This window comes from Mycolicibacterium obuense, from assembly GCF_055397605.1.
In genome coordinates this window covers 2,325,927-2,554,572 of sequence record NZ_AP043663.1, presented here as the reverse complement: position 1 = coordinate 2,554,572, position 228,646 = coordinate 2,325,927, and the positions used below count along the sequence as shown (strand labels likewise).

At 68.9% G+C, this 228,646-nt stretch carries 214 protein-coding genes and 1 pseudogene (1 of these 215 running past the window's edge); 68 read left to right on the top strand and 147 right to left on the bottom strand.

Annotation, left to right across the window (positions count from 1 at the left end):
- Window positions 1-6 precede the first annotated feature (6 nt).
- On the top strand, window positions 7-648 hold the full coding sequence (locus ACZ50N_RS12235) for a DUF998 domain-containing protein (protein WP_464475467.1): 642 nt from the start codon (window positions 7-9) through the stop codon (window positions 646-648).
- Here the strand turns inward: ACZ50N_RS12235 and ACZ50N_RS12230 are convergent.
- A complete protein-coding gene (locus ACZ50N_RS12230; RefSeq protein WP_464475466.1) occupies window positions 599-1,396 on the bottom strand; it encodes a nitrilase-related carbon-nitrogen hydrolase in 798 nt (265 codons plus the stop codon). The two genes, ACZ50N_RS12235 and ACZ50N_RS12230, sit on opposite strands and share 50 nt — an antisense overlap.
- 50 nt (window positions 1,397-1,446) lie before the next feature.
- On the opposite strand from ACZ50N_RS12230, the gene ACZ50N_RS12225 reads away from it, so the two are divergent.
- Window positions 1,447-2,724 (top strand): adenylate/guanylate cyclase domain-containing protein, encoded by a 1,278-nt coding sequence (locus tag ACZ50N_RS12225; protein ID WP_464475465.1) that lies wholly within the window; start codon window positions 1,447-1,449, stop codon window positions 2,722-2,724.
- Here the strand turns inward: ACZ50N_RS12225 and ACZ50N_RS12220 are convergent.
- Genes ACZ50N_RS12220 through ACZ50N_RS12190 form a run of 7 tightly spaced genes read right to left on the bottom strand, consistent with a single transcriptional unit; the run spans window position 2,699 to window position 9,446 of the window.
- Entirely contained in the window at window positions 2,699-3,202 is a 504-nt protein-coding gene (locus ACZ50N_RS12220) for a Dps family protein (RefSeq protein ID WP_048424259.1), read from the bottom strand. The two genes, ACZ50N_RS12225 and ACZ50N_RS12220, sit on opposite strands and share 26 nt — an antisense overlap.
- A gap of 32 nt (window positions 3,203-3,234) precedes the next feature.
- Window positions 3,235-5,022: a DUF2339 domain-containing protein gene (locus ACZ50N_RS12215; protein WP_464475464.1), complete on the bottom strand. Its 1,788-nt coding sequence runs from the start codon at window positions 5,020-5,022 to the stop codon at window positions 3,235-3,237.
- 44 nt (window positions 5,023-5,066) lie between these two features.
- Window positions 5,067-5,723, bottom strand: coding sequence for a response regulator (locus ACZ50N_RS12210; RefSeq protein ID WP_464475463.1), 657 nt, complete (start codon window positions 5,721-5,723; stop codon window positions 5,067-5,069).
- Window positions 5,693-6,772 (bottom strand): MacS family sensor histidine kinase, encoded by a 1,080-nt coding sequence (macS, locus tag ACZ50N_RS12205; RefSeq protein WP_464475462.1) that lies wholly within the window; start codon window positions 6,770-6,772, stop codon window positions 5,693-5,695. Before macS ends, ACZ50N_RS12210 begins: the two co-directional genes overlap by 31 nt.
- Window positions 6,773-6,810: 38 nt before the next feature.
- Window positions 6,811-7,563, bottom strand: coding sequence for an amino acid ABC transporter ATP-binding protein (locus ACZ50N_RS12200; RefSeq protein WP_046366272.1), 753 nt, complete (start codon window positions 7,561-7,563; stop codon window positions 6,811-6,813).
- Window positions 7,564-7,586: 23 nt separating this feature from the next.
- Entirely contained in the window at window positions 7,587-8,504 is a 918-nt protein-coding gene (locus ACZ50N_RS12195) for an amino acid ABC transporter permease (RefSeq protein ID WP_046366271.1), read from the bottom strand.
- A gap of 15 nt (window positions 8,505-8,519) precedes the next feature.
- Window positions 8,520-9,446: an ABC transporter substrate-binding protein gene (locus tag ACZ50N_RS12190; protein WP_048424262.1), complete on the bottom strand. Its 927-nt coding sequence runs from the start codon at window positions 9,444-9,446 to the stop codon at window positions 8,520-8,522.
- A 161-nt stretch (window positions 9,447-9,607) separates the two neighbouring features.
- Here ACZ50N_RS12190 and ACZ50N_RS12185 point away from each other — a divergent pair, with 161 nt between their 5' ends.
- From ACZ50N_RS12185 to ACZ50N_RS12160, 6 genes are all read left to right on the top strand, one after another.
- The gene (locus ACZ50N_RS12185; protein ID WP_205538914.1) at window positions 9,608-10,186 is read left to right on the top strand and encodes an HdeD family acid-resistance protein; all 579 of its coding nucleotides are present in this window, start codon (window positions 9,608-9,610) and stop codon (window positions 10,184-10,186) included.
- A 63-nt stretch (window positions 10,187-10,249) separates the two neighbouring features.
- Complete coding sequence (locus ACZ50N_RS12180) at window positions 10,250-11,707, top strand: cytochrome ubiquinol oxidase subunit I (protein WP_464475461.1); 1,458 nt, start codon at window positions 10,250-10,252, stop codon at window positions 11,705-11,707.
- 15 nt (window positions 11,708-11,722) lie between these two features.
- Entirely contained in the window at window positions 11,723-12,772 is a 1,050-nt protein-coding gene (cydB, locus tag ACZ50N_RS12175; RefSeq protein ID WP_464475460.1) for a cytochrome d ubiquinol oxidase subunit II, read from the top strand.
- A 53-nt stretch (window positions 12,773-12,825) separates the two neighbouring features.
- Complete coding sequence (gene cydD / locus ACZ50N_RS12170; protein ID WP_464475625.1) at window positions 12,826-14,391, top strand: thiol reductant ABC exporter subunit CydD; 1,566 nt, start codon at window positions 12,826-12,828, stop codon at window positions 14,389-14,391.
- Entirely contained in the window at window positions 14,378-15,835 is a 1,458-nt protein-coding gene (locus ACZ50N_RS12165) for an ATP-binding cassette domain-containing protein (RefSeq protein WP_464475459.1), read from the top strand. The genes cydD and ACZ50N_RS12165 overlap by 14 nt, the downstream gene beginning before the upstream one ends.
- Complete coding sequence (locus tag ACZ50N_RS12160; RefSeq protein WP_464475458.1) at window positions 15,832-16,353, top strand: DUF4190 domain-containing protein; 522 nt, start codon at window positions 15,832-15,834, stop codon at window positions 16,351-16,353. Before ACZ50N_RS12165 ends, ACZ50N_RS12160 begins: the two co-directional genes overlap by 4 nt.
- On the opposite strand, the gene ACZ50N_RS12155 is transcribed toward ACZ50N_RS12160, so the two are convergent.
- From ACZ50N_RS12155 to ACZ50N_RS12095, 13 genes are all read right to left on the bottom strand, one after another.
- Window positions 16,331-17,212 (bottom strand): acyl-CoA thioesterase II, encoded by an 882-nt coding sequence (locus ACZ50N_RS12155; protein ID WP_464475457.1) that lies wholly within the window; start codon window positions 17,210-17,212, stop codon window positions 16,331-16,333. The two genes, ACZ50N_RS12160 and ACZ50N_RS12155, sit on opposite strands and share 23 nt — an antisense overlap.
- 14 nt (window positions 17,213-17,226) lie before the next feature.
- A complete protein-coding gene (gene pyk / locus ACZ50N_RS12150) occupies window positions 17,227-18,645 on the bottom strand; it encodes a pyruvate kinase (RefSeq protein ID WP_046366250.1) in 1,419 nt (472 codons plus the stop codon).
- Between the two features lie 27 nt (window positions 18,646-18,672).
- Entirely contained in the window at window positions 18,673-20,181 is a 1,509-nt protein-coding gene (locus ACZ50N_RS12145; protein ID WP_464475456.1) for a glutamate synthase subunit beta, read from the bottom strand.
- The gene (gene gltB / locus ACZ50N_RS12140) at window positions 20,174-24,715 is read right to left on the bottom strand and encodes a glutamate synthase large subunit (RefSeq protein WP_464475455.1); all 4,542 of its coding nucleotides are present in this window, start codon (window positions 24,713-24,715) and stop codon (window positions 20,174-20,176) included. Before gltB ends, ACZ50N_RS12145 begins: the two co-directional genes overlap by 8 nt.
- Window positions 24,716-24,799: 84 nt before the next feature.
- Complete coding sequence (locus tag ACZ50N_RS12135; protein ID WP_277243624.1) at window positions 24,800-25,213, bottom strand: DUF2752 domain-containing protein; 414 nt, start codon at window positions 25,211-25,213, stop codon at window positions 24,800-24,802.
- Complete coding sequence (locus tag ACZ50N_RS12130) at window positions 25,203-25,631, bottom strand: NINE protein (protein WP_046366254.1); 429 nt, start codon at window positions 25,629-25,631, stop codon at window positions 25,203-25,205. Before ACZ50N_RS12130 ends, ACZ50N_RS12135 begins: the two co-directional genes overlap by 11 nt.
- A 25-nt stretch (window positions 25,632-25,656) precedes the next feature.
- Window positions 25,657-27,081, bottom strand: coding sequence for an HNH endonuclease signature motif containing protein (locus tag ACZ50N_RS12125; RefSeq protein ID WP_464475454.1), 1,425 nt, complete (start codon window positions 27,079-27,081; stop codon window positions 25,657-25,659).
- A gap of 77 nt (window positions 27,082-27,158) precedes the next feature.
- Window positions 27,159-29,744: a prolipoprotein diacylglyceryl transferase gene (gene lgt, locus ACZ50N_RS12120; protein WP_464475453.1), complete on the bottom strand. Its 2,586-nt coding sequence runs from the start codon at window positions 29,742-29,744 to the stop codon at window positions 27,159-27,161.
- A complete protein-coding gene (trpA, locus tag ACZ50N_RS12115) occupies window positions 29,741-30,529 on the bottom strand; it encodes a tryptophan synthase subunit alpha (RefSeq protein WP_046365396.1) in 789 nt (262 codons plus the stop codon). The genes lgt and trpA overlap by 4 nt, the downstream gene beginning before the upstream one ends.
- The gene (gene trpB, locus ACZ50N_RS12110) at window positions 30,526-31,788 is read right to left on the bottom strand and encodes a tryptophan synthase subunit beta (RefSeq protein ID WP_046365397.1); all 1,263 of its coding nucleotides are present in this window, start codon (window positions 31,786-31,788) and stop codon (window positions 30,526-30,528) included. The genes trpA and trpB overlap by 4 nt, the downstream gene beginning before the upstream one ends.
- Window positions 31,789-32,607: an indole-3-glycerol phosphate synthase TrpC gene (trpC, locus tag ACZ50N_RS12105; protein ID WP_048422086.1), complete on the bottom strand. Its 819-nt coding sequence runs from the start codon at window positions 32,605-32,607 to the stop codon at window positions 31,789-31,791.
- A gap of 72 nt (window positions 32,608-32,679) precedes the next feature.
- Window positions 32,680-33,258, bottom strand: a complete 579-nt coding sequence (locus tag ACZ50N_RS12100; RefSeq protein WP_046365399.1) for a TIGR02234 family membrane protein — start codon at window positions 33,256-33,258, stop codon at window positions 32,680-32,682.
- Complete coding sequence (locus ACZ50N_RS12095) at window positions 33,255-34,781, bottom strand: anthranilate synthase component I (protein ID WP_048422087.1); 1,527 nt, start codon at window positions 34,779-34,781, stop codon at window positions 33,255-33,257. Before ACZ50N_RS12095 ends, ACZ50N_RS12100 begins: the two co-directional genes overlap by 4 nt.
- 32 nt (window positions 34,782-34,813) lie before the next feature.
- Here ACZ50N_RS12095 and ACZ50N_RS12090 point away from each other — a divergent pair, with 32 nt between their 5' ends.
- On the top strand, window positions 34,814-35,278 hold the full coding sequence (locus ACZ50N_RS12090) for a peroxiredoxin (protein WP_046365401.1): 465 nt from the start codon (window positions 34,814-34,816) through the stop codon (window positions 35,276-35,278).
- Here ACZ50N_RS12090 and hisI read toward each other — a convergent pair.
- Genes hisI through hisD form a run of 8 tightly spaced genes read right to left on the bottom strand, consistent with a single transcriptional unit; the run spans window position 35,266 to window position 41,647 of the window.
- Entirely contained in the window at window positions 35,266-35,613 is a 348-nt protein-coding gene (hisI, locus tag ACZ50N_RS12085) for a phosphoribosyl-AMP cyclohydrolase (RefSeq protein WP_073685092.1), read from the bottom strand. The two genes, ACZ50N_RS12090 and hisI, sit on opposite strands and share 13 nt — an antisense overlap.
- On the bottom strand, window positions 35,610-36,395 hold the full coding sequence (hisF, locus tag ACZ50N_RS12080) for an imidazole glycerol phosphate synthase subunit HisF (protein ID WP_048422088.1): 786 nt from the start codon (window positions 36,393-36,395) through the stop codon (window positions 35,610-35,612). Before hisF ends, hisI begins: the two co-directional genes overlap by 4 nt.
- Complete coding sequence (locus ACZ50N_RS12075; RefSeq protein ID WP_073685094.1) at window positions 36,392-37,210, bottom strand: inositol monophosphatase family protein; 819 nt, start codon at window positions 37,208-37,210, stop codon at window positions 36,392-36,394. Before ACZ50N_RS12075 ends, hisF begins: the two co-directional genes overlap by 4 nt.
- A complete protein-coding gene (gene priA, locus ACZ50N_RS12070) occupies window positions 37,207-37,959 on the bottom strand; it encodes a bifunctional 1-(5-phosphoribosyl)-5-((5-phosphoribosylamino)methylideneamino)imidazole-4-carboxamide isomerase/phosphoribosylanthranilate isomerase PriA (protein ID WP_464475452.1) in 753 nt (250 codons plus the stop codon). The genes ACZ50N_RS12075 and priA overlap by 4 nt, the downstream gene beginning before the upstream one ends.
- A complete protein-coding gene (gene hisH / locus ACZ50N_RS12065; protein WP_464475451.1) occupies window positions 37,956-38,576 on the bottom strand; it encodes an imidazole glycerol phosphate synthase subunit HisH in 621 nt (206 codons plus the stop codon). Before hisH ends, priA begins: the two co-directional genes overlap by 4 nt.
- 10 nt (window positions 38,577-38,586) lie before the next feature.
- Entirely contained in the window at window positions 38,587-39,204 is a 618-nt protein-coding gene (hisB, locus tag ACZ50N_RS12060) for an imidazoleglycerol-phosphate dehydratase HisB (protein ID WP_048422092.1), read from the bottom strand.
- Window positions 39,201-40,307: a histidinol-phosphate transaminase gene (locus tag ACZ50N_RS12055; RefSeq protein WP_464468164.1), complete on the bottom strand. Its 1,107-nt coding sequence runs from the start codon at window positions 40,305-40,307 to the stop codon at window positions 39,201-39,203. Before ACZ50N_RS12055 ends, hisB begins: the two co-directional genes overlap by 4 nt.
- Window positions 40,304-41,647 (bottom strand): histidinol dehydrogenase, encoded by a 1,344-nt coding sequence (gene hisD / locus ACZ50N_RS12050; protein ID WP_277244230.1) that lies wholly within the window; start codon window positions 41,645-41,647, stop codon window positions 40,304-40,306. Before hisD ends, ACZ50N_RS12055 begins: the two co-directional genes overlap by 4 nt.
- Before the next feature lie 36 nt (window positions 41,648-41,683).
- On the opposite strand from hisD, the gene ACZ50N_RS12045 reads away from it, so the two are divergent.
- Together ACZ50N_RS12045 and ACZ50N_RS12040 are read left to right on the top strand one after the other, a co-directional pair.
- Complete coding sequence (locus ACZ50N_RS12045; protein ID WP_464475450.1) at window positions 41,684-42,109, top strand: nitroreductase family deazaflavin-dependent oxidoreductase; 426 nt, start codon at window positions 41,684-41,686, stop codon at window positions 42,107-42,109.
- A gap of 10 nt (window positions 42,110-42,119) precedes the next feature.
- Complete coding sequence (locus ACZ50N_RS12040) at window positions 42,120-42,758, top strand: LysE family transporter (protein WP_046365410.1); 639 nt, start codon at window positions 42,120-42,122, stop codon at window positions 42,756-42,758.
- Window positions 42,759-42,761: 3 nt separating this feature from the next.
- On the opposite strand, the gene ACZ50N_RS12035 is transcribed toward ACZ50N_RS12040, so the two are convergent.
- The 4 genes from ACZ50N_RS12035 to nadA are packed head-to-tail and all read right to left on the bottom strand — an operon-like array spanning window position 42,762 to window position 46,674.
- On the bottom strand, window positions 42,762-43,211 hold the full coding sequence (locus ACZ50N_RS12035) for a hypothetical protein (protein WP_464468167.1): 450 nt from the start codon (window positions 43,209-43,211) through the stop codon (window positions 42,762-42,764).
- A 3-nt stretch (window positions 43,212-43,214) separates the two neighbouring features.
- The gene (gene nadC / locus ACZ50N_RS12030) at window positions 43,215-44,078 is read right to left on the bottom strand and encodes a carboxylating nicotinate-nucleotide diphosphorylase (protein ID WP_046365415.1); all 864 of its coding nucleotides are present in this window, start codon (window positions 44,076-44,078) and stop codon (window positions 43,215-43,217) included.
- Complete coding sequence (locus ACZ50N_RS12025) at window positions 44,078-45,646, bottom strand: L-aspartate oxidase (protein WP_464475449.1); 1,569 nt, start codon at window positions 45,644-45,646, stop codon at window positions 44,078-44,080. The genes nadC and ACZ50N_RS12025 overlap by 1 nt, the downstream gene beginning before the upstream one ends.
- Complete coding sequence (gene nadA / locus ACZ50N_RS12020; protein ID WP_048422098.1) at window positions 45,643-46,674, bottom strand: quinolinate synthase NadA; 1,032 nt, start codon at window positions 46,672-46,674, stop codon at window positions 45,643-45,645. Before nadA ends, ACZ50N_RS12025 begins: the two co-directional genes overlap by 4 nt.
- 47 nt (window positions 46,675-46,721) lie before the next feature.
- Here nadA and ACZ50N_RS12015 point away from each other — a divergent pair, with 47 nt between their 5' ends.
- Complete coding sequence (locus ACZ50N_RS12015; protein ID WP_048422099.1) at window positions 46,722-47,399, top strand: NUDIX hydrolase; 678 nt, start codon at window positions 46,722-46,724, stop codon at window positions 47,397-47,399.
- A 42-nt stretch (window positions 47,400-47,441) separates the two neighbouring features.
- Entirely contained in the window at window positions 47,442-48,794 is a 1,353-nt protein-coding gene (locus tag ACZ50N_RS12010; protein WP_133414328.1) for a lipase family protein, read from the top strand.
- Here ACZ50N_RS12010 and ACZ50N_RS12005 read toward each other — a convergent pair.
- From ACZ50N_RS12005 to bioB, 3 genes are read right to left on the bottom strand one after another with little or no spacing between them, the layout of a single operon-like run.
- The gene (locus ACZ50N_RS12005; RefSeq protein WP_048422101.1) at window positions 48,730-49,395 is read right to left on the bottom strand and encodes a DUF2567 domain-containing protein; all 666 of its coding nucleotides are present in this window, start codon (window positions 49,393-49,395) and stop codon (window positions 48,730-48,732) included. The genes ACZ50N_RS12010 and ACZ50N_RS12005 overlap by 65 nt on opposite strands.
- Window positions 49,392-49,619 (bottom strand): biotin synthase auxiliary protein BsaP, encoded by a 228-nt coding sequence (gene bsaP, locus ACZ50N_RS12000; RefSeq protein WP_048422102.1) that lies wholly within the window; start codon window positions 49,617-49,619, stop codon window positions 49,392-49,394. The genes ACZ50N_RS12005 and bsaP overlap by 4 nt, the downstream gene beginning before the upstream one ends.
- Window positions 49,619-50,614: a biotin synthase BioB gene (gene bioB, locus ACZ50N_RS11995; RefSeq protein ID WP_046364695.1), complete on the bottom strand. Its 996-nt coding sequence runs from the start codon at window positions 50,612-50,614 to the stop codon at window positions 49,619-49,621. The genes bsaP and bioB overlap by 1 nt, the downstream gene beginning before the upstream one ends.
- Window positions 50,615-50,695: 81 nt before the next feature.
- On the opposite strand from bioB, the gene ACZ50N_RS11990 reads away from it, so the two are divergent.
- Window positions 50,696-51,271, top strand: coding sequence for a TetR/AcrR family transcriptional regulator C-terminal domain-containing protein (locus ACZ50N_RS11990; RefSeq protein ID WP_464475448.1), 576 nt, complete (start codon window positions 50,696-50,698; stop codon window positions 51,269-51,271).
- Between the two features lie 37 nt (window positions 51,272-51,308).
- On the opposite strand, the gene ACZ50N_RS11985 is transcribed toward ACZ50N_RS11990, so the two are convergent.
- The 4 genes from ACZ50N_RS11985 to ACZ50N_RS11970 are packed head-to-tail and all read right to left on the bottom strand — an operon-like array spanning window position 51,309 to window position 54,986.
- Window positions 51,309-51,833 carry a 2'-5' RNA ligase family protein gene (locus tag ACZ50N_RS11985; RefSeq protein WP_464475447.1) on the bottom strand — a complete coding sequence of 175 codons (525 nt, stop codon included), beginning with the start codon at window positions 51,831-51,833 and terminating at the stop codon, window positions 51,309-51,311.
- A complete protein-coding gene (bioD, locus tag ACZ50N_RS11980) occupies window positions 51,833-52,510 on the bottom strand; it encodes a dethiobiotin synthase (RefSeq protein ID WP_464475446.1) in 678 nt (225 codons plus the stop codon). The genes ACZ50N_RS11985 and bioD overlap by 1 nt, the downstream gene beginning before the upstream one ends.
- A complete protein-coding gene (locus tag ACZ50N_RS11975) occupies window positions 52,507-53,649 on the bottom strand; it encodes an 8-amino-7-oxononanoate synthase (protein WP_464475445.1) in 1,143 nt (380 codons plus the stop codon). The genes bioD and ACZ50N_RS11975 overlap by 4 nt, the downstream gene beginning before the upstream one ends.
- Window positions 53,650-53,684: 35 nt before the next feature.
- Window positions 53,685-54,986, bottom strand: a complete 1,302-nt coding sequence (locus tag ACZ50N_RS11970; protein ID WP_464475444.1) for an adenosylmethionine--8-amino-7-oxononanoate transaminase — start codon at window positions 54,984-54,986, stop codon at window positions 53,685-53,687.
- A 23-nt stretch (window positions 54,987-55,009) separates the two neighbouring features.
- On the opposite strand from ACZ50N_RS11970, the gene ACZ50N_RS11965 reads away from it, so the two are divergent.
- The 5 genes from ACZ50N_RS11965 (at window position 55,010) to ACZ50N_RS11945 (ending at window position 63,828) form a co-directional block, all read left to right on the top strand.
- The gene (locus ACZ50N_RS11965) at window positions 55,010-57,187 is read left to right on the top strand and encodes an acetyltransferase SucT (RefSeq protein WP_464475443.1); all 2,178 of its coding nucleotides are present in this window, start codon (window positions 55,010-55,012) and stop codon (window positions 57,185-57,187) included.
- Entirely contained in the window at window positions 57,169-59,310 is a 2,142-nt protein-coding gene (gene glgX, locus ACZ50N_RS11960; protein WP_464475442.1) for a glycogen debranching protein GlgX, read from the top strand. Before ACZ50N_RS11965 ends, glgX begins: the two co-directional genes overlap by 19 nt.
- The gene (treY, locus tag ACZ50N_RS11955; protein WP_464475441.1) at window positions 59,310-61,604 is read left to right on the top strand and encodes a malto-oligosyltrehalose synthase; all 2,295 of its coding nucleotides are present in this window, start codon (window positions 59,310-59,312) and stop codon (window positions 61,602-61,604) included. Before glgX ends, treY begins: the two co-directional genes overlap by 1 nt.
- Complete coding sequence (gene treZ, locus ACZ50N_RS11950) at window positions 61,597-63,330, top strand: malto-oligosyltrehalose trehalohydrolase (RefSeq protein ID WP_464475440.1); 1,734 nt, start codon at window positions 61,597-61,599, stop codon at window positions 63,328-63,330. Before treY ends, treZ begins: the two co-directional genes overlap by 8 nt.
- Before the next feature lie 69 nt (window positions 63,331-63,399).
- Entirely contained in the window at window positions 63,400-63,828 is a 429-nt protein-coding gene (locus ACZ50N_RS11945; protein WP_464475439.1) for a hypothetical protein, read from the top strand.
- A 6-nt stretch (window positions 63,829-63,834) separates the two neighbouring features.
- Here ACZ50N_RS11945 and ilvA read toward each other — a convergent pair whose 3' ends face one another.
- On the bottom strand, window positions 63,835-65,127 hold the full coding sequence (gene ilvA, locus ACZ50N_RS11940; RefSeq protein WP_464475438.1) for a threonine ammonia-lyase IlvA: 1,293 nt from the start codon (window positions 65,125-65,127) through the stop codon (window positions 63,835-63,837).
- A 124-nt stretch (window positions 65,128-65,251) separates the two neighbouring features.
- Here ilvA and ACZ50N_RS11935 point away from each other — a divergent pair, with 124 nt between their 5' ends.
- A complete protein-coding gene (locus ACZ50N_RS11935) occupies window positions 65,252-65,482 on the top strand; it encodes a hypothetical protein (RefSeq protein WP_046364700.1) in 231 nt (76 codons plus the stop codon).
- Here the strand turns inward: ACZ50N_RS11935 and ACZ50N_RS11930 are convergent.
- The 6 genes from ACZ50N_RS11930 to lspA all read right to left on the bottom strand — a co-directional run bounded on the left by ACZ50N_RS11930 (window position 65,448) and on the right by lspA (window position 72,395).
- The gene (locus ACZ50N_RS11930) at window positions 65,448-65,690 is read right to left on the bottom strand and encodes a hypothetical protein (RefSeq protein WP_046364683.1); all 243 of its coding nucleotides are present in this window, start codon (window positions 65,688-65,690) and stop codon (window positions 65,448-65,450) included. The two genes, ACZ50N_RS11935 and ACZ50N_RS11930, sit on opposite strands and share 35 nt — an antisense overlap.
- Window positions 65,687-69,223, bottom strand: coding sequence for a DNA polymerase III subunit alpha (gene dnaE, locus ACZ50N_RS11925; protein WP_048422111.1), 3,537 nt, complete (start codon window positions 69,221-69,223; stop codon window positions 65,687-65,689). The genes ACZ50N_RS11930 and dnaE overlap by 4 nt, the downstream gene beginning before the upstream one ends.
- 92 nt (window positions 69,224-69,315) lie before the next feature.
- Entirely contained in the window at window positions 69,316-69,945 is a 630-nt protein-coding gene (locus tag ACZ50N_RS11920) for a TetR/AcrR family transcriptional regulator (protein WP_464475437.1), read from the bottom strand.
- Between the two features lie 52 nt (window positions 69,946-69,997).
- Complete coding sequence (gene rarD / locus ACZ50N_RS11915) at window positions 69,998-70,888, bottom strand: EamA family transporter RarD (RefSeq protein ID WP_046364680.1); 891 nt, start codon at window positions 70,886-70,888, stop codon at window positions 69,998-70,000.
- Window positions 70,885-71,814, bottom strand: a complete 930-nt coding sequence (locus tag ACZ50N_RS11910; protein ID WP_046676645.1) for an RluA family pseudouridine synthase — start codon at window positions 71,812-71,814, stop codon at window positions 70,885-70,887. The genes rarD and ACZ50N_RS11910 overlap by 4 nt, the downstream gene beginning before the upstream one ends.
- Window positions 71,811-72,395, bottom strand: a complete 585-nt coding sequence (gene lspA / locus ACZ50N_RS11905; protein ID WP_046364699.1) for a signal peptidase II — start codon at window positions 72,393-72,395, stop codon at window positions 71,811-71,813. Before lspA ends, ACZ50N_RS11910 begins: the two co-directional genes overlap by 4 nt.
- Before the next feature lie 42 nt (window positions 72,396-72,437).
- Here lspA and ACZ50N_RS11900 point away from each other — a divergent pair, with 42 nt between their 5' ends.
- Window positions 72,438-73,346, top strand: coding sequence for an asparaginase (locus tag ACZ50N_RS11900; protein WP_464475436.1), 909 nt, complete (start codon window positions 72,438-72,440; stop codon window positions 73,344-73,346).
- Here the strand turns inward: ACZ50N_RS11900 and ACZ50N_RS11895 are convergent.
- Window positions 73,311-74,708 carry a DNA polymerase IV gene (locus ACZ50N_RS11895; RefSeq protein ID WP_464475435.1) on the bottom strand — a complete coding sequence of 466 codons (1,398 nt, stop codon included), beginning with the start codon at window positions 74,706-74,708 and terminating at the stop codon, window positions 73,311-73,313. The two genes, ACZ50N_RS11900 and ACZ50N_RS11895, sit on opposite strands and share 36 nt — an antisense overlap.
- A gap of 23 nt (window positions 74,709-74,731) precedes the next feature.
- Here ACZ50N_RS11895 and ACZ50N_RS11890 point away from each other — a divergent pair, with 23 nt between their 5' ends.
- On the top strand, window positions 74,732-74,947 hold the full coding sequence (locus tag ACZ50N_RS11890) for an RNA-binding S4 domain-containing protein (protein ID WP_046366256.1): 216 nt from the start codon (window positions 74,732-74,734) through the stop codon (window positions 74,945-74,947).
- A 3-nt stretch (window positions 74,948-74,950) separates the two neighbouring features.
- Here the strand turns inward: ACZ50N_RS11890 and ileS are convergent, their stop codons facing one another.
- The gene (gene ileS, locus ACZ50N_RS11885) at window positions 74,951-78,067 is read right to left on the bottom strand and encodes an isoleucine--tRNA ligase (protein WP_464475434.1); all 3,117 of its coding nucleotides are present in this window, start codon (window positions 78,065-78,067) and stop codon (window positions 74,951-74,953) included.
- A gap of 220 nt (window positions 78,068-78,287) precedes the next feature.
- Window positions 78,288-78,887, bottom strand: a complete 600-nt coding sequence (locus ACZ50N_RS11880) for a hypothetical protein (RefSeq protein WP_464475433.1) — start codon at window positions 78,885-78,887, stop codon at window positions 78,288-78,290.
- A gap of 136 nt (window positions 78,888-79,023) precedes the next feature.
- Here ACZ50N_RS11880 and ACZ50N_RS11875 point away from each other — a divergent pair, with 136 nt between their 5' ends.
- Both ACZ50N_RS11875 and ACZ50N_RS11870 read left to right on the top strand, forming a co-directional pair.
- On the top strand, window positions 79,024-79,395 hold the full coding sequence (locus ACZ50N_RS11875; protein WP_133414345.1) for an XRE family transcriptional regulator: 372 nt from the start codon (window positions 79,024-79,026) through the stop codon (window positions 79,393-79,395).
- A 14-nt stretch (window positions 79,396-79,409) separates the two neighbouring features.
- Window positions 79,410-80,144 carry a hypothetical protein gene (locus ACZ50N_RS11870; protein ID WP_048422117.1) on the top strand — a complete coding sequence of 245 codons (735 nt, stop codon included), beginning with the start codon at window positions 79,410-79,412 and terminating at the stop codon, window positions 80,142-80,144.
- Window positions 80,145-80,350: 206 nt separating this feature from the next.
- Here ACZ50N_RS11870 and lipL read toward each other — a convergent pair.
- The 4 genes and pseudogenes from lipL to mutA all read right to left on the bottom strand — a co-directional run bounded on the left by lipL (window position 80,351) and on the right by mutA (window position 86,772).
- Window positions 80,351-81,619, bottom strand: a pseudogene (gene lipL / locus ACZ50N_RS11865) (esterase/beta-lactamase LipL).
- A 54-nt stretch (window positions 81,620-81,673) separates the two neighbouring features.
- Complete coding sequence (gene meaB / locus ACZ50N_RS11860) at window positions 81,674-82,666, bottom strand: methylmalonyl Co-A mutase-associated GTPase MeaB (RefSeq protein ID WP_464475432.1); 993 nt, start codon at window positions 82,664-82,666, stop codon at window positions 81,674-81,676.
- Window positions 82,667-84,928 (bottom strand): methylmalonyl-CoA mutase, encoded by a 2,262-nt coding sequence (scpA, locus tag ACZ50N_RS11855; protein WP_464475431.1) that lies wholly within the window; start codon window positions 84,926-84,928, stop codon window positions 82,667-82,669.
- A 2-nt stretch (window positions 84,929-84,930) separates the two neighbouring features.
- Window positions 84,931-86,772 (bottom strand): methylmalonyl-CoA mutase small subunit, encoded by a 1,842-nt coding sequence (mutA, locus tag ACZ50N_RS11850; RefSeq protein ID WP_464475430.1) that lies wholly within the window; start codon window positions 86,770-86,772, stop codon window positions 84,931-84,933.
- A gap of 75 nt (window positions 86,773-86,847) precedes the next feature.
- Between mutA and ACZ50N_RS11845 the strand changes: the two genes are divergently transcribed.
- The gene (locus ACZ50N_RS11845; protein ID WP_133414349.1) at window positions 86,848-87,624 is read left to right on the top strand and encodes a TVP38/TMEM64 family protein; all 777 of its coding nucleotides are present in this window, start codon (window positions 86,848-86,850) and stop codon (window positions 87,622-87,624) included.
- On the opposite strand, the gene ACZ50N_RS11840 is transcribed toward ACZ50N_RS11845, so the two are convergent.
- The 3 genes from ACZ50N_RS11840 to ACZ50N_RS11830 are packed head-to-tail and all read right to left on the bottom strand — an operon-like array spanning window position 87,506 to window position 89,556.
- On the bottom strand, window positions 87,506-87,841 hold the full coding sequence (locus tag ACZ50N_RS11840) for a DoxX family protein (protein WP_131705492.1): 336 nt from the start codon (window positions 87,839-87,841) through the stop codon (window positions 87,506-87,508). The genes ACZ50N_RS11845 and ACZ50N_RS11840 overlap by 119 nt on opposite strands.
- Before the next feature lie 50 nt (window positions 87,842-87,891).
- Complete coding sequence (locus ACZ50N_RS11835; RefSeq protein ID WP_464475429.1) at window positions 87,892-89,109, bottom strand: SPFH domain-containing protein; 1,218 nt, start codon at window positions 89,107-89,109, stop codon at window positions 87,892-87,894.
- A 12-nt stretch (window positions 89,110-89,121) separates the two neighbouring features.
- The gene (locus tag ACZ50N_RS11830; RefSeq protein ID WP_046361968.1) at window positions 89,122-89,556 is read right to left on the bottom strand and encodes an NfeD family protein; all 435 of its coding nucleotides are present in this window, start codon (window positions 89,554-89,556) and stop codon (window positions 89,122-89,124) included.
- A 72-nt stretch (window positions 89,557-89,628) separates the two neighbouring features.
- Between ACZ50N_RS11830 and ACZ50N_RS11825 the strand changes: the two genes are divergently transcribed.
- On the top strand, window positions 89,629-90,486 hold the full coding sequence (locus ACZ50N_RS11825) for an Rv1486c family protein (protein WP_046361967.1): 858 nt from the start codon (window positions 89,629-89,631) through the stop codon (window positions 90,484-90,486).
- 7 nt (window positions 90,487-90,493) lie between these two features.
- Here ACZ50N_RS11825 and ACZ50N_RS11820 read toward each other — a convergent pair whose 3' ends face one another.
- The 10 genes from ACZ50N_RS11820 to ACZ50N_RS11775 form a co-directional block, all read right to left on the bottom strand.
- Entirely contained in the window at window positions 90,494-91,513 is a 1,020-nt protein-coding gene (locus ACZ50N_RS11820) for a ferrochelatase (protein WP_464475428.1), read from the bottom strand.
- 12 nt (window positions 91,514-91,525) lie between these two features.
- A complete protein-coding gene (gene inhA / locus ACZ50N_RS11815; RefSeq protein ID WP_046361965.1) occupies window positions 91,526-92,335 on the bottom strand; it encodes an NADH-dependent enoyl-ACP reductase InhA in 810 nt (269 codons plus the stop codon).
- A 19-nt stretch (window positions 92,336-92,354) separates the two neighbouring features.
- Window positions 92,355-93,110 (bottom strand): 3-oxoacyl-ACP reductase FabG1, encoded by a 756-nt coding sequence (gene fabG1 / locus ACZ50N_RS11810; RefSeq protein WP_046361964.1) that lies wholly within the window; start codon window positions 93,108-93,110, stop codon window positions 92,355-92,357.
- A gap of 76 nt (window positions 93,111-93,186) precedes the next feature.
- A complete protein-coding gene (locus ACZ50N_RS11805) occupies window positions 93,187-94,197 on the bottom strand; it encodes a VWA domain-containing protein (RefSeq protein WP_073685244.1) in 1,011 nt (336 codons plus the stop codon).
- Window positions 94,194-95,201 carry a VWA domain-containing protein gene (locus ACZ50N_RS11800; protein ID WP_464475427.1) on the bottom strand — a complete coding sequence of 336 codons (1,008 nt, stop codon included), beginning with the start codon at window positions 95,199-95,201 and terminating at the stop codon, window positions 94,194-94,196. The genes ACZ50N_RS11805 and ACZ50N_RS11800 overlap by 4 nt, the downstream gene beginning before the upstream one ends.
- 34 nt (window positions 95,202-95,235) lie before the next feature.
- Window positions 95,236-96,210, bottom strand: a complete 975-nt coding sequence (locus tag ACZ50N_RS11795; RefSeq protein ID WP_082133235.1) for a DUF58 domain-containing protein — start codon at window positions 96,208-96,210, stop codon at window positions 95,236-95,238.
- A 4-nt stretch (window positions 96,211-96,214) separates the two neighbouring features.
- Entirely contained in the window at window positions 96,215-97,372 is a 1,158-nt protein-coding gene (moxR1, locus tag ACZ50N_RS11790) for a chaperone MoxR1 (RefSeq protein WP_046361960.1), read from the bottom strand.
- A 131-nt stretch (window positions 97,373-97,503) separates the two neighbouring features.
- Entirely contained in the window at window positions 97,504-98,190 is a 687-nt protein-coding gene (ripB, locus tag ACZ50N_RS11785) for an NlpC/P60 family peptidoglycan endopeptidase RipB (protein WP_162231987.1), read from the bottom strand.
- The gene (gene ripA, locus ACZ50N_RS11780) at window positions 98,190-99,599 is read right to left on the bottom strand and encodes an NlpC/P60 family peptidoglycan endopeptidase RipA (RefSeq protein WP_423797676.1); all 1,410 of its coding nucleotides are present in this window, start codon (window positions 99,597-99,599) and stop codon (window positions 98,190-98,192) included. Before ripA ends, ripB begins: the two co-directional genes overlap by 1 nt.
- Window positions 99,600-99,774: 175 nt before the next feature.
- Window positions 99,775-100,314, bottom strand: a complete 540-nt coding sequence (locus ACZ50N_RS11775; RefSeq protein ID WP_046361957.1) for an Rv1476 family membrane protein — start codon at window positions 100,312-100,314, stop codon at window positions 99,775-99,777.
- 188 nt (window positions 100,315-100,502) lie between these two features.
- Here ACZ50N_RS11775 and acnA point away from each other — a divergent pair, with 188 nt between their 5' ends.
- Window positions 100,503-103,319: an aconitate hydratase AcnA gene (gene acnA, locus ACZ50N_RS11770; protein WP_046361956.1), complete on the top strand. Its 2,817-nt coding sequence runs from the start codon at window positions 100,503-100,505 to the stop codon at window positions 103,317-103,319.
- A 3-nt stretch (window positions 103,320-103,322) separates the two neighbouring features.
- The gene (locus ACZ50N_RS11765; protein ID WP_046361955.1) at window positions 103,323-103,898 is read left to right on the top strand and encodes a TetR/AcrR family transcriptional regulator; all 576 of its coding nucleotides are present in this window, start codon (window positions 103,323-103,325) and stop codon (window positions 103,896-103,898) included.
- Here ACZ50N_RS11765 and ACZ50N_RS11760 read toward each other — a convergent pair.
- From ACZ50N_RS11760 to ACZ50N_RS11740, 5 genes are all read right to left on the bottom strand, one after another.
- Window positions 103,895-104,095, bottom strand: a complete 201-nt coding sequence (locus tag ACZ50N_RS11760; protein ID WP_172835575.1) for a helix-turn-helix domain-containing protein — start codon at window positions 104,093-104,095, stop codon at window positions 103,895-103,897. The two genes, ACZ50N_RS11765 and ACZ50N_RS11760, sit on opposite strands and share 4 nt — an antisense overlap.
- Window positions 104,096-104,158: 63 nt before the next feature.
- Window positions 104,159-105,787 carry an ABC-F family ATP-binding cassette domain-containing protein gene (locus ACZ50N_RS11755; protein WP_046361954.1) on the bottom strand — a complete coding sequence of 543 codons (1,629 nt, stop codon included), beginning with the start codon at window positions 105,785-105,787 and terminating at the stop codon, window positions 104,159-104,161.
- A gap of 105 nt (window positions 105,788-105,892) precedes the next feature.
- Window positions 105,893-106,705: an enoyl-CoA hydratase gene (locus ACZ50N_RS11750; protein WP_048422128.1), complete on the bottom strand. Its 813-nt coding sequence runs from the start codon at window positions 106,703-106,705 to the stop codon at window positions 105,893-105,895.
- 32 nt (window positions 106,706-106,737) lie between these two features.
- The gene (trxA, locus tag ACZ50N_RS11745) at window positions 106,738-107,100 is read right to left on the bottom strand and encodes a thioredoxin (protein WP_046361952.1); all 363 of its coding nucleotides are present in this window, start codon (window positions 107,098-107,100) and stop codon (window positions 106,738-106,740) included.
- Window positions 107,101-107,140: 40 nt separating this feature from the next.
- Complete coding sequence (locus tag ACZ50N_RS11740) at window positions 107,141-108,652, bottom strand: glycoside hydrolase family 16 protein (protein WP_464475426.1); 1,512 nt, start codon at window positions 108,650-108,652, stop codon at window positions 107,141-107,143.
- Between the two features lie 387 nt (window positions 108,653-109,039).
- Here ACZ50N_RS11740 and ACZ50N_RS11735 point away from each other — a divergent pair, with 387 nt between their 5' ends.
- The gene (locus ACZ50N_RS11735) at window positions 109,040-109,708 is read left to right on the top strand and encodes a haloacid dehalogenase type II (RefSeq protein ID WP_464475425.1); all 669 of its coding nucleotides are present in this window, start codon (window positions 109,040-109,042) and stop codon (window positions 109,706-109,708) included.
- Here the strand turns inward: ACZ50N_RS11735 and ACZ50N_RS11730 are convergent, their stop codons facing one another.
- Genes ACZ50N_RS11730 through ACZ50N_RS11700 form a run of 7 tightly spaced genes read right to left on the bottom strand, consistent with a single transcriptional unit; the run spans window position 109,709 to window position 116,008 of the window.
- The gene (locus ACZ50N_RS11730) at window positions 109,709-110,050 is read right to left on the bottom strand and encodes a metal-sulfur cluster assembly factor (protein ID WP_046361951.1); all 342 of its coding nucleotides are present in this window, start codon (window positions 110,048-110,050) and stop codon (window positions 109,709-109,711) included.
- Window positions 110,047-110,517: a Fe-S cluster assembly sulfur transfer protein SufU gene (gene sufU / locus ACZ50N_RS11725; protein ID WP_048422130.1), complete on the bottom strand. Its 471-nt coding sequence runs from the start codon at window positions 110,515-110,517 to the stop codon at window positions 110,047-110,049. Before sufU ends, ACZ50N_RS11730 begins: the two co-directional genes overlap by 4 nt.
- Entirely contained in the window at window positions 110,514-111,803 is a 1,290-nt protein-coding gene (locus ACZ50N_RS11720; protein WP_464475424.1) for a cysteine desulfurase, read from the bottom strand. The genes sufU and ACZ50N_RS11720 overlap by 4 nt, the downstream gene beginning before the upstream one ends.
- Before the next feature lie 2 nt (window positions 111,804-111,805).
- A complete protein-coding gene (sufC, locus tag ACZ50N_RS11715; RefSeq protein ID WP_464475423.1) occupies window positions 111,806-112,573 on the bottom strand; it encodes a Fe-S cluster assembly ATPase SufC in 768 nt (255 codons plus the stop codon).
- A 2-nt stretch (window positions 112,574-112,575) separates the two neighbouring features.
- Complete coding sequence (sufD, locus tag ACZ50N_RS11710) at window positions 112,576-113,745, bottom strand: Fe-S cluster assembly protein SufD (RefSeq protein ID WP_277242687.1); 1,170 nt, start codon at window positions 113,743-113,745, stop codon at window positions 112,576-112,578.
- Entirely contained in the window at window positions 113,745-115,184 is a 1,440-nt protein-coding gene (gene sufB, locus ACZ50N_RS11705; protein ID WP_046361947.1) for a Fe-S cluster assembly protein SufB, read from the bottom strand. The genes sufD and sufB overlap by 1 nt, the downstream gene beginning before the upstream one ends.
- Window positions 115,181-116,008, bottom strand: coding sequence for a helix-turn-helix transcriptional regulator (locus tag ACZ50N_RS11700; RefSeq protein WP_169787351.1), 828 nt, complete (start codon window positions 116,006-116,008; stop codon window positions 115,181-115,183). Before ACZ50N_RS11700 ends, sufB begins: the two co-directional genes overlap by 4 nt.
- A gap of 48 nt (window positions 116,009-116,056) precedes the next feature.
- Here ACZ50N_RS11700 and mptB point away from each other — a divergent pair, with 48 nt between their 5' ends.
- From mptB to ACZ50N_RS11685, 3 genes are read left to right on the top strand one after another with little or no spacing between them, the layout of a single operon-like run.
- Complete coding sequence (mptB, locus tag ACZ50N_RS11695) at window positions 116,057-117,736, top strand: polyprenol phosphomannose-dependent alpha 1,6 mannosyltransferase MptB (RefSeq protein ID WP_464475422.1); 1,680 nt, start codon at window positions 116,057-116,059, stop codon at window positions 117,734-117,736.
- Complete coding sequence (locus ACZ50N_RS11690) at window positions 117,733-118,668, top strand: ABC transporter ATP-binding protein (protein WP_464468195.1); 936 nt, start codon at window positions 117,733-117,735, stop codon at window positions 118,666-118,668. The genes mptB and ACZ50N_RS11690 overlap by 4 nt, the downstream gene beginning before the upstream one ends.
- Window positions 118,665-119,468 (top strand): ABC transporter permease, encoded by an 804-nt coding sequence (locus ACZ50N_RS11685; protein WP_046361943.1) that lies wholly within the window; start codon window positions 118,665-118,667, stop codon window positions 119,466-119,468. Before ACZ50N_RS11690 ends, ACZ50N_RS11685 begins: the two co-directional genes overlap by 4 nt.
- On the opposite strand, the gene ACZ50N_RS11680 is transcribed toward ACZ50N_RS11685, so the two are convergent.
- Window positions 119,436-120,077 (bottom strand): hypothetical protein, encoded by a 642-nt coding sequence (locus ACZ50N_RS11680; RefSeq protein ID WP_464475421.1) that lies wholly within the window; start codon window positions 120,075-120,077, stop codon window positions 119,436-119,438. The two genes, ACZ50N_RS11685 and ACZ50N_RS11680, sit on opposite strands and share 33 nt — an antisense overlap.
- Before the next feature lie 96 nt (window positions 120,078-120,173).
- Between ACZ50N_RS11680 and ACZ50N_RS11675 the strand changes: the two genes are divergently transcribed.
- Together ACZ50N_RS11675 and ACZ50N_RS11670 are read left to right on the top strand one after the other, a co-directional pair.
- Window positions 120,174-120,761, top strand: a complete 588-nt coding sequence (locus ACZ50N_RS11675; protein ID WP_048422198.1) for a TetR/AcrR family transcriptional regulator — start codon at window positions 120,174-120,176, stop codon at window positions 120,759-120,761.
- Window positions 120,762-120,782: 21 nt separating this feature from the next.
- The gene (locus ACZ50N_RS11670; RefSeq protein ID WP_236728414.1) at window positions 120,783-121,766 is read left to right on the top strand and encodes a COX15/CtaA family protein; all 984 of its coding nucleotides are present in this window, start codon (window positions 120,783-120,785) and stop codon (window positions 121,764-121,766) included.
- On the opposite strand, the gene ACZ50N_RS11665 is transcribed toward ACZ50N_RS11670, so the two are convergent.
- On the bottom strand, window positions 121,701-122,666 hold the full coding sequence (locus tag ACZ50N_RS11665; protein ID WP_464475624.1) for an ATP-grasp domain-containing protein: 966 nt from the start codon (window positions 122,664-122,666) through the stop codon (window positions 121,701-121,703). The two genes, ACZ50N_RS11670 and ACZ50N_RS11665, sit on opposite strands and share 66 nt — an antisense overlap.
- A 19-nt stretch (window positions 122,667-122,685) precedes the next feature.
- On the opposite strand from ACZ50N_RS11665, the gene ACZ50N_RS11660 reads away from it, so the two are divergent.
- A complete protein-coding gene (locus ACZ50N_RS11660) occupies window positions 122,686-123,675 on the top strand; it encodes a quinone oxidoreductase family protein (RefSeq protein WP_172835573.1) in 990 nt (329 codons plus the stop codon).
- A 1-nt stretch (window position 123,676) separates the two neighbouring features.
- Here ACZ50N_RS11660 and ACZ50N_RS11655 read toward each other — a convergent pair whose 3' ends face one another.
- Window positions 123,677-124,621 carry a heme o synthase gene (locus ACZ50N_RS11655; RefSeq protein ID WP_046361939.1) on the bottom strand — a complete coding sequence of 315 codons (945 nt, stop codon included), beginning with the start codon at window positions 124,619-124,621 and terminating at the stop codon, window positions 123,677-123,679.
- A gap of 189 nt (window positions 124,622-124,810) precedes the next feature.
- On the opposite strand from ACZ50N_RS11655, the gene tkt reads away from it, so the two are divergent.
- Genes tkt through pgl form a run of 5 tightly spaced genes read left to right on the top strand, consistent with a single transcriptional unit; the run spans window position 124,811 to window position 131,208 of the window.
- Window positions 124,811-126,904 carry a transketolase gene (gene tkt / locus ACZ50N_RS11650; protein WP_464475420.1) on the top strand — a complete coding sequence of 698 codons (2,094 nt, stop codon included), beginning with the start codon at window positions 124,811-124,813 and terminating at the stop codon, window positions 126,902-126,904.
- Window positions 126,905-126,921: 17 nt separating this feature from the next.
- Complete coding sequence (tal, locus tag ACZ50N_RS11645; RefSeq protein WP_464475419.1) at window positions 126,922-128,037, top strand: transaldolase; 1,116 nt, start codon at window positions 126,922-126,924, stop codon at window positions 128,035-128,037.
- Window positions 128,038-128,090: 53 nt separating this feature from the next.
- Window positions 128,091-129,572, top strand: a complete 1,482-nt coding sequence (zwf, locus tag ACZ50N_RS11640; protein ID WP_236728417.1) for a glucose-6-phosphate dehydrogenase — start codon at window positions 128,091-128,093, stop codon at window positions 129,570-129,572.
- Window positions 129,569-130,480 (top strand): glucose-6-phosphate dehydrogenase assembly protein OpcA, encoded by a 912-nt coding sequence (gene opcA, locus ACZ50N_RS11635; protein ID WP_048422201.1) that lies wholly within the window; start codon window positions 129,569-129,571, stop codon window positions 130,478-130,480. Before zwf ends, opcA begins: the two co-directional genes overlap by 4 nt.
- Window positions 130,477-131,208: a 6-phosphogluconolactonase gene (pgl, locus tag ACZ50N_RS11630; protein WP_464475418.1), complete on the top strand. Its 732-nt coding sequence runs from the start codon at window positions 130,477-130,479 to the stop codon at window positions 131,206-131,208. Before opcA ends, pgl begins: the two co-directional genes overlap by 4 nt.
- Here the strand turns inward: pgl and ACZ50N_RS11625 are convergent.
- Genes ACZ50N_RS11625 through ACZ50N_RS11610 form a run of 4 tightly spaced genes read right to left on the bottom strand, consistent with a single transcriptional unit; the run spans window position 131,205 to window position 135,724 of the window.
- Complete coding sequence (locus ACZ50N_RS11625) at window positions 131,205-131,825, bottom strand: LutC/YkgG family protein (RefSeq protein WP_464475417.1); 621 nt, start codon at window positions 131,823-131,825, stop codon at window positions 131,205-131,207. The genes pgl and ACZ50N_RS11625 overlap by 4 nt on opposite strands.
- A complete protein-coding gene (locus tag ACZ50N_RS11620; protein ID WP_464468202.1) occupies window positions 131,818-133,305 on the bottom strand; it encodes a lactate utilization protein B in 1,488 nt (495 codons plus the stop codon). Before ACZ50N_RS11620 ends, ACZ50N_RS11625 begins: the two co-directional genes overlap by 8 nt.
- Complete coding sequence (locus tag ACZ50N_RS11615; protein ID WP_269083370.1) at window positions 133,305-134,066, bottom strand: (Fe-S)-binding protein; 762 nt, start codon at window positions 134,064-134,066, stop codon at window positions 133,305-133,307. The genes ACZ50N_RS11620 and ACZ50N_RS11615 overlap by 1 nt, the downstream gene beginning before the upstream one ends.
- Entirely contained in the window at window positions 134,051-135,724 is a 1,674-nt protein-coding gene (locus ACZ50N_RS11610; RefSeq protein WP_046361933.1) for an L-lactate permease, read from the bottom strand. The genes ACZ50N_RS11615 and ACZ50N_RS11610 overlap by 16 nt, the downstream gene beginning before the upstream one ends.
- A 144-nt stretch (window positions 135,725-135,868) precedes the next feature.
- Here ACZ50N_RS11610 and ACZ50N_RS11605 point away from each other — a divergent pair, with 144 nt between their 5' ends.
- Complete coding sequence (locus ACZ50N_RS11605) at window positions 135,869-136,627, top strand: FadR/GntR family transcriptional regulator (protein WP_048422138.1); 759 nt, start codon at window positions 135,869-135,871, stop codon at window positions 136,625-136,627.
- A gap of 36 nt (window positions 136,628-136,663) precedes the next feature.
- Window positions 136,664-137,038: a hypothetical protein gene (locus tag ACZ50N_RS11600; protein ID WP_046361931.1), complete on the top strand. Its 375-nt coding sequence runs from the start codon at window positions 136,664-136,666 to the stop codon at window positions 137,036-137,038.
- 6 nt (window positions 137,039-137,044) lie between these two features.
- Here ACZ50N_RS11600 and ppc read toward each other — a convergent pair whose 3' ends face one another.
- On the bottom strand, window positions 137,045-139,849 hold the full coding sequence (gene ppc / locus ACZ50N_RS11595) for a phosphoenolpyruvate carboxylase (protein ID WP_464475416.1): 2,805 nt from the start codon (window positions 139,847-139,849) through the stop codon (window positions 137,045-137,047).
- Window positions 139,850-139,908: 59 nt separating this feature from the next.
- On the opposite strand from ppc, the gene ACZ50N_RS11590 reads away from it, so the two are divergent.
- Window positions 139,909-141,165, top strand: coding sequence for a flavin monoamine oxidase family protein (locus ACZ50N_RS11590; RefSeq protein ID WP_464475415.1), 1,257 nt, complete (start codon window positions 139,909-139,911; stop codon window positions 141,163-141,165).
- Here the strand turns inward: ACZ50N_RS11590 and secG are convergent.
- The 5 genes from secG to ACZ50N_RS11565 all read right to left on the bottom strand — a co-directional run bounded on the left by secG (window position 141,162) and on the right by ACZ50N_RS11565 (window position 145,189).
- Window positions 141,162-141,395 carry a preprotein translocase subunit SecG gene (secG, locus tag ACZ50N_RS11585; protein ID WP_046361928.1) on the bottom strand — a complete coding sequence of 78 codons (234 nt, stop codon included), beginning with the start codon at window positions 141,393-141,395 and terminating at the stop codon, window positions 141,162-141,164. The genes ACZ50N_RS11590 and secG overlap by 4 nt on opposite strands.
- A 31-nt stretch (window positions 141,396-141,426) precedes the next feature.
- On the bottom strand, window positions 141,427-142,212 hold the full coding sequence (gene tpiA, locus ACZ50N_RS11580) for a triose-phosphate isomerase (protein WP_046361927.1): 786 nt from the start codon (window positions 142,210-142,212) through the stop codon (window positions 141,427-141,429).
- A gap of 23 nt (window positions 142,213-142,235) precedes the next feature.
- Window positions 142,236-143,444 (bottom strand): phosphoglycerate kinase, encoded by a 1,209-nt coding sequence (locus tag ACZ50N_RS11575; RefSeq protein WP_464475414.1) that lies wholly within the window; start codon window positions 143,442-143,444, stop codon window positions 142,236-142,238.
- A 4-nt stretch (window positions 143,445-143,448) separates the two neighbouring features.
- Window positions 143,449-144,471, bottom strand: a complete 1,023-nt coding sequence (gap, locus tag ACZ50N_RS11570) for a type I glyceraldehyde-3-phosphate dehydrogenase (RefSeq protein ID WP_046361925.1) — start codon at window positions 144,469-144,471, stop codon at window positions 143,449-143,451.
- A 94-nt stretch (window positions 144,472-144,565) separates the two neighbouring features.
- Complete coding sequence (locus tag ACZ50N_RS11565; RefSeq protein WP_464475413.1) at window positions 144,566-145,189, bottom strand: ABC transporter substrate-binding protein; 624 nt, start codon at window positions 145,187-145,189, stop codon at window positions 144,566-144,568.
- 32 nt (window positions 145,190-145,221) lie between these two features.
- On the opposite strand from ACZ50N_RS11565, the gene ACZ50N_RS11560 reads away from it, so the two are divergent.
- Window positions 145,222-146,466 carry a threonine/serine exporter family protein gene (locus tag ACZ50N_RS11560; protein WP_464475412.1) on the top strand — a complete coding sequence of 415 codons (1,245 nt, stop codon included), beginning with the start codon at window positions 145,222-145,224 and terminating at the stop codon, window positions 146,464-146,466.
- Complete coding sequence (locus tag ACZ50N_RS11555; RefSeq protein ID WP_046361923.1) at window positions 146,463-147,107, top strand: hypothetical protein; 645 nt, start codon at window positions 146,463-146,465, stop codon at window positions 147,105-147,107. Before ACZ50N_RS11560 ends, ACZ50N_RS11555 begins: the two co-directional genes overlap by 4 nt.
- 11 nt (window positions 147,108-147,118) lie before the next feature.
- Here the strand turns inward: ACZ50N_RS11555 and whiA are convergent, their stop codons facing one another.
- Genes whiA through uvrC form a run of 4 tightly spaced genes read right to left on the bottom strand, consistent with a single transcriptional unit; the run spans window position 147,119 to window position 152,131 of the window.
- The gene (gene whiA, locus ACZ50N_RS11550) at window positions 147,119-148,096 is read right to left on the bottom strand and encodes a DNA-binding protein WhiA (protein ID WP_110797908.1); all 978 of its coding nucleotides are present in this window, start codon (window positions 148,094-148,096) and stop codon (window positions 147,119-147,121) included.
- Entirely contained in the window at window positions 148,093-149,160 is a 1,068-nt protein-coding gene (gene yvcK / locus ACZ50N_RS11545; protein WP_048422142.1) for a uridine diphosphate-N-acetylglucosamine-binding protein YvcK, read from the bottom strand. Before yvcK ends, whiA begins: the two co-directional genes overlap by 4 nt.
- On the bottom strand, window positions 149,157-150,047 hold the full coding sequence (gene rapZ / locus ACZ50N_RS11540; RefSeq protein ID WP_236693855.1) for an RNase adapter RapZ: 891 nt from the start codon (window positions 150,045-150,047) through the stop codon (window positions 149,157-149,159). The genes yvcK and rapZ overlap by 4 nt, the downstream gene beginning before the upstream one ends.
- A complete protein-coding gene (uvrC, locus tag ACZ50N_RS11535) occupies window positions 150,044-152,131 on the bottom strand; it encodes an excinuclease ABC subunit UvrC (protein WP_464475411.1) in 2,088 nt (695 codons plus the stop codon). Before uvrC ends, rapZ begins: the two co-directional genes overlap by 4 nt.
- An 88-nt stretch (window positions 152,132-152,219) precedes the next feature.
- Here uvrC and ACZ50N_RS11530 point away from each other — a divergent pair, with 88 nt between their 5' ends.
- Window positions 152,220-154,097 carry a gamma-glutamyltransferase family protein gene (locus ACZ50N_RS11530; protein ID WP_464475623.1) on the top strand — a complete coding sequence of 626 codons (1,878 nt, stop codon included), beginning with the start codon at window positions 152,220-152,222 and terminating at the stop codon, window positions 154,095-154,097.
- Here ACZ50N_RS11530 and ACZ50N_RS11525 read toward each other — a convergent pair.
- From ACZ50N_RS11525 to ACZ50N_RS11510, 4 genes are all read right to left on the bottom strand, one after another.
- Entirely contained in the window at window positions 154,078-154,572 is a 495-nt protein-coding gene (locus ACZ50N_RS11525) for a PH domain-containing protein (protein ID WP_464475410.1), read from the bottom strand. The two genes, ACZ50N_RS11530 and ACZ50N_RS11525, sit on opposite strands and share 20 nt — an antisense overlap.
- Window positions 154,569-155,051 (bottom strand): 6,7-dimethyl-8-ribityllumazine synthase, encoded by a 483-nt coding sequence (gene ribH / locus ACZ50N_RS11520; RefSeq protein WP_464475409.1) that lies wholly within the window; start codon window positions 155,049-155,051, stop codon window positions 154,569-154,571. Before ribH ends, ACZ50N_RS11525 begins: the two co-directional genes overlap by 4 nt.
- Window positions 155,048-156,319 (bottom strand): bifunctional 3,4-dihydroxy-2-butanone-4-phosphate synthase/GTP cyclohydrolase II, encoded by a 1,272-nt coding sequence (locus ACZ50N_RS11515; RefSeq protein WP_046361972.1) that lies wholly within the window; start codon window positions 156,317-156,319, stop codon window positions 155,048-155,050. The genes ribH and ACZ50N_RS11515 overlap by 4 nt, the downstream gene beginning before the upstream one ends.
- Window positions 156,320-156,493: 174 nt before the next feature.
- Window positions 156,494-157,105, bottom strand: coding sequence for a riboflavin synthase (locus ACZ50N_RS11510; protein ID WP_464475408.1), 612 nt, complete (start codon window positions 157,103-157,105; stop codon window positions 156,494-156,496).
- Between the two features lie 61 nt (window positions 157,106-157,166).
- On the opposite strand from ACZ50N_RS11510, the gene ACZ50N_RS11505 reads away from it, so the two are divergent.
- Window positions 157,167-157,871 (top strand): LppX_LprAFG lipoprotein, encoded by a 705-nt coding sequence (locus ACZ50N_RS11505; RefSeq protein ID WP_048422145.1) that lies wholly within the window; start codon window positions 157,167-157,169, stop codon window positions 157,869-157,871.
- The gene (locus tag ACZ50N_RS11500) at window positions 157,871-159,436 is read left to right on the top strand and encodes an MFS transporter (RefSeq protein WP_133414380.1); all 1,566 of its coding nucleotides are present in this window, start codon (window positions 157,871-157,873) and stop codon (window positions 159,434-159,436) included. Before ACZ50N_RS11505 ends, ACZ50N_RS11500 begins: the two co-directional genes overlap by 1 nt.
- Here the strand turns inward: ACZ50N_RS11500 and ACZ50N_RS11495 are convergent.
- The 9 genes from ACZ50N_RS11495 to ACZ50N_RS11455 all read right to left on the bottom strand — a co-directional run bounded on the left by ACZ50N_RS11495 (window position 159,403) and on the right by ACZ50N_RS11455 (window position 168,891).
- Entirely contained in the window at window positions 159,403-159,579 is a 177-nt protein-coding gene (locus tag ACZ50N_RS11495; protein WP_162938494.1) for a hypothetical protein, read from the bottom strand. The genes ACZ50N_RS11500 and ACZ50N_RS11495 overlap by 34 nt on opposite strands.
- A 188-nt stretch (window positions 159,580-159,767) precedes the next feature.
- Window positions 159,768-160,769: a bifunctional diaminohydroxyphosphoribosylaminopyrimidine deaminase/5-amino-6-(5-phosphoribosylamino)uracil reductase RibD gene (gene ribD / locus ACZ50N_RS11490; RefSeq protein ID WP_464475407.1), complete on the bottom strand. Its 1,002-nt coding sequence runs from the start codon at window positions 160,767-160,769 to the stop codon at window positions 159,768-159,770.
- Window positions 160,766-161,461 (bottom strand): ribulose-phosphate 3-epimerase, encoded by a 696-nt coding sequence (rpe, locus tag ACZ50N_RS11485; protein WP_464475406.1) that lies wholly within the window; start codon window positions 161,459-161,461, stop codon window positions 160,766-160,768. The genes ribD and rpe overlap by 4 nt, the downstream gene beginning before the upstream one ends.
- 4 nt (window positions 161,462-161,465) lie before the next feature.
- The gene (locus tag ACZ50N_RS11480; protein ID WP_464475405.1) at window positions 161,466-162,878 is read right to left on the bottom strand and encodes an RsmB/NOP family class I SAM-dependent RNA methyltransferase; all 1,413 of its coding nucleotides are present in this window, start codon (window positions 162,876-162,878) and stop codon (window positions 161,466-161,468) included.
- The gene (fmt, locus tag ACZ50N_RS11475) at window positions 162,875-163,801 is read right to left on the bottom strand and encodes a methionyl-tRNA formyltransferase (RefSeq protein WP_464475404.1); all 927 of its coding nucleotides are present in this window, start codon (window positions 163,799-163,801) and stop codon (window positions 162,875-162,877) included. The genes ACZ50N_RS11480 and fmt overlap by 4 nt, the downstream gene beginning before the upstream one ends.
- 20 nt (window positions 163,802-163,821) lie before the next feature.
- Window positions 163,822-164,358, bottom strand: a complete 537-nt coding sequence (locus tag ACZ50N_RS11470) for a LemA family protein (RefSeq protein ID WP_046361909.1) — start codon at window positions 164,356-164,358, stop codon at window positions 163,822-163,824.
- Window positions 164,352-166,181: a DUF2207 domain-containing protein gene (locus tag ACZ50N_RS11465; protein WP_464475403.1), complete on the bottom strand. Its 1,830-nt coding sequence runs from the start codon at window positions 166,179-166,181 to the stop codon at window positions 164,352-164,354. Before ACZ50N_RS11465 ends, ACZ50N_RS11470 begins: the two co-directional genes overlap by 7 nt.
- A 5-nt stretch (window positions 166,182-166,186) precedes the next feature.
- Window positions 166,187-168,133 (bottom strand): primosomal protein N', encoded by a 1,947-nt coding sequence (locus ACZ50N_RS11460; protein WP_464475622.1) that lies wholly within the window; start codon window positions 168,131-168,133, stop codon window positions 166,187-166,189.
- 50 nt (window positions 168,134-168,183) lie between these two features.
- A complete protein-coding gene (locus ACZ50N_RS11455; RefSeq protein WP_464475402.1) occupies window positions 168,184-168,891 on the bottom strand; it encodes a lysoplasmalogenase in 708 nt (235 codons plus the stop codon).
- A gap of 42 nt (window positions 168,892-168,933) precedes the next feature.
- Here ACZ50N_RS11455 and ACZ50N_RS11450 point away from each other — a divergent pair, with 42 nt between their 5' ends.
- Complete coding sequence (locus ACZ50N_RS11450) at window positions 168,934-169,851, top strand: alpha/beta hydrolase (protein ID WP_464475401.1); 918 nt, start codon at window positions 168,934-168,936, stop codon at window positions 169,849-169,851.
- 63 nt (window positions 169,852-169,914) lie between these two features.
- Here ACZ50N_RS11450 and metK read toward each other — a convergent pair whose 3' ends face one another.
- The 12 genes from metK to pyrR all read right to left on the bottom strand — a co-directional run bounded on the left by metK (window position 169,915) and on the right by pyrR (window position 182,807).
- Window positions 169,915-171,123, bottom strand: a complete 1,209-nt coding sequence (metK, locus tag ACZ50N_RS11445) for a methionine adenosyltransferase (protein ID WP_073685123.1) — start codon at window positions 171,121-171,123, stop codon at window positions 169,915-169,917.
- A gap of 131 nt (window positions 171,124-171,254) precedes the next feature.
- Window positions 171,255-172,499: a bifunctional phosphopantothenoylcysteine decarboxylase/phosphopantothenate--cysteine ligase CoaBC gene (gene coaBC, locus ACZ50N_RS11440; protein ID WP_073685124.1), complete on the bottom strand. Its 1,245-nt coding sequence runs from the start codon at window positions 172,497-172,499 to the stop codon at window positions 171,255-171,257.
- Between the two features lie 18 nt (window positions 172,500-172,517).
- Window positions 172,518-172,832: a DNA-directed RNA polymerase subunit omega gene (gene rpoZ / locus ACZ50N_RS11435; protein ID WP_043408498.1), complete on the bottom strand. Its 315-nt coding sequence runs from the start codon at window positions 172,830-172,832 to the stop codon at window positions 172,518-172,520.
- A gap of 44 nt (window positions 172,833-172,876) precedes the next feature.
- Complete coding sequence (gene gmk / locus ACZ50N_RS11430) at window positions 172,877-173,488, bottom strand: guanylate kinase (RefSeq protein ID WP_046365760.1); 612 nt, start codon at window positions 173,486-173,488, stop codon at window positions 172,877-172,879.
- A gap of 10 nt (window positions 173,489-173,498) precedes the next feature.
- Window positions 173,499-173,816 (bottom strand): integration host factor, actinobacterial type, encoded by a 318-nt coding sequence (gene mihF / locus ACZ50N_RS11425; RefSeq protein ID WP_003932123.1) that lies wholly within the window; start codon window positions 173,814-173,816, stop codon window positions 173,499-173,501.
- A 367-nt stretch (window positions 173,817-174,183) separates the two neighbouring features.
- Window positions 174,184-174,999, bottom strand: a complete 816-nt coding sequence (pyrF, locus tag ACZ50N_RS11420; protein WP_464468221.1) for an orotidine-5'-phosphate decarboxylase — start codon at window positions 174,997-174,999, stop codon at window positions 174,184-174,186.
- Between the two features lie 3 nt (window positions 175,000-175,002).
- Window positions 175,003-178,341, bottom strand: a complete 3,339-nt coding sequence (carB, locus tag ACZ50N_RS11415; RefSeq protein WP_464475400.1) for a carbamoyl-phosphate synthase large subunit — start codon at window positions 178,339-178,341, stop codon at window positions 175,003-175,005.
- Window positions 178,342-179,466, bottom strand: a complete 1,125-nt coding sequence (gene carA / locus ACZ50N_RS11410) for a glutamine-hydrolyzing carbamoyl-phosphate synthase small subunit (protein ID WP_464475399.1) — start codon at window positions 179,464-179,466, stop codon at window positions 178,342-178,344. It lies immediately after the preceding gene.
- Window positions 179,463-179,966, bottom strand: a complete 504-nt coding sequence (locus tag ACZ50N_RS11405) for a PH-like domain-containing protein (RefSeq protein ID WP_046365764.1) — start codon at window positions 179,964-179,966, stop codon at window positions 179,463-179,465. Before ACZ50N_RS11405 ends, carA begins: the two co-directional genes overlap by 4 nt.
- Window positions 179,963-181,255 carry a dihydroorotase gene (locus tag ACZ50N_RS11400; protein WP_464475398.1) on the bottom strand — a complete coding sequence of 431 codons (1,293 nt, stop codon included), beginning with the start codon at window positions 181,253-181,255 and terminating at the stop codon, window positions 179,963-179,965. The genes ACZ50N_RS11405 and ACZ50N_RS11400 overlap by 4 nt, the downstream gene beginning before the upstream one ends.
- Window positions 181,252-182,241 carry an aspartate carbamoyltransferase catalytic subunit gene (locus ACZ50N_RS11395; protein ID WP_046365766.1) on the bottom strand — a complete coding sequence of 330 codons (990 nt, stop codon included), beginning with the start codon at window positions 182,239-182,241 and terminating at the stop codon, window positions 181,252-181,254. Before ACZ50N_RS11395 ends, ACZ50N_RS11400 begins: the two co-directional genes overlap by 4 nt.
- Window positions 182,238-182,807, bottom strand: a complete 570-nt coding sequence (gene pyrR / locus ACZ50N_RS11390) for a bifunctional pyr operon transcriptional regulator/uracil phosphoribosyltransferase PyrR (protein ID WP_073682594.1) — start codon at window positions 182,805-182,807, stop codon at window positions 182,238-182,240. The genes ACZ50N_RS11395 and pyrR overlap by 4 nt, the downstream gene beginning before the upstream one ends.
- Before the next feature lie 113 nt (window positions 182,808-182,920).
- Here pyrR and ACZ50N_RS11385 point away from each other — a divergent pair, with 113 nt between their 5' ends.
- From ACZ50N_RS11385 to ACZ50N_RS11375, 3 genes are read left to right on the top strand one after another with little or no spacing between them, the layout of a single operon-like run.
- Window positions 182,921-184,126, top strand: a complete 1,206-nt coding sequence (locus ACZ50N_RS11385; RefSeq protein WP_464475397.1) for a serine hydrolase domain-containing protein — start codon at window positions 182,921-182,923, stop codon at window positions 184,124-184,126.
- A 37-nt stretch (window positions 184,127-184,163) separates the two neighbouring features.
- A complete protein-coding gene (locus ACZ50N_RS11380) occupies window positions 184,164-185,462 on the top strand; it encodes an HNH endonuclease (RefSeq protein ID WP_464475396.1) in 1,299 nt (432 codons plus the stop codon).
- Between the two features lie 36 nt (window positions 185,463-185,498).
- Window positions 185,499-186,704 (top strand): FAD-dependent monooxygenase, encoded by a 1,206-nt coding sequence (locus ACZ50N_RS11375; RefSeq protein ID WP_464475395.1) that lies wholly within the window; start codon window positions 185,499-185,501, stop codon window positions 186,702-186,704.
- On the opposite strand, the gene ACZ50N_RS11370 is transcribed toward ACZ50N_RS11375, so the two are convergent.
- From ACZ50N_RS11370 to ACZ50N_RS11355, 4 genes are all read right to left on the bottom strand, one after another.
- On the bottom strand, window positions 186,664-187,530 hold the full coding sequence (locus ACZ50N_RS11370; RefSeq protein WP_464475394.1) for an HpcH/HpaI aldolase/citrate lyase family protein: 867 nt from the start codon (window positions 187,528-187,530) through the stop codon (window positions 186,664-186,666). The two genes, ACZ50N_RS11375 and ACZ50N_RS11370, sit on opposite strands and share 41 nt — an antisense overlap.
- A 75-nt stretch (window positions 187,531-187,605) precedes the next feature.
- The gene (gene nusB, locus ACZ50N_RS11365) at window positions 187,606-188,130 is read right to left on the bottom strand and encodes a transcription antitermination factor NusB (RefSeq protein ID WP_464475393.1); all 525 of its coding nucleotides are present in this window, start codon (window positions 188,128-188,130) and stop codon (window positions 187,606-187,608) included.
- The gene (gene efp, locus ACZ50N_RS11360; protein WP_046366150.1) at window positions 188,127-188,690 is read right to left on the bottom strand and encodes an elongation factor P; all 564 of its coding nucleotides are present in this window, start codon (window positions 188,688-188,690) and stop codon (window positions 188,127-188,129) included. Before efp ends, nusB begins: the two co-directional genes overlap by 4 nt.
- Before the next feature lie 21 nt (window positions 188,691-188,711).
- The gene (locus tag ACZ50N_RS11355; protein WP_464475392.1) at window positions 188,712-189,797 is read right to left on the bottom strand and encodes a M24 family metallopeptidase; all 1,086 of its coding nucleotides are present in this window, start codon (window positions 189,795-189,797) and stop codon (window positions 188,712-188,714) included.
- Between the two features lie 33 nt (window positions 189,798-189,830).
- On the opposite strand from ACZ50N_RS11355, the gene ACZ50N_RS11350 reads away from it, so the two are divergent.
- Window positions 189,831-190,442, top strand: a complete 612-nt coding sequence (locus ACZ50N_RS11350) for a B-4DMT family transporter (protein ID WP_464475391.1) — start codon at window positions 189,831-189,833, stop codon at window positions 190,440-190,442.
- Here ACZ50N_RS11350 and aroB read toward each other — a convergent pair.
- The 9 genes from aroB to ACZ50N_RS11305 form a co-directional block, all read right to left on the bottom strand.
- The gene (aroB, locus tag ACZ50N_RS11345) at window positions 190,439-191,524 is read right to left on the bottom strand and encodes a 3-dehydroquinate synthase (protein WP_464475390.1); all 1,086 of its coding nucleotides are present in this window, start codon (window positions 191,522-191,524) and stop codon (window positions 190,439-190,441) included. The genes ACZ50N_RS11350 and aroB overlap by 4 nt on opposite strands.
- A complete protein-coding gene (locus ACZ50N_RS11340) occupies window positions 191,521-192,180 on the bottom strand; it encodes a shikimate kinase (RefSeq protein WP_464475389.1) in 660 nt (219 codons plus the stop codon). The genes aroB and ACZ50N_RS11340 overlap by 4 nt, the downstream gene beginning before the upstream one ends.
- Window positions 192,180-193,394 carry a chorismate synthase gene (aroC, locus tag ACZ50N_RS11335; RefSeq protein ID WP_048422167.1) on the bottom strand — a complete coding sequence of 405 codons (1,215 nt, stop codon included), beginning with the start codon at window positions 193,392-193,394 and terminating at the stop codon, window positions 192,180-192,182. The genes ACZ50N_RS11340 and aroC overlap by 1 nt, the downstream gene beginning before the upstream one ends.
- Window positions 193,395-193,439: 45 nt before the next feature.
- Window positions 193,440-193,883, bottom strand: a complete 444-nt coding sequence (locus tag ACZ50N_RS11330; RefSeq protein ID WP_464475388.1) for a prepilin peptidase — start codon at window positions 193,881-193,883, stop codon at window positions 193,440-193,442.
- Window positions 193,884-193,892: 9 nt separating this feature from the next.
- Entirely contained in the window at window positions 193,893-194,702 is an 810-nt protein-coding gene (locus ACZ50N_RS11325) for a shikimate dehydrogenase (RefSeq protein ID WP_464475387.1), read from the bottom strand.
- Between the two features lie 4 nt (window positions 194,703-194,706).
- The gene (locus ACZ50N_RS11320) at window positions 194,707-195,954 is read right to left on the bottom strand and encodes an endolytic transglycosylase MltG (protein WP_046366158.1); all 1,248 of its coding nucleotides are present in this window, start codon (window positions 195,952-195,954) and stop codon (window positions 194,707-194,709) included.
- Window positions 195,947-196,498 carry a Holliday junction resolvase RuvX gene (gene ruvX, locus ACZ50N_RS11315; protein ID WP_464475386.1) on the bottom strand — a complete coding sequence of 184 codons (552 nt, stop codon included), beginning with the start codon at window positions 196,496-196,498 and terminating at the stop codon, window positions 195,947-195,949. Before ruvX ends, ACZ50N_RS11320 begins: the two co-directional genes overlap by 8 nt.
- A 5-nt stretch (window positions 196,499-196,503) precedes the next feature.
- On the bottom strand, window positions 196,504-199,200 hold the full coding sequence (alaS, locus tag ACZ50N_RS11310) for an alanine--tRNA ligase (protein ID WP_464475385.1): 2,697 nt from the start codon (window positions 199,198-199,200) through the stop codon (window positions 196,504-196,506).
- Between the two features lie 97 nt (window positions 199,201-199,297).
- Window positions 199,298-199,699, bottom strand: a complete 402-nt coding sequence (locus ACZ50N_RS11305; RefSeq protein ID WP_048422171.1) for a secondary thiamine-phosphate synthase enzyme YjbQ — start codon at window positions 199,697-199,699, stop codon at window positions 199,298-199,300.
- A gap of 98 nt (window positions 199,700-199,797) precedes the next feature.
- On the opposite strand from ACZ50N_RS11305, the gene ACZ50N_RS11300 reads away from it, so the two are divergent.
- Complete coding sequence (locus ACZ50N_RS11300; RefSeq protein WP_046365928.1) at window positions 199,798-200,115, top strand: GlsB/YeaQ/YmgE family stress response membrane protein; 318 nt, start codon at window positions 199,798-199,800, stop codon at window positions 200,113-200,115.
- A 246-nt stretch (window positions 200,116-200,361) separates the two neighbouring features.
- On the top strand, window positions 200,362-200,868 hold the full coding sequence (locus tag ACZ50N_RS11295) for an FBP domain-containing protein (RefSeq protein WP_464475384.1): 507 nt from the start codon (window positions 200,362-200,364) through the stop codon (window positions 200,866-200,868).
- On the opposite strand, the gene ACZ50N_RS11290 is transcribed toward ACZ50N_RS11295, so the two are convergent.
- Window positions 200,865-201,335 (bottom strand): SRPBCC family protein, encoded by a 471-nt coding sequence (locus ACZ50N_RS11290; RefSeq protein ID WP_464468235.1) that lies wholly within the window; start codon window positions 201,333-201,335, stop codon window positions 200,865-200,867. The genes ACZ50N_RS11295 and ACZ50N_RS11290 overlap by 4 nt on opposite strands.
- Window positions 201,336-201,583: 248 nt before the next feature.
- On the opposite strand from ACZ50N_RS11290, the gene ACZ50N_RS11285 reads away from it, so the two are divergent.
- On the top strand, window positions 201,584-202,792 hold the full coding sequence (locus ACZ50N_RS11285) for an IS110 family RNA-guided transposase (protein ID WP_464473412.1): 1,209 nt from the start codon (window positions 201,584-201,586) through the stop codon (window positions 202,790-202,792).
- On the opposite strand, the gene ACZ50N_RS11280 is transcribed toward ACZ50N_RS11285, so the two are convergent.
- From ACZ50N_RS11280 to ACZ50N_RS11240, 9 genes are all read right to left on the bottom strand, one after another.
- Entirely contained in the window at window positions 202,763-203,110 is a 348-nt protein-coding gene (locus ACZ50N_RS11280) for an ArsR/SmtB family transcription factor (protein ID WP_464475383.1), read from the bottom strand. The genes ACZ50N_RS11285 and ACZ50N_RS11280 overlap by 30 nt on opposite strands.
- Before the next feature lie 99 nt (window positions 203,111-203,209).
- Window positions 203,210-204,538: a replication-associated recombination protein A gene (locus ACZ50N_RS11275; protein WP_046365932.1), complete on the bottom strand. Its 1,329-nt coding sequence runs from the start codon at window positions 204,536-204,538 to the stop codon at window positions 203,210-203,212.
- A 9-nt stretch (window positions 204,539-204,547) separates the two neighbouring features.
- Complete coding sequence (locus ACZ50N_RS11270; RefSeq protein WP_046365933.1) at window positions 204,548-205,381, bottom strand: DUF3097 domain-containing protein; 834 nt, start codon at window positions 205,379-205,381, stop codon at window positions 204,548-204,550.
- 58 nt (window positions 205,382-205,439) lie between these two features.
- Window positions 205,440-206,774 carry an alpha/beta hydrolase family protein gene (locus tag ACZ50N_RS11265; protein ID WP_464475382.1) on the bottom strand — a complete coding sequence of 445 codons (1,335 nt, stop codon included), beginning with the start codon at window positions 206,772-206,774 and terminating at the stop codon, window positions 205,440-205,442.
- A 13-nt stretch (window positions 206,775-206,787) separates the two neighbouring features.
- Window positions 206,788-207,873 carry a zinc-binding metallopeptidase family protein gene (locus ACZ50N_RS11260; protein WP_048422176.1) on the bottom strand — a complete coding sequence of 362 codons (1,086 nt, stop codon included), beginning with the start codon at window positions 207,871-207,873 and terminating at the stop codon, window positions 206,788-206,790.
- Window positions 207,866-208,777: a transglutaminase family protein gene (locus ACZ50N_RS11255; protein ID WP_464475381.1), complete on the bottom strand. Its 912-nt coding sequence runs from the start codon at window positions 208,775-208,777 to the stop codon at window positions 207,866-207,868. The genes ACZ50N_RS11260 and ACZ50N_RS11255 overlap by 8 nt, the downstream gene beginning before the upstream one ends.
- The gene (locus tag ACZ50N_RS11250) at window positions 208,774-211,407 is read right to left on the bottom strand and encodes a circularly permuted type 2 ATP-grasp protein (RefSeq protein ID WP_464475380.1); all 2,634 of its coding nucleotides are present in this window, start codon (window positions 211,405-211,407) and stop codon (window positions 208,774-208,776) included. Before ACZ50N_RS11250 ends, ACZ50N_RS11255 begins: the two co-directional genes overlap by 4 nt.
- The gene (locus tag ACZ50N_RS11245) at window positions 211,407-214,739 is read right to left on the bottom strand and encodes a transglutaminase family protein (RefSeq protein ID WP_464475379.1); all 3,333 of its coding nucleotides are present in this window, start codon (window positions 214,737-214,739) and stop codon (window positions 211,407-211,409) included. The genes ACZ50N_RS11250 and ACZ50N_RS11245 overlap by 1 nt, the downstream gene beginning before the upstream one ends.
- Window positions 214,740-214,782: 43 nt before the next feature.
- Window positions 214,783-215,715, bottom strand: coding sequence for a DUF389 domain-containing protein (locus tag ACZ50N_RS11240; RefSeq protein ID WP_073683799.1), 933 nt, complete (start codon window positions 215,713-215,715; stop codon window positions 214,783-214,785).
- Between the two features lie 197 nt (window positions 215,716-215,912).
- Here ACZ50N_RS11240 and ACZ50N_RS11235 point away from each other — a divergent pair, with 197 nt between their 5' ends.
- From ACZ50N_RS11235 to ACZ50N_RS11195, 9 genes are read left to right on the top strand one after another with little or no spacing between them, the layout of a single operon-like run.
- Window positions 215,913-216,707, top strand: coding sequence for a DeoR/GlpR family DNA-binding transcription regulator (locus ACZ50N_RS11235; protein WP_046363956.1), 795 nt, complete (start codon window positions 215,913-215,915; stop codon window positions 216,705-216,707).
- Window positions 216,704-218,185 (top strand): FGGY-family carbohydrate kinase, encoded by a 1,482-nt coding sequence (locus ACZ50N_RS11230; protein WP_464475378.1) that lies wholly within the window; start codon window positions 216,704-216,706, stop codon window positions 218,183-218,185. Before ACZ50N_RS11235 ends, ACZ50N_RS11230 begins: the two co-directional genes overlap by 4 nt.
- A 14-nt stretch (window positions 218,186-218,199) precedes the next feature.
- Complete coding sequence (locus tag ACZ50N_RS11225; protein WP_464475377.1) at window positions 218,200-219,525, top strand: ABC transporter substrate-binding protein; 1,326 nt, start codon at window positions 218,200-218,202, stop codon at window positions 219,523-219,525.
- Window positions 219,526-219,579: 54 nt separating this feature from the next.
- On the top strand, window positions 219,580-220,443 hold the full coding sequence (locus tag ACZ50N_RS11220) for a carbohydrate ABC transporter permease (RefSeq protein ID WP_464475376.1): 864 nt from the start codon (window positions 219,580-219,582) through the stop codon (window positions 220,441-220,443).
- Window positions 220,440-221,255 carry a carbohydrate ABC transporter permease gene (locus ACZ50N_RS11215; protein ID WP_464475375.1) on the top strand — a complete coding sequence of 272 codons (816 nt, stop codon included), beginning with the start codon at window positions 220,440-220,442 and terminating at the stop codon, window positions 221,253-221,255. Before ACZ50N_RS11220 ends, ACZ50N_RS11215 begins: the two co-directional genes overlap by 4 nt.
- 10 nt (window positions 221,256-221,265) lie before the next feature.
- Window positions 221,266-222,330 carry an ABC transporter ATP-binding protein gene (locus tag ACZ50N_RS11210; RefSeq protein ID WP_464475374.1) on the top strand — a complete coding sequence of 355 codons (1,065 nt, stop codon included), beginning with the start codon at window positions 221,266-221,268 and terminating at the stop codon, window positions 222,328-222,330.
- Between the two features lie 25 nt (window positions 222,331-222,355).
- Complete coding sequence (locus ACZ50N_RS11205; protein ID WP_464475373.1) at window positions 222,356-223,126, top strand: SDR family NAD(P)-dependent oxidoreductase; 771 nt, start codon at window positions 222,356-222,358, stop codon at window positions 223,124-223,126.
- A 44-nt stretch (window positions 223,127-223,170) separates the two neighbouring features.
- A complete protein-coding gene (locus ACZ50N_RS11200; RefSeq protein ID WP_464475372.1) occupies window positions 223,171-223,992 on the top strand; it encodes a BtpA/SgcQ family protein in 822 nt (273 codons plus the stop codon).
- Window positions 223,989-224,333, top strand: a complete 345-nt coding sequence (locus ACZ50N_RS11195) for a cupin domain-containing protein (RefSeq protein ID WP_464475371.1) — start codon at window positions 223,989-223,991, stop codon at window positions 224,331-224,333. Before ACZ50N_RS11200 ends, ACZ50N_RS11195 begins: the two co-directional genes overlap by 4 nt.
- Here the strand turns inward: ACZ50N_RS11195 and ACZ50N_RS11190 are convergent.
- A complete protein-coding gene (locus ACZ50N_RS11190) occupies window positions 224,326-224,787 on the bottom strand; it encodes a winged helix-turn-helix transcriptional regulator (RefSeq protein WP_464475370.1) in 462 nt (153 codons plus the stop codon). The two genes, ACZ50N_RS11195 and ACZ50N_RS11190, sit on opposite strands and share 8 nt — an antisense overlap.
- Before the next feature lie 95 nt (window positions 224,788-224,882).
- Between ACZ50N_RS11190 and ACZ50N_RS11185 the strand changes: the two genes are divergently transcribed.
- Together ACZ50N_RS11185 and ACZ50N_RS11180 are read left to right on the top strand one after the other, a co-directional pair.
- Window positions 224,883-226,067 (top strand): thiolase family protein, encoded by a 1,185-nt coding sequence (locus ACZ50N_RS11185; protein WP_464475369.1) that lies wholly within the window; start codon window positions 224,883-224,885, stop codon window positions 226,065-226,067.
- Between the two features lie 5 nt (window positions 226,068-226,072).
- Entirely contained in the window at window positions 226,073-226,567 is a 495-nt protein-coding gene (locus tag ACZ50N_RS11180; RefSeq protein ID WP_464475368.1) for a DUF302 domain-containing protein, read from the top strand.
- Here the strand turns inward: ACZ50N_RS11180 and ACZ50N_RS11175 are convergent.
- Together ACZ50N_RS11175 and ACZ50N_RS11170 are read right to left on the bottom strand one after the other, a co-directional pair.
- Complete coding sequence (locus ACZ50N_RS11175; RefSeq protein ID WP_464475621.1) at window positions 226,557-226,949, bottom strand: nitroreductase family deazaflavin-dependent oxidoreductase; 393 nt, start codon at window positions 226,947-226,949, stop codon at window positions 226,557-226,559. The genes ACZ50N_RS11180 and ACZ50N_RS11175 overlap by 11 nt on opposite strands.
- Before the next feature lie 92 nt (window positions 226,950-227,041).
- A complete protein-coding gene (locus tag ACZ50N_RS11170; protein ID WP_464475367.1) occupies window positions 227,042-228,469 on the bottom strand; it encodes an APC family permease in 1,428 nt (475 codons plus the stop codon).
- Window positions 228,470-228,584: 115 nt separating this feature from the next.
- On the opposite strand from ACZ50N_RS11170, the gene ACZ50N_RS11165 reads away from it, so the two are divergent.
- Window positions 228,585-228,646 carry the 5' end (the start) of a serine hydrolase domain-containing protein gene (locus ACZ50N_RS11165; RefSeq protein ID WP_464475366.1) on the top strand. Its footprint extends 1,621 nt past the window's final position, so only the first 62 of its 1,683 coding nucleotides appear in the window; the start codon lies at window positions 228,585-228,587; its stop codon lies beyond the right edge, outside the window.

Here is a 228,646-nt window from a genome sequence, read left to right as displayed (position 1 = left end):
GGTGATGTGCGCCCGCCCCGCTCGACCACCGTGCGACGGGCAGCCGGCGCACTCGCCCTGGTTGCCGGCATCAGCTATCTGATCGTCGAAGCGATCGCCGCATCGCGGATACCGGCCTACAGCTACGTGGGCAACGTCGTCAGTGACCTGGGCCGGCCGACGTCCCCGCTGGCGTGGTGGATGAACGCAGCGTTCCGCGTTCAGGGCATGGCGTTCGTCGTCACTGGCGCGGTCCTGATTGCGACGTCGCGGCCGACACGCGGAGCACTGACCTTCACGGTGTTCGCCTGCTTCTACGGGGCCGGCTCGGTGCTGGTCGGCTTGGTTCCCAGCGGGGCCGGCGGGACGACCCAGCTACTGCACGTCGCCGGTGCCACCGCGGCGATCGTCGGGGGCAACCTCGCGCTGCTCACGGCCGGCATCATCGGACTCCCGCGTCGATCCGCGTCGGCTCGAGCCGCCGGCTACGCACTCGGTGGCATGGGCCTGGCGGCCGCGGCCGCCCTCATCAGCACCGGCATGCCGCAGGGGGCGTGCGAACGGGCGGCGGTCTACACGATCATCGCGTGGCAACTCGTGGCGGGTGTCGGCCTGTTGCTCAGTACAGGTCCAGCCGACGGTCGTCGAGCACGTGGACGTACTCGGTGATGTTCTTGTCGCGGCTCAACGACAGATCCAGATCAGCCGCCGCAACGGCCTCCCCGGGCCCCGCCTCGGCCACCACCCAGCCATCGGCAGCGACAATTGCCGTGCCTTCTGTCCAGCGCTGACCACGTTCGACACCCGCGCGGTCGCACACCGCGACGGCGACACGGTTCGTGCGAGCCGTCGACATGGCGGTGATCACCTCGCCGGGGTGCTCCCCTTCCGGGCGCGGAAACAGCGGCCAGTTCACGGGCGCGACGATGAGATCGGCGCCTCCCACCACGGCCAGCCGCGTCAGTTCCGCGAATTCCAAGTCGTAGCACAGCATCACGGCCACCGCGCCGTGCCGAGTCTGCAGCACGGGCGGCAGATCGCGACCGGGGGTGAAGATCAGCTTCTCCCGGTCCCACAGATGGGTCTTGCGGTAGACCGCCGATACCCCGCCCTCATCGAGCACAGCGGCGCTGTTGTAGAGCACGCCGTCCTCGCCCAATTCGCAGAACCCGAGCACGACCAATGAATCACCCGCTGCCTCAGCCCATCTCGTGAACCGCGGATCGTCGCGCGTGAGTGCCACCGAGCGGGCCTCGGCCTCGTCACTGAGCATGTAGCCGGACGTCACCAGTTCGGGGAGGACGATGATGTCTGCGCCGGCAGACCGTGCGTCGTTGATCGCGGCGCTGATGCGCTCGGCGTTGCCGTCGAGATCACCGATCTGCGGATCGATCTGGCAGCACGCGATACCCGTCATTCGAGCAGGTTATCGCTGCGATCGGCGATAAGCTCGCCACTGTGCGCAACGTGCGATCCGTCTGCGTGCCCGAGGTGGCACTCGAGGGGCGCGCGACCTCGCTCAGCCGCCACCGAGCCGAGGCGGTGTCGCGCCGGATCCGGGTACTGACCATCGCGGGCTGGATCGCCGCTGCGGTCTCGCTGATCTTCGGCTCGTTCCAGGTCGTCGTCGGCGGAGGATTCGCGTGGCTGGGCGTCGTCAACATCCTGTGCGGGCTGGCCTTCCTGAGCATCCCGCGGTTGTGCCCGCTCGGCGAGGTCGTCGCACCCGTGACGTTCGTGGTTGTCGCCTATGTCTCGGTTTCGTTCTTCTGCTACACGATGGGCACTGATTCGGGGTTGCAGTTCTACTTCCTGGTTGCCGCCTCCCTGACGGTTCTCACGCTGGGCATCGAACGCATCGCGTTGGCTTCGCTGATCGCCGGCACGGGGGTGGCCCTCATCATCGTGCTGGAACTGACCGTGCCCGGCGACCGCGGCCTCGGCCCCTCCTGGTTCCTGAAGGTCGGGTTCATCTGCTCGGTGGTGTCGACGGTCGTGATGATCGTGGCGACGCTGTGGTACACGCTGCGTGAGACCGAGCGTGCCGAGCGGGCGATGGAGGCCGAATACGAACGGTCCGAACGCCTCCTGGCCAACATCCTGCCCGAGACCATCGCCGACCGGCTCAAGGATCCGGCCCGCTCGGTGATCGCCGACAAGTACGACGACGCATCGATCCTGTTCGCCGACATCGCTGGCTACACGAAACGCGCGAGCGACACCGCACCCGCCGAACTCGTCCGGTTCCTCGACCGGCTCTACACCGATCTCGACGCACTGGTCGACAGGCACGGCCTGGAAAAGGTCAAGACAAGTGGGGATTCCTACATGGTGGTCAGCGGTGTACCCACGCCGCGCGCCGACCACCTCGAGGCCCTGGCGGCATTGGCTCTCGACATGGCGGACGCCGTGTCCGGACTGACCGACGCACAGGGGCGGGCGGTGCCCCTGCGGATCGGGATGGCGTGCGGGCCCGTGGTGGCCGGCGTCGTGGGCGCCAGAAAGTTCTTCTACGACGTGTGGGGCGACGCGGTCAACACCGCCTCGCGGATGGAGACCACCGATGTCGAGGGCCGGATCCAGGTGCCCGACGCGGTCTACGAACGGTTGCGCGATCGCTTCGTGCTCGAAGAGCGGGGCCTGGTCGACGTGAAGGGCAAGGGCCCGATGCACACCTGGTATCTGGTGGGGCGCCGGACCCCTGCCGCCACGTCGGTCGTCACACCTTCCGGTTCTCCGACTTGAGCAGCCAGGCCAGCTTCTCCAATCCGTCGATCAGCTGATGCAGGATGTCGGCGGTGCTGGGGTCTTCGCTGTCGACCGTGTCGTGCACGTCCCGCAACGTCGCCACGACGGCGTAGATGCGCGTGGTGACGAGGTCGACGACCTCGGCGGTGCTGTGTTCGAACGCGGGGAACTCGGGCAGCGTCGTGGTGGCGGCGACGGTGTCGGATCGACCGTCGGGCACTGCGTCGAGCGCACGCATGCGTTCGGCGACGGTGTCGCTGGCCTCCCGGGCGAAGTCGACGACCTCGTCGAGCTGCAGATGCAGATCGCGGAAGTTGGAGCCGACCACATTCCAGTGCGCCTGCTTGCCCTGGAGGTGGAGTTCGATGACGTCGACGAGTACGCGTTGCAGCGCCTCGGTCAAGGCCGGTGATGCCTGGAAGCCGACGATCTCGGCGTCGGTCCTGCGTGACGGGGACAGAGTGTTCATACCCATGACAACATCTCCTTTTCTGGACTGAATCCAGTTTAGTGCGTGTCGGCGGTCACCTGGTCCTGACGCTCGAGCAGTCGCGCGTAGCCGGCCCCCATGCCGAGCAGGATCAACCCGACGACGATGAACACCGTCACGCGGAACATTCCGTCCAGCGTGCCCAGGTCGAACAGGAACAGCTTGGCCACCGCGGCACCCACCAGACCGAGGCCGCCGGCGATCGGCACCGACCGGTCGGCACGTGGCAGACGCACGGCATGGCCGAGCAGCGCCGCCGCCATCGCGATCCAGCAGATCGTCGCCACCATGTGCCCTGCGTAGAAGCCGCGGCCCTCGCCACCGATCAGCACGCCGGCGGTGACCGCGAACGACGTGATCGCGTACGCGACGACGCCGACGGCGACCGCGGCGCCGACCGCACGCGCGGGACCCGGCCACGCCCAGGCGATCGCGACCGCCGCGACGCCGAGCAGAATGCTCGACACGAGGATCGACACGCCCGCGGTGTGCGCAGTGGCCGACGCTGACAGCACGCTGCTCGGCGAAGCGTAGGCGAAGTGGATCAGCGCCCCGATCGCCGCGAAAACGGTTGCGGCACAGCGCGCGATGACATCGCGCCGACCGGCGACCGCCACCACGACGGCCATCGCGAGCAGAACGGGGCCCGCCACCGGCCCGTCGAACGCGACCGTCACCGCGATCAGCGCGGTCACCGCCGACAGGGCCGCGAACACCCGACGGGCGACGCCGCCGATGCCCGGCAGCTGATCGCCCACCAGCACGATCGCCAGCAGAGTCCCGGACAGGGCCGCGATCATCAGCGCTGCGACCCCACGGTCGACGACCAGACCGACGCACAGCAGCGGCGTCACGCCGGCGGCGGTCAGAAGTGCGATGACGGCCCCACGACGTGAGCCGGGCAGCAGCACCACTGCCGCGACGACCGCCAGCAGCGCAGCGATCGCGCAGGCGCCGGCGAGCCAGAGGTCGTCGCGCCCGTCGATGTGGCGCACGACGAGCCCGAACAGAAGAGGAAGGGTCGCCGCGGCGATGCGCGCGGCGTGCAGCCACACCCAGTCCCTGCCCAGTTGCACCGGCAACGAGGCGGCGGCGAGCGTCAGCATGAAGCCGATCAGCAGCAACGTGTTTCCGTCGGTGACGACCGGCGCGAGCACGGTCAGCGGAATGAGCACCAACAGGCCGAGCTGCTGGGAATCCCACCGGCGAGCGAGCGTCAGACCCGCACCGCCGACCACCGAGGCCAGCAGCAGCCCCACCACCGCGGGCGCCCATTCGTAGATGGTCGTGATCGCGATGACGTCCATGTAGGCGGCGGCGATCCCGGTGGCCGCCAGTGCGATCGCACCGACGCGACCTCCGGGACGGCTGTGCAGCCGCCATGCGGCACCCACCAGCCCGCCGGCCAGCACTGCTCCGCCGAACACCCGGAACTCGGGCCGGAGAATGCCGGCCTGCGCGGCGAGCACCAGCAGGAGCACGACGCCCATCAACGTCACCGCGACGCCGGCGACGGCCAGCAGCTTGCCGATCCAGCCCTCCGAACGCGCGGGCCGCGGAGGCGCCGGCGGCAGCGGAGGCGACGCCGGGCGGGGCACATACGCGGGTACCGGTGGCGGTACGTACGGCGGCGGTGCGGGAGGTGGCGCCATGGCGGGCGCGGGCGCGGGCCGCGGCGGTGCGGGCCGCGTCGAAAGAATCCGGTCGAGTTCGGCGAGGTCGGCCGAGACCCGGGCCAGCTGCTGCGACAGCGCGGTGAACTCGGCGGACAACCGGGCGACGACGGGTGCGTGCGGTTCGGTCATGACGCCATGGTGGCAACTCGAATGCCCACCGCGGATGAGTACAACTACTCGTCGAGCCCGTGCTCGATCGCGTAGCGCGCCAATTCGACGCGGTTGGCCACCTGCAGCTTGCGGAACGTGGCCTGCACGTGGTTCTCGACGGTGCGGTGACTCAACGACAGCCGGGCGGCGATCTGCTTGGCGGTCAACCCTTTCGCGACATGGCGCAGGATCTCGGTCTCCCGCTCGGTCAGGCTCGGCTGCGCAGGGCCGGGCTCGTCGCGGGCGATGCGCCGGTACTCCCCCAGCACCAGACCCGCCAGACCCGGCGTGAACACCGCGCGGCCCTGCGCGGTGGCCCGCACCGCGTCAGCGAGATCCTGTTTGGAGGCGCTCTTGACCAGGTAGCCGGTGGCCCCGGCTTTGACGGCCTCCAGCACGTCGTCGCGTTCGTCGGATGCCGAGAGCACCAGTACTTGCGATGACGGGGACACGGCCAGCACCTGTGCGGTGGCTTGCGCGCCGTCGCCGTCGGCGAGGCGCATGTCCATCACGACCACCGCGGGGCGGACCACGGCAGCGCGGCGCGCCGCGGCACCCACCCCGTCGGCCGTCGCCACCACGTCGAACCCGTCGTCGGCCAGGTCGCGCGCCACCGCGTCGCGCCAGATCGGGTGGTCGTCGACGACCATCACCGTGACCGCGGTACCGTCAGCTCCCATTCGACCCCCATCCCGGGGCCGGTGTGCAGTTCCGCCCGGCCGCCCAGCCAATCCATCCGTCCCACAATTGATTTCGCAATCCCGATGCGTCCCTCGGCCACGGCTTCGGCGAGCCGCCCGTCGGGAATCCCGACACCGTCGTCGCGCACGCTGACCGTCACGGCGTCGTCGAGATCTTCCACCAGAACATACGCGCGGGCAGTGTGACCGGCGTGCGCCTCGACGTTGTCGAGCGCGTTGCCGACGGCGGCGCACAGTTCGTCGGCGATCGCGGAGTCCAGCAGCACGGGATGCGCGGGCACACTCACCGACACCCGGTCGGTGGCCCGACGCCGCAGCATCGCACCGAGGTCAGCGTGGGTCCCGCCGGCGCCCGCCTCGTCGCCCGCGACCACCAGACGGCGCAACGCGCGCTCCTGCTCACCGGCCAGCTCAGCCAATTGGATTGTCTCGCTGCCGATCTCATGGCCACGACGCGCCACCAGGGCCAGCACCTGCAGGACCCCGTCGTGCACGTGGCGGGACAACCGCTCGCGTTCTTCGACTGACGCGGACAGTCGAGCGGCCCGTTCCAGTTCTGCGTGCGCACGCCGTGCAGTCTGTGCGGCCATCCCGACCGCCAAGCCCACCGCCAGTTCGATGACGATCGTCGCGTTGCGGCTGACGTCGACGTTGACGTAACCCTTGAGCGCCGCCCCGAGCGACATCACCACCAGGCCGACCAGCATCCCGCCCACCGGGCCGAACAGAATGGCCGCCGAGATCGTGGCATTGGTGGCCCACAGCGTGGTCGGCAACGACTGGTTGTCGGCGATCCACGCATCGGAGGCGACGAGCTCGGTGCACATCACCAGCGCCACCACCACAGCCAGCTCGGTGAGCACCCACGCCGGGCGACGGCCGAACCCCTGCAGGTAGGCGACCGCGCACACCGCGCTCCAGACCACCAGCGCCGCGAAGACCACCCAGCCGCCGACCGGGCGGGCCAGCTCGTCGTTGACCGCGAGCCCGAAGCCCAGCGCGTAGAGGCAGCTGAGCAGACGGAACACCTGAGCCGCCCGCCACAGCGGGGTGACCGGATCGGGTGCTACATCACCTTGGAGAGAAACGCCTGGGTCCGTTCGTGTTGGGGGTTGGTCATGATCGTGCGCGGGTCACCCCGCTCGACGACGACACCGCCGTCCATGAACGCCAGCTCGTCGGCGACCTCCCGCGCGAAGCCCATCTCGTGCGTGACGACGACCATCGTCATCCCCTCGGACGCCAGCGTCTTCATCACGGTGAGGACCTCGCCGACCAGCTCGGGGTCCAGTGCCGAGGTGGGCTCGTCGAACAGCATCAACTTCGGATCCATCGCCAGGGCCCGGGCGATCGCGACCCGCTGCTGCTGACCGCCCGACAGCTGCGCCGGATAGGCGCCGGCCTTGTCGGCCAACCCCACCCGGTCGAGCAGTTCCTTGCCGCGCTCGGTGGCCTTGGCTTTGTTGACACCCTTGACCTGGATCGGCGCCTCGATGACGTTGCCCAGCGCGGTGCGGTGCGGGAACAGGTTGAAGTGCTGGAACACCATGCCCACCTCGCGGCGCTGCTTGGCGACCTCACTGGGCTTCATCTCGTGCAGTTTGCCGCCACGCTCGGTGTACCCGACCAGTTCGCCGTCGACGTAGAGCCGGCCCGCGGTCACCGTCTCCAGATGGTTGATGCATCGCAGAAACGTCGACTTGCCGGAGCCCGACGGCCCGACGAGCACGAGCACCTGCCCCTTCTGCACCTCCAGCGTGATGCCCTTGAGGACCTTGAGTGCGCCGAAGTCCTTGCACACCAGCTCGGCCTTCACCATGGGCCGGGCCTCCGCTGTTTGCGTCACATCCCACCTGTACTTGCCTGCGCCTTGGCCAGCGCCTCGAGTTGCTTGGTTGTCAGCTTGCGTGACGCGCCTCGGGAGAAGTACCGCTCCAGGTAGTACTGGCCGACCATCAGGATGCTCGTCACCACCAGGTACCAGAACGCGGCCACCATGAGCAGCGGCACGGGTTCGAAGGTACGCGCGGCGATCTCACGAGCGGTGATCCCGAACAGGTCCAGCGTGAACGGCACCGCGGTCACCAGCGACGTGGTCTTCAGCATGCTGATGACCTCGTTGCCGGTGGGCGGGATGATCACCCGCATCGCCTGCGGCAGCACGGTGCGCCGCATCGCCAGCCCCCACGACATGCCCAGCGCCGTCGACGCCTCGAGCTGCCCCTCGGGCACCGACGTGATTCCCGCGCGGATGATCTCGGCCATGTAGGCGGCCTCGTTCAGAGCCAGGCCCAGCGTGGCGAGCAGGAACGGGATCGACAGGCTCTGCAGGTCCAGCTGGAAGAACGACGGACCGAACGGCACGCCGAGCCGCACCTGCTGGTAGATCGTCGGGATCAGGCCCCAGAACACCAACTGCACGTAGATCGGTGTGCCGCGGAAGATCCACAGGTACACCCACGCCACCCAGCGGAACACCGGGTTGGGCGAGAGCCGCATGACGGCCAGCAGCACCCCAAGGGCGACGGCCAGCACCATCGAGTACACCGTCAGCTGCAAGGTGTTGACCAGTCCGACCGTCAGCACCCGCTGGTCGAACAGGTACTCGGCGAACACCGACCAGCGGTAGGCCGGATTGGTGGCCGCCCCGTAGATGAACAGGCCGGCCAGGATGAGGATGACGGCCGCCGCCACCCACCGCCACGGGTGCTTCAGCGGTACCGCGTCGATGGTCTGCGGCGGCGCGCCGGCATCACTCATCAGATTCGCTTTCGCCTAGGAGACCGCGCCGTTGATCACGGGCTTGTCGATCATGCCTGCTTCCAGGCCCCAGTTCCCGGCGATCTCCTTGTACTTGCCGTTCTCGATCAGGTGCTCGAGAGCCTGCAGCAGCGACTGCGCCAGAGGCGATCCCTTGGCGACCGGCCACCCGTACGGCGCCGAGTCGAAGGTCTCGCCGGCCTGCTCGAGCTTGCCGTTGGTCTGCTTGATCGCGTACAGCGTCACCGGCGAATCCGCAGACATCGCGTCGGCCTGGCCGAGCACCACGGCGTTGGTGGCCGCGTCCTGCCCGTCGAACGGCACGATGCTGATCGCCGGCTTGCCTTCGTCGGTGCACTTCTTGCTCTTCGCCGGCAGCTCGTCGGTCTCCTGGACGGTGGTGGCCTGCACCGCGACCTTCTTGCCGCACGCGTTGTTCGGGTCGATGCCGGCGCCGGGCTTCTGCGCCCAGGCCGTGCCTGCCGAGAAGTAGGTGACGAAGTCGACCGACTGCTCGCGCTCCTTGCTGTCGGTGAACGACGACATCCCGACGTTGAAGGTGCCGCCCTGGATCGACGGGATGATCTTGGCGAAGTCTGCCTCGCGGTACTCCGGGGTCAGCCCGAGCGTGCCGGCGATCGCATTCATCAGGTCGACGTCGAAGCCGACGATCTTGCCGCTCTCATCCTTGAACTCGTTCGGGGCGTAGGGAATGTTGACGCCGATGACGAGCTTGCCGGAGGACTTGATGGCCTCGGGCACCGTATTGGCGATCTCTTCGACCTTCTCCGCCGGAGCCGCACTGGCGCTCGAGCTGCCGCCACCGCTTCCGCCCGAGTCACCGCCGCTGGCACAGCCCGACAACGTCAGGGCACCCGTTGCGGCGAACACCGCCACAGCCCGCCAGATCTTCGTCCGGCGGTCTTGCTTTTCACCCAACACTGTTGCCTCTACTTTCTCTGCGGCATGTCCAGCCAAGGACGTTAACGACCGATGACCCGGCGCGCAGCGCCGGTAACGGAACAGTAGTAGAGCTGTAACGCTGTAGCAGGAGAAAGCAAGCTATCCCGGATATGCGACACCTCTTGTGCCACACTGCGCCCATGGAAACCCAAGCTCCTCCGAGCATGCTCGCGCATCTGTGGAAAACGGCGCTGATTTCGGGCGTCCTCGCGGTGGTCCTCGGCGTCTGCGTCCTCGTCTGGCCGGCGATCACCATCGTCGTCGCCGCGATCTTCTTCGGCGCCTACCTGTTGATCTCCGGTATCTGGCAGGTCGTCTTCGCCTTCAGCCTGCACGTGTCGGCCGGCGGCCGGGTGCTGCTGTTCATCAGCGGGGCGGCCGCGCTGATCCTCGCCGTGTTGTGCTTCCGCAGCCTGCAGAACTCGATCCTGCTGCTGGCCATCTGGATCGGCATCGGCTTCATCTTCCGCGGTGTGGCCACGGCCGTGTCGGCGATCAGCGATCCGACACTGCCCGGGCGCGGCTGGGCGATCGTCATCGGTGTGATCAGCCTGATCGCCGGAGTGGTCATGCTCGGGTCGCCGTTCGCATCGCTGGCCACCTTGGCCCTGGTGGTCGGGATCTGGCTGGTGGTTCTCGGTGTCTTCGAGGTCGCATCGGCGATCGGCCTGCGCAAGGCGGTCTCGAACGGCCCTCAGACCAGGGTCGAAAGCCCCTAGTCTGCGCGGCCCGCCGCACTACTACACTCTGTCGTAGACTGTAGTAGGACGAGGGAGTGGTGCATGGACGCATTGGATGTGTCGCGGTGGCAGTTCGGTATCACCACCGTCTACCACTTCATCTTCGTCCCGCTCACCATCGGTTTGGCGCCGCTGATCGCCGTCATGCAGACGGTCTGGCACGTCACCGGCAACGCCGCCTGGTATCGCCTCACCCGGTTCTTCGGCAAGCTGTTCCTGATCAACTTCGCGATCGGCGTCGCCACCGGCATTGTCCAGGAGTTCCAGTTCGGCATGAACTGGAGCGAGTACTCGAAGTTCGTCGGTGACATCTTCGGCGCCCCACTGGCGTTCGAGGGCCTCATCGCGTTCTTCTTCGAGTCCACGTTCATCGGGTTGTGGATCTTCGGCTGGAACCGTCTGCCCCGCGCGCTGCACCTGGTGTGCATCTGGATCGTGGCCTTCGGCGTGAACGCCTCGGCGTTCTTCATCGTCGCGGCGAACTCGTTCATGCAGCACCCGGTCGGCGCCAAGTTCAACCCCGAGACCGGCCGCGCCGAACTCACCGACTTCGTCGCGCTGCTGACCAACAACACCGCGATCTGGGCGTTCCTCCACGCTGTCACCGGCGCCTTCCTGACCGCCGGGGCGTTCGTCGCGGGCGTATCGGCGTGGTTGATGGTCCGCTCGAAACGCACTGCCGGACCGGCCGACAGCATCACGATGTACCGGCCGGCCGCGATGCTCGGCTCGGTGGTCGCACTCGTCGCCGCCGGCGGACTGTTCTTCACCGGCGACATCCAGGGCAAGCTGATGTTCGTCCAGCAGCCGATGAAGATGGCGTCGGCCGAATCGTTGTGCCACACCGAAACCGATCCCATGTTCTCGGTTCTGACCGTCGGCACGCACAACAACTGCGACAGCGTCACCCACCTCATCGAGGTGCCCTACGTGCTCCCCTTCCTCGCAGAAAGCAGGTTCGACGGGGTGACGCTGCAGGGCGTGCAGGATCTCCAGGAGCATTACCAGGACAAGTTCGGCCCCGGCGACTACCGGCCCAATCTGTTCGTCACCTACTGGGCGTTCCGCGCGATGATCGGCCTGCTGCTGGTCCCCGTCGCGTTCGCACTCCTCACCCTCTGGCTCACCCGAGGGGGGCGCATCCCCGATCAGCGCTGGTACGGCCGCTTCGGCATCCTGACCATCCCCGCGCCGTTCCTGGCCAACTCAGCCGGCTGGGTGTTCACCGAGATGGGCCGCCAACCGTGGGTGGTGGTGCCGAACCCGACGGGCGACCAGATGGTGCGCATGACCGTGCAAGACGGTGTGTCCGGGCACTCCGCCGGCTTGGTGTTGTTCTCGCTGGCCACCTTCACGCTGCTCTACGGCGCACTCGCGGTGGTCTGGTTCTGGCTGATGCGCCGCTACGTCGTCGAGGGTCCGCAAGACCACGATTCGGAACCGGCGCCGCCCACCCCGCCCAGCTCCGACGACGTCGCCCCTCTGTCGTTCGCCTACTGAGAGGACGCGAAAACCATGGGACTGCAAGAACTCTGGTTCTTCCTCATCGCAGCGCTGTTCCTCGGCTTCCTGATCCTGGAAGGCTTCGACTTCGGTGTCGGGATGCTGATGATCCCGTTCGGCATCGCCGGCAAGGGCGAGCCGGAGCAGCGAGAACGGCGGCGCCGCGCCGCGCTCAACACCATCGGACCGGTGTGGGACGCCAACGAAGTCTGGTTGATCACCGCCGGCGCAGCGATGTTCGCCGCATTCCCGGTCTGGTACGCGACCGTGTTCTCCTCGCTCTACCTGCCACTGCTGGCGATCCTGGTCGGCATGATCCTGCGGATCGTCGGCATCGAATGGCGCGGCAAGATCGACGATCCCCGGTGGCGCCGGTGGGCTGACATCGGCATCGCAGCCGGCTCCTGGTTGCCCGCCATCCTCTGGGGTGTCGCATTCGCCATCCTGGTCCAGGGCCTCCCGATCGACGCCGACGGGCGTTCGCAGGCCACGCTGACCGACGTCGTCAGCGTCTACACGCTGCTCGGCGGGCTCGCGACCGCGTCGCTCTTCGCCTTCTACGGGGCTGTGTTCGTCGCCCTCAAGACGTCCGGCCCGGTGCGTGAGGACGCCTTCCGCTTCGCCCGCATCCTGTCGGCGCCCGTGGTCGTGCTCGCCGGTGGTTTCGGAGTGTGGACGCAGTTCGCCCACGGAAAGACGTGGACCTGGGTGCCGCTCGCGGTCGCGGTGCTCGCGTTGTTGCGCGCGGTCACCCTGATGTGGCGCGGCGACGGCGAGGGCCGGGCCTTCGTCGCGACCATGGTCGTCGTCGCCGCGGTCGCGGTGCTGCTGTTCGGCTCGATGTATCCGAACCTGTTGCCCTCCACGCTGAATCCCGACTGGGGCGTGACCATCTACAACGGCTCCTCGACCCCCTACACGCTGAAGATCATGAGCTGGGCGTCGCTGACCCTGCTGCCTCTGGTCATCGGCTACCAGGCGTGGACGTACTGGGTGTTCCGCAAGCGCATCACCGCCGAGGCGATCCCGGCCTCCATCGGATTGCCGAGGCATCAGCCCTGATAGACACCTCGCGCGCCCCGATCGACCCGCGGCTGTGGCGGGTCTCGGTGGCGATGCGCCGGTTCCTCGTCGCCACCACGGCCTGCGGTGTCGTGATCGCCGGCGCGACGATCGGATCGGCGGTGGTGCTCGCCGGTCTGATCGCACGGATCATCACCGATCCGGCATCCCGGACGGTCGGCGCGCTGGCCGCCCCGATCGCACTGCTCGCCGCTCTCTGGCTCGTGCGGGTCGTGACGCAGTGGCAGCAGGGAAGGCTGGCGCAGCACGGCGCCAGCGAGGTCATCGCCGACCTGAGCGATCAGGTGTTGCGCACGGCGACCGCGCTGCCGCCGCGCGAACTGGCGCGGCGCCGCGACGATGCGGCGGCGGTCGTCACGCGTGGACTCGACGGCCTGCGCGTGTATTTCACCGCCTACCTGCCGTCGCTGTTCCTGGCGGCGATCCTGACCCCCGCGACCATCGTCGTCATCGCGGCCGTGGACTGGCAGGCCGCCGCGATCGTGCTCGTGGCACTCCCCCTCATCCCGATCTTCATGATCCTCATCGGCCTGGCCACCGAGGACCGGTCGGCTGCGGCCCTGGCCGCGATGAGCACACTGCAGTCCCGGCTCCTCGATCTGGTGGCGGGCCTGCCCACCCTGCGGGCATTCGGCCGCGCCGAGGGCGCGACCGCCAAGATCGCTGAACTCGCCGCGGCACATCGACGTTCGGCGATGGCGACGATGCGGATCGCGTTCCTCTCCGCGCTGGTCCTCGAAGTGCTGGCCACTCTCGGCGTCGCTCTGGTGGCGGTCAGCGTGGGTATGCGACTGGTTTACGGCCACATTCCGCTGGCGACCGCGCTGACTGCGCTGCTGCTCGCCCCCGAGGTGTTCTGGCCGCTGCGGAGAGTCGGTGCGGCCTTCCACAGCGCGCAGGACGGAAAGACCGCGGTGCACGCCGCGTTCGCGTTCCTCGACTCCGTCGAAGCGTCACCCGCCGGCGATCGCGTCCTCGAGGGCGAGCACCTGACCGTCACCGCCGACGTGCCCCTGATGCGCGCCGAACCGGGCCGCGTCACCGTGCTCACCGGACCCAACGGGTGCGGGAAGTCGACGCTGCTGCAGATGATCCTCGGACTCGATCAGGCGCCCGACGCGCAGGTACGCGTCAACGGCATCGATGTCGCCGGCCTCGACCCGACATGGTGGTGGCGCCAGGTCGGGTGGCTGGCACACCGGCCGGTCGTCATCCCGGGCACCGTGCGCGACAACCTCCAACTGTTCGGCCCGCTGCCTGATCTCGACGCTGCCTGTCGCGCAGCGTGTTTCGACCAGGTGCTGGCCGACCTGCCCGACGGGCTCGACACCGTGCTCGGGCAGGGCGGGGTGGGGCTTTCACTGGGACAGCGCCAGCGGCTGGGGCTGGCGCGCGTGCTGGGCTCAGAGGCGTCGGTGCTGCTGCTCGACGAACCGACCGCCCATCTCGACGGCGCCACCGAAAGCGCAGTGCTCGCGGCAATCCGGGGACGGGCCGACGGCGGTGCGACCGTCGTCGTGGTCGGGCACCGCGGCGCAGTGCTCGCCATCGCCGACACCGTCGTCGACATGGGGGTGCCCGCGCATGTGGGTGTATGAGCTGCTGCGGCCGCGACTGTCGCGGCTGCTGCTGGCGATCTCGTTCGGCGTACTCTCGCTCGGCAGCGCACTCGCGTTGGCCGGGGTGTCGGCGTGGCTGATCACCCGCGCCTGGCAGATGCCCCCCGTGCTCGACCTGACGATCGCCGTCGTCGCCGTGCGCGCGTTCGGCATCTCCCGCGGGGTGTTCGGGTACTGCGAGCGGCTGGCCTCCCACGACACCGCGTTGCGGGCCGCCGGCTCAGCTCGCGAACGCCTCTTCGCCCGGTTGGCCGCCGCCCCGGCCGATGACGTGAGCCGCAGGCACAGTGGCGATCTGGTCGCCCGTGTCGGGGCCGGCGTCGACGACGTGGCCGACGTGCTGGTGCGTGCCGTCGTGCCGATGTGCGTGGCAGGCGTCCTCGGGATCGCCGCCGTCGTGACGGTCGGGGTGATCTCCCCGGTCACCGCCGCCGTCCTCACCGCGAGCCTTCTCCTCGCCGGGGTGGCCGCTCCCGCCGTCGCCGCGCGCGCCGCCCGCCGCGCTGAAAGCACTGCCGCACAGCATCATTCACAGCGCGACACGGCCGCCCTGCTGGCGCTCGACCATGCGGCTGAACTGCGGGTGGCCGGCCGTCTCCCCGGCGTCCTCGCTGACGCCGCAGAGCAGCAGCGCCGCTGGGGACGCGCGATCGACCGCGCGGCCGCACCGGGAGCCGTCGCCGCGGCGGCCCCCGCCGCTGCCACCGGCATCAGCGTGCTCGGCGCACTGCTCGCCGGGATCACCCTGGCCGACAGCGCGGCACCGACGACGCTGGCCGTCCTGATGCTGCTCCCGCTGTCGGCCTTCGAGGCGAGCGCGGCCCTGCCTGCCGCCGCGGTCGCGCTGACCAGGGCGCGCGTCGCCGCCCGCCGCCTCAGGGAACTCACCGAACCGGACGCCCCCGCACGCCGCCGTCCCGACGTCGCTCCCCTGCACCTCGCGCGCGGAGACAGGGTGGCCGTGGTGGGACCGAGCGGCTGCGGCAAGACGACCCTGCTGATGCACACCGCCGGCACGTTCTTCGCCGAGGACGCCCACCTGTTCGCCACCACGGTGCGCGACAACCTGCTGGTGGCCCGCGGCGACGCGAGCGACGAGGACCTGACCGATGCGCTGGCCCGCGTCGGATTGGGCCACTGGCTCGCCGAGCTGCCCGACGGCCTATCGACAGTGCTCATCGGAGGCGCGGCCGCCGTGTCGGCGGGCCAGCGGCGACGACTGCTGCTCGCGCGGGCATTGATCTGCACAGCCCCGACCGTGCTGCTGGACGAACCGACCGAGCACCTCGACCGCTCCGATGCCGACACGCTGCTGTCCGACATCCTCGCCCCGTCAGGGCTGTTCGGCGCCGACCGGACCGTCGTGGTCGCCACGCATCATCTGCCGGAATCGTCGACCGTCCGGGTAATCTCACCGGCATGAGCGACGTGCCGCCACCTCCGCCGTATGGACCTCCTCCGTACGGCTCACCCCCGCAGTACGGGAACCCCGGCGGTTATGGCGGCTACGGCGGCCCTCAGGGCTATGGCGGGTATCCGGGCGGGCCGCCGCCCCCGTCGGCGCCGAAGAACGGATTGGGCACGGCCGCACTGATTCTCGCGATCATCGGCGTCGTACTGTGCTGGTCCATCGCCGGAGGCATCGCGCTCGGGCTGAGCGCGATCATCATCGGATTCCTCGCCCGCGGCAGGGTCAAGCGCGGCGAGGCGACCAACGGCGGCGTCGCGATCGCCGGCATCGCGCTCGGAGCCGTCGCGATCATCGCCTCGCTGGTGTTCATCCCGATCTACATCGGGCTCTTCGACGAGGTGGGCGGCACCGATTACGTGGACTGCCTGAGCCGCGCCGGAAACGACAACTCCGCCGTCGAGCAGTGCGCCGAGGACTTCCAGCGGCGCGTCGAAGACCAGTTCTCGGTCACGGTGACACCGACCCGGTAGCCCGGGCCGGGAAGTACTTGACGATCCCTTCCTGCACGACCGTGGCCAGCAATTGACCTGACCGGTCGAAGAAGTGCCCGGAGCCCAGACCGCGCGACTCCGCGGCCACCGGCGAGGTGGTCGAGTACAGCACCCAGTCGTCGAAGTGCACGGGCCGGTGGAACCACACGGAGTGGTTGGTGGTCACCGCGAAGATCCGGTCGTGCCCCCACGACAACCCGTGCGTGGTGATGATCGAGTCCAGCACGGTGGTGTCCGACGAGTAGACCAGCGCCGCCGCATGCAGGACAGGATCCTCGGGCATCGCACCGCGGGCCGTCATCCACACGCGGTTGTGCGCCAGCCGGTCGCCCTTGTCCCGCATGATCCAGGCCGGGTCGTTGGTGTAGCGCCACTCGATCGGCCGCAGCGCGTTGGCGAAGTGCGGCACGACCTCCTCGTAGCCGCCCAGCAGTTCATCGATCGGTGGCACGTCGAGGGGTTCGACCACCTCGGGCTGCGGCACTGCGTGTTCGAGTCCCTTGCCGCCGGCGAGGAACGACACCAGCGCGGTGGTCAGCAGCACCCCGTCCTGCATGACGTCGACCCGCCGGTTGGCGAAGCGACGCTCGTCTCGCAGGCGCACCACGTGGAACTCGAGATCCCGTTCGGGATCGCCGCCGGCGATGAAGTGCACCGACAGCGTGCTCGGCGGAACCGGATGGCTCAGCGTGCGGCTCGCCGCCACGAACGCCTGCGCCATCATCTGCCCGCCGAACGTCCGGACCGGGTTCTTGCTCGGGTGGACGCCCAGGAAGGTGTCGTCGTCGACCCTCTTCAGGTCGAGCACTGCCAGCAGTTCATCGAAGTCTGCTGACACGCAACCCCCAGGGTCTAGACGTCGTCCTCGCCGATGCGGTGGACGTGGATGAGATTCGTCGACCCTACTGTGCCCGGAGGCGCACCCGCGACGATGACCACCAGATCACCGCGCTTGTAGCGGCCCAGCTCCAGCATCGACTTGTCGACCTGGCGGATCATGCCGTCGGTGGTCTGGATGTGCGGCACGATGAACGTCTCGGTACCCCAGGTCAGCGCCAACTGGCTGCGCACCTCGGGCAGCGCGGTGAACGCGAGCACCGGCAGCGGAGTGTGCAGCCGGGCCAGCCGGCGGACCGTGTCGCCGGACTGGGTGAACGCGACGAGCGCCTTGGCGTCCAGCCGTTCCCCGATGTCGCGGGCGGCGTAGGAGATCACGCCGCGCTTGGTGCGCGGGACGTGGGTCAGCGGCGGCGCGGCCACCGAGTTCTCCTCCACCGCGGAGATGATGCGGGCCATGGTGCGCACCGTCTCGAACGGCCACTTTCCGACCGACGTCTCCCCCGAGAGCATCACCGCGTCGGCACCGTCGAGTACGGCGTTGGCCACGTCGGAGGCCTCGGCCCGGGTGGGCCGGGAGTTCTCGATCATCGACTCCAGCATCTGCGTGGCGACGATGACGGGTTTGGCGTTCTCCCTCGCCATCTGGATGGCGCGCTTCTGCACCAGCGGCACCTCTTCGAGCGGCAGCTCGACGCCGAGATCGCCGCGGGCCACCATGATCGCGTCGAACGCGAGCACGATGGCTTCGAGGTTGTCGATGGCCTCGGGCTTTTCCAGCTTCGCGATCACCGGGACCCGTCGCCCGACCCGATCCATCACCTCGTGGACCAGTTCGACGTCGGCCGGCGACCGCACGAACGACAGCGCGACCAGGTCGACGCCCAACCGCAGCGCGAACTCCAGGTCCTCGATGTCCTTCTCCGACAGGGGCGGCGCCGAGACGTTCATCCCCGGCAGCGACATGCCCTTGTTGTTGCTGACCTTGCCGCCCTCGGTGACCGTGCAGACCACGTCGTTGCCGTCGATGTGCTCGACCACCAGACCCACGTTGCCGTCGTCGACGAGCACCCGGTTCCCCGGCGCCGCGTCCTGGGCCAGGCGCTTGTAGGTCGTCGACACCCGGTCGTGGGTGCCCTCGAAGTCCTCGACGGTGATGCGCACCGTCTCGCCGTTCTCCCAGACCGTCGGACCGTCGGCGAACCGGCCGAGACGGATCTTGGGTCCCTGCAGGTCAGCGAGGATGCCAACGGCGTGCCCGGTGCGATCCGATGCCATCCGGACCCGCTTGTAGTTGGCCTCGTGATCGGGGTAGTCGCCATGGCTGAAGTTCAGCCGCGCGACGTCCATGCCCGCCTCGACGAGCTTGCGGACCGCATCCTCAGAGGCCGTGGCCGGACCCAACGTACAGACGATTTTTCCGCGTCTATTCACGAATGCCGAGCATAGTCGTTAATCGATTCAGATGACGGCCAGCGGTAGGGCACCAGGCCTGACCGGGGCGGGAAGGTCCGTCTCGCCCATCAGGTAGGTGTCCACCGCGGCCGCAGCACTGCGCCCCTCTGCGATCGCCCACACGATCAGCGACGCGCCGCGATGAGCGTCTCCGCAGACGAACACCCCGGGCGAGTCCGTCTGCCAGTCCTGACCGCAGCGCAGCGTGCCCCGCGGAGTGAGCGTGAGCCCCAGGCCGTCCAGCAGCGGCATGTGCTCCACGCCGTCGAAACCGATCGCCAGCAGCGCCAGGTCGCACGGGATCTCCAGGGTGTCGCCGACCGGGGTGATCCGGCGCCGGCCCGTCTCGTCGCGCTCGACCTTCACCTCGGCGATCTCCAGTGCGCGCAGGTTGCCGTCGTCGTCGCCGACGAACCGCTGGACGGCGACCTGGTAGCGGCGTTCGCCGCCCTCGGCGTGCGCCGGGGACAGCCGGGTGCGCAGCACGACCGGCCACATCGGCCACGGTGCGCTGGACTCGTCGCGGTACTCCGGCGGCTCGGGGTTGTAGTCGAGTTGGGTCACCGACGCCGCGCCCTGGCGATGCGCCGTGCCCAGGCAGTCCGCACCGGTGTCACCACCGCCGATGATCACCACGTGCCGCCCCTCGGCCGAGATGGAGCTCGGGCCGTCACCCTCGCACTCCTTGTTCGCCGGCACCAGATGCTCCATCGCCAGGTGCACGCCGGCCAGGTCCCGCCCCTCGACGTCGTTGTCGCGGGCCCGCAGCGCACCGACGGCGAGCACCACCGCGTCGTACTGGGCACGCAGCGCGTCAATGGTGACGTCGACACCGACTTCACACTCGGTGACGAAACGCGTTCCCTCGGCGCGCATCTGGGCCAACCGTTGGTTGAGCGTGGCCTTCTCGAGCTTATACTCGGGGATGCCGTAGCGCATCAGACCGCCGATGCGGTCATCACGTTCGTAGACCGTCACGTCATGGCCGGCCCGCGTGAGCTGTTGGGCCGCAGCCAATCCGGCCGGCCCGGACCCCACCACCGCGACGCGCTTCCCGGTCGCGATCGCCGCGGGCTGCGGCTCCACGATGCCGTCCATCCACGCCTGATCGGCGATCGTCTGCTCGATGCGCTTGATCGTCACGCTGCCGCCGGTCTGTTCCTCGGCGATCGACAGCACGCAGGCGATCTCGCACGGGGCCGGGCAGAGCCGGCCCGTGAACTCGGGGAAGTTGTTGGTGGCGTGCAATCGCTCGCTGGCCGCGTCCCAGCGCCCTCGGCGTACCAGATCGTTCCACTCGGGAATCAGATTGCCCAGCGGGCAGCCCGCGGTTCCACTGTGGCAGAACGGGATTCCGCAGTCCATGCAGCGACGCGCCTGCTGGGACACCTCCCCCGCGCGCTCATGCGGGTCCTGTCGCTCGTAGACCTCACGCCAGTCGCCGACGCGTTCGTCGACGGGCCGCTTGGCCGCTTCCACCTTCGACACGTCCAGGAATCCGTACGGATCACCCACGGCTTGCCTCCATGATCGCTGCGTCGACGTCTCTGCCCTCGGCTTTGGCCATCCGGGTGGCCTGCAGCACGCGCTGGTAGTCGCGCGGCATGATCTTGGTGAACTGCGCGCTGCGGCGGGGCCAGTCCGCCAGCAGCGAGGTGGCGACCGTGCTGCCGGTGTGGCGGGCATGGCACTCGACGACCTCACGCAGCCAGGCCAGATCGACACCGTCGGGGCTCTGCAACTCGACCATGTCGGTGTTGACGCGGTGCGGATCGAGGCCGAGCACGTAGGCGATGCCGCCCGACATGCCGGCAGCCATGTTGCGCCCGATCGGGCCGAGAACCACCACCCGACCGCCGGTCATGTACTCGCACGCATGGTCGCCGACACCCTCGGTGACGGCGAGGGCGCCGGAGTTGCGCGCCGCGAACCGCTCCCCGACCCGACCCCGCAGGAACACCTCCCCCGAGGTGGCGCCGTAGAGCAGGGTGTTGCCGGCGATCACGTTGTCCTCGGGCAGGAACAGCACGTCATCGTCGGGCCGGACGACGATGCGTCCACCCGAGAGCCCCTTGCCCACATAGTCATTCGCGTCACCGATGAGGTCGATGGTGACCCCGGGCGGCAGGAACGCACCGATGCTCTGGCCGGCCGAACCGGTCAGCGTGACATGGATGGTGTCGTCAGGAAGGCCCTCTGCGCCGTAGCGCCGGGTGACCTCACTTCCGAGCAGCGTGCCGACGGTCCGGTTGACGTTGCGCACCGGCAGCTCGAGACGCACCGGGTGGGCGTCCTCGAGGGCACCCTCGCACAGCTGGATCAGCGTGCGGTCGAGCGCCTGCTCCAGTCCGTGGTCCTGGTCGCGGACCCGGCGGCGGCCGGCGTCGGTCTCTGGCACTGCGAAGATCGGGGTCAGGTCGAGGCCCTTGCTCTTCCAGTGCGCGACACCCAGATCGGTGTCGAGCACCTCGGCATGCCCGACAGCCTCGTCGACGCTGCGGAAGCCGAGTTCGGCCAGTTGCTTACGGATGTCCTCGGCGATGAAGCCGAAGAAGGTCTCGACGAACTCGGGCTTACCGGTGAAGCGGGCACGCAACTGCGGGTTCTGCGTCGCCACGCCGACGGGGCAGGTGTCGAGGTGGCAGACGCGCATCATGATGCACCCCGACACCACCAGCGGCGCGGTGGCGAAGCCGAACTCCTCGGCGCCCAGCAGCATCGCGACCATCACGTCGCGCGCGGTGCGCATCCCGCCGTCGCACTGCACGGTGATGCGGTCCCGCAGGCCGTTCAGCATGAGCGTCTGCTGGGTGTCGGCCAGCCCGATCTCCCACGGTGCCCCGGCATGTTTGAGGCTGGTCAGCGGCGCCGCTCCGGTACCGCCGTCATAGCCCGAGATCAACACCACGTCGGCGTGCGCCTTGGACACGCCCGCCGCCACGGTGCCGACACCGACCGAACTGACCAGCTTGACGTGGATGCGGGCGTCAGCGTTGGCGTTCTTCAGATCGTGGATCAGCTGCGCCAGGTCCTCGATCGAATAGATGTCGTGATGCGGCGGTGGCGAGATGAGGCCCACCCCCGGTGTGGAATGCCGGGTCTTGGCGATGTTGGGGTACACCTTGTAGCCCGGGAGCTGACCGCCCTCACCGGGTTTGGCGCCCTGAGCCATCTTGATCTGGATGTCGGTCGCGTTCACCAGGTAGTCACTGGTGACGCCGAACCGGCCGGAGGCGACCTGCTTGACGGCGCTGCGGCGCATCGGGTCGTAGAGCCGGTCGACGTCCTCGCCGCCCTCGCCGCTGTTGGACCGGCCGCCGAGGCGGTTCATCGCGACAGCCATCGTCTCGTGCGCTTCGGCCGAGATCGAGCCGTAGCTCATCGCGCCGGTGTTGAAGCGCTTGACGATCTCACTGGCGGGTTCGACCTCGTCGAGCGGCACCGGGGGGCGCAGGCCCTGCTTGAAGGCGAACAGGCCGCGCAGCGCGCCGCCCTCGCGGGCGAGTCGATTGACCTCCTCGGAGTACTTCTCGAAGACCTCGTAGCGGCCCGTGCGGGTCGAATGCTGCAGCAGGAAAACCACTTCGGGGGTGAACAGGTGCAGCTCCCCCTCACGGCGGAACGCGTACTCGCCGCCCACCTCGAGGCGGCGGTGCACCCGCTCGGTGGGGTTCTCGGGATAGGCGCGGCGGTGCCGCAGCTTGACCTCTTCGGCGATGACGTCCAGACCGATACCGCCGAGCTGGGTCGGTGTGCCGGTGAAGTATTCGTCGATGACCTCTTTGTCGATGCCGACCGCCTCGAACGCCTGGGCACCGGTGTAGGAGGCGACCGTCGAGATCCCCATCTTGCTCATCACCTTCATGACGCCCTTGCCCAGCGCCTTGAGGTAATTGCGTACCGCCGTGGCGGTTTCGATGCCGGTGAGCTCACCTTCGCGGATGAGGTCCTCGATGGACTCGAACGCCAGATAGGGGTTGACCGCGGCCGCGCCGAAGCCGATCAGCATCGCGATGTGGTGGACCTCGCGGGCGTCGCCGGTTTCGACGACGAGCGCCACGGCCGTGCGCTGCTTGGTGCGGACCAGGTGGTGGTGCACGGCCGACACCGCGAGCAGCGACGGGATGGGCGCCTTCTTGTGGTCGGAGTCCCGGTCGGAGATGACCAGTGTCCGAGCGCCTTTGGCGATCGCGTCGCAGGCGCGGATACGAAGATCCTCGAGCGCGTCGGCGAGCCCCTCACCGCCGCGTTCGACGCGGTAGAGGGCCTTGAGCACAGCGGTGTGCAGGCCGGGATGCTCGCCGTCGTCGTTGATGTGCACGATCTTGTTGAGCTCGTCGTTGTCGAGCACCGGCCAGCCCAGCGTGATCTGCCGACACGATGCCGCCGAGGGCGCGAGCAGGTTCTGCTCGGGGCCCATCACCCGCGACATGGACGTCACGATCTCTTCGCGGATGGCGTCCAGCGGCGGGTTGGTGACCTGGGCGAACAGCTCGACGAAATAGTCGTAGAGAGATTTGGACCGCTCGGAGAGCACCGCGGCCGGAGTGTCGGTACCCATCGACCCCAGCGGTTCGGCGCCCGAGGATGCCATCGGGGTGAGCAGGATGCGCAGATCTTCCTCGGTGTAGCCGAAGCTGATCTGACGGCGCACCACCGAATCGTGATTGGGTTGCACGCGAACGCGATCCGGCAGGGTCTTGATGTCGAGCAGGCCGGCGTGCAGCCACTCACCGTAGGGCTCGGCAGTGGCGAGGTCGTGCTTGATCTCGTCGTCGGAGACGATGCGGCCGGCGGCGGTGTCGATCAGGAACATCTTGCCCGGCTGCAGCCGGCCCTTCGCGACGATCTGGGCCGACGGCACGTCGAGCACGCCGCTCTCACTGGCCAGGATCACCCGATCGTCGATGGTGCGCCACCACCGCCCCGGGCGTAACCCGTTGCGGTCCAGCACCGCTCCGACGAGGGTGCCGTCGGTGAAGGTCACGCAGGCGGGGCCGTCCCACGGCTCCATGAGCGAGGCGTGGTACCGCCAGAACGCGCGCTCGGCGTCGTCCATCGTGGTGCTGTTCTCCCATGCCTCCGGGATCATCATCAGCACGGCGTGGGGCAGGGCGCGGCCGCCGAGATGCAGGAGTTCGAGGACCTCGTCGAACGATGCCGAGTCCGAGGTGTCGGCGGTGCACACCGGGGAGAGACGGGCGAGATCGCCGGGGATCATGGCGCTGGCCAGCATGGCTTCGCGGGCGTGCATCCGGTTGCGGTTGCCGCGCACCGTGTTGATCTCTCCGTTGTGGGCGACGAAGCGGAAGGGATGCGCCAGGGGCCAGGACGGGAAGGTGTTGGTGGAGAAGCGGCTGTGCACGATCGCGATGGCACTGGTGCAGCGCTCGTCGCGGAGGTCCGGAAAGTACTGCGGCAGTTGCAGTGTGGTGAGCATGCCCTTGTAGACCATGGTGCGGCTGGACAGCGACGGAAAGTACACCTCGCCGCGCTCAGCACGCTTGCGCAGCGGGTACACGCGACGGTCGAGGTCGATGCCGCCGGGGCGCACTCCGTTGTGCTCGGGGGCGGCGACAAAGAGTTGCGCCATGTAGGGCATGCAGCCCAGCGCGGTCTGACCGATCTCGGCGCCGTCCGGATCGACGGGGACCTCGCGCCAGCCGAGGATCTCGAGCCCCTCCTCGGCGGCGATGGATTCGATGGTGGCGCACGCCTCGGCCCGCGCGCTCAGATCCTGCGGGAGGTAGCAGATGCCGGCTGCGAAGGTGTTGTCGCCGTTGGGGTTCGGCGCAGGAAGGTCGAAATCGGTGACTTCGTCGAGCATCTCGACCGGAAGCTGGATCAGGATGCCGGCACCGTCGCCGCTGTTGGGTTCGGCGCCTGCTGCACCGCGGTGTTCCAAGTGTTCGAGGGCGATCAGCCCGTCGGTGACGATGCCGTGGGAGCGACGGCCCTGGATATCGGTCACCATGGCCACACCGCACGAATCCGCTTCGCGCTCGGGATGGTAGAGGCCCTGGGCTTCGGGCAATGCCGAGAACAGCATGGACGATGCTCCTCGCAGTCCTGATTTTTCGTGGTCAGGGACTGCAGCGGCCCGTCGAGCGAGTGTATCAGCGTGGGTGGGCGGCTACCCGCTGAGAACGGTCGGGACGAGGGGGAAACCGGGCAGATTCCGGGCGACGGTCCAGGCGATCGCCGACACGGCGACGACGACGAGCAGGGACTTGGTCTGGACCGGCTCGTGGCGGATGCGCTGAGCGACGACGAAGGCAAGAAGCAGCGGTAGGCCGATGAGGACGAACGCGTTGTCGACGAAGGCCGCGGCAAGGTCGCCGTGCAACACGTCGTGGGTCATTCTGAGGCCGCCGCAGGCCGGGCAGTTCCACCCGGTGAGGGCCTTGAACGGGCACGGCGGAAACACAAAGCTCGGGCTGTGCGGGTCACCGAGACCGATGTAGGCCAGGCTGCCCACCAGAGCCGCCCCGGTGCCGAGCCCGATGAGCAGGCGGTTGTTGCGGGTTCGACTTGAGCTAGGTGCCATCGCGCAGCGGACGCCCGTCCGGATCGCGCACCTTGTCGGTGAGGATCAGAACCGCGTCGATGATGCCCCAGATGACGGCCCCGATGCCGCAGGTGATGAGGCCCACGACGAGCTGCGCGATGCCAAGACCGGTGTAGCCGAGGTAGATGCGGCCGATGCCGACAAGCCCGAAGAGTCCGAGCAGCTGCAGCAGGCCCGCAACCACTTTGGATTTCTCGGACAGCGGTTCACCCGTCATGGGGTGCCGCCCGTACGGTGCAGAGGGATCGATGTAGGAGGGTGGGTACTGCCCCACCGGCGGCGGGAATTGCCCAGGCGGCGGACCGTACTGCTGCCCCGGGGGCGGGTACCCCTGTGGCTGATATGGCGGCGGGTAGGGATTGCCGCCCTCGCTGCCACCGAATTGCGGCTCAGTCATGGCACAAGCATGCCAGACCGGCCCGTCAGAACGGCGGGGGTTCGTAGGTGGCGGCCAGCCTGGCTTGGTGTTGTCGTTCGAGTTCGGCGTCGAGCTCGAGACGTCGTTGCCGTTCCTGTCGGATGCGGGTGCGGCGATCCTGTTCGCGGGTGGTGGCGCGCATCGGCATCATCGCGCTGCGCTGGTCGGCCTCGACCGGCGTCGTGGTCGTGATGGGCGCCGTCGGGGCCGCCAAATCGGGGAACAGCACACCGCCGAACGCCTCGGTGACGTAGACGTGTCCGGTCGGCGCGGTCACCACGAGTGTGCCGTCGGGCCGCTGCTGGTCTTTCCAGCCGTTCGGGCCGGTGTAGAACGTCTTGATCAAATGATGGGTACGGCAGTACAGCTTGAGCCCTGAGGGATGGGTCAGCCCGAACGGCCACGGCGTCGTGTGGTCGACATCGCAGCCCATCACCGCACGATCACAACCCGGGAACCGACACGTCAGATCACGCCACTGCACGAAATCCCGCAGCGCAGCCGACGGCCGATACCGCTTTTCCGCATCTGTCCCGGGCGGGCGGACCGGGCGGATCTTCGCCGTCGCGGCGATCCTGCGGACCGACTCCGCCGGCAACACCCCGAACCCGGACAGATACCCCGGCCGCGCACCGGTGCCGTCGACGGTCTTCTGTTCCGCCAGCACATGAATCACCACCTGCGCAGCAGAATCGCGCACCGCGGCCGCGGTGCAGTCCGGCGATCCACATCGGCACGCCAACGTTGCTTCCATGCGCCCCAGCGCACCGGTGGCCTCAGCCCGGCGCTGCCGCTTCGACCGCGGATCATTCGGGCACACCGACTCCGCGATCATGTCCAACCGCTGATCGATCGCCTCCGCATCGGCGGCATCGAGCACACCACCGATCAGCGCCATCCCCGCCGCGTTCGGATGCGGCTCCACCTCGACATAGCGACTGTCCTCCACCAGCGGAGTCACCCGCACCCCCGCAGGGTCATGCTCAGCGACCCACATGTCGATACGGTCCCGCAGCTTCGGCTTCGACAACCGCATCCACTTGTGCACCACACCGGCCAATGAGCGATCCAGCTCCGCGATCACATCGTCCAGCACGTTCTCCGTACGCGTGATGACGACCTGCACCATCCGGTAGTCGATGTCACCCCGGGCGAACACTGCAGCCACCTCCGGCAACCGCTGATACAGCGACACCGCTCGGCGCACCTGAGGAACCGCCCGATCACGGCTGATGTTCTGGGCAGCCGAAACCTCCGCAGCCACCGCCTCGACCACATCGGTGTACCAGAACTGGGCTTCCTCGTAGTCACGGCACCGCCGCCGATACAGCCCCGCGATCGCACCCAATCGCCGAGCAATCGCCGCCGACTCCGCACGCCCCGCGGAAGCGATCGCGTCGATCAGCACCACCGGATCTTCGTCGAACATGTGTTCGATATTACCGGGATGGGGCGACGCCCCTCGACGCCAATTTCCGCGGCTGGGGATAACTCAGTGAGGTGTGGTCAACGATTTCTACGCCGACGAACCCACTGAATGACACGCTGACCGACCTCAGTGGAAAGGCTTGCCGGAGGGCGGCTTACCGGCGGGGCCGGGCTGCCGGCCGTGGTCACGCCGGGGGTCTCAGAAGTGACTGCCGACGTCTCGCTGACGTCAGCATCTTCGGCGCCTTGATCATCGGCGACTGCGGCATCAGGATCGCCGGACTCGGTCGCCGCGGACTGATCAGCGGTCAATGCTTCGGCGGCGTCCTCACCCTCGACGGCGACGGAATGCGCGACCTCAGCATCACCGACCGCCTCTGCAGCCTCGTCGGCGTCGACCGAACCAAGACCCGCCTCGGGCTCAGGCTCTTCAGCCTCAGACTCCGTCGCTGCAGCCTCAGGCTGCTCTTCGGTCAGCGCCTCGGCAGCATCCTCACCCTCGACCGCGACGGCGTGGGTGACCTCAGCATCCTCAACTGCCTCCGCAGCCTCGTCGGCATCCACCGAACCCAGACCCGCCTCGGGCTCCGAGTCTTCAGACTCCGTCGCCTCCGCCTCAGGCTGATCTTCGGTCAGCCCTTCGGCAGCGTCCTCACCCTCAACGGCGACGGAATGCGCGACCTCAGCATCACCGACCGCCTCCGCAACCTCGTCGGCATCCACCGAACCAAGACCCGCCTCCGGCTCAGACTCCGACTCCGACTCACCATCATCGGTCAGCCCTTCGGCAGCATCCTCACCCTCAACGGCGACAGCATGCGCAACCGCAGCATCACCGACCGCCTCCGCAACCTCGTCGGCATCCACCGAACCGAGACCCGCCTCCGGCTCAGACTCCGACTCCGACTCACCATCAGCGGTCAGCGACTCCGCAGCATCCTCACCCTCAACGGCGACTGCATGCGCAACCTCAGCATCACCGACCGCCTCCGCAACCTCGTCGGCATCGACCGAACCGAGACCCGCCTCAGGCTCGGGCTCCGACTCTTCAACGGTCAGCGCTTCGGCAGCACCCTCACCCTCAACGGCGACAGCATGCGCACACTCAGCATCACCGACCGCCTCCGCAGTCTCCTCGGCATCGACCGAACCAAGACCCGCCTCAGGCTCAGGCTCGACAGACTCCGCCGCCTCATCAGCGGTCAGCGCCTCGGCAGCATCCTCACCCTCAACGGCCACAGCATGCGCGACCTCAGCATCACCGACTGCCTCCGCAACCTCGTCGGAATCGACCGAGCCCAGACCCGCCTCGGGCTCAGGCTCAGGCTCTTCAGCGGTAAGCGCCTCGGCAGCATCCTCACCCTCAACCGCCACGGCATGCGCAACCTCAGCATCACCGACCGCCTCCGCAACCTCGTCGGCATCCACCGAACCAAGACCGCCCTCAGGCTCCGACTCTTCAGCGGTCAGCGCCTCAGCAGCATCCTCACCCTCAACGGCGACAGCATGCGCGACATCGGCGTTCTCCACCGCCTCCGCAACCTCATCGGAATCGACCGAACCCAGACCCGCCTCCGGCTCGGCAGTTTCATCGGCAGGATCGACGGGCGCGACGAGCTCATCACCCTCGGCGACCTCATCGCTGTCGACGGTCTCCAGATCGGCTTCACGGTCACTGGAGGCATCGTCGTCCTCTGCGGCCACGATCGCCGCCGCGACCACTCCGGTCGTCGACGCACCCAGCGCCACGTCCTTGACCACGTCTTCTGCACGCGATGCGCCGCGCACCTCGCCGTCCACGGGCTTTCCGCGCAGCGACAGCGGATCTTCCCGACCCTTCGGCGCGACCATGATGTACACGACCGCGGCGATGAACACGAACGTCGACGTGAACGTGTTGATCCGGATGCCCGCGATATGCGTCGCCGCGTCACTGCGCATCAGCTCGACCCAGAACCGGCCCACGCAGTAGCCCGCGACGTACAGCGCGAACAACCGGCCATGTCCGATACGGAACCGTCGATCGACCAGGATCAGCGCGGCGAAAACCAGCAGGTTCCACAGCAATTCGTACAGGAACGTCGGGTGGACGATCTCGATCAGCTGACCGGTCGACACACCGTTGAGCGAATCCGGCACACCCGCCGAATTCACTCGTTCGTAGATCTCCAGGCCCCAGGGCATCGTCGTCTCGCGCCCATAGAGTTCCTGATTGAAGTAGTTACCCAGCCGTCCGATGGCCTGGGCCAGGATGATTCCCGGCGCTATCGCGTCGCCGAACGCGGGCAGCGGTATCTCCCGCCGCCGGCACGCGATCCACGCCCCGACCGCTCCCAGGGCGACCGCGCCCCAGATTCCGAGCCCGCCGTCCCAGATCCTCAGCGCAGCAACGAATCCCGCGCCGTCCTCACCGAAGTAGGTGCGCCAGTCGGTCATGACGTGGTAGAGCCGGCCACCGATCAGGCCGAACGGCACCGCCCACAATGCGATGTCGTAGATGACGCCCGGCTCGCCGCCGCGTGCCACCCAGCGCCGATCGCCCAGCACCAACGCGGCCACGATGCCGGCGATGATGAACAGCGCGTACGCGCGCAGCGGGAAGGGGCCGAGATGCCACACCCCCTGCGCCGGACTCGGGATGTATGCCAGCACCGTCGACGTCACGCAGTGACCCTTTGCCTTACCCCGTCAGCCAATTCTTCTGTCAGCGCACGCATCGCCGGAATGCCGTCGGTCAACGCGGACACCAGCGCCGAACCCACGATCACACCATCGGCATACGAACCGATCTGGGCGGCCTGCTCCCGCGAGCGCACACCCAATCCGACTCCGACCGGAACGTCGGACAAATCCTTGATGCGCCGCACCAACTCCGGCGCCGCATTCGACACCGCGTCCCGGGCGCCCGTGACACCCATCGTCGAGGCGGCGTACACGAATCCGCGCGACGCGTCGACGGTCGCGCTGAGCCGCTCCGGCGTGGACGACGGCGCCACCACGAAGATCCTGTCGAGGTCGTGCGCTTCCGACGCCGCCAGCCATTCGTCGGCCTCGTCCGGGATCAGATCCGGGGTGATCAACCCCAGACCCCCCGCCGACGCCAGATCCCGACTGAACGCATCCACGCCCTTGCTCAACACCGGGTTCCAGTAGGTCATCACCACGGCGCTTCCGCCGGCGGCACTGATCGCCTCGACCGCCCGCAACGTGTCCCGCACCTTTACCCCGCCACGCAGCGCCACTTCGGTGGCGGCCGCGATGACCGGCCCGTCCATCCCCGGATCGGAGTAGGCGATGCCCACCTCGATGATGTCGCAGCCCGCCTCGACCAAGGCGACCATCGCGGCGATCGAGGTGTCCACGTCCGGGAACCCGGTCGGCAGGTAGCCGATGAGCGCCGACCGATTCTCGCTGCGGCAAGCCTCGAAAACACTGCCCAGACGACTCATTTCGGACCGTCCTCGAACAAACCGAACCAGCGCGCTGCGGTCTCGACGTCCTTGTCTCCACGCCCCGACAGATTCACCAGGATGATCGCCCCCGGCCCGAGTTCTTGACCGAGCTTCATCGCGCCCGCGACCGCGTGCGCCGATTCGATCGCCGGGATGATGCCCTCGGTACGGCTCAGCAGCGACAACGCATCCATCGCCTCGGTGTCGGTGATCGGCTTGTACTGCGCGCGGCCGACGTCCTTGAGCAACGCGTGCTCGGGACCGACCCCTGGGTAGTCCAAACCCGCTGAAATCGAATGCGATTCGACCGTCTGACCGTCTTCGTCCTGCAAGAGGTACGAGTACGAGCCCTGAAACGCACCCGGCGATCCACCGGTGAACGTGGCCGCGTGCCGTCCGGTCTCGACGCCGTCACCGGCCGCCTCGTATCCGACCAGGCGCACCGCCGGATCGTCGATGAACGCGTGGAAGATGCCGATCGCGTTCGAGCCGCCCCCGACACACGCCACCACCGCGTCGGGTAGCCGCCCGGCCTGGTCGAGCATCTGAGCGCGTGCCTCGAGTCCGATGACGCGCTGGAAGTCGCGCACCATCATCGGGAACGGGTGCGGTCCCGCCGCCGTTCCGAACGCGTAGTACGTGCTGTCGGCGTTGGTCACCCAGTCTCGGAACGTCTCGTTGATCGCGTCCTTGAGAGTCTTCGAGCCCGACTCGACCGCGACCACCGTGGCACCGAGCAGACGCATCCGCGCCACATTCAACGCCTGGCGGGCCGTGTCGACGGCGCCCATGTAGATCACGCACTCCAGGCCCAGCAGCGCGCATGCCGTCGCCGTCGCCACCCCGTGCTGGCCGGCGCCCGTCTCGGCGATGACCCGAGTCTTACCCATCTGCTGGGCCAGCAGGGCCTGCCCGAGCACGTTGTTGATCTTGTGAGAACCGGTGTGGTTGAGGTCTTCTCGCTTCAGGAAGATCCGCGCGCCACCGGCGTGCTCGGCCATCCGCTCCGCCTCGTACACCGGTGAGGGCCGACCGGTGTAATGCCGCTGCAGCCGATCCAACTCGTCGAGGAACGTCTGATCCCCGCGCGCCTTCTCGTAGGCCGCGGTCACCTCTTCGATGACGGCCATCAACGCTTCGGGAACGAACCTGCCGCCGTACACGCCGAAATGGCCGCGCGCGTCGGGATCATGGGAGGTCGGTTCGGCCACTGCGGCGCTGGCGCGCGGCAGTTCCGGTTCCAGGTGAGTGGTCACTTAGCGCGCAGGTTTCGGGCATGACGGATGCGTACCGGCGGTGACGAGGTCAGCGACGGCACTGCGGGGATCACCACTGGTCACCAGGCCCTCGCCGACCAACACGGCATCGGCGCCGGCACCGGCGTACGCCAGCAGGTCAGCTGTCCCCCGCACACCCGACTCGGCGACGCGGATGACGTGGCTCGGCAGCCCCGGCGCGATGCGCGCGAAGCAGTCCCGGTCGACCTCGAGTGTCTTCAGGTCTCGGGCGTTGACACCGATCAGCGTGGCTCCGGCCTGCAGCGCACGGTCCGCCTCTTCCTCGGTGTGGACCTCGACGAGCGCCGTCATCCCCAACGACTCGGTGCGTTCGAGCAGAGACTCCAGCGCCGGCTGTTCGAGCGCGGCGACGATCAGCAGCAGCAGATCGGCACCGTGGGCCCGGGCCTCATGGATCTGGTAGGGCCGCACGATGAAGTCCTTGCGCAGCACCGGTATCGACACCGCCGCACGCACCGCGTCGAGATCGTCGAGCGAGCCGTGGAACCGGCGCTGCTCGGTCAGGACGCTGATCACCCGGGCGCCGCCGTCTTCGTAGGCCCGCGCCAGCTCCGCCGGATCGGCGATCGAGGCCAGCTCACCGCGGGACGGGCTGGCCCGCTTCACCTCGGCGATGACGCCGATGCCGGGCGCCCTCAGCGCCGCCATCACGTCCAGGGGCGCGGGCGCCTTCTTTGCCCGTTCCTTGACCTCGGCCAGGCTGACGACGGCCTCGCGGGCGGCGACGTCAGCACGCACCCCATCGAGGATGGAGTCGAGGACGGTAGCCGAACCCATAGCTGTCGTTTCCCTTCCCCTGACGGCCGTTTGATTCTTGATGAAGGGTAGTCGCCACGACACCACAGCCCGTCACCGCCCCTTCTTGTCCATCGTGGTCGGGTCGTTGCCCGCATCGAGCGCGTCCCAGATCATCCGCTCAGACATCGTCTCTCCGGTGTCCGTCGGCTCGGCCGGGCGGCGCGCATAGCGGGCGGTGTCGGCACCGGCGCGGGTCGCCGACCGCAGCAGCAGCACCGCTCCGAACAGCGACAGCGCCGCCGCCACCAGCGTCAGCGCCGCGCCCAGTGAGTGACGTTCGGTGCCCATCAACTCGGCGATCGGTATTTCGGCCAGGCGGGCGGCCCGGGCCCCCACGTCGGGCACGACCCACAGGCTGATCGCCAGATAACCCATCCCCGCGCTGGCACCCGCGACCAGCACCGCCAGGATGCGCATCGGCCAGCCGCGCACCGCTAGCGCGGCGACCGCCGCCGCCAGCACGACCAGTGCGAGCGGGACCAGCGCCGTCGACCAGGTCGCCCCCGTCAGATCCTCGGTCTTGGGATGGGTCAGCCCGTCGAAGGAGGACACCTGCACCCAGGTCAGACGGGACGCCCCCCACAGCGCTGCCGCGGCGAGAAGCAGGGCCAGCTGCCCGAGCCGCGTCACGGCTCGCTCAGCGTCTCGGCCGCGGCGATCGCGTTCAGCACCGCGCGGGCCTTGTTGGCGGCCTCGTTGTACTCGTACGGGCCGTTGGAGTCCGCGACGACGCCCCCGCCGGCCTGGACGTAGGCGGTGCCGCTGCGCATCAGCGCCGTGCGGATCGCGATCGCGAAATCCGCGTCACCGGCGAAGTCGAGATAACCCAGTACGCCGCCGTACAGGCCGCGCCGCGTCTTCTCCACCTCTTCGATCAGCTCCATCGCGCGGACCTTCGGCGCCCCCGAGAGCGTGCCCGCCGGGAAGCACGCCGTCACCGCGTCGAGGGCCGTCCTGCCGTCGGCGAGCAGCCCGGTCACCGTCGACACCAGGTGCATGACGTGGCTGTAGCGCTCGACGTGGCTGTAGTCCTCGACCTTGACGGTGCCCGGCCGGCAGACCCGGCCCAGATCGTTGCGGCCGAGGTCGACCAGCATCAGGTGCTCGGCCCGTTCCTTCTCGTCGGAGAGGAGCTCCTTTTCCAGGAGCACGTCCTCTTCCTCGGTCTCCCCGCGCCACCGGGTGCCGGCGATCGGATGCGTGGTGGCCCGCCCGTCCTTGACCGTCACCAGGGCTTCGGGGCTGGATCCGACGATCGAGAAGTCCAGGCCGCCGTCGCCGTCGGGCACGTTGAGCAGGTACATGTACGGACTGGGGTTGCTGACCCGCAGCATCCGGTAGACGTCCAGCGGGTCGGCGCCGGTGTCCATCTCGAAGCGCTGCGACGGCACGACCTGGAAGGCTTCACCTGCCTCGATGTCACCGACCAGCTTGTCGACGATGGCGGTGTACTCCTCGACCGTGCGCTGCGAGCGGTGCAGCGGCGCGGGACGGGAGAACGTCGCCACGGTCGACGCCAGCGGTTCGGCCAGCGCCGCGGTCATCACGTCCAGCCGGGCGACCGCGTCCTCGTAGGCCTCATCGACGCGCTCGTCGGTGCCGTTCCAGTTCACCGCGTTCGCGATCAACGTGATCGTGCCCTCGTGGTGGTCCACCGCGGCGATGTCGGTGGCCAGCAGAAGCACCATGTCGGGCAGGCCGAGATCGTCGACCGCGAGCTCCGGCAGTCGCTCGAGACGGCGCACGAAGTCGTAGGCGAAGTAGCCGACCAGGCCCGACGACAGCGGCGGCAAACCGGGCACCGGCGCGGTCTGCAACAGCGTCAGCGTCGCGCGCAGCGCCGCCAGCGGATCACCGCCCGACGGCGCATCCTGCGGGGTCACGCCGAGCCACGCTGCATGACCGTCGCGCACGGTCAACGCCGACGGCGCACCCGCGCCGATGAACGACCACCGCGACCACGACCGCCCGTTCTCCGCGGACTCCAGGAGGAACGTTCCGGGGCGGTTGGCCGCGAGCTTGCGGTACGCCGAGAGCGGGGTCTCGCTGTCCGCGAGCACCTTGCGGGTCACCGGCACCACGCGGTGCTCGGCGGCCAGCGCCCGGAAGTCCTCACGCGACGTCGTCACAGTGAGACTGGCGGTGGACTGCACACCGGCATTCTCCCAGACGTAGGTTGTAAAACATGAATCGTGGTGACACCGTGGCCGAGTTCTCGCTGCCCGACCAGACCGGTACGACGCGGTCGTTGACCGAACTGCTCGCCGACGGTCCGATCGTGCTGTTCTTCTACCCCGCCGCGATGACGCCCGGCTGCACCAAGGAGGCATGCCACTTCCGCGATCTGGCCGCCGAATTCGCCGCCGTCGGCGCCACCCGCGTCGGCATCAGCGCCGACCCGGTCGACAAGCAGGCACGCTTCGCCGATCAGCAGAAATTCGACTACCCGCTGCTCTCGGACACCGACGGCACGGTCGCCACGCAGTTCGGCGTCAAGCGCGGGCTCCTGGGCAAGTTCATGCCGGTCAAGCGCACCACGTTCGTCATCGACACCGACCGCACCGTGCTCGACGTGATCGCCAGCGAGATCAGCATGGACAGCCACGCCGACAAAGCGCTGCAGACGCTGCGCAAGCGTCAGTCGGCCTGACCCAGCAGCAGGTCGGCGTCGAAGCACGTGTGATCGCCGGTGTGGCAGGCCGCGCCGACCTGGTCGACCTCCAGCAGCACGGTGTCGCCGTCGCAGTCCAGCCGCACCGAATGCACCCGCTGCGTGTGGCCCGACGTCGCACCCTTGATCCACTGCTCGCCGCGTGACCGCGAAAAATACGTTGCCTCACGGGTTTCCAACGTCCGAGCCAGAGCGTCGTCGTCCATCCACGCGACCATCAGCACCTGACCGGTGCCACGCTCCTGCACCACCGCGGCGAACAGCCCGTCGGCATTGCGCTTGAGTCGCCCAGCGATCTCCGGGTCCAGACTCATCGCACGGTGATCCCTTCCGCCGCCATCGCCGCCTTCACCTGTCCGATGGTCAGCTGCTTGAAGTGGAAGACGCTGGCCGCCAGCACGGCGTCGGCCCCTGCAACAACGGCGGGCGCGAAATGTTCCACGGCACCGGCCCCGCCGCTGGCGATCACCGGCACCGACACCGCACCGCGCACCGCCCGCAGCATCCGCAGATCGAAGCCGGCCTTCGTACCGTCGAAGTCCATCGAGTTCAGCAGGATCTCCCCCACACCGAGCTCGGCGCCGCGCGCCGCCCATTCGACCGCGTCGATGCCTGTGCCGCGACGCCCGCCGTGCGTGGTGACCTCCCAACCCGACGGTGTGGGCTCTGAACCCGCGGGCACGGTCCGCGCGTCGACCGACAGCACGATGCACTGCGAACCGAACTGCCGCGACAACTCCGAGAGGAGCTCCGGGCGGGCGAGGGCAGCGGTGTTCACCGACACCTTGTCCGCACCCGCGCGCAGCAGCATGTCCACGTCGGCCACCGACCGCACCCCGCCCCCGACGGTCAGCGGGATGAACACCTGCTCAGCCGTGCGGCGCACCACCTCGAGCATCGTCGAGCGTCCCGACGACGACGCCGTGACGTCCAGGAACGTCAACTCGTCGGCGCCCTCGGCGTCGTAGACCGCGGCCAACTCGACGGGATCGCCCGCGTCGCGCAGGTTTTCGAAGTTCACGCCCTTGACCACGCGCCCGGCGTCGACGTCCAGGCACGGGATCACGCGGGTTGCGACGTCACCACCGGTGCTCACAGGTAGTCCTTCGGGTCGCCGGCCGAACCGATCAGGTCGAGCATCTCCTCGTGGACGCCGGGGGCCGCCACCAGCGCCGACGGGGACGTCACCGTCCACGGCTCCCCCGCCATGTCGGTGACGATGCCGCCCACGGCACGCACCAGCGCAACGCCCGCGGCGTGGTCCCAGATGTGATGCCCGAAACTCATGGCGCCCCCGAGGATTCCCGCCGCGACATAGGCCAGATCGATCCCGGTGGCACCGTGCATCCGCATACGCGAGCACTGCTTGCTGAGGTTGGACAGCACCGCTGCCCGGTACCGGCCCGGGTAGCGGCCGCGCGACTCGATGTTGAACGTGCCGGTGCCCACGATGGCATCGCACAGCCCGGTCTGCTCCAGCCGAGAGAGCTCCTGGCCGTTGCAGCGCGCCGGGCCGTCGACCGCCGCGGTGTAGCGCTGCCCCATGAACGGCAGCCACGTCAGGCCCAACGTCGGCTCGCCGTCGACGAGCAGACCAAGCAGGATCGCCGCCATCGGCGACCCCGCGGCGTAGTTGAAGGTGCCGTCGATCGGGTCCAGGACCCAGACCAGCTCCGAATCGACCGACTCCCCGCCGAATTCCTCGCCGTGCACTCCGATACCGGTCAGCCGCTGCAACTCGGCGACCACGCGGCGCTCGATCGCGAGATCCACCTCGGTGGCGAAATCGTTGCCCTTCTTGGCCACCGCCGAGTCGGCGCCGTGGCCGGCGATGAACTGTGCCGAAGCCCCGTCGAGAATTCCCGCGGCCGTGTCGAGGAGCTCGGCGAGCTGGCGCGCGTCGAGCGTCACGTGCCGACCGCGGCCAGGGCCTCAGGCAGCGTGAACCGGCCCGCGTACAAGGCTTTTCCGACGATCGCGCCTTCGACCCCCACACCGGTCAGCGTCGAGATCGCGCGCAGATCGTCCAGACTGGACACCCCGCCCGACGCGATCACCGGGGCGTCGGTGCGCTCGCACACCGACGACAGCAGCTCCAGGTTGGGCCCGTTGAGCGTGCCGTCCTTGGTGACATCAGTGACCACGAAGCGCGAGCAGCCCTCTTTGTCGAGCCGCTCCAGCACCGTCCACAGGTCGCCACCGTCGGTCTCCCAGCCGCGGCCGCGCAACCGGTGCTCACCGCCGGAGATCAACACGTCGAGCCCGACGGCCACCTTCTCGCCGTGCTCGGCGACCACGCGGGCACACCACTGCGGGTTCTCCAGCGCCGCCGTGCCGAGGTTCACGCGGGCGCAACCGGTGGCCAGCGCCGCCGCCAGCGACTCGTCGTCGCGGATGCCGCCGGAGAGTTCCACCGCCACGTCGAGCGTCCCGACGACCTCGGCGAGCAGCTCCCGGTTCGACCCGCGGCCGAACGCGGCGTCCAGGTCGACGAGGTGAATCCACTCCGCGCCGTCGCGCTGCCACGTCATCGCCGCGTCCAGTGCCGAGCCGTACTCGGTCTCACTGCCGGCCTGCCCCTGAACCAGGCGCACGGCGCGCCCCTCCACCACGTCGACGGCGGGCAACAGGACCAGTTTCGGTGCGTTCACGCCGGTCAACTTAGCGCCCCGATCCAGTTCGACAGCAATTCGGCGCCGGCGTCCCCGCTCTTCTCCGGGTGGAACTGCGTGGCCGACAGCGGGCCCGCCTCGACAGCGGCCAGGAACGGCACGTGGTGGGTCGCCCAGGTGAGCGTCGCGTCCGGATCGCCCTCCCACTGCTGGGCGGCATAGGAGTGCACGAAGTAGAAGCGCGTCGCCGGATCCATGCCCCGGAACAGCACGCTCTCGGCGGGGGCATCGACGACGTTCCAGCCCATGTGTGGGATCACCGGCGCGTCGAGGCGGACCACGGCGCCCGGCCACTGCCCGCACCCGGTCGATTCGACGCCGAATTCGACGCCGCGGGAGAACAGGATCTGCATGCCGACACACACGCCCAGAACGGGACGCCCGGCGGCGACGCGCTCGGCGATGATCTGCTCGCCGCCGACCTCGCGCAGCCCGGCCATGCAGGCCTCGAACGCACCGACGCCCGGGACCACCAGGCCGTCGGCGGCCATCGCGGCACCCTTGTCGGCGGTCACCTCGACCTCCGCACCGACCCGTTCGAGCGCCCGCTGAGCCGACCGCAGATTTCCCGATCCGTAGTCGAGCACGACGAGTTTGGTTGTCACAGAATCACTCTCATAGCGTCCCTTTGGTCGACGGCACGCCGCTGACCCGCTCGTCGTACTCGACGGCCTCACGCAGTGCCCGCGCCACGGCCTTGTACTGCGCTTCGGTGATGTGGTGCGGATCGCGACCGTACAGCGTGCGTACGTGCAGCGCGATGCGCGCGTTGAACGCGATCGATTCGAAGACGTGCTTGTTGACCACGGTGTGGTACGGCGCCTGCGAGCCCGCGATGGTGAAGCTGACCATGAACTCCGGCTCTCCGGTGTGCACGAAGTAGGGCCGGCCCGAGACGTCGACCGCGGCGTGCGCCAGCGACTCGTCCATCGGGATGAACGCGTCACCGAACCGGCGGATACCGCTCTTGTCGCCGAGCGCCTGACCCAGCGCCTGGCCCAGCACGATCGCGGTGTCCTCGATCGTGTGGTGGCCCTCGATCTCGATGTCACCGACGGCTTTCACCGTCAGGTCGAACCGGGCGTGGCTGCCCAGCGAGGTCAGCATGTGGTCGAAGAACGGCACACCGGTGTCGATGCTCACCTGCCCGGTGCCGTCGAGATCGAGCTCGACGACGATGTCGGATTCCTTGGTCTTGCGTTCGACCTTGGCGTACCTGTGGGGACGGCTCACTTCACTCCTTGTCGGGCACTGGCGCTCAGCAGTGCGTCGTTCTCGTCGGCCAGGCCGATCGTGGTGCGGAGGTAGCCGGGGATACCGACGTCGCGGATCAACACCCCGGCCTCCAGGTAGGACCGCCACGTCGCGGCGGCATCGGCGAACTCCCCGAACAGCAGGAAGTTGGCGTCGCTGGGAATCACCCGAAAACCCATGTCCGTCAGGCCCTTCGAGACCCGCTCGCGTTCGCTGATGAGCGTCGCGACGCTGCCGAGAGTGTCGTCGGCGTGGCGCAGCGCGGCCCGGGCCGCGGCCTGGGTCAGCGACGACAGGTGATACGGCAGACGCACCAGCAGCATCGCGTCCACGACCGCGGGGGCTGCCACCAGATAGCCCAACCGGCCGCCGGCGAACGCGAACGCCTTGCTCATGGTGCGCGACACCACGACCCGCGTCGGGTACTCGTCGATCAGGGCGAGCGCGCTGGGCTGCGAGGAGAACTCGCCGTAGGCCTCGTCGACGATCATCACCCCGCCGGCCATCGCGTCGAGCAGCAACCGCAGATCATCGAGCGACACACTCTGCCCGGACGGGTTGTTGGGGCTGGTGACGAACACGACGTCGGGGTTGTGCTCCTTGATCGCGGTGGCGGCGACGGCGGCGTCGAGGCCGAAATCGTCAGCGCGGTGGGCGGCCAGCCACTGCGTCTGGGTGCCGTCAGAGATGATCGGGTGCATCGAGTACGACGGCACGAAGCCGATCGCGCTGCGGCCCGGCCCGCCGAACGCCTGCAGCAGCTGCTGCAGGATCTCGTTGGATCCGTTTGCGGCCCAGACGTTCTCCACACCGACGCGGACCCCGGTCTGCGTGCTCAGATAGGCGGCCAGATCGGTGCGCAGCGCCACGGCGTCGCGGTCGGGGTAGCGGTGCAGCTCGGCGGCGGCTTCGCGCACCGATGCGGCGACGTCGTCGACGAGCGACTGCGTCGGCGGGTGCGGGTTCTCGTTGGTGTTCAGCCGCACCGGCACCGCGAGCTGCGGCGCCCCGTACGGCGACTTGCCGCGAAGATCCTCGCGCAGCGGCAGTTCCGCCAGCGTGGTGGTCTGACCGGGGTTCATCTCTCGAACCTCCGCCGCACCGCTTCGCCGTGGCTGGGCAGGTTCTCGGCGTTGGCGAGCGTGATCACATGTCCGGCAACGTCTTTGAGAGCGGCCTCGGTGTAGTCCACGACGTGGATGCCGCGCAGGAATGTCTGCACCGACAGCCCGCTGGAGTGCCGGGCACAACCGGCCGTGGGCAGGACGTGGTTGGAGCCGGCGCAGTAGTCGCCGAGGCTCACCGGAGACCAGGCGCCGACGAAGATCGCGCCCGCGGAACGGACCCGCGCGGCGACACCGGCCGCGTCGGCCGTCTGGATCTCCAAGTGCTCGGCCGCGTAGGCGTTCACCACGCGCAGGCCGGTGTCGACGTCGTCGACCAGCACGATCGCCGACTGCTGACCGCCCAGCGCGACACTCACCCGCTCGCGGTGCACCGTCGTCTCCAGCTGGCGAGCCAGCTCGGCGTCGGTGGCATCGGCGAGCGCGGTGCTGTCGGTGACCAGCACGCTGGCGGCCATCTCGTCGTGTTCGGCCTGGCTGATCAGATCGGCGGCGACGTGCACCGGGTCGGCGGTGTGGTCTGCCAGGATCGCGATCTCGGTGGGGCCGGCCTCGGAGTCGATGCCGACACGGGAGCGACAGATCCGCTTGGCGGCAGTGACGTAGATGTTGCCCGGCCCGGTGATCATGTCGACGGGTGCGAGTTCTGCATCGTCGGTGTCCGTGCCGCCGTAGGCGAGCAGCGCGACGGCCTGGGCGCCGCCGACGGCCCACACCTCGTCGACGCCGAGCAGCGCCGCGGCGGCCAGGATCGTCGGATGCGGCAGCCCGCCATGATCTTTCTGCGGTGGGCTGGCGATCACCAGCGACTCCACACCGGCCGTCTGGGCCGGGACGACGTTCATCACGACGCTGGACGGGTAGACGGCGTTGCCACCGGGGACGTAGAGGCCGACCCGCTCCACGGGCACCCACCGCTCGGTGACCGTCGCGCCCGGGGCGAGCGTGGTGGTGGTGTCGGTGCGGCGCTGATCGGCGTGCACGGCGCGGGCGCGCTCGATCGCCACCTCGAGCGCGATCCGGACGTCGGTGTCGAGCGCATCGAGAGCAGCGCGCAGCTGGTCAGCGGGCACGCGGACCTGCTCGGGCCGCACTCCGTCGAACGAGGCGCCGTACTCGAGCGCGGCGTCGGCGCCGCGCTCCGCGACCGCGTCGACGATCGGCCGGACCTTGGGCAGCACCGCGTCGACGTCGACACCACCTCGGGGCAACGCGGTCCGCAGACGGGCGGCCGACAACGTCGTGCCGCGCAGGTCGATGCGCCGCAGGAGCGGTGGCGATACATTCACGCTGACCATTGTCCCAGAGCAGCACAAATCAGAATCGGAGGCGTCATGCCGGACCGGCCGAGCAGGAGCAGCCACCCCAACAACGCGCCGGGCGTGCCGATGATCTTTCCGCCGTGGTTCGAAAAGCTGCAGATCAAGTACATGAACCCCCTGCTGCGGCCGCTGTCCAAGCGCATGCCGGGTCTCGCGGTGATCCACCATCGCGGCCGCACCTCCGGCACCGAGTACGAGACGATCGTCACGCCGTACCGCAAGGGTTCGGTGCTGGCGGTCGGACTGGCACACGGCAAGACGAACTGGGTCAAGAACGTCCTGGCCGCCGGCGAGGCCGACATCCGGATCGGTAGCGAGACCCTGCACCTCGTGCGGCCGAGGGTGCTGCCCGCCGGCACCAACGACCCGTCCCTGCCCCGGATGGCCCAGATGGTCGCCAAGCGATCCGGCGTCTTCGTCGCGGACATCAGCTCGTGAGCACGGCGCCATGACCTGGCAGATGTGGCTGGCGTTCTTCGGCGCGGCCATCCTGATCGCGATCTCCCCCGGCGCGGGCGCCATCCAGTCGATGGCCACCGGCTTGACCCACGGGGTGCGCCGCGGCTACTGGAGCATCCTGGGCCTCGAGATCGGGCTGATGCTGCAGCTGACACTCGTGGCGATCGGGCTGGGCGCCGCGGTCGCGAACTCGATCCTGGCGTTCACGATCATCAAATGGCTGGGCGTGGCCTACCTGGCCTACCTGGCGTTCCGGCAGTGGCGCAGCGTCGGGGTCGACCTGCGCGCCCAGATGGACCAGGTGGTCGCCGGCGGTCGCGGTGCACTGGTCGTGCGCGGGTTCCTGGTCAACGCCACCAACCCGAAGGGGCTGCTGTTCTTCCTCGCGGTGATGCCGCAGTTCGTGGTGCCGAGCGCGCCACTGATCCCGCAGTACGTCGCGATCGGGGTCACGATGGTCGTCGTCGACCTGGTGGTGATGGGTCTCTACACCGGCCTGGCCGTGCGGCTGCTGACCTGGCTGCGCACCCCCCGGCAGCAGACCCTGCTCAACCGGGTGTTCGCCGGCCTGTTCGCCGCGGCAGCGGTGGTGCTGTCACTGCTGCGCCGCGGGCCGATGCCGGCCTGACGGTCAGCGACAACGGTTGCTGACCGCGGCGCTGGCCGCCTCGGCCGCCGCCAGCCGCTTGGCCTGCTCCGGATCGGTGTTCGACGCACCCGCGGTGGCAGCCGCACCGATGTCGAGCAAGGCGTCGGCGAACGTCCGGACCGTGTCGGCGAGATCGGCCGGGGTGGCCGGGTCGAGGCGGGCCAGCAGGTACAGGCCGCCATCAGACAGCGCCAGCCGGGCGTTGGCCGCGGCGGCCAGCGAGCCGCTGATGTCGTCGGGCGCGGTCACGTTGGTGTTGGTCGCCACGCCCGCGCGGACCGTGGCGAACGCCGTGCACACCCGCGCAGTCGCCGCGGAGCGCTGCTCGTCTGTGTAGCCGGGATCGCGATCCAGCGTGCGGACCAGCGCGGCCGCCGACAGGCCGGTCGACAGCAGCGCCACCGCGAGAGCCAGACCCGGTGAGACACGCATGCGCTACAGGTCCAGACCCAGGTCGAGCACCCGCACCGAATGCGTGAGCGCGCCGACGGCCAGGTAGTCGACCCCGGTCCCGGCGTAGTCGGCGGCGCTGTCCAGCGACAACCCGCCCGAGGACTCCAGCATCGTGTGCGGTGAGCGGGTGGCCCGGCGCTGCACGGCGATCTGCGTCTGCCACACCGGGAAGTTGTCGAGCAGCACCAGCTCGACACCCTCGGCGAGTACCTCGTCGAGCTGCTCGAGGGAATCGACCTCGACCTCGCACGGCAGATCCGGCGCCACCTCACGAACCCTGCGCAATGCCTCCACCACCGAACCTGCGGCCGCCACGTGGTTGTCCTTGATCAACGCGGCGTCGCCCAGCCCCATTCGGTGGTTGACGCCGCCACCGACACGGACGGCGTACTTCTGCAGCAACCGCATGCCGGGAAGTGTCTTGCGGCTGTCCCGGATCCGAGCCTGCGTACCCGCTACCGCGTCCACCCAGGCAGCGGTGGCCGTGGCGATACCGGACAGGTGACAGAGCACATTGAGCATCGTGCGCTCAGCGGTGAGCAATCCGCGCGTGGGGCCCTCGACGATCAGTGCAGCGCCGCCCGGCTCGAGCCGAGTGCCGTCGGGTACCTGATGCACCACCCGGTAGCCGTCGCTGCCGAGCACCTCGTCGAACACGATCAGCGCGAGATCACCGCCGGCGATGACACCCGCTTCCCGCGCCACCACCGATGCAGTCGTGGTCGCGTCCTCGGCCACCGTGGCCAGGGTGGTGACATCGGGTCCGTAGCGCAGATCCTCGTCAAGGGCCCGGGAGATGATCGACCGGGCGTCGGCCCTCTCCTCGGCCGTCAGCGTCGGGGCCATCAACGGCACCCTGACGCGACGGGAGCGCAGATGATGCTGACCGCCTGGGCCGGATCGGTGTCGGGGAAGTCGCTGCGGTGGTGGCACCCGCGGGTCTCGGTGCGCGCCCGTGCCGCCGCACCCGCCACGCCGGCCACCGCAGTCAGCGCGGCGTCCTCGAAGGCGCTGCGCGAGGACAGCATTCGCGGTTGTGCCACCTCCAGTTCGGCGGCCAGCCGGCCCAGCCCGGCGTCATCGCGGACGACGGAGGCGTACCTGCTCATCGCGTGCTGCAGTGACGGGCGCGCGAGCACCGGCCGCACCGACGGTTCCGCGACGACCACGCGCGGCGGACCGGCGAGTTCCGCGTGCTCGGCGGCAGCGACACCGGCGCGGCCGCCGACCACCAGGCCCTCCAGCAGGCTGTTGGATGCCAGCCGATTCGCGCCGTGCATCCCGGTGCGGGCCACTTCCCCGGCGGCGTACAACCCGTCGATCGCGGTGCGGCCGTGCACGTCGGTGACCACCCCTCCGCAGCTGTAGTGCGCACCGGGAACCACCGGAATGGGTTGCCGCACCGGGTCGATACCCGCGGCACGGCAGGCGGCCGTGACAGTCGGGAACCGGCGGGCCACGTCGGCCACGTGGCGGGCGTCGAGGTAGACACACGCATCACCGGAGGCGCTCAGACGTGCCTCGATGGCTGCCGCGACGACGTCGCGAGGCGCGAGGTCACCCATCGGGTGCACGCCGGACATCACCGGTTCGCCGTGCCGGTCGACCAGCGACGCGCCCTCTCCACGCAATGCCTCGGTGATCAGCGGTCGTCGACCGGAGGCCGACCCGGTGTAGAGCATCGTCGGATGGAACTGCACGAACTCCACGTCGGAGACCGGCACACCTGCCCAGATCGCCAGTGCGACACCGTCTCCCGTGGAACCTTCGGGGTTCGTCGTCGCGCGGTACAGGTGCCCGGCGCCGCCGGTGGCCAGGATGACCGACGGCGCATAGACGGTCCCCGGGCCGTCCTCGCTGAGCACCGAGACCCCGGCGACGGCGCCGTCGTCGATCAGCAGATCGAGTGCGACGTGGTTGCGGCGGATGTCCAGCGATGCCGCGGCGTGATCCAACGCGCGCTGCACCTCGGCGCCGGTGGCGTCACCGCCGGAGTGGATGATGCGTCGGCGGGTGTGCCCACCTTCTCGGGTCAGTGCCCAGCGCCCAGGCGACGATTCGTCGAAATGCGCTCCCGCACCGACTAATTCGGCCACTGCGCGAGCGCCGTCGGCCACGATGGAGCGCACCGCCTCGGCGTCGCACAACCCGGCGCCGGCGACGAGCGTGTCGGCGACGTGCGCGTCGACGGAGTCGTCGGCACCCCTGACGCTGTCGGGCAGCACCACGGCGATCCCGCCCTGGGCGTAGAACGTCGCCGTCTCCGCCGCCTTGCTCAGCAGGATCACGCGGCTGCCGCGGCGGTGCGCGGCCAGCGCGGCGGCGAGACCGGCAACCCCGGTCCCGATGACGACGACGTCCGCGCGCAGACGCCAACCGCCGGAACCGCCGCAGCCCGGGCCGGTGGTGGTCATTCCCCGCCGCCGGGCTGACCGATCTCGATCATCCGCGTGACACTGGCGCGAGCCCGCGCGGCGGTGTCGGGATCGACGTGCACCTCGTCGGCACCCTCTACCAGGCAGCGCAGCATGGCCGCAGGCGTGATCATCTTCATGTACCGGCAGGACGCCCGGTCGTTGACGGCCTGGAAGTCGACATCGGGTGCGGCGCGGCGCAATTGGTGCAGCATGCCGACCTCGGTGGCGACCAGGACCTGCCGGGCACCGGTCTCGCGAGCGGCGTCCAGCATGCCACCGGTGGACAGAATCTTGACCCGCTCCTTCGGGTAGGCCCCCTCACCGGCGAGGTAGAGGGCCGAAGTGGCGCAGCCGCACTCGGGGTGGACGAACAACTCGGCGTCAGGATGCGTGCGCGCCTGCTCGGCGAGTTCGTCACCGTTGATGCCCGCGTGCACGTGGCATTCCCCGGCCCAAACGTGCAGATTCTGCCGGCCCGTCATCCGGCGCACGTGGGCACCCAGGAACTGATCCGGGCAGAACAGCACCTCACGGTCGGCGGGGATCGATGCGACCACCTCGACGGCATTGGAGGACGTGCAGCAGATGTCGGTCTCGGCCTTCACCGCGGCCGTGGTGTTGACGTAGGACACGACCACGGCGCCGGGGTGCTCGGCCTTCCACGCACGGAGCTCGTCTGCGGTGATGGAGTCGGCCAGCGAGCAGCCGGCGCGCTGATCGGGGATCAGCACCGTCTTGTCGGGCGAGAGGATCTTGGCGGTCTCGGCCATGAAGTGCACCCCCGCGAACACGATCGTGTCCTCGGGCGCCTCCGCGGCGATGCGCGACAGAGCCAGCGAGTCGCCCACGTGGTCGGCGACGTCCTGGATCTCCGGCAGCTGATAGTTGTGCGCCAGCAGCGTGGCGCCGCGCAGATCCAGCAGTCGCCGGACCTCGGCCGCCCAGGCGGCGTCCCCCTCGACACCGGTGTAGCCGTCGGGGCCGTCGACGATGCGGTCGGCGCTATCGGTCGCGAGCACGGTCATCGCCGTCTCCTTACCTTGTACGAGGTTTTCGACTTACAATCGAAAACATGCCACATCGTAGCACTCACCACGAAGTCCTGGCCGTGGTGTTTCAGGTTCGAGAGAACGCCCTGAACGTGCTGCTCTGGCAGCGGGCGCTGGACCCACAGCGCGGCCGCTGGGCGTTGCCCGGCGGCAGGCTCGGCCACGACGAGACGCTGACCGACTCCGTCCGCCGCCAGCTCGCCGAGAAGGTCGACCTGCGGGAACTCGCCCACCTCGAACAATTGGCGGTGTTCTCCGAACCCGACCGCGTGCCCGGTGACCGCGCCATCGCCTCGACGTTCCTGGGCCTCGTACCCTCCCCCGCCACCCCCGAACTCCCCCCCGACACCCGCTGGCACCCGGTCGGCGACCTGCCGCCGATGGCGTTTGACCACGGCCCGATGGTCGATCACGCGCGCACCAGGCTGGTCGCCAAGCTGTCCTACACCAACATCGGATTCGCCCTGGCGCCCAACGAATTCGCCCTCTCGACGCTGCGTGACATCTACAGCGCGGCACTCGGCCACCCCGTCGATGCGACCAACCTGCAGCGCGTCCTCGAGCGCCGTCACGTGATCACGCGGACCGGCACCACGGCGCGCTCGGGACGCAGCGGGGGCCGGCCGGCGGCGCTCTACCGGTTCGCCGACGCCCGGTATCGGGTCACCGACGAGTTCGCTGCATTACGTCCGCCCGGGTGAGTCGACTGGCTTCTTAACGCATTCTTAAGTAACAATGCCCTGATGGACTTGGGCAGCGCGGCGCGGGCGACAGGGGCCGAATGGATCGGCCAACCACACCACGAGGCGCTTCGCCCCAGGCAGCGCCCGGTGGTGCCGTCCGAAGACTCCTTCTATGAGCCGCCCGAGGGCTACGAGCACGCCCGTCCCGGCACCGTGCTGCGCTCCCGCGACGTCGAGCTGGCGTTCCTCGGCCTGGTGCCGCAGAAGTTCCGTGCCACCCAACTGCTCTATCGCACGACCGATTTTCAAGGCGATCCGCAGGCCAGCGTCACCACGGTGCTGATCCCGACCGAACGCGACCCCGAACGGCCGCTGCCGGTGATGTCCTACCAGTGCGCCATCGACGCGGTCGCCAGCCGCTGCTTCCCCTCCTACGCGATGCGGCGCGGCGCCAAGGCCATCGGCGCCTTCGCACAGTTCGAATTCCTGTTGGTGGCCGCTGCACTCGCCGAGGGGTGGGCGGTGTCGGTGCCCGATCACGAGGGCTCGACCGGGATGTGGGGCGCTCCCTACGAGCCGGGCTACCACATCCTCGACGGCGTCCGGGCCGCCATCAACCACCCGACGTTCCGGCTCTCCGCAGACTCACCGGTCGGCCTGTGGGGCTACTCCGGTGGCGGACTCGCCTCGGCGTGGGCCGCGGAGGTCCACGCCGCCTACGCACCAGAGCTCAACGTGGTCGGCGCGGTCCTCGGCTCCCCGGTGGGCGACCTCGGGCACACCTTCCGCCGGCTCAACGGCAGCATCTACTCCGGTCTGCCGGCGCTGGTGGTGGCCGCGCTGACCCACATCTACCCGGACCTGGATCGCATCATCTCCGAGCACGCCACGCCGGACGGCAAGGCGCTGCTGGAGCGCATCCAGAAGATGACCACCGCCCAGGCGATGATCACCTGCGCGGGCCGCGACATGGCCGACATGGTCGACCGGCCGCTCGAGGAGATCCTGCTGAGCCCCGAGGTACAGCACGTGTTCGACAGCATCAAGCTGGGCACGGCGGCGCCGTCGGTTCCGGTCCTGATCGTCCAAGCGGTCCACGACCGCATCATCTCTGTCGACGACATCGACGACCTGGCGCACACCTATGTACGCGGCGGCGCCCACGTCACCTACCACCGCGATCTGTTCAGCGAGCATCTCTTGCTGCACCCGATGTCCGCTCCGATGACGCTGCGCTGGCTGCGCGACCGCTTCGCCGGAAAGCCGCTGCGCGAGAACATCAAACGCACCAAGTGGCCGACGCTGTTGAACCCGTCGACCTACCGCGGCATGGTCACGCTGGGCAAGATCACGGTGAAGGTGATGACGGGGCGACGGGTGGAACGTCAGCCGCTGTCCCGGTTCGACCGGTAGCCGGCCCCGCCGGCTCGACCGGCGGCCAGCCCCCGAGATCGTCACGGCTGGTCGACACGGCGCCCAGCACATAGATCATCGCCGCGACCGCAGCCGGAAACAGCAGAGTCAGCGCCACCTGCAGCGGTGTGTGGCCGAAGAACACCGATGGCGCCTCGACGACGTAGGTCACCCGGTTCTGCTCGGTGACGTCCACCGCCGCCACATCGAGGTGCCCGTAGCGGAGTCGCGCGAGCACCGCCCCGGTGCCGACCGCGGCGGCCGACGCCACGACGGAGCCCACGCCGAGGGCGGCCATCATCACCGGTCCGCGCTGGGTGCGCCACTGCCACACCGCGACCGCCGCGATCACGGCAAGCACCGAGAGGAACCCGACCATCAGGAACGCCGCGGTGAAGAAATGGTCGCCCTCGTTGCCGAGGTAGGCCTTGACGCGGTCATTGCTGCGCGTCAGCGCGACGACGCTGTGGATCGGCGGTGCCAGCCACGCCCACAGCGCCCCGCACACCGCTCCGGCGATCGCGAGCGCGACGACGACCTGGAGCGTGGCGCGCACGCGTGAGGTCGTCGTAGCGCCGGTGGTCCCGAGAACTTCGGTCATCGGTACAGCTCCAGATCTTTCGAGTCCACCTGGCCGTGGCGCGAGCACTTGGCCCACCAGCCGTCGGGGCGGACCTGCACCACCATCCGGCGGCCGCAGTCGGCGCAGAACCGCGGAGGTTCCAGACCGAGCGCCGCGGCGGTGGGCACGGTGCTGCCCGCGGGCTCACCGGTGTAGACGTTGAAGACGCCGGCACCCACCGGCCCGGGCAGCTCGTGCACCATCACAGGCTGGCGTTGAGTGCCTTGATCGGCATCTGCAGATCCTCGAGCAGCTCGAGGTCGGCCTCGGCCGGCCGGCCCAGGGTCGTCAGGTAGTTGCCGACGATGACGGCGTTGATACCGCCCAGGATGCCCTTCTTGGCACCGAGGTCGCCCAGTGTGATCTCCCGGCCGCCGGCGAAGCGCAGCATCGTGCGGGGCAGGGCGAGCCGGAACGCGGCGACGGCCTTGAGCGCCTCGGCGGCCGGCAGCACCTCCAGATCGCCGAACGGGGTGCCCGGGCGCGGGTTCAGGAAGTTCAACGGGACCTCGTGCGGATCCAGCTGGGCGAGGTTGGCGGCGAACTCCGCGCGCTGCTCGAGCGTCTCCCCCATTCCGAGGATGCCGCCACAACACACCTCCATCCCGGCCTCGCGCACCATCTCCAGGGTCTCCCAGCGCTCCTCCCACGTATGGGTGGTCACCACGTTGGTGAAGAAGGACTGCGCGGTCTCGAGGTTGTGGTTGTAGCGGTGCACGCCCATGTCCTTGAGGCGGTCGACCTGCTCCTGGGTGAGCATGCCGAGCGAGCAGGCGATCTGGATGTCGACCTCGTTGCGGATGGCCTCGATGCCCGCGGCCACCTGAGCAAGCAACCGCTCGTCGGGCCCGCGGACCGCGGCCACGATGCAGAACTCGGTGGCTCCGGTCTTGGCGGTCTGCTTGGCCGCCTCCACCAGGCTCGGCACATCGAGCCACGCGCTGCGCACGGGTGAGGCGAAAAGCCCTGACTGCGAACAGAAGTGGCAGTCCTCGGGGCAGCCGCCGGTCTTCAGGCTGATGATGCCCTCGACCTCGACGTCCGGGCCGCAGTGGGCCATGCGGACCTCGTGGGCCAGCGCGAGGAGATCGTCGAGGCGATCGTCGGGCAGTTGCAGCACCTGCAGCGTCTGGTCCTGATCGAGGCCGACACCCCGCTCGAGCACCTGCTCACGTGCCACCGCCAGAATGTCGCTCATCCGTTGTCTCCCTCGCTGCCCATGCTCGTGAACACGTCGGCGGAGCCGACAATTGAACGGTGTTCAGGTTAGGGTACTGGCGTGCAGCTCCACAAACGCGACGTGGTCGCCGCGGCGACGTCGCTGCTCGACGATTACGGGCTGGCGGATCTGTCGATGCGGCGCCTCGCTCGCGAGCTCCAGGTGTCGCCGGGCGCGCTGTACTGGCACTTCGCCAACAAGCAGCAGCTGCTCGGCGCCGTGGCCGACCATGTGTTGGCGCCGGTGCGTCGGCCGTCGGGCGATTGGCCGTCCCGCGTCGGGGCTCTGTGCCGACAGGTGCGCGATGCGCTGCTGTCCCACACCGACGGCGCAGAGCTGGTGTCGGCCAGCTTCGCCGCCGCCGAGTCGACCGTGATGGCCGACGTGGTGGGGCAGCTGACGGACGCCGCCGCCGAGGCGGGGGTGCCGGCCACCAATGCCGAGCTCACCGCCCGCACCGTCGTCTACTACGTGCTCGGCTTCACCGTCGACGAGCAGTCACGCCGGCAGTGGGACGCCGCCGGCGCGGACCTGCCCGACGCGTCGCTGCTGACCGACGACCAGGACACCCGGTTCGACTTCGGCGTGCGCCTGCTGATCGACGGCATCCTGGCGCGCCGGGAGCAGCGCGTCTAGCCGCCTGCCGATCAGTTGATCCAGTGTTCCTGTCCGATCAGTTGATCCAGTGTTCCTGTTTGGCGTTGCCGTCCCAGTGTCGTAGCGCGGTCAGCTCACCCTCGATGTCGCCGGCGATTCCCGGCACCGTCAATGCGAGCGGCACGAGATCGGGCGGGATACGCCGGCCGAGGGTGACGTGCGGCGTCCATCGGCCCGGATCTGCGTGTGGCAGAACGCCTTCGGACATGTGCGGTAGGCATGCATGATGAACGCCGGCGTGCAGCGCCAGCAGTTCGGCCGACGGCACGACCAGGCGCACCAGCGTGACGGTGCGCCCGCCGCCGAACAGCATCGGTGCGCCGATCACGCACGGGAGCGGCAATCGGTCCAGCAGCGCCGCCAGCGCAGCGTCGACGGCGTCATCCATGTGCGCGGCCACCGTGAGCGTGACATGAGGCCGGTTGCTCGGGGCGGTGTGCCCCGCCTGGCTGGGGACGCCCGCAGCCGCCAGGCCGTCCCACAGGCCGCGCACCGTCGACTCGGTGGTGACGTCGAAGAGTGCCTCGACCGAATGCACCACTAGCGCAGCCCGGCGACCCAGGTCGGGTCGAACGCCCTGGCGCTGATCCCTGCGAAGTCGGCGGCGCCGAGAGCGCCGAGGCCGGCGGGTAGCGCCGCGCGGACGGGGGCCAGGCGCGCCAGCGCTTCACGGTTGTCGACCTCTGCGACGCCGGGCTGGGCCGGCCACGAGCCGATCACCAGTCCGGCACACCGAACATGGTGCGCGGCAAGAGCTTCGATGGTCAGCGCGGTGTGGTTGAGGGTGCCGAGCCCCGCAGCCACCACGATCAGGACCGGCGCAGCCAGCTCGGCGGCCAGGTCACGCAGCGTCACGCCATCGGCGCCGACTTCGACGAGCAGCCCGCCGGCGCCCTCGACCAGGGTGAGGCGACCGGGCGCGTCCGCGCGCCGGATCAGTTCGACGAGCTCCGTACGCGTGGGCAGCGCGGCGCCGGACCGCTGCGCGGCGGCCACCGGCGCCAGCGGCTCCGGATAGCGCCACCCGGCGAACAGCTGCGTCACGCCGGCCTGCCTTCCGATCTCGGCCAGGTCGTCGTCGCCGTCGTCGGTGCCCGTCTGCACGGGCTTGCACACCGCCACGTCGAGGCCGACCAGCCGGGCTTGGCAGGCCAGCGCAGCGGTGGCCACCGTCTTGCCGACCCCAGTGCCGGTGCCGGTGACGACGAGCACGCTCATCGCGCCGCCAGGACGTCCGTCAGCACCCGCCGCGCCACGGCCATCTCGTCGTCGGTCAGCGACGCCCGCGCGGTCAGCCGCAGCCGCGAGGTGCCGGCCGGCACGCTCGGCGGTCGGAAGCAGCCGACCCGGACCCCGGAGTCGAGGCAGGCGGCCGCCGCGGCGAACGCCACCTCCGGGTCACCCAGAATCACCGAGACCACCGCCGACGTCGGCGTCTCCGCCACGTCGCAGATCTCGGCCAGGGCCGCGGCGTGCTCGAGCACGCGAGCGGCCCGCCAGGGCTCGTCGATCAGCACGCCGAGCGCGGCGTGTGCCGCGCCGACGGCAGCCGGCGCCAGGCCGGTGTCGAAGATGAACGGTCGCGCCGCGTCGATGAGATGCTCGCGCACCGCGGCCGGTCCGAGCACGACCCCGCCCTGGCTGCCCAGCGCCTTCGACAGCGTCGTCGTCATCACCACATCGGGTGCGCCCGCCAAGCCGACTTCGTGCAGCAGTCCGCGTCCGCCCGCACCTCGCACGCCGAGCCCGTGCGCCTCGTCGACGATCATCAGCGCGCCATGTCTGCGGCACGCCTCGTGCAGCGCGGTCAGCGGGGCCAGGTCGCCGTCTGCGGAGAACACCGAGTCGGTGATCACGACGGCCCGCTCCTCGACGCGGCCGGCGAGGGCTGCTGCCACGGCCGCGACGTCGCCGTGCGGGGTGACGACCACGCGGGCCCGCGACAGGCGGCACGCGTCGACCAGCGAGGCGTGGGTGAGCGCATCGGAGACCAGCAGGGTGCCGGGACCCGAAAGGGCCACCACCGCACCGAGATTGGCGGTGTATCCGGAGGAGAACACCAGCGCCGACTCCGCGCCGACGAAGTCGGCGAGATCGCGTTCGAAAGACTCGTGGAGCTCGGTGTTGCCGGTGACCAGCCGGGACCCCGTAGCGCCCGCACCCCAGGTGCGCATGGCTTCGACGCCACCATCGAGTACCCGGGGGTGCTGGGAGAGGCCGAGGTAGTCGTTGGAGGCGAGATCGAGTTCGGCGCCGACGGGCGGGCGGGTGCGCAGGCTGCGGCGTAGGCCGGCGCTGCGGCGCGCGGTAGCGACATCGTCGAGCCAGGCCAACGGATCCAGACCGACGCGCGTCACCGGCGCTCCTCTCGCATGCCCGACTTGAACACCGTTCAGGTTAGTGCACGCGCGACCTCGATCATCGCCGAGGTGATCTGGGCGATCTCGTCGGCGGTACAGATGTAGGGAGGCATCACGTAGACGAGATTGCGGAACGGCCGCAGCCACACCCCGTGCTCGACCGCCACCGGTGTCGCGACGCGCAGATCGACATCCCGGTCGAGCTCCAGCACGCCGATCGCGCCGAGCACCCGCACATCGACCACGTTCGGCAGCTCGGCTGCGGGCGCCAACCCGGACCGCAGTCCCGCTTCGATGTCGCGCACCTGCGACCGCCAATCCCCAGTGGCCAGGAGCTCCAGGGACGCGACGCTGACCGCGCAGGCCAGCGCATTGGCCATGAACGTCGGACCGTGCATCAGCGCCCCGGGCGGGTGCGCGCTGATCGTCTCGGCGACCGCGCGGGTGCACAGCGTCGCCGCCAGCGTCAGGTACCCGCCGGTCAACGCCTTGCCCACGCACATGATGTCGGGGCTGACCCCGGCGTGGTCCGCGGCGAACAGCTCACCGGTGCGGCCGAACCCGGTGGCGATCTCGTCGAAGATCAGCAGCACGCCGTGCTCGTCGCAGATGCGGCGCAGATCGGTCACATAGCGGGGATCGTGGAACCGCATGCCGCCCGCGCCCTGCACGACGGGCTCGACGATCACCGCGGCGAGCTCATCGGCGTGACGAGCCAGCTGGTCGGCGAAGGCCGCGCTGTAGGCCGGGTCGTACTCGGCGGGGACGGCCGGCGCGAACACCTGGTCCGCCAGCAGGGAATGCGCCCCGGTCCACAGCGTGTGCATGCCGCCGTCCGGATCGCACACGCTCATCGGAGTGAAGGTGTCCCCGTGATAGCCGCCGCGCCACGTCATCAACCGGCTCTTTCCGGCGCGACCGCTGCTGCGCCAGTACTGCAGCGCCATCTTGACCGCGACCTCCACCGACACCGAGCCGGAGTCGCTGAAGAACACCGTCTCCAGGCCTGCCGGCGTCATGTCGACGAGCAGCTGCGCGAGCCGGGCCGCGGGCTCGTGCGTCAGGCCGCCGAACATGACGTGGTTCATGGTCGCGAGCTGGCGTGTGATCGCGGCGTCCAGCGCGGGGTGGCCGTGGCCGTGCACCGCGGTCCACCACGACGCCATCGCATCGAGCACCTCGACGGGTCGGCCGCCACGATCGAGGGTGAGCCAGGCGCCCCGGGCCCCCGTCGCGACCATCGGCGCCAGCGCGTCGGCTCCTATCGCGCTGTAGGGATGCCAGATGTGGGCCGCGTCGATCGCGCTGATCTCGATAGGCGTCATCGCAGGCACCTTCGGTAGATTAGCCGTCGATCATGAAGACCCTCTCCTCCGCCCGGCCCGCCGCGACGGCTCCGGTGACCCAGATGGGGACGCGGAGTGCGGGGTTCTACCGGCACGACCTCGACGGGCTGCGCGGTGTCGCGATCGCACTGGTCGCGGTCTTCCACGTGTGGTTCGGACGGGTGTCCGGCGGCGTCGACGTGTTCCTCGTCCTGTCCGGGTTCTTCTTCGGTGGGCGCCTGCTGCGCGGGGTGCTGACCCCGGGCCCGGTCCCGCGGCCCGTCACCGAGATCACCCGGCTGATCCGCCGGCTGCTGCCCGCACTCGTGGTCGTCCTCGCGGTGTCGGCGGTGCTGACGATCCTGATCCAGCCCGAGACCCGGTGGGAGACCTTCGCCGACCAGAGCCTGGCGAGCCTCGGCTACTTCCAGAACTGGGAACTGGCCAACACCGCGTCGAACTATCTGCGCGCCGGGGAGGCGGTCAGCCCGCTGCAGCACATCTGGTCGATGTCGGTGCAGGGCCAGTTCTACATCGCGTTCCTCGCGCTGATCCTCGGCTCGGCCCTGCTGTTTCGGCGCGTCTTCCGGCTCAGGTCCCGCCGGCACATGCGCGCCGCCTTCGTTGTGCTGCTGAGCGCCTGCGCCATCGCCTCGTTCGTCTACGCGATCATCGCCCACGACACCAATCAGGCCACCGCCTACTACAACAGCTTCGCCAGGGCGTGGGAACTGCTGCTCGGCGCGCTCGTCGGGGCGCTGGTGCCCTCGCTGCGCTGCCCGATGTGGCTGCGCACGCTGGCCGCCCTGGTGGGGCTCGGCGCGATCCTGGCCTGTGGGGCGCTCATCGATGGCGTCAAGGAATTCCCGGGGCCGTGGGCCCTGGTTCCGGTGGGGGCCACACTGCTGTTCATCCTGTCGGCGGCCAACCGCTACGCCGACCCGCACACCGACGGCCGGCTTCCCGCGCCCAACCGTCTCCTGGCCAGCGCCCCGTTCGTCGCGCTCGGCGCAATGGCCTACTCGCTGTACCTGTGGCACTGGCCACTGCTGATCTTCTACCTGGCCTACACCGGGCGCTCCGCGGTCAACGTCGTCGAAGGCGCCGGTGTGCTTCTGGTGTCGGGCGTGCTGGCGTGGCTGACCACCCGCTACGTCGAAGAGCCGCTGCGCAGCGGCCGAGGGCAGCCTGCGCGACCGAAGGCACCGAGGCTGCCGCTGCGCACCCGGTTACGCCGCCCGACGATCGTGCTGGGCTCCACCGTCGCCCTGCTCGGTGTCGCCCTGACCGCCACATCGTTCACATGGCGCGAACACGTGACGGTGCTTCGCAACAACGGTCAGGAGCTGCTGGAGCTCAACCCGCGTGACTATCCCGGGGCCCGCGCACTGGTCGACCACGTCCGCGTGCCGCAACTGCCGTTCCGGCCGACCGCGCTCGAGGCCAAGAACGACATCCCCGAATCCACCACCGACGGCTGCATCAGCGACTTCGACAACGTCGGCGTCATCAACTGCACCTACGGCGACAAGGCGGCAACCCGCACCATCGCACTCGCCGGCGGCTCGCACGCCGAGCACTGGATCACCGCGCTCGACCTGCTCGGCAGGCTGCACCACTTCAAGATCGTCACGTATCTGAAGATGGGCTGCCCGTTGACCACCGAGCAGGTTCCGCTGGTCATGGGCAACAACGACCCCTACCCCAAGTGCCACCAGTGGAACCAGCGCGTGATGGCCAAGCTGATCGCCGACAAGCCCGACTTCGTGTTCACCACGTCGACCCGGCCGTGGAACATCAGACCCGGCGACGTCATGCCGTCCAGTTATCTTGGTATCTGGAAAGAACTGTCGGACAATAAGATTCCGATCCTCGCGATGCGCGACACACCATGGATGGTGCGCGACGACGAACCGTTCTTCCCGTCGGACTGCCTCGCCGACGGAGGTGACGCCATCTCCTGCGGAATCGAGAGATCCGAAGTACTGTCGGATCACAACCCGACTCTGGACTACCTCGCCCAGTTCCCGTTGCTCAAGCCGCTCGACATGAGCGATGCGGTGTGTCGTCCGGACTACTGCCGAGCCGTGGAGGGGAACGTGTTGATCTATCACGATGCTCATCACATCTCGTCGACCTACATGCGCACCATGACCGGGGAACTCGGCCGGCAGGTGGGTGCCGCCACCGGATGGTGGCCTGTCCCGTGACCACCGTCTGGCCCGGCACCCCCTATCCGCTGGGCGCCACCTATGACGGCGGGGGCACGAATTTCTCCCTGTTCTCCGAAGTCGCCGAGCGGGTCGAACTGTGCCTGATCGCCAAGGACGGCACCGAACAGCGGGTCGAGCTCGACGAGGTCGACAGCTACGTCTGGCATGCCTATCTGCCGGGCGTCAACCCCGGCCAGCGCTACGGGTTCCGAGTGCACGGGCCATGGGACCCCGCCTCCGGCCACCGCTGCGATGCCAGCAAGCTGCTGCTCGACCCGTACGGCAAGGCCTTTCACGGTGACTTCGCGTTCTCCCAGGCGCTGTACTCCTACGATCTGACCGCTGACGACCTGGCCGCAGGCGGCGTCCCACCGCGCATCGACTCTCTCGGCCACACCATGACCAGCGTGGTGATCAACCCGTTCTTCCAGTGGGGCAACGACCGCGCCCCGCGCACGCCGTATCACGAGACGGTGATCTACGAGGCCCACGTCAAGGGCATGACCCAGCAGCACCCCGGCATCCCCGAGGAACTGCGCGGTACCTACGCCGGCCTCGGCCACCCCGCGATCATCGACCACCTCAAATCGCTCAACGTGACCGCGATCGAGCTCATGCCGGTGCACCAGTTCATGCACGACCACCGGCTGCTCGACCTCGGACTGCGAAACTATTGGGGCTATAACACATTCGGCTTCTTCGCCCCGCACCACCAGTACGCGGCCGCCACACACGCCGGCGGTGCCGTCGCCGAGTTCAAGACGATGGTGCGCTCGTTCCACGAAGCCGGCATCGAGGTGATCCTCGACGTCGTCTACAACCACACCGCCGAGGGCAACCATCTCGGACCCACCGTGAACTTCCGCGGCATCGACAACGCCGCCTACTACCGGCTCCTCGACGAGGACCGCAAGTACTACAAGGACTTCACCGGCACCGGCAACAGCCTCAACGCCCGCCACCCCCACACCCTGCAGCTGATCATGGACTCGCTGCGCTACTGGGTGCTGGAGATGCACGTCGACGGGTTCCGCTTCGACCTGGCCGCCACGCTGGCCCGCGAGTTCTACGACGTCGACCGCCTCTCCGCGTTCTTCGACCTCGTCCAGCAGGACCCGGTGGTCAGCCAGGTGAAGCTGATCGCCGAGCCGTGGGACATCGGCGAAGGCGGGTACCAGGTCGGCAATTTCCCAGGTTTGTGGACGGAATGGAACGGGAAGTATCGCGACACTGTGCGCGATTACTGGCGGGGCGAGCCCGCAACCCTTGGTGAATTTGCGTCCCGGCTGACCGGGTCGTCCGACCTCTACGAGGCGACCGGCCGGCGGCCGAGCGCCAGCATCAACTTCGTGACCTGCCACGACGGCTTCACCCTCGCCGACCTGGTGTCCTACAACGAAAAACACAACGAGGCCAACGGCGAGGACAACCGGGACGGCGAAAGCCACAACCGGTCGTGGAACTGCGGCGTCGAGGGTCCCACCGACGATCCCGAGATCCTGGACCTGCGCGGCAAGCAGATGCGCAACATCCTGGGCACCCTGATGCTCTCCCAGGGCACGCCGATGATCGCCCACGGCGACGAGATCGGACGCACCCAGAAGGGCAACAACAACGTCTACTGCCAGGACTCCGAGCTGTCCTGGATGGATTGGTCGCTGTGTGAGACCAACGCCGATCTGCTCGAATTCACCCGTAAGGTGGTCAGATTCCGCAAGGAGCATCCCGTCTTCAAACGGCGCCGGTTCTTCGACGGCACGCCGATCCGCACCGGAGACCAGGTTCGCGACATCGCGTGGCTGACCCCGTCGGGCAAGGAGATGGACGCCGCCGACTGGGAGACCGGCCTGGGCCAGTGCGTGGCGGTCTTCCTCAACGGCGAGGCGATCCCCGCACCCGGCGCACGCGGTGAGCGGATCGTCGACGACTCCTTCCTGTTGTGCTTCAACGCCCACGGCGAGGATCAGGATTTCGTTGCGCCGCAGGATGATTACGCCAAAGAGTGGGTGGCCGACCTGGACACCGCAGATCCTCGCGGAGCCACCGAGGTGACGGTCGCGGCGGGCGAGAAGATCACGCTGGCGCCGCGCTCCCTGCTCGTGTTGCGTAAGACCGCCTGATGGCCATCCTGTCCACCTACCGCCTGCAGATGCGCGGCGCGGCCAGCGGTGAGGCCTTCACGTTCGCCGACGCGGAGAAGTTGGTCGACTACCTCGCCGAGCTCGGGGTGTCCCACCTGTACCTGTCGCCGATCCTGACTGCCGCCGAGGGCTCCACGCACGGCTACGACGTCACCGATCCGACCACGATCTCTGCCGAACTCGGTGGCCCCGAGGGGTTCTCACAGCTCGTGTCGACGGCACGCGCCGCCGGGCTCGGCGTCGTCGTCGACATCGTGCCCAACCACGTCGGCGTCGACGTACCGCGGCAGAATGCGTGGTGGTGGGACCTGCTCACCCACGGGCGGCAATCGCAGTACGCCTCCTATTTCGACATCGACTGGACCTTGGACCCCGACGGCCGGATCGTGCTGCCGGTACTGGGCTCCGACGACGATGTCGCGAACCTCACCGTCGACGGCGACACGTTGCGGCTCGGCGACCTGGTCTATCCGATCAGTCCCGGCACGGCCGACGACGGCGCCTCCGGCGCAGAGGTCCACGACCGGCAGCACTACAAGCTGATCGGCTGGCGCCACAACGTCTGCGGATACCGCCGCTTCTTCTCGATCACCTCGCTGGCCGGTCTGCGGCAGGAAGACCGCGCGGTGTTCGACGCCACGCACGTCGAGGTGAAACGCTGGTTCGACGAAGGCCTGGTCGACGGCATCCGGATCGACCATCCGGACGGATTGTCCGATCCCACAAGCTATCTCGAATGGCTTCGCGAGCTGGCGGGTCCGCAGGCATGGATCGTGATCGAGAAGATCCTCGCCGTGGACGAGCCGCTGGATCCGAGCCTGCCGGTCGCCGGCACCACCGGATACGACGCGCTGCGCGAAGCCGGGGGCGTGTTCGTCGACCCCACCGGCGAGCCGGCGCTGACCGAGCTGATCGACTCCGCCGGCATCGACTACGCCGACATGGGCCTCGAAGCACACCGCCTGAAGGTGCAGGCGGTCACCGTCACTCTCGCCAGTGAACTGGCCCGCGTGCGGCGCGCTGTCGTGGCGACCACGGGACGTGACCACGATCTGCTTCCCGAGGCAGTTGCCGAACTGCTCAGCCATATCGGTGTCTACCGCTCCGACTACCTGTCGCTGCCCCTCGTCCTGCCTGCCGCACTCGCCGAGACCACCACGGCACGGCCCGATCTCGCCGAGCCGCTCACACTGCTGACCGCCGCGCTGACCCCCGGCTCGGAAGTCGGCGTGCGGCTGCAGCAGCTGTGTGGCGCGGCGACCGCGAAATCCATGGAGGACTGCCTGTTCTACCGGGACGCCCGGCTGGTCTCGCTGAACGAGGTCGGCGGCGAACCGGAGCACTTCGGGGTCAGCGCGCCGGAGTTCCACACCCGGGCGCAGGCGCGCGCCACCCTGTGGCCGTCGGCGATGACGACGCTGTCCACCCACGACACCAAACGCGGCGAGGACGTCCGAGCCCGGATCGGCGTGCTCTCCCAGGTGCCCTCGCTGTGGACGGAGATGGTGCAGGGGTGGGAGCGCGCCACCCCCTCCCCCGATCCCCTGACCGGACTCTTCCTGTGGCAGAACATCTTCGGCGTGTGGCCGGTCGACGGAACCGTCACCGACGAGCTGCGGGACCGGTTGCACGCCTACACCGAGAAAGCGATCCGCGAGGCGGCGCTGCACACCACGTGGAACGATCCCGACTCCGACTTCGAAGGCGCGGTGCACGGGTGGATCGACAGCGTGCTCGACGGTCCGGTGGCCGCCGAACTCACCGCGCTTGTTGCTCGACTGGATCAGCACACTCGCGGTGATGCGTTGGGCCAGAAGCTGATTGCGCTCACCGGCCCCGGGGTGCCCGATGTCTACCAGGGCACCGAACTCTGGGAGGACAGCCTCGTCGATCCCGACAACCGGCGCGCGGTCGACTACCGGGAGCGCCGTACCGCGCTGGCCGATGGCAGCCACCCGAAGATGCGTGTCGTGACCGAGGCGCTGAAGTTGCGCCGAGAACGACCCGACACGTTCCTGGCCGGCGGTTACCGCCCGGTGCCGGCGGACGGCACCGCGGCAGAACACGTCGTCGCGTACGGCCGCGGCACCGACGTCACCGTGGCCGTCAGCCGATGGACAGCACGCCTCACCGACTGGGGGAACACCTCTGTGACACTCGCCGACGGATCGTGGACCGACCGGCTCAGCGGGCGAACGCATTCCGGCAGCGTGCCGGCCGCCGAGCTGTTCGGCGACCTGCCGGTCGCACTACTGGTGCGTACCGATGCCTGAGCACGAGTTCGCGGTGTGGGCGCCGCGGCCGGACCGAGTCCGGCTCGACCTCGACGGCACCCTGCACCCGATGGTGCGCAGCGACGACGGCTGGTGGCGGGCGACGGTCGATGCCGCACCTGACGCGCGCTACGGCTTCGTGCTGGGCGACGACCCGAAGGTGCTGCCCGATCCCCGCTCGCCGCGTCAGCCCGAGGGCGTCCACGAACGCTCACAGCTGTGGCAGCCGGCGGCCGATGCGTGGTCCGACAGCGAATGGGCCGGCCGGTCCATCGAGGGTGCGGTGATCTACGAGCTGCACATCGGCACCTTCACCCCGGCCGGGACGCTCGACGCCGCGATCGACAAGCTCGACTATCTCGTCGACCTCGGTGTCGACTTCGTGGAAGTGATGCCGGTCAACGCCTTCGGCGGCACCCACGGCTGGGGCTACAACGGGGTGCTCTGGTACGCGGTGCACGAACCGTACGGCGGCCCCGACGCGCTGATCCGCTTCGTCGACGCCTGCCACCAGCGGGGTCTCGGCGTCCTCATCAACGCGGTGTTCAACCACCTGGGCCCCTCGGGCAACTACCTCCCCGAGTTCGGCCCGTACCTGTCGTCGGGCTCCAACCCGTGGGGCGAGTCGATCAACATCGGCGACGCGGGCGCTGATCAGGTGCGCCGCTACATCCTCGACTGTGCGCTGCGCTGGATGCGTGACTTCCACGCCGACGGGCTGCGCCTCGATGCCGTGCACGCCCTCGTGGACACCACCGCGATCCACATCCTCGAGGAGATGTCGGCCGAAACCGACTCTCTGGCAGCCGATGTGGGCCGGCCGCTGTCGCTGATCGCCGAGAGCGACCTGAACGACCCGCGTCTGATCACCCCGCGTGATCACGGCGGGCTGGGCATGACCGCGCAGTGGGACGACGACATCCACCACGCCATCCACACCGCGGTGTCGGGCGAGCGGCAGGGCTACTACGGCGACTTCGGCACGCTGAAGACGCTGGCCCAGACGCTGCGGCACGGCTACTTCCACGCGGGGACGTTCTCGTCGTTCCGGCAGCGTCGGCACGGCAGGCCGCTGGACACGGCCACGATCCCGGCGACCCGCCTGCTGGCCTACACGCTCACCCACGACCAGGTGGGCAACCGGGCCATTGGTGACCGGCCGTCACAGAACCTGACCACCGGTCAGCTGGCCGTCAAGGCGGCGCTTGCACTGGGATCTCCCTACACTGCAATGCTTTTCATGGGCGAGGAGTGGGCGTCGTCGTCACCGTTCCAGTTTTTCAGCAGCCACCCCGAACCCGACCTGGCGCGGGCGACCGCCGAAGGTCGCAAGAAGGAGTTCGCCAGTCACGGGTGGAACGCCGACGAGATCCCCGATCCCCAGGACCCGGCGACGTTCGAGCGGTCGAAGCTGGACTGGGACGAGGTCGACGACGGTGACCATGGCCGGCTGCGGGCGTTCTACCAGAGCCTGATCGCGCTGCGCAAAGCCGAACCCGACCTGGCTGACCCGTGGTTGGACCACCTGCGGATCGACTACGACGAGGACGCGGGATGGTTCGTCATGCACCGGGGAAGCATCGCCATCGTCTGCACCCTCGGGGTAGACGACGTCGACGTCCCGGTCACCGGTGACGCGGTGTTGAGTTGGGGCACACCAGAGGTCGGTACGGATTCGACCCGGATGGGCGGGCATTCTGTCACGATCCTGAAAGCCCCGCGCTAGTCGTCCACAGGCCACCGGCCTGGGGATGAACGAATTCCCGACAGCTGTCCTCGCATCGATGATGGCGGGATGAAACACACCGAGCTGACAGCGATTCCGGCGATCGAGACCGCGACGGACCCGATCCACTCGGCCGCCGATCTGCGCCAACGATGGCGGGCGCTGATGGGCCCACTCGGCTTCGGTGAGCGCTTACTGCGGTTCGTGCTCGTCGGGCCGGATCGCCGGTTCCTCAAGATGATGAGCGATGTCGAGATCGCGTCCGCGCCTGATCCCGCATTCGTCGCCGAACTGATGGCGGCACTGTCGGACCTGCTGGCTGGATTCGAACCAGGCACCACGGTGGCCTTCTGCCTGACGCGCCCTGGCATCGGAAGCGTGTCGCGGATCGATCGACGCTGGGCATCGGTGATCACCGAGTGCGCAGCCGACTTCGAGGTGCCCGTCGAAGCGTTCTTCCGCGCCAACGACGAGGCGTTGATCGAGGTTGCCGCCTGAACGTCGTCAGGTCAAATAGCGGTACGTCGGCGAGCCCGGCTCGAGCAGCTCGACGTGGCATTCCGACGTCGACATCCGCTCGAGGAGCCCCTCCAGGTCCGCTGCCGAGGCCATCTCGATACCGACCAGCGCTTCCCCGGTCTCCCGGTTGTTGCGCTTGACGTATTCGAACAGCGTGACGTCGTCGTTGGGGCCCAGCACCTCGTCGAGGAAGCGTCGGAGGGCACCGGGCTCCTGCGGGAAGTCGACCAGGAAATAGTGCTTGAGGCCCAGGTGTACCAGTGACCGTTCGAGCACCTCGCCGTAGCGAGACACGTCGTTGTTGCCGCCGGAGATCAGACACACCACCGTCGAGCCCGGCTCGATGTCGGCCTCCAGCAGCGCCGCCACTGACAGCGCCCCGGCGGGCTCGGCGATAATGCCCTCGTTCTGATAGAGGTCCAGCATCGCGGTGCACACCGCACCCTCGTCGACCGTGGTGATCGACACCATGTCCCCCGCGGCCGACAGCGCCGCGAACGGGAGCGTGCCGACCCGGGCGACGGCGGCGCCATCGACGAACTGGTCGACATCGGTCAGCGTGACCGGCTCGCCGCTGGCCAACGCGGCCACCAGCGCTGCCGCTCCGGACGGCTCCACACCCAGCACCGACGTCGTCGCGGTGCGCTCGGCCAGGTAGGTGGTCACGCCGCTGATGCAGCCGCCGCCACCCACCGGCACGACCACCAGGTCGGGCTCGGCACCGAGCTGTTCGAGGATCTCGACGGCGATGGTGCCCTGCCCGGCCATCGTGCGCAGATCGTCGTAGGGCGGCACCAGCGTCGCGCCGGTGCGGGCGACATCGTCGCGGGCGGCCTCGGCGGCCAGGTCATAGGTCTTACCGCCGACGATGAGCTCGATGAACTCCCCGCCGTGATAGCGGATCCGGTTGCGCTTCTGCTTCGGGGTCTTGGCCGGCACATAGACGCGGCCGTGCACGCCCATGGACCGGCAGGCCAGCGCGAAACCCTGCGCGTGGTTGCCCGCCGACGAGCACACCACGCCCGCGGCTTTCTCCTCCGGGGTCAGCTGCATCAGCAGGTTGTAGGCGCCGCGCAGCTTGTACGAGCGCACCGCCTGCAGATCCTCGCGTTTGAGGTACACCTGCGCGCCGGTCAGCGCCGAGAGCCGGTCGCTGTACTGCAGTGGGGTCTTCGACACCACAGCCGAAATTCGCCGAGCGGCCTCGTCGATGTCGGCGGCGCGCAGAGGCGCACCACCCAGATCGAATCGGGGGCTCTGGCTCAGCTCGGTGGACACGCCGACCATGGTGCCACCGGATGCTCCTACAGCGGAAATGGACAGCCGCCGGGGCCGAGACACGGAGGGACGACATCGAGGTTTCGGCTGGCCGAAAACTCGTCTACGGGTTATCGTGGACGACATGACCACCGCGCAGGAATTCGGCAATGCAGTGAGCCGCCCGGCCGGCACGGTCTCGATCGCCGGCGTGTTGTGGCCCACCTACAAGGTGGTCGCGCTGCTGGTCGGGCTGATCGTTTTCGCCGGTGTGGCCGTGATGACGTCGACGGCTGCTGCCGCCGTGCTCAGCGGAGCCGGTGCCGCGACCGTCGTGTGGCTCACCGCGGGTCTGTTGAACCCCTCGAAGAGCTGACCGCCTGACGCCGCACGAGCGGTAGCGCCACCAGCGCGAGCCCCTGGATGGCAACCACCACACCGGTGAGCAGCGGGACCGACCGCTCGTACAGGTACCCCGTGAGTGCCCCACCCGCGGCCGCCGCCATGCCGAGAACCGCGGCGGCCCTCGCCGACCGCACGGACACGATCCGCAACCGCCAGGCGCCCAGCCCAGGCGCGGTCACCCGCCGAGGCAGCCCGGTCCGAGCAACTCCTTGAGGTCACCCATCAGCGCGGATGACGGTGTCACGCGCAGCGATTGGTCGAGTTCGAGCGTGGTGATGCGCTCACCGCTGATGAGCCGCAGATGCACCTGGGCGGTTCCGGGATGGCGCGCGAGGACCTGCTTGAGGGCACTGACCTTGTCGACGGTGCACTGTCGCGTCGGCAGGCTCACCGCGACCGGCCGGTTGGCCTGTGCGCTGGAGAAGTCCGGAACGATCAGCTCGTTGGCGATCAACGAGATCCGGTCGTCGCGCTTGGCCACCTTGGCGCCGATCAGCACCACGACGTCGTCGGCGATCTCGGCGCCGAACATCGAGTACGTCTGCGGGAAGAACAGCACCTCGATACCGCCGGAGAGGTCTTCGATCTGCGCCGACGCCCACGGCAGACCGTTCTTGTTCACCCGGCGGTTGACCGACGCCAGGATGCCGCCGACGCGGACCTGGGTGTCGTTGGCGATGTCGCCTTCCAGAATCGCCGGGATCTGGGTGTCGACCTGCGCGGCCAGCAGATGCGCGATCCCGTTCAGCGGATGGCCGGACACGTAGAGGCCCAGCATCTCGCGCTCCAGCGCCAGCTTGTGCTTGTCCTCCCACTCCTCCTCGGGCACCTTGATCGTGAACACCGACTCCGTCTCGGAGTCACCGCCCCCGAACAGGTCGAACTGCCCCATGGCCTCGGCCTTCTTGGTGCCGAGCACCGAGTCCACCGCGTCGGTGTGCACGAGGAACAGGCCCTTGCGCGGATGCCCCAGCGAATCGAAGGCCCCGGCCTTGACCAGAGACTCCGTCACCTTCTTGTTGCAGGCGGTGATGTCGATCTTGTTGAGGTAGTCCGAGAAGTCGGCGTACTTGCCCTTCTCGGAGCGCGTGTTGACAAGGGAGGCAACGACATTGGCTCCCACGTTGCGCACCGCGCCGAGACCGAAGCGGATGTCGCTGCCCACCGAGGCGAAGTTCTGCACCGACTCGTTGACATCGGGCGGCAGCACCGTGATGCCGAGGCGTCGGCAGTCGGCCAGATAGACCGCGGCCTTGTCCTTGTCGTCGCCGACGGAGGTGAGCAGACCGGCCATGTACTCCGCGGGATAGTTTGCCTTGAGGTAGGCCGTCCAGTACGACACCAGCCCGTAGCCGGCGGCATGCGACTTGTTGAACGCATACCCGGCGAACGGAAGAATGGTGTCCCACAACGCTTTCACCGCGGCGGCGGAGAACCCGTTGGCCGTCATCCCCTCCAGGAAGCCCTTGTACTCGGCTTCGAGGACTTCCAGCTTCTTCTTACCCATGGCCTTACGCAGCGCATCGGCTTTGCCCATCGAGTAGCCGGCGACCTTCTGCGCGATGAACATGATCTGCTCTTGGTAGACGATCAGGCCGTACGTCTCGGCCAGGATCTCCTTGAGCGGCTCCTCGAGCTCCGGGTGGATCGGCTTGATCGCCTGGCGCCCGTTCTTGCGGTCGGCGTAGTCGTTGTGGGCGTTCATGCCCATCGGGCCGGGCCGGTACAGCGCGAGCACTGCCACGATGTCGTTGAACTCGGTGGGCTGCATACGGCGCAGCAGGTCACGCATAGGGCCGCCGTCGAGCTGGAACACCCCGAGCGTGTCACCACGGCCCAGCAGTTCATAGGCCAGCGGATCGTCGAGCGCGAGTGATTCGAGGTCGACGTCTTCGCCGCGATTGGCCTTGATGTTCTCGATGCAGTCGCCGATGATCGTCAGGTTCCGCAGTCCGAGGAAGTCCATCTTCAGCAGGCCGATGGCCTCGCACGACGGGTAGTCCCAGCCGGTGATCACCGCACCGTCTTGCGGGCGCTTCCACAGCGGGATCGCCTCCATCAGCGGCTCGGAGCTCATGATCACCGCGCACGCGTGGACGCCGGCGTTGCGGACCAGGCCCTCCAGGCCGCGCGCCGTCTCGTAGATGGTCCGGACGTCGGGATCGGTGTCGATCAGCGCGCGAACCTCGGCGGCCTCCTTGTACCGCTCGTGGGTCGGATCGGTGATGCCCGAGACCGGGATGTCCTTGGCCATGATCGGCGGCGGCAGCGCCTTGGTGATCCGATCGGCGATCGCGAAACCGGGCTGCCCGTAGTGCACACGCGCCGAATCCTTGAGCGCCGCTTTGGTTTTGATCGTGCCGAAGGTGATGACCTGGGCAACCCGGTCGCTGCCCCACTTGTTCGCCGCGTAGCGCAGCATCTCGCCGCGGCGACGGTCGTCGAAGTCGATGTCGATATCGGGGGCCGACGGGCGTTCCGGGTTCAGGAACCGTTCGAACAGCAGTCCGTGCGGAATGGGATCGATGTTCGTGATCCCCATGGCGTAGGCCACCAGCGAACCCGCGGCCGAACCGCGGCCCGGGCCGACGCGGATGCCCACGGACCGGGCGTAGTTGATGAGGTCGGCGACGATGAGGAAGTACGCCGGGAAACCCTTGTCGCAGATGACCTTGATCTCGTACTCGGCGCGGTCGATGTACTCCTGCGGAACCGACGCGCCGGCGAACCGCCGTTCCGCCAGGCCGGTCATCACCTCGTGCGTCAGCCAGGACCCCTGGTCGTGCCCCTCGGGGACGGGGAAGATCGGCATCCGATCCTTGGGCGCCCACACCTCGGTGTAGGGCTGCACCCGCTCGGCGATCAACAGGGTCGAATCGCAGGCGCCGGGCACCTGGTCGTCCCACAGCGCCCGCATCTCGGCCGCGGACTTCAGGTAGTAGCCGTCACCGTCGAACTTGAACCGCGTGGGATCCGACAGGGTCTTACCGGTCTGGATGCAGAGCAGCGCCTCGTGGTTCTGGGAGGCGTCGCGCGTGACGTAGTGGCAGTCGTTGGTCGCCAGCGGCCGGATGTTGAGCTTCCTGCCCACCTCCAGCAAGCCCTCGCGGACCCGGCGCTCGATGTCCAGACCGTGGTCCATCAGCTCGAGGAAGAAGTTCTCCTTGCCGAAGATCTCCTGCCACTTGGCGGCGGCCTCGATCGCCTCCTGGGTGTGGCCCAGCCGCAATCGCGTCTGCACCTCACCCGACGGGCAGCCCGTGGTGGCGATGATGCCCTCGGAGTGTTCGGCGATGATCTCGGCGTCCATGCGTGACCACTTGCCGAGCTGGCCTTCGAACGACGCGAGCGACGAGAGTGTGAACAGGTTGCGCAGACCCGTCGCGTTCTCGGCGACCATCGTCATGTGCGTGTAGGAGCCGCTACCGGAGACGTCGTCGCTCTTCTGGCTGGGATCACCCCAGAGCACGCGCTTGGTGTCGAAGCGCGATGCGGGCGCGATGTAGGCCTCGATGCCGATGATCGGTTTGATGCCGACATCGGTGGCCGCGTTGTAGAACTCGCTGGCGCCGAACATGTTTCCGTGGTCGGTCATGCCGATGGCGGGCATCTCGAGGCGCTGGGCCTCGGCGAGCATCGGCTTGACCTTCGCGGCGCCGTCCAGCATCGAGTACTCGGTGTGGTTGTGGAGATGCACGAATGACCCGCTCATAGGCAGGCCAGTCTATGGCCGCACACCGACACCTCCCGGCGTGTCTCCTGGCGTGTCCCCGCGCGTGTCTCGAGGAGGTATCGGCGTGACCGTCAGCCCGCGCCGCTGCGCGATGTCAGCAATTCCTCATCGAAGACGTTAAGCAGTTGCCTGGCAACTACCGAGCCGTCACTGTCGGACGCCACGAATCCGGCGTGAAACGCGATGCCCCAGAACACCGACGCCAGAAGGTCCGCCAGGCCCCGGGTGTCGGCCAGGGTGTCGGCCCGAGTGTCGGCCAGGGTGTCGTAGAACCCGTGAATCGCCGCGATGGCCGACTCTGCCGTCGCGTTGCAGTGCACACCTCGACGCTGTTCGACCTGCATGGTCACCAGGAACCGCAGCGCACCCGGGTCCTCGCGGCACAGATGTGCGACGGCTTCGGTGAACGCGACGAGCCGAGCACGCGGTTCCGGGAACTCCCGCGCCTCCGCGATGTACCGGGCGATCTGCGCGTGAACCGCCTGCGCCAGCGCCTCGTAGACCTGTTCGCGAGTGTCGAAGTAGTAATGCAACGTGGGCCGGCTGACGCCGGCTCGCAGGGCCATCTGCTGAAACGTCGCCGCGCCATAGCCGCTCACAGCGATGACGTCGCGGGCGGCCCGCAGGATCGTCTGCCGCGTCCGCTCGGAATCCGCCCCCACGGGGCGGCCGCGACCTCGGGTGCCCGTCGCGCAATCCACGAGCAAACGTTAGGGCATTGCTGCCAGCGGGTCAATCAGCAAACCGGCAAAACTAGGTTCTGGACGGCTGCACGGCACGCCGGTCGGCGCGGGCACGCCGCACCGCGTCGACGGTGAACACGGCCAGCGCCACCCAGATCAACGCGAAGCCCACCCAACGCGCCGGCGGCATCGGTTCGTGGCCGACGAGCACGCCCCAGGACAACTGCATCGCCGGCGTCAGATAGAACAGCAGCCCCAACGTCACCATCGGCAACCGCTGCGCGGCGGCGGCGAACAGCAGCAGCGGCAGCGCGGTCAGCAGGCCCGACAGCACCATCAACCACGCGTGGGAGGCACCGTGGTTGCCGAACGTCGCGTGGCCGGAGAGTGTCAGCACCACCACGTACGCGAGCGCGAACGGCGTGGCCAGACCTGCCTCCACCCCGACACTGACGCGGGGATCGGTCGGCACCAGCTTCTTCACCGCGCCGTAGAGGCCGAACGACAGCGCCAGCCCCAGCCCGATCAGCGGCGGCGATCCGACCTCGACGGTCAGCACCACGACCGCGACCACCGCGACCGTCAGCGCCGCGATCTGCCAGCGGTTCAGCCGTTCCCGGAAGATGAGCATTCCCAGCGCGATCGACACCAGCGGGTTGATGAAATAGCCGAGCGCGGCATCGACCACGTGCCCGTTGTTGACCGCGTAGACGTAGATCAGCCAGTTCATCGAGATCAGCGCCGCCGCGGCCGTCAGGAGCAGCCACACCCGGCCAGTGATCTCGCGCAGATCGCCCAGTCGGCGCACGGCGGCGACCACGATCACCATCAGAAGGAAGCTCCAGATGATGCGGTGCGCGAGCACCTCCACCGCGCCGGCGGGCTTCAGCAGCGGGAAGAACGCGGGGAACACACCCCACATGCCATAGGCGCCGACGCCGAACAGCAGGCCCGATCTCACCGGCCAGGACCGCGCAGGACGTCCAGGGCGTGTTGCAGATCCGCCGGATACGGACTGGTGATCTCTATCTGCCGGCCGTCGGCGGGATGGGCGAAGGCCAACGAGCGCGCATGCAGCCACTGCCGCGTCAACCCCAGCCGCGCGGCCAGCGTCGGATCGGCGCCGTAGGTCAGATCCCCGCAGCACGGGTGATGCAGAGCGGAGAAATGCACCCGGATCTGATGGGTGCGACCCGTCTCGAGATGGACGTCGAGCAGGCTGGCGGCCTGGTGAGCCTCGAGCGTGTCGTAATGGGTGACGCTGTTGCGGCCGCCCTCGACGACCGCGAACTTCCAGTCGTGGCCGCGGTGCCGCCCGATCGGGGCGTCGATCGTGCCGCTGGACGGATCGGGGTGACCCTGCACCAGCGCGTGGTAGCGCTTGTCGACGGTGCGCTGCTTGAAGGCCCGCTTGAGCACCGTGTAGGCGCGTTCGGACAGCGCCACGACCATGACCCCGGAGGTCCCGACGTCGAGGCGGTGCACGATGCCCTGGCGTTCGTGGATGCCCGAGGTGCTGATCCGGAATCCCGCGGCGGCCAGTCCGCCGAGCACCGTCGGGCCGTGCCAGCCGACGGTGGCGTGTGCAGCCACCCCCGGGGGCTTGTCGACGGCGACGATGTCGTCGTCGGAGTACAGGATCGTCATGCCCTCGATGTCCTCGGGCACGTTCTCGACGGGTGCGGGCGCCTCGGGCAACCGCACCTCGAGCCACGCGCCCGCGGTGAGTTTGTCGGACTTGCCCGCCCGCGCGCCGTCGAGCTCGACACCGCCCTCTTCGGCGAGCGTCGCGGCCGCCGTCCGCGACAGCCCCAGCAGACGCGCGATGCCCGCGTCGACCCGCATCCCTGCCAGGCCCTCGGGCACCGGCATCGACCGTGTGGTCACTGCGCGCCGTCACCGCCGGCGCGCCGGCGGCCGGTCGTATCGAAGTCGAACCCGAACAGCGACAGCGCCACCAGCAGGATCGCCCCGCCCACCACCGACGGGTCGGCAACGTTGAAGACGGGCCACCACCCGATCGAGAAGAAGTCGACGACGTGGCCGCGCAGCGGCCCGGGCGAGCGGAAGAACCGGTCCACCAGGTTGCCCATGGCGCCGCCCAGGATCATGCCCAACCCCAGCGCCCACCACGGCGAGACGAGACGGCGCCCCATCCAGATGATGCCGATCACCACGCCGATGGCCACCAGGGTCAGCACCCAGGTATAGCCGGTCGCCATCGAGAACGCCGCGCCGGAGTTGCGGACCAGCGTCCACGTCACGGTGTCGCCGATGATCGAGACCGGCTGGCCGGGCGTCAGCAGCTCGACCGCGAGGATCTTGGTGACGACGTCGACGACCAGCACGACGGCGGCCACCCCCAGGAGCAGCCGCAGGCGCCGACGCGGGGGCGTATCTGCCGCCGGCGGTGGGTCCGCGGCATCGCCGGTCGCCGGTTCGGCCGGCTTGGAGGATTCGTCAGTCACGCCGTCCATCATCGCAGGGTGGCGGTGAGGAAGAATCCAGCCATGGCCCGCCTCGTCCTGATCGCCACCGGCGGCACCATCTCCACCAGTGCCGACGCCGACGGCGTCAAACGCCCCACCCGCTCCGGCACCGAGCTGACGACCGGTCTCGGTGTCGACGCCGGCGTCGTGGTGGAGGTCGTCGAAGCGATGCGCAAAGACAGCTCTGAACTGGTGCCCGCCGACTGGGACGTCATCGGGACCGCAGTTGCCCGCGCAGACCGCGAGGGTGTCGACGGCGTCGTCGTCACCCACGGCACCGACTCGCTGGAAGAGACCGCGCTGTGGCTCGCGCTCACCTACTCCGGCGCGGCCGCCGTCGTCGTGACCGGCGCTCAACGCAGCGCCGACGCCCCGAATGCCGACGGGCCGGCCAACCTGCGCCAGGCGCTGGCCGTCGCGGCCGATCCGGCGATGCGCGGCGCCGGTGTGGTGGTGGCCTTCGCCGGTGAGGTGTTCGCGGCACTCGGCCTGACCAAGGTCAGCACCGACAGCGATCAGAGCTTCGCAGGGCGCGAGCCCGGCACGCATCCCCGCCTGGGGGCGTTGCGCGCCGCCGACGCGCCGCGGGTCGACATCGTGGCCGCCTACCCCGGCGCGGACAGCACCGCGCTCGACGCGTACGTGGCAGCGGGGGCCCGCGGTGTGGTGATCGAGGCGCTGGGCGCCGGCAACGTGGGCGCAGCCCTGATCGACGGCGTGCGGCGGCACTGCGCAGCAGGCGTAGTGGTGGCGGTGTCGACGCGGGTGCCCGGCGGCCGCGTCAATGCCGGCTACGGCCCGGGGCGTGACCTGGTGAGCGCCGGTGCGGTGCTGGCGCCGACACTGCGGCCACCGCAGGCCCGTGTCCTTCTGATGGCGGCGCTGGCTGCCGGCTCACCGGTCGCCGACGTCTTCGCCCGCTGGGGCTGACTCGGCGCCGAGCTGATCCACGAACTCCGGCCAGTCCAGGCTGTCCACGGGATTGGCTCGCGACAGCCCGGGGTCGTCGCCGCGGAACGTGCGAGCGATGCCGGGTCCGTGTGCCCGGGTCTCGAAGCGGACCGTCATCACACCGTGCCCGGCGCCCTGCACCCAGCCGTGGCCGTGGTCGGTGTGCGACACGTCGTCACCGATCCGCCAGCCCGGCGCGCTCGCTGCGACGTCGGTCCGCGTGTCCGGCATGCCCATCTCGGGGGCCTGGGCCGCGGAGGACAGGGTCGTCAGCTCCGTATCGGCGAACAGCGGCTCCTGACGGACCTCGGTCAGTCCCGAGAAGCCCACTCCCACAAGGCGAACGGGCCCGATCTCCACCGGATCGAGCAGCAGCTTGCGCGCGGTGCCGATCAGCGTCGCGGCTTCGGTGGTCGCGTACGGCAGCGTGGCCGACCGGGTGAGGACGCTCATGTCGGAGCGCCTGAGCTTGACCGTGATCGTGCGGGCGCCGCGGCCGTCCTTCTCCAGCCGACGGTGTGCGTGATCGCCGATCGGTCCGATCGCCTCGCGTAGCTGCGCCAGCGTGATCAGGTCCTCGGCGAACGTGGACTCCGCGCTGATTTGCTTGGCCGGCGCGTTCTCGGCGACCGGCCGGTCGTCCACACCGCGGGCCAGCCGGTGCAGCGCGGGCCCGATCGTGGCGCCCAGGATGTCGGCCACCTCCGCCTCGGTGAGCGCCGCCAGCGCGCCGATGGTCTCGACGCCCAGCCGGTGCAGTCTGTCCTCGGCCACCGGGCCTATCCCCCACAGCCGGCGCACGGGCAGACCCGCTAGTAGCGCCACCTCCTCGTCGCGGTCCACCACCCGGACACCGTCGGGCTTGGCGAGGCCCGACGCGATCTTGGCGATCTGCTTGCCCGACCCGGCGCCCACCGAGGCCACCAGACCCGTCGTCGTGCGCACGTCGGCCCGCAACCGCTGACAGAACGCCTCGACCTCGGCGGCGCTCGCACCCGCGAGCTCGATCGGCTCGCCGAACGCCTCGTCATACGAAAGCTGTTCGAGGACAGGCACTGTGGACCGCACCGTCTGGAAGACGCGGCGGCTGGCCAGTCCATAGACCACGCCGCGGGGCGGCAGCACCACCGCGCCCGCGCCCACCAGCCGGCGAGCCTGGTGCATCGGCATCGCCGACCGCGCCCCGAACCGGCGCGCCTCGTAGCTGGCCCCGGCCACCACCCCGCGGCCGCCGAGGCCGCCGACCAGCACGGGCCGGCCGCGCAGCGTGGGTCGCGTCAGCTGTTCCACGGACGCGAAGAACGCGTCCATGTCCAGGTGCAGGACCCATCGCGCGCCCACACCGCTGACTGTAGGCGGCTAGCGTGGGCGACGTGCACGACGTACCGATCCGCGACGAGACGATCCGCCTCGGCCAGTTCCTGAAGCTGGCCAACCTGATCGACACCGGCGCCGACGCCAAAGGCGCGATCGCCGACGGCCTGGTGTCGGTCAACGACGCCGTCGAGACGCGCCGCGGCCGTCAGCTACGCGCAGGCGACGTGGTCACCTTCGGCGGGCAGAGCGCCAGAGTCGGCTGACGATCAGACCTTCGCGAGGCTGACCCGTACGCCGTCGCCGATCTCGGCCCCATCCACGGGCTCCCCGAACGCGAAGTCCGTCGCGAGGATCTCACCGGCGATCAGCTCGGCATGATCACGCGCCCACTGCTCTTTGTCGGCGGGCACGGACATCACGACCCGGATCCGATCGGAGACGTCGAGGCCTGAGGTCTTGCGCAGCTCCTGGAGCTCGCGGATGCGGTCCTTGGCCCAGCCTTCGGCCTCCAGCTCCGGGGTGAGCGTCCCGTCGAGCACGACCAGGCCGGCACCGTCGGGCAGCGCGGCGGTCCACTCCGGATCCGCCGCGACCAGCTTCGAGGTGAACTCCTCCGGCAACAGGACCGCGGGCCCGGCGGTCAGCGTGCCGTCGGGATTGAGCACCCCCTCCCCCGCCTTGACGGCCTTGATCGCCGCCTGGACGTCCTTCCCGATGCGGGGACCGGCGGCGCGTGCGTTGACGGCCAACTCGAAGCGACCGTGCGCGGCGATGTCGTCGGTCAACTCCACCGCCTTGACGTTGAGCTCGTCGGCGAGCAGCTCCCGGTAGGGCGCCAGCCTCTGCGGATCATTGACGGCGACAACGAGTTTCGTCAGTGGCAGCCGCACCCGCAGCTTCTTGGCCTTGCGCAGTGACGAACCCACTGAGGCGACTTCGCGCACGAGGTCCATGTCGGCGACCAGTCGTGCGTCGGCGGGCACGCAACCCTCCTCCGGCCAGTCGGTCAGATGCACGGAGCGCTCACCGGTGAGGTCGCGCCAGATCCGCTCGGCGGCCAGGGGCAGCAGCGGCGCGGCCAGCCGGCACGTCACCTCGAGCACGGTGTGCAGTGTGTCGATCGCCTCGCGGTCCTCCTCCCAGAACCGCGAACGTGACCGTCGCACATACCAATTCGTCAGCGCCTCGGTGAATTGCCGGAGCTGGTCGCACGCCACCGAGATATCGCAGACGTCCAGCGAGGCCGTCAGCTCGTCGCGCAGCACCGCCAGCTTGGCCAGGATGTAGCGATCCAGCACGTGGGTCGAGTCGGTGCGCCACGTCCCCTTCTGCGGCGCATAGAGCGCCAGGAACGAGTACGCGTTCCACAGCGGCAGCAGAACCTGGCGTACCCCTTCGCGAATGCCCTGCTCGGTGACCACCAGGTTGCCGCCGCGCAGGATCGGCGACGCCATCAGGAACCAGCGCATCGCATCGGAGCCGTCCCGGTCGAACACCTCGGTGACATCGGGATAGTTGCGCAGCGACTTGCTCATCTTCTGCCCGTCGTTGCCCAGCACGATGCCGTGGCTGACGCAGGTGCGGAACGCGGGCCGATCGAACAGCGCGGTGGCCAACACGTGCAGCGTGTAGAACCAGCCGCGGGTCTGGCCGATGTACTCGACGATGAAATCCCCGGGGAAGTGCGACTCGAACCAGTCCTGGTTCTCGAACGGGTAGTGCACCTGACCGAACGGCATCGAGCCGGAGTCGAACCACACGTCGAAGACGTCCTCGATGCGGCGCATCGTGGAGCGGCCCGTCGGATCGTCGGGATTGGGCCGGGTCAGTTCGTCGATGTAGGGCCGGTGCAGGTTGTCCGGGCGCACCCCGAAGTCGCGTTCGAGGTCGTCGAGGCTGCCGTAGACGTCGACGCGCGGATAGGCCGGATCGTCGGACTTCCACACCGGGATCGGGCTGCCCCAGTAGCGATTCCGGGAGATCGACCAGTCGCGCGCGCCGGCCAGCCACTTGCCGAACTGACCGTCTTTGACGTGTTCGGGATACCAGGTGATCTCCTGGTTCAGCTCGACCATCCGGTCGCGGATCTCGGTCACCTTGATGAACCACGACGACACGGCGCGGTAGATCAGCGGATTACGGCAGCGCCAGCAGTGCGGATAGGAGTGTTCGTAGGTGTCGTGACGCAGCAACACCGCGCCGTTGGCTGCCGCCGGGCCGGTGCCGTTCTTCAGGTCGCGAATGATGTGGGGATTCGCCTCGAACACGTGCTGCCCCTGGTAATCGGGCACGGTCACGTCGAAGCGGCCCCGCGCGTCGACGGGGGTGACGGCCTCGATCCCACCGGCCGACGCGGTGGTCATGTCGTCCTCACCGTAGGCAGGCGCCATGTGCACCAGACCGGTGCCGTCCTCCGTGCTGACGAACTCGGCGGGCAGCACCCGAAACGCGTTCGGCGAGTCCATGAAATACGGGAACGGCGGCACGTAGGTCACGTCGAGCAGGTCACGGCCGGTATAGGTGGCCAGGACGGCGGGCTCGTCCCCGAGCTCGCGGGCGTAGGCGCCCAACCGCGCCTCGGCGATCACGTAGCGCCGCCCGTCGTTCTCGACGACGACGTAGGTCACCTCGGGGTTCACCGCGACGGCCTGGTTGGACGGCAGAGTCCACGGCGTCGTCGTCCAGATGAGCAGGTGGGCGCCCTCGAGCTCGGCCACCGGCCCGCCGGTGATGCGGAAGCCGACGGTCAGCGCCGGGTCCTGCCTGCTCTGGTAGACGTCGTCGTCCATGCGCAGTTCGTGGCTGGAGAGCGGGGTCTCGTCGTTCCAGCAGTACGGCAGCACGCGGTAGCCCTCATAGGCCAGCCCCTTGTCCCACAGCTGCTTGAACGCCCACAGCACCGACTCCATGAAGCCCAGATCGAGGGTCTTGTAGTCGTTGTCGAAGTCCACCCACCGGGCCTGGCGGGTGACGTAGCTGCGCCACTCCCCGGTGTACTTGAGCACCGACTCCCGGCATGCTTCGTTGAACTTCTCGATGCCGAGCTCGTCGATCTGCGCCTTGCTGCTGATCCCGAGCTGGCGCTGGACCTCGAGTTCGGCGGGCAGCCCGTGGGTGTCCCAGCCGAAACGCCGCTCGACCTTGTATCCGCGCATCGTGCGGTAGCGCGGCACAATGTCCTTGACGTAGCCGGTGAGCAGATGTCCGTAGTGCGGCAGACCGTTGGCGAACGGAGGCCCGTCATAGAACACGTACTCGGGCGCCCCGTCGCGGTTGGCGATGCTCGCGCGGAACGTGTCATCACGGTCCCAGTAGTCGAGGACCTCGAGTTCCACACTCGGGAAGTCGGGCGATCCACTCGCCGGCTTGGGGTACGCGCTCACCGTCTGTCTCCTGTGCCAACCATCAGGCACGGGGACGACGTCGCGCGGTGCGCGAGCGCCGCGGTACCACCCCGCTTGCGCACCGGGGGTGCGCCGCTCGTTCGCGGGCTGTGACGGGCCCACCCGTTCGGGTCTAGTAGGCGCTACGCACGCCGTTCTTCCGAAGGCTCCCCGGTGATGGCCGGATCGACGCCAGTTCCCGCCAGTCTAACGGGGACGGCTACAGCGGCGCGCCGGCGTCGGAGGTGATCTCGATCAGCGCGAGGCCGAATTGCTCGGCCATCTCCTCGACCGAGTAGCTGTCCAGCCGAGCCGCGTCGTAGGTCCAGTCGACGGTCAGCCCGTCGGCGGTGTGGCGCACGTGCACTTGGAGTGGAGACTCCGGCTCGCCAGCCGTGGTGTCGACCGCCAGCGTGACGTCGGCGGGCGAGTGGGGGTGGTTTGCATCGGGCAGCAACGCGTTGTGCGCTCCCTGCAGCATCTCACTGGGACCCATCGGCCAGCCGGCCGCGCACAGCAGCGTGACCGGGTGCGCGGGCGCCACTGCCGCGCTACGGACGGTGACGGCGACAGCACCGTCGCCCCGGGTGCGGCCGAACGCACGACCGAGGGCGGCGAGCAGGATCTCCTCGCTCCGCACAGCGAGCCACTCCGCTGTGTACTCGAGCTCCGCGGCGAGTTCGCTCGACGGGGTGCTTGCGCAGGACACGAACTGCGGCGGTGCCGACACCGCCGGGTCCCGGTCGAAGATGTCCAGCGCTATCGGCGCTGCGGCGACCACGGCGTGCTTGACCTCGTCGGGCAGGAAGGGAGCGACCATGCAGCTAACCGTAGCGCGGATGTCCCAGAATTGGGAGACTGCTCCCAAAACTGTGACGGCCGTGTCAATTAAGGAAACTCTGACCTGTTTGCCCTGAGGGCTGCCCCGATGGCCGTCCGCGGTTTACAGTGTTCAGGTGCCCAGGACGGACGAGAACGGCAGACAGCTCAAGGCGTTGCTCGACTACCTGCTCGACGGGGAGATCGACGCCAAAGACATCTACGACGCACTCGGCACGTCCAGCAGCACGTATTACCGGCGGATCAAAGAGGCCGACTACCCGAACGCCGAAGAGCTCCGCCGCGTCGCCGATCGCTTCGACCTCAGCTATCCCGATCTCCAGATCCAGTTCGGTCTGATGACCCGCCAGGAAGTGTTCACCTACGTCGAGTCCGCCCGCGCCTCGGTGGCGACCCGACAGGCTGCGGCGGCCACCGTGACGTCAGGGACCAAGCGCCGGCCCCGCCTGTCCGAACTGACGCCCCGTCTCGACGCCCCACCCCTGTAAGAAACAGACCCCCGATGGCCATTGCAACTCTCATCGCGATCACGCTTCTGTGCATCGCGTGGAGCTTGTGGATCCGGCGTGTCACCTGGTCTTCGCGCTGGGAGGTCGCCGCCACACTCAACGTCGCCCTGCAGGGCGTCGCCGTGTTGCTGATGTCGCCGTGGGCCTCCGAGACCGTGGGCCACTGGCTCTATTCACTGACGGGCAAGTGGAACCTCGAGGACTACATCGGCCACGATGCCTACATCGTGGCGGCATCCGCAGTCGTCTACAACACCCTCGGCCGGCTGGAATCCGACCACGCGATGCACCAGCGTTTCAAGCAGTTCGTCGAGCGGCCGGCGACGCTGTGCATCCCGCTGCTGCTGGCCGCGTTCTGGATGGGCAACGGCGCGGCGATCTACCGCCCCGACTTCTTCGACGTGCCCACCGACCTGTGGCTGAACCTCTACTGGCTGCTGCTGTGCGGGATGCTGATCTACCTGCTCATGTACGGTTCGCGGGCGCTTCTGATCCTGCGCAGCGATCCCCGCTCTCGACACGTCGCCAACATCTACCTGTTCGCGTCCGCGATGGGGATCATCGCGTGCGTGGTGCGGGTCGTGACCGCGCTGATCCCCACCCTGCAGACCGTGCAGGGCACCACGCTGGTGTGGGTGTTCGCGTGTGCGTGCGGCGCCGGCTTCGCGCTGACCTCCGCGCATTCGTGGCGGCTGCGCACCAAGTGGTTCACCCGCGCCGGCACCTGACAGCGTCGCCGGCAAAGGGAAGACGCGAGCGCATCCATTCCGAGACAACCGAGTGGCGTACCTATCCGCTGAGCGAAAACAGCGATACCATGGCGCGGGTGCCGGACGAGGAATGGTCGCTTCCGTTCCGCCGCCTGGCGACGACGTGGATCGCGATTGCAGTGTTCAGCAAACAGCACTGACCCGAGTCGCCACCCCGGGCCGACTCATACGGCGGTCGCGGTCACGTCGGAGAACGGTGCCCCGAAATCCGGCACCGGCCGGTAACCGCGGCTCCGGGCCACCGCAGCACCACGCCGGATCAGTGCCGCCGTGGTGACGAATCCGGCCTGATCGCTGACCACGAACGGGGTCAGCAGCCGGTTGTGGACGAAGCCGAAGGCCAACCCGCGCTCCGGGTCCGCCCACCCCAGCGAGCCGCCGAGACCGACGTGCCCGAACCCGGGCAGGATGCCGAAGAGCGGCAGTCCGTGATAGCCCAGGTGGAACGACAACGGCATGATCAGGCTGTGATCGGGACGCAGGCTGCGTTTGCCCACCAACGCCGAGGCCGTCTCGCGCGACAGGAACTGCGTGCCGTCGATGCGCCCCTCGTTGGCGATCGCGCCGTACATCCGCGCCAAGGCCCGGGCGGTCATGACGCCGTTGGCCGCCGGGATCTCGCCGTCGAGCAGCGGGGTGTCGCCCTGCACGAACGCCTTGACGCCCGGGAAGTACATCGCGCCGAAGCCCGCCGAGATCGGCAGGGCGGCCAGGTGCGGCGCGACCAGGTTGAACAACGGGTTCTGGAGTTTGCTCTGCGGACCGATGATGCGAGCCGGCTGCGTCGGGGCGTGCACCGGCGGACGCCCGAGGTGCAGCCCGTCGGTGTTCAGCGGTGCCGCCACCTCCCTGCGGATCAGCTCGCGCATCCCGGTGCCCGTCACCGACCGGGCCAGCCCCGACAGCAGCCAGCCGAACGTGAACGCGTGATAGGCCGGGCGGCCGATCAGCCAGCTCGCGGGCGCTGCGGCGAGCCGCTCCTCCATCACGAAGTGGTCCATCAGGTCGGTGCCTGCGGCACCGTTGAGATGCGACAACCCTGCCCGATGGCGCATCGCGTCGCGCACCGTGATCTTCGCCTTGCCGTTGGCGCCGAACTCCCGCCAGTACTCGGACACCGGCGCGTCATAGTCGATGAGGCCTCGGTCGGCGAGACGGTGGATGACCGTGGCCGCCACGCCCTTGGTCGCGGAGAACACCATGGGCGCCGTGTCAGCCGTCCAGTGCCGCCGGCCTCTACGGTCCGACCAGCCGGTTCAGACGTCGACGACAGGCTCCCCGTTCAGGTACACCGCCAGCGCGCCGCCGCCGAAACGACGGTGCGGGAACATCTGCTTGAACGCCCGGACCGCCCAGGCAAACGCGGGGTCTGCAGCTCCCTGCACCCCGTGGGGAAGCGCCTCGTTGCGCTCGTCGGAATTGACGCCCGTCACAATGCAACGAACATACTCCTGGGCGTGGCAAAGCGGTGCAGAGTTACCGATTCGTTAATCTAACGATTTCGCCGGGCGCTCCGCGGCATCCAGGATCTGTTGAGCAGCAAGCGTCGGTGTCAGGTCGCCGTCGCGCACCGCGCGCTCCACCTCCGCGCGGATCTCACGGACACCGGGATGCGTGAGCACCCGGTCGAGCACGGCGTCGCGCACCATCGACCACATCCATTCCACCTGCTGGGTGCGGCGCCGCGCCTCGAACTCCCCCGCCTCGGTCAGCACGTCCCGGTGCCGCAGCACAGTCGCCCACATGTCCTGCAGCCCCGTGCCCTCCAGCGCACTCATCGTGAGAACAGGCGGGCGCCACAGCGTTTCGCGGGGGTAGAGCAAACGGATGGCACCGGCCAGCTCCCGCGCGGCAGCCTTCGCTTCGACGGCGTGTTCACCGTCGGCCTTGTTCACCACGACGACGTCGGCTAGCTCCAGGACACCCTTCTTGATGCCCTGCAGCGAATCCCCGGTCCGTGCCAGCGTCAGGAACACGAACGTGTCCACCATGTTGGCGACGGTCACCTCGGACTGTCCGACTCCGACGGTCTCGACCAAGATCACGTCGTAGCCGGCGGCCTCCAGCAGCACGATCGTCTCCCGGGTCGCCTTGGCGACTCCACCGAGCGTCCCCGACGTCGGCGACGGGCGGATGTAGGCGTCCGGGTGCACAGCCAGCCGCGCCATCCGGGTCTTGTCACCGAGGATCGAACCACCCGTCCGTGTCGACGACGGGTCGACGGCCAGCACCGCGACGCGGTGCCCCTGCTCGATCAGATACATGCCGAGCGCTTCGATGGTCGTCGACTTGCCCACCCCGGGCACCCCGGTGATGCCGACATGCAGGGCACTGCCCGCTTCGGGCATCAGCTCGAGCAGCAGCTCCTGGGCTCGTTGGCGGTGATCGGCGCGCGTCGACTCGACCAGGGTGATCGCGCGGGCCAGCGCCGAGCGGTCGCCGCCGCGCAACGCGGCAGCCAGTTCGACGGGAGAGGTCATCTAGCTCAGCGCGTAGCCGAGGCGCTCGCCGAGCTTGGTCAGCAGACCGATCGCGGCGTCGGCGATCACGGTGCCCGGCGGGAAGATCGCGGTGGCCCCGGCGGCGTAGAGCTCGTCGAAATCGCCCGGTGGGATGACACCGCCGACCACGATCATGATGTCGGGCCGGCCGACCTCGGCCAGCGCGTCGCGCAACGCGGGCACCAGCGTCAGGTGTCCCGCCGCCAGCGACGAGACCCCGACCACGTGGACGTCGTTGTCGGCGGCCTGGCGCGCCACCTCGTCCGGCGTGGAGAACAGCGAACCGACGTCGACGTCGAAGCCGATGTCGGCGAACGCCGTCGCGATCACCTTCTGCCCGCGGTCGTGACCGTCCTGGCCCATCTTCGCGACCAGGATGCGGGGCCGGCGACCGTCGGCCTCGGCGAATTTGGCCACCAGCTCGGTGGCGCTGCTGACATTGCTGGCCATACCCACCTCGTCCCGGTACACCCCGGCGATCGTCCGGATCTCGGCCTGGTGCCTGCCGTACACCTTTTCCAGCGCGTCGGAGATCTCTCCGACCGTCGCCTTGGCGCGCGCGGCGGCGATCGCCAACGCCATCAGGTTGTTGCCCAGCCCGTCTTCTCCGGCCCGACCGGAAGCCGCTGCGGCACGGGACAATTCGTCGAGGGCAGATCGAGTCGCGTGCTCATCCCGTTCGCTACGCAGCTGCTCGAGTTTGGCGATCTGCTCGGCGCGCACCCTGCTGTTCTCGACCTTGAGGACCTCGATCTCGTGGTCCTCGTCGACCTGATAGCGATTCACGCCGATCACCGTCTGCTGGCCGGAGTCGATGCGCGCCTGGGTACGCGCGGCGGCCTCCTCGATGCGCAGCTTTGGAATGCCCTCGTTGATCGCCTGCGCCATGCCGCCGTGCTCGGCGACCTCGCGAATGTGCTCGCGCGCCTTCTCCGCGAGCTGGTGGGTGAGCCACTCCACGTAATAGGAGCCGCCCCAGGGATCGATGGGCCGGGTGGTGCCCGACTCCTGAGCCAGCAGCAGCTGGGTGTTGCGGGCGATGCGCGCCGAGAAGTCGGTGGGCAGAGCGAGCGCCTCGTCGAGGGCGTTGGTGTGCAGCGACTGCGTGTGGCCCTGGGTCGCCGCCATCGCCTCGACGCACGTGCGGGCGACGTTGTTGAACGGGTCCTGCGCGGTCAGTGACCAACCGGATGTCTGCGAATGCGTGCGCAGGGACAGCGATTTCGCGTTCTCGGCGCCGAACTCGGCGACCAGCTCACTCCACAGCAGGCGCCCGGCACGCAGCTTGGCGACCTCCATGAAGAAGTTCATCCCGATGCCCCAGAAGAAGGACAACCGCGGCGCGAAGGAGTCGATGTTCAGCCCGGCGTCGAGGCCGGCCTTGATGTACTCGACGCCGTCGGCCAGCGTGTACGCCAACTCGAGATCGGCGGTGGCCCCCGCTTCCTGGATGTGATAGCCCGAGATCGAGATGCTGTTGAACTTGGGCATTTTCACGCTGGTGTAGCCGAAGATGTCGGAGATGATCCGCATCGAGGGCTTCGGCGGATAGATGTAGGTGTTGCGGACCATGAACTCTTTGAGGATGTCGTTCTGGATGGTCCCGGCGAGCTTCTCCGGCGGCACACCCTGCTCCTCGGCGGCCACCACGTACAGCGCCAGGATCGGTAGCACCGCCCCGTTCATCGTCATCGACACCGACACCGAGCCCAGGTCGATGCCGTCGAAGAGCTGGCGCATGTCCAGGATCGAATCGATGGCCACACCGGCCATTCCGACGTCACCGGCCACCCGGGGGTGATCGGAGTCATAGCCGCGGTGCGTGGCCAGGTCGAAGGCCACCGACAGGCCCTTCTGCCCGGCGGCGAGATTGCGGCGGTAGAACGCGTTCGATTCGGCGGCTGTGGAGAATCCGGCGTACTGCCGGATGGTCCACGGCTGGTTGACGTACATCGTCGGATAGGGGCCCCGCACGAACGGCGGCAGTCCGGGCAGGCTGCCCAGCGGGTACCCGGCGGCGACGGCGGCGTCGCGGTCGGCGCCGATGTAGACGGGTTTGACGTCGATGCCCTCGGGTGTGACCCAGTCCAGCTGGTCGGCCGTGTAGCCGTGCGCCTCCGCCGCCGCGACCGTCGTCTCCGTGACCTGCTCGGGGGTCGGCGCGGCGCCGTCACCTTCGGCGCGCAACGGGACGTCGGCGAAACTCTCGATGGCCGTGTTCCGGGGTTCAGTAGCGGTCACCTTCAGGCCCCCAATCGAGTCAGCAGATCCGACAGCACGGCGACCGCGTCGATCTTCGCGGTCACATAGCCGTCAGGTGTGGGCTCAGCGCCGGCCACCGCCTTCTCCGGGCCGGCCAACAGGATGTGGTCGGCCCCGGCGGCGCGCGCGGCCGCGACGACGGCGGCGACCTCCTGGCCGTAGCGGGCGTCGGTGCCGCAGAGGACGGCGACCTCGGCGCCCGCCCCGTCGGCGAGCACGGCGGCCACGGTGTCGGCGGTGACCGTTCCCGGGTTCACCGCGTCGATGCCACCGGAAGCCAACAGGTTCGCCGCGAACGTGGTGCGGATGTTGTGCTCGGCCAGCGGGCCCAGCGGCAGCAGCACCGCGGTGGGCCGAGAGCCGGTGCGCGCCAGGTACGCGTCGGAGCGGTCACGCAGCGCCTCGAAATCCGCGGAGTAGCGGCGTACGGTCGGCAGCGGATCACCCTGCGGCAACGGCACTTCGGCGAGATTGGGGAACTCGTTGACACCGGTGACCGCGGTCCGGCGGTGGGCGATGTCGACGCTGCGGCGCTGGGCGACCTCCGCGATACGCGCCTGCACCTGCTCGCGTGCCGCCTCGAAACCGCCCGCGGCCTCGATCTCCTGGAAGTTGCGCCACGCCTCCTCGGCGACACTGCGCGTCAGGTCCTCGACGAACCACGAGCCGCCGGCGGGGTCCAGCACGCGCCCGAGGTGAGACTCCTCGAGCAGCAGCAGCTGGGTGTTACGGGCGATGCGCCGCGCGAATGTCCTTGCGGTGCCGGGGAATCCGCCCTCGATGGCGACGTCGAACGGATGCACCAGCACCGTGTCCGATCCCCCGACGCCCGCACCGAAGGCCGCCACCGTGGTCCGCAGCATGTTCACCCAGGGGTCTCGCTGAGCCATCATCGGCAGCGATGTCACCGCGTGCACGGTCGCCGCCCCGGCCTCGGGTGCTCCGGCCACCTCGGCCACCCGGGCCCAGAGTTGGCGTACCGCACGCAGTTTCGCGATCGTCATGAACTGGTCGTCGTCGGCGGCGACACGGAAGGCGATCTGACGCAGCGCGGTCGCGACGGGCAGGCCGGCGTCGGTCAGTATCCGCAGGTACGCGACGCCCGCACCGATCGCCGCGCCGAGCTCCCAGGACGCATTCGCGCCGAGATCGTGCAGCGCCGGCCCGTCGACGGTGACCGCCCGAACATGACCGTCGTGACCCTCGGCCACTGCCGCGGCGACGTCGGTGACATCGGCCAGCGTCGGCGCGGCGCGGTCGGCGAGCGGTGCGACCAGCGGATCGCCACCGAGGTCCACCGAGAGCCGGGACCGCTGGTCACCGTCGAGACCCGCCAGCATGCCGAGTAGCGCCTCGGCGGTGGCCCGGTACACCGGACCGTCACCGGTCACCTCGACGACCAACGGCACCAGGTCCAGGTAGACACCCTCGAGGGCGCGATCGAGATCGGCGGGGTCGATGCCGCCCGGCCCGAGCCGCAACGACAGGGCGCTCACGCCTTCGGTCAGCCCGAGCAAGATCGCACCGTTGGTCTGCTCGACGCTCGATGCCCCCGCCGGGAACACCTCGGCGACCTTCCAGCCGGACTTGACGTCCCGCAGTGCGTCGCCGCCGCGGACGAACGGCCACCGGCCCGGCAGCGCGGGCTCGGCCAGCTCGTCGGCCTCGGTGTAGAGCGGGCGTATCGGGAAGCCCTCGTAGGTCTCTGAGTCGAGCGCGCGCTCCGGCTCAGCACCCAGCTCGGCCGGATCGCGGCGGCTGGCCTTGGCCAGCACACCCGCTACCGCAGAACGCCATCGGTCGACATCGCCCGTTGTCTGCACAGCCTTCAGGCTAAATGATGTTCCTCACGTCGGTCGCGCGAGGTGATCATGGCCCTACCCGTAGGGTGGAATGTCGTGAAACCCGTCGTCAGCGCGCTGCGCACCGTGCCGGCGGCCGTGCTCGCCGCCCTGCGCGCAGTGCCGCGGACCCGGCTTCTGGCCATGGTCGGCACGGGTGTGATTCTCGTCGCAGTCGTGCTGCTGGTTCCGCTGCCCACCGCGGTGCAGCTGCGGGACTGGGCCACCTCCCTCGGCGCCTGGTTCCCGCTGGCATTCCTGGCTGCGCACGTGGTGGTGACGGTGTTCCCGTTCCCACGCACGGCGTTCACCCTCGCGGCCGGCCTCCTGTTCGGGCCCTACCTCGGCATTCCGCTGGCCGTCGTGGCGAGCGCGCTCAGCGCGGTGCTCGCGGTCCTGCTCGTGCGCGCCGCGGGCTGGCAGCTGAACAAGCTGGTCAGCCACCCAAAGGTGGATGCGCTGGACGCCCGGCTGCGCGAACGCGGCTGGGTCGCTGTGATGGCGATGCGGATGATCCCGGCCGTGCCGTTCTCGGTGCTGAACTATGCGGCGGGCGCCTCGGCGGTCCGGCTGCTGCCGTACACGCTGGCCACGATCGTGGGCTTGCTGCCAGGCACCGCCGCGGTGGTCGTCCTCGGCGACGCGCTGACAGGCAATGTCAGCCCCCTGCTCTTCGTGGTGTCGCTGTGCACGGCCGCCCTCGGTGTAGCGGGACTCAGCTTCGAGGTGCGCTCACACCGGCGCGCCGCGGCGGCCCCTGCACCGTCATCGACCCGAACAGCGCCAGCAGCGACGCCGCCGCCCCCAGCCCAGGACTCCAGTCCTTCGCCCTGACGTGGGCACCGACGGCCAGCGTGAAGTACACCGTCAACATGAACGTCGTCAGGCGAGCCAGTGCGGGGAACCGGTACACCGACAGCAACCCCACCGCCGATGCGGCCTTGACGATCGGCAGTACCGGGCGCACGTTCTCGGGGAGGCCGACAGCGTCGAGCGCCGCACGCACCGGCGCGATCGGACCGATACACGCCACCGCGTCGCCGGCCTGCATCGCGGCGAGCACCGCATAGGTCCGCCGCGAGTGCAGCGCGGCCGCCGCGGTCACTGGTCGGAGGCGCCGTGCCGCGGCGCCTCCGGCTGCGTGTAATCGGTCGCCGGGGGCTGCGCCTGCTGCGACAGCGGCGGATACTGCGTCCCGCTGCCGAGCGAACCGGCGACCGGGGTGCGGGCCTCCGCGACCGCCTGGGCCACGGCCTGCGCGATCTCCGGATCGGTCTGGGTGTTGAACCAGTCGGCCACCTCGGCCGAGTCGTCCTCCGGCGTGGCGAGCCCGTCCTCCAACGGGGACGGCTGGTAGCGGAACACGCCGTCGTCGCCGGGCGCGCCGAGCAGCTTCGTGAAACCCTGCAGCGCAGAACCGAAGTCGCTGGGCACCACCCAGACCTTGTTGGCCTCCCCCTTGGCCATCAGCGGCAACGTCTGCAGGTACTGGTAGGCCAACAGTTCGGGCGTCGGCCGGCCGGCCTTGATCGCGGCGAACGTCTTCTCGATCGCCTTGGCCTGGCCCTGGGCCTGCAGGTACTGCGCGGCGCGCTCACCCTGCGCACGCAGCATCCGGGACTGACGGTCGGCCTCGGCGGCCAGGATCGCGGCCTGCTTGGCACCCTCAGCCGCCAGAATCTGGGCCTGCTTCTGGCCTTCGGCCTGCTTGATCGACGCTTCCCGGTTGCCCTCGGCGGTCAGGATCATCGCGCGCTTCTCCCGGTCGGCACGCATCTGCTTTTCCATCGAATCCTGGATCGACGGCGGCGGGTCGATGCTGCGCAGTTCGACACGGGCGACGCGCAACCCCCACCGGCCGGTGGCCTCGTCGAGCACGCCGCGCAACTGCCCGTTGATCGAATCACGGGAGGTCAGCGTCTGCTCCAGAGTCATACCACCGACGACGTTGCGCAGTGTTGTCGTGGTCAGCTGTTCGACGCCGACGATGTAGTTGCTGATCTGGTAGACGGCGGCCTGCGGGTTGGTGACCTGGAAGTACACCACCGTGTCGATGTTGACCGTCAGGTTGTCCTCGGTGATCACGGGCTGCGGCGGGAACGAGACCACCCGCTCTCGCAGATCCACGCGGGCGCGGATCTTGTCGACGAACGGCAGCAGCAGGGTCAGCTGCCCCGACACGGTCTTGCTGTACCGGCCCAGCCGCTCGATCACCGCGGCTTCGGCCTGCGGGATCAGTGCCACCGATTTCGCGACGATGATGATCGCGAACACCACGAGCACACCCAGCAGGACCAGTCCTGCGACGGCACCTTCCACCGTGAACTCCTCTCAGGCGATCTTCGACACGACCGCGGTGGCGCCGTCGATGTGCACGACGGTCACCTGGTCGCCGGGTTCATAGACATCGTTCTCGTTGTAGGGCCGCGCCGTCCAGATCTCCCCCGCGAGCTTCACCTGGCCGGCATCCCGGGCGACGCGATCGAGCACCATCGCGCTCTTGCCCTCCAGGGCCTTCACCGGCTCGGGCAGCCCGGTGCCCGCCTGCATACGGCGGCGCAACGCGGGGCGGACCCCGACGAGCAACAGCACCGACACCACGAGGAACACGAGCCCGTCGACCCACACCGGCCAGTCGAGCAGCCAGCTGGACCCCGCCGCGGCCAGCGCCCCACCGCTGAGCATCAGCAGGAACAGATCTCCGGTCAGCGCCTCGGCGCCGGCCAACGCCAGTGCTGCGATCAGCCAGATCAGCGGTACGGGCATACCGGAAGCCTACGCGCGACCTGCTCTGGCTCGGGACCATCAAGTGCGCAGTCAACTACTACACTGCGCCGCATGTGGTGTCCCAGTGCAACGCTCTCGGTGTGGGCGAATTCCTGGCTGGCCGGTGTCGCCGCGCCCGACGACGTATTGGATGCGTTATCCCTGTGGACGCAATCGCATTCGGTCACGGCCTACGATTCCGCAGCCGCCGACCGGACCGGCCTGCCGTGGCCGGATCTGGACAACACAGGCGTCATGTCGCTGTTGCAGACGATGCGGACGGTGGCCCGGCCGGCGAGTGCGCAGCCCGCGATCGCCCTGGCTCTGCCGGTGCCCGGCGACGTCCGGGGTCTGCCGCCGGGCACCCAGTTCGGCCGCGACGCGATCTCTGCCGGAGAGGCGATCATCGTCGGTGATTCGCGGGCCGCGATCGGCGTGGTGCCCGACTTCGAGTACGCCGACGAGTACGCCGACCCGGTCGACGAGGACGAGTTCGAGCCGGAGCTGTGCGGCCTGTCCTGGACGGTGTACTCGCTGGAGCGCGCGCCGGTGACCGCGCACCTCGATCTCGGCGAGGCCGAATACGGGCTGCGCGACGCAGTCCGATCGGCCGCCGACGCCCTGGTCGCACTTCGGGCCGGGGCCACGGGTGCCGACGTCGCCGATCCGCGCCGCCTCGTCGAGCAGGTGCTCGAAGCCAACCGCGCACACCGCGTTCCGGACCACGCGCCCGAGCGGGCGGTTCGGGTGCTGGAGAACGCTGCGCACGTCGACGCGATCATCGCGGTCAGCTCCGGGTTGCTGCCCATCGGGCAGAGCTCGTCAGAGGTGCAGTTGGCCACCGATGCGCTGCGTCCGCTGACCGCGGTGGTCCGCTCGGCGCGCCTGTCCGCCGTCGATGCGATCCTGCAGTCGGCGTGGCGGCGCTAGAAAAGACCTAGGAACTGCAGTTCGGGGTACACAGGGCGCCGTTGACGCTGCACCCGAAACCCGGCACCGGATCGGACCCGTCCACCCGCGCGGCAGGCGCCTGCTGAACCAGTTCGTCCATCAGATCCACCGCCAGGCGCGCGAACCGCGGGCTGCTGCCCGGAGTCGTGGCCCGCGCCAACGCGATCCCGGCTGCCTCGGCCTGCTCGGCGAGTTCGCTGTCGAGATCCCAGATCACCTCGATGTGGTCGGCGACGAAACCGACCGGGCACACGATCACGGCCTTGGTGCCCGCCGCAGCGAGTGCGTCGAGGTGATCTCCGACGTCGGGTTCGAGCCACGGAACCTGCGGCGGCCCCGAGCGCGACTGCCACACCTGATCGAAGTCGGCGTAGCCCGCCGCGGCCGCGACCAACCGGGAGGTGTAGCCGACCTGACGTTCGTAGAGATCCGGCCCGCACCGGTTGGCCGCACGCAGCGGTATCGAGTGGGCGGTGAACACCAGACGCGCGTCGGCCCGTAGCTCCTCGGGCAGCGTGGCGGCGGCGTCGCGGATCGCGTCGGCGAACATCTCGATCAGCAGCGGATGGTCGAAGTACTGGCGCAGCTTCGTCAGCTCCGGCGCCTCGGGGCCGGCGGCGGCACGGGCGCGAGCGATGTCCTCCTGGTACTGGGTGCAGCCGGAGTAGCCACCCCACGCCGAGGTAGAGAACACCGCGGCGCGGCGAATCCCGTTGTCTCGCATGTGCGCAAAGGTGTCCTCGACGAACGGGTGCCAGTTGCGGTTGCCGAAGTAGACCGGGATGTCCGCACCACGGCGGGCCAGCTCGGCCTCGATCGAGGTGATCAGATCGCGGTTGATGCCGTTGATCGGGGACACGCCACCGAAATGCAGGTAGTGCTCGGCGACGCTGGCCAACCGTTCCCGCGGGATGCCTCGGCCCCGAGTCACGTTCTCCAGGAACGGCATCACCTGCTCGGGGCCCTCGGGACCGCCGAAGGACAGCAGCAGCAGCGCGTCAAACATGACGGTGTCCGATCACAACAGCTGGGTGCTCGCCCCGCCGTCGGCGAAGATGATCGTCCCCGTCGTCGCCGGCAGCCAGTCGGACAGCAGCGCGCACACCGTCTTGGCGACCGGCGTCGGGTCCTTCATGTTCCAGCCGAGCGGGGCGCGCTGATCCCAGCCCTCCTCGAGCAGCTGCATCTGCGCGCCGGCCTCCTCGCCGAGCGCACCGCCAACGATCGCGCTCATCGCCAGCGTCCGGATCGGGCCGGCAGCAACGAGATTGGAGCGCACACCGACCTTGCCGGCCTCGCGGGCGACGAAGCGGTTCACCGATTCCAGCGCGCTCTTGGCGACCGTCATCCAGTTGTATGCCGGCATCGCCCGGGTCGGGTCGAAGTCCATGCCGACGATGCCGCCACCGGGATTCATGATCGGCAGCACGGCCTTGGCCAGCGATGCGTAGGAGTACGCGGAGATGTGGATGCCCTTGGCGACGTCCTCGTAAGGTGCGTCGAAGAACGGGTTGATGCCCATGCCGGTCTGCGGCATGAAGCCGATCGAGTGGACCACGCCGTCGATCTTGTTGCCCTCGCCGATCTCGGCGGTGATCCGGTCGGCGAGCGAGTCGAGGTGCTCGGAGTTCTGCACGTCGAGTTCGATCAGCGGCGCCGGGTTCGGCAGCCGGTCGGCGATCCGCTGGATCAGCTTCATCCGGTCGAAGCCGGTGAGTACCAGTTCGGCGCCGGCCTCCTGCGCCACCTTGGCGATGTGGAATGCGATGGACGAGTCGGTGATGATCCCCGTGACGAGGATCCGCTTGCCTTCCAGAAGCCCTGCCATGTGAAAGTCCTTTTCTCTCTTAGTGGCCCATGCCCATGCCGCCGTCGACCGGGATCACCGCGCCGGCGATGTAGCCCGCGTCTTCGGACGCCAGGAAGCTGACGGCGCCGGCAACCTCGGCGGCGGTGCCGATCCTCTTGGCCGGAACGAACTCCAGGGCGCCCTTCTGGATGCGCTCGTCGAGCGCGCGTGTCATGTCGGTGTCGATGAAGCCGGGCGCGACGACGTTGGCCGTGACGCCTGCCTTGGACAGCTCTCGGGAGATCGACCGCGCCATACCGATCAGGCCGGCTTTGGCGGCCGCGTAGTTGGCCTGGTTACCGATGCCCCACATACCCGACACCGAGCCGATGAAGATGATGCGGCCGAATCGGTTGCGCTGCATGCTGCGCGACGCGCGCTGCACCACCCGGAAGGCTCCGGTCAGATTCGCATCGATGACCTCGGTGAACCGGTCCTCGGTCATCCGCATCAGGAACGCGTCCTTGGAAATGCCGGCGTTGGAGACCAGGACCTCGACCGGACCCTGGTGCTCCTCGACCTCGGTGAAGGCGCGGTCGACGGCCGCGCTGTCGGTGACGTCGCACTCCACGCCGAACAGGCCCTCGGGTGCACCCGATCCGCGGTGGGTGACCGCGACCTTGTGGCCGTCGGCGGCGAGACGCTGCGCGATGGCCAGCCCGATCCCACGGTTACCGCCGGTCACGAGGACCGAGCGGGAGACAAACGCGGGACGGACGGTCTCGGGGCTGTTCTGGCTGGGAGTGTCGCTCACCTGTTCGCTCCTCGAGTGCTCGCCATGATCGTCAACCTAGTGCCTGGCGGGCGTGACCTTGAAATCGGCTGTGGTCTCAGAGCGGCATCCTGCGGTTGATCAGCAGCGCGCTCAGAGCGGCGGCAGCAGCCAGCAGGGTGCCCAGCCGCAGCCACCCTGCCGAGGCGTCGCCGCGGACGGTCTCGTAACCGATTTGCTCCTGCAGCGTGGTGTAGACCCTGTTGAGCTCGTTGAGGTTGGAGGCGGTGTAGTGGTCGCCGCCGGAGAGCGAGGAGATCTTCTTGAGCATCTCGTCGTCGACGGGGACGTCGACCCGCTCGCCGTTGACCTCGACCGAACCATTGGGGGTGCCGAACGCGATCGTCGAGATCGGCACGCCCTGGTCGTTGGCCGCGCGCGCCGCGGTGTAGGCGCCCTTCGGGTTGTCCGGGTTCGCCGGCACGGTCTCCTTGCCGTCGGAGAACAGCACGATGTGGGCCGGCGGGGGCTCATCGCCGCCGCCGATCACCGCGCCGACGGTGTTGATGGCGGTCAGCGCCGTGAGGATGGCCTCCCCCGTCGCGGTCCGGTCGGCGACCTGCAGGCTGTCGATCGCCCGCTTGCTGGCATCCCGGTTGGTGGTCGGCGAGACCAGCACCGTCGCGGTGCCCGCGTAGGAGATGACACCCAGGTTGATGCCGGGGGTCAGTTCGTCGACGAATTTCTTCGACGCCGCTTGTGCGGCAGCCAACCGGGTGGGGTCGACATCGTTGGCCATCATCGACTGCGACACGTCGACCACCAGCATCACCACTGCCCGGTTCCGCGGGATTCGTTCGTCCTGGGTGGGGCCTGCCAGTGCGATCGCGAACACCAGCAGTGCGACCGCCATCAGCGCGGGCGCCACGTGGCGGCGCCGGCCGAGGCGCCGGGGCGACACGCTGTCGAGCAGGTCGGTGTTGGCGAACCGCTGCAGTCGTTTGCGCGCCGAAATCTGCAGCATCACGTACAGCCCGGCCAGAGCCAGCGCGATGATCACGAACAGCGCCAGCCACCAGAGGTGCTGGAAGCCCGTCAGTGACAGGGGCCCCAAGAGGGGAAGCGTCATCCTGGCAGCCTCCGGTTCAGCAGGAGCGCCGCCAACGCAGCACCGGCCAGAATCAGGGCCCCGATCCGCAACCAACCGATGCTGGCGTCTCCCTTGACTGTCTCGTAGCCAATCTGTTCCTGGAGATTGGTGAACACGCCCTTGAGCTGTTCCAACGTCGACGCAGTGTAGGAGTCACCTCCGGAGAGCTCGCCGATCTTGGCCAGCATCTCGTCGTCGACGGGCACGGGCTGGCGCTGATCGTTGATCTCGACGTAGCCGTACGGCGTGCCGAACGAGACGGTCGAGATCGGCACGCCCTGGTCCTTGGCGGTACGGGCGGCGGTGTAGGCACCCTTCGGCGCGTCCGGGTTGGACGGCACGGTTTCCTTGCCGTCCGACATCAGCACGATCCGCGCCGGAGGCGGCCCGTCGCCGCCACCCAACACCGCACCGACGGTGGCGATGGCCTGCAGCGCGGTGAAGATGCCCTCGCCGGTGGCGGTCCGATCGGCGAGCTGGAGCCGGTCGATGGCGCTCTTGGCGGCCTCCCGGTTGACGCTCGGCGACACCAGGACCGTCGCCGTGCCGGCGTAGGCGATGAGGCCGAGATTGATGCCGGGAGTCAATTGATCGGCGAACTGCTTGGCCGCCTCCTGAGCGGCGAGCAGTCGGCTCGGTGCCACGTCGGTGGCGCGCATCGACTGCGAGACGTCGATGACCAGCATGACCACGGCGCGGTTACGGGGAATCCGGACGTCGTGCGTCGGCGCGGCCATCGCAGTGGTGAACGACACCAGCGCGAGCACCAGCAGGATCGCCGGCAGGTGCCGCCAACGCTGCCGCTTCGCCGGCGCCACGGCCTCGAGCAGTTCCATGTTCGCGAACCGCAGCATCCGCCGCTGCCTGCGCCGCTGGCCGACGAGGTAGAGCGCGACGAGTGCGACGACCGCGATCAGGAACAGGAAGAACCAGGGGTGCTTGAACCCCGACACCGAGATCGGGCCGAGCAGGGGCAGAGTCATACGAGGCGGATCTTTCGGTCGTCTCGGCTCGGGCTCACCGCGCCGCGAGCGCGCCGCGGCGCCGGCTCGCGACGAACCTCACCACGTCGGCGATCCAGTCGCGATCGGTGCGCAGACTCAGCAGCGGCGCGTCACATCGGCGCAGCGTCCGGGCCACATCGGCGCGGTGCGCCGCCGCGGCCCTCTCGAAGTCGGCGCGGAGCTGTTCGTCGATGGTGAACTCGCGGGTCCGGCCCGTCTCGGCGTCCTGCAGGATCACGTCTCCGACGGGCGGGAGCTCGACGTCGCGGGGGTCGAGGATCTCGATGCCGAGCACCTCGTGGCGCCCCGCGATGGCCCGCAGCGGTCGCATCCAGTTGATCGGCCCCAGGAAGTCGCTGATGATCACGGCCATGCCGCGGCGGCGCTCGGGGCGGCGCAGCGCGTCGATGGCTGCGGCCAGGTCACCCCGCACCCCGACCGGCGCGCGGGGCGTGGTCGCGATGGTGCGCAGCAACTCTTGTTCGTGCATGCGCCCCGACAGCGCGGGCACCCGGCGCACGGTGTCGCCGTTGCTGATGATCGCGCCGAGCCGGTTGCCGCCACCGCTGTTCAGGAACGCCACGGCCGCCGCCGCGGCGACCGCGAGGTCGCGCTTCTCGCATCCGGTCGTGCCGAAGTCCAGGCTCGCCGACACGTCGACGACCAGCCACGTCTCCAGCTCGCGGTCGGCGATCATCTGACGCACGTGCGGCTGGGTGGTCCTCGCGGTCACCGACCAGTCCATCCGGCGCACGTCGTCGCCGGGTTGGTAGATCCGCGACTCCCCCGGCTCGGAACCCGGGCCGGGCAGCAGACCCAGATGGTCGCCGTGCAGCACGCCGTCGAGCTTGCGGCGCACCGTGAGCTCGAGCTTGCGCAGCGCAGCCGTCAGCGCCGGGTCGCGGATCTCTCCGCGCTGCAACGACGGCAGATCGACGGTCCGGCCAGGGCCGGGGCCGGAAGACCGAGAAGACTCAGTAGAAGCCACCAGGTCAGCGGCCGTTCGCCGCGGCCGCTGCGGCCGGAACCGCCGGCCCCACCGCATGCCCCTGCTGCGGGATCGCATTGACCTGGGGCAGCGCCACCGTCTGCAGGATGCGGTTGACCACGGTCTCGGAGGAGATCTCGTCGGCCAGCGCGTCGTAGGTGAGCACGAGGCGGTGCCGCAGCACGTCCGGGATCACCTCGACGACGTCCTGCGGGATCACGTAGTCGCGGCCGCGGACCAGGGCCAGCGCCCGCGACGCCGCGATGATGCCCAGCGACGCACGCGGGGAGGCGCCGTAGGCGATCCAGGCCTTGGCGTCGGGCATGCCGAACTTCTCCGGTTCACGCGTCGCGGTGACGATGCGGACGACGTAGTCGACGAGCGCGTGGTGGACGAAGTTGTTGGCCGCGACGTCCTGCAGGCGGAGCAGGTCGCCGGTGTTGAGGATCGTCTTGGGCTCCGGGGGCTTGACGCCCATCCGGTAGATGATCTCGCGCTCCTCCTCCGGAGAGGGGTAGTCGACGTTGAGCTTGAACAGGAACCGGTCGCGTTGGGCTTCCGGAAGCTGGTACACGCCCTCCTGCTCGATCGGGTTCTGGGTCGCCATGACCAGGAACGGGCTGGGCAGCGGGAAGGTCTTGCCGCCGATGGAGATCTTGCGCTCGGCCATGATCTCGAGCAGCGCCGACTGCACCTTGGCGGGCGCACGGTTGATCTCGTCCGCGAGCAGGAAGTTGACCACGACCGGGCCGAGCTCGATGTCGAACTCCTCCTTGCCCGCGCGATAGATGCGGGTACCGACGATGTCGGTGGGCACCAGGTCGGGGGTGAACTGGATGCGCGCGAACGTGCCACCCACGACCTTGGCGAACGTCTCGACCGCGAGGGTCTTCGCCACACCGGGCACACCTTCGAGGAGCACGTGCCCCTTGGCCAGCAGGCCGACGAGCATCCGCTCGACGAGCTGGTCCTGCCCGACGATGATGCGCTTGACCTCGAAGATCGCCCGCTCCAGCGTGTGCACCTCGCCCTGCAGGCCGCCATTGGACTGCGCGGGTGCCGACGGGGCGGGAGCGGCGTGCGCCCCCGCGGAGTAGCCGGGGCCGGGGGCTTGTCCGGGGAATCCTCCAGAGCCCTGCGGCGGCCCACTCGGTGAGGTCATCAACATTCCTTCCACATGCGCACTACCTGCTGGTTTGTGCGGCGCGCAATGCAATTCGCGCAACACCCGCCGTCAACTATTCCAGGCGGGTGTGAATCCGTCGACGCCGCCCGAATTAACTCAGCCGCTACTCAGGATTCGATGATGCGCGCCGCATAGGGCTGCAGACCGGAAGTGCGCACGGGGCTGACGGTGACTTTGCCGGCGCTGCCGGAGGCCTCGAGCATCCGACCTCCGCCGAGGTACATGGCGACGTGCTGGCTGCCACCGGGTCCCCAGAACAGCAGGTCGCCGCGTTTGGCTTGCGCGACGGGCACCTTGCGGCCGGTGTCGTACTGATCGCCGGAGTACTTCGGGATCAGCACGCCGACCCCGGCGTAGGAGAACTGGGTGAGTCCGGAGCAGTCGAAGCCCACGGTGTTGGCGCCGGACTCGATGCCGCGGCTGGGACCGTTGGGCTTGCCGCCACCCCACGAGTAGGGCACACCCATCTGGCTGCCGCCCCGGCGGATCACGTACTCGATGGCAGCGGGCCCGCGCACCAGCCCCGGGGCCACGCCCGTCGGGTCGGCCGGGGCCAGCCCGATGCTCTGCAGGAACTTGTGCCCGAGGTCCATCGTGATCTGAGTGGCTTGAGCCGTGGCGGCCAGCGAGGCGTTGGCGATGGCCAGCGGATCGCCCGGGGCGCCCGCGCTGAGCGTTTTGGGCAGCGTGGGGTCCCACTGACCGGCCTCGGGTTGCGCACCGGCGGGAGCGGCCGCGCCGAGGAGCACCCCGATGACGACCGTCAGCGACAGCAGAAGGCGACGCAGGGCGATCACCACTCGATCATTCGGGTGACATACGGCGTCATGCCGCTGGTGCGCACCGGCGAGATCTTGACCACCGAACCGGTGTAGGGCGCCTCGAGCATCTGGCCGTCGCCGAGGTACATCGCGACGTGCTGGCTGGCGTTGGGGCCGTAGAAGATCATGTCGCCGCGACGCATCTGCGAGGAGGGGACCTTGCGGCCGGCGTTGTACTGCGATCCCGTGTAGTGGTCGAGCTTGATCCCGACACCGGCGAACATGTAGAGCATCAGGCCCGAGCAATCGAAGCCGACCGTGCCCGCACCGGAGTCGATGCCGCGGCTGGGACCCGAGGCGTTGCCGCCACCCCACGAGTAGGGCACGCCCATCTGCGCCATGCCGCGTTTGATGACGTACTCGGTGGCCTGCCGGCCGTACACCACCGGGATCGCACCGTTTGTGATGCCCGTCGGCGTCGGCAGCAGGCCGATGCTCTGGAGGAATTTGCGACCCAGGTCCTGGGTGACCTGCAGTGAGGTGGTGATGATCTTGAGGACGGCGTTGATGATCTGCACCGGGTCGCCGCTGACGAAGGCGCTCGGGATCTGGGGCAGCGTCATGTCCCAGGCGGTGTTGCGGTTACCGGTGCTCGGGTCCGCATCCCAGTCGGGGTTCACCCCCGACGGCGCGGGTTTGGCGCCCGGGGCGGCCGGCGCCGCGGCGCCGCCCGAACGTCCGGTCGGCGCCGAGAGTGCTTGCGCGGCTTGCAGTTTCGTCTGAGCATCGGCACGTTCGGCGGTCAGCCGATCGAGATCGGCCTGCTGCGATTTGAAGGTCTGCTGGGCGTTGGTCAGCGCCTCCACGGCGCTCTGCTGGCTCGTCTCGGCGGCCTTGACCGCGTCGTCGGCCTGCTGCTTGGCCAGCCGCGCCGTCGACTCCCGGTTCACCTGCTCGGTGCGGGCCCGCGCGAGGTCGGACATCACCTTCTGGGTGGACAGCGACAGAGCCTGACCGGTGGCCGCGGTGCCGAGGATGTCAATCGGGTCCTTGGCCGTCAGGTACGAGCTCGACGGACCGTGCACGTACATCGCTGACGCGAACTGGTCGAACCTGTCCTGCGCGGCGGTGATCGCCGCGTCCGCGTCCTTGACACTCTGCGCGCTGGCGTCGACGTCCTGCTGAGCAGTCGTGGCCTTTTCCCGGGCCGTCTGCACGTCGAGGATCGCCTTGTTCACGCTCTCCTGCTGGCTCTGGATCGACGCGCCCAGATCCTGCAGCTTCTGGTTGACGTTGGCGACCTCGGTCACCAGCTCAGCCAGGTCGTCGGCGGGCTTCGCGTTGGCCAGCTGCGGTGTCGTCAGCACCATGCCGAACGCGAGCGATACGGCGCACAACCGGGTGGCGGGCGCGCCGCCAAGGGGGCGTCTCATTCGACTCAGGTCTCCTCAGGCTTTGCGCAGAAGTCACATCAAGCACAACTGCAACTACAGGCACCGATTGCACCGTACGTCACATCTGACGCTAAAGAAACTTTAGTCACGAATTACAACAATGTAATTGCAATTGCCGTTATCAAACGGTGATGTTTGCATTCGCGCAGCGCGCGGCAATTACTTAATCGCTGCTGGTGGACGCTGCGCTGGAGCCGGTCGACCGTTTGCTCCATTTCTGCAGCGCACGCGTCGCGACGGCACCGATCAGCACCACGAAAACAAGCGCAATCGTGAATGCAGTCCAGTCAAAGTGCGGGGTGGTCAACTCCCCCACGAAATTCTTCGTCGACTGGACGGGATCGCCGGTCCGGGCGATGTCCTGCCCCGCCTCCAGCGTGGTGCGATCGAAACTCGTGCTGTAGGTGCCGGCGAACGACGGACTGAGCGCCAGCACCGTCGAACCCGGGTGAGCCGCACCGACCTCGGTCGCGATATCGCGAAGCGGGGTGTCGATGGCCGGGTTCTCGGCGATCACGACGACCTTGAGATCGATCCCCTGCTGCTGCGCCTGGGCGATGATGTCGCGCAACGCGGGCACCTCGGCCTGATCGGCCGGCGGCACGCTGATGCCGTCGTCGGAAACGTCGGCCTGCACACGATCCATGTCGATCGACGGCGGGATGTACGCCGGCAGGAACGGGATCACCTGCGGTCCGGTCACACGAGCACCGTAGCCGACCGCCCGAGAGAACTGAGCGAGGCCGGGGACAGCACAGTGGGTGGCGTGGCGCGCTTCGGGCGACAAGACTGGACACCGCCCTGGGATTCCATACAGGACAAGCGTACTGTTAGGGTGACAAGCGCCGCCGACACAGCCCGTCGCGGCGATGATCTAAGCCGGGAGTTGATGTGAGCAGCAAGAATTCATCCGTGAACTCGTTCGGAGCCAAGGCCACGCTCGAAGTCGGGGACAGCAGCTACGAGATCTACCGCCTGGACGCGGTGCCGGGCACCGAGAAACTTCCCTACAGCCTCAAGGTGCTCGCCGAGAACCTCCTGCGCACCGAGGACGGCGCCAACATCACCAAGGAGCACATCGAGGCGATCGCGAACTGGGACCCCGAGGCCGAGCCGAGCATCGAGATCCAGTTCACCCCCGCACGCGTGCTGATGCAGGACTTCACCGGCGTGCCCTGCATCGTCGACCTCGCCACCATGCGCGAGGCTGTCGAGAGCCTGGGCGGCGACCCGAACAAGGTCAACCCGCTCTCGCCCGCCGAGATGGTCATCGACCACTCCGTGATCCTCGACGTGTTCGGCACCGCAGACGCCTTCGAGCGCAACGTCGAACTCGAGTACGAACGCAACGGCGAGCGCTACCAGTTCCTGCGCTGGGGCCAGGGTGCGTTCGACGATTTCAAGGTCGTCCCCCCGGGCACCGGCATCGTGCACCAGGTCAACATCGAATACCTGGCACGGGTGACCATGGTTCGCGACGGAGTTGCCTATCCCGACACCTGCGTGGGGACCGACTCGCACACCACGATGGAGAACGGTCTCGGCGTCCTCGGCTGGGGCGTCGGCGGCATCGAGGCCGAGGCGGCCATGCTCGGCCAGCCCGTCTCGATGCTCATCCCGCGTGTCGTCGGGTTCAAGCTGACCGGTGAGATCAAGCCCGGCGTCACCGCCACCGACGTCGTGCTCACCGTCACCGACATGCTGCGCAAGCACGGCGTCGTCGGCAAGTTCGTCGAGTTCTACGGCAAGGGTGTGGCCGAGGTGCCGCTGGCCAACCGCGCCACGCTGGGCAACATGAGCCCCGAATTCGGTTCCACCGCAGCGATGTTCCCCGTCGACGAGGAGACCATCAGCTACCTGCGGATGACCGGCCGCAGCGACGAGCAGCTCGCCCTGGTCGAGGCGTACGCCAAGGAACAGGGCATGTGGCACGACCCCGACAAGGAGCCGGTGTTCTCCGAATACCTCGAGCTCGACCTGTCGACGGTGGTGCCGTCGATCTCGGGGCCGAAGCGGCCGCAGGACCGCATCGAGTTGACCGATGCGAAGAACGCGTTCCGCAAGGACATCCACAACTACGTCGAGGAAAACCACCCGGCGCCGGAGACCAAGCTCGACGAGGCTGTCGACGAGTCCTTCCCCGCCAGCGACTCGGTGTCGCTGTCGTTCGCCGACGACGGCGCGGTGGACGCTCGGCCGTCTGCGGCCAACGGCTCCGAAGGACGTCCGAGCAACCCGGTCACGGTCCGCTCGGACGAGCGCGGCGAGTTCGTGCTCGACCACGGCGCCGTGGTGGTCGCCGGCATCACGTCGTGCACCAACACCTCCAACCCGTCGGTCATGCTCGGCGCGGCCCTGCTCGCCAAGAAAGCCGTCGAGAAGGGGCTGGCGACCAAGCCCTGGGTCAAAACCAACATGGCTCCCGGATCGCAGGTCGTCACCGACTACTACAACAAGGCGGGCCTGTGGCCCTACCTGGAGAAGCTCGGCTACTACCTGGGCGGCTACGGCTGCACGACCTGTATCGGCAACACTGGTCCGCTGCCCGAGGAGATCTCGGCGGCGATCAACGACAACGACCTGTCGGTGACGGCGGTGCTCTCGGGCAACCGCAACTTCGAAGGTCGCATCTCCCCTGACGTCAAGATGAACTACCTGGCCTCCCCTCCGCTGGTCATCGCCTACGGCTTGGCCGGCACCATGGACTTCGACTTCGAGTCGGACCCGCTGGGCCAGGACAATGACGGCAATGACGTGTTCTTGAAGGACATCTGGCCCTCCCCGCAGGAGATCGAGGAGACCATCGCGAGCTCGATCAACCGCGAGATGTTCACCGACAGCTACGCCGACGTCTTCAAGGGTGACGACCGGTGGCGCTCGCTGCCCACGCCGGAGGGCAACACCTTCGAGTGGAACGAGGACTCCACCTACGTGCGCAAGGCGCCCTACTTCGAGGGCATGCCCGCCGACCCCGAGCCCGTCTCGGACATCAAGGGCGCCAGAGTGCTTGCGCTGCTGGGTGATTCGGTCACCACCGACCACATCTCCCCTGCCGGCAGCATCAAGAAGGGCACCCCGGCGGCGCAGTACCTCGAGGAGCACGGCGTCGAGCCCAAGGACTTCAACTCGCTGGGTTCGCGACGCGGCAACCACGAGGTGATGATCCGCGGCACCTTCGCCAACATCCGCCTCAAGAACCAGCTCCTCGACGACGTGTCGGGCGGCTACACGCGCGATTTCACCCAGGATGGCGGTCCGCAGGCCTTCATCTACGACGCATCGCAGAACTATCAGAAGGCCGGTATCCCTCTGGTTGTGTTGGGCGGCAAGGAGTACGGGTCCGGATCGTCGCGTGACTGGGCGGCCAAGGGCACGACGCTGCTGGGTGTGCGGGCGGTCATCACCGAATCCTTCGAACGCATCCACCGGTCGAACCTGATCGGCATGGGAGTGATCCCGCTGCAGTTCCCCAAGGGCGAATCCGCCGCCAGCCTCAAGCTCGACGGCACCGAGACCTTCGACATCGAGGGGATCGAGGAGCTGAACAACGGCAAGACGCCCAAGACGGTTCATGTCACCGCGACCAAGGAGGACGGCTCGAAGGTCGAATTCGACGCCGTGGTGCGCATCGACACCCCCGGCGAGGCGGACTACTACCGCAACGGCGGCATCCTGCAGTACGTGCTGCGCAACATGCTGAAGTCGTAACCGATGCCGAGGGTGACCGACGATCATCTGGCGGCGCGCCGTCGCCAGATCCTCGACGGCGCCCGCCGGTGCTTCGCCGAGTACGGCTACGACCGTGCCACGGTGCGGCGGCTCGAGCAGACGATCGGGCTCTCGCGCGGCGCCATCTTCCATCACTTCCGCGACAAGGACACGCTGTTCTTCGAACTGGCGCGTGAGGACGCGGAGCGGATGGCCGAGGTGGCGGCGCGCGAGGGTTTGATCCAGGTGATGCGCGACATGTTGGCCGCGCCAGACCAATTCGATTGGTTGGCAACGCGGTTGGAGATCGCCCGCAAGCTGCGCAACGATCCGGCGTTCAGCCGCGGCTGGGCCGAGAGATCCGCCGAGTTGTCAGCAGCGACCAGCGAGCGGTTGCGCCGCCAGAAGCAGGCGGGCCGGCTGCGCGACGATGTGCCGGGTGAGGTGCTGCGCACCTACCTGGAGTTGGTGCTCGACGGTCTCGTGGCGCGCCTGGCCTCCGGTGACGATCCACAGCGGCTGAGCGCTGTGCTCGACATGGTCGAGGAGTCGGTGCGCCAGCAGGCCGGTCAGTCCTAGCGCCTACCTCGGTGGTTGGGGCCACCGCGGCTGCGCATGGTGGCGCCGGCTTCGCGCAGCATGCTGTGCACCGAACCGTAGGAGTGACCGGTGGAGGCCACCAGTGTGCGGATGCTGGCGCCCCCCTCGTAGGCGGTGCGCAACTCGGTGATGAGTTGGTCCCGGTTCGCTCGGATGTCTTTCACGTTCTTCTTCATCGACGCCCCTCCAAGGTTATGCGGCAATCGCATACCCGGGCCCAGGGGGCTTGAATCTGACGATCAGGCGAGTTCGATGAGCTCTCGGTAATCGTCGGACCAGAAGTCCTCGGTGCCGTCCGGCAGGAGCAGCACCCGCTGCGGATCCAGTGCCTCGGCGGCCCCGGGATCGTGGGTCACCAGCACCACCGAGCCCTCGTAGCTGCGCAGCGCGTCGAGGACCTGCTCACGCGAGGCCGGGTCCAGGTTGTTGGTGGGCTCGTCGAGGAGGAGCACGTTGGCGGTGGAGGCGACGAGGCCGGCCAGGGCCAGCCGGGTCTTCTCACCGCCGGACAGCGTGCCGGCGGGCTGTTCGAGTTGCGGGCCGGTGAACATGAACGCGCCGAGCAAGCCGCGCAGATCCTGCTCGCCGGTGTCGGGGGCGGCGTGGCGGATGTTCTCCCACACCGAGGCCATGTTGTCGAGGGTGTCGTGCTCCTGGGCGAAGTACCCGATCTTGAGCCCGTGCCCTGGTTCCAACCCGCCCGCATCGGATTTCTCCACGCCCGCGAGCAGCCGCAACAGCGTGGTCTTGCCCGCGCCGTTGAGCCCGAGCACGACGACGCGCGACCCGCGGTCGATGGCCAGGTCCAGGCCGGTGAAGATCTCCAGCGATCCGTAGGTCTTGGTCAGGCCCTTGGCGATCAGCGGGGTCTTCCCGCACGGCGCCGGAGTGGGGAACTTGATGCGGGCCACCTTGTCGGCGACCCGTTCGTCGTCGAGGGCGGCCAGCATGCGGTCGGCCCGTTTGAGCATGTTCTGTGCGGCGACGGCCTTGGTCGCCTTGGCACCCATCTTGGCGGCCTGGGCGCGCAGCGCGCTCGCCTTCTTCTCGGCGTTGGCGCGTTCGCGACGGCGGCGCTGCTCGTCGGTCGCGCGGGCGTCGAGATACTTCTGCCAGCCCATGTTGTAGACGTCAGCCTCGCCGCGCACCGCGTCGAGGAACCACACGCGGTTGACGACGTCGGCGAGCAGGCCGACGTCGTGGCTGATCACGACCAGCCCGCCCGCATGGTTCTGCAGGAACGACCGCAGCCAGGTGATCGAGTCGGCGTCGAGGTGGTTGGTCGGTTCGTCGAGCAGGAGCGTCGTCGCCGAGCCGGACCCGGTGTCGGACGCGGCGAACAGGATGCGCGCGAGTTCGACGCGTCGCCGCTGACCGCCGGAGAGGGTGCGCAGCGGCTGGGTCAGCACGCGGTCGGGCAGACCGAGGCTCGCGCAGATCCGGCCCGCCTCGCTCTCGGCGGCGTATCCGCCCAGGGCGGCGAAGCGCTCCTCGAGTTCGCCGTACCGGCGCACGGCCTTGTCGCGGGCCTTGTCGTCGGCCACCTCCGCCATCAGGGCCTGCTGCTTCTCCAGGTCGGAGAGCAGCGTGTCCAGCCCGCGCGCCGAGAGGACGCGGTCGCGGGCGAGCTGATCGAGGTCACCCTCTTTGGGGTCCTGCGGCAGGTAGCCGATCTCTCCGGTGCGGGTGATCGTGCCGGCGTACGGCTCACCTTCACCGGCCAGGATGCGCATCGTGGTGGTCTTGCCCGCACCGTTGCGGCCGACCAGACCGATCCGGTCGCCCGGCTGCACGCGCAGCGCCGACCCTTCGATGGCGAGCAGCGTGCGCGCTCCGGCGCGGACCTCGAGGTCCGTTGCGGTGATCACGCTGAGACTCCTGAATGTGAATGGGCAGCTGAAGACGAGCAGGGTGACACCGCTGCCGCGATTGCCCTACCAGGCTAATGGCAGCGGCGGCCCTGCCGCCAATCGTTACTTGTCGTCGGTGAAGACGGCCGCGCGGTTCTCCTTGCGCGCCGCGACGGCTTCCTCGAAGTTACCGGTCAGCAGTCGGATGTAGAGCTGGCCGAGGCCCTCGGCCTGCATGTGAGCTTCGAGGGAGCCGGCGTCGAGCCCGCTCCACAGGGTGCGCTTGGTGAGTTCTGTCCCGGGCCGGGAGAACCCGGCGATGCGCTCGGCCAGGTCGAAGCAGGTCTCCAGGAGATCTTGCGGGGCCACCTGCCGCGAGACCAGGCCGATCCGCTCGGCCTCGTCGGCACTGACGTCGCGGCCGGTCAGCATGATCTCGAAGGCCCGCGACGATCCGATCGCGCGCGGCAGGAGATAGCTCAGGCCCAGCTCGGAGGCGGTCAGCCCGTTGTTGATGCCCGCGGCGCGGAAGTACGCCTCGGTCGAGGCGACCCGGATGTCGGCGGCCAGCGCCAGGCACAGCCCGCCGCCGATCGCGGCCCCGTTGACCGCGGCGATCACCGGTTGGTGCAGCTTGCGCATGCCCAGGATCACGTCGTCGAGCAGCTCCATGGACCGGAGGCCGAAGCTGGGTCGCGTGAGCCCGTCGACGTGCGGCACGGACCCGGCGGATTTGTGGTCGGCCCCCGACGAGAAGCCGCGGCCGGCACCGGTGAGGACGACGGCGCGGACGTCGTTGTCGTGGGTCAATTCCTCGAGGACCGCTTTGAGCGGCACCATGACGTCGAACGCCATCGAGTTCATCCGCTCCGGCCGGTTCAGGGTCACCAGCGCAACGTGCGGACGGGGGATGTCGACGAGGACGAACTCAGCCACGCCAGCAGGCTATCCGGCGCGGCCCCGCGGCATCAGGCCTGGCTGTCGTCCTGGGCGGCCATCGCGGCGTCGATGTCGAATTCCTTGACCTTCTGGATCAGGTCTTCCAGCGCCGCAGGCGGCAGCGCGCCCGCCTGGTTGAACACCAGCTTGCCCTTCTTGAAGGCCATCAACGTCGGGATCGAGCGGATGTCAGCGGCCGCGGCGAGATCCTGTTCGGCCTCGGTGTCCACCTTGGCGTAGACGACGTCGGGGTGCTTCTCCGACGACGCTGTGAACGTCGGGGCGAAGGCGCGACACGGACCGCACCATGACGCCCAGAAATCGACAAGAACGATGTCGTTCTCGGTGATGGTGGCGTTGAACTCTTCGGCGGTGATGTCTTTCGTGGCCATGTTGACGTCAACGTCGAACGCCGGGCCTGTGTTCCCCTTCTCAGAGTTGGTAGGCGCGGACCCAGTCGACCTTCATCTCGGCGTTCATCGGCACCGAGGCGCTGGGGTCGCCGGTCCAGGGGTTGCCCACGGCGACGTTGAGGATCAGGTAGTGCTCCCATTCGCCGGAGAACGGTGTCCAGTCACCGCCCCGCGCCTCGTACTCCGCTTTCGTCACCCGGCCCACCTCGACACCGTCGACCCGCCAGATGATGCGGTCGGCGTACCAGTCCATGCCGTAGGTGTGGAACCCTGCCGACAGGTCGACGCCCAGGTCGGCGTCGATGTTGTCCATCTTCACGTCGACGCCGTTGTTGCCCTTGGCGGGTCCGTGGATGTTGCCGGTCCAGGTGCTCCGTGAGGCGGGAGTGCCGAAGCCGGGAATTTCCATGATGTCGATCTCGCCCTGGCGTGGCCAGTCGAACTCGTGACCGGGTTCCAGGCCGACGGTCCAGAACGCCGGCAGCAGACCCGAGTCGGGCGGCACCTGGATACGGGCCTCGACGCGGGTGCCGACGCCGATCGACTGCTTGCCGTAGGTCACGACGCGGGCCGAGGTGTAGTTGAAGGGAGCGCCGAGCCCGTCCGGTGTGCGTTCCCGGCGGACCTGGATGACGAGGTTCCCGTCGGCGTCGACGGTGATGTTGTTGCCGTCGGTGTAGTACTGGTTCTCGCCCGCCGACTGGCCCCAACGCCCGGTCTGTGAACCCCAGTACTTCAGCGCTTCCTCCCGGCTGCTGAAGTTCGTCTCCCACAACAGTTTCGGTTGCGTGGTTCCGGGCGGTTGACCGACGGGCGGACCCGACGGCTGGCTGTTCAGCACGTCGCGGTAGATGTCCTGGCGGCGCGCCAGCCACCGCTGAGCTTTGGCCGCCGACACCGGGATGTCGAGCCAATCCGAACCCATCCGGCGGCTGCGGATGCCCATGGAGTACAGCGAGTCGACGATCATCGAACCGACGGTGACCCTGGTGCTGGTCGCGGCGGCCAGCAGAACCGCGTCCGGGGTGGCGCTGCTCGTCGTGGCCGAGGTGCGCGCTGACGTGAGCGCCGCGGGGGCGACGGTGACCTCGTCCGTTTTCGGGGCTGCGTCCGGGGCCTCGTCCGGGGTCGACGTCGTCACCGTGCCGGACGGGCGCGCCGTCTCGTCGGTGGTGGCGCGGGGGGCGCGGGGGGTGCGGTCACGGCGCTGCGGGCGGCTGTCCTCCCCCGTCGTCTCGTCCGAGTCGGCGCGGGGGCGCTCGACTCGGCGCTGGGGCGCGTCCACCTCGCGTTCCTCGGATTTCCGGGCCTGTCCACGCGGAGACAGGCGGGACGGTCTGCTCACCACACCCGCTGAGCCCGAGTCGGCTGCCGCCGCCGAGTGTGCGGCCGAACCGGGATCGTCCGGGGCTGCGCCAGCGGAGCCCGCCCCGGCCACCCCTGCCGCCATCAGCCCGGCAGCGACGATGCCGCCGGCGAGAAAGTGTTTGCCGTTGAGGGCCGGCGTTCCCGTGCGTTGCGTTGATTGCATCACCGAACTCATTTCTCTTGCCGAGACAGTTAACGAAAGGCGAAGCAAAGCGAAACCAAAGGAGAGCAATAACCAGCGAACCACAGAGCTGTAACTAAGTGCAGTTCAGAGCGTGCTAGTGAGTGAATCCCCGGTGCTCAGCAAACGTTATACATAACGCGTACGGGAGTTGCACGCTTTCTCGACAATTTCGAATGACGCCCAGAATCGTCACATTCCGAATGCTCCGGAAGATCCCCGGTAATGCATATGTGGCGTAGCTGTGAACATTCGCTCGATCTTCTGAGATCCGCGAATATGCATGGTCGGGACGGTGCCATGGCCCAGTGGCGCCGTAGCCGCATCGACGACGGCAAGATCAGGAGGGCATGGCGGATGATGAGACCCATGCCCAGTCCCCGTGTACTGATCTTCGACGTCAACGAGACGCTGCTCGACATCGAGGCGCTGGCGCCCACGTTCGAGGACCTGTTCGGTGACCGGCGGGTGCTGCGTGAGTGGTTCGCGCAGTTGGTCCTGTACTCGATGACGTCCAGCCTCGCCGGGAGCTACACCGACTTCTTCACCCTCGCCCGCGGGGTCCTGCAGATGGTCGGCGGCGTCCACGGAGTGTCCATCACCGACGACGACTGGCAGCGGGTCGGTGAGGCCCTGCGCTCGATGCCTGCGCACGACGATGTCGCCGACGGTCTCGCCGAGCTACGCGACCGCGGCTACCGGCTGGTGACGTTGACGAATTCACCGCCGGTCACCCGTGCGCCGAGTCCGCTGGAGCGGGCCGGCCTGGGTGACTTCATCGAGCGGCAGTTCAGTGTCGACACCTACCGCATGTTCAAACCGGCCACCCGCCTGTACGAGCACGTGGCCGCAGACCTCGGCGTTACACCCACTGAATGCATGATGGTGGCCGCGCACGTCTGGGACACGATCGGCGCACAGAGCGCCGGGATGTCCGGGGCGTTCGTGGCCCGGCCCGGCAATGCTGTGATTCCGACGCTGCCGATTCCGACCGTCGTCGCCGCCGACCTGGTCGACCTGGCCCGCCAGCTCGACTGATCAGACGGTGAAGCCCAGGGCGCGCAGTTGCTCGCGGCCGTCCTCGGTGATCTTGTCCGGGCCCCACGGCGGGTTCCACACCCAGTTGATGCGCAACTCGTTGACCAGGCCGGCGCCGACGAGAGCCGTGCGGGACTGGTCTTCGATCACGTCGGTCAGCGGGCAGGCCGCCGAGGTCAGGGTCATGTCGATCAGCGCGACATCGCCCTGCTCGCCCTTCTCCACGTTGACGCCGTAAACCAAACCGAGGTCCACGACGTTGATGCCGAGTTCGGGGTCGACGACGTCACGCATCGCCTCTTCGATGTCGGCGAGCTGTTCTTCGGTCGGTGCGTCACTCATCGGTTCTCCTCCGCAAAAGTCTCATCGGGTCCATGCGCCTGCGCCAGCGCTGCTTTGAAAGCGGTCCACCCCAGCAGCGCGCATTTCACTCGCGCCGGATACTTGGCGACACCGGCGAATGCGACGCCGTCGCCCAGCACGTCCTCGTCCCCGTCGATCGTGCCCCGCGACGACACCATCTCCGAGAAGGCCGCCACCGTCTTGAGCGCGTCCCCGACAGTCTGGCCGATCACCTGATCGGTCAACACCGAGGTCGAGGCCTGACTGATCGAGCAGCCTTGCCCGTCGTAGGAGATGTCGGTGACCGTCTCCCCGTCGTCGGACAGGGCGACGCGCAACGTCACCTCGTCGCCACACGTCGGATTGACGTGATGCACCTGCGCCGCGAACGGCTCTCGCAGGCCGCGGTGGTGCGGGTGCTTGTAGTGGTCCAGGATCACTTCCTGGTAGATCTGCTCGAGTCTCATGAACGAGCCCCGGTCGCTTCGCTCCTGCCCGCCGGATCGAAGAACTCCACGGCGCGGCGCACGCCCGCCACCAACCGGTCCACTTCCTCGGCGGTGTTGTAGACGGCGAACGAGGCGCGGGCCGTCGCGGCGATGCCGAACCGACGGTGCAGCGGCCACGCGCAGTGATGTCCCACCCGCACGGCCACCCCGTCGTCGTCGAGCACCTGGCCCACATCGTGGGCGTGCACGCCGTCGACCACGAACGACACCGGCGAGCCGCGGTCGGCCATCGTGGTCGGGCCGATCACCCGGACGCCGTCGATTTCCGAGAGCCCGGCCAAGGCAGCCGCGACCAGCTCGCGTTCGTGGTCCTCGACGGCCGGCATGCCCAGCCCGTCGAGATAGCGTGCAGCGGCGGCCAATCCGACGACCTGCGAGGTCATCGGGGTGCCCGCCTCGAAGCGCTGCGGTGCGGGCGCGAACGTGGTGGCCTCCATCGTGACCGTCTCGATCATCGAGCCGCCGGTCAGCACCGGAGGCATCGCGTCGAGCAGGGCACGCTTGCCGTAGAGCACGCCGATGCCGGTGGGTCCGAGCATCTTGTGCCCGGAGAACGCCGCGAAATCGACGTCGAGGGCGTGCAGATCGACGGGCTGGTGCGGTACCGACTGGCAGGCGTCCAGCAGCACCAGTGCGCCCACCGCACGCGCCCGGGCCACCAGCTCCTCGACCGGCGCGACGGCCCCGGTGACATTCGAATGATGGCTGAAGACAATGATTTTCACGCGCTCATCGAGCTGCAGCGAATCCAGGTCGATGCGGCCGTCTTCGGTGATCCCGTACCAGCGCAGCGTCGCTCCGGTGCGCTGCGCCAACTCCTGCCAGGGCACCAGGTTCGCGTGATGCTCGAGCTCGGTGGTGACGATGACGTCTCCCGGGCCGACGACCCGGTCGAACCGCCTGTCCCCCAACGCATAGGCCACCACGTTGATGGCTTCGGTGGCGTTCTTGGTGAACACCAGCTCGTCGGTGTCGGCGCCGACGAACGCCGCGATGTCCTCGCGGCCCTGTTCGTAGGCGTCGGTCGCCTCCTCCATCAGCTGGTGGGCGCCTCGGTGCACCGCACCGTTGGAGGTGAGTAAGAACTCCCGCTCGGCGTCGAGCACGCACAACGGCTTCTGCGACGTCGCGCCGGAGTCCAGGTACGCCAGCTGGTTCCCGCCGCGCATGACCCGCGACAGGATCGGGAAATCAGCCCGGACTCTGGCCAGTTCGGCCGCATCGAGCACTCGCGCAGCCGTCACGGTCACGCCCCCGCGGCGGCCTGCGTGAAGCGCTCGTAGCCGTTCGCTTCCAGTTCGTCGGCGAGCTCGGGCCCGCCCGATTCGACGATTCGGCCGCCGACGAACACGTGGACGAACTGCGGCTGGATGTAGCGCAGGATGCGGGTGTAGTGCGTGATCAGCAGCACGCCGCCGTTCTCGGCCTCGGCGTAGCGGTTGACGCCCTCGCTGACTACGCGCAGCGCGTCGACGTCGAGGCCCGAATCGGTCTCGTCGAGGATCGCGATCTTGGGCTTGAGCAGCCCGAGCTGCAGGATCTCGTGGCGCTTCTTCTCGCCGCCGGAGAAGCCCTCGTTGACGCTGCGTTCGCCGAAGGACGGATCGATGTCGAGATCGGTCATCGCGCCCTTGACCTCTTTGACCCAGTGCCGCAGCTTCGGCGCCTCACCCCGCACCGCGGTCGCGGCGGTGCGCAGGAAGTTCGACATCGACACCCCCGGCACCTCGACCGGGTACTGCATGGCCAGGAACAGGCCGGCGCGAGCGCGCTCGTCGACGCTCATCTCGAGCACGTCCTCGCCGTCGAGGGTGATCGAGCCGCCGGTCACGGCGTACTTCGGGTGCCCGGCGATCGCGTACGACAGCGTCGACTTACCGGACCCGTTGGGGCCCATCACCGCATGCGTCTCCCCCGACTTCACGGTCAGGTCGACACCCTTGAGGATCGGGATCTCTTCGCCCTCGGGGGTGTTCACCGAGACGTGCAGATCTTTGATGTCCAGTGTGGTCATGGTCAACTCTTCTCGGTAATCGCGAGTTCGCGTTCGATGGCATCGGTCAGGCGGTCCCGCACGGCCGGGACGGAGATCTTGGCGATGATCTCGTGGAAGAAGCCGCGGACCACCAGGCGGCGGGCCTGCTCTTCGGGAATGCCGCGGGCACGCAGGTAGAACAGTTGCTCGTCGTCGAAACGGCCAGTGGCGCTGGCGTGGCCGGCGCCGACGATCTCGCCGGTCTCGATCTCGAGGTTGGGCACCGAGTCGGCGCGTGCGCCGTCAGTGAGCACCAGATTGCGGTTCAGCTCAAAGGTGTCGGTGCCGGTGGCTTCGGCGCGGATCAGCACGTCGCCCACCCACACCGTGTGGGTGTCGGGTCGCTTCGACTCCGGATCACCCTGCAGCGCACCCTTGTACGTCACGTTGGAGCGGCAGTTGGGCTGCGCATGGTCGACGAGCAGCCGGGACTCGAAGTGCTGGCCGTCGTCGGCGAAGTACAGGCCGAGCAATTCGGCGTCGCCGCCGGGCGCGGTGTAGCGCACGCGGCCCGTCAACCGCACCACGTCGCCACCCAGGGTGACCGCCGCGTGCCGAAGCACGGCGTCGCGGCCCAGTGTCGCGTGATGCGTGCTCACGTGCACTGCGTCGTCGGCCCAATCCGCGATGGAGACCACCCGCAGTGTCGCGCCGTTTCCGACGACGAATTCGATGTTGTCGGCGTAGGTTCCGCTGCCGCGGTGGTCGAGCACCACGACCGCTTCGGCCAGTTCGCCAAGGCGGATCTGGAGGTGGCCGTAGGCGGTCGCACCCTCGCCGGGTCCGGTGATGACCACCTCGATCGGATCGGCGACCACGGCCTGGGCGGGCACCTCGATCAGCGTCGCCGTCTCGAACGACGAATACGCTTGCGCTGCAACCCGGTCGGCAGGCACGCCGGCTTGTCCGAGCCGATCGTCGGTGCGGGGGATCCGCTCGACGCGCACGTCATCGGAACCGGTCACCTCGACGGTGGCCTCTGCCGTGGCGGCGGCCGACCCGTCGTGCAGGCCGCGCAACCGCTTCAGCGGGGTGAAACGCCAGATCTCGTCGCGACCGCCGGGCACCTCGAATGCGTCGACGTCGAAGGAGGTGAACAGCTCGCCCTTGGTGGCGCCCTCGAGGGCCGCCGTCAGATTGGTGTTCGCCACTAGCCGACCGCGCCTTCCATCTGCAGCTCGATCAGCCGGTTGAGCTCCAGCGCGTACTCCATCGGGAGCTCCTTGGCGATCGGCTCGACGAAGCCGCGCACCACCATCGCCATCGCCTCGTCCTCGGTCAGACCGCGGCTCATCAGGTAGAACATCTGGTCTTCGCTGACCTTCGAGACCGTCGCCTCGTGGCCCATCGTGACGTCGTCCTCGCGGATGTCGACGTACGGGTAGGTGTCAGAGCGACTGATCGTATCCACCAGCAGCGCATCGCATTTCACGCTCGAACGCGATCCGTGGGCACCCTTGTTGACCTGCACCAGGCCGCGGTAGGACGCGCGGCCGCCGCCGCGGGCGACGGACTTCGACACGATGTTGGACGACGTGTTGGGCGCCAGGTGCAGCATCTTCGCGCCGGTGTCCTGATGCTGGCCCTCACCGGCGAACGCGACCGAGAGCACCTCGCCCTTCGCGTGCTCACCGGTCATCCACACCGCGGGGTACTTCATCGTGACCTTGGAGCCGATGTTGCCGTCGACCCACTCCATCGTGGCGCCGGCCTCGGCGCGCGCCCGCTTGGTCACCAGGTTGAAGACGTTGTTCGACCAGTTCTGGATCGTCGTGTACCGGCAGCGACCGCCGGGCTTGACGATGATCTCGACGACCGCGCTGTGCAGCGAATCGCTCTTGTAGATCGGCGCCGTGCAGCCTTCGACGTAGTGCACGTAGGCGTCCTCGTCGACGATGATCAACGTGCGCTCGAACTGACCCATGTTCTCGGTGTTGATGCGGAAGTAGGCCTGCAGCGGGATGTCGACGTGCACGCCCTTGGGGACGTAGATGAACGACCCGCCGGACCACACCGCGGTGTTGAGCGCGGAGAACTTGTTGTCCCCGGCCGGGATCACGGTGCCGAAGTACTCCCGGAACAGCTCGGGATGCTCACGCAGACCGGAATCGGTGTCGAGGAAGATGACGCCCTGGGCCTCGAGATCCTCGCGGATCGAGTGGTAGACGACCTCGGACTCGTACTGCGCGGCCACACCGGAGACCAGGCGCTGCTTCTCGGCCTCGGGGATGCCGAGCTTGTCGTAGGTGTTCTTGATGTCGGCCGGCAGGTCGTCCCACGTGGCGGCCTGCTTCTCGCTGGAGCGCACGAAGTACTTGATGTTGTCGAAGTCGATGCCCTCGAGGTTGGACCCCCAGTTCGGCATCGGCTTCTTGTCAAAGGTGCGCAACGCCTTGAGGCGGACGTCGAGCATCCACTCCGGCTCACTCTTCTTCGCAGAGATGTCGCGCACCACCGCCTCCGAGAGCCCGCGCTGGGCGCTGGCGCCCGCGACGTCGGAGTCGGACCAGCCGTAGCCGTACTTGCCCAGCGAGGCGATGGTCTCCTCCTGGGTCAGCGCTTCTGGCTTGACCTCCGGTGTGAGTGTCATTGCGACACACTCCTTTTGCTTGCTGACGGGTCCCGGCGCGGGCTGTGCGCCGGAACGTGGGTGGTGCAGGCACAATCCCCGTTGACGATGGTGGCGAGACGCTGGACGTGCGTGCCCAGCACCTCGGCCATCGCTTCTTGTTCGGCCTCGCAGAGTTCGGGGAATTCCTCGGCGACGTGGGACACCGGACAGTGGTGCTGACAGATCTGCACCCCGCCCAGCGGACCGCGCACCTGCGTGGTCGTGGTGGCGTAGCCGGCCCGACTCAGGGCGTCGGCGACGCGTTCCGCCGCGGCCTCGACGTCATCGGCGTCATCGGTCGTCGCGGGTGCGACGCCGGCCAGGATGGTGTCGATGCGCCGGCGGGCGAACGTGTGCACAGCGTCGTCCCCGCCGATCTCGCGCAACGCCCGCATGGCCGCCGACGCCAGATCGTCGTAGGTGTGCTCCAACTTGGCGCGCCCGGCTGCGGTCAACTGATAGCGCTTGGCCGGCCGGCCGCGGCCCTCCTGCTGCCAGGCGGCGGCAGACTTGGCCTGCGCGTCGCCCGCCTCGATCAGTGCGTCCAAGTGACGGCGCACCCCGGCCGCCGACAGGCCCAACCGCTCGCCGATGCTGCTCGCCGTCGTCGTACCCGACTCCAGCAGCAGGCGCACGATCGCCGTCCTGGTGTCGCCGTCGGCGACCGATGACGACGGCACGGCCGCCGCCTTCTCAGTCGGCACGACGGTGCCCTCCGGACGGATTTTCACAACACCAGTGTGACGCAATTGCCGGGGCGGGTCCACCAAGGCCACCCTTATCGGATTCGTCATTCTTCTCACACGGTCTGGTCGACCGATCCGGGAATAGCCGCCCGCTACGCTGCCTGGGTGGCAGCCCGCCGACACTCGCTCAGCACCTCGATCGCCGGTCTCCACGGCGATGAGCGCACCGTCGGCAGTCCCCTTGACCCCGCCGAACTCGTCGCGCTGCACCGCACACGGCTGTTCGGCGCGACCGGCACCGTGCTGATGGCGATCGGCGCACTGGGCGCCGGCGCGCGACCCGTCGTGCAGGACCCCACGTTCGGCGTGCGCCTGCTCAACCTGCCGTCGCGCATCCAGACGGTCTCGCTGACCATGACCACCACCGGCGCGGTGATGATGACGCTGGCCTGGCTCATGCTCGGGCGGTTCGCGCTGGGCAAGCGGCGCATGACGCGCAGCCAAGTGGACCGCACGCTGCTCCTGTGGGCGCTGCCGCTGCTGATCGCGCCGCCGATGTACAGCAAGGACGTCTACTCCTACCTCGCGCAGAGCGAGATCTCCCTGCAGGGCAGCGACCCCTATCGGGTGGGGCCGGCTCCCGGCCTGGGCCTCGATCACGTGTTCACGCTGTCGGTGCCGAGCCTCTGGCGTGAGACGCCCGCCCCGTACGGTCCGCTGTTCCTGTGGATCGGCCGCGGCATCTCCCGGATCACCGGCGAGAACATCGTCGAAGCGGTGCTGTTCCACCGTGCGATGGTGCTGCTGGGCGTCGGCCTGATCGTCTGGGCGACCCCGCGGTTGGCCCGCCGCTGCGGAGTGGCCGAGGTCAGCGCCTTGTGGCTGGGCGCGACGAACCCGCTGCTGTTCATGCACCTGATCGCCGGCATCCACAACGAGGCGCTGATGCTCGGCCTGATGCTGGCGGGCACCGAATTCGCGTTGCGCGGCATCTCCGCTTTTCCGAGAGGCGCGGCGGTGGGCGCGGCCGAACGGCACCGCTGGTACGCCCCCGGCATGCTGTTGGCCGGGACAGTATTGATCACGATGTCCTCGCAGGTGAAGCTGCCCGGCCTGCTGGCACTCGGCTTCGTCGCGATGGCGTTGGCCGCGCGGTGGGGTGGCACGGTCACAGCGTTCCTGACGGCCGGCACCGCGCTCGGTGTCGTGTCGCTGGCGGTGATGGCGTTGATCGGCTGGGCCAGCGGTCTGGGCTTCGGCTGGCTGTTCACCCTCGGTACCGCCAACGTGGTGCGCAGCTGGATGTCGCCGCCGACGCTGCTGGCGCTGGGCACCGGACAGGTCGGCATCCTGCTCGGCCTCGGCGATCACACCACCGCCGTCCTCGCGCTGACCCGCGCGATCGGCGTGACCCTGATCGCGATGTTCGTCACCTGGCTGCTGTTCGCCGTGCTGCGCAACCGGCTGCACCCCGTCGGCGGGCTCGGCGTCGCACTCGGCATCACCGTGCTGCTGTTCCCGGTGGTACAGCCGTGGTACCTGCTGTGGGCGATCATCCCGCTGGCCGCCTGGGCCACCCGGCCGGGCTTTCGGGCCGCGGTCATCGCCGTCACGCTGATCGTGGGCATCTTCGGACCCACCGCCAACGGCGATCGCTTCGCACTGTTCCAGATCGTGCTGGCGACACTGGCCAGCACCGTGATCGTGCTCGCGCTGATCGCGTTGACCTACCGGTGGCTGCCGTGGCGGGCAGTGCCGGAGGCCGCGACGGGGCGCCTCGACGAACCGGTAGGAGCGGCCGACAAATCCCTCCCCGCAACCGACGCCTACGCTGAATCTCCGTGACCTCCCGTTCCGGCGCCGCGCCAGTGCGGTTACGCGGCGTGACCAAGCGGTACGGCGCCACGGTGGCAGTGTCCGAGCTGGACCTGGAAGTGGGCGCCGCCGAGATCTTCGCGCTGCTCGGCCCCAACGGCGCAGGTAAGACCACGACGGTCGAGATGTGCGAGGGCTTCGTCCGTCCCGACGCCGGCAGCATCGAGATCCTCGGCCTCGACCCGGTGGCCGACAACGCCGAGGTCCGGGCGCGGACCGGGGTGATGCTGCAGGGCGGCGGTGCCTATCCCGCCGCGCGTGCCGGCGAAATGCTCCGGCTCGTCGCCTCCTATGCCGCCAACCCGCTGGACCCGGCATGGCTACTGGACACCCTGGGGCTGACCGATTCGGCGCGCACCACCTACCGCCGACTGTCCGGCGGGCAGCAGCAGCGCCTCGCGCTGGCGTGCGCGGTGGTCGGCCGTCCCGAGCTGGTGTTCCTCGACGAGCCGACGGCGGGCATGGATGCGCATGCGCGTCTGGTGGTGTGGGAACTGATCGACGCCCTGCGTCGCGACGGCGTGACGGTGGTGCTGACCACCCACCAACTCACCGAGGCAGAGGAACTGGCCGATCACATCCTGATCATCGACCGGGGTCAGGCCGTGGCCGGCGGTACACCGGCCGAGCTGATGCGCAGCGGCGCCGAGAACCAGCTGCGGTTCCGGGCACCGCGCATGCTGGATCTCTCCCTGCTGATCGCGGCGCTGCCCGAGAGCTACCGCGCGACCGAGACGTCGCCCGGGGAGTACCTCATCGAAGGCCGTATCGATCCGCAGGTGCTGGCGACCGTCACCGCGTGGTGCGCGCGCCTCGATGTGCTCGCCACCGACATGCGTGTGGAGCAGCGCAGTCTCGAGGACGTGTTCCTCGACGTGACGGGGCGGGAGTTGCGGCAGTGAACACACCCGGGAACACACCGAACCGCTTCGCCGAGGGCACCTTCTCCCCCGATCCGCGGCCCGCGCCGGTGCCGCGGATGCTGGCCGCGCAGTACGGGCTGGAGCTGCGGCTACTGCTCCGCAACGGCGAGCAGCTGCTGCTCACCATGTTCATCCCGATCACGCTGCTGATCGGGCTCACCCTGCTGCCGCTGGGCTCGTTCGGCCCGGACCGCGCGGCGACGTTCACCCCGGCGATCATGGCGCTGGCGGTCATCTCGACCGCCTTCACCGGCCAGGCCATCGCGGTCGCCTTCGACCGGCGCTACGGTGCGCTCAAGCGCCTCGGCGCCACGGCGCTGCCGGTGTGGGGCATCATCGCCGGCAAATCGCTGGCGGTGGTGACGGTGGTCTTCCTGCAGTCGATCCTGCTGGGCGCGATCGGCATCGGCCTGGGCTGGCGGCCCGCCCCGGCCGGTCTCGCGCTGGGCGCGGTCATCATCGCCCTAGGCACCGCGGTGTTCGCCGCCCTGGGCCTTCTGCTCGGCGGGACCCTGCGGGCCGAGATCGTGCTCGCGGTGGCGAACCTGATGTGGTTCGTGTTCGCCGGGGTGGGCGCGCTGACGGTCGAGGGCGGCACCGACGGTGGCATCGTGCCGCGCGCGGTGGCGTGGATCGCCAGGCTGACGCCGTCGGGCGCGCTGACCGAGGCGCTGACGCGTGCGATGACGCTCTCGGTCGACTGGTTCGGCCTTGCGGTGTTGGCGATCTGGGGTGCCGCCGCAGGCTTATGCGCGCTGCGCTGGTTCCGCTTCACCTGAGTTCGCCAGTTGCGGCAGCAGGTACTCCAGCTGCCCGACCTCCTCGATGTTGTGCCGCACCCAGGCCTCGACCATCGCCGGCCGGAACCGTCGGCGTAGCAGCGCGTTGACCGGCGCCATCGCCGCGCTGCGCGCACCGATGTCCATCACGGAGACGTAGTGCGTGCCCTCGACGCCCGCCGACCACGTGTGCTCGAGCGCGAAGATCGGCACGCCGACGAGCCGCTGCACCAGCCGGATGCCGGTGACGTCGAGTTTCTCGACCCGGTCGACGACGTCGACGCGGAACCTCGGATTCCCGCCGAACGCCTCGACGATGTGGAACCGGGCGCCTTCCCCGGCGCCACCCCCGGGCGCTGCGCGCCACAGCTCCCAACGGATGTGGTCCGTCGGGTGCCAGGCCAGATAGCGGTCCACCACCTGCCCGCCGTAGCGCATGGTGCCGTCGAGGTGGGTGAACCAGTCGAGCAGCATGACCGGCGTCACCCCGGCGAGGGGCCGGTGGTCGATCGTGACCCGGCGGCGGCCGTGGGCGCAGTCGGTGAACTGCACCGATGCGGTGTCGATCGGCCGTAGTGGATACAGCACGGGAAGTGTCGGGTGGTACATGTCCGTCCTCACAAGATACGTTTACGTTTCTTAATCAGAACGGTACGATCGGCGATTAAGATACGCAAGCGTTTCTCAAAGGAATCGAGTGTGATCATGCCCACCACACGTCGGCGCGGCGCTGAGCTGGACACAGCGATCAAATCGGCCGTCATGGAGTTACTGGCCGCCCACGGACCTGACGGCGTCACGATGGAGGCGGTCGCCGCGGCCGCCCACACCAGCAAGCCGGTGCTCTACCGGCGATGGAGTGATCGGCGCGCGCTGCTGCGCGACACCCTCATCGAGGTCGCGGCCGCGTCGATCCCCACCCTGGACACGGGTAGCTTCCGCACCGACATGCTGGCTGTGCTGCGCGGCTGGGCCGAGTTGTTCGCCGGCTCGCAGGGTCCGTTGATGCGGTCGATCGTGATGGCGGTGGCGGCCGACCCCGAGCTGGCCGAGACGTTCTACGCCGACGTCGTCGGGAGCCGTAAAGCCGACGTGACCGCCCTGCTGCAGCGCGGTATCGCGCGCGGTGACGTGCGCGCCGACATCCCCGTCGGCGTCATCCGCGAACTCGGTCAGAGCGTGCTGTGGCACCACCTGCTGATCACCGGCGATCCCATCGACGACGAGCTCGTGATCACGCTCGTCGACGACGTGCTGGTGCCGCTCACCGCCCCTACTACGGCTCGTAGTTAGCCGGGCTCTACCATCGACACCGTGCCCAGCCGACGACTCGTGCCACGACTCTTCGTGCAGCTCGTCGATCTCCTTCCCGAACCGAGCCTGCGTGTTCAGCGCATCGTCGCCGCGGCTGTGATCCTCACCCAGGGCGGCATCGCCGTGACCGGCGCGATCGTCCGCGTCACCGCCTCCGGGCTGGGGTGCCCGACCTGGCCGCAGTGCTTCCCCGGCAGCTTCACCCCCGTGCCGCATGCCGAGGTGCCCGTCATCCATCAGGCGGTCGAGTTCGGCAACCGGTTGATCACGTTCCTCGTCGTTCTGACCGCAGCGGCGGCCGTCATCGTCGTCGTCCGTGCGCGACGCAGGCGCGAGGTGCTGATCTACGCGTGGCTGATGCCGGCGTCGACGGTGCTGCAGGCCGTGATCGGCGGCATCACCGTGCTCACCGGGTTGCTGTGGTGGACGGTGGCCGTACACCTGCTCGCCTCGATGCTGATGGTGTGGCTCGCCGTGCTGCTGTATGTCAAGATCGGCCAGCCCGACACGGGCGTGCTGGTGCGGCGCGCGCCCAAGCCCCTGCGCCTGCTGACCGGCCTGTGCGGGATGACGCTGTCCGCGGTGCTGATCACCGGAACGATGGTGACCGGCGCCGGGCCACACGCCGGCGACAAGAGCATCGACCGGCCGGTGCCACGGCTGCAGGTCGAGATCACCACACTGGTCCATCTGCACTCGTCGCTGCTGGTGGCCTACCTCTCGCTGGTGGTGGGGCTGGGTTTCGGCCTGGTGGCCGCCCGCGCCACCCGGCCCGTGATGCGTCGTCTCGCGGTGCTGGTCGCACTTGTCGCCGCGCAGGGGCTGCTCGGTGCCGTGCAGTTCGCCACCGGGGTTCCCGAGGTCCTGGTGGCGTTCCACGTCGCCGGCGCAGCCGCGTGCACCGCGGCGACGGCCGCGCTATGGGCGGCGCTGCGAGAACGGGCCCTTCGCGAGGGGACCCAGGCCGAGCTCGTCCAGAGCTGACTCGACCGCCAGGGCGAATCTGCGCTGCTGCCGGTCCCGGGCCGGCTCGTCGAGCTGACGCCATCCCAGTGACGGCTCGACCAACTCGAGCTCCAGCAGGGCAGGCGCGTCGGGCCCGCCCAGCACGTCGACGCGCGCGTACAGCAGGTCGGTGACCCGGATGCCCAGATGAGCCGCTGCGGCGGCCAGCGCCGCGTGGCCGACCTCCCACAACTCGTCGTCGGGGTCCGCGAGCTGCAGGCGCTCCTCGGCGTAGGTGCCGGACGGGTCGAGCGTCGGCCCCCGCCCGGGCTCGGGCAGCATCGGCCCCTTGATGAAGGCGTGGGACGGCTCACCGCGTAGGAACACCAGCGCGGTCTCCCCGTCTGCGACTCGCGCGTCGTAGGGCTGCACCAGCGCCGTCCGTCCGTCGGCCTGCAGGGCCACAGCATGCGCGTACGCCGCGTCCGGGTCGCGGAACCGCATCGCGCCCACCGATCCGGCGCCGACCGCCGGCTTGACCACAACTTCCCCCGCGACCTCTGCCGCTGGGATCGCCACCGTCTCCCCCGGCGCGAAGAAGGCACTGCGCACCGTCGGCACGCCCGCAGCGGCCAGGTCCGCCAGATAGCGCTTGTCGGTGTTCCACGCGACGACGTCGGGACTGTTGAGCAGCCGGGGCACCCGTCGCGTCCACGCCAGGAACTCGGTGAGCCGCTCGGTGTAATCCCACGCCGCGCGCAGGATCACGACGTCGGCCTCCAGCGTCGCGGGGTCGTCCCAGGACAACCACCGGGCGTGCAACCCGCGGGTCCGCAGCGCGCCGACCAGACCGGCGTCGTCACCGTCGCCCTCCGGTAGCGCAGGACATCCCGCCAGCACGATGCGCGGATGGAACACCTCGGGGCGGGCGAGCTTCATGACGGGCATGATGTCACCTATGTACGCGATCGAAGTCGCCGAGACCGGCGGGCCGGAAGTTCTGTCCTACGTGGAGAAGCCCCAGCCTGCACCGGGACCCGATCAGGTGCTGATCAAGGCCGAGGCGATCGGCGTGAACTTCATCGACACGTACTTCCGCTCCGGGCTGTATCCGCGGGAGCTTCCGTTCATCGTCGGCACCGAGGTGTGCGGCACGATCGAGGCCGTCGGCGACGACGTCGCCGCGCTCAACGTCGGCGACCGGGTGGTGACCGCGCAGGCCCTCGGCGCCTACGCCGAGTACTGCCTGGCCCCCGCCGACTTCGTCGCCTACGTGCCCGAGGGCGTCGCACCTGACGTGGCCGCATCCGCGCTACTGAAGGGCATGACGGCGCACTACCTGATCAAGTCCACCTACCCGATCCAGCAGGGCGACACCGTCCTGGTGCACGCCGGCGCGGGCGGCGTCGGGCTGATCCTGACGCAGTGGGCCACCAGCATGGCGACGTCGGTGATCACCACCGTGTCCACGCCGGACAAGGCGGAGCTGTCCCGGCAGGCCGGCGCGGTCGAGGTGCTGGACTACCCCAGTCAGGAGGACGGGGGCGCCGCCGCCTTCGGGGCGCGCATCCGCGAGCTCACCGACGGGAACGGCGTGGAGGCGGTGTACGACGGGGTGGGCGCCTCGACGTTCGAGGCCAGCCTGGCCAGCCTCGCGGTGCGCGGCACCCTGGCACTGTTCGGTGCGGCGAGCGGGCCGGTGCCGCCGTTCGATCCGCAGCGCCTCAACGCCGCGGGCTCGGTCTTCCTGACGCGGCCCAACCTCGCGCACCACACCCGCACGGCCGATGAGTTCTCGTGGCGCGCGGGCGAACTGCTGACCGCCATCGCCGACGGCACACTGAGCGTGACCGTGAGCAATCGCTATGCATTACAGGACGCCGAGCAGGCTCATCGCGACCTGCAGGGCCGTAAGACCGTGGGCTCGGTGGTGCTGCTGCCCGGCTGACTCAGAGGTGCAGCAGCGTCGGCAGGTTCAGCGCCGAGTCGACGGCCAGCGCGCAGAACACCACCGCGAGGTAGTTGTTCGACTGCAGGAACAGCCGCAGCGGCTTGACCGGCTCACCGCGTCGCACGCCGGCGTAGAGCTGATGGGCCATGACCAGGAACCAGGTGCCGGCGAGGATGGCGACCGATGCGTACAGCCATCCGGTGGCGAGCGCCAGGGCGAGCGTGGCGATCACGGTCAGCCAGGTGTAGACGAGAATCTGCTTGGTGACCTGTACCTCGGTGGCGACCACGGGCAGCATCGGCACGCCGGCCGCCTTGTAGTCCTCCTTGTAGCGCATCGCCAGCGCCCAGGTGTGCGGCGGCGTCCAGAAGAAGATGATCAGGAACATCACGATCGCCGGCCAGGAGATCGTGCCGGTCACCGCGGACCAGCCGATCATCACCGGCATGCAGCCTGCGGCCCCGCCCCACACCACGTTCTGCGAGGTCCGCCGCTTGAGCAGCAGCGTGTACACCAGCACGTAGAACGCGATCGTCGCGCCCGCCAGGTGCGCGGACAGCATGTTGGTGGTCCACCACAGCCAGAAGAACGACCCGACCGAGAGCGCCAGCCCGAACACCAGCGCGTGACTGCGGGGCACGGTCGCGCGGGCGAGCGCGCGCCGCTCGGTGCGCTTCATCACCTTGTCGATGTCGGCGTCGGCGACGCAGTTCAGCGTGTTGGCGCCGGCGGCGGCCAGCAGGCCACCGAACATCGTGTTGAGGATCAGCAGCGGGTCGACGCTGCCGCGATGCGCCAGCAGCATCGCCGGGATCGTGGTGACGAGCAGCAGTTCGATGACGCGCGGCTTGGTCAGGCCCAGATAGCCGAGCAGCGTGGTGCGGAACCCGTGTGGCGCGGCGTCGGCCGAATCCCCGACGAGGTCGCCTTCGCGGATCCTCACCCAACCAACTCCTTCGTGCCACGTCTACTACAGGCGATGGTAGACCGCTGGGGGCCGTCCCCGAAATTCGCGGGGTGGTTACGGGTGATTACCGGTACGGCGGGTATCACCCCTGCGTCTTCGCGTCGGCGAGCACTAGGGTGGTTGGTGCGGATCGACACGCCCCACCAAGTCCAAGGAGTGCGCCTCGTGACCACGCTCGAAGAGATCTCTTCGCTGACCCGACCGAACCATCCCGACGACTGGACCGAGCTCGACTCCCGCGCGGTGGACACCGTCCGCGTGCTGGCTGCCGATGCCGTCCAGAAGGTGGGCAACGGTCACCCCGGGACGGCGATGAGTCTGGCGCCGCTGGCCTACACGCTGTTCCAGCGCCAGATGCGCCACGACCCCAGCGACGTGCACTGGTTGGGCCGCGACCGGTTCGTGCTGTCCTGCGGGCACTCCAGCCTGACGCTGTACATCCAGCTCTACCTGGGTGGATTCGGACTAGAACTCTCCGACATCGAGGCGCTGCGGACGTTCAAGTCGAAGACACCCGGACACCCCGAGTTCCGCCACACCAAGGGTGTGGAGATCACCACCGGCCCGCTGGGGCAGGGCCTGGCCTCGGCGGTCGGCATGGCGATGGCGTCGCGCTACGAGCGCGGCCTGTTCGACCCCGACGCACCGGCCGGTGAGAGCCCGTTCGACCACTTCATCTACGTGATCGCCTCCGACGGCGACATCGAAGAAGGCGTGACCAGCGAGGCGTCGTCGTTGGCCGGCACCCAGCAGCTGGGCAATCTGATCGTGTTCTACGACAAGAACCAGATCTCCATCGAGCACGACACCAACATCGCGCTGAGCGAGGATGTTGCCGCGCGGTATCGCGCCTACGGGTGGCACGTGCAGGAGGTCGAGGGCGGCGAGAATGTCGTCGGTATCGAGCAGGCCATCGCCGAGGCCAAGAAGGTGACCGACAAGCCGTCGTTCATCGCGCTGCGCACGATCATCGGATATCCGGCGCCGAACAAGATGAACACCGGCGGCGTGCACGGCTCGGCACTCGGGGACGACGAGGTGGCCGCCACCAAGAAGGTCCTGGGTTTCGACCCGGACAAGACGTTCGAGGTCAGCGACGAGGTGTTCGAGCACACCCGCAAGCTGGTCGAGCGGGGCCGGGAGGCGCACGAGAAGTGGCAGCCGGGCTTCGACGCCTGGGCGGAGCGTGAGCCCGAGCGCAAGAAGCTGCTGGACCGCCTGACCGCCGAGGAACTGCCCGAGGGCTGGGACTCGGACATCACGTACTGGGAGCCCGGCTCGAAGGCGGTCGCGACCCGCGCCGCGTTCGGCCAGGTGCTCAACGACGTCGCGCCGAAGCTGCCCGAACTGTGGGGTGGCTCGGCCGATCTGGCGGGCAGCAACAACACGACGATCAAGGGCGTGAAGTCGTTCGGCCCGCCGTCGATCTCGACGTCTGACTTCGAGGCCGACTGGTACGGCCGGGTGCTGCACTTCGGCATCCGGGAGCACGCGATGGGCTCGATCCTGTCGGGCATCGTGCTGCACGGCCCGACTCGGGCATTCGGCGGGACGTTCCTGCAGTTCTCGGATTACATGCGCCCGGCGGTGCGGTTGGCCTCGCTGATGGACATCGACACCATCTACATCTGGACGCACGATTCGATCGGACTGGGCGAGGACGGACCCACCCACCAGCCGATCGAACATCTGGCTGCGTTGCGGGCCATTCCGAACCTGTCGGTGGTGCGGCCGGGTGATCCGAACGAGACGGCGTACGCGTGGCGCAGCATCCTCGCGCGCGGTAACGGCAGCGGCCCGGTCGGTTTCATTCTGAGCCGCCAGGGCATCCCCGTGCTGGAGGGCACGGACTCCGAGGGCGTCGCCAAGGGCGGGTACGTGCTCGGCGGCGGCTCCCCCGCCGACGACGCCGACGTCATGCTGATCGCGACGGGCTCCGAACTGCAGATCGCCGTTGAGGCGCAGAAGACGTTGCGCGACAAGAACATCAACGCCTACGTGGTGTCGATGCCGTGCCTGGAATGGTTCGAGTCCCAGCCCAAGGAGTACCGCGACAGCGTGTTGCCGCCTCAGGTGTCGGCGCGCGTCGCCATCGAGGCCGCGGTCGCACAGAGTTGGTACAAGATCGTCGGCGACACCGGCGAGATCATCTCGATCGAGCACTTCGGCGAATCGGCCGACGACAAGACCTTGTTCCGCGAATTCGGGTTCACTCCAGAGGCAGTGGTCGCCGCCGCGGAACGCAGCATTGCGAACTAGTCAGCGAAGGAATTGACATGACCCAGAACCAGAACCTGGCGGATCTGTCCGCCGCGGGTGTTTCCGTATGGCTCGACGACCTCTCCCGCGAACGGCTGCAGACCGGCAACCTGCAGTCGCTCATCGACACGAAGTCCGTGGTGGGGGTGACCACCAACCCGTCGATCTTCCAGGCGGCCCTGTCCAAAGGTGACGCGTACGACGACCAGATCGCCGAACTCGCCGAGCGCGGCGCCGACGTCGACGCCACCATCCGGACCGTCACCACCGACGACGTCCGCAATGCCTGCGATGTGTTCGCCAAGGTCTACGAACAGTCCGACGGCGTCGACGGCCGCGTGTCGATCGAGGTGGACCCGCGGCTGGCCCACGACACGGACAAGACGATCCTGCAGGCGATCGAGCTGTGGAAGATCGTCGACCGGCCCAACCTGCTGATCAAGATCCCCGCCACCGAGGCCGGCGTCCCGGCCATCGCTTCGGTTCTCGCCGAAGGTATCTCGGTGAACGTGACGCTGATCTTCTCCGTCGAGCGCTACCACCTGGTGATGGACGCCTACCTCAAGGGCCTGGAGAAGGCCAAGGAAGCCGGCCACGACCTGTCCCGAATCCATTCGGTCGCATCGTTCTTCGTCTCCCGCGTCGACAGCGAGATCGACAAGCGCCTCGAGAACATCGGCTCCGATGAGGCACTGGCGCTGCGCGGCAAGGCCGGTGTCGCCAACGCACGACTGGCGTACGCCGCCTATGAAGAGGTGTTCCTGGGCGGGGAGCGCTTCGAGAAGCTGAAGAACGACGGCGCACGGGTGCAGCGGCCGCTGTGGGCGTCGACGGGCGTGAAGAACCCCGACTACTCCGACACGCTCTACGTCACCGAGCTCGTCGCCCCGAACACCGTGAACACGATGCCGGAGAAGACGATGGACGCTGTCGCCGACCACGGCGTGGTCACCGGCGACACGGTCACCGGCAAGGGCGCGGAATCGCAGGAGATCTTCGATCGACTCTCCGCTCTCGGCATCGATCTGACCGACGTGTTCATCGCGCTCGAGGAGGAAGGCGTCGAGAAGTTCGAGAAGTCGTGGCAGGAATTGCTCGAAGCCACGCAGGGCCAGCTCGACGAGAAGAAGTGACCCCAGCCGTGGCCGACTGGCAGAACCCGCTGCGGGACAAGCGCGACAAGCGCATGCCCCGCATCGCGGGCCCGTGCTGCGTCGTGATCTTCGGTGTCACCGGGGACCTCGCCCGCAAGAAGCTGATGCCCGCGATCTACGACCTGGCGAACCGGGGGCTGCTGCCGCCGTCGTTCGCCCTGGTCGGCTTCGCGCGGCGGGACTGGGCCGACCAGGACTTCAGTGAGGTCGTCCTCGACGCGGTCAAGCAGCACGCCCGCACGCCGTTCCGCCAGGAGGTCTGGGATCGCCTTGCCGAGGGAGTTCGCTTCGTACAGGGCACCTTCGACGACGAGAAAGCCTTCGAGAGCCTCGCCGAGACGCTGGGCAAGCTCGATGCCGAGCGCGGAACCGGCGGCAATCACGCTTTCTACCTGTCGATTCCGCCGAAGGCGTTTCCTCAGGTGCTCGAACAGCTCTCCCGCACCGGTCTGGCCAAGAAGCCGGAGGGCAGCTGGAGCCGCGTCGTCATCGAGAAGCCATTCGGGCACGACCTCAAGAGCGCCGAAGAGCTCAACTCGATCGTCAACAACGTCTTCCCGGAGTCGTCGGTGTTCCGCATCGACCACTACCTCGGCAAGGAGACGGTGCAGAACATCCTGGCACTGCGGTTCGCGAACGAGCTGTTCGAACCGGTGTGGAACTCCCATTACGTGGACAGCGTGCAGATCACGATGGCCGAGGACATCGGCCTGGGCGGGCGCGGCGGTTACTACGACGGCGTCGGGGCTGCGCGTGACGTGATCCAGAACCATCTACTGCAGCTGCTCGCGCTGACGGCCATGGAGGAACCCGTCAGCTTCTCCCCCGACGAGCTGCAGGCGGAGAAGATCAAGGTGCTCTCGGCGAGCAAGCTGGCCGAGCCCCTCGACGAGACCACCTCGCGGGGTCAGTACACCGCGGGCTGGCAGGGCGGCGAGCGGGTGGTCGGGCTGCTGGAAGAAGAGGGGTTCTCCACGACCTCGACCACCGAGACGTTCGCCGCGATCACCGTCGACGTCGACACCCGCCGCTGGGCCGGTGTCCCCTTCTACCTGCGGACCGGAAAACGGTTGGGCCGCAGGGTCACCGAGATCGCGCTGATCTTCAAGCGGGCCCCGCACCTGCCGTTCGACGCCACCATGACCGAGGAGCTGGGGCAGAACGCCCTGGTGATCCGGGTCCAGCCGGACGAGGGCATCACGCTGCGCTTCGGGTCCAAAGTGCCGGGCAACATGATGGAAGTCCGCGACGTCAGCATGGACTTCTCCTACGGGTCGGCGTTCGCCGAGGAATCACCGGAGGCCTACGAGCGGCTGATCCTCGACGTCCTACTCGGCGAGCCGTCGCTGTTCCCGGTCAACCAGGAGGTCGAATTGGCTTGGCGCATCCTCGATCCCGCGCTGGATTACTGGGCCTCCCACGGCAAACCGGACCCCTACGAATCGGGCGGGTGGGGCCCTGATTCGGCCTTCGAGATGTTGCGGCGCTCCGGCCGGGAATGGAGGCGGCCATGATTCTCGACCTTCCGGACACCACCACCGACGTCATCAACAAGAAGATCATCGCGCTGCGCGAAGAGGGCGGTGCGATAACGCTGGGCCGGGTGCTGACCCTCGTCATCGCTCCCACCACCGAGGCACTACTCGAGGACTCGATCGAGGCGGCCAACGCAGCGAGCCGCGAACATCCCTGCCGCGTCGTGGTCGTGGCTCCCGGTGACCGCCTCGCCGACAAGGCCCGCCTCGACGCGCAGCTACGCGTGGGGCGCGACGCCGGCGCGAACGAGGTGGTGTGCCTACGGCTCTCCGGGCCGCTGGCCAATCACGCCAGCAGCGTCGTGATGCCGTTTCTGCTGCCGGATACGCCCGTGGTGACCTGGTGGCCCGATGTGGCCCCCGACGTGCCCGCCGAGGATCCGCTGGGCAAGATCGCGCTCCGGCGTATCACCGATGCCACCAACGACACCGACCCGCTGGCCTCGATCAAGGGCCGGCTCAAGGGGTACACCCCGGGCGACACCGACCTGGCGTGGAGCCGCATCACGTACTGGCGGGCACTGTTGACGGCGGCGGTCGATCTGCCCCCGCACGAGCCGATCACCTCGGCGCTGGTGTCGGGACTGGCCACCGAGCCGGCGCTCGACGTGCTGGCCGGGTGGTTGGCCTACCGCATCGACGGGCCGGTCCGCCGCGCCGTGGGTGACCTGAAGGTGGAGCTGGTCCGCGACAGCGAGACGATCACGCTGAGCCGCCCCCAGGAGGGCGTCACCGCCAGGCTCACCCGCACCTCTGCGCCCGAGGCTCTGGTTCCGTTGGCGCGCAGGGAAACCCGCGAATGCCTCGCCGAAGACATGCGGCGCCTCGATGCCGATGAGATCTACCACGAGGCCCTCCAGGGCATCGAGAAAGTGCAGTACGTGTGAACGCGATCGTCGAGCGCTTCGGAGACAAAGACGCTCTGGTGACGGCCGCCGGGGACCGTCTGGTGGACGCGATCACCGCGGCCATCTCGGCTCGCGGGCAGGCCAGCGTGGTCCTGACCGGCGGCGGCACCGGCATCGGGATGCTCGAGCGGGTCAAGGAGCGCAGCCGAGAGATCGACTGGTCGAAGGTGCACGTCTACTGGGGCGACGAACGGTTCGTCACCCACGACGACGACGAGCGCAACGACAAGCAGGCCCGCGAGGCACTGTTGGATGTCATCGACATCCCTTCGGTCAACGTGCACGCGATGGCGGCCAGCGACGGCGAGTTCGGCGACGACCTCGACGCGGCGGCGGCGGGCTATGAGCAACTGCTGAACGAGACGTTCGTCGATCCCGAGCGCGAATTCGACGTGCACCTGCTGGGCATGGGACCTGAAGGCCACGTCAATTCCCTGTTCCCGGACACCGACGCCGTGCGGGAGACCGAGCGCATGGTGGTCGGGGTGACCGACTCCCCCAAGCCGCCGCCGCGCCGGATCACGTTGACCCTCCCGGCAATTCGGCGGTCGCGTGAGGTGTGGCTGGTGGTGTCCGGCGACGGCAAGGCCGACGCGGTCGCCGCTGCGCTCGGCGGGGCGGCCCCGGTCGATCTGCCCGCGGCCGGCGCTGTGGGCCGCGAGGCCACGGTGTGGCTGCTCGACGAGGACGCGGCGAGCAAGCTCTAGCCCAGGACGATCACGTGCAGCGTCCGCGGGCCGTGCACGCCCTCGACCCGGTCCAGCTCGATGTCGCTGGTGGCGCTCGGTCCGCTGATCCACGTCAACGGTCGAGTGTGGGAACCCGAATCGACCAGCCGCGCAACGGCATTGGGCACGTCGTCGACGATCTGTGAGACGTGCACCACGCACACGTGCACGTCGGGCACCAGGCTCAGCGCCCGCCTGCCCTGGCCCGGGCCGTGGTCCAGGACCAGTGTGCCGGTGTTCGCGATCGCCACCGTCGCGGTGGTGACCACGGCGTCGACGGCATCGAGTGCGTCTGCACTCAGGCCCGTGTCGGACACCCACGGCGCAGCGCCCGGCCACCGGGCCTGGACGGCCGGATCTCCGATCACGGTGCGCGCATCGGCCAGCGCGGCGCCGACCGCTCGATCCGCATCGGCTTCGGCGACGCGATCGACGCGGGCACGGTAATCCGCGACACGCTCGACGAACCGCTCGACGAGGCCGAGATCACCCGTGCCGACGTCGGCACCGTAGCGCCACGGAATGTCGGCCGGCGCCGGCCGGTCGGACAGCGCCGTACGGACACGGGCCAAGATCGCCTCGCGTGCCTCACTCATGACCGCCTCCTGTTCTGTCCCACCACGCCCGGAACGACTCGGTCGGCGGCACCGGCGCGTCGCGCGCCCCCGACCAGGCGCTGGCAGGCCACGGCAGGGAGCGCAGCCGCTGCTTGCCGCCGAACAGCTTGCTACGCAATGTCTTACCGCCCGCGGCGGCCACCTTCTCGAGAGCCTCCAGGCGGCGATGGTCGCCGAGCAGCCAGCTCGCCGCCGTCATCGCGACCTGCTCGCCCGACGGCACTCCCCCGCGGTGTTCGTCGACCACGCGGGTCCGCATGTGCACCAGCATCGACGGGATGTCGATGCGGACAGGACACACGTCGAAACACGCTCCGCACAGACTGGACGCATACGGCAGCGATTTGTCGATTGCGCTCGCGGTGCCCCGCAGTTGCGGCGTCAGCACGGCACCGATCGGCCCGGGATAGACCGACCCGTACGAGTGCCCGCCGGCGCGTTCATAGACCGGGCACACGTTCAGGCACGCCGAGCAGCGGATGCACCGCAGCGCGTCGCGGCCGTCCACATCGGCGAGCACCCCCGTGCGTCCGTTGTCCAGCAGCACGATGTGCACCTCGCGCGGGCCGTCGCCCTGCGCCGGCCCGGTCCAGATCGAGGTGTAGGGGTTCTCCCGTTCCCCGGTGCTGCTGCGCGGCAAGACCTGCAGCATCACTTCGAGATCGCGCCACGACGGCAGGACCTTCTCGATGCCCACCACGGAGATCAGCGTCTCGGGCAGGGTCAGGCACATCCTGCCGTTGCCCTCCGACTCCACCACGACCAGGCTGCCGGTGTCGGCGATCGCGAAGTTGGCGCCGGAGACGGCGACCTTCGCCCGGAGGAATTTCTCCCGCAGGTGCAGCCGGGCCGCTTCGGCGAGGCGGCGCGGTTCATCGGTGAGATCGTCGGGCGCGGGCCGGCCGACCCGGCCCATCTCCCGCAGGAAGATCTCGCGCACCTCGGCGCGGTTGCGGTGGATGGCCGGGACCAGGATGTGGCTCGGCCAGTCGTCGCCGAGCTGAACGATCAGCTCAGCGAGATCGGTTTCCCACGCATCGATTCCCGCCTCGGCCAACGCCTCGTTCAGCTCGATCTCCTGGGTGGCCATCGACTTGACCTTGACGACCTCGGAGGCGCCCTGCGCCCGCACCAGCTCGATGACGATCTGGTTGGCCTCGGCAGCGTCGCGCGCCCAGTGCACGGTGGCTCCCGCCGCGGTGGCGTTGGCCTCGAAGGCCGCCAGGTGCTCGTCGAGCCGGTGCAGCGCCGCGTCCTTGATGGCGGCTGCCGCCAGCCGCAGCTCCTCCCAGTTGTCGAGCTCTCCGACGACGTTGGCCCGCTTGGCGCGGATAGTGCCGGTGGCGTGGGTGAGGTTGCGGCGCAACACCGAGTTCTCCAACGCCGACTTGGCTGCGGTCGGGAAGGACGGAAGCCCGAGGTGTACCCCCGTGACACCGACGTGCGGGTGTCCGCTCATCAGGAGTCCTCCTCACTGCTGGCCAGGATCTCCGCGAGGTGCATGACGCGCACACCGGCGCGCTGACGCGACAGCAGTCCGCCGATATGCGCCAGGCACGAATTGTCGCCGGCGACAAGCACTTCGGCGCCGGTGTCGCGGACTGCCCTGGCCTTGTCAGAACCCATCGCCACCGAGGTGTCCGCGTTCTTCATCGCGAAGGTGCCGCCGAATCCGCAGCACTGGTCGGCCCGTTCGAGGTCCACGAGATCGATCCCGCGCACGGCCTCCAACAGCCGGCGGGGCCGGTCGCCCACACCGAGCATCCTCAGGGAGTGACAGGTGGGGTGGTAGGTGACGCGGTGAGGGAAGTACGCGCCGACGTCGGTGACGCCGAGGACGTCTACGAGGAATTCGGAGAGCTCGTAGACGCGCGGCGCCACGGTCGCGACGCGCGCCGACAGGTCGCCGTCCCCGGACCGGGCGGCGATATCGCGATGCTGGTGACGCACCGATCCGACACAGGACCCCGACGGTGCGACGACGGCGTCGTAGCCGGCGAATGCGGCGGTGAATGCGCGGACCGCCGGAACGGCCTCGTCGGCGTACCCGGTGTTGGTGAACATCTGCCCGCAGCACGTCTGCTCGCGGGGGAACTCGACCTCACAACCCAGCCGGCGCAGCAGGCGCACAACGGCTTTCGGAGTCTCCGGCCACATCACGTCGTTGTAGCAGGCGGCGAACAGCGCCACCTTCGGCCGGGCCGTCACGGCAGCATCCACGCCAGCACGGTGGACTGGAGTCCGACGAGCAGGCACATCACGGCCAGCAGCCCGACGCTCCACCAGATCACCTTCCGGAAGATATCCGATTCGCGACCGAGTAATCCCACCGCCGTCGCGGCGATGGTCAGGTTCTGCGGGCTGATCATCTTGCCGACCACCCCGCCCGAGGTGTTGGCGGCCACCAGGAGTGTCGGATCCAGGCCGGCGTGGTGGGCTGCCGTCTGCTGCAAGGTCGCGAACAGTGCATTGGCGCTGGTGTCCGAACCCGTCACCGCTGTTCCGAGCCAGCCCAGTATCGGCGACAGGAAGGCGAACGCCGTGCCGGCTCCGGCGATCCAGGTTCCGATGGTGATGGTCTGGCCGGACTGGTTCATCACGTAGGCGAGCGCGAGCACCGCGGCGACGGTGAGGATCGCGAACTTCAGTTTGGCCACCGTGGCGCCGTACAGGCCGAGGGCGTCGCGGGCCGACACGCGGTAGGCGACGGCGACGGCGACGCCGCAGAGCAGCAGCAACGAACCCGGTGAGGAGAGCCACGCGAACGTGAACTGCGTCGAGGTGGACACCTTGCCCGCCGTGGTCGCGATCTGCCCGTCCAGTCCGGGCCAGCCGAATTTGACGTCGGTCGATGCCAGCCACGCTTTGACCGCAGGCACCAACTTGGCCACCGAGAACACGCAGATGATGAGCAGGTAGGGCATCAGCGCCATGAAGACCCGTGCCGTGGTCAGCACGTCGGTGCGGTTGTCGAGCGCGAGGCCTCCGGCGGGCAGATCGTCGCGGGTGTCCACGTCGGGTTCGCCGCCGGCCTCCATCATCCGCATCCGCGCACCCTCGGTGTCGGACGGCTGCCACACCCGCAGCATCGCGACGCCGACTGCCAGACCGACCAGCGCGGCGATCACGTCGGTCAACTCGGCCGAGATCCAGTTCGCGGCCACGAACTGGGCGGCGCCGAATGCCAGCCCCACCGCCAGCGCGAACGGCCACACCTGCCGGACGCCGCGGCGGCCGTCGACGATGAGCACCAGGATCAGCGGAACCACCGCTGCGAGGATCGGCGTCTGATGCCCGACCACCGCGGCGATCTCGGTGTACGGGATTCCGGTCAGTGTGCCCGCGGTGATGATCGGCGTCGCGATGGCCCCGAATGCGACCGGCGCGGTGTTGGAGATCAGGACGACCACGGCCGCGCGCATGGGCCGGAAGCCGACCGCCATCAGCATCACGCCGGTGATGGCGACGGGCGCGCCGAAGCCGGCGAGCGCCTCCAGCAGGCCGCCGAAGCAGAACGCGATGATGATCGCCTGGACCCGCAGATCGTCGGAGACCCGGTCGATCACCCGACGGAGGTCAGCAAACCTGCCGCTGTGCACGGTGAGCTCGTAGAGCCAGATCGCGTTGAGCACGATCCACATGATGGGGAAGACGCCGAAAGCGAACCCCTGGGTGGCCGACAGCGCCGCCAACTGGACAGGCATCCCGTAGGCCACGACAGCGACGACCGCTGCCACCGCGAGAGCGCTGAGGCCCGCCCAGTGGGCTTTCCACTTCAGCACACCGAGTGTGACGAACACGGTCACCAGCGGCAGCGCGGCCACCAGGGAGGACCAGCCGAGACTGCCGCCGATCGGGGCGATGTCCGGTATGTGCATTCCAGTACCTCTCCGTGATGACCTTTTAGTGGTCTGACCTCTTAGTGATCCGTACACTAAAGGTGATAGCAGTCACAGTCAAGCTTTGATGTCAATGTTGACCACAGAGGTCTGACCACTCATTTGCCGTGGTAGAGATGACTCATGACCGAAACTCGCGCCGCCGACCCGTCGACGACGCCCGTGTGGCAGCCCGTCACCCGCGTCCGGTCTCACGACCTGGTCGTCGAGGCGGTGGAAAACCAGATCCTCGGCGGCGTGCTTCGAGTCGGCGATCCCCTGCCTCCGGAACGCGAGTTGGCGAGCCGCCTACAGGTCAGCCGCGCGGGGGTCCGCGAGGCGATCCGCGTCCTCGAGTCCCAAGGCGTCGTCCGGTCCAATGTCGGCGCGGGTCGCGAGGCCGGCACCTTCATCGCCGCGATGCCCAGTGCGGCGCTGACGCGCTTCCTGCGTCTGCACGTGGCGCTGTCGAACTTCCCGATGCGCGACATCATCGACGCCCGAGTGATGTTGGAGCGCAACAGCGTTGCGATGGCAGCCGCCCGCGCCGATGACGCGCTGCTGGCAACGCTGCGCGCCCCGCTGACGGTGATGGATCAGAGCGACCTGGACTGCGAACCCTTCAACGACGCGGACACCGCGTTCCACGTCGCGATCGCCGAGGCGAGCGGCAACCGACTGGTGGCGGACATGACCGTGGCCATCCGGGCGTCACTGCGTGATCCGATTCTGCGCGCCATGCGCGAGGTTTCCGACTGGCCGGGGCTGGCCCGCCGACTGCAGGACGAGCACCACGGCATCTTCGACGCCATCGCCGACGGTGACGGCGATCGCGCAGCCGATCTGACCGAAGCACACATCCGGAGCGCTTTCGACGCGATGCCACTCCTGCACGACAAGTAGCCGCCGACGGCATCGTCAGCAGTCATACTTGCCGACATGGCAGATCGAAGCGGCAGACCCGTACGGACCGGGGGCGAGCGCATCCGCAAGCTGGCGCAGGCCGCGCTCAACGCCGACGTCACCGTCGAGCAGGTCGACACGGTGCTCGATGGACTCAGCGAGACCCTCGACGACCTCAACCGGTCCACGTCCAAACTGGATGCCACCTTGGAACGCTTCGACGACACCATCAACCAGATCAACGATCTGGCGCAGGCGCTGTTCGGCGTCGTGGAGCGGATGGAAGGTGTGGTCGCGCGCGTCGAGCGCATCGTCGACATCGGCGAGTCGCTGGTCGCCCCGCTGGCCGTGACCGATCAGGTCATCCGCGGGGTTCTGGACAGAGTGAGGAAGGGCGCCGGGCTGGGCTGACCCGATCTAGCCGCTGTTGCGCAGCGCGGTGGCCAGCCCGCTCATCGTGAGCAGAATGCCGCGCTGCACCAGCTCGTCCTCATCGCCCGAGCGGTAGCGGCGCAGGAGTTCGACCTGCAGGTGGTTCAGCGGCTCCAGGTAGGGGAAGCGGTTGAACACCGACCGCGCCAGCGCCGGGTTGTCGGCCAGCAGATCGTCCTGACCGGTGATGAGCTTGTGCATCCGGATCGTGCGGGCGTGTTCGTCGACGATCTTGTCGAAGACCCGGTGCCGCAACTCGACGTCGTCGACCAGCTCCGAATAGCGCGCCGCCAACCCCAGATCCGACTTCGCCAGCACCTGAGCCATGTTCGACAGCACGGTCGCGAAGAACGGCCATCGCCGGTACAGGTCCTGCAGCACCTCCAACCGCGCGTCGCTGTCGGGGCCGTCGCCGATGTAGTCCTCGAACGCGGTGCCGGTGCCGTACCAGCCCGGCAGCATGACCCGCGACTGGCTCCAGGCCAGCACCCACGGGATGGCCCGCAGATCCGAGATCGACGTGGTGGGCTTGCGCGACGTCGGCCTGCTGCCGATGTTCAGCGCACCGATCTCGCTGACCGGCGTCGAGGCCTTGAAGTAATCGACGAAACCCGGTGTGTCGTGCACCAATTCGGCATACGCGCGCTGCGCGCGGGCCGCCAGGTCATCGAGGACGGCGTACGCCGGCTCGGCCTCGTCACCGAGGCCCTCGACGTCGAGCAGGGTGGCCTCCAGCGTGGCCGCCAGCAGCGTCTCCAGGTTGCGGTGCGCCAGGCGGGGTTCGGCGTACTTTGCACCGATCACCTCGCCCTGCTCGGTGATGCGCAGCGAGCCGTTCACCGCACCCGGCGGCTGCGCCAGGATCGCGTCGTAGCTCGGTCCGCCGCCCCGGCCGACGGTGCCGCCGCGGCCGTGGAAGAGCCGCAACCGGATTCCCGCCGCGCGAGCCATCTCGACGAGATCCAGCTCGGCCCGGTACAGCGCCCAGTTCGCGGCGAGGTACCCGCCGTCCTTGTTCGAGTCCGAGTAGCCGAGCATCACCTCATGGCTGTCCCCGCGGGCGGCCACGATCGCCCGGTAGAGCGGAAGGTCCAGCGCCGCCTGCATGATCGCCGACCCGCGCTGCAGGTCGTCGATGGTCTCGAACAGCGGCACGATGCCGACCGGCGCGTAGGGGTGCTCACCCGAGACATCAAGCAGCCCCGCCTCTTTCAGCAGCAGCGCCGCCTCGAGCATGTCCGACACGGACTGGCACATCGAGATGATGTAGTTGGGTACCGCGGCGGGCCCGAACACGTGCACCGCACGCGCGGCGGCGAATACGATGTCGAGTTCCTTACGTGCCAGCTCCGACAGCTGCGCGCCCGGGCCGATCAGCGGGCGGCGGGTGGCGAGCTCGGCGGCGAGCAACTCGACCCGCTCGTCCTCGCTCAGCGACGCGTAATCGGCGTGCACGCCGGCCCAGGCCAGCAGCTCGGCGATCACCTCCTCGTGCATGTCGGAGTTCTGCCGCATGTCCAGACCGCTGAGGTGAAAGCCGAAGACCCGCACCGCTTCTCGCAGGCGTGCCAACCGGTCGTCGGCGAGCACCGCGCTACCGTTGGCCCGCAACGACGCGTCGACGGCGTCGAGATCGGCCGACAGCTCGGCCGGTGTCTCGTACGCCGCCATGCCGAGATCGAGTTGGTGTTCGGGCTGCCGGTCCAGTATCTGGCGGGCGGTCGCGGTCAACCGCGCGTGCACGACGCGCAGCGCGCGCCGGTAGGGCTCGTCGGCGCGGGCGGGCTCGGCGCACGCATCGGCCAGCGCGGCCAGCTCCTCGCTGACGTGGACCAACCGGACCGACATCGACAGTTCCTGCTCGAGCGCGGTCAGTTCGGTGAAGTAATGCGTGAAGGCGGTGAACGCCGCACTGCCGGTGGCCATCCGGACGATCTCGGCGGTGACGTTCGGGTTGCCGTCCCGGTCCCCGCCGATCCACGAGCCCGGGCGCAGGATCGGCTCGCGCAGCAGGTCCGCGTCGGGCCAGCGGCTCTGCAGCGCGGCCCGCACCTCGGCGTTGACCCGCGGGATCACATCCAGGAAGGCTGCCGGGTAATACCGCAGACCGGTCTCGATCTCGTCGGAGATCTTCAGGCGGGACAACCGGATCAGCGCGGTCTGCCACAGGGTCAGGATGTGCCGGCGCAACTCGCGCTCGATGTCGCGGCCGTCCTCGGTGTGGGTCAACCCGCGCAGCCGCATCCGCATCAGTTCGGTGATGCGGTGCTGGGTGTCGAACACCGTGCGGCGCCGTGTCTCGGTGGGATGCGCGGTGATGACCGGGGCGACCAGCGCACCGTCGAGCGCCTCGGCCACCTCCTTGGCGTCGAGGTCGGCGTCGTCGAGCTTGAGGTACGTCGCGGCCAGGGTGCTGTTCTGCGGCGGTTCCCCGGCAGCCTCGTGGACGGCGCGGCGGCGTTCGCGGTGGATGTCCTCGGCGACGTTGGCCAGCAATGCGAAATGGGTGAACGCGCGGATCACCGGGATCGCGTGGCGGGCATCGATGCCGTCGAACAGTCGCGCCAGCTCCGAACGGTCGATCTCGGAGCGGCGCACCCGGAACGACTCGACCCGCGCCTGCTCGATGAGTCCGAACGTCTCGTCGCCGTTCTGCTCGCGCACGGTGTCGCCGAGGATCGCACCGAGCAGCCGGATGTCCTCCCGCATCGGCTCGGTCGCCTCCCGCCCCACCTGCGTGCGCTGGACGGCTCCGATGGGTTCGAGCAGGCTGTCGGTTGTCGGCGGCATGGTGCCCAGTATCGACGTAGCCACAGGGGGACGCACGGCGAGCACGGTAGCGTGGCCGGATGAGCGCCAGCGAAGCCACCGAAGCCGAGGTCGTGGTCGTCGGCGCCGGTCTGGCCGGCTTGCGGTGCGCGTCGGTGCTCGCTGATGCGGGGCGCGAGGTGCAGGTGTGGGACGCCGCCGACGACGTGGGCGGCCGGATTCGCACCGACGTCGTCGACGGCTTCCGCTGCGATCGCGGCTTCCAAGTGCTCAACCCCGCCTACCCGGAGCTGAATCGCTGCGTCGACGTGGCCGCGCTACGGCTGCAGCCGTTCGGCGCGGGAGTCGGTGTGCGCCGGGAGCGCGGTGATGTGGTGCTGGCGCATCCGCTGCGGGCGCCGTCGCGTCTACCGGGCATGCTGGCCCGCCGCGCGGTCGCGCCGAAAGATGTGGTGGCGCTGACGCGCTGGGCGCACGGGGCGCTGCGGCCGGGGCACCTGAAGCGGGGCGGCGACACCTCACTGGTGACCGCACTGGACCGCAGCGGCGTCTCTGGCGAGCTGCGTCGGGTGATCGATCGGTTCCTGTCCGGGGTCGTGCTCGACGACTCCGGGGCGACGTCGAACGCGTTCGCGTTGCTGCTGGTGCGCACGTTCGCGCTCGGGGTGCCCGCACTCCCAGCCGGAGGCATGGCGGCGCTCCCCCGCCAGCTGGCCGCCCCGCTGGGTGAGCGCGTGGCACTGCAGCGCCGGGTGGTCGACATCGCACGGGTGGGTTCCGGCTGGCAGGTGACGGCCGACGACGGAAGCCGCGTGCAGGCCCGCGAGGTGGTGGTGGCGACCGACGCGCCGCAGGCCGCGCAGTGGATCGGCGGCGTCTCCGCCACCATGCACGGCGTCGTCACCGACTGGTGGGCCACCGACCAACCGTGGCAGGGTCCGCCCATGCTCTGGGTGGACGGCAGGCCCGGCGCGACCGGACCGGTGGTCAACACCGCGGTCATCAGCGCCGCGGCGCCCAGCTATGCACCGGCGGGACGGCATCTGATCGCGGCGTCAGCGCTGTTCGGGCCGGGCCGGCCCGAGCCGACCGAAGACCAGATGCGCGCCCATGCGGCGACGATCCTCGGCTTCACCGGGGCGGACTGGCAGCCGGTGATCAGGCATGTCGTGCCCGACGCGTTGCCGCCTCAGCTGCCGCCGCTGGTGGTGCGCAAGAAGGTGCGCGATCCATCGGGGCTGTGGGTGTGCGGCGATCACCGCGACACCGCGTCCATTCAGGGTGCGCTGGTCAGCGGGCGCCGAGCCGCCGAAGGGGTGCTCCGCGCGCTGGTTTAGCTGTATTTGATCTGCAGCGCCATGCCGATGATCGAGACCACCCAGATGCCGGTGATGAACAGCGTCAACCGGTCCAGGTTCTTCTCGACCACGGTGGAGCCCGAGAGGCTGGATTGGACGCCGCCACCGAAGAGGCTGGACAGACCGCCGCCCTTGGCGCGGTGCAGCAGAACCAAGAGCACGACCAGCACGCTGGTCACGACCAGGATGATCTGCAGGGCCAATTCCATGGCAGCCAGACTACAGGGCGCCGATGGCCGATCAGGGCAGTGGGCCGCCGGCGGCGATCGCCGACAGGGTGGCGAACTGCTCCCCGTCCAGCGAGGCCCCGCCGACCAGTGCACCGTCGACATCGCCCTGTCCGATGAGCTCGCCGATGTTCTTGGCGTTCACCGAACCGCCGTAAAGCACCCGCACGCCCGCCGCGATCTCCGCCGAGGCGAGCTCCCCGAGCTCCTTGCGGATGGCGGCGCACACCTCCTGCGCGTCGGCAGCGCTAGCCACCCGGCCCGTACCGATCGCCCACACCGGTTCGTAGGCGATGACGGTCTTGCTGATCTGCTCGGCGGACAGCCCGGCCAGTGAGCCGCGCAGCGACGTCACGTTGAACTCCACGTGATCGCCGGCCTCGCGCACCTCGAGCGGCTCACCGATGCAGACGATCGGGGTCAGCCCATGCTTGAGTGCGGCCGCGGCCTTGGCAGCCACCAGCGCGTCGTCCTCGTGGTGGTAGGTGCGCCGCTCCGAGTGCCCGACGACGGCGAAACTGCAGCCCAACTTGGCCAGGAACGCCCCGCTGATCTCACCGGTGTAGGCGCCCGAGTCGTGCTGGGAGACGTCCTGGGCGCCGTAGGTGAGCCGCAGCTTGTCGCCGTCGACCAACGTCTGGACGCTCCGCAGATCGGTGAACGGCGGGATCACCGTCACGTCGACACGATCGAAGTACTTGTCCGGCAACGAGAAAGCGATCTTCTGCACCAGCGCGATCGCTTCGAAGTGGTTCAGATTCATCTTCCAGTTGCCGGCGATCAGCGGCTTACGGGACATGGTGGAGGTCTCCTAGTCGAGAACTACTGAAGGACTTCGATACCGGGCAGTTGTTTGCCCTCAAGGTATTCCAACGACGCGCCGCCGCCGGTGGAAATGTGCGAGAAACCGTCGTCGGGCAATCCGAGCTGGCGCACCGCGGCGGCCGAGTCGCCGCCGCCGACGACGCTGAACGCGCCCTTGCCGGTCGCCCCGATGATCGCCTCGGCCACACCCTTGGTGCCCGCTGCGAACGCCGGGAACTCGAAGACGCCCATCGGACCGTTCCAGAAGACCGTCTTGGCGTTGGACAGCAGCGCCGCGAACCGCTTCACCGACTCCGGCCCGATGTCCAGGCCCATCTTGTCGTCGGGGATCTTGTCGGCCGCCACCGTCTCGGCCGGCGAATCGGCCGAGAACTTCTCGGCGACCACGATGTCCACCGGCAGGTGCAATACGTCGCCGTAGTCGTCCAGCAGCTTGCGGCAGGTCTCGACCATGCTCTCCTCGAGCAGCGAGCTGCCGACCGAAAGCCCTTGTGCGGCAAGGAAGGTGAAGCACATGCCGCCGCCGATGATGAGGCTGTCGGCCTTGGTGGCGAGGTTCTCGATCACCGCGAGCTTGTCCGACACCTTCGACCCGCCCAGCACCACCGCGTAGGGCCGCTGCGTCGAATCGGTCAGCTGCGCGAGCACCTTGACCTCGGTGTCGACCAGCGTGCCGGCATAGTGCGGGAGCAGCGTCGCGACGTCGTACACCGAGGCCTGCTTGCGGTGCACCACGCCGAAACCGTCGCTGACGAACGCGCCGTCATCACCGACCAGTTCGACGAGCGCCTTGGCGAGTTGCAGCCGCTCGGAGTCGTCCTTGCTGGTCTCCCGCGCGTCGAAGCGGATGTTCTCGAGCAGCAGGATGTCGCCGTCGGTCAGGCCCTCGGCGCGGGCCAGCGCATCGCTACCCACCACGTCACCGGCCAGCTGGACGTGCCGACCGAGCTTGTCGGCCAGCGCCGCAGCCACCGGCTTCAGCGAGAACTTCGGATCCGGTTCGCCCTTGGGGCGGCCGAGGTGCGCGGTCACGACGACCTTCGCGCCGGCGTCGCTGAGCGCCTTCAACGTCGGCACCGAGGCGATGATGCGGCCCGGATCGGTGATGGTGTCGCCGTCGAGGGGGACGTTCAGGTCGGAGCGCACGAGCACGCCCCGCCCCGAAACTCCCTCTGCGAGCAGGTCTTCAAGGGACTTGATACTCATCGAGTTACAGCGACTTGCCGACCAGGCCGACGAGGTCGACCAGACGGTTGGAGTAGCCCCACTCGTTGTCGTACCAGGACACCACCTTGGCCTGGTTGTCGATGACCTTGGTCAGACCCGAGTCGAACAGCGAGCTGTGCGGGTCGGTGACGATGTCGCTGGACACGATGGGCGCGTCGTAGTACTTCAGGATGCCCTTGAGCGGTCCGTCCGCGGCGGCCTTCATCGCGGCGTTGATCTCGTCGACGGTGCCCGGCTTGGCCAGCTCGGCGGTGAGATCGGTGACCGAACCCGTCGGGATCGGCACGCGCAGCGCGTAGCCGTCGAGCTTGCCCTTCAGCTCGGGCAGCACCAGGCCGATGGCCTTGGCCGCGCCGGTCGAGGTCGGCACGATGTTGATCGCGGCGGCGCGGGCGCGGCGCAGATCGCCGTGCGGGCCGTCCTGCAGGTTCTGGTCCTGCGTGTAGGCGTGGATCGTCGTCATCAGGCCCTTGACGATGCCGAACTCGTCGTTGAGGACCTTGGCCAGCGGGCCGAGGCAGTTCGTGGTGCACGACGCGTTGGAGATGATGTTCTGGCTGCCGTCGTACTTGTCGTCGTTGACGCCGAGCACGATCGTGATGTCCTCGTCGCTGGCGGGCGCCGAGATGATGACCTTCTTGGCGCCGGCATCGAGGTGGCCCTGAGCCTTGTCACGCTTGGTGAAGATGCCGGTGGATTCGACGACGACGTCGACACCGAGGTCGCCCCAGGGCAGCGCGGCCGGGCCTTCCTTGACTTCGAGCGCCTTGATCTTGGTGTCGCCGACGACGATGGTGTCCTCGCCCTCGAGGCTGACGTCGTAGGGCAGCCGGCCGAGAATCGAATCGAACTTCAGCAGATGAGCCAGCGTCGCGTTGGAGGTGAGGTCGTTGACAGCGATGATCTCGATGTCGGTGTTCTTACCCGCCTGCTTCTGCGCGTCCAGAGCGCGGAAGAAGTTGCGCCCGATACGGCCGAAACCGTTCACGCCTACCCGGATCGTCACGTCAGTCTCCTACTCGGTCGTTCTCGGTCGTGGAATGCTCGCGACCAGCCTAGTGCGTGGGGTTGTGCGTGCGCGCGGTTGCCCCGGGACTGCTCTAGTGCACCGCCGCAGCCTGGTCGACGTACGGATTGCCCAGCCACTTCCGGCGCAGCTTCTGCAGCGTGCCGTCGTCCTCCAGCTCGGCCTGCGCCACCTGCAGGCGGGCCATCAGCGCGGTGTTCTCCGCCGCGACGGCGACCGCGATCTCCTCCACGGACAGCCCGCGCGCCACCACCTCGACGTCGGGCACGTCGCGCACCAACCGAACCAGGACCGGCGCCAGCGCGATCAGCGCATCGCAGGCGCCCGACTCCAGGTCGGCGACCGCGGCCTCGAGGCCGGCGCGGTCGCCGCCGCGTACCGTCAGGCCGTCGAGGTCGGCCACCGCGTGGACGTGCGGCAGCCGGCGGGTGTTCACGGCGAGCCCGTTCCCGGTGATCACGTACGGCGCCAAGAACTCGACGCCGGCATCGTCGGTGACCGCCAGCCCGCCGAGCAGGACGTCGTAGTCGCCGGCCCGCAGCCGCGCCAGCCCGTCGGCGACGTCGTCGAGGGTCTCGATGACGACGTCGTCGCCGAGTCGCTCCCCCAGCGCGAGGACCAACTCGGCGTCCAAGCCGCCGTCATCGGAGGTGAAGGGTGGGTACGGTCCGGCCAGACCCGCCCGCAATGTGCCCATGAACCCACCGTAGGGGGTTTACTGTCCGCCCGGTGGGAGACGAACCGACACAGCAGCCGGCCAGCCCGACGTTGTTTCTCGCCCGGCTGGGCGCGGCGATGATCGCGGCCGGGTATCCGATCGGAACCGTGCGCCAGACGCTGGCGACCTGCGCCGGGAACTACGGGGTGGACGGCGAAATGCTGCTGCTGCCCAACCACATTCAGCTCAGCGGCGGGGACTCGCTGGAGATGTCGAGCGCCCAGCACGAGGTGCGCTTCGACCAGACCTTCCCGCTGGCCACACTGGTGGGGCAGGCTCGGGGCGCCGAGATCGACCCGGCGGCCGGCCTGGCCGAGCTCGCCCGCATCGACGCGATGGAGTCCCGCTTCGGCCCGTGGGCGTTCGTGGTCGGCTACACGCTGCAGAGTGCGGCGTTCGCCCTGATCCTGCAGCCCAACCTGGTGGCGCTCGGCGCGGCCACGCTGTTCGGGTTCGGCGTCGGGGTGGCCGGCGTGCTGGCCCGCCGCAGCGAGCCGCTGACCCAGCTGCTGCCCGTGCTCGCCGCGTTCACCGTGGCGTTGTGCTCGTTCACGCTGGGCCGGCTGCTGCATCTGGGCGAGGGCAGTCTGCGGGCGCTGGCGCCCTCCCTGGTGATGTTCCTGCCCGGCACGGCGATCACGCTGGCGGTCATCGAACTGAGCACCCGCGACATGATCTCGGGCTCGGCCCGGCTGATATCCGGCGCAATGCGGTTGGCGCAGTTGGCGTTCGGCATCCTGATCGCCGCCCAGGTGGTGGGGCTGACCGCGAGCGAACTCAGCGTGGCGGTGGTGGACCGCTTCGGGCCGTGGGCACCGTGGGCCGGGTGCGCGCTCTATGCCGTCGGCCTCTTCCTCTACCACGGCCCGCCGACCCGTTTCATGGGCTGGATGCTGGTGATCCTGTTCGTCTCCTACGCCGGCCAGCTCGCCGGCAACGCGGCACTGGGCAGCTACGCCAGCGGCTTCGGGGGTGGGCTGGCCCTGGCGCTGTGCGCCCTGTTCGTGGCGCGCCGCCCGAACACACCCTCGGCTGCCACACTGCTGCTACCCGGGTTCTGGCTGCTGGTTCCCGGTTCGCTGGGCTTCATCGGCGTCACCGAGCTGATCGGCAACGACAGCTCCGACGCCGTCGGGGTCACGTTGATCTCGATGATCTCGATCGCCCTGGGCATCCAGGCGGGGCTGCTGGTGTGGAGCGCGTGTCGCCAGATGCCCGCCGCGCTGGGGCAGCGAAAGCGATACTGCCGATCATGACCGATTGGGTGATCCCGGCGATCACCGCCTCAGCCAGCTTGCTCGGCACCATGGTGGGCGGAATCGCGACGTACTGGACGGCGAAGAAGACCCACGAGCGGCAGAGCCGTCACGACGAGGAACGGCAACGGTTCGACCTGCTGCGGGAGACGACGATCCGGTTCGTGGCCGCGATGACGGAGATCTCGGTGGCGAGCACCGGACTCAAGCAGCTCTCCGCGGAGTGGGCGGAGATGACGAAGCGGCTGGCCCGCACCACCGACCGCGACGAATTCCTGGCGCTGGCCCGCGAGTCCGATCCGTCGATCCCGGAGAACATGGACCGGCTGGCCGTGCTGTTTCGGGTGGTGCGCGCCACCGGCGTGCTCGAGGACGACGTCAAGCGCGCGATCACGCTGCTGACCGAGCTGCGACTGGTGGCGCCCAGCGACATCGCCGACAGCGCGCAACGCGTCATCTACACCGCGTTCGCCCAGGAGATCACCAGCGCGTTGTCCCTGGATCAGCGCAACGCGGCCACCGACGCGTTCAACGCCTCGATCAACGACTTCGTCAACCGGGTGCGTCACTACATGCACGTCGAGGACCACGAGTTCGATGCGATCGACCGGGCGACGCTGGAGCACCTACTCGAACGCTAGATCCAGGCGGTTCAGGCGTCTTCGAGCAGATCCGGCGTGACCGCCGACTCGGTGTCGGGGATACCGTCGATCTTGGCTTTGCGGTCGGCCATCGACAGCAACCGCCGAATACGTCCTGCCACAGCATCTTTGGTCATCGGCGGGTCGGCCAGCCGGCCCAGCTCCTCGAGCGAGGCCTGCCGGTGCGCGACGCGCAGACTGCCCGCGGCAGCCAGATGGTCGGGCACGGTGTCGCCCAGGATCTCCAGCGCCCGCTCGACCCGGGCGGCCGCGGCGACCGCGGCGCGGGCGGACCGGCGCAGGTTCGCGTCGTCGAAGTTGGCGAGCCGGTTGGCCGTCGCGCGCACCTCGCGGCGCATCCGGCGCTCCTCCCAGGTCAACCGGGTGTCCTGGGCTCCCATCCGGGTCAGCAGCGCACCGATGGCCTCGCCGTCGCGGACCACCACCCGGTCGCTGCCCCGTACCTCACGCGCCTTCGCGCTCACCCCGAGCCGGCGGGCGGCACCGACGAGCGCCAGCGCCGCTTCCGGGCCGGGGCAGCTCACCTCCAACGCCGACGACCGACCGGGTTCGGTCAGCGAACCGTGCGCGAGAAACGCTCCGCGCCAAGCAGCTTCGGCGTCGGCGACACTGCCGCCGACCACCTGCGCCGGCAGGCCGCGCACCGGGCGCCCCCGCAGATCCAGCAGACCCGTCTGGCGCGCCAGCGCCTCCCCGTCCTTGGCGACGCGCACCACGTACCGGGTGCTCTTGCGGATACCGCTGGCCGAGAGCACGTGCACCACCGCGTGGTAGCCGTACAGGTCGTAGATGTCCTTGCGCAGCCGGCGCGCGATGATGCCGAGGTCCACCTCGGCCTCCACCACGACACGCCCCGACACGATGTGCAAGCCGCCCGCGAAGCGCAACAGCGCGGCCACCTCGGCGCGCCGAGCGCTGACCGAATTCACCACGAGCCTGCTGAGTTCGTCCTTGACCTCGGCTGTCATCGCCACGGGTCGTCACCTCTCGGTCGGTTCACTGTCGGTGTGGGCACCGCATGCGGTGTGCCGGTGGGTGCTGTGCCCCCTTCCGAGCCCCCTTCTGAGCCCCCTTCCGCGGCCCCTTCTGCGCGCCGTTGCAGCACGCCTTCCAGCGCCGCCGCCAACCTCGCGGGGTCATGTAAAGGTGTACCAGGTCGGCACACGTCGGCGAACTCGACGCGGGCCTCCAGCATGGTCGCGGTGCGGCGCAGTTGATCGCGCTCACGGTCGCTGGGGACTCGCGACGAGTCGACGATGATGTCGTTGACCGTGAAGGTGGGCGCGTGCTGCGCGAGCACGTGGATGTGGCGCTCCACGGAGAATCCGGATGTCTCGCCGGGCTCGGCGACCAGGTTGAGCACCAGGGCACGCCGCGCGGTGGTGCTCTGCAGGGCAGCCACCAGCTGGGGCACCAGGACGTGCGGGATCACACTGGTGAACCACGACCCCGGCCCGAGCACCACCAGGTCGGCGTCCATGATCGCGTCGACGGCCTGGTGGGTGGCCGGCGGATCACCGGGCAGCAGCCGGACTCTGCGCACCTTCCCGACGGTCGTCGCGATCGCCACCTGCCCGCGGATCGCGCGGCTGACCCTCGGGTCGGACTCCAGGCCTGCGACGTCGGCCTCGATGCTCAGGCCCATCGGGCACATCGGCAGCACCCGACCCTTGACGCCCAGGATGCGACCGAGTTCGTCGAGTGCGGCCACCGGGTCGGCGAGCACCTCGTTGAGGCCGGCCAGCATCAGATTGCCGATGGGATGTCCGGCCAGCGCACCGCTCCCGCCGAAGCGGTGCTGGATGATGGTGGCCCACAGCCGACCGTGCGGACTGTCAGATGCCAAGGCCGCCAACGCCATTCGCAGATCACCCGGAGGCACGATGTCGAGCTCGCTGCGCAGCCGGCCCGAAGAGCCGCCGTCGTCGGCCACCGTGACGATCGCGGTGACGTGCGGGGTCAGGCGCCGCGCCGCCGACAGGGTGGCATACAGCCCGTGCCCACCGCCCAGCGCGACGATGCGCACACTCATTCGCGCCCCAGATCCCGGTGCAGGACGCGCACCGTCAGCGCTGTGTCCTGCAGCCGGTCGGCCAGCGCCTCGGCCATCGCGACGCTGCGGTGTTTACCCCCGGTGCAGCCGATGGCCACGGTCATGTAGCGCTTCCCCTCCCGCCGGTATCCGTCGATCACGACGTCCAACAGGTGATGGTAGGAGTCCAGGAACTCCACGGCGCCGGGTTGGCCGAGGACGTAGTCGCGAACCTCAGGATGCTGCCCGGTGTGCGGGCGCAGCTCGTCCACCCAGTGCGGGTTCGGCAGGAACCGCACGTCCATCACCGTGTCGGCGTCCATGGGCAGCCCGTACTTGTAGCCGAACGACTCGACGGTCACGTTGGTGTTGGCGACTGTCTCGGCGGCGAAGGCCCGCTCGATGCTCTCCCGCAGGCCGTGGACCGACAGCGACGACGTGTCGATGACCAGGTCGGCGGTGGCCCGCACCGGGGCGAGCAGCGCCCGCTCGGCGGCGATGCCCTCGGCCAGGGTCTGGTTGCCCTGCAGGGGATGGCTGCGCCGATTCTGCTCGTAACGGCGCACCAGCATGTCGTCGGACGCCTCCAGGAACACCACCCGGGGGGTGATGTCGCGGGCCGCCAGTTCGCTGCGCACCCCGGCCAGGTCTCCGGTGAAGCCGCGCGACCGCACGTCCATCACCACGGCCAGCTGGGTGATCCGTGAGCCCGCGGCCAGCCCGAGGTCGACCATCCGCGCGATCAGCTCCGGCGGCAGGTTGTCCGCCACGTACCAGCCGAGATCTTCGAGGACCTTGGCTGCGGTGCCCCGACCGGCTCCGGACAGACCGGTCACCAACACCACGTCGATTCCGCCCGTTTCGCTGTCCATGCCCGCTTCTGTCATCCCGTCACCGTGTGTCGATCATCGTCGATGGGCGCCGCCCCCGCGTGCTGTTCAGTGTGCTGCTCGATGTGCTGGCCGGCGTGCTGTTCAGCAGCCGCGTCCTGTGCCGGCTCGTCGGCCGTCACGCCCAGCGCCTCCAGCACGGCCGCGGCCGTGGCCACGCCGATGCCGGGCACCGCGGTGATCTCCTCCACCGACGCCTGACGCAGCCGCGCCAGCGAACCGAAGTGCGTCACCAGCGCCTTGCGCCGATGCTCCCCCAGTCCCCGTACCGAATCCAGCGCCGACGCCGTCATCCGCTTCGACCGCTTGCTGCGGTGATAGCTGATCGCGAACCGGTGCGCCTCGTCGCGGACCCGCTGCAGAAGGTACAGCCCATCGCTGTTGCGGGGCATGATCACCGGATCGGGTTCTGACGGTACCCACACCTCTTCGAGACGCTTGGCCAGCCCGATCACCGCGACGTCGGTGACGCCGAGATCCTCGAGTACCGCCGCTGCGGCGTTGACCTGCGGGGCGCCGCCGTCGACGACGAAGAGGTTCGGCGGGTAGGCGAAACGTCGCGGCTTGCCTTCCGGAGCCGCTCCGGCGGCGACATCAGACACTGCGGAGAAGTCGCCGGGCTGCTCGGTGTCGCGCAGGTGGCGGTGGAACCTGCGCCGGGTCACCTCCGCGATCGACGCGACGTCATCGGAGCGCCCGTCCCCGGCGGCCTCGCGGATCGCGTAGTGCCGGTAGTCGGACTTGCGCGGCAGGCCGTCCTCGAAGACCACCAGCGAGGCCACCACGTCGGTGCCCTGCACGTGGCTGATGTCGACGCACTCGATGCGCAGCGGCGCATCCTCGAGCCCCAGCGCTTCCTGAATGCTCTGCAGCGCAGCACTTCTGGCGGTGAAGTCGCCGGCACGCTTGAGCTTGTGCTGGTTGAGCGCCTGCTCGGCGTTGCGCTGCACCGTCTCGGCCAGCGCGCGCTTGTCCCCGCGCTGGGCGACCCGTAGTGACACCCGCGACCCGCGCAGCTGGCACAACCACGTCTCCAATTCCGGGGCCGTCTCCGGCAGAACCGGCACCAGCACCTGCTTGGGTACCGGGTTGGTGGTCTCGTCACCGCCCTCGTCGGCGGCGCCGCCGAGCGCGGCCTGGTCGCCGTAGAACTGGGTGAGGAACTGCTCGACCAGGTACTCGAGCGTGGATTCGCCTGGCTCACCGGATTTCTCGATCACCCACCCGCGCTGGCCGCGCACCCGGCCACCCCGCACGTGGAACACCTGGACGGCGGCCTCCAACTCGTCGTCGGCGAACGCGACCACGTCGGCGTCGGTGCCGTCCCCGAACACCACGGCCTGCTTCTCCATCGCCCGGCGCATCGCGCCGATGTTGTCGCGCAGCCGGGCTGCCCGCTCGAAGTCGAGGTCCTCCGCCGCGGCATTCATCTGCTGTTCCATCTCGCGGATCAGCCGATCGGTCTTGCCGGCGAGGAAGTCGCAGAAGTCGGCGACGATCTGGCGGTGCTCCTCGGCGCTGACCCGCCCGACGCACGGCGCCGAGCACTTGTCGATGTAGCCGAGCAGACACGGCCGACCGATCTGGCTGTGCCGCTTGAACACTCCGTTCGAACACGTGCGGGCCGGGAACACCCGCGTGAGCAGGTCCAGCGTCTCGCGGATCGCCCAGGCATGCGAATACGGCCCGAAATAGCGGACGCCCTTGCGGCGCGGGCCGCGGTACACCTTGAGCCGCGGGTAGTCCTCGTTCAGCGTGACGGCCAGCACCGGATACGACTTGTCGTCGCGATAGCGAATGTTGAACCGCGGATCGAATTCCTTGATCCAGTTGTACTCGAGCTGCAGCGCCTCGACCTCGGTCGTGACCACAGTCCACTCGACGCTGGCTGCCGTCGTCACCATCTGCCGGGTACGCGGCGCCAACCCCGACAGATCGGCGAAGTACGAGTTGAGCCGACTGCGCAGACTCTTGGCCTTGCCGACGTAGATGACCCGGCGATGCGAATCACGGAATCGGTAGACGCCGGGCTCCACGGGAATCGACCCGGGAGCAGGTCGGTATGTCGCGGGATCCGGCACGGACCCAGGTTACTGCGACGGCCCGACGGGGTAGAGCGACGAGGTGGCGCTGCCGACCGTGACGTCGACCCGGATGCTGATCCTTCTGATGGCGGCTGTGCTGGTCTGCGCCGGTTGCACCGCCCCTGAGGCGTCAGCCGCGCCCGCGGGATCGTGCGCAATCGTGAGCAACGGCACGCCCGTGACCAAGCCGCGGGGCGGTCGCGACGAGTCCGCGCCGGAGACCGCGACCGGTTACCGCACCGGGATGGCCGCGGTGCACACGGACCACTATGCGGTTGCCACCGCCAACCCGCTGGCCACCCGAGCTGCGTGCGAAGTGCTGCGCGACGGCGGCACGGCGGCCGACGCCCTGGTCACCGCCCAGGCCGTCCTCGGCCTGGTCGAGCCTCAGTCCTCGGGCATCGGCGGGGGTGGCTTCCTGCTGTACTACGACGCGGCCGCCAATTCGGTGCAGGCGTTCGACGGGCGAGAGACCGCGCCGGCGGCGGCCACCGAGAACTACCTGCGCTGGGTATCCGACACCGACAGGACAGCGCCCACACCCGACGCCCGCGCCTCGGGCCGCTCGATCGGAGTGCCCGGCATCGTGCGCATGCTCGCCGACGTGCACGCCCAGCACGGCCGCACCCCGTGGCGAGACCTGTTCGGCCCCGCGGTCCGGCTCGCCGACGACGGGTTCCAGATCAGCCCCCGGCTGGCGGCGGCCATCGCCGATGCCGCCCCGAAGCTGCGGATCGACGCCGCGTCGGCCGACTATTTCCTCGAGCCCGACGGCTCCCCGAAGTCGGGTCGACTCAGCAATGCGGCGTACGCCAAGACGCTGGGGGCGATCGCCACCGATCCGGCCGCGCTCTACACCGGACCGATCGCCGGGGACATCGTCGCCGCCGCGGCCGACACCGCGGGCGGACGCACCCCGAGCCTGATGACCACCGCGGATCTGGCCGGCTACCGCACCAGGATCCGCGAACCACTGTGCACGCCGTACCGCGGCAAGCAGATCTGCGGGATGCCCCCACCGTCGTCGGGCGGTATCGCGGTGGCCGAAACGCTGGGCGTGCTCTCCCACTTCGACATGGCCTCGCTCCGCCCGACCGACGTCGACCGAGACGGGGGCCGTCCGACCGTGCAGGGGGTGCATCTGATCGCCGAGGCCGAACGGCTGGCCTACGCCGACCGCGACCGTTACGTCGCCGACACCGACTTCGTGCCGCTGCCGGGCGGCTCACCGAACGCCCTGCTGGCGGCCGACTACCTCGCCGGTCGCGCAGCGCTGGTCTCTCCCGATCGCACGATGGGAACGGCGAAGCCGGGTGAGTTCGGGCCGCCCGCGGCGCTGGCGCCGCCCGTCCCAGAACACGGCACCAGCCACATCGGCGTCGTCGACGCACAGGGCAATGCGGCCTCGCTGACCACCACGATCGAATCGGCGTTCGGCTCGTTCCACATGGTCGACGGTTTCCTGCTCAACAATCAGCTCACCGACTTCTCCGCCGAGCCGACTGCGCCCGACGGCGCGCCCGTCGCCAACCGGGTGGCACCGGGCAAGCGTCCCCGCAGCACGATGGCTCCCACGCTGGTGTTCGACACCGACGCCGGCGGGGCACGCGGTCCGCTGTACGCGGTGGCCGGCTCTCCGGGCGGCTCGACGATCATCCAATTCGTCGTGAAAACGCTTGTCGGCATGCTCGATTGGGGGTTGGACCCGCAGCAGGCCGTCTCGATGGTCGATTTCGGGGCTGCCAACTCCCCCACCACGAACGTCGGCGGCGAGCATCCCGTCGTCGACATCTCCGACGACGGCCGGCACGACCCGCTGGTCACCGGATTGCGCGACCTCGGGCACGAGGTCGACATCGCCGATCAGTCCAGCGGGCTCTCGGCGATCGTGCGCGCCGGCCCGGGGTGGGTCGGCGGGGCCGATCCGCGCCGGGAGGGTGCGGTCATGGGTGACGGCGGTTGATGTCCCCGGTGCGCCGGCCGCTCTCGTAGCGCTGCATCGCGGCGCGGACACTGTCCATCGCGTCCGCAGCTCGCTCCTTGTCGACAGCCTGGATCGCCATCACCGCCACGTACTCGTCGTCGGGCAGGTCCAGCCGGGCCCAACGGGCACCCCGATGAAACGACAGGCCGCGCACCACGCTCCAGTCGAACACCCGGTAGCCGAACAGGTTTCGGACCGCGACGCCGGCGGGCCCCACCCGCAGCCGAGGCCGCGCGAACAGGCAGACCGCGGCACCGAACACCACGCCGAGCGCGGCGATGGCGACCTGGTCGGCGGTCCGGAAGATGACACCTGTCGTCCCGACCTTGAGCAGCGCCCCCACGATCACGTGGGCGGCGACGATCACGACGGCGGCGGCATACGCGAACTTCGGGGTGAGGTGCGGTTTGACCTCCACATCCCACTCCGGGTTGTCCCGACCGCCGGCGCTCATGACGGCGAGGCGAGCCGATGCAGCGTCAGAGCGGTCGACAGTGCGGCCGCGGCGGCCTGCGCACCCTTGTCCTCGGCCGACTCGGGCAGCCCGGCGCGGTCGAGGGCCTGATGCTCGGTGTTCGTGGTGAGCACGCCGTTGGCGACGGGAGTGGACTCATCCAGCGACACCCGGGTCAGACCCTGGGTCACCGCGTCACACACGTAGTCGAAATGCGGGGTCTCGCCGCGGATCACGACGCCGAGGGCGACCACGGCGTCGTGGGTCCTGGCCAGCGCCTGCGCGACGACGGGGATCTCGATGGCACCGAGCACCCGCACCACGGTCGGGTCCGTGATCCCGGCCTCGGCCGCGGTGCGGCGGGCACCCTCGAGCAGGGCATCGCAGATGGTCTCGTGCCAGGTGCTCGCGACGATCGCCAGGGACAGACCGGATGCGTCGAGCTCCGGCATGTCGGGAACGCCTGCCGCAGGGCTCATTTGGTGCCGCCGATGTCGCCGGGCAGCGCCTCGTCGTAATCCTCGAGTCCGACCAGGTCGTGGCCCATGCGGTCCCGCTTGGTCATCAGGTAGCGAATGTTCTCGGAATTGGCCCGCACCGGCAGCGGCACACGTTCGATGATGTGCAGGCCGTAGCCGTCGAGTCCGACGCGCTTGGCCGGGTTGTTGGTCAGCAGGCGCATGGACCGCACGCCGAGGTCGACCAGGATCTGCGCACCGGTGCCGTAGTCGCGGGCGTCGGCCGGCAGACCGAGCTTGAGGTTAGCGTCGACGGTGTCGTCGCCGGCGTCCTGCAGCTGGTAGGCCTGCAGCTTGTGCATCAAGCCGATGCCACGGCCCTCGTGACCGCGCATGTACAGCACCACCCCGCGACCCTCCCGGGCCACCATCGCCAGCGCGGCGTCGAGTTGCGGCCCGCAGTCGCACCGGCGCGAGCCGAACACGTCACCGGTCAGGCACTCCGAATGCACGCGGACCAGCACGTCGTGCCCGTCCTCGTGGGGACCCGCGATGTCACCCCGAACCAGGGCGACGTGCTCGACGTCTTCGTAGATGCTGCTGTAGCCGACGGCACGGAACTCGCCGTGTCGGGTCGGGATGCGGGCTTCGGCGACCCGCTGGATGTGCTTCTCGTGCTTGCGCCGCCACTCGATCAGGTCGGCGATCGAGATCAGCGCGAGGTCGTGTTCGTCGGCGAAGATCCGCAGCTCGTCGGTCTGGGCCATCGCGCCCTCGTCTTTTTGGCTGACGATCTCGCAGATCGTGCCGGCCGGCTGCAGGCCGGCCAGCCGGGCCAAGTCGACAGCGGCCTCGGTGTGCCCGGGGCGGCGGAGCACCCCACCGTCCTTGGCGCGCAACGGAACGACGTGGCCGGGCTTGGTGAAGTCGTCGGCCACCGCGGTCGGATCGGCGAGCAACCGCATCGTGGTCGCCCGATCCGATGCCGAGATACCGGTTCCGACACCGTGTTTGGCGTCGACGGTGACCGTGTAGGCGGTGCCGTGCTTGTCCTGGTTGACCGCGTACATCGGCAGCAGGCCCAGGCGGTCGCAGATCTCCCCGTCGAGCGGGACACAGAGGTAGCCGGAGGTGTAGCGCACCATGAACGCCACCAGTTCGGGGGTGGCCTTCTCGGCGGCGAAGATCAGGTCGCCTTCGTTCTCCCGGTCTTCGTCGTCGATGACGACGACGGCCTTGCCTGCGGCGATGTCGGCCACCGCACGCTCGACCGAATCCAGCCTCGTCATCCTCACCACCTTGCCGGTCCCCACACGGGAAACCACGTATGTCCCGTTCAGTATGAACCACGCGACAGCCCGCGTTATTGCCCGCCTGAGCGAGGTCCGCGCGTCATCGCCTGTCGTGACGTTCGCCACGTACGGGCGCTTCGGGCAGTCGCGCCCGCTTCCCGCCCGTTCGACCTACTCGCCGTCCGGATTCTTCGTGGGCGTCATCAGCCGCTCGACGTACTTCGCGATGACGTCGACCTCCAGGTTCACCGGCGCTCCCACCTCGGCGCGCCCCAGCGTCGTCAGGTCCAGCGTGGTAGGGATCAACGACACCTCGAACCAGTCGGGGCCCAGTCCAGACACCGTCAGCGAGACCCCGTCGACGGTGATCGACCCCTTCTCGACGATGTAGCGCGACAGCGTCTCCGGCAGCCCGATCCGCACGACCGTCCAGTGCTCCGAGGGGGTGCGGGACACGATGTGGCCGGTGCCGTCGACGTGTCCCTGCACGATGTGGCCGCCGAGCCGGCTGCTGACCGCCGCTGCTCGCTCCAGATTCACCCGGGTGCCGACGTCCGCGCCGTTCAGGCTGGACCTGTTCAACGTCTCGGCCATCACGTCGGCCGAGAACGACCCGTCGGCCAGCACGTCGACCACGGTCAGGCAGACCCCGTTTACGGCGATCGAATCCCCGTGTCCGGCATCTGAAGTCACGATCGGGCCACGAATGACCAAACGTGCGGCATCGCCGAGGTCCTCCCTGCCGACGATCTCGCCCAGTTCTTCGACGATTCCGGTGAACACCTGTCCAGCCTAGGCCCACCGGCGAACGGTCCCTGCGCGGCGCACCCTCTACGATGCAGGCATGCAGACCCGCCTCTTGGCGCTCGTCGCCGCCCTCTTCGCTGTCGTCACCCTCATCGCGGGGTGCTCCGGCTCATCGTCCCAGGATTCCGGGACCGACCTACCGGATGCCACCACGTTGCTGCGGGAGTCGGCCGACACCACGAAAGCCCAGTCCAGCGCGCATCTCAAGCTCGCCGTACAGGGTCAGATCGCCGAGTTGCCCGTGGAATCCCTCGAAGGTGACCTGACCCAGAAGCCGGCCGTGGCCGCCAAGGGCACCGCCGACATCGTGTTCCTGGGCCAGAAGCTGCAGGGCGTCGAGTTCGTGGTCTCCGACGGTGACCTCTACGCCGCGATCACCGCCGGGGGCAGCCTCTCGAACTTCGGGCCGGCCGCCGACATCTACGACGTCGCCGCGATCCTGAGCCCCGACAACGGCCTGGCCAACGTGCTGGCGAACTTCTCCGACGCGAAGTCCGAAGGCCGCGAGACGATCGAGGGTGTCAAGACCGTCCGGATCACCGGCAACGTGCGCGCCGACGCCGTGAACAAGATCGCGCCGCAGATCGCCGCGAAGGGCCCCGTGCCGGGCACCGCGTGGGTCGCCGAGGACGGCAACCACGAGCTGATGCAGGCCCGCCTGGAACCCACTCCGGGGAACAGCGTGACGATGACGCTGTCGAAGTGGGGTGAGCCGGTGACGGTCGACAAGCCAGCGGTGTGATGCAGAGCACACCCGGGCACTCCGCTCCCGCGGCGAATCGCAACGTCGCGATCGCCGCCGGCGGCCTCGCGGTCATGCTCGGAGCGCTCGACACCTACGTCGTCGTCTCGGTGATCCGCGACATCATGTTCGACGTCGGTATCGGCATCAATCAGATCCAGCGCGTCACCCCCATCATCACCGGCTATCTCCTCGGCTACATCGCGGCGATGCCGCTGCTGGGCCGGGCCTCGGACCGGTTCGGACGCAAGCTGCTGCTCCAGGTGAGTCTCGCCGGCTTCGCCGTCGGCTCGATCGTCACCGCGCTGTCGACCGACCTGACGATGATGGTGATAGGCCGCGCCATCCAGGGCGCCGCCAGCGGCGCTCTGCTGCCCGTGACGCTGGCGCTGGCGGCAGATCTGTGGGCCAGCCGCAACCGGGCCGCGGTGCTCGGCGGTGTCGGCGCCGCCCAGGAGCTGGGCAGTGTGCTCGGCCCCCTCTACGGCGTGGCCCTGGTGGCGGTGTTCACGCACTGGCAGGCCGTCTTCTGGGTCAACGTGCCACTCGCCGCGGTGGCGATGGTGATGATCCACTTCAGCCTGCCGGCCGCGGACAAGGACCGGCCGAAGGAAAAGGTCGACGTCGTGGGCGGGTTGCTGCTCGCGGTCGCGCTCGGCCTCGCCGTGGTCGGCATGTACAACCAGGCCCCGGACGGCAAGCAGGTGCTGCCGAGCTATGGCCTACCCGTGCTGATCGCCGCAGCAGTCGCCGCGGCGGCCTTCTTCGCCTGGGAGAGATTCGCCACAACACGGCTGATCGACCCCGCGGGAGTCCGCTTCAGACCGTTCTTGGCGGGTCTCGGCGCGTCGCTGTGCGCGGGTGCCGCACTGATGGTCACGCTGGTGAACATCGAGCTGTTCGCCCAGGGCGTGTTGGGCAAGGAACAGCAGGAGGCGGTCTTCCTGCTGGTGTGGTTCCTCGGCGCGCTCCCGGTCGGCGCGCTGGTGGGCGGATGGATCGCCACCAAGGCGGGCGATCGCATCGTGGTCTTCGTCGGGCTGCTGATCGCCGCGGCCGGGTACTGGCTGGTGTCGAAGTGGACGGTGAACGTCCTGAGCGCCCACCACGACCTGGGTGTCGTGCAGCTGCCGACCTTCGACACCGACCTGGTCATCGCCGGTGTCGGCCTCGGTCTCGTGATCGGCCCGCTGACCTCGGCCACGCTGCGGGTGGTGCCCGCGGCACAGCACGGTATCGCCTCGGCCGCCGTGGTGGTGGCCCGCATGATCGGCATGCTGATCGGTATCGCCGCGCTCTCGGCGTGGGGTTTGTACCGGTTCAACCAGCACCTGGCCAGCCTGCCGGCCAGCCCTGGGGGTGACACGCTGGCGCAGCGGCTGGCAGCAGAGGCGCTGCGGGTGCGCCAAGCCTATGTGCTGCAGTACGGCGAAATATTCACGATCACCGCGGTGGTGTGCGTGGTCGGGGCGCTCCTCGGGCTACTGATCAGCGGTCGCGATCAGCATGCCGACGAACCGGAGCTCGAGCCTCAGCAGCGCTCGAGTCCGCGGCCCATCAGCTGAGGCTCGGCGACGAGGTCGTCGATCACGGGGTTGTCGTCGGTGGTGTCGTCCATGGTCAGCCCTCGCCAGGCGTCGCGGATCACCGCCTTGATCGAGTCTGGGGTGACCGGGCTGTAACTGAGCCAGTCCTGCAGTGCAGTCATGCTCTTCTGTCCTTTGTTCGTGCTCACCATGCGCAACTCGTCGGTGAAAGCGCGATATTCCCCGTCAGTCTACCGAGCGATCCATCGCGTCGGGCCCGCAGCAATGCGCGCGCGTCGTGTGAGAGCGCTTACGGAAACCCTTGATGGACAACGGGTAACGATCTGATAACGACGGCGGAGGGCCTGGATCAGGCTCGAACGAGGCTCAACAGCACGTCCGGACCGACCGGATGGACGCCGTCGAAGCGCCACCGGTGTGCCTGCCCGATGCTCGTCACGCCGACGTCGTCGATGGCGGTGATCGGGCCGCCGAGCAGAATCGGCGAGACATAGGCGAGTATTCGGTCGATCACGCCGGCCCGCAAGAACGCCCCGGCCAAGGTCGGGCCGCCTTCGACCAGCACATCGGTGCGGTCCGACAGCGCCTGGACCACTTCGTGCGGATCGCGGGTCCGGATCACCATCGTGCGCGAGTCATCGTTGAGAACCGTTGCGTCAGGCGAGATCTCACGCATCCCGACCACCACGCGCAGCGGCTGGTGCTCGGTCAGCGAACCATCGGGGCGACGCGCGGTCAATGCCGGGTCGTCGGCGAACACCGTGCCGGTGCCCACGACGATCGCATCGGCGATCGCGCGACGCCGGTGCACGTCGGCGCGGGCTGCCTCCCCGGTGATCCACCGGCTGGTGCCATCGGCGGCAGCGCTGCGTCCGTCCACACTCGCCGCGAATTTCCATGTTACGTGCGGCATCCCGGTGCGCTGCTTGTGCAGCCACTCGCGCAGCGGCCCGCCCGACACCGCATCGGCGCCCACTCCCGCGGTCACCGCGACACCCGCACGCGCCAACCGGGCAGCTCCGCCGGCGGCGACGGGATTCGGATCCGCGACGGCGAACACCACATTCGCTATCTGCGCGGCGAGCAGAGCGTCCACGCACGGCGGCGTGCGACCGACGTGGTTGCACGGCTCGAGCGTCACCACCGCCGTCCCGCCGGCGGCCCGCTCCCCGGCGCGGCGCAGCGCCAACACCTCGGCGTGCGGCCCGCCGGGCGGTTCGGTGGCGCCCACGCCTGCGATCTCACCGTCGGCGTCCAGGATCACCGCGCCGACCGGCGGGTTGGGATACGTTGTGCCCTTGACCTTTTCGGCCTGCTCAACAGCCGCAGCCATCGCGGCGTCGAGGTTCACGGCGCGAAGTGGCTGGCGGCCGCGGCGGCCTGGGCGCGCAAGGCCGACACGGCGCGCGCGGGATCGTCGGCGCCGTAGACCGCAGACCCCGCGACGAAACAGTCCACCCCGGCCTCGGCCGCCGCCTCGATCGTGTCCGCGCTGATTCCGCCGTCGATCTCGACGAGCACGGTCAGCTCACCGGCGTCTACAAGACGGCGCACAATACCCACCTTGGGCAGCACCTCGGCGATGAACTTCTGCCCGCCGAACCCGGGCTCGACCGACATCACCAGCAGCGTGTCGAAGTCGCGCAGGATCTCCAGGTAGGGGTCGACCGGGGTGCCCGGCTTGATGGCCAGGCCGGCTTTGGCGCCGGCCGCCCGGATGTCGCGGGCGACGGCGCGCGGATCGTCGGTGGCCTCCGCGTGGAACGTGACGTTGTGGGCGCCCGCCTCGGCGTAGGGCGGGGCCCAGCGGCCCGGATCGTCGATCATCAGGTGACAGTCCATCGGGATGTCGGTGACCTTGAGCAGCGATTCGACAACGGGCAGGCCCAGGGTGAGGTTCGGCACGAAGTGGTTGTCCATCACGTCGACGTGCACCCAATCTGAGCCCTTGATCGCAGCCACCTCGTCGGCGAGCCGGGCGAAGTCGGCGGCCAGGATCGACGGCGCGATCATCGGGGCGGTGTGGGCGGACTGTCCGGGCATGGGGTCAGCCTATCGGGGGCCCGGTGACGCGAAGAGCGGCGGCGAACATCGCGTCGGTTCCGTGCCGGTGCGGCCACAGCTGGACCGATGACGCGTCGCCGGTGTCGGCGGCCGGGCCGAACAGCTCTCTGGTGTCCAGCGCCTCGACCGGGTGGCGGCGCAGCGCGTCGGCCACCACGCCGGTGGTCTCGGCCAGATGCGGCGAGCAGGTCGCGTACAGCACGACACCGCCGGGCCGGGTCAACCGGATCGCCGATGCCAGCAGCTCGCGCTGCAGCTTGGCCAGCGGGGCCACGTCGCCCGGCTGGCGCCGCCACCGCGCTTCGGGTCTGCGGCGCAGCGCGCCCAGCCCGGTGCAGGGCGCGTCGACGAGCACCCGGTCGAAGCCGGGGGTCAGTCCGGAGTCACGCCCGTCGACCCGGACCACCTCGACGGGCAGGCCCGCGGTGTTCTGCTCGACCAGCTCGGCGCGCCGCGGTGCCGGCTCCACCGCCGTGACCTGGACACCGGCCGGCCGGCCCAGCGCGGCGAGCAGCGCGGTCTTGCCGCCGGGACCGGAGCACAGATCCAGCCACCGGCCACCGTCGGGACCGTCGAGCTCGGCCAGCGTCAGCGCACGCGCCACGAGCTGGCTGCCTTCGTCCTGGACCAGAGCCCGCCCGTCGCGCACCGCGGCGAGCGCACCGGGGTCACCCTCAGCCAAATACACGGCGTACGGCGAGAATCGGCCGACGGCGCCGCCGACCTCCTCGGCCAACTCTGCGGCGGTGATCGCACCGGGGCGCGCTACCAGGTGCACCTCCGGGCGGGCGTCGTCGCTTGCCAGCAGGGCCGCCAACTCGTGCGCGCGGGCACCGAGGGCGTCGGCGAAAGCCTGCGCGACCCAACGCGGATGGGCGTGCACGAAGGCCAGATGGCCGATCGGGTCGGTGGCGGCGGGCGGGGCCAGCTCCGCCAGCCATGACGCTTCGTCGCGGCGGGCGATGGTGCGCAGCACACCGTTGACGAAACCCGCTCGCGCCGCGTCGAATTCGATGCCGGCCTGCTCCACCGTCGTCGAAACCGCGGCGTGGTCTTCGACCCGGGTGCGCAGAATCTGGTAGGCGCCCAACCGAAGGAGATCGAGCAGGACCGGATCGATGTGCTCGACCGGGCGACCCGCCGCGGCACCGATGACCGCGTCGAGCAGGCCCTGCGCGCGGCACGTGCCGTAGGTGAGTTCGGTGGCGAATGCGGCGTCGCGGCCGGTGATTCCGCGGTCCCGAAGCATCGCGGGCAGCGCGAGGTTCGCGTAGGCGTCGCGCTCCGACACCGCGCGCAGCACATCGAACGCGGCTCGGCGGGCCGGGTCCAGCGGTGTGCGCCGCTGGGAACGCCGGGGTGACGACTGCCGGGGCGGCCGTTTCGGCCCGGTCACCGGAGCGCTCCGATCTCGTCGAGGCGCGCACCGCGGGCCCAGTCTGCTGCGTTCATCGGCTTCTTGCCCGGCGGTTGCACCGTGTGCAGTTCGACGGCGTCGGTACCGGTCCCCACCAGCACCCGCTTCTTCTCGACGCCGAGGTGCCCGGGCGCCAGATCGCTGCGGTCCGACACCGTGACGGGCCCGAGTTTGATCCGCTGCTCGCCAAGCATCGTCCAGGCTCCCGGGTTCGGGGTGACAGCGCGCAGGCGCCGGTCCACCACGTGGGCGGGCAGGTCCCACCGAACCCGGGCGTCGTCGACGGTGATCTTCGGGGCGACGCTGATGCCCTCGGTCGGCTGCGGGACCGCGGTGAGCGTGCCGTCGGCGATCCCGTCCATGGTGGCCTCCAGCAGACCTGCTCCGGAGTCGGCCAATCGCCCCAGGAGATCGCCGGCGGTGTCGCGGGGTGTGATCGTTTCGGTGACCACGCCGTAGACCGGTCCGGAATCCAGGCTCGGTTCGATCTGGAACGTGGTGGCCCCGGTGACGGTGTCGCCGGCGGCGATCGCGGCCTGCACCGGTGCCGCGCCGCGCCACGCGGGCAGCAGCGAGAAGTGCAGATTCACCCAGCCGCGTGGGGGCACGTCGAGCAGCGCGTCGCCGAGCAGTGCGCCGTAGGCCACCACGGCACAGCATTCCGGTGCCAGCGCAGCCAGTTCCGCGACGAACTCCGCAGAGTTGGGACGCGACGGGCGCAACACGGGGATGCCGGCTTCCCGGGCCAGCTGCGCCACCGGCGACGGGGTCGGGGTGCCGCGCCGGCCCGCCGCGGCGTCGGGGCGCGTCAGGACAGCGATCACCTCGTGGCGGGGCGACGAAAGGAGGCGACGCAGGGACGGGAGAGCCGGCTCCGGGGTGCCGGCGAAGACGAGACGCACCGGGTCAGTCTAGGAACCGCCTAGCGGGCGATCTGGTAGTACTCCTTGTCGCCGACCCCAGTCAGTGGGGCGACGAACATCCAGGGAATGGTGCCGAGCAGCCGATTGAGGGTGGCGACCGAGTCGTTGTAGTACTGGCGCGCGAACGCGAGCTTGTCCTCGGTGTCGGCGAGGTTGCGCTGCAGGTCGAGGAAGTTGGCCGACGAACTGAGCTGCGGTGAGGTCTGTCCCAGGTTCAGCAGCGGTGTGAGGGCGGCGTCGAGCTGCCGCTCGGCCGCGCTGCGCTGTGCCACCGACCGACCCGCAGTCGCCGAGGTGAGCGCTTCCCGGGCGTCGGTGACGCGGTCCAGAACGTCTTTCTCGTGAGCGGCGAAGGTCGCCACGGTGTGCACCAGGCTGGGGATCAGCGATGCCCGCCGGGTCAGCTCGACGTCGATGCCTGCCAGCGCCTCGGCGACGCGGACGTCGGCCGACCGGATCTTGTTGTAGCCGGCCACATATCCGACCAGTATCAGCAGCACCAGTACCAGCACGATGCCGAGCACGACGCTCACCATGATCCTCCTCCCCCGCCGCCACCACCGCCGCCGCCACCGCCGCTGAAGCCGCCACCACCACCCGAGGAGGATGAGGAGGACGACGACTGCGAGGCGGTGTAGGCACCGATCGACGACGACAACGCCGAGTCGAAACTGTCGAAGTTCGCGCCACCCGAGCTGCCCGCCGCCGAGTACGACGTCGACGGACCGGAGGAAACATCCCAATCCGGTTGCGGTGCAGCGGTGTTCGTGTAGGCCTGGTACTTCTTGGCCCACGCGGCCGCAACTCCACCCGCGACCGCGAACGGGACGTAGGCGGTGTAGAGGTCCCGCCGGGCCGCGAAATCGAAGCGGGTCTCGGCCGAGTCCGTCGCGAGCACGCGGTGAAACCCACCGGCGCGCGACCACAGTTCGCGCCCTGCCGCGGTGCGCCGCGAACCCACACCGTCGCGCCACGACGCCGCGGTCAGCACGAAGAACATCGCGAAGGGCAACGCCCACAGCGTGATCGGGAAGCCCCAGCGGAAGAAGCCGCAGAGCATGAGCAGGAACGCGACCGCGTTGGCCGCGCGCAGCCACAGCTCCTTCCTGCGCGCCACCAGCAGACCCTCATCGCGGGCCCACGTCTGCACGGCCTTCGTCATGTCTTCCTTGGCCTTGCTGAGCTTCTGCCCCGACGTCGCGGTCTTCTTCGCCGTGAACTCGCTACCGGAGTTCATCAGCTTCAACCGGGACGCGACGGCCAGGCTGACCGGGTCGAGGCCCGACCACTGGCCCGACTGGGCGATGCTGCGCAGCGTCCATTCTCTGTCGCCGAGTTGCTGCAGCGTGATGAGTTTGCGCTCGGCGAGGTAGAACAGCGTGGCGGTCAGCCCGTTCTTGGGCACCGACTCGGTGCGAATGTATTCGACCTGCACCGGCCCGAGACCGGGTGGCGGCGCGTATTGCAGCGGGAAGCCCGGGGAACGTTCAGTGACGCTGCGCAACCACAGCACCGCGCCCGCCCCGGAGGCGAGGGTGAGCCCGAGCAGCCACAGCACGCCGGTGACGGACTGCCCGAGGATGCGGTCCCACGTGTAGGGCCACGGCAGCGTCGAGCGGACAGGTGTCGGCACATCCACGCCCGCGCGCAGGGTGACCGGTGTGCGCGGCGGGAGCTGCGACGCCGTCGCGACCACCGTGTCGCCGGCAGCACGCAGGTCATCACATGCACGTCCGACGCCGGTCCCGACCGAACACTGCACCGCGCCGACGGCACCCGGCAGCCTGACGGAGATCTCCGCCCGGTCGATGCGGTTGTTCCACGAGGGGGCGATGACGTTCCAGAAGAACACCGACGGCGAGCTCTCCTGCGCGCCGACGGTCTGGGCGAACCGGTGGTCGGCCCCGGTGGCGCCGGGATCCAGTACCCCGCGGATGCGGTAGGCGATCTCGAAGACATGGCCACCGTCGGACAGTGTCCGGTCGGGGTCACCGATCTTCGCGACACGGAAGCGTCTGCCGTCCTCCCACAGCATCTGATAGGGCACCGGTGCGCCGTCCAATGCGATGGAGGTGATCTCGGGCTGCTGGCGGAGGTGAGAGTCGTTGCGATTGGCCACATCCCAGTACCGGAAGATGCCGTGCCGATCCGTGGTGTAGACCTGCGCGGTGATGGTCTCGACCGCGGTCATGTCCCCGGCCGCATCCACCGTGGCGGTCATGCGGTAGTCGCTGATCACCACGGGATCCTCGAGCGCCGGACCGTCGCCGCTCCCGCCGGTGAACAGCAGTGGCCACAGCAGCCCGAATGCGATGAGCACCAGCGGGATCGACGCCTTGATCAGCCGCCGCACGGACATGCGCATCACCCTATGTGCAACGGATCGATCTGGATACGCACCGGCTCGTGGTCGTGGCGCGCGCTGTGCACCGCGGTGGCCTTGCGCAGGGCCGCGGCCAATGCCAGGCCGTCGGACCGTGCCGCGCGCACCAGCATGCGGATCACCGGGTGCTCGGGTGCGACGCCGGGCGGCCGGCGCACGCCCACCGGTAGATCCACAGGCCCGAGCAGATCCGCACCCGCCGGCAGGGCGGCGCCGTCGAGCAGCGCGTGGACTGCGTCGGCGGCGCCGTCGACGGCCGCCATGTGCACCGCGGGCGGCAGCCCCACCTCCGCTCGCCCCTCGAGTTCGTCGTCGGCGTGGCCGACCGGGTCCCAGCGGATCAGCGCCTGCACGGTCGGGATCGCGGACTCGGCGACCACGACGACCACTCCCCCGTCCCCGCGGCGGCGGACCAGCGCCGCCGCCGACATCCACCGGCGCAGCGTGTCCTCGGCCGCCCGCAGGTCCTGCCGGCCCAGCAGCGCCCAGCTGTCGAGCAGCAGGGCCGCTCCGTACCCGCCGGTGGCGACGGGCTCGACGCCCGGGGTGGCGACGACCACCGCCGCGCGCTGCGGCACGGACTCCACCACGGCCTCACCGCCGGAGGTGACCACCGCGACGCCCGGGAACGCCCGACCCAGTTCCTCGGCGGTGCGCCGGGCCCCGACCACCACCGCACGCACCGCGTCCGAGCCACACCGTGCGCAGCGCAGCGCGAGCTCTTCACGTCCACACCACCGGCACACCGCCCCGGCCGCGTCACGACTGGCCAGCGACAGCGGTCCGGTGCAGTGCCGGCAGCGCGCGACGGTGCGGCAGCGAGCGCACGACAGCGCGGGCACGTATCCGCGCCGCGGCACCTGCACCAGCACCGGTGCGTCGGCTTTCAGGGCGGCGCGGGCGGCGTCGAGTGCGACCGACGGCAGCCGCGCCGTCCGGGCGGCTGCGTCGCGCTCCTGCGCGTAGGCGCTGTCCTCGAGCGCGATCACCCGCGGCGAGCACGTCCGGACCGTCTGCCGTGGCGCGGTCAGATCGTGGGCCCACCCGCTGCGCACCAGCGCCTGCGCCTCGGCGGTGCGCGCGTGGCCACCGATGACCGCAGCGCAGCGCAGCTGGTGTGCGCGCAGCATCGCGACCTCGCGGGCATGCGGATACGGCGCGCGCGGTTCGGCCAGCGAATCGTCGCCGTCGTCCCACATCAGCACCAGGCCGAGGTCGACCACCGGCGCGAACACGGCACTGCGCGTCCCGATGACCACCCGGGCGTCGCCGCGCAGCACCGCGAGCCACCGGCGATACCGCTCTGAGGGGCCCAACCCGGCTGACAGCGCCACCACCCGCCGGGCGTCGACGAGTTCACCGCACGCCGCGGCGAGCCGATCGACGTCGCGCTGATCGGGGACCACGGCGAGCACCGACCGGCCCGCGTGCACCGTCACCGCCGCGGCCTCGGCCAGTCGCGCCGCCCACGTATCGCCCGGTAGCGCCTGCCACACCGCGCGAGCGGCGCGGCCGTCCCGCAGCGCGGCGATGAACTGCGCACCGCCGCTGTAGGCCGACCACGCGCCGGCGTCGACCTCGGCCGCGACCAACGGGTCCAGCGGCACCGGCGGCTTCTTCTCGACGGTCGCGTGCCGCGGCGGGATCGCCAGCCGCAGCACGTCGGCGCGAGTGCCGGCGTACCGCGCGGCGACGGCGTCGACGAGCCGGCGCACGTCGTGCGTCAGCACCGGCTGCGCGGACACCACCTTCTCCAACCAGCCGAGCCGGCCGGTGTGGTCGGTCTCCGACCGGCGTTCCAGCACGAACGCGTCGACGAGTCGACCGTTGAACCGCACCTTGACCCGAACCCCCGGCTGGGCGTCGTCGGACATCTCCGCGGCGACCAGGTAGTCGAACTCCCGATCCAGGTGCGGCACCGTGAGCATCGGCAGCACCCGCGCGATGGGCTCGTGCTCGGCTGCCTGCCGTCCGACGGTCACCCCGCAGGTCTAGCAGAGGGCTCGGACGACCGGCCGAACAGCACACCGGCGCTGATCAGCAGCAGTGACGCCGCGTAGACCCACCAGATGGGCACCGCCAGCGTCTCGTCCCCGAGAACGAATCGGCCGATGCCGATCATCGCGTCGGACACCGCGAAACAGACCGCGCCCATGGCGGTCCACGGCGTCGGTAGGTCGGCGAGCAGCGCCGTGCACACCATCGCGCCCAGCACCGCGATGTACGCCGTCACCGGCACCGCCATCCCGTCGGCCACCAACCGCGGCCAGAACCACACCAGCAGGCCCGCGCAGGCCAGCACGGTCACCCCGGCCGCCGCCCCGCGGACCGGCGTGGCCCTCACGAGCGGCCACAGCGTGACCAGGAAGCACACGTGAGCCACCAGGAACGCAGCGAGCCCCAGCACGAACGACGGCTCCCACCACGGCATCGCGAGCAGGAAGTCACCCGCGGCGGAGAACAGCAGCGCACCCACCAGCCAGCGCCGCTCGCCCGCGATCGGGTGGGTGAGCGCCGCGGCGGCGAGCAGGACCGCGGCCAGCGCCTTGACCGCAGGCTGGGCGCCGAACCGTCCGGTGAGCTCGGTACCCGCGGGGACCTGCGTCGCCGTGACGATCAGGAACACCCCGTACGCGGCGGCCACCACGGCTGCGGCTCCCCACAGGGCGGTACGGCGAGTCGTCACGGGTGCGAACCTACTAAAACCGCGGCGGCTACCGTGTGGGCCATGGCTGACCTCGATCCCGTGCTCGCGAAGGTGCTCGACGCGGTGCCGTTCCGACTGACCACCGACGGCGGGCCGGAGTCCGCGCGGCGCCGTTTCGCCGAGCTGCCGCGGGCGGAGGTGTTCCCGGAGGTCACGACGACCGAGCAGAGCATCACCGGGCCAGCAGGCCCGGTGCCCGTCCGCATCTACCGGCCGGCGACCGAGGCGGCGGTGCTGCCGGTGGTGATCTTCATCCACGGCGGAGGGTGGTCGGTGGGTGACCTCGACACCTACGACGCGGCGGCACGCCTGCACGCCGTGCGGGCCGAGGCGCTGGTGGTGTCGGTCGACTACCGGCTCGCACCGGAACATCCGTACCCGGCGGCGGTCGAGGACGTCTGGGCGGCCGCGCAGTGGGTGGCCGACCGGGCAGGCGACTACGGTGGCGACCCGTCGCGCGTCGCGGTGGCCGGCGATTCCGCCGGCGGCAACCTGGCCGCGGTGGTCGCCCAGCAGGCCCGCGACAGCGGCATCTCGTTGCGGTTCCAGCTGCTGTGGTACCCGTCGACGACCTTCGACACGTCGTTGCCGTCGTTCACCGAGAACGCCGATGCGCCGATCCTCGGGCTAGCCGAATGCAAGGGGTTCACCCGCTGGTATGTCGGCGACACCGACCTGACGCAGCCGCCCGCCACGCTCGTCCCCGCCCGGGGCGACCTGACCGGTCTGGCACCGGCCCACATCGTCGTCGCAGGCCACGATCCGTTGCGCGACGACGGCGCCCGCTACGCCGAGCTGCTCACCGCCGCAGGGGTCGACGCCGAGCTGTACACCGCCGACACGCTGGTGCACGGCTTCCTCGGCTACTACGGCGTCGTCCCTGCGGCGACGGAGGTCACCGACCGGGCGCTGGACGCGTTGCGCACAGCGCTGCAGTAGGTCAGACGGAGCCTTCTACGTCCGACTCCTCAACGCGGCTCGTGCCTCGCCGCTTGATCGTCGTCAGACGGCGCTCTTCAGGTCGTCGACCTTGTTCAGCTGCTCCCACGGCAGGTCGATGTCGGTGCGGCCGAAGTGGCCGTAGGCCGCGGTCGGCGCGTAGATCGGGCGCAGCAGGTCGAGGTCGCGGACGATCGCGCCGGGACGCAGGTCGAACACCTCGAGAATGGCCTTCTCGATCTTCACCGGGTCGACGGTTTCGGAGCCGAAAGTCTCCACGAACAGACCGACCGGGGCGGCCTTGCCGATCGCGTAGGCGATCTGGACCTCGACACGCTCGGCCAGGCCGGCGGCGACGACGTTCTTGGCGACCCAGCGCATCGCGTAGGCGGCCGAGCGGTCCACCTTGGACGGGTCCTTGCCGGAGAAGGCGCCACCGCCGTGGCGGGCCCAGCCGCCGTAGGTGTCGACGATGATCTTCCGGCCGGTCAGGCCCGCGTCGCCCATCGGTCCGCCGAGGACGAACTTGCCGGTCGGGTTGACGAGGATGCGCGGGTTCGAGGTGTCCAGCGTCTCGTGGCCGAGCTCGGTCAACACCGCGTCGATCACGTGCTGCTTGATCTCCGGGGCGAGCTGGCTGTCCAGCTCGATGCCGTCGGCGTGCTGGGTGGACAGCACCACGGTGTCCAGGCGCACCGGCGTCGTGCCGTCGTACTGGACGGTGACCTGGGTCTTGCCGTCGGGACGCAGGTAATCCAGCGTGCCGTTCTTGCGGACCTCGGTCAGCTTGCGCGACAGCCGGTGTGCCAGGGCGATCGGCAACGGCATCAGTTCGGGGGTGTCGGCGATCGCGTAGCCGAACATCAGGCCCTGGTCGCCGGCGCCCTGGGAGTCCAGCGGGTCGGCCGCGCCCTCGACACGGGTTTCGTGGGCGGTGTCCACGCCCTGGGCGATGTCGGGCGACTGCGCGCCGATCCCGATGTTCACACCGCAGGTGGCCCCGTCGAAGCCCTTGTCGGAGTGGTCGTAGCCGATGTCGAGGATGCGAGCGCGCACGGTGTTGGTGATGTCGGCGAACGCCTCTTTGGCCGCGGTCGTCACCTCGCCCACCACGTGCACCTGGCCGGTCGTGACCAGGGTCTCGACCGCGACACGGGACTTCGGATCGCCGGCCAGCAGTGCGTCGAGCACCGAATCGCTGATCGCGTCACAGATCTTGTCCGGGTGCCCCTCGGTCACCGACTCACTGGTAAACAGCCGAGCATCACTCACGTGCGATCCCTTTCAGTTCCACTGTCTGTGCTGGCACACGGCGGCGCCTTAAGCACCCAAGCGTGTCCCCCGGTGGCGCGCAACCCTTATGCGCACGCCTTGTCTGTCGTTCACGGCCTGTCGTTCGCCGCTCACCTGCTCTGCAGGAAGCCGGCGATCGCGTCCACAATACGGCTCGCCATCACCGTCTTCGAACCGTGCTCCAGCGCGGCCTCCGTGCCGTCGGCGGACAGTAGCCAGCCGTCGTTGTGGTCGACCTCGAAGGCCCGGTTCTCGCCGACGGCGTTGACGACGAGAAGATCGCACCCTTTGCGGGCGAGCTTGGCGCGCGCGTGGAACAGCACGTCTCCGTTGGCGTCGCCGGTTTCTGCGGCGAATCCGACAATGGCACGCATGTTGGGTAGCTGCCCGTCGTCTCGGGCGCGCACCGCGCCGGCGAGTACGTCATCGTTGCGGATCAGCTCGATGGTCGGCTCACCCTCGCCGGCCGGGCCCTTCTTGATCTTGGTGAGCACCGGGTTGGCAGGCCGGAAATCGGCGACGGCCGCCGCCATCACCAGCACATTGGCTGCCGCGGCGTGCTTGGACACCGCGTCGCGGAGCTGGGTGGCCGACCCGACGTGCTCGACGTGCACGCCGGCCGGATCGATCAGCCCGGCGGTGTGCCCGGCGATCAGCGTCACGTCCGCGCCGCGCTGGGCCATCACGCGGGCCAGCGCATAGCCCTGTTTTCCTGAACTGCGGTTACCGATGAACCGGACGGGATCGATCGGCTCGCGGGTGCCGCCGGCGGTCACCAGCACCTTCACCCCGGCCAGGTCGTAGGGCAGCGCGTCGCCGCGCGCCAGGAGCAGCTGGGCGAGGGTGCTGATCTCCTCGGCCTCCGGTAGCCGGCCGGGACCGGTGTCGGCGCCGGTGAGCCGCCCCGACGCGGGTTCCATCACCACCGCGCCGCGGCGACGCAGGGTCGCGACGTTCTCGGCCGTCGCCGGGTGGAACCACATCTCGGTGTGCATCGCGGGTGCGTACAGCACCGGACATCGCGCGGTCAGCAGGGTGGCGGTGAGCAGGTCGTCGGCGCGCCCGATCGTGGCGCGGGCCAGCAGGTCCGCGGTGGCCGGGGCCACGACGACGAGGTCGGCGCCCTGCCCGATCCGGACATGCGGGACTTCGTGGACGTCGTCGAAGACGCCCGTGTGCACGGGATTACCGGACAGTGCCTCGAAGGTGGCCGCGCCGACGAATTTGAGCGCCGATTCGGTGGGCACCACCCGCACGGAGTGGCCGGCCTCGGTGAGCTGACGGACCACGGTCGCCGCCTTGTAGGCGGCGATGCCGCCGGCGACGCCGACGATGATCCGCTTGCGATCGGCCATGGTGGGCCGCAGCCGCTTCTACTCGCCCTCGGTGTGCTCGAGCAGGTCCTCGTGGATCTCGCGCATCGCGATCGAGAGCGGCTTCTCCTGCAGTCCCGGCTCGACGAGCGGGCCGACGTACTCGAGGATCCCGTCACCGAGCTGGTTGTAGTAATCGTTGATCTGACGTGCACGCTTGGCTGCGTAGATCACCAGCGCGTACTTGCTCGACGCGCGGTCCAGCAACTCGTCGATGGGCGGGTTGGTGATGCCCAACGGCGTGTCGTAGGCGCTGGCGGCGGACGGATCGAGGTCCACGGCGGCCAGCCGCGTGTCGGCGTGCGGGGTGCTCACGAAAAAGATCTCCTGGCGATTCGAATCGAGAAATTCACTACTGATCAAGACTGATCGGGACGCACCGGTGTGCGGGCCACCAGCAAGGATACCAACGCAGCGCACGCCGATTCCACTTCCGTGTTGACGACGACCTCGTCGAAGTCGCCCTGAGCGGCCAATTCGGTGCGGGCGGTCGCCAGTCGGCGGGCCATCACCTCGGCGGTCTCGGTGCCGCGGCCGGTCAATCGGTGCTCCAGTGCCTCCCAGCTGGGTGGCGCGAGGAACACCGTCAGCGCCTCCGGCATGGCGGCCTTCACCGCCCGCGCCCCGGCCAGATCGACCTCGATGAGTACGGGACGGCCCTCCGCAGTGGCGGCGCGGACCGGGGCGGCCGGCGTACCGGAACGGTGCAAGCCGCCGTGGATCTCCGCCCACTCCAGCAGCTCACCGTCGTCGATGAGCTGCTGGAATCGCTCGGGCGAGACAAATGAATAGTCGATGCCGTCGATCTCGCCCGGCCGCGGCGCCCGGGTCGTCACCGACACGCTGAAGTGCAGGTCGGCGACGCGATCCCGCACGCATTTCACGACGGTCGATTTACCGACGGCAGATGGGCCGGACAGCACCAGGACCGGAGCCCGTGGGTGCGTATCCGGCCCCCCGCCTTCGCTCACTGACCTCCCTTTACGAGAAGTCGAACTTTTCCAGCAGGGCCTTGCGCTGGCGATCACCCAGGCCACGCAGCCTGCGGGTCGGGGCGATCTCGAGCTCGGTCATGATCTCCTGCGCCTTGACCTTGCCGACCTTGGGCAGAGCCTCCAGCAGAGCGGAGACCTTCATCTTGCCCAGGACCTCGTCGGTCTCGGCGTCCTTGAGGACCTGCTTGAGGTTGGTGCCGCCGCGCTTGAGCCGATCCTTGAGCTCGGCACGCGCTCGACGTGCGGCAGCAGCCTTCTCCAACGCTGCCGCGCGCTGTTCGTCGGTCAACTGGGGAAGGGCCACGGGTTCCTCCGTATCGTCACCATCTGTTTTTCTCTCGACTGGTCGTGGTGGATCGCGAACCAGCCAGCGTGGACGACCGTACCCACGCGGGCTGACGAAAGCTAACCCCACCCCCGGGTTCTGCGACCAAAAGCCCAGCGTGTAGGGCGCAACGGGGTGAGCGGCGGGTTCGGCGCGTCGGCACGGCCAGCGCTTGCCGAAATCGACCGCTGCGACGGAAACCCCTGCTCATCGGCTGTTTTCTCGCGACCTCGCGATGACGGCCGGCGCTGACCATTTCGTCAACGGTTGTCACACCCGCCACAGGCGGGTGTGTCGAGAAATTTTCCCTGGTCAGTCGGCCTCGGGCGTGTCGCAGCAGCTCTGCTCAGCCCTGCAGATAGGCAACCGCGTCGCGCATGCGTTCGGCTGCCGCGCGCACCGCTGCCGGGTCCGGACCGGCCCGCAGGACCTCGCGGGAGACCGCGGGCAGCAGTTGTCCCGGCAGGGCCCCTCCCAGGCCCGCCAGCGCCTCGGGGCGGCCGCCCTGCGCACCGACACCGGGAACCAGCACGGGCCCACCCAGGGCGCTCACATCGGGCGGGTCGACCAACGTCGCGCCGACGACCACACCGACCGATCCGTTCCGTCCGCCGGCGTTGACCGCGGCGGCGGCGTCGACGATCGACTGCGCGATCGTGCGCCCGCCGGCGTCGGCCCGCTGCACGGAGGCGCCCTCGGGATTGGAGGTGGCCGCGAGCACGAACACGCCCCGCCCGTGGGCCTCGGCGGTGTCCAGCAGCGGCTGCAGCGACCCGAAGCCCAGATACGGCGACGCCGTGACGGCGTCGGCGGCCAGCGGTGACTCCCCCGCCCAGGCAGCGGCATAGGCGGCCATCGTCGAGCCGATGTCGCCCCGTTTGGCGTCGGCGAGCACGAGCACGCCCTCGGCGCGCAGCGCGGCGATCGTGCGCTCCAACACCGCGAAGCCCGCCGACCCGTAGGCCTCGAAGAACGCCACCTGCGGCTTGACCACCGCGAAGCCGGCGAACGCCGCGACACAGATGTCGCTGAACCGGGCCAGCCCGTCGACGTCGGTGCTCAGCCCCCAGTCCCGAAGCAGCTCGGGGTGCGGGTCGATGCCCGGACACAGCGGGCCGCGACTGGCCATCGCGTCGGACAGCCGGTCACCGAACCCGCCCACCGGTCAGGACCCCAGCGCGCTGTGCAGCTCCTGCAGCGACATCACACCGATGTCTCCGCGGATGCCGGCCTCGATCCCCTGCACGGCCGCTGATGCGCCCTGCACCGTGGTGACGCACGGGATGTTCATCGCCACGGCGGCCGAGCGGATCTCGTAACCGTCGATGCGCGGGCCGGAGTTGCCGTACGGGGTGTTGATCACCATCTGCACGTCGCCGGCCTTGATCGCGTCGACGGCCGACACCGCGGGCCGATCCGGGCTGGGCTCCTCGAAGTGCTTGCGCACCTCGTCACACGGAATCCCGTTGCGGCGCAACATCTCCGCGGTTCCCTCGGTGGCCAGGATGTGGAATCCGAGATCGGCGAGACGCTTCACCGGGAACACCAGGGAACGCTTGTCGCGGTTGGCGACCGACACGAACACTGTGCCCTGGGCGGGCAGCGAGCCGTAGGCGGCCGTCTGGCTCTTGGCGAACGAACTCCCGAAGTCGTGGGCAATGCCCATCACCTCGCCGGTGGACTTCATCTCCGGGCCGAGCAGCGAATCGATCTGGCTGCCGTCGTGCTTGCGGAAGCGGTGGAACGGCAGGACGGCTTCCTTGACCGCCACCGGGGCGTTGCGCGGCACCGTCGCCCCGTCGCCCTCGGCGACGAGCAGACCTTCGTCGCGCAACCCGGCGATCGTGGCGCCCAGCATGATCCGCGCGCAGGCCTTGGCCAGCGGTACCGCGGTCGCCTTCGAGACGAACGGCACGGTGCGGCTGGCGCGGGGGTTGGCCTCCAGCACGTAGAGCACGTCGTCCTTGAGGGCGTACTGCACGTTGAGCAGGCCGACCACGCCGACGCCGAAGGCGATCGCCTCGGTGGCGCGCCGGACGGCCTCGATGTCGCTGCGGCCCAACGTCACCGGCGGTAGCGCACAGGCAGAGTCGCCGGAGTGGATGCCGGCCTCCTCGATGTGCTCCATGATGCCGCCGATGTAGACCTCGGTGCCGTCGCACAGCGCATCGACGTCGATCTCGATGGCGTCTTCGAGGAAGCGGTCGACGAGCACTGGGTGCTCGGGTGAGAGCTGGGTGGCCCGGGTGATGTAGCCCTCGAGCGTGCTCTCGTCGTAGACGATCTCCATGCCGCGCCCGCCGAGCACGTAGGACGGTCGCACCAGCACCGGGTAGCCGATCTCGGCGGCGATGCGGCGGGCCTGCTCGAAGCTGGTCGCCATGCCGAAGCGGGGTGCGGGCAGACCGGCGTTGGTGAGCACCTCGCCGAAGCGGCCGCGGTCCTCGGCCAGGTCGATCGCCTCGGGCAGCGTGCCCACGATCGGCACGCCGGCCTTCTCCAGGCGCGCCGCCAGCCCCAGCGGGGTCTGGCCGCCGAGCTGGACGATGACACCGACGACGCCGGGGCCGCCGCGCCCGGAGTACTGCTCGGCGAAGTAGACCTCGAGGACGTCCTCGAACGTCAGCGGCTCGAAGTAGAGCCGGTCGGCGGTGTCGTAGTCGGTGGAGACCGTCTCGGGATTGCAGTTGACCATCACCGTCTCGAACCCGGCCTGGCTCAGCGTGGTCGCCGCATGCACGCAGCTGTAGTCGAACTCGATGCCCTGCCCGATGCGGTTGGGGCCGGAGCCGAGGATCAGCACCTTGGGCTTCTCGGCCTGCGGCGCCACCTCGCTCTCGGCGGCGGGATCGAGTTCGTAGCTGCTGTAGTGGTACGGCGTCTTGGCCTCGAACTCCGCGGCGCAGGTGTCGACGGTCTTGTAGACCGGATGGATGCCGAGGCGGCGACGCAGGGCTCGCACCCCCTCTTCACCCGCCAACTCCGGTCGCAGCGCCGCGATCTGACGATCCGAGAGCCCGTTGTGCTTGCTCCGCCGCAGCAGATCCTCACCGAGCACCGGCGCATCGATGATCTCGGCGCGCAGCTCGACCAGACCGCTGATCTGGTCGACGAACCACGGGTCGACACCCGAGGCCTCGGCGACCTCTTCCACGCTGGCGCCGAGCCGCAGTGCGTATTCGATGTCGTAGAGCCTGCCGTCGGTGGGCGTGCGCAGGCGGTCGAGCACCTCGTCCACGTCGGCATCGTCGTCGGGGCCGGTCCAGAAGCCGAGTTTCGTGGTCTCCAGGGACCGCATCACCTTCCCGAGTGCCTCGATGAAGTTGCGGCCCAACGACATCGCCTCGCCGACCGACTTCATGGTGGTGGTCAGCGTGGCGTCGGCGCCGGGGAACTTCTCGAACGCGAACCGGGGCGCCTTGACCACGACGTAGTCCAGCGTCGGCTCGAAGCAGGCCGGCGTCTCCTTGGTGATGTCGTTGACGATCTCGTCGAGCGTGTAGCCGATGGCCAGCTTCGCGGCGATCTTGGCGATCGGGAAACCGGTGGCCTTCGATGCCAGCGCACTCGAGCGGGACACGCGCGGATTCATCTCGATGACGATGAGCCGGCCGTCTGTCGGGTTCACCGCGAACTGGATGTTGCAGCCGCCGGTGTCGACGCCGACCTCACGCAGGATCTCGATGCCCAGGGTGCGCATGGTCTGGTACTCGCGGTCGGTCAGCGTCATCGCCGGCGCGACGGTCACCGAGTCCCCGGTGTGCACACCCATCGGGTCGAAGTTCTCGATCGAGCAGACCACCACCACGTTGTCGTGATGGTCGCGCATCAGCTCGAGCTCGTATTCCTTCCACCCGAAGATGGATTCCTCGATCAGCACATTGGCCGACGGGGATGCAGCCAGGCCGTCGCCGGCCATCCGCTCCACATCGTCGGCGGAGTACGCCATCCCGGAGCCCAGGCCGCCCATCGTGAAGCTGGGCCGCACCACCACGGGAAGCCCGAGCTCGGCGACGGTCTCGCGGACCTCGTCCATCGTGAAACAGACCCGGGACTTCGCCGACTCGCCCCCGACCTTGGCGACGATGTCCTTGAACTTCTGCCGGTCCTCACCGCGCTGGATGGCGTCGAAATCCGCTCCGATCATCTCGACGTCGTAGCGCTCCAGGGCACCACTCTCGTACAGCGAGACCGCGGTGTTGAGCGCGGTCTGCCCGCCGAGGGTGGCCAGGACGGCGTCGATCTTGTTGCCGCGCTCGGCCTGCTGCGCGATGACCTTTTCGACGAACGCGGGCGTGATCGGCTCGACGTAGGTGTTGTCGGCGTACTCGGGGTCGGTCATGATCGTCGCCGGGTTGGAGTTGATCAGCGTGACCTGCAGGCCCTCGGCGCGCAGCACACGGCACGCCTGGGTGCCCGAGTAATCGAACTCGGCGGCCTGACCGATCAGGATCGGCCCGGACCCGATGACCAGGATGTGCTTCAGGTCGGTACGGCGCGGCATCTATTTCTCTCCCGCCATCAGGTCGATGAATTGGTCGAACAGGTAGTTGGCGTCGCGGGGGCCGGCTGCGGCCTCCGGGTGGTACTGCACGGAGAACGCCCGCCCGTTGGCCAGCGCCACGCCTTCGACGACCCCGTCGTTGGCACACGTATGGGTGACCACCGCTGTGCCGAACGGCGTGTCGAACTCTTCGCCGGCCTCCCCCTCGAGGGCGAAGCCGTGGTTCTGCGCGGTGATCGACACGCGCCCGGTGGCGTGGTCCATCACCGGGATGTTGATGCCGCGGTGCCCGAACGTCATCTTGTAGGTGCCCCGGCCCAGCGCCCGGCCCAGGATCTGATTGCCGAAGCAGATCCCGAACAACGGTGTGCCGGCGTCGATCACCTGTTTGGTGACCTCCACCAGGTGATCGGCGGTGGCGGGGTCACCCGGTCCGTTGGACAGGAAGACGCCGTCGGGGTGCAGGTCGGCGATCTCCGCGAAGTCGGCCGACGACGGCAGCACGTGGGTGCGGATGCCGCGTTCGGAGAAGTTGCGGGGGGTGTTGGTCTTGATGCCCAGATCGAGTGCCACCACGGTGAACCGTTGCGTGCCTGCGGGTTCCACGACGTAGCGGTCGGCGGTGCTGACCTCCCCGGCCAGGTCGGCACCGAGCATCGAGGCCTGGCCGCGTACCCGGGTCAGCAGCTCCTCGGTGTCGGCCAGAGCGGCTCCGGAGAACACGCCGGCCTTCATCGACCCGCGGCTGCGCAGATGACGCACCACCGCACGGGTGTCGATGCCAGCGATACCGACCACACCCTGGCGGCGCAGTTCGTCGTCGAGGGTCCCGGTGGCGCGCCAGTTCGAGGCACGCGGCGAGGGGTCGCGCACGGCGTACCCGGCGACCCAGATCTTGTCGCCGCGGCTCTCGCTGTCCTCGTCGTTCCAGCCCGTGTTGCCGATCTGCGGCGCCGTGGCCACCACGATCTGGCGGTGATAGCTGGGGTCGGTCAGGGTCTCCTGATAGCCCGACATGCCGGTGGAGAACACCGCCTCGCCCAGCGTCTCGCCTTCTGCACCGAACGGTGTGCCGGTGAAGACCCTGCCGTCTTCGAGCACGAGCACGGCCACGTTCACCGTCATGCCACCTCCTCGGGGAGCCATTTCGAATAGTCGCGCCGATTGTCGGCGCGGAAGCCGGTGTCGATTTCCACCCCGGTGGGCAGCCGCCAGCGGATCGCCAGGATGCCGTCGTGGGTCAGGGCTTTGCCTGCGAGGCTCTTCTCGGCGCGGATATCGGTGATCATCTCGTCGGGAATCCAGATGGGCCCGGCTCCGGTGCGCTGCATCATGATTCCCTCGGGGTACCGCGTCAGCACGGCTTTGGCGCGGAAGCCGAGATCCGCGGCCGCGACCCGGTCGTTCCAGTTGGGGACGAGGGTGGACCCGACGTAGAGGCCTCTGGTCGGCGAGATGATCGCCGAGCCGACGGTGTCGGGGAGCTGCGGCAGCGCACCCAGCAGTTGTGCTTGCCGCTCCGCGCGCCGCCGCCAGCCGCGCAGCATGGCGCCGATCAGCACCGCGATCAGCAGGGCCAGGACCGCGGCCATGATCAGCGAGGCCACCAGGGTTGCGGTGTTCATGCGCCCGCCTTCCCGTCGCGGGCGGTGATCCTGCCGCGCAACAGAGTCGCGGTGACGACGGCGGGCAACTCCATCTCCTCGTACGGGGTGTTGTCCGAGCGGCTGGCCAACGCCGAGCCGGTGACCGTCCATCGCGCATCCGGGTCGACGACGGTCAGGTTCGCGGGCTCCCCCACCTCCAGCGGGCGGCCCTGATCGGGCAGGCCGACGATGCGCGCGGGCGCCTCGCTCATCACCCTGGCGACGTCGCGCCAGGTCAGCAGGCCGGGCCCCACCATCGTCTCGACGACCACCGACAGCGCGGTCTGCAACCCGAGCATGCCGGGGCGGGCATGGGCGAATTCACACATCTTCTCGTGCTCAGCATGGGGCGCGTGATCGGTTGCGACACAGTCGATCACACCGTCGGCCAGGGCCTGGCGCAGCGCGACGGCATCGGCGGCCTCGCGTAGCGGCGGGTTGACGCGGTTGCGGCCGTCGTAGTCGGCGAGCCGACTGTCGTCGAGCAGGAGGTGGTGCGGGGTGACCTCCGCGGTGATCGCGATGCCCTGGTCCTTGGCCCACCGGATCAACTCGACGGTGCCTGCCGTGGAGGCGTGGCAGATGTGCACCCGGGCGCCCGCGTCGCGGGCCAGCAGCGCATCGCGGGCCACGATGGATTCCTCGGCGGCCCGCGGCCACCCGGAAAGTCCGAGCAGCGCAGCGGTGGGCCCTTCGTGCGCGACCGCGCCCACGGTCAACCGCGGCTCCTCGGCGTGCTGGGCGATCAGCACTCCCAACCCGGAGGCGTATTCCAGCGCACGGCGCATCACCAGCGGATCGTCGACGCACACCCCGTCGTCGGAGAACATCCGGACCTTGCCCACCCCGGCGGCCATCAGCCCCATCTCGGTGAGCTGCTTACCCTTCAGCCCGACGGTGACCGCGCCGACCGGGTGCACGTCGACCAGGCCGACCTGCTGTCCGCGGTGCCACACATGGTCCGTGACGACCACGGAGTCGGCCACCGGGTCGGTGTTCGCCATCGCGAACACGGCGGTGTATCCACCCAGTGCCGCTGCCGCCGAACCGGTTTCGATGTCCTCCGCGTACTCGCGGCCGGGTTCGCGCAGATGGGTGTGCAGGTCGACGAAGCCGGGCAGCAGGATCTGACCGGCCGCATCGATGACGGTGGCGTCGCTGTCGCCGGTGAGCCCCGAGCCGATCTCGGCGATCTGGCCGTCGCCGACGAGCACGTCGACGGGATCGCCCTCGCCGTAGAGCAACACGCCCTTCAGTACGACCGTCATGCGCTGATCGCCTCCACTTCGGTACCGACGAGCAGGTGGAACAGCACCGCCATCCGGACGTGCACACCGTTGGACACCTGTTGCAGCACAGCCGATTGCGACGAGTCGGCGACCGAGTGGGCGATCTCCATGCCGCGCAGCATCGGGCCGGGATGCAGGACCACCGCGTGCTCGGCCAGTTGCGCCTGACGCTTCTCCGACAGGCCGTAGCGCACCGAGTACTCGCGTGACGACGGGAAGAAGCCGCCGTTCATCCGCTCGGCCTGCACACGCAGCATCAGCACCGCATCGGCGAGCGGCAGTTCGGCATCGAGATCGTGGGAGACGGTGACCGGCCAGCCGGCGACGCCGACGGGTAGCAACGTCGGGGGCGCGACGAGCACGACTTCGGCGCCGAGGGTGTGCAGCAACGCCACATTGGAACGCGCCACGCGGCTGTGCAGGACGTCTCCGACGATCACCACGCGCTTACCGTCCACGGAGCCGAGCCGCTGCCGGATGGTCAACGCGTCGAGCAGCGCCTGGGTGGGGTGCTCATGGGTGCCGTCGCCGGCGTTGATCACCGAAGGTCCTCCCCCGAGTCGCTTCGCTCCTGCCCCCTGGGCAAGGCCCGGCTCGTCCTCCTCGCGGGTCCAGGCGGCAAGCTGCTGCGCGGCGCCCGAGGCGGGATGGCGCACGATCAGCGCATCGGCCCCGGCAGCGCGCAGCGTCAGGGCGGTGTCGCGCAGCGACTCCCCCTTGGCCACCGACGATCCCGACGAACTGACGTTGATCACGTCGGCGCTCATCCACTTGCCTGCCACCTCGAACGACACCCGCGTGCGGGTGGAGTTCTCGTAGAACATCGTGATGATCGTGCGGCCGCGCAGCGTCGGCAGCTTCTTGACCTCGCGGCCGAGCAGCGCCTCCCGGAATCGGTCGGCGTCGTCCAGGATCGCGGTCGCGTCGTCACGGCTCAGATCGGCCGCCGTCAAAAGGTGTTTCACCGTTGCGGACCTCCATGCGGTGCGATGCGGACGCCGTCGTGACCGTCGTCTTCGGTGAGTCGCACCTTGACGTTCTCACTGCGCGACGTCGGCACGTTCTTGCCGACGTAGTCGGCGCGGATCGGCAGTTCACGGTGACCGCGGTCGACCAACACCGCGAGTTGCACCGCGCGGGGTCGGCCGAGGTCGCGAAGCGCGTCGAGGGCCGAGCGCACCGACCGGCCGGTGTAGAGCACGTCGTCGACGAGGATCACCAGCGCGCCGTCGATGCCACCCTGCGGGATCGAGGTCGGCGCGAGCGCACGGGGCGGTTTCGACATCAGGTCGTCGCGGTAGAGGGTGGTGTCCAGGGCGCCGTGGGCGACATCGGTACCGCTGAATTCGACGATGTTGGCGGCCAGTCGAGTGGCCAGCGTCACTCCCCGAGTGGGGATTCCGAGGAGGATGACCCGCGGCGCGTCGGGCGCGTCCAGAGCGGTCTTCTCGATGATCTGGTGGGCGATGCGGGCGATCGTTCGGCTCACGTCCGCCGCGGACATCAGTTCCCGGTCAGTGGTGGCAGCCACGTGTAACCCGGACCTCCTTCTCCGCCTCACGGGACGGTCGTTAAAGGACGGTCAAATCGCGGCAAGGCTATCACTGCGCGCAGCTGTCGGCACCGCTGACCTACTCTGACGCGATGAACCTCGACCGCAATCAGACCTCCATCGTCGAGGCGATCGACGCAGGGCTGCTGGCCGGAGCCGTCACCCTCGTGTGGCGAGGAGGTGAGGTGCTGCAGGTCAACGAACTGGGATACCGCGACGTCGACGCCAAACTGCCCATGCAGCGCGACACCCTTTTCCGTATCGCGTCGATGACCAAGCCGGTGACGGTGGCCGCGGCGATGACGCTGATCGAGGAGGGCGCGCTCGCGCTGACGGACCGGGTCGCGACGTGGTTGCCGGAGATGGCCGACATGCGGGTGCTCGCCGACCTCGCCGGCCCGCTCGACCGGACCGTGCCGGCCCAGCGGCCGATCACGATCGAGGACCTGATGACCCATCGCAGCGGGTTGGCCTACATGTTCTCGGTCCGCGGTCCGTTGTCCGACGCCTACCGCAAACTGCCCGCCCGCCAGGATCAGGACCGCTGGCTGAGCGAGCTGGCGGCGCTTCCGTTGGTGCATCAGCCCGGCGAGCGTCTGACCTACAGCCACGCCACGGACGTTCTCGGAATCGCGCTGTCCCGCCTGACGGGCAAGCCGCTCACCGAGGTCCTGATCGAACGTGTTCTCGAGCCACTGGGCATGTCGGACACCGGTTTTCATGTCGGCCCGACGGGTCGTCGGCGTGCGGCGACCATGTACCAATTGAATCCGGACAACACGCTGCGCCACGACGTGATGGGACCCGCGCCCATCGTGGACCCACCGTTCTGCCAGGGCGGCGCGGGTCTGTGGTCGACGGTCGACGACTACCTGGCCTTCGCCCGGATGCTGCTGGCGGGCGGCACGGTGAACGGGGTGCGGGTGCTGTCCGAGGAATCGGTGCGCTTGATGCGGACCGATCGACTGACCGAGGAGCAGAAGCGCCACGACTTCCTGGGAGCGCCGTTCTGGATCGGCCGCGGGTTCGGCCTGAACCTGTCGGTGGTCATGGACCCGGCGAAGTCGCGGCAGCTGTTCGGGCCGGGCGGCGTGGGCACGTTCTCATGGCCCGGGGCGTATGGCACGTGGTGGCAGGCCGACCCGACGGCCGACGCCATCCTGATCTACCTCATCCAGAACATGCCGAGCTTGTCGACCGACGCTGCGGCGGCCGTCGCGGGAAACACGTCGCTGGCCAAGCTCGCGAGTGCGCAGCCGAAGTTCGTGCGACGAACATACGAGGCGCTCGAGCTGTAGGCGGTAGTTGTCGGCGGGCCGGTGTAGCGTCGGAAGTATGTTCGCACAGGTGTTCGATGTCGACGGGTCGGCCTCGGAGGCTGAGCTGCGCGAGGTTGTCGCCCACTGCGAACGACTGAAGGCACACGCCGCGGCGGTGCAGGCCCGCGCCACCGCCTTGTGGGCGTCCAAGCGGCGCGCCGCTGAGACCGCGGCAGGGATGCCCGCGGCGAAACGGGGTCGGGGGTTGGCTTCGGAAGTGGCGCTGGCACGGGCGGATTCTCCTGCCCGCGGGAATCAGCACCTCGGGTTCGCCCGGGCGCTGGTCGAGGAGATGCCCTACACCCTGGCCGCGCTGGAGGCCGGGGTGCTGACCGAGTGGCGGGCCACGCTGATCGTGAAACAATCCGCCTGCCTGATGGTCGAGGACCGGCGCGCGTTGGACGCCGAATTGTGCGCCGACATGCAATCGCTGGTGGGGTTGGGCAATGCCCGGATCGAGGCCGCAGCCGCGGCGATCGCCGCCCGCCTGGATGCCGCCGCGGTGGTGCAACGCAAAGAACGCGCCGCGGCGTCAGCGCGGGTGTCGACCCGGCCCGCGCCGAACGGCATGGTCTACCTGACCGCGGTGATGCCGCTCTCCCAAGGCATCGGCGTGTATGCCGCGCTGAAACGAGAAGCCGACATCTGCGGCGACGGCCGCCCGCGCGGACAGATCATGACCGACACCCTCTACCACCGGGTCACCGCCCGCCCGGCCGAGGCACCGGCGCCGATCGCGGTCAACCTGGTGATGGCCGACACCACGCTCTTCGGTGACGACGACAGCCCCGGCTGGATCGAGGGTTACGGTCCGGTGCCGGCGGCGGTCGTACGCGACCTGGTCTCCGACGCAGTCGCCGACGAAGCGGGCCAGGCATCGTTGCGGCGGCTCTACCGCCACCCACACTCGGGTCAGCTGGTCGCGATGGAATCCCGGGCCCGGATCTTCCCGAAGGGGCTGGCGATGTTCATCGGGCTCCGCGACCAGACGTGTCGCACCCCCTATTGCGACGCCCCGATCCGCCACCACGACCACGCCACCCCCGCCCGCCACGGCGGCGAGACGAGTGCACGCAACGGGCTCGGCACCTGCGCAGCCTGCAACTACGCCAAAGAAGCTTCCGGCTGGCAGGTCACCACCACCGACGAACAGGGCCGCCACACCGCCGAGTATCGAACCCCCACCGGCGCGGTCTACCACTCCACCGCACCACCCCTGCCCGGACCCTCGGTACGCCGCCGCTACAGCGTCATCGAAGGCGGGCTCAGCATCGACATCGTGGAATTGGGGGTCGAACTGAAACGCTCGGCATGAGGGTGATAGATGCTGCCGCGCAGTACATTACGAGGCGTGAATAACCCCACCGTGCTGATCAACGGTGCCGGTATCGCCGGTCCGTCGCTGGCCTTCTGGCTGAACCGTGCGGGCTATCGGGTCATCGTGCTCGAATTGGCGTCCGACATCCGGCCCGGCGGCCAAACCGTGGATCTGCGCGGCACCGGCCGCGACGTCGTGGAGCGGATGGGACTGCTCGACCAGATGCGCGCGCGGGCGCTCGAACAGAGCGGCGCGGCGTGGGTGAAGTCGGATGGCAGCCGACGGGCGGAGATGCCGGTCACCGCGTTCGGCGGCAATGGCCTGGTGTCGTCGCTGGAGATCCTGCGCGGCGATCTCGCGGCAGTGCTCTACGAGGCCACCCGCGACGACGTCGATTACCGGTTCGGCGCCACGATCATCGGCCTCGAGCAGGACGAGAACGGGGTCATCGCCACCTTGGCCAACGGCACCCGCCTGCCTGTCGACCTCGTCGTCGGCGCAGACGGGCCGCACTCGGCCGTGCGCCGCGTCGCATTCGGCCCCGAGGAGCGCTTCGTCCGCCCCCTCGGCGGCTACCACGCGTGGTTCTCCGCCCCGGACACCGTCGGTCTCGACGGCTGGTTCCTGCTCTACCAGGCGCCCGGCGGCCTGAACGCGTCGATGCGTCCGTCGCACGACCCGGCAATAGCCAAGGCGGGCCTGGCTTTTCAAGCCGAACCGCTGGACTACGACCGCCACGACATCGACGAGCAGCGGCAGATGCTGGTCGAGCGTTTCGCTGGAGCGGGGTGGCACTGCGATGCACTGCTGGCCGCCGCAGCGGACGCCGACGACTTCTACTTCGACGCCTTCGCGCAAGTGCACATGTCGACGTGGTCAGCGGGGCGGGTGACGTTGGTCGGCGACGCCGGTTACTGCGCGTCTCCGCTGTCGGGGATGGGCACCAGCCTGGCGCTCGTCGGTGCCTACGTGCTGGCCGGGGAACTCGGGCCCGCGGAGCACCTCGACACCCATCGACTCTCGTCGGCACTGGCGCGCTACGAAGAGGTGATGCGTCCCTACGTCGACCGGTGTCAGGACCTTCCGCGCGGCGTCGAGGGTTATGCGCCGATGAGGGAGTCCGACATCGTGATCACCGCGGCGGTGATGAAGTGGTGCCAGCGTTGGCCGTTCCGATCGATCGCCGAGAGGAAGTGGTTCACCACTGCGGATTCGATGGCGCTGCCGGACTATCGCTGAGCACTCCGAGTTTCGCGGCCAGGTCCAGGATCGCTTCGGCGCGGGCCCGGGTGGGGCCGGCGCTGCCGTCGTACTGGCTGGTGGGGGCGTCGAGGCGCGCCAACGTCGCACGCGCGCTGTCGATCTCGTCGGATGACGGACTCATCAACGCGTTGATCGTGCCCGCGTGTTCACCGTCCAGACACAGCCGGCCGGTCATGCCTGCCGCCTTGGCCACCTCGGTGTCGCGCGGCAGTTCGGCGGCGTTGATGCGCAACGTCGGACCGTCGATGGGTGCAGGCAGACCCGCCGCCCTGCTCGCGATCACCAGGCGGGCGCGCGGGTAGGCCAGCACCATCGGATCGGCGCACATGCCGGTATCACGACGAAAATCACCGATTCCGAACGCGATTCGGGCGCACGAGCGCGCGATCTCCAGAGCGGACTCGATCCCGAGCGCGGATTCGATCAACGCGACCACTGGCGTCCCGGCCGGCAATCGCTGCGCGGTCGCGACCACATCGTGTGCGGATTCGACCTTGGCGAGCATGATCCCGCGCAGACCGGGCGCCGCAGCCACCACATCCAGGTCGGCATGCCAGTCCGGCGTGCCCGCGCTGCTGATCCGGACCCAGGCGGAGCCATCGCCGTACAGCCACTCGGCGACAGCCCGTCTCCCGGCAGGTTTCTCCGCAGCGGGAAGCCCGTCCTCGATGTCGAGAACCACCACGTCGGCATCCGACGGCAACGAGCGCCAGAAACCCGGGCGTCCCGGCTGCAACAACCAGGTCCTCGCCAGCGACCAGTGCGGCCGGCGAACACAGTGTGTTTCAGGAAAGACCGTCACCCTTGTGATGGTCGCCGACCCACCCGGTCAGGTCCAGGTTGCGCACATTTAGTTCATCGCGGGCAACACGAGAGTTCACCCGTTGGCGCCGGTCGCGCCCTCGGTGCCGTTGCTGACCGCACGCACTGCCTCCGCGGCGGCCCGGATCTGCGGTGTCACCAGCATCACCTGGCCAAGCACCCCGTTCACGAATCCCGGCGAGTCGTCCGTCGACAACCGCTTCGCCAGCTCGACCGCCTCGTCGACGGCCACCGGCTCGGGCACGTCCTCGGCGTGCAGCAACTCCCACACCGCGACCCGCAGGATCGCGCGGTCCACGGCGGGCAGCCGATCCAGCGTCCAGCCCTGCAGATGTGAGGAGATGAGATCGTCGATGTGCGCCCGATGCTCCGTGACGCCGCGCGCCACCGTCACCGTGTACGGATTCAGCGGCGCAAGCCCGTCATCGTCAGACCAATCGTCGGTCTGCTTCTGCGCCAACGCATTTCGCGCCTCTGCGACCTCAGCCGGGGTGATGTCGCGGGCCTCTGCCTCGAACAGAAGATCGACCGCGCGTTTGCGGGCCTGATGGCGGCCCCGGTCACCACGCCGGTCACTCACCCATTGACCCTTCCCAAGTAATTCCCGTCGCGCGAGTCCACCTTCAGCTTGTCGCCGGTGTTGATGAACAAGGGCACCTGGATCTCGGCGCCCGTCTCCATCGTCGCGGGCTTGGTGCCCGCACTCGACCGGTCGCCCTGCAGGCCCGGCTCGGTGTGGCTGACCAACAGCTCGACCGTCACCGGCAGCTCCAGGTACAGCGCGGTGCCGTCGTGGAATGCGATCTGCACGGGCATGCCCTCGAGCAGGAACCCGGCCAGCCGGCCGACGAGAGCTTCGGACAGCGGGTGCTGCTCGTAGTCCTCGGAATCCATGAACACGAAGTCCGAGCCGTCGCGGTACAGATAGGTGGCGTCGCGCCGGTCGACGGTCGCGGTCTCCACCTTCACCCCGGCGTTGTAGGTCTTGTCGACGACCTTGCCCGACACCACGTTCTTGAGCTTGGTGCGCACGAAGGCAGGGCCCTTGCCGGGCTTGACGTGCTGGAATTCGACGATCTGCCACAGCTGGCCGTCGATCTGCAGGACGAGCCCATTCTTGAAGTCGGCGGTCGATGCCACGGTGGGGTGTACTCCTAGCGTCTAGAGGATCATCAGGTCCTTGCCGAACCTGGTCAGTAGTTCGGGCCCCTCCGGGGTGACCGCCAGCGTGTCCTCGATGCGGACGCCGCCGCGATCGGGCAGGTAGACACCGGGCTCGACGGTCACTGCGGAGCCAGCAAGCAGTGTACCGGCGGCGGCGGAGTTGATTCCCGGCGCTTCGTGGATCTGCAGGCCGACCCCGTGTCCGAGCCCGTGACCGAAGTTCTCGGCATAGCCGGCATCGGCGATGACCTGCCGCGATGCGGCGTCGACGTCGCGCAGCACCACCCCGGGCGCCAGCGCGTCCCGGCCCGCGCGCTGCGCGTCGGCGACCAGGCCGTAGATGTCGTGCTGCCACTGCGCCGCGGGCGCCAGGACGAACGTGCGCGTCATGTCCGAGTGGTAGCCGCCGACGAGCGCGCCGAAGTCGATCTTGACGAAGTCGCCGGCGGCGAGCACCGCCTCCGTCGGCCGGTGGTGCGGGATGGCCGAGTTCGCCCCGGTCGCGACGATCGTCTCGAACGACGCGCCGTCGGCGCCGTGTTCGAGCATCAGCGCCTCCAGCTCGTTGCGCACCTGCTTCTCGGTGCGCCCCGCGCGCAGACCGCCACGCTGCACCAGATCGTCCAGCGCCGCATCCGCGGCAGCGCACGCCCGGCGCAGCAGCTCCAGCTCAGCCGAGTCTTTGACCTCCCGCAGCGCCTCGACCATGCCGGCGGCACGCGTGAACTCGACCTGCTCCCCTGCGGCCTCGGTCAGCCCCGTGAACGCGTCAACGGTGACCACGTGACTCTCGAAGCCCAGTGTGCGTACCCCGTCCGAGGCAGCCCGCGCCGCCAGGTGCGGTCCGCACGCCCGCTCGATGACGACCTCCGCGTCAGGCGCCTGAGCGGCCGCCTGCGTGCGGTAGCGCCCGTCGGTGGCCAGCACCGGCGTGTCGCGCTCGGCGAGGACCAGCAGAGCCGCGTTGGAGCCGGTGAAACCAGACAAATAGCGAACGTTGACCAGGTCTGTCACCAGCACAGCGTCGAGTCCGGCGTCAGCCAGACGCTGGCGCAGCCGGTCGCGGCGGGCGGAAATCGTCACGGCCGCTGACGCTACTCGCTAAGGTGAGGCCCCATGAGCAAGTGGCTGCTGCGCGGACTGGTGTTCGCTGCCCTGATGGTGATCGTCCGATTGCTGCAGGGAGCGCTGATCAACACCTGGGAAACCAAGGCCGGTCTGATCAGCGTCGTCCTGGTCGTTCTGTACGCGATCGCCGTCTTCGTGTGGGGCCACATCGACGGGCGCGCCGACGCCCGCGCCAACCCCGATCCGGACCGACGTTCCGATCTGGCGATGACGTGGCTGCTGGCCGGGCTGTTCGCCGGCGTGGTCAGCGGCGCGGTCGCCTGGTTCATCGGGGTGTTCTACAAGAACCTCTACGTCGAAGGCCTGCTCAACGAGCTGACCACGTTCGCGGCGTTCACCGCGCTGCTGGTGTTCCTGTTCGCGATCATCGGCGTCGGCCTGGGCCGCTGGCTGGTCGACCGCAAGACGCCGAACACGCCGCGTCGCCGCGACGGTGACGACGACCGGGCCGACACCGACGTGTTCGCCGCCGTGCGCGACGACAGGGACGTGCAGGACTACGACCGCCACCACGAGGACGCCGAGACCGAGAGGCACACCTCCCCCGTCGCCGTCGCCGAGCACGACGACGACACCGAGAAGACGCGGCGCGAGAACTAACTGCTCTCGCGCGCCACCTCGGCGTAGGCCGCCGCCAGCAGCGACGGGTCGGGTCCCTCCAGGCGACCCGGTTTGGCCAGCCCGTCGAGGACCACGAACCGCAGCACACCGGCCCGGGTCTTCTTGTCGCCCATCATCGATTCCATCAGCGCGGGCAGCGCTTCGGCGTCGTAGCTGACCGGCAGCCCCAGCGAGGTCAGGACCGAGCGGTGGCGCTCGGCGGTCGCGTCGTCCAGACGTCCCGCGAGCCGGCCCAACTCGGCGGCGAAGACGAGCCCGACGGACACCGCGGCGCCGTGGCGCCACTGGTAGCGCTCCCGCCGCTCGATCGCGTGCGCCAGGGTGTGGCCGTAGTTGAGGATCTCCCGTAGCGCGGATTCCTTCTCGTCGGCGGCCACGACCTCCGCCTTCACGGCGACCGCGCGCCGGATCAGCTCGGGCAGCACATCGTCGCTCGGGTCCAGGGCCCGCTGCGGGTCGGCCTCGATCATGTCGAGGATCACCGGATCGGCGATGAAGCCGGCCTTCACGATCTCGGCCATGCCGGCGATGATCTCGTTGCGCGGCAAGCTGTCCAGCGTCGCGAGGTCGATCAGCACGGCCGCCGGCTGGTGGAACGCGCCGACGAGATTCTTGCCGGCGTCGGTGTTGATGCCGGTCTTGCCACCCACCGCGGCGTCGACCATGCCGAGCAGCGTGGTGGGCACGTGCACGATGTCGATTCCGCGCAGCCAGGTCGCCGCGGCGAAGCCCGCCACGTCGGTGGCGGCGCCGCCGCCGAGGCTGACGATCGCATCCTTGCGGCCGATCCCGATGCGGCCCAACACTTCCCAGATGAAGCCGACCACCGGCAGCTCCTTGCCACCCTCGGCATCCGGGATCTCGATGCGGTGCGCATCGATTCCCTTGTCGGACAGGTGAGCTCGGATCGCTTCGGCGGTCTGGGCGAGGGTCGGCTGATGCAGGATCGCGACCTTGTGTCGGCCGTCGAGCACGCGGCCGAGATCACCGAGCAGACCGGTGCCGATGATGACGGGATACGGCGGGTCGGTGCGGACCTCGACGGTCACCGGTTCGGTCACGGCACGTCCTTGCGTCGACACGGGGATCCTTTCCTGGCCGCCACCGTGGCGGGACTGGGTGGCGCCTCCGTCGACGGCGCCGCGGTCAATGACAGTGGGGCACGGCGCCACGACGGGCGGCGGCGCCGCCGGTCGGCCCGCGCTGCGGCCGGGTTGTCCAGCCGCGCGACGATGTGGCGCACCACCGCCGCGGGGTTGCGGCGGTTGGTGTTGACGCGCACGGTCGCCACCTGCCGATACAGCGGAACACGTTGTGACATCAGCGCTTTGAACTTCTCGGCCCGGTCGGGGCCGGCCAACAGCGGGCGCACGGTGGAGCCACCGGTGCGGCGCACACCTTCTGCCGCGCTGATCTCCAGGTAGATGACGGTCTGGCCGGCCAGCGCATCCCGCACGCCGGCCGTCGTGATCGCGCCACCGCCGAGGGACAGCACACCGTCGTGGGACGCCAGCGCCTCGCGGATGACGGCTTCTTCGATGCGCCGGAATTCCGCTTCGCCGTCGGTGGCGAAGATGTCGGCGATCGTACGGCCGGTGCTCTTCTCGATCGCGGCGTCGGTGTCGAGCATCTCCACCCCGAGCGCCTTGGCCAACCGTCGGCCGATCGTGGACTTGCCCGAGCCGGGCAGCCCCACGAGCACGGCCTTGGGCGCCATCAGCCCGACGCCCTGACCCCGTCGGTGGCGGGTTCGCGCGCCGCGACGGCACGCAGGTAGGTCTCGATGTTGGCCCGGGTCTCGGTCAGCGAATCTCCGCCGAACTTCTCCAGGGCCGCCCGCGCGAGCACCAGCGCCACCATCGTCTCGACGACGACGCCCGCGGCGGGCACCGCGCACACGTCGGAGCGCTGGTGGATCGCGACGGCTTCCTGCCCTGTCGCCATGTCGATGGTCGCCAGCGCACGCGGCACCGTCGAGATGGGCTTCATCGCCGCTCGCACCCGGACCGGCAGTCCGTTGGTCATGCCGCCCTCCAGGCCGCCGGCACGATTGGTCGAGCGCATCACGCCGTCGGGACCGGGATACATCTCGTCGTGCGCGACGCTGCCGCGCCGGCGTGCGGTCTCGAACCCGTCGCCGATCTCCACGCCCTTGATGGCCTGGATGCCCATCACGGCGGCGGCCAGCTGGCTGTCGAGCCGGTTCTCACCGCTGGTGAACGAGCCCAGGCCGACGGGGAGGTTGTGGGCCACCACCTCGACGACACCGCCGAGGGTGTCTCCGTCCTTCTTGGCGGCTTCGATCTCGGCGATCATCGACGCCTCGGCAGCCGAGTCGAAGGCACGGACCGGGCTGTCGTCGATCGCCGCGAGGTCACCGGGCTGCGGCGGGGGCCCGTCGTAGGGCGTCGAGGCGCCGATGGAGATGACGTGCGAGACGACCTCCACTCCGAGCGCCTGCCGCAGGAAGGCCCGGGCGACGGTACCCGCCGCGACGCGGGCCGCGGTCTCGCGGGCGCTGGCCCGCTCGAGCACGGGGCGGGCGTCGTCGAAGCCGTACTTGAGCATGCCGGCGTAGTCGGCGTGACCGGGGCGGGGCCGGGTCAGCGGGGCGTTGCGGGCGGCGCTGTCGGCCAGCACGGCCGCATCGACCGGATCGGCGGCCATCACGGTTTCCCACTTCGGCCATTCGGTGTTGCCGATCTCGATCGCCAGCGGCCCACCCAGCGTCACACCGTGGCGCAGACCGGCGAGCACCGTCACCTGGTCTTGCTCGAACTTCATCCGGGCACCCCGGCCGTAGCCGAGCCGGCGACGCGCGAGCTGGTCGGCGATGTCGGAGGTGGTCACCTCGACGCCGGCGACCATGCCCTCGACCATCGCGACCAACGCTCGACCGTGGGATTCCCCTGCTGTGGTCCATCGCAACACGTGTCCCAGTTTCGCATGAGGCGGCCGGGGTCCGGAAAACGGCGACTACCGCAGCGTGGGGTCAGTCAGCGCCATCACCACTGCCGCAGCCGCGGTCAGGCACATCGCCGGACCGTGCGGCACCGGCGTGCGCACTCCGCGCAGCACGCGCACCCCACCCCACAGGCCCGTGAGCAGCGACGCACCGATGGCGCACAGTGCCCACGCCTGCATGCCGAAGGCCCCGGTCAAGCCACCCACCCCCACTGCGAGCTTGACGTCGCCGGCACCGAGGGCGCCGGCAGCGCCCAGGTGCACGACGGCGTAGATCCCGGTCAGCGCCAGCGCGCCGAGCAGCGCTTCCAGGCCGCGCCCGGTCAGCGCGGCCACCACCAGGATCACCACCGCGCCGGGCAGCGTGAGCAGATTCGGCAGGCGGCGATATCGCAGGTCGTGGACGCTCAACGCGATCAACCAGCCGGCCACCACGGCGAACCCGATCTCCCCCACCCGTCGAGGCTAAGCGCCGGACAGCACCGCTCTCATCGCCTCTTTCGGTGCGGGTAGTCCGGTGAACAGCTCCACCTGGGTGAACGCCTGATTGAGCAGCATCTGCAGGCCGCTGATGACGTGGCCGCCCCGCGCGGCGACAGCCGCGGCCAACGGCGTCGGCCACGGTTCGTAGATCGCGTCCAGCAGCACGGGCGTGCCGGCGAAGACCTCCGCGAACGGGGCGGCGGCGTCGGCGGGGATCGTGTTCACCACCACCTGCGCGGCAGCGACGACATCGGCCACACCGGCTCCCTGTAGATCGCAGAACTCGGCGTCGACCCCACTGCGCCGCGCCACCTCGAGCGCGCCGGCGGCCTTCTCGGCGCTGCGTGCGACGACGGTGACGGTGCGTGTGCCGCGCGCCGCCAGGCCGGCCACGGCAGCCGGTGCGGTACCCCCGGAGCCGATCACGATGGCCCGCTCGGCGGGCGGCACGTCGGCCAGTGCACCGGCCACGCCGTCGACGTCGGTGTTGTCCGCATGCCAGCCGGCCGGACAGCGCACCAGGGTGTTGGCCGAACCCAGCAGCCGGGCCCGCTCGGTCGCCTGGTCGGCGAACTCCAACGCGGCGAACTTGCCGGGCATCGTCACCGACACACCGACCCATTCCGGTCCGAATGCCGACACCAGGGCCGGCAGCTGCTCACCGGTGCACTCGATGCGGTCGTAGGTCCAGCCGTCGAGGCCCAGCGCCCGGTAGGCCGCCAGGTGCAGCTGCGGGGAGCGCGAGTGGGCGATCGGCGAACCCAGCACGGCCGCCCGGCGAGCGGCGCTCACCGCGTCAGCGGGCCGAGTCGAGCACACCGTTGCGGCGCGCCAACTCGATGTTGGCCAGGTGCTGCTCGTACTCACGGGTGAACAACGTGGTGCCCTGCATGTCGATCGTGACGAAGTACAGCCAGTCCCCCGGCGCCGGCTGTTCGGCCGCCGCCAGCGCGGGGCCACCGGGTGAACAGATCGGGGTGGCGGGCAGACCGGGCCGCACGTAGGTGTTCCACGGGGTGGCCTGCGCGCGGTCCCCGTCAGTGGTGGCGACCTCGATGCGGTCGAGCGCGTAGTTGACCGTGGAGTCGAACTCGAGGGTGCGGTTCTCGGCGAGGCGGTTGTAGATGACGCGCGCCACCTTGGCGAAGTCCTGCGGCTTGGCTTCCCGCTGCACCAGTGAGGCGACGGTCAGGATCTGGTAGGGCGACATGTTGAGGTTCGTCGCGGTCGTGAGCAGCCCGCTCTGCTCGTACTGTCCGGCGCTGCTGGTGATCAGCGTGGACAGGATCTCCTGCGGGGTGGCCGAGGGGTCGATGTTCCAGGTTCCCGGCGCGATCAGACCTTCCAGTCGTCGATGATCGGCGCCCATCGCGGTCACCGGCTCGACCGCCCACTGCGGCACCCCGAGTGCCGCCGGGGTGGCGGTGCCGGCGATGGCCTTCAGATCCGCGGCCGACACGCACCGCTGGTTGTCGTCGAGGTCGACGCAGCTGGCCTTCGAGATCAGCGTGAAGATGCCGTCGGTGACGGCCTTGGTCTTGACGTCGGACACGTCGTCGAGCTGACGACCCTCCGGGATCACCAGCTTGCCGACCCGATTGGCCGGATCCGCCAGCCGCGACACCGCACTCGACGCCGGGATCTCGGTGCGCACCTTGTAGAAACCCGGCTGGATCGCGGCGATGGAGTCGTTGCCGTCGGCGGCGTCGACGAAGGACTTGACGGTGGCGACCACCTTGTTGTCCAGCAGCGTCTTGCCGATCGCGGTCGTCGAGTCGCCGTCGTGGATCTGGATGACGACGTCGTTGACGCCGCTACCGGTGTAGTCGTTGTCGCCGCCGCCGAACAGCGAGTTCCACATCCGCGAGCCGAGGAGCACCGCGACGACTGCGACGACCACGACGACGGACACCGCGGTCACCGCGGCCACTCTCCGCCGGCGGCGAAGCCGGTTCTCCCGCGCGCGCTGCCTGCGGGTCATCCGCTGCCGCGGAGGCCCCACCGCCAGCGGCTCTGCTCGGTCACCGTGCCAGTCGTCAGCCATCCCTGGCCTCTCCCTGTGGGGACAGCGCCGCCCGCCGCTGATCCAGCCAGTTCTGCAGAATCCCCACCGCTGCAGCTTGGTCGATCACCGCCCGCTGACCGCGGGCGCGCACGCCCGCTTCGCGTAGCGCACGCTGCGCGGTCAGGGTGGTGAAACGTTCGTCGACGTAGCGGATCGGCACCGGGGCGATCCGTCCGGCCAGCGCGTCCGCGACCTCGACCGCGTCGCGCGCCGACGAACCCGCCCGGTCGGCGAGTGTGCGCGGCAGACCGACGATGACCTCGACGGCCTGGTATTCGTCGACCAGCCCTGCCAACCGCTTGATGTGCCGGTTGCCTCGGCGGTCCCGGGGCACCGTCTCCACCGGGGTGGCCAGCATGGCGTCGGGATCGCTGACCGCCACGCCGATCCGCACGGATCCGACGTCCACCCCGAGCCGACGGCCCCGTCCCGGATCCGGCGTCGTGGCGGGGTCACCGGGACGGTCCGGTCCCCGGTCGGCGTCGTCGGTGCCACCGGGGGCGTCCTGGGGGGCGTCGGGCACGCTGCTCAGCTCCGGCCGATCTCCGCGCGCAGCGCCTCGAGCGCGGCGTCGATGCCTGCGGCGCCCCGACCGGATCCCTGCGCCAGATCGGCTTTCCCGCCACCGCGGCCGTTGACCGCACCACCGAGAACCGTGATCAGGTCATTGGCGCGCAGTCCGCGGTCCTGGGCGGCCGGATTCACCGACACCACGAAGGGCACGGCGTCGTCGTCAGCTTCGGCGATCAGCGCGACCACGGCTGGGTCGCTACCCAGCTTGCCGCGGATGTCGCCGACGAGGGAACGCAGGTCACCCGCCGAGATCCCGCCGGCCATGCGCTGCGCCACGAGCCGCACTCCACCGATCTGCTCGGCGCCCGCGGCGGCGTTGACCGCCGCGGCGCGCGCCGTCGCCAACCGCATCCGGTCGAGTTCCTTCTCGGCGGCCCGCAGGCGCTCCACGAGCGTCGCGACGCGGGCGGGCACCTCGTCCGAGGGCACCTTCAGCGACGAGGCCAGCCCCGCCATCAGCGCCCGTTCCTTGGCGAGGTGGCGGAACGAGTCGAGCCCGACGTACGCCTCGACGCGGCGCACACCGGAGCCGACCGACGATTCGCCGAGGATCGTCACCGGGCCGATCTGCGCGGAGCGTCCGACGTGCGTGCCGCCGCAGAGCTCCAGCGAGAACGGCCCACCGATCTCGACCACGCGGACTTCATCCGGGTACGACTCGCCGAACATCGCCATGGCGCCCATCGCCTTGGCCTTCTCCAACTTCTCGTGGAAGGTGTGCACCTCGAAGTCGGCTTGCACCGCTTCGTTGGTGACCTCCTCGACCTGCGCGCGCTGCTCGTCGCTCAGCGCGCCCTGGAAGTTGAAGTCGAACCGCAGATAGCCGGGCCGGTTCAGAGAGCCGGCCTGAACGGCGCCCGGTCCCAACACCTGTCGCAGCGCGGCATGCACCATGTGGGTGCCGGAGTGGCCCTGGGTGGCGCCGCGACGCCACTGCGGGTCGACCGCAGCGGTCACGGTGTCGCCCTCGACGAACTCGCCCGATTCGACGTTGACCCGATGCGCCCACAGCGTTTTCGCGATCTTCTGCACGTCGGTGACCGCCGCCTTGGCCGCCTCCGACGAGCCGGTTCCGCTGATGTGGCCCTCGTCGGCGATCTGTCCGCCCGATTCGGCGTAGAACGGGCTGCGGTCGAGGATCAGTTCGACCCGCTCGTGCGCGCCCTCGCGGCCGGCGTGCGAGACCACCGGCACCCGCTTGCCGTCCACGAAGATGCCGAGAATCCTTGCCTCGGTGGTCAATTCGTCGAAACCGGTGAACTCGGTCGGGCCGGCGTCGACGAGCTCGCGATAGGCGCTCAGATCGGTGTGGGCCTGCTTGCGTGCGGCCGCATCAGCCTTGGCGCGCTGCCGCTGCTCGGCCATCAGCGCGCGGAATCCCTCTTCGTCGACGCCCAGGTCGGCCTCGGCGGCCATCTCCAGCGTCAGCTCCAGCGGGAACCCGTACGTGTCGTGAAGCGTGAAGGCATCCGATCCCGACAGCCGCGAGGCGCCCGTCGCCTTGGTCGCCCGCGCCGCGTCCTCGAAGAGCCGCGACCCCGAGGCCAGCGTGCGATTGAACGCCGCCTCCTCGGCGACGGCGATGCGGGAGATCCGGTCGAAGTCGTTGACCAACTCCGGGTACGACGGTCCCGTGGCGTCGCGGACCGTGGCCATCAGGTCGGCCATGAACGCATCCTCGATGCCGAGCAGCTTGGCGGCCCGGATGATCCGGCGCAGCAGCCGGCGCAGCACATAGCCACGCCCCTCGTTGCCGGGGCTGATCCCGTCGCCGATGATGATCGCCGCGGTGCGGCTGTGGTCGGCGATGATGCGGTAGCGGACATCGTCAGCGTGGTTGCCCTGCCCGTATCCACGCGGCGCGCGGGCGGCCATCAGGTCGATGGCGGGGCGCAGCAGGTCGGTTTCGTAGACGTTGTCCACACCCTGCAGCAGGCACGCCACGCGTTCGATGCCCATGCCGGTGTCGATGTTCTTGCGCGGCAGCGGGCCGAGGATCTCGAAGTTCTCCTTCGAGGTGCCCTCGCCGCGCTCGTTCTGCATGAACACGAGATTCCAGATCTCGATGTAGCGGTCTTCGTTGGCCTCCGGGCCGCCCTCGATGCCGTACTCCGGACCCCGGTCGTAGTAGATCTCCGACGACGGTCCGCACGGCCCGGGGATGCCCATCGACCAGTAGTTGTCGGCCATGCCGCGCCGCTGGATGCGCTCGAGCGGCAGGCCGGCCACCTCCTGCCAGTAGCCGATCGCCTCGTCATCGTCGAGATAGACGGTGGCCCAGAGCTTTTCCGGATCGAAGCCGTAGCCGCCCTGCTCGACCGGGTTGGTCAGCAGCGACCAGGCGAACTCGATGGCGCCCTTCTTGAAGTAGTCGCCGAAGCTGAAGTTGCCGGCCATCTGGAAGAACGTGTTGTGCCGGGTGGTGATGCCCACCTCGTCGATGTCCGGGGTGCGGATGCACTTCTGGATGCTCACGGCGCGGTCCCACGGCGGGGTCCTGGCGCCGAGGAAATAAGGGACGAACTGCACCATGCCCGCGTTGACGAACAGCAGGTTCGGGTCATCGAGGATCACCGACGCGCTGGGCACCTCGGTGTGTCCGGCGTTCACGAAGTGATCAAGGAACCGCTTCCTGATCTCGTGTGTCTGCACTCCTGCTGCCCTTCGGGTCTGGTCAGCGGGGCCGATCGGCCGCCACCTGCGAATACTCGACCGCACCACAGTACCGGGCCACCACCGCGGCAGACGTTCACCCCGACACGAAGCTGAGCCGCACGCTGCGCCGGGCGTTGTCCCTGTTCAGATCGACCAGCACGACGCTCTGCCACGTGCCGAGCAGAGGTTCTCCGCCGCTCACCGGCACCGTGATGGACGGCGCGACCAGGCCGGGCAGCACGTGGTCGGCGCCGTGACCGGGCGAGCCGTGCGCGTGCCGGTACCGATCGTCGCGGGGTAGTAATCGCTCCAGCGTCTCCACCAGGTCGTCGTCGGAGCCGGCGCCGGTCTCGAGGATCGCCACCCCCGCGGTGGCGTGCGGCACGAAGACATTGCACAGACCGTCGCCGCGGGAGGCGCAGAAGTCGCGAACCTCGTCGGTCAAATCGACGGTCCGTCGACGGCGGGTGTCGACCTCGAGCACGTGCGTGTCCACCCGATCGAGCCTACGGACCCCGCGCGGGATTGACGCGAGCGTTTATTGCCGTCCGGGCTCGGGTAGCCAGCGCTCAGCCGCAATCCTTGGAGGAAACCATGACCGTCACCGGCATCTTCACCGCAATTCTCATCGGCATCGTGGTCGGCGCACTGGGCCGGCTCGTCCTGCCTGGTAAGCAGCCCATCGGCATGCTGCTCACCATCGGAGTGGGCATCGTGTCCGCGTTCGTGGGTACTGCGATCGCTCGTGCGGTCGGAATTCCGACCGCCACCAACGGGATCGACTGGATGGAACTTCTCGTTCAGGTCGTTGTCGCCGCGCTGGGCGTGGCGCTGGTGGCTTCGCTCATGGGCCGGCGGCGCAGCCGCACCGGCCTGATGGGTGGGGGCCGCCGATCCGGAATCCTGCGCTGACGCGCGAGACTCCGTTCGTGGTGATCCCGGCTGGGCCCCCGACCAGTCGGGATCACCCCCGTCCGACGGATAATTCGTTGGCCCCCAACGGGGTCACCCACTAACGTCTTCCCGGTGAACATCCGAGTCGAGGAGGTCGTCGGCGCTCCCGCCGACATCAGATGACCGCGCCCCGTCGCCGACCTGCGGGTCGGCGACATCGTCGTGTCCTCACTCACCTGTGCGCCACATGCGCACCCTCCTCGGATGGTTTCGTTCATGCACGTCTACACCCCTGACCAAATCCTGGGCGCCTTCCGCGGCGCGACCCGCAGCGAAGTCAAGAAGGTCACTTTCGCCGCCGATTTCGACACCGTCGAGTTCAACGCCCTGGAGTACTACGGCTGGACCGATCCGAAGATCCCGCGCCGCGCCTACCTCGTGCTCGAACGTTCCGACGGGCCTGTCGCGCTGCTGCTCCACCGCGCACCGACCACGCCCCGGGGACGGACCATGTGCACCTGGTGCAACGACGTCACCCTCCCCGAGGACGCGGTGCTCTACAGCGTGCGCCGCGCCGGAGCCGCAGGCCGCAGAGGCGGAACCCTCGGCACCTTGATCTGTGCGGATTTCGGATGCTCGAGGAACGTGCGGCGGCTCCCGCCCGCCTTCCACAAGGGCACCGACCTCGAACGCATCCGCGCCGAGCGGATCGAGGACCTGCGCCGCAAGGTGCACGGGTTCGTCGACAAGGTGCTCGATACTGACGGTTAGAGAGTCGGCAGCAGTTCGTCGAGCTTGTCGTACCCCTCGGTCATGCCGCCCTCCATTCCCGAGGACAGCAGCGCATCCCGCGCCTCGGTCGTCGGGCAGATCGAGCGTCCGCGCAGTCGCGAGCGGCCGTCGCCGAGGTCGTCGAACCACAGGTACTCGAGGTTCACCATGTCGGGCGCGCCGTCGAATTCGAAGGTCTGCACGATGAATTCGCCCGTGCGCACGGTGTGGAAAGTGCCGTTGAACGAGAAGGCGCCGCGCTCGTTGCGGTGGGTGTAGCGGTAGCCGCCGTGATCGCGGAAATCCCACTCGGCGATTTCCATCTCCAGGTCGCGCGGCCCGAGCCACTGCCTGACCAGGTCCGGGTCCGCGTGCGCGGCGAACAGTGCGGCGACCGAGGCGTCGAAGTCCCGGGTGAACTCCATGGCGAGGGTGTCCACCGGTGCGGTCAACTGCAGTGTCTTCATCGTGGGTGTCCTTAAGTTCGTAGGTGCAGTTACTTCGTGTTGTTACGTTGTGCTGTGACCCGGGTGGGTCGGGTGAGGCTGTGTGGGTGTAGCCGGCCCTGGTGGTGCGGCTTGAAAGGACTGGCCGCCCGGCCTGCCTGGACTTCTCTGGCCGCTGATTGAGATCTGCGATGTGATCGCTTGTTTAAGGAAATGCTGGCGGGGTTGTCCGTGGGAATGATGTTGGCAGACAAACGAAAAGAGAATCGATGACAACGGACCAGTTGTGGGCTGGTGTGGATGTCGGTAGGGAACATCATTGGGTGTGTGTGGTCGACACCACCGGGACAGTGGTGCTCTCGCGCAAGCTGGTCAACGACGAGCAGTCCATCCGCGAGCTGATCACGCAGGTCGACGGGTTGGGGCCGCGGGTGTCCTGGACGGTGGACCTGACCATGACCTACGCCACCCTGCTGTTGACGGTGCTGGCCGACGTTGGCAAGTCGGTGCGCTATCTGGCGGGCCGAGCGGTGTGGCAGGCCTCGACGGTTTATCGCGGAGGTGAGTCCAAAACAGACGCCAAAGATGCCCGCGTGATCGCTGATCAATCGCGGATGCGCGGGCAGGATCTGCCGGTCTTGCATCCCGACGACGACCTGGTCACCGAACTTCGGATGCTGACCGCTCATCGCGCTGATCTGGTGGCTGATCGCACCCGCACCATCAACAGGCTGCATCAGCAACTGATCGCCATCTGCCCAGCGTTGGAACGGGTCGCCGAACTCAGCTCCGACCGCGGCTGGGTGGTGCTGTTGGCGCGCTACCAACGACCCAAAGCCATTCGGCAGAGCGGTGTTTCGCGACTGACGAAGATACTGTCCGATGCTGGAGTCCGTAACGCGTCGACCATCGCCGCCGCTGCTGTCTCGGCCGCCAAGGCCCAAACAGTCAAGCTGCCCGGCGAGGAGGTCGCCGCCACCCTGGTCTCTGAACTGGCCCAGGGGGTGATCGCCCTCGATGACCGCATCAAGACCACTGACGCCAACATCGAGGGCCGATTTCGCCGCCATCGGCTGGCCGAGGTGATCACCAGCATGCCCGGTATCGGATTCCGACTCGGCGCCGAGTTCCTGGCCGCAGTCGGTGATCCCGCGCTGATCGATTCGGCCGACCAACTCGCTGCCTGGGCCGGCTTGGCCCCGGTGTCTCGAGATTCGGGAACGCGGACCGGAAACCTGCGCACCCCCAAGCGCTACAGCCGTCGTCTGCGTCGAGTCATGTACATGTCGGCGCTGACCTCGATACGTTGTGACGCCGACTCTCGGGCCTACTACCAGCGCAAACGAAACGAAGGAAAGCGTCCGGTCCCGGCCACCATCTGCCTGGCGCGACGCCGCACCAACGTCCTCTACGCACTCATCCGCGACAACCGCACCTGGCAACCTGATTCACCCCCCGTCACCACAACGGCGGCTTGACTTCTCCATTGAGAGTCCTTTCTCCGTGAGCAGCTGGTCCAGCTGCCGGTAGTTGCGTTCGGCGTCGAGCCGGTAGCGGTCGATCCACGCCGTCATGGCCTCCAGCGCACCCGCATCCAGGTGCACGGGACGCCGCTGGGCGTCGCGGGTGCGTGTCACCAGCCCGGCCTCCTCCAGCACCCGAATATGCTTGGAGACAGCCTGTTTGGTGATGGCGAACGGTTCCGCCAGCTCGTTGACCGTGGCCGCGCCACGGGACAGCCGTGCAACCAATGCGCGCCGCACCGGATCGGAGAGCGCCAGAAATGCGCGGTCCAAGCGGTCCTCGTCGTCGGCCAGTGATCAACCTTTCCTTTGATCAACCAATTGGTTGTTTACATGACGATAAGCGGTGGCCGGTATCCAGGTCAAGGGGTCTCAGCGTTTCCGGCGGATGATCGCGCGCAGCTTCTCCACCCGCGTCGAGATCTCACGCTCCGCGCCGTGGGTGGTCGGGCGGTAGTAGTCGACACCGACCACCTCGTCCGGCGGATACTGTTGCGAGGCAACACCACCCGGTTCGTCATGGGCGTATTTGTAGCCGACCGCGTTGCCCAGCTTCTGCGCCCCGGCGTAGTGCCCGTCGCGCAGGTGCGGCGGGACCAGACCTGCTTTGCCGGCCCGGATGTCGGCCATCGCCGCCCCGATCGCGGTCGTGACCGCGTTCGACTTCGGCGCCGTCGCCAGGTGCACCGTGGCGTGGGCCAGCGTCAACTGCGCCTCGGGCATGCCGATCAGCGCGACGGTCTGGGCGGCCGCGACCGCCGTGGGAAGGGCCATCGGGTCGGCCATGCCGATGTCCTCGCTGGCCAGGATCATCAGCCGGCGCGCGATGAACCGCGGGTCCTCCCCCGCGACCAGCATGCGCGCCAGGTAGTGCAGCGCCGCGTCGACATCGGAGCCGCGCACCGACTTGATGAACGCGCTCACCACGTCGTAGTGCTGGTCGCCGTCGCGGTCGTAGCGCACCGCCGCCTTGTCCAGGGACTGTTCGATCACCTCGACGGTGATCTCCCCCGACTCCGCGGCGACCTCGAGCGCGGTCAGCGCCCGCCGGGCGTCCCCGGCCGACAGCTGGACCAGTAGATCGAGTGCCTCGTCGGTGATCGGCACCGTGCCGGCCAGACCGCGCTCGTCGTCGAGGGCGCGGCGCAGCACCGCGGTGATGTCCTCGGGGGTCAGTGGCTGCAGTTGCAGGATCAGCGAGCGGCTCAGCAGCGGCGCCACGACCGAGAACGACGGGTTCTCGGTGGTGGCCGCGACCAGCAGCACCACCCTGTTCTCCACTGCCGCGAGCAGAGCGTCCTGCTGGGTCTTGGAGAACCTGTGTACCTCATCGATGAACAGCACCGTCTGTTCGCTGCGACGCAGCAGGGCCACCCGCGCCTCTTCGATGACGGCACGCACCTCTTTGACCCCGGCCGACAGGGCCGAGAGCGCCTCGAATCGGCGGCCGGTGGCCTGCGAGATCAGCGACGCCAGCGTGGTCTTGCCGGTGCCGGGCGGGCCGTAAAGGATCACCGACGCCGCCCCCGACCCCTCGACCAGCCGGCGCAGCGGCGAGTTACCGGTCAGCAGATGCTGCTGACCCACGACCTCGTCGAGTGACGCGGGCCGCATCCGCACGGCCAGCGGGACCGCCGCCCCGACCAGCTGCGCGTCTGAGGGCGCACGCTCGCCGGGAACGTCGAACAGGCTGTCGGACACGCTCCCTGCTTACACGGGTGCGGTGACGAAGTCGATCAGCTCCTCGACGCGGCCGATCAGCTCGGGCTCCAGGTCGGTCCAGTCCCTGACCCGGCCGCGGATCCTCTGCCACGCGGCCGCGATGTCGGCCTGGTCGCGATGCCGCCATCCCAGGGCCTCGCACACGCCGTGCTTCCAGTCCTGCCCCTTGGGCACCACCGGCCACTGCGCGATTCCGAGCCGCGCGGGCTTGACGGCCTCCCAGATGTCGATGAACGGATGGCCGACCACGAGCGTGTGCTCACCGCCGGGGCCGCGGCGGACCTGCTCGGCGATGCGCGCCTCCTTCGAACCGGCCACCAGGTGGTCGACCAGAACCCCGAGGCGTCGGCCGGGGCCGGGCCGGAAGTCGGCGACGATCGCCGCGAGATCGTCGACGCCGCCCAGGTATTCGACGACGACGCCCTCGATGCGCAGGTCCTCACCCCACACCTGCTCGACGAGCTCGGCGTCGTGCCGGCCCTCGACGTAGATACGGCTCGCGAGGGCGACTTTCGCACGCGCTCCTGCGACGGCGACCGAGCCCGATGCGGTGCGCGTCGGCGCTGCGGCCGCAGCCTTCTTGGGCGCGGTCAGGATCACGGGCTTGCCGTCGATCAGGTAGCCCGGCCCGACCGGGAACGGTTTGGTACGGCCGTGCCGGTCTTCGAGGGTCATGCGGCCGTACTCGACCCGCACCACCGCCCCGACGAAGCCGGTGGCCGCATCCTCGACGACCATCCCGATCTCGATCGGCTGCTCGGTCGAGCGGGGCTTTCGGTGCGGGTTCTGCGCCAGGATGTCGGCGCCGTAACGATCGGCCACCCGGTGATCGTAGGGACCGGTTAGGGCCAGGTGGCCGACCCTCGTGCCGCGTGTTGCCTCACGCCGCTCCCAGGCGCTGCCGCAGCCAGTTCTGGGAGTGATCCAGCCACTGCCGGTAGTGCCCCATGGCGCAGTGGTCGTCGTTCGGGTAGAGCAGCAGCGTCGCATCGGGCGCGGCACCGGCGAGGTCGACGGTGTCCTGAGTGCTCAGCAGTGTGTCGTGAGTGCCGTTGATCGCCAACAGTGGAATCGTGATGTCGGCGTAGCGATCTCTGATCGACAGCCGACGCAGGGCGCGCACGAGCGCGATCGGGTTGGAGACACCAAGAGTCTGCGCCAACGCGTGGATGATGACGTCGGGCATACCGAAGCCGCCACGGAACGAGCGGTGGGTCGGCGCGCCGCACGCGACCGCACATGCGAGGCGAGAGTCGTTGGCGGCCATGCGCGCTGCCCAGTACCCCCCGAAACTGACTCCCACCATCGCGATGCGATCGGGGTAGAGGCGGTCGTCGGCGACGAGGCGGTCGACGACAGCGCGGTAGATCGCCTCGGAACGGACGCTCATCGGCGTGGTGTAGGCGTAGCTGCCCGGCATCTCCATCAGGAACGTCGCCAATCCTGCGGCCCGGTAGCGCAACAGCGCCACGGCGAGCTCCTGGACGGTTCCTTCCAACCCATTCGTGGCCAGCACGACCGGATGTGGACCGGGGGTCGTCGGAAGGATCAGCCACCCTCGCACGATCTGACCCTCGCTCGCGGTGACGTCGACCTGCTCGACATGGACGTCGATCGACGGGGCGAGAACCCGGACCAGCACGTCGAACAGCTCTCGGGACCGGTGGTAGGCGGCCATCCGATGGGGATCGTGGCCGGGAAACGCGCTCACCTGGTAGTACGTCAGCGCTTTGACCCAGGCGTCGATCGCGAGGAATGCCTGTGCGGCCCGCCGGTGATCGCCGGCGGCCTGTACGGCGACGAGGTCGTCGATCGCCTGCGCGCTGGGTTGCGGCCCGTGGTCGGCGAACAGGACCGCACCCGGGCTCACAACGTCCCGCAGTGCACCGACCTGGTCGTCGGTGATCGCCGCGGCGTCCTCAAGATCGGGCACGTCGACGTCACCCAGGTCGCGCAGCAGCATGTTGGCTCGCCGGAGATGCTGCGCGGCAATGCAATTCCAGTGATCGCACCATCGATCTGCCCGGAAGGACCGCGCGTGGTCGATCTGGGCGGCGAACTCGACCGGATCGAGACCGCCCATGTTGGCGTAGCGCAGCACGAACAGCCGCGGCAGAAACGGTGCGGCGCCGCGCCGGCGCGCAACGAGGTTCGTGGTGCGGGTGATCGCGCACGCCGTCACCAGGAGCCTGCTCCACACAGTGACCGTGGCCATGCTGATCCCCTGGCTAGCTCAGCTGCTGGCTCTGGTCCTCCATCGGCGCTCCCACCTCGGCGAGTTTGGCTGGGCTGGAGGTGATCTCGTCGATCACGGTGTGGATGAACCGCATCTTCTCCAACACCGGCGCCGGGAGCACGAACGGATAGATGTCCTCTTTGCCCATGGACCGGTTGACCATGTTCAGAGACCAGGCCAGGGGCAGCCACATCTCGATCATCGTGTCGAACCCGCTGGGGCCGAGCGCCCTGCGGTCGAACGTGGCCGCCGCCGGCGCCAAGCCGAACGCTGCGGCGGTGTCCAAGGTGTCGCGGATGTGCAGGTAGTGGGCGAAGGTCTCCGCCCAGTCCTCGGCCGGGTGCATGGTCGCGTACGACGACACGTAGTCGGCCTCCCAGCCGACGGGAGCGCCTTGGCTGTAGTGGCGGTCCAACGCCTCCTGGTAGTCGGCATCGGGATCGCCGAACAGTTCGCGGTACCCCTGCAGATAGGCCTCCGAGGTGCCGATCAGCCGGTACTGGTAGTAGTGACCGATCTCATGACGGAAGTGCCCGAGGAGGGTTCGGTACGGCTCGTCCATCGAGATGCGCAACTGCTCGCGGTGCACATCGTCGCCCTCGGCCAGATCCAGCGTGATGATCCCGTTGTCGTGTCCGGTGAACACCTTCTCGAACTGGCTCGACAGCAGGTCGAAAGCCAGCCCGAACTGCGGGTCCATGTCACGCCCGACGATCGGGAGTTTCAGCTCGTGCAGTTCGGCGATCAGCCGGCGCTTGGCCTTCTCCGCGGCGGCGAACGCGGCCAGCGCGATCGTGTCGGCATCGTTGGGGCGCGTGCGCGTCAGCGCGCACGACACGCACAGCTTGGCGATCGGCCCCTTCTCGACGAGCCAGTTGCACTCGGCCAGATGCAGGTTGGCGCACAGCTGGAAGCGGGTCTCGTCCACCGCGCCGGCATGTTCGCTCTCCGCCGGCGGGGCGATCACCAGCAGCGCCATGTCGTCGAGCGAAAAACCCAGAGCACTACCGCAATTGAGGCAGACCGAGTTTTCGAACGCCAATCGCTGGCCGCAGTTGGGGCAGGTGAAATCACGCACGTGGCGCTCCTTCTTCGTAGGGCGCCACATCGACGGACACGTCGATGGTGCTGCTCTCGGAATCGGTGTAGATGATGCCGCGCAACGGAGGAACGTCAGCGTAGTCACGCCCGAATCCGACGGTGACGTAGCGCTCGTCGACCATCTGATCGTTGGTGGGATCCATGCCGAGCCACACATTCTGTGGCGTCCACACCGACGCCCAGGCGTGCGTCGCGTCGATCCCGACCATGCGTTCCTTTCCGGGCGGCGGATCGGTGGCCAGGTAGCCCGATACATAGCTCGCCGCCAGTCCGTTGGCGCGCAGGCAGGCGATCGCCAGCCGTGCGAAGTCCTGACATACCCCTTCTCGTGCGGCCAAAACCTCGCTCACCTGGGTGGACACGGTGGTCGATCCGGACCGGTAGGTGAAATCGGTGTAGATGCGCGAGGTGAGGTCGGCCAGCACGTCGATCAGCGGCCGGCCCGGGGTGAATGTCGGTGCGGCATACTCGCGCAGCGCGTCGGTGATCTCCGGGGGCGTCAGGTCGAGGGTGAACTCGCTCGCGAGCGCCCCCTCGGAGCCGACCGGCCGGGCGATCTCCCACGGGGCTCGGGCCGACGGCCCCTGGTAGACGTCCGGCGGCGGCGGCGCCACCTCGACGATCGAGCGGCTGGTCACACTCAGGCGCTGATGCGGCCGGGTGACGTGGAAGTAGGAGCTCACGTTGCCCCACCCGTCGCGGCTGGTCGAACTGTCGGCCGCCTCCGGATCGAGGACGAGTTCGTGGGACAGACACCGTTGCCGTGCCGAGTCCCGCGGAGTGAGAAAACCGCGACCGTAGGAGCTGGTGACGACGTCGGAGTACGTGTACACGGTGCGGTGGGTGATCGCGTACTGGCGGACAGTTTCGCCCCTGCTCATGCCGGCACCACGCGGCGCTCGTGCGGGCCCCACAGCGGCTGCATGTCACCCGGCAGCGCGAGATGCGTCGCGGTGATGAGGTTGGAGAGGTCCCTCAGGGCGGTGTGCAATCCGCTGAGCAACTCGTCGAGCTCCTCCCGGGACCCGTCGGCGGCCACGTCGTCGAGGTCGTCGGGCTCGACGCGACGCAATCGCATCGCGATCTCCTCGACCAGCCGTTCCGGGCGCGAGGACCCCGACGACCCGGGTAGCGACTTCAGATGCGCGCGAAGCCGATCCAGTTGGAACACCAGCGATCTCGGGTTCTCGGCATCGAACAACACCAGCTCGGCCACCCCGGCGACACTGATCGTGCCGGGGTTGCGCCTGCGATAGATCACCAGCGATTCACACACCGAGAGCGTGGATTCGATGACCGTCTGCTCGGCTTCGGGCGGTCGTGCCGTGGTGAGTGTCGCCCGCAGCAGCGCGGTCAGCACCTGCGCCCGCTCGATGCGCTTGCCGATGTCGAGCATCGTCCAGCCGACGTCGTGGACCATGGATTCGGCGATCACCCCCGACAGCGCCAGCAGCCCGGCGAGGGCGACGGTGTTGGTCGAGCTCAGGAACGTCTCCCCCTCGCTCTGCGATTCCGGCGGGCTGTCCCCCGCATGCAGCAGCGTCCGCTCCAACGTGGAGAGCAACATCCAGGTGTCGTTGGACATCTGATCGCGCACCGCACGGGCCGCCGACCCCAGTCGCTCGACCGACTGCGCCAGCGATCCGGGCCGGTGCCGATCAGCGGTCAACGACCACAGCGTCGTCGGCGCGGTGGCCACCATCTCGTGGTGATCGCCCGCGCCGGTGTCGGTTCCGGTGATGTCACCCAATGCGGCCAGAAGTACCGGCACGCACTGGCTGCCGTCCATCGCCTGCCGGCGCCGGAATTCGTGGTACCGCTCCCGGGTCACGGTCAGCAGACGCGCGGTGTGCTCGGCACGTTCGGCGTAGCGACCGATCCAGAACAGGTCCGACAGCACACGCGGCGAGCTGATCTCGTGCGTGGGGCTGGCCGTGATCGGGGCAGGCAGGGCATCATCGGGCGGGGGCACCACCACGGTCTCGGCAGTGACCCGCGCCGGGGTGCGCACCCAGACATCCTTGGCGGCAAGGCTGTTCAGGTCGTAGGCGGCGGAGCCAGGCGCCAACAAGTAGCCGAGCCCACCAATCATCGGCGCGTACCCGCTCCGCTGCGAGACGGTGAACAGCCGCATCCCGACCGGCGACAACGACAATCCGCCGGGCAGGTAATCGGCTGGGGCCGAGGAGAACTCGGGCAGCTCCTGGCCCACCCACTGCCACGGGGTGGCCGCGATGCGCGCCGCCAAGGCCTCGCGGCTTCGCGCCGACAGATCAGGGCCGACGATCGGCTCGCCGCCGGCGACCGGCCGGATCAGCAAAGACGACAGATGCGTCAGCAGATGGGAACGTTCGACATCGATGCCGCCCCAGTACATCGGCACGGTCGGCAGCAGCGGGGTCTCGCCGAGAAGCGCTTCGGCCAGAGCGGGCAGGAAGCGCATCACACCCGGGCTTTCCAGCACCCCGCTGCCGAGCGTGTTGACCACCGTCACCGCGCCGCGGCGCAGCACCTCCACCAGACCCACCACACCCAGCCGCGAATCAGCCCGCAGGTCCAGTGGATCGGCGTAGGCCGCGTCGACCCGGCGCAGCACCACGTCGACGCGCTTGAGCGTGCCCATCGACCGCATCCACAGCTTGCCGTCCCGCACCACCAGATCCGCACTCTCGACCAGCGGCACGCCGAGCACGCCGGCGAGGTACGCCTGGTCGAACGCCGTCTCGGAGTGGATGCCCGGGCTGAGCACCACCACGGTCGGCTCCTCAGCCGATTCGGGTGCGGCGTCGACGAGGGCCAGCCGTAACGCCTGCGCCCACGGCGACGCCGGCTGCGGCCCGATCTGCTCGTAGAGATCCGGGATCGCGTGCGCGATGACGCGGCGATCAGCCAGTGCGTAACCCGCCCCCGACGGGGCCTGCGTCCAGTCGGCGTTGACGACAAACTCGCCGGAGCCGGCCCGGCTGATGTCGCAGCCGTGCAGGAACAGCTGATGCCTGCCCGGGATCTCGATGTTCTGCGCGGCACGCACATACCCCTGGTGAGCGAACAGCAGCTGTGGCGGGAGGACGCCGCCGGTGATGAGGCGCCGTTCGCCGTACAGGTCGGTCAGCACGGCGTCGAGGAGTCGCGAGCGCTGCACCAGGCCGGCTTCCACGCGATTCCAGTCGGCAGCCGAGACGATCAGCGGCAGGGCATCGAGTTGCCACGGGCCGGGCATCCCGGACTCGTCGCCGCTCCCGCTGTAGGTGATGCCGTCGTTGTCGACGAGGTCACGCACCACCGCGCGCAGTCGGTCGAGCCCTGCCCTGCCGCGGTCGGTGACGCATTCCGCCAGCTCGTGCCAATCGGCCCTGATTTGTCCTGCGGCGTCGAACAATTCGTCGTACCCGCTGACCGGTGCGCCCACCCCGTTGCGCACGTCGAACAGAGTCTGCTGAGCGCGCATCGCCGCATAGGGCACCAGCGGATCGTCGTGGCTGGGTGAATCCAGTCCGCTCGGTAGGGCCATCAGGAGAGCACGGTACGCACTCGCCGCATGTCGAGGATCCCCGGCGCGCCCACATCGGTGGATTGGCGGGCCTGCTTCTCGCGCAGACTCTGCAGATCCACCGCCCCGGCGGTGAAACCGGTGGCCTCGAAGCGGCGTCCCCGGCGGGACTCGGCTTCCACGGCGTTGACCGGCGGGGTGTCGTAGGAGCGCCCGCCGGGGTGCGACACGTGGTAGGTGCAGCCGCCGCGGGCCACGCCGGCGGCGGTGTCGACCAATTCGAAGCGCAGCGGCCCGTCCACGGTGATCGTGGGATGCAGCGCACTCGGCGGCTGCCAGGCCCGGTAGCGCACGCCGCCGACCTGGACGTCCGGATTGTCGGTCGCCAGCAGCGGAATCGGGTGACCGTTGACGGTGACCACGAAGCGCTGCCGATCGGCGCCGATCAGCCGGACCTGCAGGCGTTCCACCGAGGAATCGACGTAGCGCGCGGTGCCGCCGGCGGTGGCCTCCTCACCGAGGACGTTCCACGGTTCGATGGCGCCGCGCAGTTCGATCTCCACGCCCCCGAACACAGCGGTGCCGATGCGCGCGAAGCGGAACTCGGTGAACGGGTCCAGCCAGCTGGTGTCGAACTCGATGCCGTGGTCGCGCAGGTCGGCGGCGACCTCGGCGATGTCTTGAATGATGAAGTGCGGCAACAGGTATCGACCATGCAAGTTGGCGCCGTGGCGGATCAGCGGAGCGCGCAGCGGCTTCTCCCAGAAGCGTGCGACCAGTGCACGCACCAGCAGGGACTGCACCATCGCCATCTGCGGATGCGGCGGCATCTCGAAGCCACGCAACTCCAGCAGGCCGAGGCGGCCGCGCGCACTGTCGGGGCTGTAGAGCTTGTCGATGCAGAATTCGGCGCGGTGGGTGTTGCCGGTGATGTCGGTGAGAAGGTGCCGCAACGCGCGATCCACGATCCACGCGCGCGCACCGTCACCGTCGTCGTCGTCAACACCGCCCGTCGCCAGCCGGGCGATCTCGGCGAACGCGATCTCCAGCTCGTAGAGCGATTCGGGGCGACCCTCGTCCACCCGGGGCGCCTGCGACGTCGTGCCGATGAAGCGCCCGGAGAACAGGTATGACAGCGAAGGATGGCGCTGCCAATAGGTCAGCAGGGACACCAGCAGGTCGGGCCGGCGTAGCAGCGGCGAGTCCGCGGGGGTGATACCGCCGAGGGTGATGTGGTTCCCGCCACCCGTACCGCCATGAGTGCCGTCGACGTCGAAGGATTCGGTGGACAACCGGGCCAGCCGAGCGTGGGCGTAGAGCGTCTCGAGCTGGTCTCGTTGCTCGGCGAAGCTGGCCGTCGGCGCGACATTGACCTCGATGACACCCGGATCGGGGGTGATCGTCATCGACTGCAGCCGCGGATCGGCAGGCGGCCCGTACCCCTCGATCACCAGTGGGCAGCCCACCGCGGCCGCCCCCGCCTCGATGCGCTCGACCAGATCGACGAAGTGGTCGAGCTCCTCGGTGGGCGGCAGGAACACGTAGAGGATGCCGTCGCGGATCTCGGCCACCAACGCGGTGGTCGGCACCGCGTCGGCGTCGGTGATCTCGGCGGACTCCTTCTGGCCCGCCCGCAGCGGACCGGTCTCGCGGGTGGGGTCGGCCTCGGCGCGCTGCGGCGGCGGCTGCCAGCTGATGGAGGTCAGCGGTAGCCGCAAGCCCGCGGGAGAGTCACCCTCGGACAACACGATCCGTCCTCGTCGCAGCGTCCAGTCCGCGCTGGCCCAGCCGGCGTCGTCGTCGCGGCGGTGCAGCGGCAGGACGAACGCGGCAGGTTTGGTGACCGAATCGTCGAGCCTGGTCAGCAGCTGCGCCCTCGCCCACGCGCTGTCGGCCGCCAGATCGTCGCCCTCGGCGACCGCCTGCCCGGCAGGTCGGCGCACCGCCGCCGCCAGCCGGCTCAGCGGATCCTCGAAGGCGGGCCGGACCTGACTGCGCGGCAGCCCGAAGTCGTCGGCGATCTCTCCCAGCAGCTTCTGCGGAGCCTCGGGGTCGATCTCTGCGCCGTTCGGCTGGTCGGACCACGGGTCGGCCAGCAGCGCCGGCTCGCGCCACAGCGGTTCGCCGTCGGCTCGCCACAGCAGCGCGATCTGCCAGCGCGGCAACGGCTCTCCGGGGTACCACTTGCCCTGACTGCGCTGCACGAGACCCTGTGGCGCCCACACCGCCTTGAGCCGCGCCGCCAGGTCCGAGGCGCGCTGACGCTTATGCGGTCCGTCGGCGTCGGTGGTCCACTCCGGGTCCGTCTGGTTGTCGATCGACACGAATGTCGGTTCGCCGCCCACGGTGAGCCGGACGTCACCTGCGGCCAGTCGGTCGTCGACGCGGTGGCCGAGTGCGTTGATCGCCGCCCAGGCCGCCTCGGTGTAGGGCAGCGTGACGCGCGGGTCCTCGTGCACCCGGGTGACGACGTTGCTGAACTCCAGCGTGGTCTCGCACGGTTCGGTGGCACCGGTGATCGGGGCCGCCGACTCCGGGTGCGGGGTGGCCGACAGCGGGATGTGACCCTCGCCGGCGAACAGGCCCGAGGTGGGGTCGAGTCCGATCCAGCCGGCGCCGGGGATGTAGACCTCGGTCCACGCGTGCAGATCGGTGAAATCCGCGGCCGGGCCGGACGGACCGTCGAGCGCCTCGACGTCGGACGTGAGCTGGACCAGATAGCCGGACACGAAGCGGGCGGCCAGGCCCATCTGACGCAGGATCGAGACGAGCAACCACGCCGAGTCGCGGCACGAGCCGATGCCGGTGCGCAAGGTGGTGTCCGGTGTCTGCACACCGGGTTCGAGCCGGACGCTGTAGCCGACGTCGGCGTTGACGGCGCGATTCAGCGCCACCAGGAAGTCGATGGTGCGGGTGTCGGGCGCCACCGAGAAGTTGTCCACCCACGCCTCGACCAGGTCACCGGGTCCGGAGCCGGCGTGCTCCTCGTCGACCGGCCGCAGATAGGGCTTGAGATCCTCGGCCAGCGCGCGCGGATACGTGAAGCCCACCGTCTCGGCGTAGTCCTCGATGAAGAAGTCGAACGGGTTGATCACCTTGAGGTCGGCGATGAGCCCGACGGTGATCGTCAGGCTGCGGGCCCGGGTGGGGAAGACGAGCCGGGCCATGAAGTTGCCGAAAGCGTCCTGCTGCCAGTTGACGAAGTGGTCGGCGGGTTCGACGGTGAGCGAGTACGCCTCGATCGGCGTACGCGAGTGCGGGGCCGGCCGCAGCCGGACCACGTGCGGGAACACCTCTACCAGCCGATCGAATGTGTAGCTGGTGCGATGTTCGAGGGCGACTTTGATCCCCATAGCGCTAGATCCCACCACACCCCATGCAGCGCCGCAGGTTGCGTCAGGTCTGCGCGCGGCGCGGAATGAGGTTGGCGCGCGGGCGAAGCACCAGCATCGTCACGCACGCGATCACGATGCCGATGAGGTTGACCGCGAGCTGGGTGGCCGAGCGGGCGGCCATCCCCCAGTCGCCCAGCACCCCTGCGACCGCGGTGAAACCCGCCGCGGGCACCGTCGTGACGGAGATGAACACCCCGACGAGTGCTGCTGATTTCGCCGACACGAGCGACAGCATGCCTGCGGCGCCGGCCAGCAGCGCCACCACGAACGAGATGGGCCCGACCTGGAAGATGAAGTCCACGTTGTCGAGGTCGCGCATCGAATCGAGGTCGACCCAGCCCACCGCGTGCGCAGCCATGGTCAGCAGCGCCGTGACACCCATCGCGATCGGGAACCCGACCAGCAGCGCGATCGCCGCCCGCCGGGCGAGATCCGGTCTGCGCTGCACGATCGCCACCGACACCGCCGCCAACGGCCCGAACTCCGGTCCCAGCACCATGGCGCCGACGACCGTCACCATCGAGTCGGTGACCGCACCGACGGCGGCCAACAGACACGCGAGGGTGAGGAAGAGCACGAAGGTCACCGACAGCGTGGACTCCTCGCGCGTGCGGGCGATGAGTTCGTCCCACACCACCGCGTCGGCGGGATCCCCCTCCGCGTCGTCCTCGGCTTCGTGCGCGCGGGTGGACAGCACCGTGTCGAGGACGGTCAGCAGGATGGCCCCTCGATGCTGGGCGTCGAGGTCTTTGAGGGCCTTGATGACGTCGTTGGCGCATTCTCGGGCGATCACCGCGGTGATCTCGTCTCCCCCAGATGGTTCCACGGCCGCCCCGGGGTGGATCAGGATGTGCGCGACGCCGACCTGGCGGCGCAGCACGGCCACCACGTCGTCTCGCATGTCCGCGGGCACGATGACGCGCAAGTCCAGCACCGGCGCCAGTTAACAGGCGTCGGGCCGCCGCCGGATCTGGTTGGAGACAATTCGCCGCTAAGTGTGGCGAGTACACAGATCTTTGTTATAGATTCACACGACAGTGAGCTTTCACCGCGAACCGCCACCTCGATCGGGAGATTGTCTGTGAATTTTGAACAGAACGCGGTGGGGCTGTCGGAGGTGTCCCCGTGGATGTGAAGTCCCGGCGCGACTTCATCGAGCAGCGGGTCCGCGCGGCCCGCGAGATCACCTACGCCGAGCTGGCCACCGAATTCGACGTCTCGGAGATGACGATCCGTCGCGATGTCGAGGCCCTCGAGGCGAGCGGCGTGGTGCGGCGGGTGGTCGGTGGTGCGATCGCCCTGCAGGGCAAGGACACTGAGCCGTCGTTCGCCACACGCATGGCCGATGCCGCGCAGGAGAAGATCCACATCGCCGATGTCGTCGCTGATCTGATCGGCGTCAACGAGACGCTGATCCTGGACTCCGGCAGCACCGCTCTGGCCGTGGCGAACTCGCTACGCGGACGTGGACTCGGTCTGACCGTCGTGACGCCGAGCGTGCTGGCCGCACTCGCACTCGTCGACGAACCGGACACGACGGTGGTGCTCACCGGCGGCGAATTACGGTCCGGCGAGCTGAGTTTGATCGGGGCTGCCGCCGAGGACACGCTGGCCAACTACAACTGCGACACCTATGTGATGGGCGTGGCCGGTATCGACGGAGAGCGCGGCATCTCCGACTACCACCAGGCCGAGAGCCGGGTCAAACGGGCGGCCAGCCGGCGCGCCGACCGGGTGATCGTCGCCGCCGACAAATCGAAGCTCGGTCGCGTCACCTTCGTCAGCATCACCACGCTCGCCAGCGTCGCGATCATCGTCAGCGACGGTCCGCCGGAGCATCCCGCGCTGGTCGCCGCCCGTGACGCCGGCGTCGAGGTGATCTGTGTGAGCGCCCACGAGGACGCGACGGCGGCGGGGGCCCCATGACCCGCTACACCATCGGCATCGACGTCGGCACCACCGGAACCAAGACCGTGTTGCTCGACACCGAGAGCGGCATCGTCGCGACCGCCACGCGCGAGACGGCCCTGCACTCCCCCGCCCCCGGATACGCAGAAGCCGACACCGGACAGTGGCACCGCAACGTCGTCGAGTCGATCCGCGAGGTGGTGCAGGCTTCCGGCGTCCCGGCCGAGCAGGTGGGCGCGCTGGCGACCTCCGGCATGGTGCCCGCCGTCGTCCCCGTCGACGACGCGGGCCGCCCGCTGCGTCACGCCATCCTGCAGAACGACGCCCGCGCCCACCGCGAAGTGACCGGTCTGGCCGCCGCACTCGCCGACACCGACCTGGTGCACCTGACCGGGTCGGCCCTGACCCAGCAGTCGGTGGCACCGACCACGGTGTGGCTGCGCGATCACGAGCCCGAGATCTCTGCGCGCACAGCGCACTGGGTGGGCTCCTACGACTGGGTGCTGACAGCGCTGGGCGCACCCGTGCACGTCGAAGAGAACTGGGCGATCGAATCAGGACTGTTCACCCTCGACGGACAACTCGCCGAGATGGTGCTCGCCGCAGCGAAACTCGATCCCACGACGCTGCCACCGGTGCGGCGCCCCGGCACCCCGGTCGGTGAACTCAGCTCGACCGCCGCCGAAGCCACCGGACTGCGGGCAGGCACCCCCCTGGTGGTCGGCGGCGCCGATCACGTGCTGTCGGCGTTCGCGGCAGGTGTCAACGGTCCGGGCGATGCACTCGTGAAACTCGGTGGTGCCGGTGACATCCTGGTCGCGAGCCAGACTCCCGTCGTCGACGAGCGCCTGTATCTCGACGCACACCCGGTACCCGGACACTGGCTGCCCAACGGCTGCATGGCCACCAGCGGCAGCCTGATCCGGTGGTTCCAGGCCCTGGTCGGCGGCACCGCACTGACCGATCTCGACGACGAGGCAGGACGCCGAGAACCCTCCCAAGTCCTATGCCTGCCCTACTTTCTCGGCGAGAAGAGCCCGCTGCACGATCCCGACCTCCGCGGAGTGTTCGCCGGCCTGCACCTCGGCCACAGCCGCGCCGACATGTACCGCGCTGTGCTGGAGGCCATCGCCTTCGGGTTCCGCCACCACGTGGACGTCTTCGCCGAGATCGGGATTCCGTTGCACCGCGTGATGATCACCAACGGCGGCTCGAAATCCACCCTGTGGAAGCAGATCCACGCCGACGTCCTCGGCATGGAGATGAATCCTGTGCACGGGCACCCCGGCGCGTCCCTGGGTGCGGCGGTGATCGCGGCGATCGGCGTCGGCGCCCTCGACGACTGGTCCGACGCCGCACGCTTCATCACCCTCGACGAGCCGTACGTCCCCGACCCCGCCCGCACCGAGCGCTACGACGCCGCGTACGCGACATGGCGCGAACTCGGTGACGCACTCACCCCGATCTCGCACTCACTGGCACGCACCACCCGATGAAAGGAGCACTACACATGAGAATCACGCAAACACCCGGCCCCCGGCGGCGGGGCCGTACCGTTCGCTCCGTCGCCGTCGCCCTGCTCGCCGTTCTCGCCCTGATGCTCTCCGCGTGCGCGGGCAGCGGGGGCCCGGAACAGTCGCAGGCCACCGGCACCGGCGAGGTGGCCAAAGACACCTCGGGCACCGTCCGCATCCTGATGGAGAACGTGCCCGACACCGACATCGTCAAATCGATGGTGGCCGACTTCAACAAGAGCTTCCCCGACATCAAGGTCGACATCGAGTCGCTGACCTATGACCAGATGCGCGACAAGCTGGTGTCCTCGTTCCAGTCGTCGGCACCGAACTACGACCTGATCGTCGTCGACAACCCGTGGATGGTCGACTTCGCCAACGCGAAGTTCCTGCAGCCGCTCGACGCGCGCATCGACAGCACCCCGGACTACGACGCCGCCGACTTCTTCAAGCCCCTGACCGACATCACCACCGTCGACGGCGTGCGCTACGGCGTGCCGTTCTACAACTACGCGCTCGGATACCTGTACAACGCAGACGATCTCGCGGCCGCCAAAAAGCAGGTGCCCACCGACCTCGACCAGTTGGTCAGTGTCAGCAAGGCGCTCAAGACCCCGGAGCGCGCCGGCATCGCGATGCAGCCGCAGCGCGGCTACAAGATCTTCGAGGAGTGGGGCAACTGGCTCTTCGCCGCGGGTGGCTCCATCTACGGCGCCGACGGCAAGGTCAGCCTCAACACCCCCGAGGCGAAGCGCGCGCTCGAGGCCTACATCGACACCTACAAGACCGCGGCGCCGGCCAACAGCCTGAACTGGAGCATGGACGAGGCGCAGCGGTCGGTGTCGGCCAACCAGTCGGCGTCGATGATCAACTACAACTGGCAGCTGCCCGCGATCAACGAGCCCGGCTCGGGACCGGCCGCCGGCAAGGTCAAGCTGGCCCCGATCCCCGGCGGCAAGCAGGTGCTGGGTTCGTGGAGCTGGGCGATCCCCGCCAACTCCGCGAGCTCCGACGCGGCGTGGGCCTTCGCGTCGTGGATCACCGCCAAGCCCAACGACGTCACCCGCGTCGAGAACGGTGGGGCCGCGATCCGCAAGAGCACGCTCTCCGATCCCGCTGTGCTGCAGGGCAAATTCGGTGCCGATTACTACAAGACGGTCGAGCAGCTGCTCGCCAACTCGGCGCCGTTGAGCCAGGGGCCCAGCGGTGAGGAAATGATCCAGGCCGTCGGCACCGAACTGAACGAGGCCGTGGCCGGTACCAAGAGCGTCGATGACGCGCTGGCCGCCGCCCAGGCCGCGGCCGAGAAGATCCAGGGCTAGCCGGGCCCCGAAGAGCCGGAAGCCGACCACCCCACGAAAGGAGCGCAGACCACCGTGAAATTCGCTCATGGCATGGTCACCCCCCTCGTCGCCCTTTTCGTCGGGGTGGTCGGTTTCCCCCTCGGCTACGCCGCGTACCTGTCGGTCACCGACTACAAGCTCACCGACCGCGGCGCGCCGAAGATCGTCGGCGCCGAGAACTACGCCGCCACCTTCGGCGACGCCGCCTTCTGGCATGCATTCGGCACCACCGCGCTGTTCGTCGCGGTGGCCGTCGGAATGGAGTTGATCCTCGGCCTGGCAATTGCCTTGGCATTGCAGAAGCAGCGATGGGTGCGCGATCTCACCCGGTCGATGCTGCTGGCACCGATGTTCATCACCCCCATCGCGGTCGGGCTCACGTTCCGCTTCCTGCTCAACGACCAGATCGGGGCGATCCCGGAGCTGCTGCGCGCGTTCGGCATCTCCTATGACTTCTTCGGGCCCGGGCGGGCGCTGTTCACGATCGCCTTCATCGACGTCTGGCAGTGGACACCGTTCATGGTGCTGCTGCTCCTCGCCGGCCTGGAATCGATTCCGCGCGAGCCGATGGACGCCGCGCGGGTCGACGGTGCGGGCGCCTTCTACGTGTTGCGCCGAGTGACGCTGCCGCTGCTGGCGCCGGTTCTGGTCGTGGCGATCCTGCTGCGCTGTCTGGATGCGATGAAGGTGTTCGAGTACGTGTTCGCGACCACCCGCGGCGGCCCGGGCACCGAAACCGAGACCCTGCAGTACTTCATCTACCAGACCGGTATCCAGTTCTTCCGGCTCGGATCGGCGTCGTCGATGGCGTTCGTGGTGCTGGTGGTGGTGCTGGCGGTCATCGTGGTCGCGTTCCGCCGCATGGACCGGGCCCGAGAGAGGACTCAGACGCGATGAGCCGCTTCTCACTCCTCGGGGTGCTGCGGGTCGCGCTGCTGTGGGCGGCCGGCATCACCGTCGCGTTCCCACTACTGTGGATCGCGCTGGCCAGCGTGAAAACCCCTGCGCAGCTCGATGATCCGTTCCTGCTGAGCTTCGCCCCGACATTCGCGAGCTGGCGCAACGTGCTGGCTTCGGACATCCTCGGCGCGGCGGGACGCAGCGCTCTGGTCGCGTTCGTGACCGTCGGCATCAGCGTCGTGGTCGGCAGCATGGGCGCCTACGCCATCGCCAGGTTCCGGGCCGGCGGCACCCTGACCCGGTTCGGGATGCTCGCCGCACAGGTGCTGCCGCCGGCGGTTCTGGTGTTCCCGTTCCTGACCATGGCCTACGCGCTGCGGCTGACCGACACCCTGGTTCCGGTGATCTTCGCGCATCTGAGTTTCGTTCTGCCCGTGGTCACCTGGTTCCTGATCGGGTTCTTCGAGGCGGTGCCGCGCTCCCTGGAGGAGCAGGCGCAGGTCGACGGCTTCACCCGGTTCGCCGCGTTCCGGTTGGTGGTGCTCCCCCAGGTGCTCCCCGGCATCGGCGCCTCGGCGATCTTCGGGTTCACGCTGTCGTGGAACGACCTGTTCTACGGCCTCATCCTGGCGCCGGGCAAGGCGGCGATCCTGCCGGTGGCCATCGCCGGATTCAACACGTTCCGCGGAGTTCAGATCGGCTCGATGAGCGCGGCGATCCTGATCGCGGTCATCCCCGTCGTCGTGGCGAGCTTCTTCATCCAGCGCAGGTTGGTGCAGGGCATCAGCGGCGGCGCGGTGAAGTTCTAGGAAGGCATCTATGGCGAATGTCCGCTTCTCCGGCGTCACCAAGGCGTACGGAAACACGTCGGTGGTCAGCGATCTCGACCTCGAGCTGCCTGATGGCTCGTTCACCGTGCTGGTCGGCCCCTCGGGCTGCGGCAAGTCGACGTCACTGCGCATGCTCGCAGGACTGGAGACCGTCACGTCGGGCACCATCACGATCGGCGAGCGCGACGTCACCCACCTGCAGCCACGCGACCGCGACATCGCGATGGTGTTCCAGAACTACGCGCTCTACCCGCACCTGACCGTCGCGGAGAACATCGCGTTCCCGCTGCGGGCCACCCGCACGCCCCGCCGCGAGGCGCTCACGCGCGCCGGCGAGGTCGCCGAATCACTCGGCCTGGACAAGCTGTTGTCCCGCAAGCCCAAAGATCTCAGCGGCGGCCAGCAGCAGCGGGTCGCGATCGGCCGGGCCATCATTCGAGAGCCGTCGGTGTTCCTGTTCGACGAGCCGCTGTCCAACCTCGACGCGAAGCTGCGCGTGGAGACCAGGACCGAGCTCCTGCAGATCCAGCGGCGGCTGGGGATCACGTCGGTGTACGTGACCCACGATCAGGAAGAGGCGATGACGCTCTCGGACCGGATGGTGGTGATGCGTGACGGCCACATCGCCCAGCAGGGCCCACCGCAGGAGGTCTACACACAGCCCGCCGACACCTTTGTCGCCACGTTCGTCGGCAGCCCGAAGATGAACCTGCTCGACGGTCAATTCCGGGGTCGGGATTTCCTGCTGGCCAACGGCTTTACGCTGACCACCGATCAGGCCGGCGCCGCCGGCCAGCTGACACTCGGCGTGCGACCCGACGATCTGCAGCTCGCCGTGACCGACTCGGACACTGCAGCCGCGGCCCGCGTGACGCTGATCGAGAACCTCGGCCCCCGCGCCATCGTCACGATCGACGCACGCGGCACCGAGATCACCGCCGTCGTCGAGGGTCCCGCGCTCGCGGGTATCGCCGAGGGCACCCCGGTCGCCCTGTCCGTACGTCCGGGAGCCACCCACCTTTTCGACGCCGCCACCGGGCAGCGAACCGTTTAGAGACACGAGAGGAACACAACACCTGATGAGCAGAACCGTCGTGGTGACCGGCGCAGGCTCGGGCATCGGCCGTGCGATCGCCGGCGAACTCGCGCAGCGGGATTGGCGGGTGATCGTCACCGACCTCGATGCCGACGCCGCCGCGGAGGTGGCCGGCGCGCTGCCCGACCCCGATGCCGGACACGAGTCCGCCGCACTCGACGTCACCGACGCGGCCGCCGCGGCCGCGCTGGCTGCCGACGTCGCCGAACGGCTCGGTCTGCACGCCTGGGTGAGCAACGCCGGCATCTCGTTCATGCACCGTTTCCTCGACGCACCCGTCGAGCGCTACGAGCAGACGATGGCGGTGAACCTCAAGGGCGTGTTCGTCTGCGGTCAGGCCGCGGCCCGGGAGATGGTGCGGACCGGGGTGGCAGGCGCGATCGTCAACACCGCCTCGATGGCCGGCAAGCAGGGGCGCGTGCCCTACCTGTCGGATTACGTCGCCTCCAAGTTCGGGGTCGTCGGCCTCACCCAGGCGATGGCCTACGAGCTGGGCGAACACGGCATCACCGTCAACTGCGTGTGCCCGGGTTACGTCGAAACACCCATGCAGTCACGCGAATTGGAGTGGGAAGCGCAGCTGCGCGGCACCACGCCCGACGGGGTGCGCGACATGATGCTCGCCGACACCCCGCTGGGCAGGCTCGAACAACCCGAGGACGTCGCGCGGGCGGTCGCGTTCCTGCTCTCCGACGACGCCCGTTTTATCACCGGGGAAGCGCTGGCCGTCAACGGCGGCGCCTACATGGACTGAGACCCCCCAACTCTTTCGAAGCCGTACAACAGAAAGGCACTCCCGTGACCACCACCTGGCTCGACGAGGTTTTCGGCGTCCGCAAGCCCGTCATCGCCATGCTGCACCTGTCCGCCCTGCCCGGGGACCCGGGCTACGACTCGGCCGGCGGCATCGCCGCGGTGCTCGAGCGGGCCCGCACCGAACTCGCCGCCCTGCAGGGCGGCGGCGTCGACGGGATCATGATCAGCAACGAGTTCAGCCTGCCCTACCTGACCAAGACCGAGCCGATCACCGCGATCACGATGGCGCGCATCATCGGGGAACTGCTGCCCGACATCAGCGTGCCCTACGGGGTGAACGTGCTGTGGGACGGTCGCGCCTCGATCGATCTCGCGGTCGCCACCGGGGCGTCGTTCGTGCGGGAGATCTTCACCGGCGTCTATGCCAGCGATTTCGGCCTGTGGGACACCAACGTCGGTGAGGTGGCCCGCCACCGCGCCCGCGTCGGCGGCGCCGGGGTCAAGTTGCTGTTCAACATCGTCCCGGAATCGGCGCAGTACCTGACCGACCGGGATCTGGCCGCGATCACCCGCACCACCGTGTTCGCCACGCTGCCGGACGCGATCTGCGTTTCGGGCGCCACCGCGGGCTCCCCGACCGACACCGAGGCGCTCAAAGTGGTCAAGGACGCCGCCGGCGCGGTGCCGGTGTTCGTCAACACTGGGGTGCGGGCCAACAACGTCGCGAGCCAGCTCGCCATCGCCGACGGCGCGGTGGTGGGCACCTACTTCAAGAAGGACGGCGTCTTCGAAAACCCCGCCGAGAAGTCGCGGGTGGAAGAACTGATGGCCGCGGCCAAAGAGTTCCGGCAGGGCCTGCAGTGACGGCGCTGCAGGCGAACGCGGTGCTGCGCGCCGCGCACGTGCCCGTGGAGCTAGTCGACGTGCCAGCCGATCAGAGTGTGGCGGGGCGGCCGCAGACCGGCAGCGTCGAGCTGGGCACCCTCGGCGAGGTCGAGGTCGGCATCTGGGAGATGACCGAGGGCACGATGACCGATGTCGAGAGCGACGAGATCTTCGTCGTGCTGTCGGGCCGAGCAACGGTCGAATTCGCCGATGGCACGGAACCATTGACCCTCGTGGCGGGCGATGTCGTGCGGCTGGCCGAGGGTGCGCGCACCACGTGGACCGTGACCGAGCGGCTGCGCAAGATCTACCTCACCTGAGCGCCACGCCCAGCTCGTCGGGGGGTACCACATGCCCGTTGTCGCAGACGATCTCGACGTGCGCCTGGGCCCCACACTCGAGGTGCTTCAGCCGTAGCGCCGAGTCGCCGAGGTGCTTGCGGCCCCACTCGAACATCGCCCACACCACCGGCATGAACTGCGTCCCGGCCTCGGTGAGCACGTACTCGTCGCGGACCCGCTGGCCCGGTTCGCGGTAGGGCTGCTTCTCGAGCAGACCGGCGTCGACGAGTTCGGAGAGGCGGGCGGACGTGGCCGCCTTGGTGATGCCGACGCGGCGGGCGAAATCGTCGAAGCGGGTGGTGCCGTAGAAGGCCTCCCGCATGATCAGCATCGCGGACTTGGTGCCGACCAGCCCCATGGTCTTCTCGATCGGACACTTGCCGATGGCCGACCACGCGTCGCGGTCGGCCAACGGGCCCTGCAGCACTGTCATGCAGATCACCCCTCCGCTGGGTTGTTGTCGGTGAACTCAGCTGTTACATCTGAGTATAGAGAGCAGTACTCAGAGTCGAGTCTTCAGGAGGACCCATGGCCGAATACTCCGACCGCGACGCCGTCATCGTCGGCGCGGTGCGAACCCCCGTCGGTAAGGGTAAGGCCAGCGGCGCGCTGCACGATGTGCTGCCCGCCGACCTACTCGCCCACAGCCTGCGCGAGGTCGTCACCCGCACCGGCGTCGACCCGGCCGACGTCGACGACGTGATCGCCGGTGCAGTCACCCAGGCCGGTGACCAGGCACTCAACATCGCGCGGAACGCCGTGCTGGGCGCAGGCTTCCCCGAGTCCGTTCCGGGTACGACGGTCGATCGCCAGTGCGGCAGCAGCCAGCAGGCGATCAGCTTCGCCGCCCAGGGCGTGCTCGCCGGTGCCTACGACATCGTCATCGCGGCGGGCGTCGAATCGATGAGCCGCGTCCCGATGGGCGCGGCCGTCCTGCCGGGCAGCAGCCCGTTCGGCGACGGTGTGGCGCAGCGCTACCCCGACGGCCTCGTAACCCAGGGCAACAGCGCCGAACTGATCGCGGCGAAGTGGAATCTGTCGCGCACCGAGCTCGACGAGTTCTCTGCCGAAAGTCACCAGAAGGCGGCCCGCGCTGCCAAGGACGGGCTGTTCGACGCCGAGCTCACACCGATCGCAGGGTTGACCCACGACGAGATCATCCGTCCCGACACGACGGTGGAGACACTCGCCGGGCTGAAGCCCGCGTTCTACAACGAGGCCATCGGGGCACGCTTCCCGCAGATCGACTGGCGGATAACCCCGGGCAACAGTTCGCCGCTGTCCGACGGCAGCGCCGCGGTGATGATCACCAGCGGGGCCGCCGCGCGCCGGCTCGGCCTCACACCGCTCGCCCGCATCCACACGACGGTCGCGGTGGGCTCGGACCCGCTGTACATGCTGACCGGCGTGATCCCCGCGACCGCGAAAGTGTTGGCGCGCTCGGGCCTGTCGCTCGACGACATCGACCTGTTCGAAGTCAACGAGGCGTTCGCCCCGGTCGTGCTGTCGTGGGCCCACGACACCGGCGCAGATCTGAGCCGCACCAATGTCAACGGCGGCGCGATCGCGATCGGGCATCCACTGGGGGCCAGCGGCGCCCGCATCATGACCACGCTCGTCAATGCGCTCCATCAGCGTGGGGGTCGTTACGCCCTGCAGACCATGTGTGAGGGCGGCGGGATGGCCAACGCCACGATCATCGAGCGGCTCTGACGACGATGACCCGCGCCGAGGAAATCCACTTTGATGGAGTCCGGGTGCGCTACGACAGCGCCAAGAGTTACGACGATCTGGTCACCGCGCTGCTCGCCGACATCGGCGAGCAGCCGGTGCCGATCGACGAGATCGGCACCGCGGGTGGCGATTGGGAGGCCTACCAGCGTCGCGTCGAACCCTACGTCGGACCCAGCGGATTCATGCTGTTCGCTCTGCTCGATCACGGGGCCTGGATCGGCAAGGCCGGCATCGAGCGCAAGGTGCTGCGGGTCATCCTCGGCAATCCGCTGATCGCGATCACGATGCTGAGGCACGACCAGACGGCGGGGCTCTTCGTCCCGGTCGAGGTGCTGATCCTCGACGAGAACGGGAGCAGCAGCCTGACCTACGTCAGGCCGTCCTCGTTGATGTCGGTCGAGGACAACGCGGAATTGCGCAGCGCCGCTGTGGCACTCGACGTGAAGCTGGCGGCGTTGGCCGCCAAGGTCACCTCGTGAGCTCGAACAGCGGGATGACCCGGGTCGTCTTGGCCTGGTACTCGCCGAATTGCGGTGCCTTCTCGACGACGCGAGGGTAGAGCGCGTCGCGCTCCTCGCGCGGCAGCTCTGTGGCCTGCGCGTCGTAGGCCTCCTCGCCGATCTCCACGTGCACCGCCGGGTGCGCGCGCAGATTGTGCACCCATGCCGGAGCCTTGGGTGCGCCCCCCATCGAGCCGGCGATCAGGATGCGGCCGTCGATGGCGAAGTACACCAGCGGGGACACGCGCGGCTGCCCCGACTTGGCGCCGGTGGTGGTCAGCAGCACGATGGGCGAACCCTCGAACGGTCCGCCCACCTTGCCGCCGTTGGCGCGGAACTCCTCGACGACCTGCCGGTTCATCTCGTTGAGCGCGTCGGCGTTGTTGACCAGTTCTTCTGAGTTGAATTCACTTGAGTCACTCACACCTGGACACGACCCGCAGGACGCGAAATCTATTCCCCGTAGCGTCGGCGGCCCGCCGTGTAATACGGCGCTTTGCCGATGCGCGCCGAGAGGAACGACAACACCAGGCCGAAGGCCGAAAGCCCGACGCCGAAGGCGATCTCGATCCCGTTGAGGGAACCGGACGCCAGCGCATAGACGATGACGAAGGCCAGGAAGAGGGCACCCAGGCCCGGCATCACGCCACCGATCACGAAATCGCCGACCGAGCGGGTGATCTGAGAGCGGTAGCACCAGATGGCAGTGCTGGCGGTGAGCAGATAGAAGATGGCAGCCATCAGGCCCAGGGTGCTGACGATGTCGGCCAGCGCGGCGCCCACTGAGCTGATCAGTGTCGAACCCCAGAGGAACACGACGTTGAGCAGGCCGAAAACCAGCGTGGCGTTCCACGGTGTGCCGAAGCGGGCGCTGACGCCGGCGAACCAGGAGGGGATGACGCGGTCGCGGCCCATCGCGAAACCGATGCGCGACGAGCTGACGATCGCGGCCAGAAGCGACGCGAGCGTGCCACCGAGCACAGCCGCGATCATCACCTCTTTCCAGAAGCCACCGCCGAGGCGCTCCCCCACGAACGCCAGGATGTTCGCGGCGTGGTCCTGCATCTCGGACATGGGTGCGATGCCCTGGAACGCGAGCACGGTCACCGAATAGATGACGAACAGCAGGACGACGCTCGTCACCGCAGCCCGCCCGGCTTTCTTGCCCGAGGACTCCTCACCGACGTAGGCCGCGGTGTCCCAGCCCGAGTAGAGGAAGATCGCGAGCAGGACGCCGGCGATGAGCGAATCGAAGCCCCCGGCGCCACTGACGGTGAACCACGACGAATCCACCGCTACCACTCCGGGATGGCCCGAACTGATGTAAACGACAGCGGCAACGGCGAATCCGAGAACGAGCGCGTATTCGAAGACCGCCCACATCCACTGGAACTTCGCGGAGAGCTGAGCACCCAGCGCGGCGACGACGAGCACGACGACGTTGAACACGGTGCCGACGGCGGCCACCGCGACGGCGTCGTTGGCCGCGTCGTCGGAGAAGAAGCTCAGCAGGTAGCTACCCAGGGGAATCGTCAGGCTGGTGGTGCCGACCGTGTAGTAGAGCAGCATGATCCAGCCGGCGAAGAAGCCGATGTGCGGGTTGAGGACCCGGCCCACCCACGAGTAGGTCGCGCCCGCACTGGGTTGCCATGCGTGGAGCCGCTGGTAGCCGAGCGCGATCCCGAGCATGGGCACGAAGCAGATCAGGATCGGCAGGAAACCCGCGTACGAGACGGTGGCGAGGATTGCCGCGAGCGTGACCGCGACGCTCTGGGTGGGGCCGGAACTCGCGAGCGCCATCACGACGACGTCGCCGGCGCGCAACGCCCCGGACCTCAATGTGCCTCGCTGTTGATTCTGCTCAGATGCGGTGTCGGACACGGCGAATACTCCTCGGGCTCGGCCCCCGCGCCAACGTAATACTCAGTATATTGTCCTGCAACTCGAAGGTTGGTCGGTGCGAGACCTCGCCCGACGATGCGAATGGAGTTCTGGTGTGACGTCATCCGAGCGGGTCCGGACGGACCTGATGGCCCTCATCACGACCATCGCCCGGCA

What these genes read in the sequence shown, in the direction of transcription:
- ACZ50N_RS12230 (WP_464475466.1), bottom strand. Translation starts at nt 1,396, where the DNA reads ATGACGGGTATCGCGTGCTGCCAGATCGATCCGCAGATCGGTGATCTC.
- ACZ50N_RS12220 (WP_048424259.1), bottom strand. Translation starts at nt 3,202, where the DNA reads ATGGGTATGAACACTCTGTCCCCGTCACGCAGGACCGACGCCGAGATC.
- ACZ50N_RS12215 (WP_464475464.1), bottom strand. Translation starts at nt 5,022, where the DNA reads ATGACCGAACCGCACGCACCCGTCGTCGCCCGGTTGTCCGCCGAGTTC.
- ACZ50N_RS12210 (WP_464475463.1), bottom strand. Translation starts at nt 5,723, where the DNA reads ATGGGAGCTGACGGTACCGCGGTCACGGTGATGGTCGTCGACGACCAC.
- ACZ50N_RS12200 (WP_046366272.1), bottom strand. Translation starts at nt 7,563, where the DNA reads ATGGTGAAGGCCGAGCTGGTGTGCAAGGACTTCGGCGCACTCAAGGTC.
- ACZ50N_RS12195 (WP_046366271.1), bottom strand. Translation starts at nt 8,504, where the DNA reads ATGAGTGATGCCGGCGCGCCGCCGCAGACCATCGACGCGGTACCGCTG.
- ACZ50N_RS12185 (WP_205538914.1), top strand. Translation starts at nt 9,608, where the DNA reads ATGGAAACCCAAGCTCCTCCGAGCATGCTCGCGCATCTGTGGAAAACG.
- ACZ50N_RS12180 (WP_464475461.1), top strand. Translation starts at nt 10,250, where the DNA reads ATGGACGCATTGGATGTGTCGCGGTGGCAGTTCGGTATCACCACCGTC.
- cydB (WP_464475460.1), top strand. Translation starts at nt 11,723, where the DNA reads ATGGGACTGCAAGAACTCTGGTTCTTCCTCATCGCAGCGCTGTTCCTC.
- cydD (WP_464475625.1), top strand. Translation starts at nt 12,826, where the DNA reads ATGCGCCGGTTCCTCGTCGCCACCACGGCCTGCGGTGTCGTGATCGCC.
- ACZ50N_RS12165 (WP_464475459.1), top strand. Translation starts at nt 14,378, where the DNA reads ATGTGGGTGTATGAGCTGCTGCGGCCGCGACTGTCGCGGCTGCTGCTG.
- ACZ50N_RS12160 (WP_464475458.1), top strand. Translation starts at nt 15,832, where the DNA reads ATGAGCGACGTGCCGCCACCTCCGCCGTATGGACCTCCTCCGTACGGC.
- gltB (WP_464475455.1), bottom strand. Translation starts at nt 24,715, where the DNA reads ATGCTGTTCTCGGCATTGCCCGAAGCCCAGGGCCTCTACCATCCCGAG.
- ACZ50N_RS12135 (WP_277243624.1), bottom strand. Translation starts at nt 25,213, where the DNA reads ATGGCACCTAGCTCAAGTCGAACCCGCAACAACCGCCTGCTCATCGGG.
- ACZ50N_RS12130 (WP_046366254.1), bottom strand. Translation starts at nt 25,631, where the DNA reads ATGACTGAGCCGCAATTCGGTGGCAGCGAGGGCGGCAATCCCTACCCG.
- ACZ50N_RS12125 (WP_464475454.1), bottom strand. Translation starts at nt 27,081, where the DNA reads ATGTTCGACGAAGATCCGGTGGTGCTGATCGACGCGATCGCTTCCGCG.
- trpA (WP_046365396.1), bottom strand. Translation starts at nt 30,529, where the DNA reads ATGAGTCGTCTGGGCAGTGTTTTCGAGGCTTGCCGCAGCGAGAATCGG.
- trpC (WP_048422086.1), bottom strand. Translation starts at nt 32,607, where the DNA reads ATGGGTTCGGCTACCGTCCTCGACTCCATCCTCGATGGGGTGCGTGCT.
- ACZ50N_RS12090 (WP_046365401.1), top strand. Translation starts at nt 34,814, where the DNA reads ATGAATCGTGGTGACACCGTGGCCGAGTTCTCGCTGCCCGACCAGACC.
- hisI (WP_073685092.1), bottom strand. Translation starts at nt 35,613, where the DNA reads ATGAGTCTGGACCCGGAGATCGCTGGGCGACTCAAGCGCAATGCCGAC.
- ACZ50N_RS12055 (WP_464468164.1), bottom strand. Translation starts at nt 40,307, where the DNA reads ATGAACCCCGGTCAGACCACCACGCTGGCGGAACTGCCGCTGCGCGAG.
- hisD (WP_277244230.1), bottom strand. Translation starts at nt 41,647, where the DNA reads ATGGTCAGCGTGAATGTATCGCCACCGCTCCTGCGGCGCATCGACCTG.
- ACZ50N_RS12045 (WP_464475450.1), top strand. Translation starts at nt 41,684, where the DNA reads ATGCCGGACCGGCCGAGCAGGAGCAGCCACCCCAACAACGCGCCGGGC.
- ACZ50N_RS12040 (WP_046365410.1), top strand. Translation starts at nt 42,120, where the DNA reads ATGACCTGGCAGATGTGGCTGGCGTTCTTCGGCGCGGCCATCCTGATC.
- ACZ50N_RS12035 (WP_464468167.1), bottom strand. Translation starts at nt 43,211, where the DNA reads ATGCGTGTCTCACCGGGTCTGGCTCTCGCGGTGGCGCTGCTGTCGACC.
- nadC (WP_046365415.1), bottom strand. Translation starts at nt 44,078, where the DNA reads ATGGCCCCGACGCTGACGGCCGAGGAGAGGGCCGACGCCCGGTCGATC.
- ACZ50N_RS12025 (WP_464475449.1), bottom strand. Translation starts at nt 45,646, where the DNA reads ATGACCACCACCGGCCCGGGCTGCGGCGGTTCCGGCGGTTGGCGTCTG.
- nadA (WP_048422098.1), bottom strand. Translation starts at nt 46,674, where the DNA reads ATGACCGTGCTCGCGACCGATAGCGCCGACCGCATCGTCGACGGCCCC.
- ACZ50N_RS12015 (WP_048422099.1), top strand. Translation starts at nt 46,722, where the DNA reads ATGCCACATCGTAGCACTCACCACGAAGTCCTGGCCGTGGTGTTTCAG.
- ACZ50N_RS12010 (WP_133414328.1), top strand. Translation starts at nt 47,442, where the DNA reads ATGGACTTGGGCAGCGCGGCGCGGGCGACAGGGGCCGAATGGATCGGC.
- ACZ50N_RS12005 (WP_048422101.1), bottom strand. Translation starts at nt 49,395, where the DNA reads ATGACCGAAGTTCTCGGGACCACCGGCGCTACGACGACCTCACGCGTG.
- bsaP (WP_048422102.1), bottom strand. Translation starts at nt 49,619, where the DNA reads ATGGTGCACGAGCTGCCCGGGCCGGTGGGTGCCGGCGTCTTCAACGTC.
- bioB (WP_046364695.1), bottom strand. Translation starts at nt 50,614, where the DNA reads ATGAGCGACATTCTGGCGGTGGCACGTGAGCAGGTGCTCGAGCGGGGT.
- bioD (WP_464475446.1), bottom strand. Translation starts at nt 52,510, where the DNA reads ATGAGCGTGCTCGTCGTCACCGGCACCGGCACTGGGGTCGGCAAGACG.
- ACZ50N_RS11965 (WP_464475443.1), top strand. Translation starts at nt 55,010, where the DNA reads ATGAAGACCCTCTCCTCCGCCCGGCCCGCCGCGACGGCTCCGGTGACC.
- glgX (WP_464475442.1), top strand. Translation starts at nt 57,169, where the DNA reads ATGGTGGCCTGTCCCGTGACCACCGTCTGGCCCGGCACCCCCTATCCG.
- treY (WP_464475441.1), top strand. Translation starts at nt 59,310, where the DNA reads ATGGCCATCCTGTCCACCTACCGCCTGCAGATGCGCGGCGCGGCCAGC.
- treZ (WP_464475440.1), top strand. Translation starts at nt 61,597, where the DNA reads ATGCCTGAGCACGAGTTCGCGGTGTGGGCGCCGCGGCCGGACCGAGTC.
- ACZ50N_RS11945 (WP_464475439.1), top strand. Translation starts at nt 63,400, where the DNA reads ATGAAACACACCGAGCTGACAGCGATTCCGGCGATCGAGACCGCGACG.
- ACZ50N_RS11935 (WP_046364700.1), top strand. Translation starts at nt 65,252, where the DNA reads ATGACCACCGCGCAGGAATTCGGCAATGCAGTGAGCCGCCCGGCCGGC.
- dnaE (WP_048422111.1), bottom strand. Translation starts at nt 69,223, where the DNA reads ATGAGCGGGTCATTCGTGCATCTCCACAACCACACCGAGTACTCGATG.
- ACZ50N_RS11900 (WP_464475436.1), top strand. Translation starts at nt 72,438, where the DNA reads ATGGCCCGCCTCGTCCTGATCGCCACCGGCGGCACCATCTCCACCAGT.
- ACZ50N_RS11880 (WP_464475433.1), bottom strand. Translation starts at nt 78,887, where the DNA reads ATGGTCGCTCCCTTCCTGCCCGACGAGGTCAAGCACGCCGTGGTCGCC.
- ACZ50N_RS11870 (WP_048422117.1), top strand. Translation starts at nt 79,410, where the DNA reads ATGGCCATTGCAACTCTCATCGCGATCACGCTTCTGTGCATCGCGTGG.
- meaB (WP_464475432.1), bottom strand. Translation starts at nt 82,666, where the DNA reads ATGACCTCTCCCGTCGAACTGGCTGCCGCGTTGCGCGGCGGCGACCGC.
- ACZ50N_RS11840 (WP_131705492.1), bottom strand. Translation starts at nt 87,841, where the DNA reads ATGCAGGCCGGCGACGCGGTGGCGTGTATCGGTCCGATCGCGCCGGTG.
- ACZ50N_RS11830 (WP_046361968.1), bottom strand. Translation starts at nt 89,556, where the DNA reads ATGCCCGTACCGCTGATCTGGCTGATCGCAGCACTGGCGTTGGCCGGC.
- ACZ50N_RS11825 (WP_046361967.1), top strand. Translation starts at nt 89,629, where the DNA reads ATGTGGTGTCCCAGTGCAACGCTCTCGGTGTGGGCGAATTCCTGGCTG.
- ACZ50N_RS11820 (WP_464475428.1), bottom strand. Translation starts at nt 91,513, where the DNA reads ATGTTTGACGCGCTGCTGCTGCTGTCCTTCGGCGGTCCCGAGGGCCCC.
- inhA (WP_046361965.1), bottom strand. Translation starts at nt 92,335, where the DNA reads ATGGCAGGGCTTCTGGAAGGCAAGCGGATCCTCGTCACGGGGATCATC.
- ACZ50N_RS11805 (WP_073685244.1), bottom strand. Translation starts at nt 94,197, where the DNA reads ATGACGCTTCCCCTCTTGGGGCCCCTGTCACTGACGGGCTTCCAGCAC.
- ACZ50N_RS11800 (WP_464475427.1), bottom strand. Translation starts at nt 95,201, where the DNA reads ATGACTCTGCCCCTGCTCGGCCCGATCTCGGTGTCGGGGTTCAAGCAC.
- moxR1 (WP_046361960.1), bottom strand. Translation starts at nt 97,372, where the DNA reads ATGACCTCACCGAGTGGGCCGCCGCAGGGCTCTGGAGGATTCCCCGGA.
- ACZ50N_RS11765 (WP_046361955.1), top strand. Translation starts at nt 103,323, where the DNA reads ATGCCGAGGGTGACCGACGATCATCTGGCGGCGCGCCGTCGCCAGATC.
- ACZ50N_RS11760 (WP_172835575.1), bottom strand. Translation starts at nt 104,095, where the DNA reads ATGAAGAAGAACGTGAAAGACATCCGAGCGAACCGGGACCAACTCATC.
- trxA (WP_046361952.1), bottom strand. Translation starts at nt 107,100, where the DNA reads ATGGCCACGAAAGACATCACCGCCGAAGAGTTCAACGCCACCATCACC.
- ACZ50N_RS11740 (WP_464475426.1), bottom strand. Translation starts at nt 108,652, where the DNA reads ATGCAATCAACGCAACGCACGGGAACGCCGGCCCTCAACGGCAAACAC.
- ACZ50N_RS11735 (WP_464475425.1), top strand. Translation starts at nt 109,040, where the DNA reads ATGCCCAGTCCCCGTGTACTGATCTTCGACGTCAACGAGACGCTGCTC.
- ACZ50N_RS11730 (WP_046361951.1), bottom strand. Translation starts at nt 110,050, where the DNA reads ATGAGTGACGCACCGACCGAAGAACAGCTCGCCGACATCGAAGAGGCG.
- sufU (WP_048422130.1), bottom strand. Translation starts at nt 110,517, where the DNA reads ATGAGACTCGAGCAGATCTACCAGGAAGTGATCCTGGACCACTACAAG.
- sufC (WP_464475423.1), bottom strand. Translation starts at nt 112,573, where the DNA reads ATGACCACACTGGACATCAAAGATCTGCACGTCTCGGTGAACACCCCC.
- sufB (WP_046361947.1), bottom strand. Translation starts at nt 115,184, where the DNA reads ATGACACTCACACCGGAGGTCAAGCCAGAAGCGCTGACCCAGGAGGAG.
- ACZ50N_RS11680 (WP_464475421.1), bottom strand. Translation starts at nt 120,077, where the DNA reads ATGTACCACCCGACACTTCCCGTGCTGTATCCACTACGGCCGATCGAC.
- ACZ50N_RS11675 (WP_048422198.1), top strand. Translation starts at nt 120,174, where the DNA reads ATGCCCACCACACGTCGGCGCGGCGCTGAGCTGGACACAGCGATCAAA.
- ACZ50N_RS11665 (WP_464475624.1), bottom strand. Translation starts at nt 122,666, where the DNA reads ATGAAGCTCGCCCGCCCCGAGGTGTTCCATCCGCGCATCGTGCTGGCG.
- ACZ50N_RS11660 (WP_172835573.1), top strand. Translation starts at nt 122,686, where the DNA reads ATGTACGCGATCGAAGTCGCCGAGACCGGCGGGCCGGAAGTTCTGTCC.
- tal (WP_464475419.1), top strand. Translation starts at nt 126,922, where the DNA reads ATGACCCAGAACCAGAACCTGGCGGATCTGTCCGCCGCGGGTGTTTCC.
- zwf (WP_236728417.1), top strand. Translation starts at nt 128,091, where the DNA reads ATGCCCCGCATCGCGGGCCCGTGCTGCGTCGTGATCTTCGGTGTCACC.
- opcA (WP_048422201.1), top strand. Translation starts at nt 129,569, where the DNA reads ATGATTCTCGACCTTCCGGACACCACCACCGACGTCATCAACAAGAAG.
- ACZ50N_RS11625 (WP_464475417.1), bottom strand. Translation starts at nt 131,825, where the DNA reads ATGAGTGAGGCACGCGAGGCGATCTTGGCCCGTGTCCGTACGGCGCTG.
- ACZ50N_RS11620 (WP_464468202.1), bottom strand. Translation starts at nt 133,305, where the DNA reads ATGAGCGGACACCCGCACGTCGGTGTCACGGGGGTACACCTCGGGCTT.
- ACZ50N_RS11610 (WP_046361933.1), bottom strand. Translation starts at nt 135,724, where the DNA reads ATGCACATACCGGACATCGCCCCGATCGGCGGCAGTCTCGGCTGGTCC.
- ACZ50N_RS11605 (WP_048422138.1), top strand. Translation starts at nt 135,869, where the DNA reads ATGACCGAAACTCGCGCCGCCGACCCGTCGACGACGCCCGTGTGGCAG.
- ACZ50N_RS11600 (WP_046361931.1), top strand. Translation starts at nt 136,664, where the DNA reads ATGGCAGATCGAAGCGGCAGACCCGTACGGACCGGGGGCGAGCGCATC.
- ppc (WP_464475416.1), bottom strand. Translation starts at nt 139,849, where the DNA reads ATGCCGCCGACAACCGACAGCCTGCTCGAACCCATCGGAGCCGTCCAG.
- ACZ50N_RS11590 (WP_464475415.1), top strand. Translation starts at nt 139,909, where the DNA reads ATGAGCGCCAGCGAAGCCACCGAAGCCGAGGTCGTGGTCGTCGGCGCC.
- secG (WP_046361928.1), bottom strand. Translation starts at nt 141,395, where the DNA reads ATGGAATTGGCCCTGCAGATCATCCTGGTCGTGACCAGCGTGCTGGTC.
- tpiA (WP_046361927.1), bottom strand. Translation starts at nt 142,212, where the DNA reads ATGTCCCGTAAGCCGCTGATCGCCGGCAACTGGAAGATGAATCTGAAC.
- ACZ50N_RS11575 (WP_464475414.1), bottom strand. Translation starts at nt 143,444, where the DNA reads ATGAGTATCAAGTCCCTTGAAGACCTGCTCGCAGAGGGAGTTTCGGGG.
- ACZ50N_RS11565 (WP_464475413.1), bottom strand. Translation starts at nt 145,189, where the DNA reads ATGGGCACATTGCGGGCGGGTCTGGCCGGACCGTACCCACCCTTCACC.
- ACZ50N_RS11555 (WP_046361923.1), top strand. Translation starts at nt 146,463, where the DNA reads ATGACCGATTGGGTGATCCCGGCGATCACCGCCTCAGCCAGCTTGCTC.
- whiA (WP_110797908.1), bottom strand. Translation starts at nt 148,096, where the DNA reads ATGACAGCCGAGGTCAAGGACGAACTCAGCAGGCTCGTGGTGAATTCG.
- yvcK (WP_048422142.1), bottom strand. Translation starts at nt 149,160, where the DNA reads ATGAGTGTGCGCATCGTCGCGCTGGGCGGTGGGCACGGGCTGTATGCC.
- rapZ (WP_236693855.1), bottom strand. Translation starts at nt 150,047, where the DNA reads ATGACAGAAGCGGGCATGGACAGCGAAACGGGCGGAATCGACGTGGTG.
- ACZ50N_RS11530 (WP_464475623.1), top strand. Translation starts at nt 152,220, where the DNA reads ATGGCGGCTGTGCTGGTCTGCGCCGGTTGCACCGCCCCTGAGGCGTCA.
- ACZ50N_RS11525 (WP_464475410.1), bottom strand. Translation starts at nt 154,572, where the DNA reads ATGAGCGCCGGCGGTCGGGACAACCCGGAGTGGGATGTGGAGGTCAAA.
- ribH (WP_464475409.1), bottom strand. Translation starts at nt 155,051, where the DNA reads ATGAGCCCTGCGGCAGGCGTTCCCGACATGCCGGAGCTCGACGCATCC.
- ACZ50N_RS11515 (WP_046361972.1), bottom strand. Translation starts at nt 156,319, where the DNA reads ATGACGAGGCTGGATTCGGTCGAGCGTGCGGTGGCCGACATCGCCGCA.
- ACZ50N_RS11505 (WP_048422145.1), top strand. Translation starts at nt 157,167, where the DNA reads ATGCAGACCCGCCTCTTGGCGCTCGTCGCCGCCCTCTTCGCTGTCGTC.
- ACZ50N_RS11500 (WP_133414380.1), top strand. Translation starts at nt 157,871, where the DNA reads ATGCAGAGCACACCCGGGCACTCCGCTCCCGCGGCGAATCGCAACGTC.
- ACZ50N_RS11495 (WP_162938494.1), bottom strand. Translation starts at nt 159,579, where the DNA reads ATGACTGCACTGCAGGACTGGCTCAGTTACAGCCCGGTCACCCCAGAC.
- rpe (WP_464475406.1), bottom strand. Translation starts at nt 161,461, where the DNA reads ATGCCCGGACAGTCCGCCCACACCGCCCCGATGATCGCGCCGTCGATC.
- ACZ50N_RS11470 (WP_046361909.1), bottom strand. Translation starts at nt 164,358, where the DNA reads ATGGTGAGCGTCGTGCTCGGCATCGTGCTGGTACTGGTGCTGCTGATA.
- ACZ50N_RS11465 (WP_464475403.1), bottom strand. Translation starts at nt 166,181, where the DNA reads ATGTCCGTGCGGCGGCTGATCAAGGCGTCGATCCCGCTGGTGCTCATC.
- ACZ50N_RS11460 (WP_464475622.1), bottom strand. Translation starts at nt 168,133, where the DNA reads ATGCTCACGGTGCCGCACCTGGATCGGGAGTTCGACTACCTGGTCGCC.
- ACZ50N_RS11450 (WP_464475401.1), top strand. Translation starts at nt 168,934, where the DNA reads ATGGCTGACCTCGATCCCGTGCTCGCGAAGGTGCTCGACGCGGTGCCG.
- coaBC (WP_073685124.1), bottom strand. Translation starts at nt 172,499, where the DNA reads ATGGCCGATCGCAAGCGGATCATCGTCGGCGTCGCCGGCGGCATCGCC.
- carB (WP_464475400.1), bottom strand. Translation starts at nt 178,341, where the DNA reads ATGCCGCGCCGTACCGACCTGAAGCACATCCTGGTCATCGGGTCCGGG.
- carA (WP_464475399.1), bottom strand. Translation starts at nt 179,466, where the DNA reads ATGACGGTGAACGTGGCCGTGCTCGTGCTCGAAGACGGCAGGGTCTTC.
- ACZ50N_RS11405 (WP_046365764.1), bottom strand. Translation starts at nt 179,966, where the DNA reads ATGAACACCGCAACCCTGGTGGCCTCGCTGATCATGGCCGCGGTCCTG.
- ACZ50N_RS11400 (WP_464475398.1), bottom strand. Translation starts at nt 181,255, where the DNA reads ATGACGGTCGTACTGAAGGGCGTGTTGCTCTACGGCGAGGGCGATCCC.
- ACZ50N_RS11385 (WP_464475397.1), top strand. Translation starts at nt 182,921, where the DNA reads ATGAACCTCGACCGCAATCAGACCTCCATCGTCGAGGCGATCGACGCA.
- ACZ50N_RS11380 (WP_464475396.1), top strand. Translation starts at nt 184,164, where the DNA reads ATGTTCGCACAGGTGTTCGATGTCGACGGGTCGGCCTCGGAGGCTGAG.
- ACZ50N_RS11350 (WP_464475391.1), top strand. Translation starts at nt 189,831, where the DNA reads ATGAGCAAGTGGCTGCTGCGCGGACTGGTGTTCGCTGCCCTGATGGTG.
- ACZ50N_RS11340 (WP_464475389.1), bottom strand. Translation starts at nt 192,180, where the DNA reads ATGGCGCCCAAGGCCGTGCTCGTGGGGCTGCCCGGCTCGGGCAAGTCC.
- ACZ50N_RS11320 (WP_046366158.1), bottom strand. Translation starts at nt 195,954, where the DNA reads ATGGCTGACGACTGGCACGGTGACCGAGCAGAGCCGCTGGCGGTGGGG.
- ACZ50N_RS11300 (WP_046365928.1), top strand. Translation starts at nt 199,798, where the DNA reads ATGACCGTCACCGGCATCTTCACCGCAATTCTCATCGGCATCGTGGTC.
- ACZ50N_RS11295 (WP_464475384.1), top strand. Translation starts at nt 200,362, where the DNA reads ATGGTTTCGTTCATGCACGTCTACACCCCTGACCAAATCCTGGGCGCC.
- ACZ50N_RS11290 (WP_464468235.1), bottom strand. Translation starts at nt 201,335, where the DNA reads ATGAAGACACTGCAGTTGACCGCACCGGTGGACACCCTCGCCATGGAG.
- ACZ50N_RS11285 (WP_464473412.1), top strand. Translation starts at nt 201,584, where the DNA reads ATGACAACGGACCAGTTGTGGGCTGGTGTGGATGTCGGTAGGGAACAT.
- ACZ50N_RS11265 (WP_464475382.1), bottom strand. Translation starts at nt 206,774, where the DNA reads ATGGCCACGGTCACTGTGTGGAGCAGGCTCCTGGTGACGGCGTGCGCG.
- ACZ50N_RS11255 (WP_464475381.1), bottom strand. Translation starts at nt 208,777, where the DNA reads ATGAGCAGGGGCGAAACTGTCCGCCAGTACGCGATCACCCACCGCACC.
- ACZ50N_RS11250 (WP_464475380.1), bottom strand. Translation starts at nt 211,407, where the DNA reads ATGGCCCTACCGAGCGGACTGGATTCACCCAGCCACGACGATCCGCTG.
- ACZ50N_RS11245 (WP_464475379.1), bottom strand. Translation starts at nt 214,739, where the DNA reads ATGGGGATCAAAGTCGCCCTCGAACATCGCACCAGCTACACATTCGAT.
- ACZ50N_RS11230 (WP_464475378.1), top strand. Translation starts at nt 216,704, where the DNA reads ATGACCCGCTACACCATCGGCATCGACGTCGGCACCACCGGAACCAAG.
- ACZ50N_RS11225 (WP_464475377.1), top strand. Translation starts at nt 218,200, where the DNA reads ATGAGAATCACGCAAACACCCGGCCCCCGGCGGCGGGGCCGTACCGTT.
- ACZ50N_RS11215 (WP_464475375.1), top strand. Translation starts at nt 220,440, where the DNA reads ATGAGCCGCTTCTCACTCCTCGGGGTGCTGCGGGTCGCGCTGCTGTGG.
- ACZ50N_RS11210 (WP_464475374.1), top strand. Translation starts at nt 221,266, where the DNA reads ATGGCGAATGTCCGCTTCTCCGGCGTCACCAAGGCGTACGGAAACACG.
- ACZ50N_RS11205 (WP_464475373.1), top strand. Translation starts at nt 222,356, where the DNA reads ATGAGCAGAACCGTCGTGGTGACCGGCGCAGGCTCGGGCATCGGCCGT.
- ACZ50N_RS11190 (WP_464475370.1), bottom strand. Translation starts at nt 224,787, where the DNA reads ATGACAGTGCTGCAGGGCCCGTTGGCCGACCGCGACGCGTGGTCGGCC.
- ACZ50N_RS11185 (WP_464475369.1), top strand. Translation starts at nt 224,883, where the DNA reads ATGGCCGAATACTCCGACCGCGACGCCGTCATCGTCGGCGCGGTGCGA.
- ACZ50N_RS11180 (WP_464475368.1), top strand. Translation starts at nt 226,073, where the DNA reads ATGACCCGCGCCGAGGAAATCCACTTTGATGGAGTCCGGGTGCGCTAC.
- ACZ50N_RS11175 (WP_464475621.1), bottom strand. Translation starts at nt 226,949, where the DNA reads ATGAACCGGCAGGTCGTCGAGGAGTTCCGCGCCAACGGCGGCAAGGTG.